Below are 215,817 nucleotides of genomic sequence, written 5' to 3' on the forward strand. Positions count from 1 at the left end.
CGGGACATATCAGGCTGGTTGACATATATCAGGTGTGTTGATATACCTGAAGGCATGACTTCAGATGTGGAATTCGAGTTCGAGTCGGCATACCGCGGCGACGGCGGTCCGTTTGGCGACGGCGTGCGCCCCCCGTGGAGCCTCGGTGTACCGCAGCCCGAGTTGGCCGCCCTGATCGAGCAGGGCAAGTTCAGAGGCGACGTCCTTGACGCCGGTTGCGGCGAGGGCGCCATTTCGCTGGCGCTGGCCGAGCGCGGGCACACCACAGTCGGTTTGGACTCCTCGCCCACAGCGATCCAACTGGCCCGGCAGGAAGCCGAGAAGCGGGGTGTGACCAATTCCACCTTCGCCGTCGCCGATATCACTGATTTCGATGCCTATCCTTCGGGCTCGGCCGGCCGTTTCCAGACCATCGTGGACAGCACGTTGTTCCACTCCATGCCCGTCGAGCTGCGCGAGGGCTACCAGCGCGCGATCGTCCGTGCCGCCGCGCCCGGCGCGTCGTACTTCGTCCTGGTCTTCGACCGGGCCGCGATATCCGGAGAAGGTCCGGTCAACGCCGTCACCGAGGCCGAATTGCGCGAGGTGGTCTCCAAGTACTGGGTGATCGACGAGATCCGGCCGGCCCGCATCCACGCCCAGGTCCCTTCCGGCATCGCCGAGATGCCCGGCTTCCAGGCGCGCGACGAGGGCGACGGTCGCAAGTCGGTCGGTGCGTGGTTGCTGTCCGCCCATCTGGGCTGATAGCAGCCACCGGCCAGGTGTATAGTCCGTCTAATGAAGGTGACTAAGCTGGCTACTTTCGCCGCCTTTGCGGTCGCCGCTGTCGGGTTTGCGGCGCCCGCGCAGGCCGACGATTACGACGCGCCTTTCAACGCTCAGCTGCACACATACGGCATCTACGGTCCGCAGGATTACAACGCCTGGCTCGCCAAGATCAGCTGTCAACGCATTGAGCGGGGCGTGGACGGCGACGCCTACAAGTCGGCGACCTTCTTGCAGCGCAATCTGCCGTTGAGGACCACGCAGGGTCAGGCGTTCCAGTTCCTCGGCGCCGCGATCGACCACTACTGCCCGGAAAACGTCGGTTTCCTGCAGCGGGCGGGCAGCTAACTCCCCATCGCGTCCAGCAGGGTCGTGCGCAGCAGATGGCACACCACCCTGCGGGCACCGGCGGTGTTCTCGTACCGCATCAGCCGGCCCAGGTCGACGACCAGACTGAACGCCGCATGCACGGCGAATCGTGCTTCGCCGGTACTGATCTCGGGTCTGGCCAGCGATACCTGACGCGCCCACGCCTCGACGGTCGCGTGCTGGATGCTGCGCAGCGCGGTCCGCTCGTCGGCCGGCACGTTGTTGCGTTCCGCGTAGTAGACGTAAGCCAGCTCGGGACGGGCAAAGGAACGGCGCACATAGGCATCGACCAGTCCGGCGACCGCGTCCGCCGGGCCGGCCGCCGCGGCCAGTATCTCGGACACATCGCCGGACACCCGGTCGGCCGCGCGCCGGTAGATGGTCGCCAGTATCGACCCCTTGCCGCTGAAGAAGCGGTACAGGCTGGTGGTGGGCAGGTTCGCCGCGGCCGCGATGTCGTCCATGCCGGTCTCGCGGTACCCCCGTTCGTTGAACAGCGTGATCGCGGCCTGCAGGATCTGTTCGTAGTCACCGACGTCGATGCCCGGCGCGGGCTTCGCCGCCGGAGCGGTGCCGGGTTCCTCGTCGGGCAGGTCGGTGTCGCGCACGGCACGCACGATCCGCGTCAGCGTGCTGCGGATCTGCGTCTCGGGCAGTTGCGCGCGGTGATCGGTGATGCTGCCGATGACGCTCAACACCGCCGAGGACAGCGTCCAGCGCTGACGCGAACCCACGTGCGGCCGCAATCGGGACAGCGGCTTGTGTAGCCGCCGGTTGACCAGCTTGATCTGCGCGTTGAGCACCGCTTGGTCCTCGGCTGCCAGATAACGTCCTTCCCAGCGGTACAGACCGCCACTGGCCCGATTCTTCAGCGTCGTGGTGATGAGCTCTGCCACAACGCGATCCCACGTCTGCTCGGCGTCCACATCCTCGCCGTCCCAGTCGTCGACGAAGGCCGTACACACCACCAACTGCTCGCCCAGATTCAGCACAGCCTCACGGAAGAGGTCGTACTTGCGGGCATAGTGCCGATAGAGCGACGCCGCCGTCACCCCGACGCGCGCGGCGATGAGCTCCATGCTCACGCCGTGGTAGCCGAGTTCGCTGAACGCCTCGGCCGAAGCTTGGGCGATTTGCTCTTTGCGGTCCTTGGGGCGGCGTCGTCGCTCGGCGGGCGAGTCGGACCCCGAATTGGGTTCCGACATAGACGAAGTCGCCATAGCCGTACTCTATCGGCTGGCGGATCTAGTGGTTCGGCCTTCGCGTGTCGAGGATGTCGAGAGCATTGGGCAACCCTTTGCGGTAGCGCAGCCGGTCCGCGGTCTTCAGCGGCACCCACCACGGCGCTTGAAAGAGATTGACCACCTTCGCCAATTGGCCCGAGTAGCCCGATGCCTGCAGTACGCCGTTGGCGGCGTACCGCCCTCCTTCGTTGGCGCCTTCCATCGTGGTCACGTTCTGGTCGGTCTGGATCCACTCCCCGGCCAGGAACAGGTTGTCGATGGCGGTGACCGCGCCGGGCCGGCGCGCCCACGAACCCGGATCCTGGATGAACAGCGGTTCGTCGTTGCGGACGTTGGGCGTGCCCGAGTCGATGATCGACGGATCCAGGAACCAGGAATGCACCATCGCATCGTCGACCACATGGCCGGTGTCGTTGAGGTGCGCCTTGATCTGCGCCCACGCTTCCTGCGCGATCTCAGCCGGCGTGCACTGCCGTGCGCTCTTGCCGTTGAAGTTTCCCGGCGTACTCCAATCCGAGATGATCGCCGAGAGGCAGTCTTTGGCGCCGCCGTCGCCGTATGTGGTCAGGCTGCGCTTCCAGAACTGCTCCTGGCTGATCGAGGTGAGGCCCCAGCCCGAGTCGACGTAGTTGACGTGCCCCTTGGTGACGTCGACACGCTCCCTCAGGTAGAACATCAGCCCGTTCATCCATTCGGTGCGCAACAGCGCGACGTTGGACAACGCCGGGTCGGCGGCGATCACGTCGGGAGTGAGTACGGCGGCGAGCTTTTCGCACGGGATCGCCGACACGTACCAGTCGGCGACCACCGGCTGCGGGAATCCGTTCCCGTCGACCACGGTGGCGGACGCGATGTGTGAGCCGTTGGGCGTGAGACGCGAAAGGGCTTGCCCCACCCGGAAAGTCACGCCCTTGGAGGTCAGGTGCTCGACCCAGGGGTCGATCCATTGGGAACTGGTCGGACCGTTGAGCACCCGGTCGAATCCCTTGCAGTCGCGGTCGTTGCCGAACAGCAGGATCGACCAGACCGATGCCTCGCCCACCAACCCGATCGAATGGGCGCTGGCGTCTTTGGATTTCGAGGCGGCCAGGTTGCGGATGATCCCGTCGGCGAGGTAGCGGTTGTATTCCGGCGACCTCTTGTTCGCGCCGATGTAGTCCTCCCACGTCATGTTGTCCCACTGGCCGAGCTTGCGTTCGGTGCAGCTGGTGACGTAGACGGCGAGTTTCTGTGCGGCATAAGCGGCCTCCCACAACGGGAGCCGGAACAACGTCTGAAATACGGTGGTGACCGATTCGACGAATGCCTTCGGGGTGATCGGGTTGGGAACGGTGGGCAACGGAAACGGCAGCGGGACAGTGAGATCGGCTCGCCCCAGCCCGGAGTGCAGGTACGACGTGGCCCGCGTCAGGTTGTTCCAGACGCCGTTGGCGTTGCCCGGGAACGGGATTCGGCGCATCGTGTCCGTGACGTTGCGATAGAAGCCGGGAAAGAACCGGAAGCCGTGTTCACCTGGCAGCGGGGTGGCGCCCGAGTTCGGCACCGGGATCGACCTGGCCTTGCCGCCAAGGGCTTTGCGTTCGTACACGGTCACGGTGTAACCGCGGTCCACCAGCTCGTGTGCCGCCGTCAATCCCGCTACCCCGGCTCCGAAGATGGCGACCGATTTTCCGGGAGCCGCCCGGCTGACCGGCATCGTGTACGACAGCGCGGCCGCGGCGGTAGCGGCGGTTGCGGCGAGCACCGACCGCCGTGACACCAATTGGGTGCTGCGCGGACTCACGCCAATAAGTTAATGGGTGTTCTGGCATTGTGGCGGTATTGCTTTCGGCGTTTCGCCGCGATGTGAAGGTGGGTTTTTGCTCTTGCACCGCGTCGGTGAAGTCAGCGCAGCGCCTTGTAGCCGGCGTGCAGGGCCACGATGCCACCCGTCAGGTTGCGCCACCGCACCGCCGACCAGCCGGACCGCGAAATCTCTTGCGCCAGTGCCGTCTGGTCGGGCCAGGCTCTGATCGACTCGGCGAGGTAGACGTAAGCCTCGGGGTTGCTCGACACCGCTCGCGCCACCCGCGGCAGCGCCTGCATCAGATACTCCTTGTAGGCGGTGGCGAACAAAGTGCTAGTGGGAGTGGAGAATTCGCATACCGCCAGCCGTCCACCGGGGCGGGTGACGCGGGCCATCTCGCGTAACGCGGCGCGGAAATCCACGACGTTGCGCAGCCCGAAGCTGATGGTGACCGCGTCGAACACCTCGTCCGCGAACGGCAACCGGGTGGCGTCCCCGGCGACCTTCGGTACCCGGCGGGCGCTCCCGGCTTCCAGCATCCCGACCGAGAAATCGGCCGCCACACACCACGCCCCGGACTTCGCCAGTTCCTCGGTGGAGACCGCGGTGCCCGCGGCCAGGTCCAGTACCTTCTGGCCGGACTTGAGGCGCAGCGCCGATCGGGTGGCCCGCCGCCAGAACCGGTCCTGACCGAACGACAGGACGGTGTTGGTGATGTCGTAGCGACGGGCGACGCCGTCGAACATCGATGCGACGTCCTTGGGATCCTTGTCGAGGTCCGCGCGATTCACCCGTTCGACGCTACCCGCTACGCGGCCTGAGCCCGTCGCGTCCCCAGCACCGCCTCGTAGTGCGCGAAGAGTTCCTCACAGATCGCCGCCCAGCTGCGGCCCAGCACACTGCGTCGCGCCGCCAGTGCGTAGCGCTGACGTTCGGCCAGCAGGTGGGCGACCGCGCCGGGTAGCAACGCCTCGAAGTCCTCGACGGGCAGCAACAGGCCGGTGCGGCGCGGGGTGACCAGATCGCGCGGGCCGCCGGCGTCGGGGGCGATGACCGGCAGCCCCGACGCCAGCGCTTCCTGCACGACCTGACAGAACGTCTCGTGCTCGCCGGGGTGCACGAAGACGTCCAAGCTGGCGTACGCGGTGGCCAACGCGTCGCCGTAGAGCGCGCCGGTGAAAACCGCTGTGGGCATTGCTGATTGCAGCTTGGCGCGGTCGACGCCGTCGCCGACGACGACGAGTCGTACCGCGCCGCCGGCCGCGAGAACCGCGAGCCTCTCGACGTGCTTCTCGGGGGCGAGTCGCCCCACGAAGCCGACGATCGGCTTTCCGTCCGGAGACCACAACCGTCGCAGCCGCTCGTCCCGAGCCGACGGCGCGAACCTGATCAGGTCCACCCCCCGCCCCCATCGGTGGACACGTGGGAAGCGCTGAGCGGCAAGGGTTTCCATGGTGGGAGTGGACGGCGCCAGGGTGCGGTCGGCCAGACTGTGCAGGTGCCGGAACCACGCCCAGGCGGCGCGGGTGGCCATCGGGATGCCGTAGCTCTCGGCAAATCCCGGTACGTCGGTCTGGTAGACGGCGACTGTGGGGACACCGAGGCGGCGGGCCGCCTTCAACCCGCCGTAGCCGAGCAGGGCCGGGGAGGCCAGATGCACCACGTCCGGGTCGAATCCCCGCAGCACCCGCAGCAGTCGCGGGGTCGGCACCCCGAGCGGCAGCGTGGTGACCTTGGGGAACATCCGCGACGGTGTGCGGTGCACCCGGATCCCGTCGTGCAGGCGGTCGGCTCGGGGCTGGCCGGGCGGGTTGTCGGGAGCGATCACCAGTGCTTCGTGACCGGCGCGGCGCAGCTGCTCGAGTATCCGGACGACCGAGTTGCTGACCCCGTTGACCTGCGGCAGGAACGATTCGGCGACGATTGCGACGCGCACGCCGTCAACCGTGGCAGCATCGACTGTCCTGGAGGTTGCCGACGGGGATACGCGACGCGAAATCAGTGCTTCAGGCGTTTGTCGAGCAGGGCGAGACCGATCAGCGCGATCGCGCCGGCCAACCAGGCCACCACGGCGATGGACCCGGCGGGGATGATGGCCAGCCCGGCGTTGCGGTGTTGCACCCGAACGAGGTTGGGATCCCTTTTGTTGTATTCGACGTAGATCCGCATGCCCTTGGCCAATTCGGACGGATACAACACGCCCAGTTCCGGCCGGTAGGTGACGCGCTCGGGTGTGACGAACTCGATGGTGGAGCGGCGGGGGCCGGCGCTGAGCACCTCGGCCTGGGCGACTCCCATATTGCGCCGGATCGCCAGGTCGTTGCGCCACGCGCCGGCCACCAGCAGCACCGACTGCAGCGTCACCAGGAACACCACGATCAACACCGCGATCCGCACCCAGCGCACGACGATGCGGGGTCGGGTGTCCGGTAGTTCTTCGGTGGTTCCGTGAATCAGGATGCGCGCCAACGCCTTCGGCGACTTCACAGGGCTGCCCGGATGGCGGCGTGCAGCTGCCGCAGCGACGAGCGGTCGGCCTTGACCTCCAGCACCCGCATCCCGCCGGCCGGTTCGTCCAGGGCCGGGCCCAACTCGTCGACCTCGATCTGCCGGCTCTCCACGTGATACGCCCGGCACAACGCGCCGACGTCGACGTCGTGCGGGGTGCCGAAGATCCGCGAGGACACGTCGGAGAACCGTGGGTCCCCCTGTTCGAGCAGCTCGAAGATGCCGCCGCCGTTGTCGTTGGAGACGACGATCGTCAGGTCGCGCGGGGTCGGCTCGGTGGGTCCGATCAGCAGTCCGGAACTGTCGTGCACGAAGGTCAGGTCACCGATGAGCGCGACTGTGCGGCCCTGGTCGACCCTCTCGTACGCGAGAGCCGCCCCGATCGCCGTCGACACCGTGCCGTCGATGCCGGCCACGCCCCGGTTGGACCGGACCTGGACACCGGAGGTGTTCAGCCCGACCAGCGCGACGTCGCGCACCGGGTTGGACGCACCCAATACCAGCTGGTCACCGGGGCGCAGCGCGTCGGCGACGGCGGCCGCGACGTGCAGGCCGGTGGTCAACGGGTGCTCGGCGAGCTGGCCGCGCACCGCATTCAGGGCCTGGCGGTTCAGGTCGGCGCAGCGGCGCAGCCAGGCCGGGTCGGGCGCGCCGCTGACGGCCGCCCGGGTGCCGGTGGCCTGGGAGTTGCCCGAGACGTCCGGCCAGCGCGGTCCCGTCGTCAACGCGTACACCGGAATGTTCGGGTCGGCCAACAGCGCCGACACCGGGCGGTGCAAGGTGGGGCGGCCCAGCATGATCACCTGACGCGGACGCAACAGCGGCAACGCCAACGGGTGCAACGGGTTGCTGCCGGCAACCGGCGCCGTCGGCTCGGCCACCGTCGGCAGATCGGCCAGGTTCGGGTACAGGGCCGCCCCGTGCCCGGCGATGACGACGGTGTCCGGGGTCAGGTCGATGTCCAGTGGCTGATCGAAGGTGACCGGCGGGGTGTAGGTCCACGGCTGGCCGTCGGGCCGACCCGGCGGGAGCGGCACGCCAATTGGATCGGCGTCGGGTACCAAGGGTTCGCGCAGCGGGATGTCGAACTGCACCGGACCGGCGTTGGCGCTGCGAGATCCGGTGGCGGCGGCCAGGACTCGGCAGGTGGCCGATCGCCAGGTCGCGTTGAGAGCATCCATCCGATCGGGCGCGTTTTCGGCCAGCCCGAGGCTGACGGCGGCCCGTACCTGGGTGCCGAAGTAGCCCAGCTGCTCCATGGTCTGGTTGGCTCCGGTGCCCAGCAGTTCGTAAGGCCGGTTGGCCGAGAGCACGATCAGCGGCACCCGCGCATAGTTCGCCTCCACCACCGCCGGGCCCAGGTTGGCTACCGCGGTTCCCGACGTCATCGCGATACACACCGGCGCGTCCGCCCCGACCGCCAAACCGATCGCGAGGAACCCGGCGGTGCGTTCGTCGATGCGCACGTGCAGCCGGATCCGTCCGGACCGGTCGGCGTCGTGCAACGCGAACGCCAACGGCGCGTTGCGGGAGCCCGGGCATAACACCACGTCGCGTACGCCGCCGCGGATCAATTCGTCGACGACGATGCGCGCCTGGGTCGTCGAGGGGTTCACCACTACAGGGTGTCACAACCGAGCGCCCTGACCGGCGGCACCGGCGCGCCAGTAGGATTTTCCGCTATGCCACTAGGTGATGGCGACGACTTTGCTGGATTCACCATCATGCGGCTCCTGGGGGCCGGTGGGATGGGCGAGGTCTACCTGGCCCGGCATCCGAGGCTGCCGCGGCTGGACGCACTGAAGATCCTGCCCACCTCGTTGACCGACGATTCGGACTTCCGGCAACGTTTCAACCGGGAAGCCGACCTCGCGGCCACGCTGTGGCATCCCAACATCGTGGGTCTGCACGATCGCGGTGAGTACGACGGTCAGCTCTGGATCACCATGGACTACGTCGACGGGACCGATGCGGCCCGCGCACTGCGGGATGCCGGACCGAGCGGCCTGCCCGAGCGCGACGTACTGGACATCGTCACCGCTGTCGCCGATGCGCTGGACTACGCGCATGAGCGAAATCTGCTGCACCGCGACGTCAAGCCGGCCAACATCCTGATCGCGTCGGACGCGGATCGACGGCGGATATTGTTGGCCGACTTCGGAATTGCGCGACGCGCTGACGACATCAGCGGTTTGACGGCGACCAACGTGACGCTCGGCTCGATCACCTACGCGGCCCCTGAGCAACTCATGGGCCAAGCCCTGGACGGTCGGGCCGATCAATATGCGTTGGGCGCCACAGCTTTTCACTTGCTGACCGGTGTGCTGCCGTACGAGTCTTCCAATGCGGCAGCCATTGTCGGCAAACATCTCACCGCGCCGCCGCCGCTGCTTGCCGAACACCGGCCCGACCTGGCGCGCCTCGATGCGGTGTTGACGAAGGCGATGGCCAAGGATCCGGCCCAGCGGTATGCGCGTTGTGCTGATTTCGCGCGGGCGCTTGCTGCGGCGATGGCAGGCACTTCGGCGCCGGTGACCGAGATGGCAGCGCCCCGACCGGTCGAGTTTGCGCCCGTCGAGCCGACGACCCAACACGCGCCGATCTGGCCGGGACCCATGGCGCCGACACCGTACCCGCCGATGCCGTATCCGCCGATGCCGGTGGCCACGCGTCCGCGCTGGCCGGCGATCGTGGTTCCGCTGGTGCTGGCGATGTTGCTGGCCGGCGCGCTCGCCTTCGCCGCGACGCAGGTGCTGCGTCCGCAGGCGCAGCCGTCCACCGCGGCACCGCAGTGGCAACCGTATGTCGACTACGCCAAGCAGTTCACGGTCTGGTTGACCAGCCTGAGAGCAGGATCCGCCGACAGCGACATCCAACGCCTCCTCGACGGCTCGACAGGCGAATTCCACGACGACTTCGCGAATCGAAGCTCCGAGTTCCGCAAGGTTGTCGAGCAGTCCAACGTCGACACCCAGGGATCCGTCAGCGGCGCCGCCCTGGACTCGATCAAGGGCACGACGGCCCAGGTACTGGTCGCGGCGACATCGAAAATAACCAACAGCAATGGCGCCAAGGACGAGCCACGTTCGTGGCGAATGATCATGCGGGTCGAGAAGGTCGGCGACGACTACAAGGTGTCCAAAGTGGAGTTCGTGTCGTGAGGCGCATCGCCTGGTGGCTCCTCATCGCCGGATTGACCGCCGCGACGCTCGCCGCCGCGTCGGTGGGCGGCTGGTTATTCATCACCAAGAGCCGGCACCCGCTCCCCGTGGCAGATCAAGCCGCAGCCCGACAGACGGTGGTCCAAGCCGCAAGTGACTGCACCGTGAAAATCCTGAGCTATTCGCTCGGCACCATGGACCAGGACTTCGCTGCGGCCAAAGCGTGCCTCACCGGCGACTTCCTGAACTACTACGACACGTTCACAAAACAAGTTGTCGCGCCGGCGGCGAAGGAAAGGAGCCTGGCGGTTACAGCAAAGGTTGCGCGGGCCGGGGTGGAGACCCTCATCAGAGATTCCGCGACGATCCTGGTTTTCGTCAATCAGACGACGAAGACCAAGGACGACCCGGAGCCAAAGAACACGGCAAGCTCTGTGCGCGTGAGCCTGACCAGGGTTCAGGGCAAGTGGTTGATCGAGAAGTTCAATCCGGTCTGACCTACGCCCTGACCCCGGCAAAGAACTTCAGTATCGCCGCGTTGACCGCCTCCGGCCGTTCCAAGAACCCGAGATGCCCACTGTCGGGGATCTGCAGATAGCGGCCGTTGGGCAGTGCGTCGGCGACCTCGCGTCCAAGATACGGGGGCGTGACGACGTCGTCGGAGAATCCGAGCACCAGCACCGGTGCGGCGATGTTGCGGTAGGCGGGCAGCCGGTTGCTCTGCGGCGAGACGTCCAGTTGGGTACGGAAGCCCGGCGTGAGCTTGGTGGGCCACATGCTGAACATCGCGATCCAGTCGGCGATCGCGGCATCGTCGTTGAGGGTCTTGCGCGAAAAGTTCTCCAGCAGACGGGTTTTCGCGTCGTAAGTGGCGGGCAGCTGCACGCCGGCCGCGTCCAGGTCGGCTTCGGCCCGGTGAAAGAACTGCCGGGAGCGGTCCAGTCGGCCGCGGGTCGCCATCAGCACCGCGGAGCTGACCAGTTCGGAGCGCACCACCATGAGTTCCTGCGCGATGAACGAACCCATGGACACCCCGACGATGCGGACCGGGCCCAGGTCCAGCGATTCGATGAGTGCGGCGGTGTCGGCGACCATGGTCGCCGTGGTGAATCCGCCGGCGTTCTCGGTGGCACCGATCCCCCGGTTGTCGAACGTGACGCAGCGGTATCCGGCGGCCAGGAACGCCGGGACTTGGTGCAGGTGCCAGGTGCGGCCGGCACCACCGCGACCGGCGATGAAGACAACCGGCTCACCGGTCCCCTTGTCGTCGTAAGCCAGGTTGATCACCCGGTCGACGGTACAAGCAACCGGTGGCAGGCCTTGACCCGGTCGATCCACCATTGCCGCCGATCCGCCGACGCTTTCAGCGCCTGCAACCGCGCCGGGTCGGGCCTCACCGCGCCGACCGGGAGGAAGCCGTCGACGGGCGCGGCGGGGTCGGCGACGTCCTCGACGAACAACCTTCCGGTGCCGAGCCCGCACGCGTGCCGCAGTTCCGGCAGCGCCGCGGCCGCAGCCAGTCCGCGGCTGATGCCGACGGCCGAATCGAGCGCGCTGGACACCACGATCGGGATCGGGATCTGCTCGGCGATCTTCAGCATCGCCGAAATGCCGCCCAGCGGAGCAACTTTGAGGACGGCCACGTCGGCGGCGGCGGCGCGCACCACGGCCAGCGGATCTTGCGCCTTGCGGATGCTTTCGTCGGCGGCCACCGGCACGTCGATCCGCCGACGCAGGTCGGCAAGCTCGGCGACGGTGGCGCAGGGTTGCTCCAGATACTCCAGCGGGCCATCGGCCGTCAGGGCCGCGGCGGCCTCGACGGCCTGCCTGACGTCCCACCCACCGTTGGCGTCCACCCGCACGGTCGGCACCAGCGCGCGCACCGCGTTCACCCGGGCTACGTCGTCGGCCAAACCCTGCCCCGGCTCGGCGACCTTGACCTTGGCGGTGCACGCGCCGGGAAAGCGGGCCAGCACGCCGGGAACCTCGGCGGCGCTGACGGCCGGGACGGTGGCGTTGATCGGCACCAGATCGCGGCGTACCGGCGGCGGCCGGCGATACGCGGCCTCGATGGCTGAGGCCAGCCAGTGTGCCGCCTCGGCCGGCCCGTATTCCAGGAAGGCGCCGAACTCGCCCCACCCGGCGGGACCCTCGATCAGCGCGACCTCGCGGGTGGTGATGCCGCGGAATCGGACCCGCATCGGCAACGCGACGACATGCAGGCGGTCCAGCAAGGCATCGAGGGCGGGGAGCGGAGGCATCAATGCAGGTTAAGCGGTCATTGTGATAATGTGATTCTCGTTAAAAGAGAAGGTTGTTCTTGAGTGGTGGAGGGAGCGTGGCGGTGAGACGGTCCGCCCGGCTTGGTCTGGTCGCCGCGGCCACCGTTGTGGCGGCGGCCGGCGTGGCCGGCGTCCGTGCGGCCCAGCGGGCATGCCGGCCAGGCGGCACCGTGAGCGAGGGCGTTCCGGTGGCGCAGCCGTCCGTCGGCCTCGGTGTTGCCGCCGCGCTCGACGCGCTGGTCGCCGGCCCGATGCCGGTGCTGTCCTCGCTCGGGTCGCCGGAGCATTACGCGGCGGCCTCGGCCGAACTCGACGCCGCCGTCGTCTACTACCGCGACGCCGGATGGTTCGACGAGCCCGCGCGTCGGCACCGGCGTCCCGACGCGCCCGACTGTCAGGTGGGATCGCTATCGAGCGGGATCGAGCTGGCCCGGTTCGACAGTGGTTGGCAGCCTGAGCCGGGTGAGCCCGGCGCGCAGCGCTGGATGTCGTTCGGCGCCAACGACTCCGTGCCGGTCCGGCTGCTGCGTCACCCGGGTGCGCCCCGACCGTGGCTCGTCGTCGTCCACGGGCAGGGGATGGGGCGGTCGTCCGACGTCAGGATGCTGCGTGTGCGTCGCCTGCACGAACTGCTGGGCATCAACGTCGCCCTCCCCGTGCTCCCCCTGCATGGCCCGCGCGCCGGCGGCTCATCCCTTTTCGGGTCCCCCTACCGGCAGTTCGCCTCGAACGTGTTCGCGACGAACAACGTGCTGGGGCTCACCCAGGCGGTGTGGGACATCCGGCGGCTGCTGCGGTGGCTGCGCGAGGACCAGCGGGCTCCGGCACTGGGTTTGCTCGGCGTGTCGCTCGGCTCGTATGTGATCAGCCTGCTCTCGACGCTCGAAGGCGATCTCGACTGCCTGGTCGCGGTGGTGCCGACCAGCGACCTGGCCGCGTCGATGCGGGTGGCGGCGCCGCTGACCCCGGTGCGGCGCCGGCTACACCGCGAGGTGCATGACGATCGGTCGACGCTCGTGCACCGGGTTGTGTCGCCGCTTGCCGGGCCGTGCCTGGTTCCCCGCGAACGGCGGCACATCGTGGCCGGCCAGGTCGACGGGATCGCCCCGCCCCGCGGCGCTGTCCAACTGTGGGAACACTGGGACCAGCCGTCGATCGCCTGGCGCCCGCGCGGCCACCTCACCGCATGGCGCGGCAGAGACTATGACGACCACATCGCCGCGGTCCTCACGTCGTGCGGACTGCGACACCAAGCAGAAAGGGGCGGCTATGCGCCAGCTGTCCAGCGCTGACTGGACGATGGTGTCACTCGACACCTCGAACGCGCACAACACCATCGGCATCGTCGGCATCTACGATCCCGCCACGCGCGGCGGCGAACCCGTCACCTACGAGGAAGTCCTGTCCTACGTCCAAGCGCGGCTGCACGTCGCCGAGAGTTTCCGGGAACGGCTCGTGCACGTACCCTTCGCGGCCGATCGGCCGTGGTGGATCCGGGACGGCGACTTCGACCTGGAGTACCACGTCCGGCACATCGCCCTGCCCCGGCCCGGGAGCTGGCGGCAGTTGTGCACCCAGATCGCCCGCATCCATGCCCGGCCCCTGGACCTGAGCCGGCCGCCGTGGGAGTTGTATCTGATCGACGGGCTCGACGGCGTCGACCACCTGCCCGAGGGCGCCTTCGCGGTGTTCCTCCGCGTGCACCATGCCGCCATCGACGGTGTCGCCGGGGCCGAGATCCTCACCGCGATCCATACCCACGAGCCCGACGGCGCGCCGCCACCTGCGCCCGAGGGCTACCACTGGGAACCCGACTCCGTCCCGTCCGATGCCGAGCTGCTCAGCCGCGCCGCGCTGCACGGCGTCATCCGGCCCTTCGACGTGCTGCGTCAGGTCCGCAAGGTCGCGGGCCAGCTGCCCACGATCGTGTTCGACAACCGGGACCCCGACGTCACGTCGCCCGCTTCGCTGCCCAAGGCGACCCGCTTCAACCAGGTGGTGTCGCCGCATCGTGTCTTCGGTACCGCCTACACGACGCTGGACGTCCTCAAGGAGATCCGTACCGCGATGCCGGAGGCCAAGATCAACGACATCGGCCTGGCGATCGTCGGCGGAGCCATCCGCCGCTACCTGCTCGACAAGGGCGAGCTTCCCGACCAGGCGATGGTGGCGATGATGCCGATCTCCGTCCGTCCCACCAGCACCCGCGCCAGCGGCGGGACGAGCTCGGCGACCAGCACTAAGACCAGCTCCAAGACGAGCGGCAACGAATATTCGGTGTCGCCGATCACGATGGCGACCGACGAGGCCGATCCGCTGGTCCGGCTGGCCCGCATCGTGGCGTCGACCGCGCATGTGAAGGAGTCCGGCGCCCATCCCGTGCGCTCGCTCATCGAGATGTCGGAGGAGGCGCTCGGCGGCCTGATGGGCACGGTGCAGCGGGCGGCGGTGCGCGCCCTGAGCCGGCGCGGGCGGACCGTTGCAGCCCACACCCTGGTGAGCAACGTGCCCGGACCGCTGACACCGATGTATTTCTGCGGCGCGCAGATGGTCGACACCACCGGGCTGGGCCCGGTGCTCGACGGGATGGGCCTGAACAACGGCATCGGCAGCTACGGCGACCGGGTGACGTTCTGCTTCACCGCCGACCGCGCCGCCCTGCCCGACCCCGAGGTGTACGAGCAGTGCCTGAGCGACGCCGTCGACGAACTGCTTGCCGCCGCCCGCGCGCGCAACGGCAGTTAGTGCACCCGCCGCCCCGCCAGATAGGTCGCGCGTACCTCGAGATCGGCGATCTGCTCCGGCGGCACGTTGCGCGGATCGGCGGACAGCACCACCAGGTCGGCGTACTTGCCGACTTCCAGTGAACCGATGACGTCGTCGGCGAACAGTTGCCAGGCGGCGTCGATGGTCTGGGCACGGATCGCCTGCTCGACGGTGAGCCGCTCTTCCGGACCGAGCACCCGTCCGCTCGGCGCCGTCCGGGTGGCGGCGACGCTGATGTTGCGCAGCGGTTCTTCCGGGGTGACGGGTGGGTCGTTGTGCAGCGAGATGCGCATTCCGGTGGCCACCGCGGATCCGGCCGGCATCCACCGGGAACCGCGCTCGGGCCCGAACAGGCCGTCGACGATGACGTCGCCCCAGTAATGGATCTGGTCGACGAAGATGCTGCAGGTGACGCCGAGCGCTTGAGCGCGCTGCAGCTGTTCGGGCCGGATGGCGCCGACGTGTTCGAGCCGGAGGCGGTGATCGTCGCGGGGATCAGCTTTCAGGGCTTCCTCGTAGACGTCGAGGATGGTGTCGACGCCGGCGTCGCCCTGCACGTGACAGGCCATCTGCCAGCCACGCGGGAAGTAGGCGCCGACGATCTCGGTGAGCTGCTCTTTGGTGTAGTTGGCGCAGCCGCAGGAGCCCGGTGTGATGCCGGCGCTGCGGGTGGCCGGGGTGTCCAGGTAGGGAAATGACAGCGCGATGTTGCCGATCCACGGCGAGCCGTCCACCCAGATCTTGATGCCGACCTGACGGATGATGTCGTCGCCCTGGCCGGGGGTCGCGTCGGTGTGCATTCCGGCGTTGGAGACTTCGTAGGTGCGCAGCCGGACGGTCAGCTCGTCGTGCAGTTGGGCGACCAGCGGACCGAACTTGGGATCGAACGCCATTTCCGAGCAGGTGGTCAGCCCGGCGCGGTTGAGGCGGGCGCATTCGGCGCGCAGCATGTCCGGGTAGGTGCCGGCTTGGATTGCCCCGCCCAGCAGCGGGAACACCGCGCCGATCTCCTCGGCGGTGCCGTCCAGCTCGCCGTCGGCGTCGCGGTTGTACTTGGCGCCCTTGGGGTCCGGGGTGTCGCGGTTGAGGCCGGCCTGGACGGCGGCTTTGGAGTTGAAGTACGCCTTGTGTCCGGAGTTGTGGATGATCACCAGCGGGCCGTCCGGTGCGATGTCGTCCAGCCAGCTCAGGGTCGGGTCGGGCAGCCCGGGTTGCAGCAGCGCGTCCCAGCCGTTGAGGTAGGCGCCTTCGGGCCCGCGCTTGGCGGCCTCCCGGCGCACCGTTTCGACGACGGCGTCAGGGTCGCGGATGGTGACCGGCCGGATGTCGACGATCCGGTCCGACAGCGCGATGGCCTCCATCAGCGGGTGACCGTGCGCCTCGATGAAGCCCGGCAGCACGCAGCCGTCACCGATGTCGACGGTCTGGGTGTCCGGGCCGAGGTGCTGCTCGACCTCAGCGCGGTCCCCCACCGCGACGATCCGGCCGTCGGCGATGGCGATCGCCTCGGCCGTCGGCCTGTTGTCGTCGACAGTCAGTACGGTTCCGGTGATGACGAGATCGGCACCTGTCATGTGCGCAAATACTAGTGATCGAGGGTGCCGGCTGACCGGAACTGCAACACGTTCTAGTCTCTTCTTATGAGTGACGATCTGTTGCGCAACCCGACCCACAACGGCCACCTGCTGGCCGGCGCACTCAAGCGGCACAAGAACCGGCCGGTGCTGTTCCTCGGCGACACCACACTCACCGGCGGTCAGCTGGCCGAGCGGGTCAGCCAGTACGTCCAGGCGTTCGAGGCGCTGAACGCCGGCACCGGGGTCACCGTCGGCCTGTTGTCGCTGAACCGTCCCGAAGTGCTGATGATCCTCGGCGCCAGCCAGACTCAGGGCTACCGCCGGGTGGCGCTGCATCCGCTGGGGTCGCTGGACGACCACGCCTACGTGCTCTCCGATGCCGGGGCGAGCTCACTGATCATCGACCCCAACCCGATGTTCGTCGAGCGCGCCCTGGGTCTGCTGGAGAAGGTGGACTCACTCAAGCAGATCCTGACCATCGGGCCGGTGCCGGAGGCTCTGAAGGATCGGGCGGTGGATCTGTCCGCCGAGGCGGCCAAGTACGAGCCGAAGCCGCTGGTCGTCGCGGACCTGCCGCCGGACCACGTCGGCGGCATGGCCTATACCGGCGGCACCACCGGCAAACCCAAAGGCGTGATGGGCACCACCGGAAACATCGCCACCATGACCCAGATCCAGCTCTCCGAATGGGAGTGGCCGGAGCACCCGCGATTCCTGATGTGCACGCCTCTGTCGCATGCCGGTGCCGCGTTCTTCACCCCGACGGTGGTCAAGGGCGGCGAGATGGTGGTGCTGGCCAAGTTCGACCCGGCCGAGGTGCTGAGAGTCATTGAGGAGCAACGCATTAAGGCCACCATGCTGGTGCCGTCCATGCTGTACGCGCTGATGGACCACCCGGATTCGCACACCCGGGACCTGTCCTCGCTGGAGACGGTCTACTACGGGGCCTCGGCGATCAACCCGGTGCGGCTGGCCGAGGCCATCCGGCGGTTCGGGCCGATCTTCGCGCAGTACTACGGCCAGTCCGAGGCGCCGATGGTGATCACCTACCTGCCCAAGGCCGACCACGACGAGAAACGGCTGACCTCGTGCGGGCGTCCCACGCTGTTTGCGCGGGTGGCGTTGCTGGGCGAGGACGGCCAGCCGGTGCCGCAGGGCGAGCCGGGTGAGATCTGTGTCAGCGGACCACTTTTGGCGGCCGGGTATTGGAATCTCCCCGAAGCCACGGCCGAGACGTTCAAGGACGGTTGGCTGCACACCGGCGACATGGCCCGCGAGGACGAGGACGGTTTCTACTTCATCGTCGACCGGGTCAAGGACATGATCGTCACCGGCGGGTTCAACGTGTTTCCCCGCGAGGTCGAGGACGTCATCGCCGAGCACCCTGCCGTCGCGCAGGTGTGCGTGGTCGGCACGCCGGACGACAAGTGGGGTGAGGCCGTGACCGCGGTGGTGGTGCTGCGCTCCGACGCAGCCCGCGACGACGCCGCGATCGAGAAGATGATCACCGAGGTGCAGGCGGCGGTGAAGGAACGCAAGGGTTCGGTGCAGTCGCCGAAGCGGGTGGAGATCGTCGACTCGCTGCCCCTGACCGGGTTGGGCAAGCCGGACAAGAAGGCCGTCCGCGCGCGGTTCTGGGAGGGCGCGGGCCGCGCGGTCGGCTAGCGGTGGTTGCGCGAGCAGACGCAAAAGCCCCTGAAACAGCGGTTTCAGGGGGGCTTTTGCGTCTGCTCGCGCCAAGAAGGTGACTACTGTGGCGGGCATGGCTGACAAGGTCAAACCGCCGTGGTGGCTCAAGCCGGCGAACAAGGTCTTCATCCAGATGTCGAAGCTGGGACTGAAGTTCGGCGGCGAGAGCCCCGTCGTGTTGACGGTCCCCGGCCGCAAGTCCGGCATCCCGCGCTCCACACCGATAACGCCGATGACCTACGCCGGCCAACGCTATGTCGTCGGCGGCTTCCCCGGCGCCGACTGGGTCCAAAACGTCAGAGCCGCAGGCGAAGTCACGCTGCAGCGCGGCCGCACCAGCGAGCGTATCCGGATGGTCGAACTCTCACCGCAGGACGCCAAGCCGGTGCTGCGGGCGTTTCCCACCGAAGTGCCGACCGGAGTCAGCTTCATGAAGAGGTCCGGTCTGATCACCGAGGGACGGCCCGAGGAGTTCGAGGCGCTGGCCGGGCGCTGCGCCGTGTTCCGTTTCGACCCGGTCTGATGCGCCGCGTGCTGCCCGCTGTGCCGCTGTTGTTCCTCGGAATCATCAACCCGCCGATCGCGTCCGCGTCACCCGGCTGCCCAGCCGGCGGCGCCGCCCCGCCGCCCGGTGCCGTCCAGCAGCAGGTGGGCGACCTCGACGGGGACGGCCTGCCCGACGCCTTGTGGATCGGCAGAGTGCCGGGTGCCGGCGGCGGCACCAACCGTGTCGTCGGTATCAGTACCGCCAGCGGAGCGTGCTCCCAGGTCGAAGTCTCATCGGCAAGCCCAATCCCGTTGCGCGCGTTGGCGATCGACGCCCAGGAAGACGGCAGCCACCAGGTCATCGTCAGCACCGGCCGCAACGCTCACCTCTACGCGTTCGCCGACTGCCGGCTCCAGACCGTCGTCGACGGTCACTACGGCAGGCCCTTCCTCTTCGACCTGGAGAACCTGGCCGGCAACGGCACCGGCGTCGGATGCAGCGACCTCGGCGACGGCCGCCGCCTCGTCGCGTTGCAGGCGCTCGACAACGGCGGCCAATGGACCGTACGCCGCACCGAGATCAACGTCGACGGTACCCGCGCCGCCACCGGCCGCTCCGATACCCTGACGGCCGCGTCACCGCAGGACCCGGCGGTGACCAGTGCACAGACGATCAGCTGCGGAACCCTGACGATCGACCAGGACGGAGTTCAAGAACCTTGAGCGACAACCCATTTGATGCCGAAATCTGGAAAGTGGTGGACAGCTTCGGCGAACTGACCGACATCACCTACCACCGCCACGTCACCGACGCGACCGTGCGGGTGGCGTTCGACCGGCCCGAGGTGCGCAACGCGTTCCGGCCGCACACGGTCGACGAACTGTACCGGGTGCTCGACCACGCGCGGATGTCTCCGGACGTGGGTGTGGTGCTGCTGACCGGCAACGGTCCCTCCCCCAAGGACGGCGGCTGGGCGTTCTGCTCGGGCGGCGATCAGCGCATCCGGGGCCGCAGCGGCTACCAGTACGCCAGCGGCGACACCGCGGACACGGTGGACGCGGCGCGGGCCGGCCGGCTGCACATTCTCGAGGTACAGCGGCTGATCCGGTTCATGCCGAAGGTGGTCATCTGTCTGGTCAATGGATGGGCGGCCGGCGGCGGACACAGCCTGCACGTGGTCTGCGACCTCACCCTGGCCAGCCGGGAGCACGCCCGGTTCAAGCAGACCGACGCCGACGTCGGCAGCTTCGACGGCGGTTACGGCAGTGCGTATCTGGCCCGTCAGGTGGGTCAGAAGTTCGCCCGCGAGATCTTCTTCCTGGGCCGGCCCTACACCGCCGAGCAGATGCACCGGATGGGGGCGGTCAACGAGGTCGTCGACCACGCCGATCTGGAGTCCGTCGGTGTGCAGTGGGCCGCCGAGATCAACGCCAAATCGCCTCAAGCACAACGGATGCTGAAGTTCGCGTTCAACCTGCTCGACGACGGCCTGGTGGGCCAGCAGCTGTTCGCCGGAGAAGCGACCCGGCTGGCCTACATGACCGACGAGGCCGTCGAGGGCCGCGACGCGTTCCTGGAGAAGCGTCCCCCGGACTGGAGCCCGTTCCCCCGGTATTTCTAGGCCCCGGCCCCCCGAGCGTCACGCTAGCGTGGCAATGACCGCCGAGCGTCACGCTAGCGTGACACTCGGGCAAAAGGGCGCCCGACCTAGACTCCGCACGTGAGCAAGAGTCCCCTGCGACGGTTATCCGATCAGCTGGTGCTGGCCAGCATGCGCCCGCCCGCGGCCCCCCAGGTACTGCTCAACCGGCCCGTCATCAAACCCGTAGACCTGGCCGGCAAACGCATCCTGCTGACCGGCGCATCCTCGGGCATCGGGGAAGCGGCCGCCGAGCAGTTCGCCGACCAGGGCGCCACGGTCGTCGTCGTCGCGCGCCGCCGGGACCTGCTGGACCAACTGGCCGAGCGCATCACCACCTCGGGCGGGACGGCCCTGTCGATGCCGTGCGACATCTCGGATATGGACGCCGTCGACGCCCTCGTTGCCGATGTCGAAGAACGTATCGGCGGGATCGACATCCTGATCAACAACGCCGGCCGCTCCATCCGCCGGCCGCTGGCCGAATCGCTGGAACGCTGGCACGACGTGGAGCGGACCATGGTGCTCAATTACTATGCGCCGCTGCGGCTCATCCGGGGGCTGGCGCCCGGGATGATCGAGCGCGGCGACGGTCACATCATCAACGTCTCGACCTGGGGCGTGCTGTCCGAGGCATCGCCGCTGTTCGCGGTCTACAACGCCTCCAAAGCCGCCCTCTCGGCGGTGAGCCGGATCATCGAGACCGAGTGGGGCCGCAAGGGCGTGCACTCGACGACCCTGTACTACCCGCTGGTGGCCACCCCGATGATCGCCCCGACCAAGGCCTACCAGGGGCTGCCCGCGCTGACGTCAACCGAGGCCGGCGAGTGGATGATCACCGCAGCCCGCACCCGGCCGGTGCGGATCGCGCCACGGATGGCGCTGGCGGCCAAGGCACTGAACACCGTGGGCCCTCGCTGGGTCAACAGTCTGATGCAGGGGCGCGGCTCGTGATAGACACGAGGACATGGAGATCCTCGCGAGCCGGATGCTCCTGCGTCCGGCGGACTACCAGCGTTCGTTGCGCTTCTACCGGGACGAGATCGGCCTGGCGATCGCCCGCGAATACGGCGCAGGGACAGTGTTTTTCGCCGGGCAGTCGCTGCTCGAACTGACCGGTTACGACGAACCCGACCACTCCCGGGGACCGTTCCCCGGCGCACTGTGGCTGCAAGTGCGCGACCTGCAGGCGACGCAGGCCGAACTGATCAGCCGAGGCGTGCCGATCGCCCGCGAAGCGCGGCAGGAACCGTGGGGTCTGCACGAGATGCATGTGACCGATCCGGACGGCGTCACACTGATCTTCATCCAGGTGCCCAGCGGTCATCCGTTGCGCACCGACACCCGTCAGTGAGCGCGGACGAACCCACGGTGAACTGACAGGTAACATCTGGCGACGACTCGCGATATTCCTGCATTTCCCCTCGTCGATCGTTCGACATGGGAATGCCCCGACCACCAGAATCAGGCCCTGTGAACCTGCAGCTGTTCCTCTTGATCATCGTCGTGATCACCGCGCTTGCCTTCGACTTCACGAATGGGTTTCACGACACCGGCAACGCCATGGCGACCTCCATCGCCAGCGGGGCGCTCAAGCCCAAAGTGGCGGTAGCGCTGTCGGCCGTGCTGAACCTGATCGGGGCGTTCCTGTCCACCGCGGTCGCCGCCACCATCGCCAAGGGTCTGATCGACTCGCACATCGTGACCCTCGAGCTGGTGTTCGCCGGCCTGGTCGGGGGTGTCGTCTGGAACCTGCTGACCTGGCTCCTCGGCATCCCCTCGAGCTCCTCGCACGCACTGATCGGCGGCATCGTCGGCGCCACGCTCGCCGCCGTCGGCGGGCACGGGGTGATCTGGAAGGGCGTCATATCGAAGGCGATCATCCCGGCCGTCGTCTCCGCGCTCCTGGCGATCTTCATCGGAGCGCTGGCCACCTGGCTGGTGTACCGCATCACCCGCGGTGTCCCGACCGAACGTACCGAGGCCGGCTTCCGGCGCGGCCAGATCGGCTCGGCGTCGCTGGTCTCGCTGGCCCACGGCACCAACGACGCGCAGAAGACGATGGGCGTCATCTTCCTGGCGCTAATCTCCTACGGAGCGGTCAGCAAGGCGGCAACGGTACCGCCGCTGTGGGTCGTCGTGGCGTGTGCCGTGGCAATGGCGACCGGTACCTACCTGGGGGGCTGGCGGATCATCCGCACCCTGGGCAAGGGCCTGGTCGAGATCAAGTCACCGCAGGGCATGGCAGCCGAATCGTCCTCGGCCGCAGTCATTCTGCTGTCCGCGCACTTCGGTTACGCGCTGTCCACCACCCAGGTCTGCACCGGCTCGGTGATGGGCAGCGGGTTGGGCAAGCCGGGCGGCGAGGTGCGCTGGAGCGTGGCCGGCCGGATGGCGACCGCATGGCTGGTCACGCTGCCGCTGGCCGGCCTGGTCGGAGCGCTCACCTACTGGATCGTGCACCTGATCGGCGGTTACCCGGGCGCGATCATCGGTTTCAGCCTGCTGATCGGAATCTCCGCGGCCATCTACCGGCAGTCGCGCAAGGTCAAAATCGACCACAAGAACGTCAACAAGGATTGGGAAGGCAACCTCACCGCCGGACTCGAGGTCGATACCACGCCGGCGGCGGTCACCGGCGCTGACCCGGATACCTCGGCACCGGAGTTCGGCGCCGACGGCCAGATACCGGCGAGGAACGCCTCATGAACGGTTGGTTCAACTACGCGGCCACGTTGAAGATCCTGGTGTTCAGCCTGCTCACCGGCGCAGCGCTGCCGGGCTTCTTCGCTCTCGGGGTGCGACTGCAGTCGACCGGCAGCGGCGATGCGGGCAAGCAGCATCCGCTGTCGGTGGCGCTGGCCTGGCTGATCTATGCGCTTGTCGTCGCCGTCGTCATCCTCGGGGTCCTCTTCATCGCCCGCGACTTCATCGCCCACCACACCCACTATCCGTTCCTCGGGGCCAAGCCGTGACACCGCAACCCCGGTCGACCTAGTTTTCGGCACCGTTCCGCCGGGTAAGTTGATCGCACAATGAACCGATTCCTCAGCTCGATCGTCTCGTGGCTGCGTGCGGGATATCCGGATGGCATTCCGCCGACGGACTCGTTCGCGGTACTGGCGTTGCTGGCGCGTCGGCTCACCAACGACGAAATCAAGACCGTCGCAACCGAATTGACGCGGCGTGGCGAACTCAACATCGACAACATCGACATCGGCGTGGCGATCACGCAACTCACCGACGAACTGCCCGCACCCGAGGACGTCGAACGCGTCCGAACCCGGTTGGCCGCCAGCGGCTGGCCGCTCGACGACGCCCGCGACAACGGAGACCACGCATAGCCGTCCTGGGGGCGCTGCGCGTCCCGCCGGGCTCGGCCAGCGCCCTGCTGCTGCCGGTCCTGCAACGCGTGCTCGACGGACGGCAACCCGCGCTCGTCGTCGTGCCGGACCAGCCCGGCTCCGATGCCGTTGCGCGCGCCCTGCGGGTCGGCGAGGACATCGACGACGAGATCGCCCTGGTGGTAACGACGTCGGGGACCACCGGACCTCCCAAGGGAGCGTTGCTGACCGCCGGCGCGCTGACCGCGAGCGCCGCGGCCACCCACCGGCGCCTCGGCGGACCCGGTCGCTGGCTGCTGGCCGTGCCGCCGTATCACATCGCCGGCCTGCAGGTGTTGGTCCGCAGTGTGATCGCCGGTGCCGCACCCGTCGAATTGGACGTATCCGCCGGCTTCGACATCGGCGAATTACCCTCTGCGGTACGGCGATTGGGATCCGGGCGGCGTTACACGTCGCTGGTGGCCGCGCAGTTGGCCAAGGTGCTGGCAGATCCCGCGGCCGCCGCGGCAGTCGCCGAATTGGACGCGGTGCTGCTGGGTGGCGGACCGGCGCCGCGGCCGGTGCTCGACGCGGCAGCCGACGCCGGGATCACCGTGGTACGCACCTACGGCATGAGCGAGATGGCGGGAGGTTGCGTCTACGACGGTGTGCCGCTCGACGGGGTGGGGCTGCGGGTGCGCCCCGACGGCCGCATCGTGCTGGGCGGGGCCACCCTGGCCCGTGGTTACCGCAATCCGGTGGACCCCGACCCGTTCGCCGAACCCGGCTGGTACGTGACCGACGACCTTGGCGCGCTGGACGATTCGGGGGCGCTTACCGTCCTGGGCCGGGTGGACGACGCGATCAGCACCGGCGGGTTGACCGTGCTGCCGGATCCGGTCGAGACCGCGCTGCGCACCCACCCGGCGGTGGCCGACTGCGCGGTCTTCGGTGTCCCCGACAATCGGTTGGGCCAACGGGTCGTCGCCGCGATCGTGCTGGGCGCGGGGTCGCCGGCGCCGACACTTGACGCGCTGCGAGCCCACGTCGCACAGACCCTGGACCTCACCGCCGCGCCCCGCGACCTGCATTTTGTCGAGGAACTCCCGCGCCGGGGCATCGGCAAGGTCGACCGAGTGGCCCTGATGCAGCGGTTCGGTTCTCTAGGCTGATCTTTCGTGAGAATCGCACGGCGGGAAGTGCTGGCTGTGACGGCCGCGGTCATACTCGTGACCGCCGCGTTCGTGCTGCCGCGGATCGGTTGGGGAATCGACCCGCGCCGCGACACCGGCCTGGACCGGTTCGGCACCCGCGCCGGCGCCACGCCGATTTTCGGCTACTGGGATGCCCACGTCGGCTGGGGCACGGTCCCGGCGATCGTGATTGCCGCCGTTGTCGTGTGGTGGGGTCCGGCTGTGGCACAACGTCTTTCGTGGCGGGCGTTGACCGTGGGCAGCTGGGCGATTGCTTGCGCGTGGGCGTTCTCGCTGGCGATGATCGACGGCTGGCAACGCGGTTTCGCGGGCCGTCTGACCACCCGCGACGAATACCTCGCCGAGGTGCCCGGCGTCGGCGACATCAGCGCGACCTTGCGCACGTTCGCCGGCCGGATCCTCGATTTCCAGCCGCACTCGTGGGCCACCCATGTCTCCGGCCATCCGCCGGGTGCGCTGCTGACGTTCGTCTGGCTCGACCGGATCGGGTTGCACGGCGGCGCCTGGGCCGGCCTGTTGTGTCTGCTGGCGGGTTCCAGCGCGGCGGCAGCGGTGCTGGTGGCCGTGCGGGTGCTGGCCGACGAAGAGCTGGCCCGCCGCGCGGCGCCGTTCGTGGCCGTCGCGCCGACGGCGATCTGGGTGGTGGTGTCGGCCGACGGTTATTTCGCCGGGGTCGCGGCGTGGGGGATCGCGTTGCTGGCGGTGGCGGTGCACGGTGCGGCCCGGTTTCCCGCACTGGTGGCGGCAGCCTCGGGTGTGTTGCTGGGCTGGAGTGTCTTCCTCAGCTACGGACTGGTGCTGCTGGGTCTGCCGGCGCTGGCGGTGTTGATTTCGGCACCGGATCGGCGTGCCTGGATACGGGCTCTGGGACCGGCGTTGCTCGCGGTGGCGGTGGCGGCGACGTTCGCGTTGGCGGGCTTCTTCTGGTTCGACGGCTATGAGCTTGTGCAGCAACGCTATTGGCAGGGCGTCGCCCAGGACCGGCCGTTTCAGTATTGGGTTTGGGGCAATCTGGCGTGCACGGTCTGTGCGATCGGCCTGGGCAGCGTCGCCGGGATCAGCCGGGTATTCGACCGGGCCGCGGTCCGCCGCCGCTCCGGTGTGCATCTGCTGTTGCTGGCGGCGTTGGCCGCCATCGTCTGCGCCGACCTCAGCATGCTGAGCAAGGCCGAGACAGAGCGCATCTGGCTGCCGTTCACCATCTGGCTGACCGCCGCGCCGGCGCTGCTGCCGGTGCGGTCGCATCGGTGGTGGCTGGCGGTGAACGCCGCCGGGGCGCTGCTGCTGAACAGCGTCGTCTTCACCAACTGGTAGAGGTGCTCACAGCCCGGCCGTCCGGGTGACGCGGGCAAAGCGACTCTGCGGGTCGCAGGCCCGGCGCACCGTGGCAATGTCGTCGACGACGTCGACGTCGTCCAGCTGCTGCACCAGTGCCACGTCGATGCCGTTGTCGTGCAACGCTTTCAGAGTCAGCTCGCCGGTGTCCGATTGTGACATCGGCACCCCGCGCAGGCAGTGCGCGGAGGTGCCGTCGGGTAGTCCCAGCACCCACCAGCCGCCGTCGCGGGCCAGCCCGAGCACCCCGGTCGGCTCGAGCAGCCGCCGGGCGCAGTCGGCCAACAACCCGGCGCTCACTTGCGGGGTGTCCATCCCGATCTGCAGCACCGGGGCGTCTCCGCCGGCGTCGGCGTGGGCGTTGGCGAGCCGCTCGGCGAAGTCCGCACCGCGTTGCTCGATGACCGTGAAGGACCCCAGCCGTTGCCGGATGTCGGTGGCGCCGGCGGCGTTGTCCAGATCACCGGTCAACGCGACGACCCGGGCGGCCGCCGGCGTCGCGGCCACCGCGTCCAGGGTGTCCAGCAGGGCGGCGGCAGCGATGTGCGCGGCGACCTCGTCGCCGACCGTCGCCGCCAACCGGGTCTTGGCGCGGCCCGGTTCCGGCGCTTTCGCCACCACCAGCACGGTGACCGGCAAGGTCACGAAATCACCTTCCAGAAGTCGACGATCGCGGTGATGCTGCCCCGCAGCGACCCGCTCACCTTCGACTTGCCGCCCGTGCGCGGGCCGTAGCTGATGTCGAGTTCGACCACCCGCCAGCCCGCGGCGGCGGCGCGGACCAGCAGTTCGAGCGGGTACCCCGACCGTCGGTCGACGACGCCCAGATTCAGCAACGCATCGCGCCGCGCCACCCGCATCGGCGCGATGTCGTGTACCGGTAGGCGGTGTCGGGTGCGCAACCGCCAGCTCATCACCACCGTGCCGACGCGCGCCACCCACGGCCAGTGCAGGCCGGGCACCGGGCGGCGCCGGCCGGTCACCATGTCGGCGCCGCGCTGCAGTTCGGCGACCAGTCGGGGCAGGTCACCGGCGTCCATCGAGCCGTCGGCGTCGATCACCGCGACGATCGGCGTCGTCGCGGCTTCCACGCCGGCATGCACCGCCGCGCCGTAACCCGGTCGCTGCTCGGCGACCACTCGCGCGCCGTGCCGGGCGGCGACCTGCGCGGTGCCGTCGGTGCTGTTGTTGTCAACCACCAGCGCCTGGTAGCCGGCGGGAATCGCGGCCAGTACTGCCGGCAGGGATTCTTCCTCGTTCAGACACGGCAGCACCACCGTCACGTCGGACACGGCAGACCCCTGATCCCCCCGGATCAGCTCACCGAGGACCGCTCGGCACCCGCGGCGCCTGGGTCTGCGGGGCCTGGGTGCGCGGCGCCTGGGTCTGCGGCGCCTGGGTGCGCGGTGCCGGTGCCTGGGTCTGCGGCGCCTGGGTGCGCGGCGCCGGCGCCTGAGTCTGCGGCGCCTGGGTCGGCGGTGCCACCGTCTGCTGCGTCGGGGCCTGGGTGGGTTGCGGAGCGGCGGTGGACGGTCGCGGAGCGACTGTGGTCGGAGCCACGGTGGTCGGGGCGACCGTCGTGGGCGGAATCGTCGTGGTCCGCGGTGCCTGAGTGGTCGGCGGGGTGGTGACCACCGTCGTAGTGGGAGGCGTGGTCGGCGGCGTGGTGGCCGGCGTGGTGGTGACCGCCGTGGTGGTCGGCGGGGTGGTGACCGCCGTGGTGGTGGTGGGCGGCGTCGTCGGCGGCGTGGTGGACGGGGTGGTGTACGACGTGGTCGGCGGGGTCGTCGGCGTCGCCACCGGCCACGTCGGCATGCCCGGCCGCCAGCCCGGGTACGGAATGATGACCGGCACCGGGACGGGAACCGGAGCGGCCGGCACCTGATTCGGGATCGGGGCGGCCGGGGCCCCGGGCGAGGTCTGCTGTCGCGGCACCTGGACAGCGGGAACGGTGCCGCCCTGGAACCCGACCGTCGGGGCCTCGGGCGGCGGGGGCGGCACGGGCGCCTGCTGCTCGGTCGGCAACAGCGGCATGAACTTGCCCGGCTGCGCGTTCTGATGGCCTTCGACCGGAAGGGACGCCGCGGTCGGACGGACGGTGACCGCGACCGCCACCGCCAACGACGAAAAACCCAGGACCGCGAAGCCCACGACGGCGTTGCTGATCAGCAACCGCCGCAGACTCTGGGGTTGGCTGCCGGCGGCGTCGGGATCGTCCTCGTCGAACCCGTCGTCGAATTCATCGCCGTACTCGTCGCCGTAGTCGTCCATGCCGTCGGTGTCCACCGGCAGGATGTCGTATTCGCTGGCCTGCGAGTACGCCAACTGCTCGTCCCCCGATGCCGGCGCCCCGCCGTCGGCGGGCTGCATGACGGCGGTCGCGTCCCCCGGAACACCGGGGTCACCCGCCGGGGCACCCGAGTGGAAGTACGCATGGCCGTGCGGGTCGCCGGCAAGACCGGGGTCGCCCGACGACACACCCCCATCGGGATACGACTGCGAATACGAGACCAGAGTCGGATCACCCGACGTCACACCCTGGCCGGAGTTGCCACCGCCGTCGCCCGAGATCGGCGCCGCCATCGTCGCGTCGGCGGGAAAAGCCGATTGATCGGCGCCCGAGCCGGGTGGTCCGAAACCGCCGTGATCCGCAGGCAGATGCGGGTTCTCGATCGGCGAGCCATACCCGCCGCTGCCGCCGGAAGAGCCGAATCCGCCGTCTCCGGGCAGCCCCGACTGGTCCACGCCCGAGCCGGCCGACCCGCCGCCGTCGCCGGGAAGCGCCGGTTGCGCCATGGTCGAGCCGGCGGGCCCGAAGCCGCCGTCCCCGGGCACCGACTGATCGACACCCGAACCCGTCGGCCCGTAGCCGCCGCCGTCCCCCAGCGCCGGAGCCGCCATGGTCGCATCCGGCGACACGGCCGGAGCCGCCATGGTCGCGTCGGCTCCCGGACCGTAACCGCCGTCCATTGGCGAGGAACCCATCATCGTTGGCGGCGCGTCCGGATCGGCAGATGCCGACGGACTCCTCATCTGACTGCCGAACAGCAGCGCCGCGGCGACCGCACTCCCCACTCCCGGGCGTCCCCTGAACCCCTGCGGCTCGGAGATCACCTGGATATTCGTCACGCCGGCGTAGCCCAGCGCCTGCGCCAGCTGGTCGACCTGGTACCGGTCGAGCCAATTCAACTCGGTCGCGAGCAGCCGGTGTCCCTCGCCGGCCAGCAACCGATGGGTGCCGACCACGGTGTCAGTCAGTGCTCTGATCGGGTCTCCGGCGAGATCGACCGAATACTGATCGATCACCTCGTTACCGCGGGCGGCCGCGTCGACTAGGGCCAGGCGTGCGACCCGGCCCGTGACCGCCACCCCCAACACGACGTCCATCTGCGGCTCTCTCCTTCGAGCTGGCTACCCCACAACCAGCAATGTCCCGGCATAATTAAACTGCGATACCGTCAGGCAATATTCGTCATTTCGGGCGACAAGGTTCCTTCCCTATGAGCGCAGCGTAACCGGATTCCGAACCGGCGGGGACGCTCAGTGCGGATCCCAACGGTCTTCATAACCTGCTCACAGCCACTGCCGCCTCGTCCGAATGGAGAATATGTTCGCAAACCGAACAACGCAGTGGCCCCGGCAGGGGGTTCCCTTGCCGCACGACCGACCCGCGCCAGCAGCACCCGACCTCGACCCCTGGGGGCCTCGTGAGCGTCAGTAGCGACGAAACGCCGACCGGCCCCATCGTGGGCACGCAACGGGCGGCTGCCGGCCCGGGGTCTGCGCCGGCCGCGCGAACGGCGCCCGAGGCGCCCGGAGTTCTGACGAAGCGACGCAACACCATCCGCGACCTGATCGCCGCCGTGCTGCTCGTCCTCGCGCCGCTGTTCCCGTGGAACCTGTACTTCGGGCTGGGCATCCCGGGCAGCAGCACGCTGCTGTGGGGGTTACTGGGGCTGGTGACGCTGCTGTCGCTGGCGGCGGCCCTGACGTCGTTCCTGCGACTCGACCCCGTCACCGCCGCGCGGCTGCGGCTGAGCCTGAACATCCCCTACCTCCTACTGCTCGCGGGATTCATCGGGTTCGACGTAATCCAATCCATCAAATTCGGCGGTCAGGTCCACGTGCCCGGCGGCGTCGGCCCGGGCGGCTGGCTCGGGTTCGCCGGCGCGCTGTTGAGCGCACAACCGGTGCTCACCAGCCCGGTCACCGACGAGCAGCGCTACCACCGGTGGCTGCGCGCGGCGCGACTGCTCGGATATGCCTCGATGTTCGGAGCCTCGCTCAGCGCCGGTTTCAACCTGTGCTGGCGGTTGCGGTACGCCCTGCAGGGCATCAACGGGTCGGAAGCCTTCGGTACCCGCAACACCACGGTGATCCTGACGGCGTTGGTGTACGGGGCGGTGGCACTGACCGCCGTCCTGGTCGCCTCGCGGTGGGTCCTGCGCAACACCCACGGCTCCCGGCTCGCGACGCTGGCACTGGGCACTTCCACGCTGCTCGCCGGGATCCTGGTGTGGAGTTTGCCGGTCGGTCGTGAGATCGACGCATTCCACGGCATCGCGCAGAACACCTCGACGGCCGGCGTCGGCTACGAAGGCTTCCTGGCGTGGGCCGGCGCCGCGGCGTTGTTCGCGCCGCTGGCCCTGTTCAGCTCCGCCCAGACGCGCGCCGACCGGGAGATCTGGCGCACCGCGATCCGCAAGAGCCTGACGCTGATCGTCGTCTGGTGCCTGGGGTCGATGCTGATGAGAATCACCGACCTGGTGGTCGCGGTGATGCTGGACTATCCGTATTCGCGCTATGACACCGTGACGCTGGCCACGTTCGACCTGGCCACCGGGGCGCTGGCGTGGTGGCTGCGCACCAAGCTGGCCCAGGGGGCACTGCGATCGCGGCTGCTGGTCTGGTTGAGCGGGTTGGTGTTCACCCTGATGATCTCCCGGGTGATTCTCGGCGTCGTGCTGGCTCCCCGGTTCGAGCAGGTCTCGGTCAACCCCGTCTACGGCAACGACCTCGCGCAGCAGATCGCCAGCACCTTCGACGTGACGCTGTGCGGGCTCGCGCTGTGCACCTTCCTCGCGGTGATCGTGGCCGGACGCATCCGCAAACCGCGGCGCCGGCCGCGCCGGCAGCAGCGCCCCGCCACCGGATCGACCGGGCCGACACGGCCGCCCGTGCCCATCCCGACCCGTCCCGGCGGTCCGCCGCCGCCGCCGTCGGAAGCCCGGACGACCCAGTTCAGCGTCCCCGGTGGCGGGCACGACGCGCCGACGACGGTGCTGTCCGGGCCGGGGCCGTCACCGCGGATCTTCCGTCCGGGTCAGACCGGGCCGCGCCCGAAGATCTATCGGCCGCCCAACAACCCGTCCTAACGCAGCGGCGCGAACGCGAACTCGCGCAACCCCTCGGCGGGCGGCACGGCCGCCCGGAACCCGAGGACATCCGCGGCCCGGGCCGGGTCGGCGACGATGTGGCGCACGTCCCCGCTGCGGTACTGGCCGGTGACGGCGGGCACCAGCGACGAACCGCGGGCCGCGCACAACGCGGTCGCCACCTCCAGGATCGAAATGGGTTGCCCGGAGCAGACATTGGCGGCGACGAAACCGCCGTGGTCGACGCCGGCCGCGGCCAGGTTCGCGGCGGCGACGTCGTCGACGTGGACGAAGTCACGCATCTGGCCGCCGTCCTCGAAAACCTGTGGGGCCTCACCCTTCTCGAGCGACGAACGGAAGATGGCCGCCACCCCCGAATAGGGGGTGTCGCGCGGCATGCCGGGACCGTAGACGTTGTGGTAGCGCAACGCGACCACCGAACCGCCGGTCGCCTCCGACCAGGCCAGTGCGTAGTGCTCCTGCGCGGTCTTACTGGCCGCATACAGGCTGCGCGGTCGCAGCGCGGCGTCCTCGTCCACCAGCTGCCAGGTGACCGGTTGCCCACACTGCGGGCAGCGGTGCTCGAAGCTGCCGGCGTCCAGGTCGGCGCGCCGGCGCGGCAACGGGTCGACCGATCCGTGTTGCGGGCACCGGTACCGGCCCTGGCCGTAGACGACCATCGACGAGGCCAGCACCAGACGCGACACCCCGGCGGCGAACATCTGCGCCAGCAACACCGTCGTGCCGAAGTCGTTGTGGCCGCCGTATTCGGGTGCGTCCGCGGCGTTCACCCCGGCCCCCACCATCGCGGCCTGATGACACACCAGGTCGATGCCGTCCAGCAGCGGGGCCAGGGCGCCGGCGTCGCGGACGTCGACCCGATGGCAACCCTCCGGCAGCACCGGGTTCGGCCCTTGCGCGGCGGGCAGCAGCACGTCCACCCCGACCACCTCATGACCGCCCGCCCGTAGCGCGGCTCCGATCCGGGAGCCGATGAACCCCGCCGCTCCCGTCAGCAACACCCTCATGGCAACTCGAACGGCAACGGGACCCCGGCGTGCCGACGGCAGTGCGTGCAGGTGCGCTCGGCGGCGACCCGGCCGATGGCCGCACGCACCAGCCCCTTGAACATCGGGATGTTCTTCTCGAACTCGGCGAACACGTCCACGCCGGTCACGCCTTCTCCCACCTCCACGCCGGCATCGACATCGGTGATCAAAGCGATTGACGCGTAACACAATTCGAGTTCCCGGGCGAGTATCGCCTCTGGGTAGCCGGTCATGTTGATCAGCTGGAACCCCGCCGCGGCGAACCACCGGCTCTCCGCGCGGGTGGAAAAGCGGGGACCCTGGATCACCACCATGGTGGCGCCGTCGACGAGATCAGGGGCGTCGGGCAGTCCGGTGACCGCCGTCCGCAGCGCCGGACAGTACGGGTCGGCGAAACTGGTGTGCACCCCGCCGGAATCGAAGTAGGTGTCCGCCCGGCCGCTGGTGCGATCGATCAGCTGGTCGGGGACCACCACCGTGCCCGGTCCGACCTCGGGGTCCAGGCTGCCGACCGCGCACGGTGCGAACACCCGCCGCACCCCCACCGAGCGCAGCGCCCACATGTTGGCCCGGTAGGGCACGGTGTGCGCCGAGAATTCGTGCTTGGCGCCGTGCCGCGGCAGAAACGCCACCTCGTGCCCGCCGACGGCGCCGATCGTGAGGGGTGCGCTGGGCCGGCCCCACGGGGTGTCCACCGACACCGTGCGGGTGTAGGACTCGAAAAACGTGTAGAAGCCGGTGCCACCGATCACTCCGAGCATTCGCCCATTGTCGGGCATAGGGCAGGATGCGTTGGTGGCCACTATTGCCCAGTGGGTGTCCGGCGCTCGTCCGCGGACGCTGCCGAACGCGGTGGCACCCGTCATCGCGGGCACCGGCGCGGCCGCCTGGTTGCACGCGGCGGTGTGGTGGAAGGCACTGCTGGCGCTGGGGGTCGCGGTCCCGTTCATCGTCGGCGTCAACTACGCCAACGACTACTCCGACGGCATCCGCGGCACCGACGACGTGCGGGCCGGCCCGATGCGCCTGGTGGGGTCGCGCCTGGCCACCCCGCGAGCGGTGGCGACGGCGGCGCTGGTCAGCCTGTTCCTCGGCTGCTGTTCGGGGTTGGCGCTGGCGTTGGTCAGCGGGCCGTGGCTGATCGGCGTCGGGATCGCGTGTGTCGCCGCGGCCTGGTTGTACACCGGCGGATCCAAGCCGTACGGCTACTCCGGGCTGGGTGAGGCCGCGGTGTTCGTGTTCTTCGGGTTGACCGCCGTTCTCGGCACCCAGTACACGCAGGCTTTGCGGATCGACTGGGTGGGCGTGGTGCTGGCGGTGGCCATCGGGGCGCTCTCGTCGTCGGTGCTGGTCGCCAACAACCTGCGCGACATCCCCACCGACACCGTGTCCGGCAAGATCACGCTGGCGGTCCGGTTGGGCGACGGTCGCACCCGGGTGCTCTACCACGCGCTGCTGGCGCTCACCGGCCTGTTGACGCTGGTGCTGATGTTGGCGACGCCGTGGTGCGCGGCGGGTCTGGTGGCCACACCGCTGGCGCTGCGCGCCGACCGCCCGGTACGCTCCGGTCGCGGCGGGCAGGAACTGATCCCGGTGCTGCGCGACACCGGCCTGGTCATGGTGATCTGGGCGACAGCGGTGGCCGGCGCGCTGACGCTGGCGGGGTGATACCTTACTGTCCGGTCCAGGACATACAGCGCAAACCACTGTGCTGCAGGGGGTTTCATGAACACGCCGTACGACGGTCAGTCGCCGTATCCGCCGTATCCGCCTAATCCGCCTTATCCGCCTAATCCGCCGAGTCGGCCGACGAACCCGCTGGCGATCGCGGCCCTGGTGTGTTCGCTGGTCCTGGCTCCGCTGGGGATCGTCTTGGGCCACATCTCGCTGTCCCAGATCAAGCGGACCGGCCAGGAGGGGCGCGGACTGGCCATCGCCGGTCTGGCCATCGGATATGTCGGCACGGCGCTGTCCGCGATCGCCGTCGTCGTCGCGCTGGCCTTCATGGCCAGCCTCGGTTCGGTGCTGCACCGGACGGACACTCGGCACTCGGCGTCGCCGCGCACCACCACCCCGTCGCGCAACAGTCCCGACGCTTCCGCGCGGACGATCAAAGCAGCCAAGGTCGGTGACTGCATCCGGCGGGTGCCGGGTGCAGTCAAGCGTGACGGCAGCCGCGAGGTGACGGTCTCGGCCGCGAGCTGCGGCTCGAGCAGCGCCACCGACCGGGTGGTCAAACGCACCACCAGCACGTCCAACTGCTCCACCGGCGAATGGGTCCAGACCACCGCGTATTCACCACCGATCGTGCTGTGCCTGTCCAAACTGCGCTGAAGCCTTAGACCCGGATGAACGACCGGCACCGGCACGCCTAGAGTCCCTTGAGGGAGCTCGAGTTGACGCGGGAAGGACGGCCATGTCTGAGATCGCCTCGGCCAGCGGCCCCAAGAAGGTCGGATTGCTCAGCGTCGGGGCCTACCGCCCGGAACGCGTCGTCACCAACGACGAGATCTGCCAGAACATCGACTCCTCCGACGAGTGGATCTACTCCCGTACCGGCATCAAGACGCGCCGGTTCGCCGCGGATGACGAATCCGCCGCGTCGATGGCAGCCGAAGCCTGCCGACGGGCGCTGTCCAACGCGTCGCTGACCGCGGCCGACATCGACGGTGTCATCGTCACCACCAACACGCATTTCCTGCAGACCCCACCGGCGGCCCCGATGGTCGCGGCGGCACTGGGCGCCAAGGATGTGCTCGGCTTCGATCTGTCCGCGGGATGCGCCGGCTTCGGCTACGCGCTGGGCACCGCGGCCGACATGATCCGCGGCGGGGTGACCGCGAAGATGCTGGTGGTCGGCACCGAAAAGCTGTCGCCCACGATCGACATGTACGACCGCGGCAACTGCTTCATCTTCGCCGACGGCGCCGCCGCCGTGGTGGTGGGCGAGACGTCCGAGCAGGGCATCGGCCCGACCGTTGCCGGCAGCGACGGCGAACAGTCCAATGCCATCCGGCAGGACATCGACTGGATCACCTTCGCCCAGAATCCCAGCGGGCCGCGTCCGTTCGTGCGGCTCGAAGGCCCGGCGGTGTTCCGTTGGGCGGCTTTCAAGATGGGCGACGTCGGCCGGCGGGCGCTCGAGGCGGCCGGGATCGGACCCGACCAGATCGACGTGTTCGTGCCCCATCAAGCCAATACCCGGATCAACGACCTGCTGGTCAAGAACCTGCAGCTGCGCCCGGACACCGTCGTCGCCAACGACATCGAGCACGCCGGGAACACGTCGGCGGCGTCCATTCCGCTGGCCATCGCCGATTTGATGGAAACCGGGCTGGGCAAGCCGGGCGACCTGGCGCTACTGATCGGCTATGGCGCCGGGCTGACCTACGCCGCGCAAGTGGTGCGGTTGCCGCAGCACAGTGACGCCTAGGTCTGGTCCCTTTCAGCCGCCTGCTCGCCCCGCAGCCGGGCATGCAACTGATCGCGTTCCGCCCGCCGCCGCGACCCGGCCGCCTCGAGCGCGGTCGTCGCCCGTCGTCGCAGCGGGCTGAACACCCACATGCCCAGCGGCATCGCCACGACCAGTCCGAACAGTCCGGCGACGGCGACCGGGAAATCGTCCACCCCGAGCAGGCGCGCGATTCCGTAGATCGCACCGCCGATCACCACCACCAGCACCAGCCGGGCCACCGCGTAGACGACGACGGCGATCACGCCAGTGCTCTTGTCGCGACGCGCTTCTGACACATCTTGAGACTACGTCGCGGGTATATTCGCTTGGAGGAGGTGTCGCGTGCTTTACCTGCTCGTCGTCCTGATCTCAGGGACGCTGATCTATCTCGGCTGGCGTGCGGCGCGGTCGCAGACGAGCCCGCCGCGGACCCGCGTCATCGGACCCGACGACGATCCGGAGTTCCTGCGCCGGCTTGGCGACAACAAACCCCGTTAGACGAAGTTCGGGTTGGCGCGCCGCGCGTCGCCCGGGAAACCCTCGGCGACCACCGCCGCCAATTCGGCGAGAGCATCGCGGGTTTCGCGCTTCAACCGATCCAGGCTGATCTCGGCGCCTTCCTCGAGGTGGGCGTCGAACGGCACCACCCGCACCGCACGGCAACGCCGCGCGAAGTGGTCGACCACCTTCTGCATGTCGACTTTGCCGGAGCGGGAGCGGACCGCGTTGATCACCGCAATCGAGTTGCGGACCAGGTCTTCGTGCCCGTGTGCTTCCAGCCAGTCCAGCGTCGCCGAGGCACTGCGGGCGCCGTCGATGGACCCCGAAGCGACCACGACCAGCACGTCGGACTTGGCCAGGATCGCCGACATCGTCGAATGCAGCAGACCGGTGCCGCAGTCGGTGAGCACCAGGCCGTAGAAGCGGTCCAGGATGTCCACGATCCGGGTGTAGTCGTCACCGCTGAACGCCTCCGACACCGTCGGATCGTTCTCCGAGGCCAGCACTTCCAGCCCGCTCTCGTTCTGCGACGTGTAACTGCGGACGTCGCTGTAACGATCGATGCTCTTCGCGTCGCGCAGCAGATGCCGCACGGTGGCCGGTGTCTCGAGCGGCAGCTTCTGGCTCAGCGTGCCGCGGTCCGGGTTGGCGTCCACGGCCACCACCCGGTCGCCGCGCACGGACGCAAACGTCGATCCCAGGGTCGCGGTGATGGTGGTCTTCCCCACGCCGCCCTTCAGGGAGAGCACCGCGATCCGGTAGCTGCCGCGCAGCGGTCGGTTGATCTGGGCGACCAGGTTGTTGTGCCGCATCGCCCGCGGGCTCTCGCCCAGGTTGATCAGCTGGCCCGACAACACGTACAGCGCCCGTCGCCAACCCTCCGACGGCGGCGGCTTCACCGGTCGCAGCAGCACGGTGCTCGACAGCTCCGGATACGGCGTCTGCGGCAGCGGCTCCGGACGGAACTGGGGCCGCTCCGCGGTTCCCGCTTGGTCGGGCGGCCCGGGGTAGTAGGCGCCGTAGGCCGTCGGGTCCACCCGGGTCACCGCGGTCACCGGTCCCGTCGACGGTGCGGGCTCCCACTGCGGCCGGGCGTGCGGCAATTCGACCGGTTGCGGCGGCGGCGCCATGCTGGCCGAGCCGACGGCGCTGTCCGCGGCGGCGGGAGTCCGCCGCTCGGTGCGGAACCCGGCGAAAGCCCGGGTCGTCGCCTCTGGCTGCTGCGCCTGGACGGTCTGCTGGTCGGCATTGACGTCGGATCCGGTGCCCGGGTGGACGCGTGGCGTCCCCACGCCCGGCGTCGGATGTTCTGACACTCGCTGCTCCCCCTTTGTCGCCTCAGCCCACACCCGCGTAGGAGTGCAGTCCGACGGTCACCAGGTTAACGAAGAAGAGATTGAAGACCATCGCGACGAATCCTGCGACGTTGATCCAGGCGGCCTTCCGGTCCCGCCACCCGGCCGTCGACCTGGCATGCAAGTAGGCCGCGTAGACCACCCACGCGATGAACGACACCGTCTCCTTGGGGTCCCAACCCCAGTAGCGGCCCCAGGCCTCCTCGGCCCAGATCGCGCCGAAGATGACGCCGAACCCGAACACCGGAAAGGCGAAGATCGTGGTTCGGTAGGCGATCCGGTCCAGCGTCTGGGCGTCGGGGAAGCGCTGCACCAGCTGCGCCAGCCTGCCCTCGGTGCCCGGGTCGCCGAAACGCGACGTGCGCAGCAGGAACAGGATGCTGCAGATCCCGGCGACCAGGAACACCCCGGACCCCAGGCTGACCACCGAGACGTGAATGGGCAGCCAGTAGGACTGCAAGGCCGGCATCACCGGCGCGGCGTTGGCGTAGAGCCAACGACCGGACACCGTCAGCAGAATCAGCACCGGCAGCAGCAGGAACACCCATAGCGGCCGGTACTGCGGGCGGCGCAACACGATCGCGCCGGCGAACAGGCCCGACATGCAGGTCAGGTTGATGAACTCGTACATGTTGCCCCACGGCACCCGCATGGTGGCCAGGCCGCGCAGCACGATGCAGGCGAAAAGCAACCCGATACCCAGGTACAGCACGGCCAGGCCGGCGCGCCCGACGCGTTCGTCGAATGGTCGCTGCGGGGTGTCCGACACGATCCCGGGGATGGCGCTGTCGGTGCTGACGCCGCCCGCGGCGACCGGCTCGAGCTTGCGGGCGCGGGTGTAGGCCAGCTCGTAGGCCAGCAGCAACAACGCGACGACCAAGGCCACCACGGCCGAGGTGAACGCCCAGTCCGAGTAGCGGGCCAGATCGATGTCGATATTCGAGGTGTTCACGTGACGTCCCTTCCGGCCTTCGGGGAAATGCCAGCGGGGATGCCGGCAGGTGCGTCCCCGTCACCCAGCCCGTCCAGTAGCCGCTGGGTCAGCCGCTCGAACTCGTCACCCCACCCCGAGTTGTCGGTGCGCGCCAGGCCGCCCAATTCGACGTTCACCGTACCGGGACGGTCGGGGTCCGGCAGGAGCCGGACCCACACCCGGCGGCGCCGCACCAGCAGCGACACCAGCAGTCCGGCCATCATCGTGATCGCGAAGACCAGTACCCAGTACTGGCCGGGGTCGTGCGAGACCTGCACGTTGACGAACGGCACGGCGCCGTCGAAACGGACGACGGTGCCCGCGGCCGGGCCCCGGTCGATGCGGACCTGCTCGCCGACGCGCAGGTTGACCCGCTTCTCCTTGGTCAGCCTGCCCTGTTCGATCAGCCGGGGGTCCAGGTCGAACAACGACTGGGGCCGGCCGGTGTCCAGGCCGGTGTCGCCGCGGTAGACGTCGATAGCCACCGCCGGGGCGTTGAGCGCCGGAAACCGCGACGACAGCAGGGCGCCGTCGAGTTGCTCGGTCGGGGCCAGCAGACCCTGGATCGCGATCTGGTGTTGGCGCCGCTCCTCGGCGGTGGGATAGCTGCCGGCCGGCGGGTCGATGCGCGCGACGCCGGAGGACAACATGGTCTGCGGGTTGTCGGGTCGCCACTGCACGGTCGAGGTGCGGGTCTGCCCGTCCGGGAACGTCACGGTGAAGGTGGGCGCGTACCCGTGGCCCTGCAGATAGACCCGGTCGCCGCCTACCCGCAGCGGGTGGTTGACCTCCAGCCGGTAGGGCCGCCAGATGTTGGCGTCCAGATCGCCACCCGCCTGGTAGGCGATGTCTGCGGCGAACGACGTCGCCTGTCCCGACGGTAGATAGTGTGCCTGAAAGTTGTTGACCCGCAGGCAGATCGGGTGCAGTGAGGTGCCGTCGACGGTGTTGCCCGCCCGGAACGAGTCGAACGCTGCCGGGGACGCCGAACAGAAGCCGGGGCCGCCGTCGGCGATGACGATCACGTTGCCCTCGTAGCCGAACAGCTTGCCGACGGCCACCGCGACCAACAAACCCAGCAGCGAGAAGTGGAACACCAGGTTGCCGAACTCGCGAAGGTAGCCCTTCTCCGCGGAGACCTCGACGGATTGGTCGTGGTGTCTGATCGCGGTGCGCCATCCGCGCAGCCGGTCCTTGATGGTGTTGGCCAGCGCGTTCACCTCGGCGGGGTCGGCCGCGAGTCGTGCCTCGGCGTGCTTGGGCAGCCGCGCCAGGTTGCGGGGCGCGGCCACCGGGGTGGCGCGCAGGCTGCGGGCGTGTTCGAGGATCCGCGGCGTCAGACACCCCACCAGGGACACGAACAACAGCACGTAGATGGCGGTGAACCAGAAGCTGGAGAACACGTCGAAGGCCTGCAACTCGTCGAGCCACGGGCCGATCATCGGGTGGGTGTGCAGGTACTCCTCGACCTTGGCTGCGTTGAGGCTGCGCTGCGGCAGTAGAGCTCCGGGAATCGCGCCCAGCGCGAGCAGGAACAGCAGCACCAGCGCGGTGCCCATCGAAGTCAGCGACCGCCAGGTGTTGCGCGCCTTGCCCGCGAGCTTTCTCGGGGCGAGCAGACGCAGAATCGCACCGGAATCCCTGGTTTTGTGCGATTCTGCGTCTGCTCGCGCCACCTCGGGCGCCACTCGCGCCTCTCTGGGGGTCATCAGATCGGCAGCCTCACGTCGGAGACGAACGCGTCGCGCAGCCAGGACACGAAGTCGTTCCACACCCCGGTGACCAGCGCCACGCCCACCGAGATCAGCAGCACGCCACCGAAGACCTGGATTGCCCTGGTGTGCCGGCGCAACCAGCCCAGCGCGGTCACCGCCTGGGCCGAGCCCAACGCCAACAGCACGAACGGGATCCCCAGCCCCAAGCAGTAGGCGATCACCAGCGCGATGCCGCGCGCCACGTTGGCGCCGTCGGTCGCCGAGGCCACCGTGATCACCCCGGTCAGCGTCGGCCCCAGGCAGGGCGTCCAGCCGAGGGCGAACACCGCGCCCAGCAGCGGCGCGCCGACCGTCGTCGTCACCTGACGGGGGCTGAACCGGACCTGACGTTGCAGCGCCGGAATGAGTCCCACGAACACCAATCCCATGACGATGGTGAGCACGCCGCCGACCCGCTGCAGCACCAGCTGGTTGTCGATCAGCGCGGTGGTCATGCCGAGCACGACGACAGTGCCGAGCACGAACACCGTGGTGAATCCGGCGACGAACAACAGCGCAGACCCGGCCACTCGCCAACGCGCCGCGGGCGGAGCCTTGAGCGTGCCGGGGCGCTCTTGTTCTTCCTCGACGCCGACCACCGCCGCCAGATACGACAGGTAACCCGGCACCAGCGGCACCACACACGGCGACGCGAACGACACCAGCCCGGCCAACATGCACACGCCGAGCGCGACCACCAGCGGGCCGGCGGCGGCGAGGTGGGCGAAACCACTCACTGTGGTCCCGACCTCGCATCGGCAGGCGCTTCGGCGGCCACCTGCTGCACGACCGGCTGCAGATCCTCGGCCAGCAGTTCACGCAGGAAGACCGCGGCCACGCGGTGCTGGCGGTCCAGCACCAGCGTGGACGGAATCACCGTGGTCGGGTATTTACCGCCGAACGCGATCAAAGTGCGCATCGGCGGGTCGTAGATCGACGGGAACGTCACGTGCCGATCGTTGACGAAGTCCAGCGCCGCTTGACGACTGTTGTCACGCACGTCGATCCCCAGGAAGGACACCCCCGAGTCGCGGGTGGCGTCGTACACCCGCTGCAGTTGGGTGATCTCGGCCCGGCACGGGCCGCACCATTGGCCCCACACGTTGACGACGACGATGTTTCCCCGGAAATCGTCCAGCGACAGGGTGCGCGCGGGGTCGGTGAGGCTGGGCCCGGACAACGGTCCCGGCCGGCTGCGACTTTCCGGCGGGTCGTAGCGGATGTCGGTCTTGCCGCCCGGGGACACGAACTCGAACGTGCCGCCCTGGGCGACGGCGTCGCGCCCGGAGCAGCCGGTCAGCAGCCCGGCCAGCACCAGTACGACAACAGCCAAGGGCCTCACGGGGCCGCCGGCTCGGAGTACTCCACGTCGACCAGGCGGTCGTCGTCGTAGACCAGCGTGGTCACCGAGGCCAGCGCGCATTGCCGGCGCCGCGGGTCGTGCCAGAGCTTCTTGCCGGTCAGGTGCAGGCGCAGCGTCCACACCGGCAGTTGGTGACTCACGCACACCGCCTCGTGGCCGGCGCCGCGCGCGCGTGCCTTTTCCGCCGCGCCGGCCATCCGGGTCGCGACCTCGATGTAGGGCTCGCCCCAGGACGGCCGGAACGGGTTGCGCAGCTGCCACCAGTACCGCGGGCTACGCCAGGCCCCATCGCCCGGACCCATCGGCTTGCCCTCGAAAAAGTTGGCCGATTCGATCAGGTCGGGGTCGGTGTCCACGGTCAGGTTGTGCCGCGCGGCGATGGGTGCGGCGGTCTCCTGTGCGCGCTGCAGCGGCGAGGCGATCACCGCGACGATGTCGCGGTCGGCCAGGAAGTCGGCGACCGCGGCCGCCTGCGCGACGCCGTTGTCCGACAGCCGGAAGCCGGGCAGCCGGCCGTACAGGACACCGGTGGGGTTGTGCACTTCGCCGTGGCGCACCACGTGCACCCTGGTCGTCTCGGCCATCAGGTTTGGTCCTCCTGTGCCGCGGCCGCTGCGGCAGCGGCGGCGGGCAACGCGTCGGCGATTTGTCCGAAAGCACCGTCGTCAAGCGCGGCCGAGACGAACCACGCCTCGAAAGCGCTGCACGGTGGATAGATGCCCGCGTCGAGCAGGGCATGGAAGAACGGCGCGTAACGCCAGGTCTGGCTGGCGCGAGCGGCGGCGAAATCGGTGACCGGCGCCTCGGCGAAGAACACGCTGAGCATGTTCCCGGCCCGCGGAATCTGGTGTGGGACACCGGCCGCGGTGAGCGACTCGGTGAGCAGCGCGGCCAGCCGGTCGGCGTTGGCGTCCAGCGCGGCGTACACCGCGTCGTCGGCGGTCCGCAGCGTCGCCAGCCCCGCGGCCACCGCCACCGGGTTACCCGACAGGGTGCCGGCCTGATACACCGGACCCAGGGGGGCCAGTCGCTCCATCACCTCGACCCGGCCACCGAACGCCGCGGCCGGCAGTCCGCCGCTCATCACCTTGCCGAAGGTGAACAGGTCGGCATCGACGGGATCGATTCCGTACCAACCACTTCGGCTGACTCTGAAGCCGGTCATCACCTCATCCACGATCAGCAGCGCGCCGTGTTCGGCGGTGATGCTGCGCAGTGCGGCGTTGTAACCGGGCGCGGGTGGCACCACACCCATGTTTCCGGGACTGGCCTCGGTGATCACGGCGGCGATCTGCTCGCCGTGTTGCGCGAAGAGTTCCCGCACTACCTCAATGTTGTTGTACGGCAACACGATTGTGTCGGCCGCGGCCGCACCGGTGACCCCGGGTGAGGACGGCAAACCCAGCGTTGCCACTCCCGAGCCGGCGTCGACGAGCAACGCGTCGGCGTGCCCGTGGTAGCAGCCGGAGAACTTGACGATCTTCGGACGTCCGGTGTAGCCGCGCGCCAGGCGGATCGCGCTCATGGTGGCCTCGGTACCGGAGTTCACCAACCGGATGCGCTGCACGGGGTCCACCCGCCCGATGATCTCGGCGGCCAGTTCGGTCTCGGCCGGGGTCGGGGCGCCGAACGACAGGCCGTCGGCGGCGGCCTTGACCACGGCGTCGACGACGGCGGGGTGCGCGTGGCCCAGGATCATCGGACCCCAGGAACAGACCAGGTCGACGTAGGCGTTGCCGTCGGCGTCGGTGAGTCGGCAGCCATTGGCCTGCGTGATGAAGCGCGGAGTCCCGCCTACCGCGGTGAACGCCCGCACCGGCGAGTTGACTCCCCCGGGAATGACCGAGCCGGCCTCGCCGAACAGCCGCGCGGACGCCGCTACCCGCGCGCTCGCCGGACCGCCATCACCCATGCCGACCAGTGTCCCAGCCGCTGCGGCCGCTTCAACTACAGGGTGTAGAAGTTTGGCTATGCAACTACCGCATGGGCACCGGTTCGGGTGATGAAACTCACCGCGATCCGGGAGCGCTCTGTCGCCCTTCGCAGCGAGGGCAACGGTGCGCCGGCGAATGCGCTGGTCAGCTTCGCCGGCCACACCGTCTCGCTGCTGGCGATCGCCGCCGTCCGGAACGGCCGGCGCGCGGTCGGGGTGGCATTCGACTCGATCGGTCGATTCGCCCAGGGCGGGATCCTGCGCGACCGGATGATCCCGCGGGTGCTCGCCGCGTCCCCGGATGCGCTGCTTAACGACGCGGGCCTGCTCGACCCGGCCGCGGTCCTGGCGTGTGCGCTGCGCGACGAGAAGCCCGGCGGGCACGGCGACCGTGCCGCCGCCGCGGCGGCCCTGGAACTGGCCTGCTGGGACCTCAACGCCAAACTCAACGACGAGCCCGCCCACGCCACGATCGCCCGGCACTTCGGACGGCAGTCGGCCACGTCGGTCGCCGTCTACGCCGCCGGCGGCTACTACTACCCCGGCGCCGGCGTGCAGCGACTGCGCGCCGAGCTGCGCTCCTACCTGGACCTGGGGTATGACGCGGTGAAGATGAAGATCGGCGGGGCGTCGATGCCTGAGGACCTGGCCCGCATCGAGGCCGCGGTGGACCTGGTCGGGGACGGCGGGCGGGTCGCGGTGGACGCCAACGGACGATTCGCCCTCTCCGCGGCGACCGACTGGGCGGCCGTGTTGTCGCCCTACCGGCTGCGCTGGTTCGAAGAACCCGGAGATCCGCTGGATTTCGACCTGAATCATGCGGTGACGGACTGTTATGACGGTGCCGTAGCCACCGGGGAGAACCTGTTCTCGGTGCCCGACGTCGTCAACCTGGTGCGGTACGGCGGCATGCGGGCCGGCCGCGACATCTTCCAGATGGACGCCGGGCTGAGCTACGGGTTGGGTGAATACGCCCGCATGCTCTCGGTGCTCGAGGCGCACGGCTTCGACCGCCGGTTCGCCTTTCCGCACGGCGGCCACCTGATCAACCTGCACATCGCGATTGGGTTGGGCCTCGGCGGATGTGAGTCCTATCCGGGGGTGTTCCAGCCGTTCGGCGGCTACTCGCCGGATTGCGTGCTGGAGGCCGGCCGCATCTCGCCGACCGACGCGCCGGGTTTCGGGCTGGAACAAAAGCCCGGCTTGGCCGAACTGATCACCGAGCTGGGAGCGGACGCATGAAGATCGCGGTAATCGGTTGCGGTGCAATGGGTTCGATCTATGCGGCCAAACTGGCCGCGGCGGGCAACGACGTGCTGGTGGTGGACAGTTACCAACCCGGCATCGACGCGATCACCCAGCACGGTCTGCGGGTCAGCGGACCCGACTACGACCAGACCGTGCGGGTGCGCGCCGACACCGTCGCCCCGGCCGAGCCGATGGATTTGATCGTGCTAGCCGTCAAGGCCGCCGACGTGAGCACCGGTGCCCGACAGGCACTTTCGATGCTCGGTGCTGCCACGCCGGTGCTGACCATCCAGAATGGTCTGGGCTCAGCGGATACGGTCGCCGGCATCGTCGGCGAGCAACGGGTGGCGGTCGGGATCGCCAGCGGCTTCGGCGCGGCGCGGGTCGCACCTGGACATGTGCACCATAACGCCATGCGCGCCATGCGTTTTGGTGCCTACTCGTCGCTGTCCTACGAGGCGGTTGCCGAAGTGGCGCAGGTGTGGACCGTTGCGGGCTTCGACGCCGCCGCGGTCACCGACATCGCCGCCATGCAGTGGGAGAAGCTGATCTGCAATGTCGCCTACAGCGCGCCGTGTGCGCTGACGGGCCTGACCGTCGGTCAGGTGATGGATGATCCGGATATCGGCCCGGTCAGTCGGGCCGCGGCGACGGAGGCGTGGACGGTGGCGCGCGCATCCGGCATCGCCATCGACGTCGCCGATCCCGTGGCGCACGTGCGCAACTTCGGTGCGGGCATGCCCGACGCGAAACCCTCGGCACTGCTCGACCACGAGGCGCGCCGGGTCAGCGAGATCGACGTCATCAACGGCGCGGTGCCACGGCAGGGCGCTCGGGTCGGGATCGAAGCGCCGGTGAACGCGACGCTGACCGCGTTGGTCAAATCGGTTGAACGGCAATGGCGCAGCTGACGACAGGAATGGCTTCGCATTCCGGTGGGTCCGTTTCGCATCGTGTATCTGGATGAGGAAACCGTGTGCGAAAGCAGGTTTGAGCGCTAAACGCCCGGGTATGTCGAGCACGCGGCACTGCGGAGATCCGTTCTGCCGTCATCCGAGGAACTAGAACACACTGGTTCCAAATCCATTCCGCTCGATCACGGTCGAAGGGAAAATTTGAAATGCGCAAGGCAATCGCCATCTTCGGGACGGCAGCGGCTCTCAGTTTCGGCGGAGCAGGCATCGCGAGTGCCTCCGTCGACCCGGCTCCTGCCCCGTCGTCGACCACCACGCTGGCCGACAAGGACGACAACCAGAACAGCGACAAAACCGGCCTGTGGGGCCTCACCGGTCTCCTCGGCCTGGCCGGTTTGGCGGGGTTGAGGGGGCGGCGCAACGACGCCACCGTCGCACCGACCGCCACTCGTCGGCCGGCCGCCTAACCGAGACGTGCCTCCGCCGGCGATCACCGCCGGCGGAGGCGTCTCGAAAAACGCTGCGGTCGTTCACCTCTCGGTATCCCGCGCGAGCAGACGCGAAAGCCCCCTGAAACGTCCCGTTTCAGGGGCTTTTGCGTCTGCTCGGCACAACGAAATACACCCCGACCACCACCGCCCAGGACAACAGACTGAGCCACAGCTGACTGCGCGCCTGGGCATCGAAGGCCATCTGCACCAGCACCGCGGTGATCCCGACGGTGGTCAGGATCGACAGCACCGGAAACAACCACATCTTCATTCGCAGCTTGTCCGGTGATGTGCGGCGCCGCAACACGATCTGCGACAGCGCGATCAGCAGGTAGACGAACAAGATGACCGCGCCAGAAGAGTTGAGCAGGAACAGGAATACCGTGTCGGGTGACAGCCAGGACATCAGCACGCAGCCGAACCCGATCACCGACGAACACAGGATGGCGATGGCGGGCACCCCGCGCCGACTCAGCTTGACCAGCGCGGCGGGGGCCTCTCGTCGGCGTGCGAGGACGAACAACATCCGCGACGAGGTGTAGAGGCCGGAGTTCAGACACGACAGGACCGCGGTGAGCACCACGGCGTTCATCACCTGATCCGCGCCGGGCAGGCCCATGTGCGTCAGCGCGCCGACGTACGGTGATGCCCCGGGTTCCAACGAATTCCACGGCGTGACCACCACCAGCAGAAGCACCGAGCCGACGAAGAAGACCACGATGCGGGCGACCACCGACCTGGTCGCCCGCGCGATGGCCAGTTCCGGGTCCCGGCTCTCGGCGGCGGCGATCGTGACGACTTCGGCGCCGACCATGGAAAAGATCACCACGACGACGGCGCCGAGCACGGCACCCACCCCGTGGGGGAGAAATCCGCTGTGGGCGGTCAGGTTGGAGAAGTCCAACCGCCGGCCTGGCCACAGCCCCACCGCGAAGGCGGTACCCAGACCCAGGAACACCACGATGGCCGCGACTTTGATTCCGGCGAACCAGAATTCGAACTCGCCGAACGAGGACACCGAGAACAGATTGGTGACCGTCATCAACACCATCAGGCACAACGACAGGAGCCACAGCGGCGCAGGCAACCAGTAATTGAGCACCTTGCCGCCGGCGACGGCCTCGAATCCGACGACGATCACCCAGAAGTACCAGTACAGCCAGCCGACCGAAAACCCTGCCCAGCCACCCAGGGCCGTGGCGGCGTAGTCGGCGAAGGAGCCGGTCGACGGATCCGCCGCCGCCATCTCGCCCAGCATCCGCATCACCAGGACGACCAACAGCCCGCAGATCGCGTACGTCAGGAACGCGGCAGGCCCGGTCGTCGCGATCACCACACCCGAGCCGACGAACAACCCGGCGCCGATCACCCCGCCGAGGGCGATCATGCTGAGCTGCCGTTGCGACAAGTCTTGGCGCAGCTGCGAAGTGCTAGCCATGGCTAACCACAGCACATCCACGCCTCGGGGCACCATGGGGGTCACACCGCCGTTACGACTGCCTTGCAATACGGCGTGGCTCATCCCCGAGAAGGCCGTCGGCACGGCATCATTGACGCTCGTGGCCGACCTGTCCCGCCGTACGGTGCTGCGCATGGGTGCCGGCGCGGGCGCTGCGGGCCTGTTCGCGCTCGGTGCGCTGTTGGATCCAGCCAAACCCCTTGCCGCGCCCGAGGCTCCGGCGCCGTTCGACCCTCCCACCGCGGGCAAGACGCTGCCGACCAAGCTCACCGGCTCGTTCGTCTCAGCCGCGCGTGGCGGGGTCAAGACCAACTGGGTGATCGCCATGCCGCCGGGTCAGACCAAGATGCTGCGCCCGGTGATCGCCTTGCACGGCAAAGACAGCGACGCGAACATGATGCTGGACTGCGGCGTCGAGGATGCGCTGGCGCAGTTGGTTGCCGAGGGCAAACCGCCGTTCGCGGTGGTGGGTGTGGACGGCGGCGCCAGCTCCTACTGGCACCGCCGCAGCAACGGCGAGGACGCCGGGACCATGGTGCTCGAAGAACTGTTGCCGATGCTCACCTCGATGGGGATGGACACCTCCCGCGTCGGATTCCTCGGCTGGTCGATGGGCGGTTACGGCGCACTGCTGCTGGGCGCCCGTCTCGGACCGGCCCGCACCGCCGGGATCTGCGCGATCAGCCCGGCGCTGTACCTGTCCTACCTCGGCGCCGCACCCGGGGCGTTCGACAGCGTCGACGACTGGAACCGCAACACGGTATTCGGCCTCCCCGTGCTGAACTCGATACCGATCCGGGTCGACTGTGGCATCGGCGACCGCTTCTTCTTCGCCAGCAGCCAGTTCGCCGGCCAACTCAAGAAGAAGCCGGCGGGCAGCTTCTCCCCCGGCGGACACGACGTCGACTTCTGGCGTGCCCGACTACCCGGCGAGCTCGCCTGGATGGCGACCTAGCCGATGACTCCCCGGGGACGCTTCAGGCCGGACATCGAAGGCCTGCGTGCCGTGGCGGTGATCGCCGTCGTCTTCTACCACGCGGGCATCCCCGGCATCGGCGGCGGCTACATCGGCGTCGACATTTTCTTCGTCATCTCCGGCTTCCTGATCACCGGACTGCTCTGGCGCGAAGTGTCGACCACGAAAACCGTTGCGCTGGGCAGCTTCTACGCCGCACGCGCCCGCCGCCTGCTGCCGGCGGCGGCCACCGTCGGCGTCGTCACCGCCGTCGTGGCGGCCATCGTGCTGCCACCGCTGCAGGCCCGACGGGTGTTCGTCGACGGTATCGCCAGCATGCTCTACGTCGGCAACTACCGGTTCGCGGTCCAGGGCACCGACTACATGGGTTCCGACCTGCCGTCACCGTTCCAGCATTACTGGTCGCTAGGTGTGGAGGAGCAGTTCTATCTGGTGTGGCCGGCCCTGATCATCGGCACGGCGTGGTTGGTCGGCCGGTTCCGCCCCGTCCTGGTGTCCAGGACGGCACCGTATGCCGTGGTGTTGGCGTTGGTCGGGGTGGCGTCGTTGGCCGCGGCGGTGTTCTGGACGCACATCTCGCCGCCGTGGGCGTTCTTCTCGCTGCCCACCCGGGCTTGGGAGTTGGCCGCCGGCGGGCTGGTGGCGCTGACCATCGACCAGTGGCGGCGGCTGCCGTTGTTGCCCGCGACGATCGTCGGCTGGGGAGGTCTGGGGCTGATCCTGCTGACCTGCACTCAGTTGGGGCCGCACACCCCGTATCCCGGCACGTCGGCGCTGCTGCCGGTGCTCGGCACCGCGCTGGTGATCGGCGGGGGGTGCGTGACCGGGGGCATGGGGGTCGGCCGGGTGCTGTGCCCGCCGGTGATGCGGGCGATCGGGCGGGTGTCGTACTCGTGGTACCTGTGGCACTGGCCGGTGCTGCTGCTCCTGCCGCCCCTGCTGGGCGATCCCGGCGGGCTGCCGGGCCGGCTGGCGGCGACGACGGTGTCGGCCGGTCTTGCGCTGATCACCATGCATGCGGTGGAGAATCCCGGCCGGTTCGCCGCGGCGTTGCGCCGCTCGGCCAAGGCCAGCCTGGCGGTCGCCGGTGCGGCCAGTGCCGTCGCGGCGTGCGCGTGTGCGGTGTTGCTGACGGCCGTGCCGGCGCCGGTGGGTCACGGGGCCGCGGCTCCGCAGGCCAAGATCGCGGCGCTACCTCCGGCCCCCGACCCGCAGGTCAGTCCGCAGGAAGCCGCGGTACGTCAGGCGTTCGCGCAGGCCCGTGCGGCGTTGGCGGCATCTGCCGGGTTGCGTGCGGTGCCGTCCAATCTGAACCCGTCGCTGGCCGCGGCGCCGGCTGACAAGGCGCCGGTGTTCGTCAACGGCTGCATGCGTTCCTGGCGCGACGTCGGCCAGAGCGAATGCGCGACGGCGGACATCGCCTCGCCTGTCCGGGTCACGCTGATCGGCGACTCGCACGCCGCGATGTGGGACCCGGCGCTGCAGCGGGTCGCCACCGAGCGGCACTGGCGGCTGGAGACGATGGCCAAGGTCACCTGCCCGTTCCTGGACCTGCCGATCGTCAGCCCCTACCTGGGCCGCAAGTACACCGAGTGCGAGCAGTGGCGGGCCGAGATCGTCGACCGACTGAGGGCCGAGCGGCCGCGGCTGGTGGTGCTGAGCATGAGCCGCCGGTATCACGGTGACTTCAGCTTCGCCTCCTACGATCCGGCCTGGATCGACAAGCTGGGGGCCATCGTGGCCTACCTGCGCGGCATGGGGTCGACCGTGCTGGTGCTGGGCCCGGTCGCCGACCCGCAATCGTCGGCGCCGACGTGCCTGTCCGCGCATCTGGACAACGCGGGCGCCTGCGCACCGGCGCGATCGGTCGCGGTCAACGGCGACGGCGTCGCGGCCGAGCAGCGGGTGACGACCGCGGCCGGCGGCTCCTACGCCGACCTGACCGACCTGTTCTGCACCCCCGAGCGCTGCCCGATGATCGTCGGCAACACCCTGGTGTTCCGCGACGACAACCACGTCACCACGCAGTACGCGCAGTTGCTGGCGCCGGTGATCGGGGCGTTGGCCGACCGCGCGCTGTCGGGTGCCTGAATTGCGTCGAATTCGTGGCGACATCGTTGCCGAATGAACCACGATCTCGCGCCGAACGTGGTACGAATGAAAGGGTTTTGGAGGTTTTGATGATGAGTCCGATTGTTGCGGTACTGCTCACCGCAGCCGCGCCGGTCGCCGGACTCGGTCTAGTGCAGCTGCAGGCTCGACTCGAACGTTGGGACTACGAGCGGCACGCGGAGGACTGAGACGCGAATCGACTGAGCGGCAACCGATTTGGGGTTGCTACGTCCGTTTCAGTTCAGCTTTGGCCTCTTTGAGCGCCTGCGCGGCATCGCGACCGGCTTTGAGCGCCTTTTCGTAATTGTTCTCAGCACTGGCTACCGCACGCTCTGCCTTGCTCAGGGCCGCCGCTGCCTCGTCACGCCGCGTCCGGGCGGCGTCACGCTCCGCTCGCCGGTCGGTGAGTGCACTCTTGGCCTCCGACGCCGCCTGCTCGGCCGCGGCCACCGCGGCCGTCAACTTTTCCCGCTCCCGCTTCGGCGCCTGTTTGGCCGTCGGCGCGGACCGCTTGGATGCGGTCGGCGCTGAAACCGCCGCGCTGTCGCCGAACTCGCCGAAGCCAGACCAGCGTTCGGCCTTGGTCAGGCGGCCAAGGCGCGCCCGCACTTCGGGGTCGGCGATCGCGGCTTGCAGCGTGCCCGTGATGTCGTCGCGAATCGACGCCGACGGGCTCTTCATCTCGGCCGCATCGATTGCGGCTTCGGTGAGTTCGTTGATCAGACGGTGTTGCCGCGCGGACAACTCCCGGATCTGTGCGCCGTCCATCGCGGCGTGCGCATCGCGCAGCCTGTCACCCAACTCGCCCAAGCGGGTCTGCGCGTCCCTATGGTCGATCACCAACCGGTTGACGATCCACGCCGCTGTGGTGGGTTTGCGGGCTGCGGAAAGCCGTTTGGCCGCTTCGGTATCGCCGCGCTTCTTGGCCGCGGCGGCCAGGGTTCTTGCGTTCGGCGGTGAACTGATCCGCCGGGACCCGGTACAGGGTATCGAGCTCGTCGTCGGCCATAACGCCATGATCTCTCGCGTCTGGGTGAGCTAGCCAACGGTTTGAAGCCCATGTCGTTGGCTAATTCCCTCGGTGATGAAAGCCAACATGTTCCTAGGTCGGTTTCTGTCCGTGCTCATGGTGCTCGGACTGGCGGTATCGGCCTGCCATTCCCCGGGTGACGCGCCGGCCGCGACGGGTCCGGCGCGGGTGACGATCACGCCGGGTCCGGATGCGCGCGATGTCCAGCCGGCGGCGCCGGTGCAGGTGAAAGCCGACGCGGGAACACTCGTCGAGGTACGCATGGTCAACGACGCCGGCAAGCCGGTCGACGGCGTCATGACACCCGATAGCACCGTGTGGAAACCGACCGGTCCGCTGGGTTACGCGCGCACCTACACCCTCAACGTCACCAGCCGCGGCACCAACGGCGTTGAGAATAGGCAGGTTTCGTCCTTCGCCACGGTGCGGCCGTCCAACCAGACCAAGGTGTCGTTCACGATGACGTCGGAGGCCACGTTGCGGGAAGGCGGCACCTACGGGGTCGGGACGGTGGTGGTCGCGCACTTCGACGAGGAGATCGCCGATCGGGCGGCCGCCGAGCGTCAGCTGGTGGTGACCACCAACCCCGCCGTGCCGGGATCCTGGCATTGGGTCGACTCGCAGAACGCCCACTGGCGACCGGAGCACTACTACGCACCCGGTACCACGGTGACGGCCGAAGCCAAGATCTACGGTATTGCGTTGGGCGGCGGCATGTTCGGGCAGGAGGACAGCCGGGTGTCATTTCGCATCGGGGATGCGCACGTGTCCATCGCCGATGACACCACCAAGATGGTCAGCGTCTTCGACAACGGGAAACTGGCCCGGACGATGCCGACCTCCATGGGGATGGGCGGCACCGAGACCGTCGGCGGACGGACCTTGTCGTTCTGGACTCCGCCGGGCGTCTACACCGTGCTGGACAGGGGAAACCCGGTGATCATGGATTCCTCGACATTCGGGCTGCCGAAGAATTCCCGGCTCGGATACCGCGAGACGATCAATTACGCCACCCGGATCAGCATCGACGGCATCTATCTGCATCAGCTGGATTCGACGGTGTGGGCTCAGGGCCATACCAATACCTCACACGGCTGCCTGAACCTCAACGGCGAGAACGCCAAATGGTTCTACGACTTCTCCGTGCCGGGCGACGTCGTCGAGGTGCGAAACACCGGTGGGGCGCCGTTGAAGATCGAGCAGAACGGCGACTGGACGATCAGTTGGGACGAGTGGCGCAAGGGGAGCGCGCTGGCGCCCTCGTAGCGTTGGGCGTTCCGTTCGGTCGAGCCCCGCTCACCGTGCCAACTGCGTCCGCACCAACGGCGCGATCTTGCGCGCCATGTATAGATGCCCCGCATCGTTGGGGTGCACGCCGTCCGTGCCGATCAGGTCCGGCCGGTCGACGAACCACCGCTGGTCGATCGGGTCGACGAACGCCGCACCGGCGCCCCGGGCCGCGGCGTGCAGCACGTCGCGAATCTGCAATACCGCAACGGGCACGTCGGCGGTGGGCCACGGCGGTCCGATCACCAGGAACCGCGCCGACGGCGCCAGACGGCGCGCGGCCTCGAAGGTGATGCGCACCCGGTCGGCGAGTAACCCGGGCTCGACACCCTGGTCGTTGCGGGAGCCGTAGAACATGACCAGCACGTCGTCGGGCTTGACCGCCCGCGCGGTCAGATCAGCGAACACACTGCCGCGGGAACCGACCATGCCGTACCCGGCGCGGCCCTCGGCCGCCACGTCGGCATCGATGCGCAGGCCCCGCGCCGAAAGCAGCTGCCAGGCACGGGCCGTCCACGCTTTCGGCCCGAGCCCACCCTCGTCGGTGCCGGTGGTGTAGGAGTCGCCGATCACCGCGATGCGGCTCATCCGGAAGTCGAAACTCGTTGGGCGATAAGCCCACTGCGCCGTGATCGGAGCGACCAGACCGAGCACGAACGCGACACCGATGACCCACGTGGCCAGCCGATCCACCACCACGCGCCTCCATAAAAGACGTTTCAGACCAGTCCCTGAATCGTAGGCCGATGTCGACGCGAACTCTCGTCAACGCGCGGTGAGCGTCAGATCGCCGCGGCCCGCGCCGAGCTCTCTTCGCGTGCGACGTGGATGGGATCGAGATTGGTGCCCGGGGAATCGTCGGGTTCATGGCCTGCGGGGGTGGGCCGGGCATCGACCATCCGGCGCATCCAACGCCGCGCGGGCTCTTCCACGAACCGGTACAGCAGCATCGACAGCCCCACCGAGATCGCCAGCAGCCCAAAGATATTCCACTTCCACGGACTGTCCTGCTCCCAAGGACGCAATTCGAAGTTCACCACCGCCCACGTCCACGGCGTGTGCACCAACTCGTGCACCATGTACAGGCAGAACGAGATCTCCCCGCCGTAGACCATCAGTCGCGTCGAGAGCAGCGCAGGCAGGCTGCCGATGCCGATCGCCAGGGTTATCACCAGCGGCACGAACAGCAGATCGACCACCCCGCTGCTGTCATACACCCCGGTGATCGGGTGCGCATCGAGGAAGTAGAGGATGCCGACGAGTGCCACGACGAGCAGCAGGGACAGATACCCGGCGATGCGACGCCCGCGCTCGCCGAGCCGCAGCCGGCGCACGGCCGCGCAGGCTATCGCTCCGGCGGCGAACTGGGTCACGATGCGCGGCAACCAACTCCACGGCGTGTAGAAGACCCCGCTGGCTAGCAGCAGCACCACCGGCGGCAAGGACGCCGCAACCGCCAGCATCATCAGCCCACGCGCCCGCGTCGCGTGCTGGATCCGCCAGATGATCAGCACCAGCCCGCCGAACAGCAGGTAGGCCAGCCATTCGGCGCTGATCGACCAGGCCGGCCCGTCCCAGCTGGACAGGTCGAAGTAGGGCTGATACCAGAGCTGAATCAGCAGCACCTGCCGCACGTAGCTGATCGCGGTCAGCCGGCCGATGTCGGGCGAGGGCGTGTGCCCGATGTGCAGGGTAAGAATCCACCAGAAGGCCGCCAGGTGCAGGGTCACCAGGTACACCGGCCACACCCTGGCCAGCCGCAGCCACAGGAAGTGCACGGTAGCGCGCAGCGACCATGAGTGGCCCATGCGGTCGAGATAGTTCCACGTCAGGACGAACCCGCTGAGGATGAAGAACAGGTCGACGCCCTGCGCGCCGCAGTTGAGCACCGGCGCCAAGTTCTCCCGCAGGTCGGGCGAGACGTCGGCAACCATGGGCCGGAAGTGGAACAGCACCACCCATACCGCGGCGACGATGCGGAGTCCGGTCAGGGCCTTGATCTCACCCTTGATCTGGCCCTTGAGTTCTCCGCTTGGCACGTGGTTCTTTCCGTCTGGTCTCTGGCCAGAGCAGCCTAACAGCCGCTTCTTAGCAAAGAATTAGTCGTAACTACCGGTCCCTTTATGTTTTGCGGGCACCTTATAGGCAAGGTTTGGTCTTCCACGGTTGGGGAGACGGCCGCGGGGAAATGGGGCAGTTCATGACGATTGCGATCGCAGGACCGGTTTCGGGCGCCGTCGACTGTGGCGGTGCACAGATCCGAGCGCACTGCCGCCACCTGGCCACCGTGGTCACCATTCGCGGCGAGATCGACGCCGTCAACGTCGACCGGGTCGGCGAGTATGTCCGGCGTTTCGTCCTCGGTGACAGCCCGATCGTTCTCGACCTCAGCGAACTGGACCACTTCTCCACCGCGGGGATCTCGCTGTTCTGCGTGCTCGACGAGGAGTGCCGCGCCGCCGGGGTGGAGTGGATGATCGTCGCCAACCCGATCGTGGGCGCATTGCTGGCAGACTCCGACGACACACCGTTCCCGGTCACCCGCTCCGTGCACGCGGCACTGCGACACCTGGCCGACGGCATCGCGGCGCGCCGCCGGCTGGTATTGCCGCTGGTCAAGAAGTCCGCGTAGCGGTCCGTCGCAACCTGGCCAGACCGACCACCGCGAAAATCCCGGCGACCGTCGCCAACGACAGCGTCAGCACCAACTGCTGCGGGTGGTAGACGACCGACCACGTGGACGGTTGCCCCTCGGCCACCGGCGCAACCGCGATCGTCGAGCGGGTATGTAGCCAGCACAAACCGGTCGCCACCGCCGCGGCCCCCGCCAGCACCAGTTCGACGACAGCGCGGGCCTTCACAGCTGCGACTCGTCGTCGTCGATGTCCAGATCGTCGGCGATATCCGGGACGAAAGGCCCATGCCGCCGCTCGACCAGCGGCGTCAACACGTCCCGCAGGTGGCGATGACGACGGGCCCAGGCCTGCGCGGTGCGCCCGCCGGTGAGTTTCAGGCCGATGCCGTAGCGGCCGCGCGGCACCCCCACGAGCTCGCCGAGCGCCCGCGCCGTCTGCCATCTGGCCAGCGTTTTCCCCGAGGCCACCGAGTTCTCGGCTTCCGGGAACACCTTGACGATCTCGGACACCAGGATGGTCTCGGTGCCCTGCCGTAACGCGTCCTCGGTCAACTCGACGGAGGTGTGGATCCGCGCGGCGTGCACCTGTAACCCCACGAACGCCGTCACCAGCACGAGGAAGACGGCGGGCACCAGCAGCGAGATCTGCACATGGTTGCTCCATTGGATGTAGATCAGCGACGCCGCCGACGCCGGGCCGGCCAGCAACCAGTACCGGCTGGCGCCCGGTTCGTAGAACAAGGGCTGGTCTTCCGTGGGATCCCCCGCTGCTGTCATGTGCGCCTCACCGGTTCAAGAAAGCCATCCCGCCGCGTCCGCGGCCCAATAGGTGAGCACGATATCGGCCCCCGCCCGCCGGATGCTGGTCAACGACTCCAGTGCCGCGGTGTGTTCGTCGATCCAATTATTAGCTGCCGCCGCACAAATCATCGAATACTCCCCCGACACCTGGTACGCCGCCACCGGCACGTCCGATCGCGCCGCCGCTGCGGCTACCACATCCAGATATCCCAAAGCGGGTTTGACCATCACGATGTCGGCCCCCTCGGCCAGGTCCAAGTCCACTTCGCGCAACGCCTCCCGGATGTTGCCGGGCTCCTGCTGATAGGTGCGCCGGTCCCCGGACAGGCTGGAGGCGACCGCCTCGCGGAATGGACCGTAGAACGCCGAGGCGAACTTCGCGGCATACGCCAGGATCACCACGTCGGTGTGACCCGCTGCGTCCAGGCCGTCGCGGATAGCGGCCACCTGACCGTCCATCATGCCACTGGGCCCCACCACGTGTGCGCCCGACTCCGCTTGTGCCACAGCAAGTTTCACGTAGCTAGCGATGGTGGCGTCATTGTCGACGCGGCCGCGCGCATCCAGCACGCCGCAGTGTCCGTGGTCGGTGAACTCATCCAGGCAGGTGTCGGCCATCAGCACCGTCGCGTCGCCGAGGTCCTTGGCCAGGTCGCGCAGCGCCACGTTGAGGATGCCGTCGGGGTCGGTACCGGCTGAGCCGAGCGCGTCCTTGTCCTGCCCGCGCGGCACCCCGAACAGCATCAGTCCGCCCACCCCGGCGGCGACGGCGTCGGCGGCGGCACTGCGTAGCGAGTCCCGCGTGTGCTGCACCACCCCCGGCATCGACGCTATCGGGCGTGGTTCGTCGATGCCGTCGGCGACGAACATCGGCAGCACCAAATGTCTTGGCTCCAGCGAGGTTTGCGCCACCAGACGCCGCAGCGCGGGCGTGGCACGCAGCCGGCGCGGACGCTGTCGCACGGCTAGGGCCTCATCCGTGCGCTGACTCTGCGTTGAGGGCGGAAGTTACTCGAACTATTGCGCCCTGGACGCAGAGTCAACGCACGATACGTCATCGCCTGCGGCTCTTCTTGCGCGGCGGCGGCAGCGCACCCTCGGCCCGCAACCGGGCGGCGTGCTCGGCCAGCGCGTCCACCAGCGGACCCACCGCGGCGGTGTCGGGCTGCACGTCCACCCGCAACCCGAACTCGGCGGCGGTCTCGGCGGTCTTGGGGCCGATGCAGGCGATGATGGTCCGCGCGTGCGGCTTGCCGGCGATGCCGACCAGGTTGCGCACGGTGGAGCTGGAGGTGAAGCACACCGCGTCGAAGCCGCCGGTCTTGATCATCTCGCGGGTGGCCGCCGGCGGCGGCGCGGCCCGCACCGTCCGGTAGGCGGTGACGTCCTCGATCTCCCAGCCACGCTCGCGCAGGCCCTCGGCCAACGTCTCGGTCGCGATGTCCGCACGCGGCAGCAGCACCCGGTTCACCGGGTCGAAAATGCTGTCGTAGGGCGGGAATTCGTCCAGCAGGCCCATCGAGGACTGCTCACCGGACGGCACCAGCTCGGGGCTGATCCCGAACGCGCGGACCCGGTCGGCCGTCGACTCGCCGACGCAGGCGATCTTCACCCCGGAGAACGCGCGGGCGTCCAGACCGAACTCGCCGAACTTCTCCCACACCGCGCGCACCGCGTTGGTGGAGGTGAACACCACCCACTGGAACCGGCCGTCGACCAGTCCCTTGACGGCACGCTCCATCTGCGCGGGGCTGCGCGGCGGCTCGACGGCGATGGTTGGCACCTCGATCGGCAGCGCGCCGTAGGAGGTGAGCCGCTCGCTCATCTCACCGGCCTGGTCCTTGGTGCGCGGCACCAGCACGGTCCAGCCGTACAGCGCCCGGCTCTCCCACCAGTTCAGCTTGGCCCGGCTGGTCACCGTCTTGCCGATGGTCACCACCAGCGGCCCGGTCAAGGGGCCGGCCGGATCATTACCGCCGCCCAGGACGGCGGGGTCGGTGAGACCCTGCAGTGTGGTCTCGACCGAACGCTGCTGGCAGGTGGTGCCCTGCGCGGTCACCACGCACGGCGTGGAGTCCGCCAACTCGTGGTCGATCAGCGTGCGCGCGGCATCGGCCAGATGCGACGCGGTGGCCTGCAGGATCAGCGGACCGGGCGCGGCGGCCAGTGCGTCCCAATCCACGTGCGGGTCACGCACGTCGGCGACGGTGTGCGACGAACCCAGCGGCAACCCGGCATAGGTCGGCACGGCGCTGCTGGGCGACAACCCGGGCACGATCTCGACGTGCAGGTGGGTCCGTGCGACCGCGTTCACCTCGGTGATGACCGCGTCGACGGCCAGCGGGTCACCGGCCACCAGGCGCACCACGTCGACGCCCAACCGGGCTTCGTGGGTCAGCGTCTTGGCGACCTCGGCCGGATCACCCAGCGCCGGGCGGATGTCAGGACCGCTGGCCACCACCGCCGGCGGGGCCTCCGACCCGGTCGGCGCGTCGGTGCTGCCCGACGCGTCGGCGGGCGCCGGACCCGACACCGGCGGCAGGTCCTTGCCGATCAGCGCCAATACCGGCTCCGGCACGTCGGGGTCGGTGAACACCAGCGCCGCATTGGCCAGTACCGTCGCGGCCCGGGTGGTCAGCAGACCGGGGTCGCCAGGACCAGAGCCCACGAATGTGATGCGGCCCGGCCTCGGCTTACGCCCTCGCGTCATCGTTGTCGCTCCCACAGTCTCTTTCAATCTCCTTGCACGGGCTCTTCCCGTGCTCCCCTCATCAACTCTGCGGCGCCCAGCTCGAACAACTCCGCGGCGACCGAGAGACCCAGCTCCCGGGCCCGTTCGGAGGTGCCGATGCCGGACGCGCGGATCACGTCGGACCCGTCCAGCGCCGCCACGCAAGCACGCAGCGACAGCTCCTCGAAGATGCGCCCCTCCTCGTCGATGGACTCGACCACTTCGGCGATCGCCCCCACCGGCGCGGAGCAACCCGCCTCCAGTTCGGCGAGCAGAGCTCGCTCCGCGGTGACCGCCACCCGCGAGTCGGCGTCGTCCAGCTCCGCCAGCACCGCGACCAACCCGCTGTCGCCCGCCCGGCATTCGACGGCGAGCGCGCCCTGAGCAGGCGCTGGCAACATCTGCACCGGCTCCAATGTCTCGGTGACGTCGTCGAGACGACCCAGTCGAGCCAGACCGGCCCGGGCCACCACGATGGCGTCAAGATCACCACTGCTTACCCTGTTCAACCTGGTATCTAGGTTGCCTCTTAGGGGGCGGATTTCCAAACCGAGACCCAATGCTCTAAGCTGTGCGGCCCGTCGCGGCGAAGACGTCCCCACCAGCGAACCCGCCGGCAACTCTCCCAGCACCAACCCGTCGCGGGCGACGACGGCATCGCGGGCGTCCTCCCGTGGCGGGATGGCCGCGATGGTGAACCGAGAGTCGTCGGCGGTCGGCAGGTCCTTGTGCGAGTGCACCGCGGCGTCCACGCGGCCGTCCTGCATCGCTTCGCGCAACGCGGTGGTGAACACCCCCACTCCGAGCGTTTCGATCGGCGCCGACGACTTGTCGCCCACGGTGCTGATGGTCACCAGCTCCGCGGGATGGCCGTTGGCGATCAGTGCGTCCCTGACGGTCGCAGCCTGGGTGGTGGCCAGCAGGCTGCCACGAGTGCCTATCCGAATCACATGCGCCAATCGGTTAGTCGGCTGAGTGGTTGTCGAATCCGATTGGCAGGACCGGCAATTCGCCGGCGGCCACCGCATCGACAGCGGTCTGGTCGAGCTCGAAGAGTTCGCGCAGCGCCTCGGCGTAGCTGTCGCCGCCGGGAGAGCTGGCGAGCTGCTTGATCCGCACCGTAGGCGCGTGCAGCAGCTTGTCGACGACGCGGCGCACCGTGCGGGCCACCTCTTCGCGCTGGGCGCTCTCCAGCCCGGGCAACCGGTTGTCCAGGCGCAGCAACTCCGCCTCGACCACGTCGGCGGCGCGCTGGCGCAGCGCGGTGACCGTCGGGGTGACCTCGGCCATGCGCTGCCCCGCCAGGTAGGCGGCGACTTCGGCGGCGACGATGTGGCGAGCGGCGTCGACGTCGGCCGCCGCGGCGTGCGCCGACGGTTCGTGTTGCACCCGGTCCACGTCGACGACCAGGACACCGGGCAATCCGGCCACCGCCGGATCGACGTCGCGGGGCATCCCGAGATCGCAGACGACCAAAGGCCTGGTGGCTTCGTCGCGGGGGGCGCCGGCCAGCGCGTGGTGCACGTCGGCCAGCGACACCACCGGGCTCACCGCGCCGGTGCAACTGACCACGACGTCGGCGTCGGCCAAGGCATCGGCCAGCCCGTCCAAGCCCAGCGCCTCGGCCGGTACACCGGACTCGGTGAGCCGTGCCGCCAGTCGCTGCGCCCGGGCTACCGACCGATTCACGACGTAGACCCGCCCGATGCCGGCGCGCGCCAGATGCGACGCCGCCAGCCCACCCATGGCCCCCGCCCCGACCAGCGCGGCGGTCTTGCCGGCCAGGGTGCCCAGCTTGCGCTCGGCAATGCCCAGGGCCACCGACACCACCGAGGCACCGGCGGCGTCGATCGCGGTTTCCGAATGCACCCGCTTGCCCACCGACAAAGCCCGCTGGGCCAATTCGTGCAACACCCGGCCCACGGCACTGTTGGCCTCTGCGGACGCGTAGGCGCGGCGTACCTGGCCGAGCACCTGCTGCTCGCCGACGACCGCCGAATCCAGGCCGCTGGCCACCGCGAACAGGTGCTCGACGGCGGCCTCGCTGTAGCGCACGTAGGCGTGCTTGGTCAGGTCGCCCATCGACATGCCGGAGTACTCGGCCAGCACCTGCCCGATCACCGAGAGCCCACCGTGAAACGCCTCGACCACGGCGTAGACCTCGACACGGTTGCACGTCGAGAGCACCATGGCCTCGGTCACCAGCGGGGACTGCAGCACCTGGTCGACGATCTTGACCTGATCGGACTCGTCGATGCTGAGTTGTTCCAGGATGGAGACCGGCGCACTGCGGTGCGAAACTCCGAAGAGCAGGATGCTCACGGCAGCATCACCTGGCCCGCTCCCTTGCAGCGTCGGAAAGTGAACTGCTACCTACGGTAGTCGGTTCGCAGGTGGGCTACCAAATGCCGCGGGACGGATGCCGGTCACAGTCAGCGGGCCGCGAGGTCGGCGCGCAACCGGGGTTCGTCGACCTCCCAGTAGCTGTGCTCCCGGCCGTCGAGCAGCACCACCGGCAGCCGGTCGCCGAATTCGGCCCGCAGGCCGGGGTTTCCGGCGGCCGCCGCGGCGTCGACGTCGACGCTGGTCAGGTCGAAATCCAACTCGCCGGCCAACTCGGCCAACTGGGCGTGGACCCGCAGGCATATCGCACACCCGGCGCGGGTCAGCAACTCCACCCGGGGGCGGCGTGCGGTTGGCGTCATGGGCATCAGTGTGGCATTTCGCCGGGCGCGAGCCGCGGTTGAATCCGGTTCGACGGCGCGGCCGGATAGGGTTGACGTCGGCGGCTTGCAGGGACCGCGAACCGGGCTACACAGCGATCTGGGAGGTTTGAGATGGCTTCCTCCGACCCCGCGAAAAACGCCTTCCAGACCGGTAACCCCGAATTGGAGAACCTGGCCGCCAACGCCAGCGCCGAACGCGCCCTCGACGACCTGCACGCCGCCCCCGCAGAGGATCGTCCGCCGCCGCCGGTCGACCTGACCGCCGCCGCGTTCTTCGACGTCGACAACACGTTGGTACAGGGCTCCTCGGCGGTGCACTTCGGCCGCGGGCTGGCCGCCCGCGACTACTTCACCTACCGCGACGTACTCGGATTCGTCTACGCCCAGGCCAAGTTTCAGGTGCTGGGCAAGGAGAACGCCGAGGACGTAGCGGCCGGCCGCCGTAAGGCACTGGCCTTCATCGAGGGCCGGTCCGTCGACGAACTGGTGCGCCTGGGCGAAGAGATCTACGACGAGATCATCGCCGACAAGATCTGGTCGGGCACCCGCGAGCTCACTCAGATGCACCTGGACGCCGGCCAGCAAGTCTGGCTGATCACGGCCACGCCGTACGAGCTCGCGGCGACGATCGCCCGTCGGCTCGGGCTGACCGGCGCCCTGGGTTCGGTGGCCGAATCGGTCGACGGGGTGTTCACCGGCCGGCTGGTGGGCGACATCCTGCACGGCGTCGGCAAGGCGCACGCGGTGCGCTCGCTGGCGATCCGGGAAGGCCTGAACCTCAAGCGCTGCACCGCGTATTCCGACAGCTACAACGACGTCCCGATGCTGTCGCTGGTGGGTACCGCCGTCGCTATCAATCCCGACGCCCGGTTGCGCAGCCTGGCCCGCGAACGGGGCTGGGAGATCCGCGACTTCCGGACCGCCCGCAAAGCCGCCCGCATCGGCGTTCCGTCGGCATTGGCGCTGGGAGCCGCCGGGGGCGCGTTGGCCGCGCTCGCCTCTCGACGGCAACCGCGCTGATAAGCTGCGCCGCTGAGCAACTATTCGAGAAAGCGGCGGCATGACAGTTCCTCAGGGAGCCGAAGGCATCATCGGTAAGCACTACCGGCAGGAAGACCACTTCGTGGTCGGGCGGGAGAAGATCCGGGAATTCGCCGCTTCGGTCAAGGACGACAACCCGATCCACTACGACGAAGCCGTGGCCGCCGAAGCCGGTTACGAAGTCCTGCCGGCCCCGCTGACCTTCCTGGCCATCGCCGGTCGGCGCGTGCAGCTGGAGATCTTCACCAAGTTCAGCATCCCGATCAACATCGCCCGGGTGATGCATCGTGACCAGAAGTTCCTGTTCCACCGGCCGATCCTGGTGGGCGACGAACTACACTTCGACACGTATTTGGATTCGGTGATCCAGTCCCACGGGACGGTGTTGGCCGAAATCCGAAGCGAAGTGACCGATGCCGACGGAAATCCGGTAGTGACCAGCATTGTCACTATGCTCGGTGAAGCGGCGAAGCACGACGATCAGGCCGAGGCGACCGTCGCGGCAATTGCATCCATCTAAACAGAGCAGGTAGCGTCGTTTTAATGACTTCAGAAGGCACCCAACTACAGCCCCCGGTTGAAGATGTGCAGTCGCACTACGACCGGTCGAACGAGTTCTTCAAGCTGTGGCTCGACCCGTCGATGACGTACAGCTGCGCCTACTTCGACGAGAAACCCAACATCGACGAGCCGCAGAGCAAGACGCTCGAGGAGGCGCAGTTCGCCAAGCGCAAGCTGGCGCTGGACAAGCTGAACCTCGAGCCGGGTATGACACTGCTCGACATCGGCTCGGGCTGGGGTTCGACGATGCGCCACGCCGTCGAGCACTACGACGTCAACGTCATCGGCCTGACGCTCAGCGAGAACCAGCTCGCCCACTGCGAGCAGAAGTTCGCCGAGATGGACAGCCCGCGGCGCAAAGAGGTGCGTCTGCAGGGCTGGGAGGAATTCGACGACGAACCGATCGACCGGATCGTGTCGCTCGGGGCGTTCGAGCACTTCGCCGACGGGGCCGGTGACGCCGGCTACCAGCGCTACGCCACCTTCTTCAAGAAGTACTACAACCTGCTGCCCGACGACGGCCGTTTCCTGCTGCACTCCATCGTGGTGCCCACCGCCGAAGAGGGTAAGCAGATGGGCCTCAAGACCACGATGAGCCTGCTGCGTTTCATCAGCTTCATCCTCAAGGAGATCTACCCCGGCGGTAAGTTGCCCCAGGTCGAGCAGGTGGACCGGTACTCGACCGAGGCGGGTTTCAAGATCGAGCGTCACCACTTCATCGGCAAGAACTATGTGCCCACCCTGAACGCCTGGGCCGACGCGCTGGAAGCCCACAAGGACAAGGCCATCGAGCTCAAGGGCGAGCAGGAGTACGACACCTTCATGAAGTACCTGCGCGGTTGCTCAGACCTGTTCCGCGACGGCTACACCAACGTGTGCCAGTTCACCCTGGTCAAGTAACTCCCGTCCCCTGCGCGAGCAGACGCAAAAGCCCCCATTTCGTGCCGAAATGAGGGGCTTTTGCGTCTGCTCAGCGGGGTGGAGCTCAGCCCAGGAAGATGTTGCGACGGCCGGCCAGCAGCCGGTACAGCGTCTGCTGGATGGTCTCACGCACCTGGTCGGTGAGCTCGAAGGTCACCATCGGGTCGTCGGCGTCGCTGGCGGCGTAGTCGGCGGTTGAAATCGGCTCGCCGAACGCGATACGCCACTTCGACGGCAGGGGCACCAGCCCCGCCGGCCCGGCCAGCGGGAACAACGGCGTCACCGGGAAATAGGGCAGACCGAACAGCCGCGCCAGCAGCTTGACGTCGGCCAGCATCGGGTAGATCTCTTCGGAGCCGACGATCGAGCACGGCACGATCGGGGCCTTGGTGCGCAGCGCCGCCGAGACGAAACCGCCGCGGCCGAACCGTTGCAGCCGGTAGCGGTCCTCGAATTTCTTGCCCAGCCCCTTGTACCCCTCGGGGAACACCGCGGTGAGTTCGCCGGAGGCCAGCAGCCGGTGCGCGTCTGCCGTGCAGGCCATGGTGTGGCCGGCTTTGCGGGCGGTGGACCCGACGACCGGTAGGTCGAACACCATGTCGGCGGCCAGCAGCCGCAGATCGCGTTCGGCGGGATGCTCGTCGTGCACGGCCACCGACAGCATCAACCCGTCGAACGGCAACACCCCGGCGTGATTGGCCACTACGAGCGCGGCACCTTCGGCGGGGATGTTCTCGACCCCGCTGACTTCGACCCGGAACCACGATTGGAAGAAGAACCTCAGCAAAGGCCGCACGATCGCATCGTTGAAGTGCGGATCGAACCCGAATTCGTCGACGCTGTAGTCGCCGGTCAGCCGCTGCCGGAAAAATCCGGCGACCGCGGCCACGCGTTGCGCGACGTCGCTCAGTGGCGCCTCGCCGCCGGACGAACCCCCGCTCGCGCGGCGGTGCTCGTCGATTTCCCGGACGACGGCGGCGAGCTCTTCGGCGGACGCGCGATTACCGGGATCGGAAAGCAGCGAGGGATGTTGGTGCGAGGCGTCCGAGCGCTGATTGGCAACCCGGCGGCGTGCCGCTACCCGACCCCGATTGCTGTGCAGTGGAATAACATTCGCTCTGGATTCACCCGGCACGATTATCTATCCAAACCTATCTGACCCCGATGCGCGGAATTGGATTTCGGCTACCCCAGCGCTGCGCCACCGCTATGGCACGACCCTCCCAGGAGCGTACCCGATCCGGGTCGATTATGGGAGTCAAGCTGCGGCCGCGGACGTAGTCGTCGAACGCCTCCGCCGTCGACCATTTGGGCTGATAACCCAGCTCGGAACGCATCCGGGTGGTGTCCATCACGCGGCCGTAACTCAGGTAGGCGAATTGCTCACGATTGATCTCGGTATAACGGTTGGCCCGCCGCAACGAATCGAGTGCCCATACTCCAAAACTGGGCACTGGCAACGGAATTCGGCCGGCGCGGCGAATGGCTTGGGACAGCATCATGATTCCGTCCGCGCCGACGTTGAAGGTGCCGGCCTTGCCCGCCATCGCGGCGCGCTCCAGCGCACCCAGTGCGTCCTGCTCGTGCAGCAGCTGCAGCCGGGCGTCGCGGCCGAACATCGTCGGCACCAAAGGCCCTGCGAGATAACGCGACAGCGTGGTGTCCATCGCCGGGCCGATCATGTTGGCCAACCGCAGGATGGTCACCGCGATGTCGGGCCGGCGCCGCCCCAACCCGCGCGCGTAACCCTCGATGTCGAGGCTGTCCTTGGCAAACCCTTCGCGGAAGGGCCGCCGGCTGCTGCTGTCCTCGGTGAACATCACCGGGTCGTGCGGACTGGACCCGTACACCTCGGACGTCGACTTCAGCACCACCCGCCGCACCGACGGCGCCTTCTGGCAGGCGGCGAACAGCTGCATCGCGCCCATCACGTTGAGTTCTTTGAGCGCCGCGCTGCCACCGGACCGCGGCGCGTATGACGCCGCCGCGGCATGCACCACCGTGTCGACGTCGCCGTTTCGGATCACCTTGGCGATGAAGGGATTTCGGATGTCGGCACGGACGAATTCGGCCCGGCCCATCCGGCGCAGCATGTCCTTGCTGGGCGCGATCGCGTCCACCGCGATGACCTGGTTGATCAACGGGTTCTGCACCAGGCGAGCCGTCAGGTAGCCGCCGAGAAACCGGCACGCACCGGTGACGAGTACGACCTTGGGGTAGTGCACAGCCTCGCCGCCGGCTCCCCCGCCGTCCTTGCTCTTCGACGGATCCACCTCGACAGCCTAGCGACGCGCAGAGACGGGAGTGTTACGAACCAGTGACGGTCGGCGCGGGCAGAACTTACTTGCCAAGTTTTCTGCGCTGCACTCGGGTGCGACGTAGCAGCTTGCGGTGCTTCTTCTTCGACATACGCTTGCGCCGCTTCTTGATTACTGAACCCATGAACTCCGCTATCTGACCTGTACCGGCTTAATCAAATGACCGGGACACTTTACCCAACCGGACGCACGCAACGCCAAACGGTCGTCCAGGGACGCCGGGCTGCCGACCGGTTTCGCGACGCGCGGGAATGGTGCTGCGGTCGAATTCCGATCCCACGCGGGGCAGGGAGAGGCGCTTTGGCTGCTCGACGGCTTGGGTGTGAATCCTTGGCGTTGATTGTGAAACGAGGGCTTTCGGAGTGAGCCCAGGGCGGGAAAATCGGCGAGATCCCGCCTCGGCTTCACCCGCAACGCCCAGGATTCACCCGCAAAGCCCAGGATTCACGCTGAAAGCTCCGGCCGACCGGAACGCGACAAGCGGGGGTCAGCCCGCGTCGAAGTACGACGTCTCCAACATGTCGTGCACGGCTTTGGCATGCACGCGGAAGGAGCGTCCGACCCGAACCGCGGGCAACTCCCCGTTGTGCACCAACCGGTAGACCGTCATCTTCGACACCCGCATCAACGCCGCGACCTCGGCGACGGTGAGAAATTGCGTCCGGGACTGACCGGCGTCGGCCGAACCACCGTCCCGTGCCGCTTTACCTGCAGAATCCCGTGCCGACGGCCCGTTCGTAGACGTCATCGCAACCCAATCGTGTCAGGCCCGCGCAATGCCAGCGGCTTCCCCTCCGCTGGCACCCACACGCGCTTACAAAGAGGAGAATAGCGGGACTAGTGGGGTTACTGGTACTGGTGAGAGACAATCCGTTGAAAATTGCCGAATTATTCGGATGTAATTCGTAGCTGCTCAGAGCGGTTTTTGGCGGCCTGCACCGCGGCGTCGACGGCCACCCGGAATCCACCCCGTTCCAGTTCACGCAGGGCCGCGGCAGTGGTGCCGCCGGGTGAGGTGACCGAAGCCCGCAACTGTGCGGGTGCAGCGTTGATTCGTAGCCCGCCCGAGGCGCCGTCGGCCGGCCGGCGCTCCTCGTCCATCCGCTCCAACAACATCGCCGCCGCACCCGCCATCGTCTGCGTGGCGAGGTCGGTGGCCACCTGGCGGCTCAGACCGACTGCCACGCCCGCGTCCACCAGCGCTTCGACCAGCAGGAAGAAATAGGCCGGTCCCGATCCCGATACCGCCGTCACCGCATCCAGGTGCTGTTCGGGCACCGTGAGGACGCCGCCGACGGCGTCGAACAGCGTGGAAACGTCGTCGAGCTGTTGCGGCGTGACGAACCTGCCCTTGGCCAGCGCGGTGACCCCGGCACCGACGAGTGCGGCCGCGTTGGGCATGGCCCGGATCACCGGCGTACCGGCCGGCAGCTTGGACTCGAAGAAGGTGAGGCTGATGCCCGCGGCCACGGTGACGAACACCTGCTCGACGCTGTCGTTGTCGGCTGCGCCGACCGCCTCGGCCAGGGAGTCCACCACGGACTCGACATCGGCCGGCTTGACGGCGACCACCACGAACGAGGCGTTCTCCACCGCGTCGCTGACGGACGCCACCACCAGCACGCCGTAGTTCGTCGACAGATACTTGGCCCGCTCCGGCAAGCGTTCGGCCACCACCAGATCTTTGACCTGCCGGCCTGCCCGCAGCAGCCCGGACAGCAGTGCTTCGCCGATGTTGCCGCCGCCGATGATCGCGATTCTTGCCATGCCGCAAAGCATCGCAGACCGGCGGTCCGGATTACCCGGCAGGCACCATCGCAAGTTGCCGGGCCTGCACCACCAGGCGGCCCAACTCGTCGACGACGATGTGGTCCTCGTCGAACCAGTCGTGTCCGATCTCCACGCAGGTGGCGATGATCCGCAGCCATCCATTCACCGGCACCGACCGCAGCAGTGCGGTCAGCTGGACGGTCGGCGCCCAACCGGTGCGGTCCACGGCGAACGTCACCGGCGCCGACAGATCTCCGCACATCAGCGCGAACAGCGCGTCGGGAGCAAGGTCTCGCGGTCGCGCCCACATCTGGATCATCGGCGGCCGCCCGTCCGGCGGCCGGTTTTCCGGAGAAGGCATCGTGGACATCACCGGCCGGATGTCGCAGCCGGCGCCCAGATGCACCAGACCGGCCAGCGGGTGACCCGGGCCGATCGGCGCCAGGTCGTCGGGCGGCTGCGGAGCCATCAGGTCCACGACCGGGTTGGCCGACAACAACGGCGCGGTCTCCCCCGGCAGATGATGCTCCGGCTCACCCAGCGTGACGACAGCGTGCACGGCGGTACGGTCGCCCTGCATGAGTTCGACGTCGGCCACGGTGATCCGGCGTCCCCGCTTGCGCAGCGAGGTGACCAGCCGCATCGGCCCGGGGTCGGGCGCGGACAGGAAATTCGCCGACACGGCGACCGGTTGCTGGGCGCCGTCGCCGTAGGCAGTGCGTACGGCGTTGGCGCACAGCGCCACCATGACACCGCCGTGCACCTTGGGTCCGATGGTCCAGTGCTCGTTCAACACGCCGTCGAAGACCAGGCACGCCGGGTCGTCCGTGTCGACTGGGCGCAGCGCCATCGCACTGCTGAACAAGGCGTCCGTCATCAGCGCAGCAGGTGGGTTCGGGCGAACTGCAGCGACTCGATCAGCATGGCCTCGCGCTCGGCGGCCGAACGCGCGCTCGAGGTGGACACTTCCAGCACGACGTGGCCGGCGAAACTGCTCGCGGCCAGCATCTGGCACACCTCGGCGGTCGGCTGGGTGCCCCGGCCGGGCACCAGGTGCTCGTCGGCGGGCAATCCGCTGCCGTCACACAGGTGCAGGTGCACCAATCCGGTCCCCATCCGTCGGGCCATCTCCAGCGAGTCGGTGCCCGCGGTCGAGGTGTGCGAGAGGTCCAGCGTGTAGTGCGCGTGGTCGCCGTCCAGCGGGTCGTACGAGGGGGCGAACGCCGAGACCCCCAGGCCCGGCCCACCCCCGCGCCGGCGCATCCGTTCCCGGGTCTGGTCGAGCCCGAAGAAGCGGTCCGCGCGGAACGGGAACATGTTCTCCACTGCCACCAGCACGTCGCTGGCCTCCTCCAGGGCTTTGACCTGGTCACTGAAGCCTTCGGCGTAGCGACGTTGCCAACGGAACGGCGGGTGCACCACCACCGTCTGTGCGCCCAGCTGTTCGGCGGCCCGCACGCTGCGATCCAGTTTGACGATCGGGTTCGCGCCCCACACCCGCTGCGAGATGAGCAGACAGGGGGCGTGCACGGACAGCACCGGCATGTGGTAGCGCTTGGACAGCTTGCTGATGGCGTCGACGTCCTGGCTGACCGACTCGCTCCAGACCATCAGCTCGACCCCGTCGTAGCCGAGCCTGGCGGCATACTCGAACGCCGCCTCGGCCCGCAGCGGGTACACCGAGGCCGTCGACAAGCCGACTTTGATTGCTGGGCGCACAGTCTGTAGGGACGCCTAGCTCGTTTGCAGCAGGGCCATCGGTCCCAGGGTGATCAACGCACCCACGGCGACCGCGATCAGCGTGCTGGCAATGTCCTCGGTCTTGCGGACCACCCGGACGCCGACCACCAGACCGAGGATGACCAGCACCGAAAGCACCAGCGCGACGATGGGACTCCACCGCCACAGCTGGTCGAAAGCGATGAACAATCCCCCGCCGAATGCGACCGCCAGGATCGACTGCAGCACCGTGAGCAGGCCGCGGCCCAGTGCGGCCATCTTGCCGCCCGCGCGTCGCGGCGCCGCCTCCTCGTCGAGGTGGTCGAGGTCGCGTTCGTCGTCCAGTTCGACGGTGCGCTGCCCGCCGCGCCGGCGCGCGACCTCGTCGGCAATCGATTGGCCCCCGAACAGTGTCCCGTCCGACGCCTCGTCGGCGTCCGGGCCCTGCAGATACGAGCGCACGTACGCCGAGTCTTCGGCCACCGATTCGGCTTCCCGCACCTCGCTGTCCATCACGTCGACGGAAGCGTCGGTGTAATGCCCGACCGGGTCCGGGCTCATATGCTCCGCGCCCGAGTGCTGCTCGACGTCACTGGTGGCGGTATGACGCAACGGGCGGGGGTACTCGCTGCGCTGCGGGCCGGACTTGCGCCGCGTCACCGGGTCCGACTTGGGCCAGCGCGGCTCGGGCTCGGACCAGTAGGGCGCGGAAGGCCCGGGTTCTACGGTGGTTTCCGGTTCGGCCCGGACCTCGGGTTCGACGACGGGCTCGGCCCGGACCTCGGGTTCGACCACAGGCACGTCGCGGACTTCGGGTTCGGCGCGCACGGCCGGGGCGACGGGCGCGGTCTCCTCGCGGTGATCGTCCCGGATGACCGGAATCTCGCCGGTGAGCTCGGCGACGCTGATCGAATCGTCACCGCGACGGCGGCGACGCCGGCGGGTGGCCGTCGGATTGGCGGTACTTCCGTTCCGGGCCAGCAGCTCGGCCACCGATATCTGCTTGGCGTCCTCCATGTCGGGTCCAGTCATGCTTTGCTGCCTCTCGACCGGTTGGACGCACTCCGATCAGCCACCTGGCTCCCGGCATCCCGCACCGAAGTCTGCACGAACGACGTTTCCATGAAGGCGGTTCCGTCGGCTTCGCTGTCGAGTTTGCGCAGGATGAGACCTTCCCGCAGCGCCCACGGGCAGATGTCCACCGCTTCTATCGACAGGGCTCGCATGCTTGCCTCCGCCACCAGCGCACCCGCCACGATCTGCGGGGCACGCTCGGCGCTGACTCCTTCCAGTTCTGCTCGGTCGGCGGCTGTCATCCTAGAGATGAAAGATATGAGTTGTCTGAGGCCGTTGGCGGTGAGCGTGCGTTTCGCCCGCGGTCCGGCCGCCGACGGGGCCGCGCCGGTGAGGCGCGCCAACGACCGGAACGTCTTCGACGTCGCGACGGCGAGATCGGGCGCCCCGGCTTCGAGCAGGGTGGCGCTGGCGTCGGCGAGTTCGGCGTCCAGCCAGTCGCGCAGCATCGCCACCCGGCGCCGGCCCGGCGGATCGTCGGGCAACCACTCGCGGGTCAACCGTCCGGCGCCCAGCGGCAACGACAACGCGACCTCGGGTTCCTCGTCCACGCCGCTGGACACCTCCAGCGAGCCGCCGCCGATGTCGAGGTTGATGATGCGCCCGGCGCTCCAGCCGAACCAGCGGCGCACCGCCAGGAAGGTCAACCGCGACTCGTCCACCCCGCGCAGCACCTGCAACTCGACGCCGGCCTCTTTGCGCACCCGAGCCAGCACGTCGTCGGAATTCTCGGCGTCGCGAACCGCGGAGGTGGCGAAGGCCATCAACTCCGCGCAGCCGGAGCTGACCGCGATCTTGGCGAACTCGTCGACCGTGGAGATCAGCTTGTCGGCGCCGCGCTTGGTGATCTTGCCCGAACTGTCGGTGGCCTCGGCCAGGCGCAGGGTGGCCTTGGTCGAGCTCATCGGAGCCGGACACCCGCCCCGGTGAGCATCGACCACCAGTAGATGGACGGTGTTGCTCCCCACGTCCAGCACGCCCAATCGCACAGAACAAAACTAGCCGGACTCACCGGGCACGCGTCCCGCGACCCGTGATGCGCACCGCCGGGCCGAGCCGGCGCCCGTCGCGAAAACGTGGACTAACGTTGCACCCGTGGCCAACTCGCTGCCCGGACAAGAGGTCGAACAGGATTTCGCCCGTGAGTGGGTGGAGTTCTACGACCCCGACGACCCCGAGCACCTGATCGCGGCCGACCTGACCTGGTTGCTGTCGCGCTGGACGTGCGTGTTCGGCACGCCGGCCTGCCGGGGCACGGTAGCCGGCCGACCCGACGACGGGTGTTGCTCGCACGGCGCGTTCCTGTCCGACGACGACGACCGCGCCCGCCTGGACGACGCGGTCAAGTTGCTGACCGAGAAGGACTGGCAGTTCCGCGACAAGGGCCTGGGCCGCAAGGGGTACCTGGAACTCGACGAACACGAGGGCGAACCCCAATACCGCACCCGAAAGCACAAGGACGCGTGCGTGTTCTTGAACCGGCCCGGTTTCCCCGGCGGCGTGGGCTGCGCCCTGCACAGCAAGGCCCTGAAACTGGGTGTCCCGCCCCTGACGATGAAGCCCGACGTGTGCTGGCAGTTACCGATCCGGCGCAGCCAGGAGTGGGTGACCCGGCCCGACGGCACCGAGATCCTCAAGACGTTTCTCACCGAGTACGACCGGCGCGGCTGGGGCTCCGGCGGTGCGGACCTGCACTGGTACTGCACCGGCGATCCGGCCGCCCATGTCGGCGCCAAGCAGGTGTGGCAGAGCCTGGCCGACGAACTGACCGAACTTCTCGGCGCGAAGGCCTATGCGGAGTTGGCCGCAATGTGCAAGCGCCGCAGCCAATTAGGTCTGATCGCGGTGCATCCGGCGACGCGGGCCGCCGAGTAGCTAACGGCTCTTGGTGTAGGCCAGCACCATTCGCAGCGCGCTGGCGTTCAGATAGGCCTCCACGCTCACGGCCGCCGACTCCGCCTCGTGCGCCAGCACCGCCTCGGTGATCGCCCGCAGGTCGGCGACCACCGGCTCCGCGTCGTCGTAGGCGCCGGTGAGTTCGTGTTCACGGCCACCGAAAGCCTGTTCCACCCACCGATACAACAGGCCCAGGGCGCGGTTTCGGGTGCTGTGGATCAGCACGTGAAAGTAGGCGAGATCGGCGGTCTGGCGGGCTGCGGCGGTGTCCGCCTCCTGAACCGCGGCCAGCGCGCGCCGCAGTTCTTCGGTGTCCGCCGGCGTGCCGCGCTGTGCCGCCAGCGTGCCGATCAACGGACCCAACGCCGCCCGGATCTCGAGTAGCTCGACGAGGAACTCCGGGCCCAGCTTGCGCACCAGGGCCTCGACCACCGCCGGATGGGTCAGGCCTTCGGGGTCGCGAACCACGCTGCCGCTGCCGTGGCGAACTTCGATCAGACCCATCTGCTGCAGGCGAGCCAGTCCCTGACGCAGTGAGGTGCGATTCACACCGAGCTGATCAGCGAGTTCGCGCTCGGGCGGCAGCGTCGAGCCGGGCGGGAACGCGCCGTCGAGGATGGCGTCGGCGATCGACGCAGCGATCTGTTCGTCGACTCGCTGACGGTCTGGCGGAGGTATCGGACTTGACTGGTTCATTGGCTCAACCAATTATAGAGGAAGGAGGTGCTGAAGTGGACGACGAAACGCGGTTGGCCGCGACGCCGCGCTGGCGGGGGAAGCCGGGACGGTTGGAGGTCTGGTACGCCACCCTCTCCGACCCCGTCACCCGCGCCGGCCTGTGGGTGCACTGCGAGACCGTAGCCCCGACGGCGGGCGCGCCTTACGCGCACGGCTGGGCGACCTGGTTCCCGCCCGACGGTTCGCCACGCACCGAGCGCTTCGGCCCCGAACCGGTCGCACCCGCCGGCGGCGCCGCCTGGTTCCAAGCGGCCGGCGCGCTGGTCGGACCCGGGCAGATGACCGGACGCGCGGGCTCACTCGCCTGGGACCTGTCATGGAAGGACGCCGGCGCCCCGCTGTGGACCTTTCCGCGCGTCGCCTGGGAGCGCGAACTGCTGCCCGGCGCCCAGGTCGTGCTCGCTCCGACCGCCGATTTCGCCGGGACTGTCAGCATCGACGGCCACACCCGGTCCGTCGACCGCTGGCGCGGCAACGTGGCGCACATCTACGGGCACGGCAACGCCAGGCGCTGGGGCTGGATTCATGCCGACCTCGGCGACGGCGATGTGCTCGAGGCCGTCACCGCGGTGTCGCACAAGCCCGGGCTGCGCCGCCTGGCGCCGCTGGCCTTTGTCCGCTTCCGAATCGACGGAAAAGATTGGCCCGCAAGCGTTTTGCCGGCGCTGCGGATGCGCACCAGGCTCGGTCCGCGGCACTGGCAGCTGGAGGGCCGTATCGGCGGACGCGAGGTGTTGATCCGGGTCGACCAGCCCCCCGAGCGCTGCGTGAGCCTGCAATACACCGACCCCGACGGCGGCACCTGCGTGTGCACCAACACCGAACAAGCCGACATCCACGTCGAACTCGGCGACCGGCGGTGGTCGGTGCTCGGCACCGGACATGCCGAGGTCGGTTTGCGTGGCGATCAGGCTCCCCCGGTCAATGAAAGGACCCCGCAATGAGTTTCGCTCTCGACCCGCCGTTGCTGTTCGCCTCCGGAGTGCTGATCGAGCGCCGCTTCCCGCCCGAGCGACGCGACGTCCTGGAGGCCGCCGTGCTCGGCGTGTTCTTCGCCGGATCGTTCGGTCTGTACCACAACGTGCCCGGGCTGGGTTTCCTGTGGCGACCGTTCCGCGCGGCGAACGGACGCGACTTCATGTGGAACAGCGGGGCTTTCGACATGGACACCGAGAAACTGGACTGGCCGGCGCACGCCGCCGCCGGGGGTATCTTCGCGACCTACCCGTTCTTCCTGAAGCTGGGCCGCGCGCTCGGGCGCCGCAAGTGAGCCGGCTGGCCGATCGCGCTACCGCCTCGTTCGGCACCGCGCTGCTGCCCGAGGAACACGGCGGCCCGTCGTCCGCACAGTTCGCCGCACGCGTCGACCGGTACCTGTCACGGCTGCCGGCCACCTCCCGGCTGGCGGTGCGCGCCGGGTTGGTCTCGATGGCCGCGGCGAGCTACCTGACCACCGGACGGTCCCTGACGCGCCTCGGTCCCGCCGATCGCGAGCGGGTGTTGCGGCGCATCGCCGCGCTCAGCACCGAGGCCGGCGCGGCCGTCGAGGGCATGAAGGTGATCGGGTTGCTGGCCAACGGAGCGGATACCTTTGCCCACGAACTGTTTTCGCGCGCCCACGCTGACCAGGTGGTACGTCCGGACGCGGCCCTGGACGTCACCCGGTCGGCACACAGCGCGTCCGTCGTCACCGCCGACGTGGTCGTGGTCGGCTCCGGGGCGGGCGGCGCGATGGCGGCCCGCACCCTGGCCCGGGCCGGCCTGGAAGTCGTGGTACTCGAGGAGGGACGACGCTGGACGGTCGAGGAGTTCCGCACCAGCCACCCGATCGACCGGTATGCCGGCCTGTACCGCGGCGCCGGGGCCACCGTTGCGCTGGGACGGCCAACGGTGGTGCTGCCGATGGGCCGGGCGGTCGGCGGCACCACCGTGGTCAACTCCGGCACCTGCTTCCGGCCCCCGGATGCCGTGCAGCGACGCTGGCGTGACGAATTCGGCCTGAGCCTGGCCGATCCGGACCGGTTGAGCGGCTACCTCGACGACGTCGAACGCACCCTGCAGGTCGCGCCGGCGCCGCGTGACGTGATGGGCCGCAACGGCAACCTGTTGCTCCAGGCCGCCGATTCGCTGGGCTGGCAGGCGGCACCCATCGCGCGCAATGCGCCGGGTTGCGAGGGTTGCTGCCAGTGTGCCATCGGCTGCCCGCACAACGCGAAGTTCGGCGTGCACCTCAACGCGCTGCCGCAGACGTGCGCGGCCGGCGGGCGCATCATCTCCGAGGCGCGGGTCGAACGGGTGCTCCATGAGCACGGACGTGCCCGCGGCGTACGGGCCCGCCGGCCCGACGGCACCGCGATCGACGTACTGGCCGCCACCGTCGTCGTCGCGGCGGGTGCGACCGAGACGCCGATGTTGTTGCGGCGCAGCGCGCTTGGCAGACACCCGCGGCTGGGCCGCAACCTGGCGCTGCATCCGGCGACGTTGCTGGCCGGACGGTTCGAGGAGGATGTGTACGCCTGGCGCGGCGTGCTGCAGAGTGCGGCCGTGCACGAATTTCACGAGTCCCACGGCGTGTTGATCGAGGCCACCGCCACCCCGCCCGGCATGGGTTCGATCATCTTCCCGGGTTACGGCGCCGAGCTGCTGCACTGGTTGGACCGGGCCCCCCAGATCGCCACCTTCGGCGCGATGGTGGCCGACGAGGGCGTCGGCTCGGTGCTGTCGGTCAGGGATGAGACGGTGGTGCGCTACGACATCGCCCGGCACGATGTCGCGAAACTGCGGGTCGCGTTGGGAGCCATCGGCCGGCTGCTGTTCGCCGCCGGCGCGGTCGAAGTGCTCACCGGGTTGCCCGGCGCGATGACGGTGAAGTCCGAGACGGAACTGCGCGACGTGCTGGCCAGAACCGAGCCGAAAAGCCTGCACCTGTCCGCATTCCACCCGACCGGGACCGCGGCGGCCGGCGCCGACGAGCAGATCTGCCCCGTCGATCCGGCCGGCCGACTGCGTGGCATAGCCGGCGTCTGGGTTGCCGACGCCTCCATCCTGCCCAGCTGTCCCGAGGTCAACCCGCAGCTGTCCATCATGGCGATGGCGCTGGCGGTGGCCGATCAGATACTCGCCTGACGACACCAAATCCCGGCGCGCAGGAGTTCGCCCGGGCTACCCCTCCAGCTTGTAGCCCAGCCCCCGCACGGTCACCAGGTGCACCGGGTTGGCCGGGTCGGCCTCGATCTTGGACCGCAGCCGCTTGACGTGGACGTCGAGCGTCTTGGTGTCGCCGACATAGTCCGCACCCCAGACCCGGTCGATCAACTGTCCGCGGGTCAGCACCCGTCCGCTGTTGCGCATCAGGTATTCCAGCAGATCGAATTCCTTGAGCGGCAACGTGATTGCTTCGCCGTTCACCGAGACGACGTGCCGTTCGACGTCCATGCGGACCGGACCGGACTCCAGCACCCCGTCGCTGATCTCGGAGTCGTCGTCGCCGCCGCGGCGCAGTACCGCCCGGATACGGGCGATCAACTCACGCGCGGAGTAGGGCTTGGTGACGTAGTCGTCGGCGCCGAGCTCGAGGCCGACCACCTTGTCGATCTCGCTGTCCCGCGCGGTCACCATGATCACCGGGACGCCGGAGCGGGCGCGCAGCTGCTTGCACACATCGGTACCCGACATACCCGGCAGCATCAGATCCAGCAGCACGATGTCGGCGCCGGACCGGTCGAACTCGGCCAGCGCGGAGGGACCGTCGTTGACCACCGTGGCCTCGAAGCCCTCTTTGCGCAACAGAAACGCCAGCGGATCGGCGAGCGATTCCTCGTCTTCGACGATCAAAACGCTTGTCATCGACTCAACTCTTCCTCTCGTTGTGACCTGCCGGGCCTCAAGTCCCGGCTGAGCGATTGCTCGGTTTGTGCCTCGTCCTGCGCCGGCGGGCCCTGCGCTGCCGCGGACCCGGAGGCCGGGATGGACAGCGTGAACGTCGATCCGGTCCCCGGCTTGCTCCAGACGCCGATGCTGCCGCCGTGGTTGGCCGCGACGTGCTTGACGATCGCCAACCCCAGTCCACTGCCGCCGGTGGCGCGCGAACGCGCTTTGTCGCCGCGGAAGAACCGCTCGAAGACGCGTTCCTGGTCTTCCAGGGCGATCCCGATGCCCCGGTCGGTGACCGCTATCTCGACGTAGTCGCCACGCCTGCGGCGGCTGATCGACACCAACGACCCGCGCGGCGAATAGGCGATCGCGTTGGACACCAGGTTGGCCAGCGCGGTCACCAGCAGCGTCTGGTCGCCCAGCACCTGCAGCCCGCTGGGCGCATCGGTGCGGACGTCGATGGCGGCGTTCTCGGCTGCCACCTTGTGCCGCGAAATCGCCTCGGAGACAACGGCGTCGATGTCGACGTCGGTCTCGTTCGTCAGGCGCTCGGCACCTTGCAGCCGGGAGAGTTCGATCAGTTCGGCGACCATGTCGCCAAGCCGGTTGGCCTCGATGAGCACCTTCTCGGCGAACCTGCGGACCGTTTCGGTGTCGTCGGCCGAAGCCAGCAACGCCTCGGCGAGCAGCGTCATGGCGCCGACCGGAGTCTTGAGCTCGTGGCTGACGTTGGCCACGAAGTCGCGCCGGGTCGCTTCCATCCGGGCGTAGTCGGACTGATCCAGCACGAACACCACCGCGAACCGGCGGTCCTGTTCGCTGAGCAGCCTGGCGTGTCCGTGTACGCACAGCCCGGACTTGCCGCCCGAGCGCTTGTCCGTGGACAGGTCGAACTCGACGTCGTCACCGGCCAGTGCCTGCTTGGCGGCCTTCCAGGCTTCGTCGTCGAGCTGGCGGTCACGCACCAGGCCCAGCTCCATGGCCCGGTCGTTGAGGTAGACGACGTCACGGTGGGTGTCGACCACCGCGGCGCCCATCGGCATCAACGCCACAATGCGTTGCAGCATCTGTGCGACGGTGATGCCGGTCCACTCGGTGGTTTGGCGGCGGGGTTGCCCCATACGCCGTGACAGCCGGACTCCCGCTGCCACACCTACGGCCAGCGCCAGCCCGGACAAGACCCCGGCCAGCAACAGTGCCGAGAACACAGTCACAGCTCAAATCCTACAAATTCCGGTGAACGCCGCCCTAGCGGAGCGCGGCGAAAATCGCACAAGTCACACGCCGCGTCACAGGTGTTCCGCTCGCGTTCACGCGACGTTCAGCAAGCGGCCCACGACCGGCCGAATTCAGCCTTTCGCGGCGCCCTGGCCGGCCACCGCCGCGGCCCCGGCCTCCGCGGCCTCGGGGTCCAGATAGGTGCCCCCCGCGACCGTCGGCCGCAGGTCGGCGTCCAGGTCGTAACGCAGCGGGATGCCGGTCGGGATGTTCAGTCCGACGACGTCCTCGTCGGACATGTCGTCCAGGTACTTGACCAGCGCCCGCAGCGAGTTGCCGTGCGCGGCGATCAGCACGGTCTTGCCGGTCCGCAGGTCGGGGACGATGACGTCGGTGAAGTACGGCAGGAACCGGGCCACCACATCGGCCAGGCATTCGGTCAGCGGGCCGCCGCCGATGTTGGCGTAACGCGGGTCGGCGTCCTGGCTGAACTCGCTGCCCTTCTCGATCTCCGGCGGTGGGGTGTCATAGCTGCGCCGCCAGGCCATGAACTGCTCTTCGCCGTACTTCTCTTTCGTCTTGGCCTTGTCCAGACCCTGCAGCGCGCCGTAATGGCGTTCGTTGAGCCGCCAGGTGCGGTGCACCGGGATCCAGAGCCGGTCCGCGGCGTCCAGCGCCAGGTTCGCGGTGTTGATGGCGCGCCGCAGCAGCGAGGTGTAGAGCACGTCGGGCAGCAGGTCTTGTTCGGCCAACAGTTCGCCGCCGCGCACTGCCTCGGCTTCGCCCTTCTCGGTCAGCCCGACGTCCACCCAGCCGGTGAAGAGGTTCTTGGCGTTCCATTCGCTCTCGCCGTGACGCAACAGCACCAGCGTGGCAGTGTCTCCCATGGAAGAAGAGTCTCTCACGCGCTCAGACCTGCGCGTCATCCTCGTCGTCTATCAGGTGCGCAAACGCCTCGAGGTTCTTCAGCGACTCCCCGCGCGACACCCGCCACTCCCATTCCTTCTGGATCGACGAGCGAAAACCCAACTCCAGCAACGTGTTGAAGTCCGAATCCACCGCCTCCAGCACCTGTCCGAGCACCCGGTCGATCTCGTCGGCGTCCACCGAAGCCAGCGCCATCCGGCCGACCAGATAGATGTCGCCGACGTTGTCCAGCGTGTAGGCCACCCCGTACAGGCGGCGGTTGCGTTTGAGCAGAAAGCGGTAGACGCCCTCGTGGTTCTCGTCGGGCTGGCGGCACACGAACGCCTCGACGCGCACCGAATGCTCGCCGATGCTCAGGATCGTGTTGGTCTTGAGCCTGCGCTCGCCGGGCAGTTCCACGATGATGCCCGGCAGCCCGCCGCGTGCACCGGCGTGTTTCGAATAGTTCAGGCCGCTGGCTTGCAGCGTGTCCTCGATCAGCCGCTCGACACTCACGCGCCCACCCCGCGCCGGGCCGTCCAGCGCCGCGGCCTGCGCTTGGCGACATCCCTGTTCATCAGGTCACGCACCCGCCGCTGGCGCTCCGCATCGAAGCCTTCGATGGCGCGCCGGTAACTGGCGAGCAGCGCGTCGGTGGTGTTCTCCCAGGAGAAGGTGGCCGCGTGCTGGGCCGCGGCGCGGCTCATCGCCCAACCCTGCGGTCCGGCACCGACCCGCAGCAGGTGGCCGATGGCCTCGGCCCACCGGCCGACCTCGTGACCGGAGACCAGGGTGCCGGTGATCCCGTCGCGCACCGCCACCGGCAACCCACCGACCGCGGCGGCCACCACCGGGGTGCCGCAGGCTTGCGCCTCTACCGCGACCAACCCGAACGATTCCGAATAACTCGGCACCGCAACAAGATCCGCGGCGTGGAACAACCCGGCCAGCTCCGAGCGGGACTGCGGCGGCAGGAACGTCACGCGGGCTGCGATGCCCAGATCCCGGGCCAGGTGCGCCAGCCCGTCCGGAGAGGCCAGGCCACTGCCCGACGGTCCGCCGGCGACGACGATGCGCACCCCGGGCAGCCGCGCCGCCGCACGCAACACGATGTCGGGCGCCTTGAGCGGCTGGATGCGTCCGACGAAGGCCACCACCGGCTCGTCCGGATCGAACCCGAGCGCGGCGCGGGCCGCCGCACGGTCCCCCGGCCGGAACACGTCCAGGTCGACACCGGGATGTACCACGTCGATCCGCGCGGGGTCGGCGTGGTGTAACGAAATCAGTTGGCGCGCTTCGTCATCGGTGTTGACGATGAGGCGGTCCGCCTCGTCGACGACCTGTTGTTCCCCGACCGTGCGCAGCGGCGGTTCGGCGGTGTCACCGTCGGCCAGCGCGGCGTTCTTGACCGCGGCCAGGGTGTGCGCGGTGTGCACCAGCGGCACCGCCCAGCGGTCCCGGGCCAGCCAGCCGACCTGACCGGACAACCAGTAGTGCGAATGCACGATGTCGTAGTAGCCGGGTTCGTGCGCGGCCTCGGCGCGCAGTACCCCGGCGGCGAACGCGCACAGCTGGGTGGGCAGGTCGTACTTGTCCAGGCCCTCGAACGGCCCGGCCACCACATTGCGCACCAGCACCCCGGGCTCCACCCGCACGGTCGGCGGGTCGGCGGACGCGGTGGCCCGAGTGAAGATCTCCACCTCGATGCCGCGACGGGCCAGGTGCAGGGCACTTTGCAGCACGTAGACGTTCATGCCGCCGGCGTCACCGGTACCGGGCTGCGCCAACGGCGAGGTGTGTACCGCTAACAGGGCAACTCGGCGCGGGTCTTCGCCTGCATAACGCACACTGTCATGTTTACAGGGCGCACGCAGACCGCGGGCCGGACCCTACTTGGCCAGGACTTCAGGTTCGGCGTCCGACAACCGCTCGGCCAGCGCCCCGGACCTGCGCATGGCCCCCAGCGGATCGGTGTAAAGCCCGTCCAGCGAGACGATGCCGGCCCCGGCCTCCTGCACCCGGTTGCCGAACGCCGTGACGCGCAGGTCGCGGGGCGTGAGCACCGAGCGCCCGGCAAAGGCCTGCTCCACCTGCTCCATCCCTTCCGGGTACTCGGTGAAGGCCTGGCCGCCGACCACCACTTCGTCGGGATTGAGCAGGTCGCGCAGCAGCGCGACGGCCTCGCCGAGCACCTTGGCCCGCTCCACCAGCAGCTCCCTGGCCTGCTGGTTTCCGGCGCGCGCCACCTTCAGCAGATCGGCCATCGCGGCGGTGGACGCGCCGGTGCGATTCGTCGGGGCCACCCCGGGCAGGATCCGCAGCCGGCGCGCGGCCGCCTGCACCGCCTCGTCGCTGACGGTGGACTCCAGCTGACCCGAGCCGCCCAGCAACTCCGACTGCACCGGCAGCGGCGCGATGGTGCCCGGACCGCTGGTCGGGCAGTGCACCCGGCCGCCGATCACCAGCGCATAGCCCACCGTCTCGCGCGCATACACGTACAGACTGGTCGAGGAGTTCGGGGCGAACCGTCGCATGCCCAACAGCAGTTCGGCGCCCGCCATCGCATCCACATGCGATGCCACCGAAACCGGCAGTCCCAGCGCATCGGCCAGCACCGGCCCCACCGGGGCCTGCCGCCAGCCCAGCCGCGGGTGGTCGACCAGGCCGCTGGCGTTGTCGACGGTGCCGCCGATCGCCACACCGACCCACAACGCCCGGCGGCGGTGCCAGCGCCGTAAGTAGCGACTTGCGCTGTGCGCCAACGACGTCAGCGCGGACCCCGCGGCGTTGAGCGGGGTGGGGGTCTCGACCGTGTCGAGCGTCCGGCCGAACAGGTCGGTAGCCACGATGCTGGTGGTCCGGGCGCCGATGTGGATGCCCAACGTGACGAACGGCTCGTGGTTGACCTCCACCGGCACCCGGGGACGCCCGATCGCCCCGGACACCGCGAGGTCGGCGCGCTCCCGCAGCAGACCCGCGTCCAGCAACGCGATGACCTGACGGTTCACCGTGGCGATGCTGAGCGAGGTGACGTTGGCGATGACGTCACGGCCGACCGGTCCGCGCAACCGCACGGCCCGGAAAACCGACGCCGCCGCGGAGTCGGACAGGTGCAGTGCCGGCGGCACCACCTGCCGGTAGGACCGAGGCGGTCCGCTCGCGCCCGGCAGACGACCGCGGCTACGGGAATGGTGGGTGAAAGTAGTCGAGTGCACTGGCAGTCCTTGTCCGAGTTCTGATGGCCGGGTCCCTGGCCACACCCGTGACTTGCGTCAGTTCAGGCGCGGCAAATTGCGCGACAACAACACGAGCCCGCGTAGAGACACGCGGTCGTCGTGTGGAACAAGGCGCTTTGGTGCACACCGGAAACCTAGCACTGTTTATTAAAGTTGTCGCAATGACGCTTCCGGACGCGCAGAAACGAATCGCGGTGATTACCGGCGCCAGTTCCGGGATCGGCGAGGCCACCACCAGAACGCTTGCGGCACAAGGGTTTCACGTGGTTCCGGTGGCGCGCCGGGCGGAACGGGTGCACGCGCTGGCAGCCGAACTCGGCGGTACCGCGGTTGTGGCAGACGTCACAGCCGAGCACGACGTCGCCGCGCTGGCCGGATCGTTGGACCGCGTCGACGTGCTGGTCAACAACGCCGGAGGGGCAAAAGGCCTGGCACCGGTCGCCGAGGCCGACCTGGAGCATTGGCGATGGATGTGGGAGACCAACGTGCTCGGCACGTTGCGGGTCACCCGCGCCCTGCTGCCCAAACTGATTGCGTCCGGCGACGGTCTGGTCGTCACCGTGACTTCCATTGCCGCACTTGAGATTTACGACGGTGGCGCCGGCTACACGGCCGCCAAGCACGCGCAGGGAGCGCTGCACCGCACGTTGCGCGGGGAGTTGCTGGGCAAGCCGGTGCGGCTCACCGAGATAGCTCCGGGAGCGGTCGAGACGGAGTTCTCGCTAGTGCGATTCGACGGCGATCAGCAGCGCGCCGAGGCCGTCTACGCCGGCATGACGCCGCTGACGGCAGCCGACGTCGCCGAGGTGATCGGGTTCGTGGCCTCGCGGCCCCCGCACGTCAACCTGGACCAGATCGTCATTCGGCCCCGCGACCAGGCCAGTGCGACCCGCCGGTTCAACCACCTGGCCCAGTAGTGGTGGTCGTCGGCGTGCCGGACAGGCTCGGCGCCGTGGACGGGGTGGCCGGGGCGGTGACCGGGATCTGCGTGCCCGGCGGACGCGCCGCCGGCGGCGGCAACGCCGACATACCCACCCAGGTGTCCCAGTCCACCGCCCAGTCCCAGATGTCGCCGTCGGCGTAGGACAGCTGGATCGAGCTGCCGGTCACCTCGACCGGGTCGCCGTACATCGCCGTCGGGAAGTATTCGGCGGCATCCGAGGTCGACAGGTTGATGCACCCGTTGGTGACGTTGCTGTTGCCCTGCGCGCCCGCGCTCATCGGGTTGGCGTGGATGAACTCGCCGTTGTTGGAGATCCGCACCGCCCAGCGCTCGTGCACATTGCTGTAGCCGGCGGCCGGGTTGGACATGTAGAAGTCGGCGTACTTCTCGGTGACCACGTGAATACCGTTGCGGGTGACGTTGCGCGCCTTGTCGGCTTCGCCGTAGCTGCACGGGAAGTCCATGATCACGCCCGCGTCGGTGACGACCTGGATGCGGTGCGAGGAGACCTCGGCCTTGACCACCTGGCGGCGCCCGATATTGATGTTCAACGAGAAGTCCTGCGCGCCGTAAGCGCCGTCACCGAACGGCACGCCGTACAACTTCGCCTCGACGTTCACCGTGGTGCCCGCCGGGTAGTACTCGCGCGGACGGTAGTGCACCCGGGCGCCCTTGGCCTCGTCGGGCAACCACGCCCAGCTGCCCTGCACCGGCGGGTTGGTGGTGACGGTGAGGGCCCGCTCGACGGCGGCCTTGTCGCTGATCGGCGCGTCGAATTGGATGATGACCGGCGCCGCGATGCCGACGGTCTGTCCGTCGGCCAGCTGGAATCCGCCGTCGATCTTCTTCTTCGGCGTCACCGTGGTGAACTTGCCCGTCACCGGGACCGCTTTGCCGTCGTGGCCGACCGCCGACCCGTTCCAGGTGTACGTGCTGTCGTAGCCCAGCGGCTCGGTGGTCATGAAGACGGTGCGGTCGGAGTTGAACGTGCCGGCCACCGGCTTGCCGGCCGAATTCGTCAGCGCGACCCGCTGGAACCATCCGTCGCTGACCGCGACGCTGATCGGCGCGACCGGCACCACGTCCTGGGCGGATTGCCCGTCCAGGACGGGTTGGAAGTTCAGCCGAGGGGCCGGCGGCGGCTTGCTCTCGGACTGCTGGGCGACTTTGCCGCCGCACGCGGCCAGTACGCTGGGCGCCAGCACGCCGAGCCCGAGGGCCGTCAAAGCCATGCGCCGGTTGATCGGCGGAGGCGCGCTGGGGTTGCTCACGACAACTAAAGATACCGGGCGAAACACGTTCGGCCCCCATCGCAAAGACGCGCGCCAGGGGCTTGCGGATGAAACTAGCAGCTACAAAACGCAACCGACCAGGACAGGTTCGGGTTTCAGTGTGATACTAAACACATCACGAACCCCATCTCTCACAGCGCGGGCAACTACCATCACGTCCTCGACAGTGGCGGTGCCCCGGTTGGTCAGAGCCAGCGCGTGCTTGGTCGAGAGCCGGCACGGGGCGTCCTCGTCCGGATAGCCCTTGCCGAACCCGGCTCGTTCCACCAGCCAGCCGGCTGCCAGTTTGACGCCGTCCGGCGCCGGATAGTGCGGCACCGGTACGCCGGCCGCGGCGGCCAGTCGCTCGTAGTCGGCCGGGCTCACCACCGGGTTGGTGAAGAACGATCCCACACTCCAGGTGTCGTGGTCGGCCGCGTCGAGCACCATTCCCTTCCGCGCCCGCAATGCCAGCACCGCCGCCCGGACGGTCTCGGGGTCTCCGCACTCACCGCTCTGGGCTCCCAGCGCGGCGGTCAGCTCCCCGTAGCGCAGCGGCGCACTGCGCCCCAACGGATCCAACGCGAATTCCACTTCCAGCACCACGGCCGGCAGGTCCAGCCCGTCCGCCCGTTTCAGGATGCTGGTGCGGTAACCGAACCGCAGCTCCTCGGCGGGCGCCCAGCGCACCTCGCCGCTGCGCCGATCCAGCAACCGGACCCGGGTGAGGGTGTCGGAGACTTCTACGCCGTAGGCCCCGACGTTCTGCACCGGAGTGGCTCCCGCCGAACCCGGAATGCCCGACAGGCATTCCAAACCGCCCAAGCCGGCCTCGATGGACCGGCGCACCACGTCGTCCCACACCGCGCCTGCTTCCGCGCGCACCAGGTTGCCGTCGACGACCACGCCGTCGTTGGCCAGGCGCACCACCGTCAGGTCCGCAACGGAGTCCCCGAGCACCAGGTTGGACCCGCCAGCAAACACCAACACCGGAGCGTTCTTCGCGTTGTGGTCGTCGGAGTCCAGTTTGCGCAACACAGCGATCACCTGATCGCTGCTCTCACAAGTAATTACGCGCCGCGCTACCGGCCCCACCCGCAATGTGGTGTACGGCGCCAACGGCACCGATTCGGTGACGCGCGCACCGGCAAATAGCGAACCCACCACGGGCGGTAACGGTAGCGTGAACAAATATGCCGCGCTCATTCGACATGTCGGCTGTCTACCAGGGCAGCGTCGAGGAAGTTCACCGGGCGTTCCACGAGGAGCAGTACTGGCTGGCGCGGCTGGACGAGACCCCGGTCGACGTCGCCACGCTGGAAGAGATGCGCCTGGGTGAGGCCGAGGACAGCATCTCGGTGGTGACCCTGCAGCGGGTCTATCGGCAGAATCTTCCGGCCCTGGTCACCCAGCTGCACCGCGGCGATCTGTGCGTCCGGCGGGAGGAGAGCTGGGGACCGGTCGAGGACGGCATCGCGACCGCGTCCATCCGCAGTTCGCTGGTGGATGCGCCGGTCAGCCTGTGGGGTACCGCTGTGCTCTCGCCCGACGCCGAGACCGGCGGTTCCCGGATGGCCGCGAACGTCACCATCCAGGTGCGTGTCCCGTTGATCGGCGGCAAGCTGGAGCATCTGATCGGCACGCAGTTGCGCGAGCTGATGATCCTGGAACAACGCTTCACCACCGAGTGGATCGCCAACAACGTCTGAGCCCACCTCCCTAAGCTGAAACTCATGCGGATCGCACTGGCCCAGATTCTCAGCGGCACCGACCCGACGCAGAACTTGGAGCTGGTGCACGACTACACCGGCCGGGCGGCCGCGGCGGGCGCGAAGCTGGTGGTGTTCCCGGAGGCGACCATGTGCCGATTCGGCGTCTCGCTCAAACCCGTCGCGCAGGACCTGGACGGGCCGTGGGCCGAGGGCGTCCGGCGAATCGCGGCCGAGGCAGGCATCACCGTCGTCGCGGGCATGTTCGCTCCGTCCGGTGACGGCAGGGTGACCAACACGCTGATCGCCGCCGGACCGGACACCGACGCCCGCTACGACAAGATCCACCTCTACGACGCGTTCGGTTTCACCGAATCCCGTACCGTCGCACCGGGATCCGACCCGGTGGTGGTTACCGTCGACGGCGTCGGGGTCGGTTTGACGACCTGCTACGATGTCCGGTTCCCCGCGCTCTACACCGAACTCGCCGACCGCGGTGCCCAGCTGATCGTGGTGTGCGCGTCCTGGGGTTCGGGTCCGGGCAAACTCGAGCAGTGGACGCTGCTGTCCCGGGCGCGGGCCGTGGACTCGACGTGTTTCATCGCCGCGGCCGGCCAGGCGGACCCGGGTGATGCGGTGGACGGGTCGGGGGCACCCACCGGAGTAGGGGGCAGCCTGGTGGCGTCCCCGTTCGGCGAGGTGATCGCCTCGGCCGGAGCCGACCCGCAACTGGTGGTCGCCGACATCGACCTCGACCTGGTGGCCGCGGCCCGGGACAAGATCGCTGTCCTGCGAAACCGGGCAACATTTCAGCAGCCCGATAGGGCAGAATCACGGGGGTGACGACTCCGCAGGGACCACGGAAAGACGGCCCATCGGGTTGGGCGCGACCTGGCGATCAGGGTCCGCTCGGCCGCCCCCCGGCATCCGACCCCTACGGCGCCAGACCGAACCCGGGCGACCCCCGCGGCGGACGGGGACAGCAACCGCAGCCGCCCCCCTCGTCACAACCGACCGAGAATTTCGCGTTGGGCAACGCGAACACCCGCCGGCCCAACCAGCCGCCGCCGCCAGGCCCGGCTGCAAGCAAAACGACTCCGCTGGCCACGCCCGCCGACACGCAGGGCGAGGTCAAGAAAAAGAAGCGCTCATTTCGCGACCCGCTGTCGATCGTGCTGGTCCTGATCATCGTCCTGGCGATCGTCATCGCCGGGCTGATCGGCGTCGAGCTGTTCATCCGGAACAAGGCCAACAACAAAATCGCGGCCGCGACGGCGTGCAAGGTCAAGGACGAGGCGACGGCGTCGTTCGGGGTGACGCCGCTGGTGACGTGGCAGGTGATCACCGACCACTACACCAACATCAATATCGAGACGGCCGGCAACCAGATCAAAGACGCCAAGGGCATGAAGCTGCAGCTCAGCATCAAAGACGTCAAACTCAACAACACGGCCGACTCCAAAGGCACGATCGGCGCGATCGACGCGACGATCACCTGGACGGCCGACGGCATCAAGCAGACCGTGCAGAACGCGATTCCCGTGGTGGGCGAATTCGTCACCCGAAGTGTGACCACGCATCCGGCCGACAAGACCGTCGAACTCAAAGGCACCCTCAACGACATCGTCGCCAAGCCGACGGTGTCCAACGGGGGACTGAAGCTGGAGATCATCAGCTTCAACGCGCTGGGCTTCAAGTTGCCCAAGGAGTCGGTGCAGTCCTCGCTCGACGAATACACGTCGGACCTGACCACGAAGCTCCCGCTGGGTATCAAAGCGGACAGTGTCGACGTCACCGACAGCGACGTGGTGGTTCACTTCTCCTCACGCAACGCCACGATTCCCGCCGGCGAGACCGATCCCTGCTTCGCCGATCTGTGAGTTAGCGCAGACCGTCCAGCACCGCCCGGGTACCGGACAGCCCCAGCCGGGTGGCGCCGGCGTCGAGCATCGCGATCGCGTCGCCGGTGGTGCGGATGCCGCCGCTGGCCTTGACGCCCAGCCGGCCGCCGACCGTCGCGGCCATCACCTCCACCGCACGCACCGTCGCGCCGCCCGCCGGGTGAAACCCGGTGGACGTCTTGACGAAGTCGGCGCCGGCCTGGCGCGCGGCGCGGCAGACCTCGCTCAACGTCTGCTCGCCTGCCCGGTCGAGCAGCACGGCCGACTCCACGATCACCTTGAGCACCGCACCATCCGTCGCGGCGCGCACCGTCGCGATGTCCGAGCGCACCGCGTCGAAGTCACCGGTCAGCGCGGCGCCGACGTCGATGACCATGTCGATCTCGGTGGCGCCGGCGGCGACGGCCGCGGCTGCTTCCTGCGCCTTGACCTCGGGCAGATGCTTGCCCGACGGAAAGCCGGCGACGGCGGCGACCCGCACCCCGCCGGCGGCCAGGGCGGTCGGCACCATCGGCGGTGACACGCAGACCGCGTAGACGCCGAGTTCGGCGCCCTCGGCGACCAGCGCGGTCACCTCGGCGGGGGTGGCTTCCGGTTTGAGCAGCGTGTGGTCGACGAGTGCGGCCAGCTGGCGGCGAGTGAGTTGGTCGGGCACTAGAACGGCTCCTCCCGGCCGCCCGGGTTGCAGGCGGACGCGACCATTCCGGCGTCGTCTACGACGGGCCGCCACGGTTCCAGGTTCCAGCTGGTCTTGCCGGGTTGGGCGAGTTCGGCGAATTGCCAGTGGCAGACGAATTGTGCCCGCATGCCGGGGGTGTCAGCCTCCGGCGACCGGGCCAGCACCTCCGCCCAGGCCGCGTCGGCCGCCGCCGCGGTCCCCTGTTCCCGGGCGACGGCGCGGGCCGTCGGGGTCGGGTAGACCCGCAAGCTCGGCCCTGCGCCCCAGAAAACCCATTCGGTGTGGTCGACGTACGCCGGGTCGGCAGCCGCGGGCACCGCCCCCAGCAGCGACAGCAGCGCCGCCGCCAGCGCACAGATCAGCGGCTTCATTCGCTAGCGGGACTTGCCCTGCACCTCAAGCAACCTGGGCCGCACGTCGACCAGGTACACGCCGGTTGCCACTGCCGTGATCGCAAGTGCCATCACGCCCAGCACGCCGTACAGAAGTACCGAGAGCGCCAGCGCGCCCGCCAAGATTGCCAGCCAAACAGGCTTGGTTTGCTTGTCTGCTGCCATGTACGCGTCCGACCGTTGGAGCGAAGCGTTGACCAATGCGTAGACCGTCGTCACGACGACGGCGATCCACAAGACCCACATGACCGTACCGACAACTTGCACGCCCACCACCCTATGCGGGACGCCGCAGAAACGTCGACTCCGAGCCGCTGACGGACAGCGACTCGGAGTCGAGTTGGTGAGGCTACTTCTGGGTGACCTTCTTGGCCGGAGCCTTCTTGGCGGGCGCCTTCTTGGCCGCAGCGGCCTTCTTGGCGGGAGCCTTCTTGGCAGCCGGAGCCGGCGCGGCCTTCTTGGCCGGAGCGGCAGCGGCGTCGGCCTTCTTGGGCAGCTCGATGCCGACCAGCTTGGCGGCGCGCTCGCCGACCGCGCGGGTCTGCGAGGCAACGGTGCCCAGGGCTTCCTGAGTCAGCTCGACGGCCTGGTCCACGTAGCCCTCGGCGCGAGCGGAGGCGTCCTCGAACGCCGACTGGCTGCGCAGCCGCTGCAGGGCGGACTCGCCGCGCTCCACCAGCTCGTTGTAGCGGGAGGTGGCGGCCTCGAGGTAGCCCTCGGCGGCCTTGCGCAGCTCCTCGGTGGTGAAGCGCTCGCGCAGCTCACCGATCTGCTCGGGCAGGTCCTCGCGCAGGTTGGTCAGGCGAGCGCGGCTCTCCTCGACCCGGCTGCGGGTGTCGGTGCGGGTCTCCTCGGCGCGCTCACGCAGGTTGCTGCGGGTCTCCTCGGCGCGGTCGCGCAGGTTGGCGAGCAGGTCGTTGACCGTGGCGAGGGCCAGGTCGGCAGCACCGAGCGCGGCAAGCAGCGGGGCCCGGAGATCTTCGATGTTGTTGGTGTTCTCAGCCATTGGTTGTTCCTTTCATTGATTTCGATATAGGGGTTATTTCTCACGGTGTGGAAGTAGGCGCAAGAGGCGGCTCCTGGGGGGCGGAGTTGTCAAGACCCGCGGATTGACGTCGGTCACGCGACTTGCCGGAAACCTCCTGGATAGTCGGGTCGGTGGGAACCGGGTTCAGTTGCCCGGCGTGGCCAGCAAACTTGAAACGACGGTTTCCCCTTCGTTTTGGTTACCCGAACGGCCGTTGATTTACAACTGTCGCGGACGTCACTGCCGAGGCGACAAGCCGGGGAGTCGGCCCTACGGGCTGGTCAGTCTTCTCTGTCGGGTTCGATCGGACACTCCTCACGGTTAGCCTCGTTCTGCTGAAGGAAGGACGCGTAGACGTCCAACAGAACCTGCTTCTGACGCTCGGTTATCGCCGTGTCGGCGATGATCGTGTCCCGTACCTGGCTGGTCTCGCTCGCGTCGAGCATGCCGGCGCGTTCGTAGAGCACCCAGGCGGAAACGCGCAGCGCCTTGGCAATCTGGGCCAGGACGTCGGCGGACGGCTTGCGCAATCCCCGTTCGACCTGGCTCAGGTAGGGGTTGCTGACACCCGAACGCTCGGCGAGCTGGCGCATCGAGAACTGCGCCGTCTCGCGCTGCGACCTGATGAAGCTACCGATATCCGAGGCCACATCGGAGGCTTTGGTGGACACCTTGCTGCCCAACTTCTCCTCCGGCGGCACCACTTCACTCCTTGCGTCGGTTTGATCGCTTACCCCTGCCAGGCTACGGAGAAGTGCTTGCAATTGCAAGCGCTTGCTAGCACCCGGTCAGAACAGCAACTGCGCCGCGGTGTAGATCACCAGGCCCGCCAGAGCACCGACCACCGTCCCGTTGATCCGGATAAACTGCAGGTCACGCCCCACATGCAGCTCGATGCGCCGGCTCGCCTCCTCGGCGTCCCAACGCTCGATCGTCTCGGTAATGATCGCTGTGATCTCTACCCCATATTGAGAAACCAGATGCTGGGCGGCACGCACCATCCAGTTGTCGACCTTGTCGCGCAGCTCCGCATCGTCGCGCAGCGACTCCCCGATGCGGATTACCGCGTCGGCGACGCGGCCACGCAATGCGCTGGACGGGTCGTCGACGCCCTCGAGCACCAGTCGTTTGAGGGTCCGCCAGGCCGATGCCGCCGCATTGGCGACCTCTTCACGGGCCATCAGTTGCTCTTTGACGGCGTCGGCCCGCGCGATGGTGTCCGGATCGTTCTGCAGGTCGTCGGCGAACTCGAACAGGAAGCGGGTGGCCGACCGGCGCAGCTCGTGGTCGGGGCTGCGGCGCACCTTGTCGGTGAAGTCCATCAACTCGCGGTGGATACGGTCGCCGACCAGATGGTCGACGAACCGCGGCGACCAGGTCGGCGAATCGCGCTCGACCACCCGCTGGATCACCACCCCGGCGTTCAGCGACCACTGGAACGCCCGGTCGGCCAACAACTGGATCAGCGCTTCCTGACGGTTCTCGGCCAGCAGCGTCTGCAGCACCCGGCCCACCGGTGGACCCCACTGCGGTTCGGCGATACGGCGCACGATCATCCGGTCGATCACCTGCTGCACGTCGTCGTCACGCAGCAGTTCCACCAGCACCCGCAGCACGGTCGCCGTCTCGGCCGCCACCCGCTGCGCGTGCGCGGGTTCGGCCAGCCATTTGCCGAGCCGGCTCGGCACCTGCGCGTCGCGCAGCTTGTTCTCCACGACCTCCGCCGACAGGAAGTTCTCCCGCACGAAGGTCCCCAGACCCTCCCCGAGCTGGTCTTTTTTGCGCTTGATGATCGCGGTGTGCGGAATGGGGATGCCCAGCGGGTGCTTGAACAAGGCCGTCACCGCGAACCAGTCCGCGAGCGCGCCCACCATGCCCGCCTCGGCTGCCGCCCCGACGTAGCCGACCCACTGCGGCGCGGTCCCGTGCGCATTGGCCCACCGGCAGAGCAGGAACACCACCGTGGCGCCGAGCAGGAAGCCCAACGCGACGGCCTTCATCCGGCGCAGCGCGGTGCGTCGTTCGGCGTCGGCCTGCGCATCGGCCCCGGCGAACGACTCGGCGAACGACGTGCGGTTCGGCCGGCCCTCGGTCGGCCGCGCGTTCCCGCCTGCGCCCGGACCGTCAACTCTGTGTGCCACCACACCATCATCTGTCATCGCGACCACCGGTTAGTGTTACCCACACTGGTCGGAAGCACTCACGCACTCCGGCACGTCCACCAGACCGACCCCACCAAGCCGTAGTATCGATGCGACTAGACGAATGGGATCCGGCGACAGTGGCACAGCATATTCCGGCTCGCACCGCAAAGACCGACGGTCGCAAGCGGCGGTGGCACCAGCACAAGGTGGAGCGCCGCAATGAGCTCGTCGACGGGACGATCGAGGCGATTCGCCGACAGAGCCGCTTTCTGAGCATGGACGAGATCGCCGCCGAAATCGGGGTCTCCAAGACGGTGCTGTACCGCTACTTCGTCGACAAGAACGACCTGACGACGGCCGTGATGATGCGCTTTGCGCAGACCACCCTGATTCCGAACATGGCCGCGGCGCTGTCGTCGAATCTGGACGGCTATGAGCTGACGCGCGAGGTGATCCGCGTGTACGTCGAGACCATGGCCGCCGAACCCGAGCCGTACGGGTTCGTGATGGCCAACAGCTCGGGCAGCAAGAGCAAGGTGATCGCCGACTCCGAGCGGATCATCGCCCGCATGATCGCGGTGATGCTGCGCCGGCGCATGCGCGAGGCAGGCATGGACACCGGCGGGGTGGAGCCGTGGGCGTATCTGATCGTCGGAGGGGTGCAACTGGCGACCCACTCCTGGATGTCGGACCCGCGGATGAGCAGCGACGAGCTGATCGACTACCTGACGATGTTGAGCTGGAGCGCGCTGTGCGGGATCGTGGAGGCGGGCGGATCGCTCGACAAGTTCCGCGAACAGGCGCATCCGTCGCCGATCGTGCCCGCCTGGGAGCAGCTCAAACAGAGCTCGAACCCGGGTTAGGTACGCGCCTGGGGGGACTTTGCGACCCCCGCGTCGCCCCGTCGGCTCAAGGATGAGGGCGACTGGGGGTGTCGACAGCGGCTAACATGCAGGGAATACATCGGGAAGTCGTGCCTGGCACCGCCCCGATAACAGAAAGGCACTTCGTTTATGGCCGTGCAGCTCACGCCGCATTTCGGCAACGTGCAAGCGCACTACGACCTCTCCGACGACTTCTTCCGGCTTTTCCTGGACCCCACCCAGACGTACAGCTGCGCCTATTTCGAGCGGGACGACATGACGCTGGAAGAGGCTCAGTACGCCAAGATCGACCTCGCCCTGGGCAAGCTGAACCTCGAGCCCGGTATGACGCTGCTGGACATCGGTTGCGGCTGGGGCGCCACCATGCGACGGGCGATCGAGAAATACGACGTCAACGTCGTCGGCTTGACGTTGTCGGAGAACCAGGCCATCCACGTCCAGAAGAAGTTCGACGAGCTGGACACGCCCCGCACCAGGCGGGTGCTGCTCGAGGGGTGGGAGAAGTTCCACGAGCCCGTCGACAGGATCGTCTCGATCGGCGCGTTCGAGCACTTCGGGCGCCAGCGCTACCCGCGGTTCTTCAAGATGGCAAACGAGGTGCTGCCCAGCGACGGCATCATGCTGCTGCACACCATCGTGCGGCCGACGATGCGCGAGGCCCGGGCCAAGGGGCTGCCGTTGACCCACGAAATCGTGCACTTCAGCCAGTTCATCCTGGCCGAGATCTTCCCCGGCGGTGATCTGCCCACGGTTCCGGTGGTCGAGGAACATGCCGGCGCCGCGGGGTTCACCACGACACGGATCCAGTCGCTGCAGCTGCACTACGCGCGGACCCTGGAGACGTGGGCGACGGCACTGGAAGCCCAGCGGGAGAAGGCGATCGCGATCCAGTCGGAGAAGGTCTACAACCGCTACATGAAGTACCTGACGGGTTGCGCGAAGCTCTTCCGGCAGGGCTACACCGACGTCGACCAGTTCACCCTGCAGAAGTAAACCCTGGGTTGTCTCAGTACTTGTAGAAACCCTGCCCGGACTTCTTACCCAGCAAACCCGCTTCCACCATCCGCAGCAACAGCGGCGGCGGCCCGTAGTGCGGCTCCTTGAACTCCTCGTAGAGCTTGTCCGCGATCAGCTTGAGGGTGTCCAAGCCGACGAGATCGGACAGCTTCAGCGGGCCCATCGGGTGCGAAAGCCCGGCCACCACGGCTTTGTCGACGTCTTCGACCGTCGCGAATCCCGCCTCCACCATCCGGATCGCGGACAGCAGGTAAGGCACCAGCAGCGCGTTCACCACGAAACCGGAACGGTCCGAGCAGCGCACCACCTGCTTGCCCAGCACGCCGCTGGCAAACTCCTCGACGCGCTCGGCGGCGGCCTGGTCGGTGACCAGCGTGCTCACCAACTCGACCAGCGGCAGCACCGGGACCGGGTTGAAGAAGTGCAACCCGAGCACCCGTTGCGGGTTCTGGGTGGCCGCGGCGATCTTCATGATCGGAATGCTCGAGGTGTTGGAGGCCAGCACGGCGTCGGGATCGGTGATCACCCGGTCCAGCTCGGCGAAGATCTGGCCCTTCACTTTCTCGTCCTCGACGACGGCTTCGATCACCAACTGCCGGTCGGCCAGGTCGGCGAGGTCGGTGGTGAAGCTCAACAGACCCAGCGCGCGGTCGCGCTCGCGCTCGGTGATCTTGCCCGCACTGACGCCGCGCTCGAGCGACTTGACGATGCGGTTGCGGCCCGCGGTGACCAGCGCCTCGGTGGTCTCGAACACCGTCACACCCACACCGGCGCGCAACGACACCTCGGCAATCCCGGAACCCATTTGGCCGGCCCCGACAACCCCGACTCGCTCGATCACAGTGCCTCCTTCTAACCGCGAACAGACGCAAAAGCACCACTTTTGCGCCGCAAAAGGGTGCTTTTGCGTCTGCTCGGCAGACTAACTCAACCTAACTCAGTGGAACTGACCCTCTTCGGTCGAGCCCGCGAGCGCGGTGGTCGACGAGGTCGGGTCCACCGTGGTGGCGATGCGGTCGAAGTAACCCGCACCCACCTCGCGCTGGTGCTTGGTGGCGGTGTAGCCACGGCTCTCGGCGGCGAACTCACGCTCCTGCAGCTCCACGTAGGCGCTCATCTGGTTGCGGGCGTAGCCGTGGGCCAGATCGAACATCGAGTAGTTCAAGGCGTGGAAGCCGGCCAGCGTGATGAACTGGAACTTGAAGCCCATCGCACCGAGCTCCTTCTGGAACTTGGCGATCGTGTCGTCGTCGAGGTGCTTGCGCCAGTTGAACGACGGCGAGCAGTTGTAGGCCAGCATCTGGTCGGGGAACTCGCTCTTGACGCCCTCGGCGAACTTCTTGGCCAGCTCGAGGTCCGGCGTGCCGGTCTCCATCCAGATCAGGTCGGAGTACGGCGCGTAGGCCTTGGCGCGGGCGATGCACGGCTCCAGGCCGTTCTTGACCCGGTAAAAGCCCTCGTTGGTGCGCTCACCGGTGATGAACGGACGGTCCCGCTCGTCGACGTCGGAGGTGATCAGCGTGGCGGCCTCGGCGTCGGTACGCGCGATGACCACGGTCGGCACACCGGCGACGTCGGCAGCCAGCCGGGCCGAGGTCAGGGTGCGGATGTGCTGCTGGGTGGGGATGAGCACCTTGCCGCCGAGGTGGCCGCACTTCTTCTCCGAGGCCAGCTGGTCTTCCCAGTGCGAACCGGCGACACCGGCGGCGATCATCGCCTTCTGCAGCTCGTAGACGTTGAGCGCACCACCGAAGCCGGCTTCACCGTCGGCGACGATCGGCGCCAGCCAGTTCTGCACGGAGCGGTCGCCCTCGACCTTGGCGATCTCGTCGGCGCGCAGCAGCGCGTTGTTGATGCGACGCACCACCTGCGGCACCGAGTTGGCCGGGTACAGGCTCTGGTCGGGGTAGGTGTGGCCGGACAGGTTGGCGTCGCCGGCGACCTGCCAACCGGACAGGTAGATCGCCTTCAGCCCGGCGCGGACCTGCTGGACGGCCATGTTGCCGGTCAGCGCGCCCAGCGCGTTGACGAAGTCCATCTCGTGCAGCTGCTCCCACAACACCTCCGCGCCGCGGCGGGCCAGGGTGTGTTCCTCGACGACGTGGCCCTGGAGCGCGACGACGTCCTGGGGGGTGTAGGTGCGCTCGACGCCCTTCCAGCGGGGGTTGTGGTCCCAGTCGTGCTGGATTGCTTCAGCGCTCTTGGGGGTGCCAACTTCAGACATTGGACAGCTCCTTACCGGTGTTACTACTGATTGCTGATGGCCCACCGCTCCGTCCGACCGGACGCCCGGGACCCAACTTCACTTGTGTGCTAACACGACCTTGACACAGCGAATTCCTGCAGGTCCACCCATTTCACTTGCAAATTTCGGCTATGACTTCCGGTCATTTTGTGAAGTCTGCGAAGCCGCAAATCTACTGAACCGGTTCAGAAGCTACCGGGCAGTAACAAGAACTGCAGGTCAACGGTAATTTAACAGAACGCTCGTACTGTTAGAGAGCGAACAGCGCGGCGACGGCTTTCGTCTCGTCACCGACGGCATATGTGAGCGTTGTAACAGTGCGGTCGGACAGGCCGGGACCGAATTTCTCGGTGGATCCGGCCGGATGCACGTGCGAGATGATCTCCAGCTTGTCGCCCAGCGCGACCGGGGCCTCGTGTTCGATGGTCACCCGCAGCGGGCCGTTCAGGAGCTCGGAGTGGGTGAACAGGTAGTCCTCGACCACGCTCCAGTAGACCGAGTTGTTCATGTGGTCGAACAGGTCGATGTCGGTGACCCGGACCGGGAATTCGTGGATCTCGACGGCGTCGTCGCGGCTGCCCGGCTTGAGGTAACCCTTCCAGCGGAGTCGGTCCACCGACGTGGTCTTGTGCAGACCGGCCAGGAAGTCGTCGGAGATCCGGGCCGGCATCTCGGTTTCCTTGTTCACGTGGATCCAGAACGCCTCGGACTCGATCAGCCCGCCCCTGCGGCCGTCGACCCGGACCCGCATCTCACACCAGCGGTTGGAGGACCCCGAGCACCAGCGCCGGCAGCGCAGCATGTCCTGGAACTCGATGGGCCGGATCAGGTCGACCATGGTGCGCCGTACGATCCACAGCGGATGGGTTTCCTCGAAGCCCATCTCCCGTAGCTGGTCCTGACCGATGTCCTGGATGTGCCGGCAGGCGGCATCCAGCCGCAGCCGACCGGTGCGGTCGATGTCACCCACCCGCAGCGGCCATTCGCGGTCGAAGACGTCGGGGTGGCCGTCCGGCACCGGCATCAACTGTTTGTCCAAACTCACGGCGGCAACTCCCCTAATCCGTCGGCGCCTTCCGGGTTTACCCGGCAAGGCCGAAGCGAATCATGCCAATGGCCTCGCGCAAACACCAACCTGCAAACTTTGCCAAGCCCCTCTTCGCAACCAGGCGTAGGCTCCCGTGGGTGTCCAAGACGTTTGTCGGCGCCCGGGTCCGGCAGCTGCGCAACGAGCGTGGATTCAGCCAGGCCGCGCTGGCCCAGATGCTGGACATCTCGCCGAGCTATCTCAACCAGATCGAACACGACGTGCGTCCGCTCACGGTGGCGGTGCTGCTGCGGATCACCGAGATGTTCGGGGTGGACGCGACGTTCTTCGCCTCGCAGGACGCCACCCGCCTGGTCGCCGAACTGCGGGAGGTGACACTGGACCGCGACCTGGACATCGACGTCGACCCCACCGAGGTCGCCGAGATGGTCAACGCGCACCCGGGCCTGGCCCGCGCGATCGTCAACCTGCATCAGCGCTACCGACTCACCACCGCCCAACTGGCCGCCGCCACCGAGGAGCGTTACTTCGACGGCAGCAGCGGCAGCGGATCCATCACCATGCCGCACGAAGAGGTGCGCGACTACTTCTACCAACGCCAGAACTATCTGCACGAACTCGACACCGCGGCCGAGGACCTGACCGCCAAGATGCGGATGCACCAGGCCGATCTGGCCCGCGAGCTGACCCGTCGGCTCACCGAGGTGCACGGCGTGCACATCACCCGGCGTATCGATCTGGGTGAGAACGTGCTGCACCGCTACGACCCCGCCACCAAGACGCTGGAGTTCAGCAACCATCTGGCGGCGGGCCAGCAGGTGTTCAAGATGGCCGCCGAGTTGGCCTACCTCGAGTTCGGGGACCTGATCGACAGCCTGGTCGAAGCGGGCAAGTTCACCAGCGACGAGTCACGCACCCTGGCCCGGCTCGGGCTGGCCAACTACTTCGCCGCGGCGACGGTGCTGCCCTACCGCCAATTTCACGACGTCGCCGAGAATTTCCGGTACGACGTCGAACGGTTGTCAGCGTTCTATTCGGTGAGTTACGAGACCATCGCGCACCGGCTCTCCACGCTGCAGCGGCCCTCGATGCGGGGCGTGCCGCTCTCGTTCGTCCGGGTGGATCGCGCCGGCAACATGTCAAAACGTCAGTCCGCCACGGGTTTTCACTTCTCCTCGACCGGCGGCACCTGCCCGTTGTGGAACGTCTACGAGACCTTCGCCAACCCGGGCAAGATCCTGGTCCAGATCGCCCAGATGCCCGACGGCCGCAACTATCTCTGGGTGGCCCGCACCGTGGAGCGGCGCGCGGCCCGGTATGGTCAGCCCGGCAAAACCTTCGCGATCGGCCTGGGTTGCGAGCTTCGCCACGCGCACCGACTCGTCTATTCGGAAGGACTCGATTTGTCCGGGGACCCGAAGAGCACCGCGACGCCGATCGGCGCGGGTTGCCGAGTCTGCGAACGCGACGACTGCCCGCAGCGGGCGTTCCCCGCCCTGGGACGCGCGCTGGATCTCGACGAGCACCGCAGCACGGTGTCGCCCTACCTGGTGCGGCACGCATGACCGGCAACCAGAGCGGGGGTGCGGTCGTGCGGATCCCGCCCGGCCGGTTCCGGCAACTGGGCCCGGTCAACTGGGTGCTGGCCAAACTGGGCGCGCGTACTGTCCGCGCACCGGAGATGCATCTGTTCACCACCCTGGGCTACCGGCAGTCGCTGTTCTGGACGTGGCTGCTCTACGGCGCCCGGATCCTGCGGGGACGGCTGCCCACGATCGACACCGAACTGGTGATCCTGCGGGTCGCGCATCTGCGGTCCTGCGAATACGAGCTACAGCACCATCGCAGACTGGCCCGCCAGGCCGGACTGGACGCCCAGACGCAGGCCGCGATCTTCGCCTGGCCGGACCCGCCGGCCAGCGACGGGCCGCGCAGGGTGCTCAGTGCGCGTCAGCAGGCGCTGTTGAACGCGACCGACGAGTTGATCAAGGACCGGACCATCGGCGCCGAGACGTGGCAGCAGCTCGCGGCGCACCTGAACCGGCCGCGGCTGATCGAATTCTGCATGCTGGCAACGCATTACGACGGACTGGCCGCGACGATCACCGCGCTCGGAATCCCGTTGGACAACCCGGCCGATCACAGATAGATGTTGGCCAGCACGGCCAGCGACAGCACCAGCGGGAGAATCGGCAGCCCGAACGCGAACGCCGCCCAACCGTGCTTGCGACGCCAGCGCATCGCCAGTCCGCCGAGCACCCCGCCGGCCACCAGCGCGCCGGACCCCAGCAGCACCAAGACGCTCCACCTGCTCACCGTCGTGAAATCATCTCCGACGGCGATGGCGGCCAGCCACAGGATGTAGCCCGCCAGCACACCACCGACGGCGCCGACGATCGTCTCGGAGGTCCGGGTCGCCATGCCGTCAGAAGTTGATCATGTGACCGACCAGCCCGTGGAAGCACTCCTGCAGCGCTTCGGACATGGTCGGGTGGGTGTGGACGTTGCGGGCCAGCTCGTTGGCGGTCAGGTCCCACTTCTGCGCCAGGGTCAGTTCGGGCAGCAACTCGGACACGTCGTGACCGACCAGGTGCCCGCCGATGAGTTCGCCGTACCTGGCGTCGGCGATCAGCTTGACGAACCCGCTGGGGTCGCCCACGCCGTGCGCCTTGGCGTTGGCGGTGAACGGGAACTTGGCCACCACCACGTCGTAGCCCTCGTCGCGGGCCTGTTCCTCGGTGAGGCCGAAGCTGGCGACGTTGGGCTGGCAGAACGTGGCGCGCGGCATCATCCGGTAGTCGCCCAGCGCCAAAGTCTCTGCGCCGCCGATAGTTTCGGCTGCCACGACGCCCTGGGCCTCGGCGACGTGCGCCAGTTGCAGTTTGCCGGTGACGTCGCCGATGGCGTAGATGTGCGGGGTGGATGTCTGCATGTAGTCGGTGATGCCGATGGCTTTGCGGTCGGTGAGTTCGACGCCGGCCTTGTCCAGGCCGTAGCCTTCGACGTTGGGCGCAAACCCGATGGCCTGCAACACTTTTTCGGCCTTGAGTTCGTCGGACTTGCCGTCCTTGCTGACGGTGACGGTGACGCCACCTTCGCTGGACCCGCTGTCATCTATGGATTCGACCTTGGTGCCGGTGAGGATCTTGACGCCCAGTTTCTTGAACGCCTTCTCGATCTCCTTGGAGGCGTCGGCGTCCTCGTTGGGCAGCGCGCGCGGCAGGAACTCCACGATGGTGACGTCCACACCGTAGTTCTTCAGCACGTAGCCGAACTCCATGCCGATGGCACCGGCGCCGGCGATGATGATCGAGGACGGCAGTTCGCGGGTCAGGATCAGCTTCTCGTAGGTGACGACGTTCTCCGACAGCGACGTACCGGGCACCAGTCGGGTGCTGGCGCCGGTGGCGATGATGGCGTTGTCGAAGGTGACCTCTTGGGTGCCCCCGTCGTCGTTGAGTTCGACCTGCAGCGTGTTGGCGTCGGTGAACTTTCCGTAGCCGTGGATCTCGGTGATCTTGTTCTTCTTCATCAGGTAGTGCACGCCGGCGACCCGGCCCTCGGCGACCTTGCGGCTGCGGTCATAGGCGACGCCGAAGTCGAAGGTGGCTTCACCGCTGATGCCGAACACCTTGGCTTCCTTGGTGAAGATGTGGGCCAGTTCGGCGTTGCGCAGCAACGCCTTCGACGGGATGCAGCCGACGTTGAGGCAGACACCGCCCCAGTACTTCGGCTCGACGATGGCGGTTTTCAGACCGAGCTGCGCGGCACGGATGGCTGCTACGTACCCGCCGGGACCTGCTCCGAGAACGACGACGTCATAGTGGGAAGTCACCAGTTCACCCTAACGGTGGCAGGTTATTCGGGCACCACGCCCATCAGACACGGGGTCGCCACCTGCTCGCAGTAGAAGTAGCCGTAGAGCGGGGCTACCGCGGTGACCGAGGCGAACGGCGCCGACAGCACCGCGATCGACAGCGCGGCGATCAACGGTTTGGACTCCACCATCGCCAGGATCAGGCCGGCGACCGTGCACACCACCACGTAACCGAACACCACGAACATCGACGGCGTCTTGTCCAGGTCGTGATACCACCAGTAGTACAAGCTGAGGCCGAACACCGCGGCGATCGACCACACTCCGGACAGCACCAGGACCAGCTTCCACCACTTCAGGTAGACATAGCGGCCGGGGACGGCAACCGGTCCCGGCGAGACGTCGGGCTCGTCTTCGGGGTCGTCTGGTGCCTCCGGCTCCGCCTCCGGTTCCGGCTCCGCCTCGTCGAGGCCCGCCAATGCCACGAATGCCTGGGAGTCGGTGTCGAAGTCCGGCACGAACGGCACCGAGGGCTCGCCGTCGTCGAAGTCCGGCACGAAAGCCTCGGTCCCCGGGCCGGATTCGAGCTCCTGCTCGACCTTCGAGCTAGCCACTGGACACCACCTGCAGAGCGACGAGCATCCCGAACCAGCCGGGCGCCAACGCCAGGATCGCCGCCCCGGCCATGGTCACCCAGCGCCGTCCGGAGAACAGGATCACCGACAGCCCGATCACGCTGGGAATCCCGACCACCAGCGCGATCGCGACGTCCGGTCGGATCCGGACGTCGATCAGCACGCGGGATGCCACGGCAAGCAGTTGCCCGACCGCAATCCCGGCGAGCATGCCGCCGGCCAACAACCACGCCCGCGGAAGGGGAATCACGGTGTACGACCTTACTGACTCACCGCCGCGCGACCGGGTACCTTCCCGGCGCGTCACCGATCACAAGATGGCCTCGAACTGTCCGTCAGAAGAAGCCCATCGCCTGGTCGGAGTAGGACACCAACAGGTTCTTGGTCTGCTGGTAGTGCTCGAGCGCCATCTTGTGTCCTTCGCGGCCGAAGCCGGACTGCTTGTAGCCGCCGAACGCCGAGTGCGGCGGATACACGTGATAGCAGTTGACCCACACCCGGCCGGCCTTGATCTCGCGCCCGGCGCGGTAGGCGGTGTTGCCGTCGCGGCTCCACACTCCCGCGCCCAACCCGTACAACGTGTCGTTGGCGATGCCCATCGCGTCCTCGTAGGTGTCGAACGGCGTCACGGCGACGACAGGCCCGAAGATCTCCTCCTGGAAGACCCGCATCTTGTTGTTGCCGCTGAAGATCGTCGGCTGCACGTAGAAGCCACCGGACAGGTCCCCGCCCAGCTCCGCGCGCTCACCGCCGGTGACCACGCGGGCGCCCTCGTCCTTGCCGATGTCGATGTAGGACAGGATCTTTTCCAGCTGATCGTTGGAGGCCTGCGAACCCAGCATGGTCTCGGTGTCCAGCGGATCGCCCTGCCGGACGGCCTTGGTGCGGATCGCCGCGAGTTCCAGGAACTCGTCGTGGATGTCGGACTGGATCAGGCTGCGCGACGGGCAGGTGCACACCTCGCCCTGGTTGAGCGCGAACATCGTGAACCCTTCCAGCGCCTTGTCCTGGAAGTCGTCGTTGGCGGCCATCACGTCGGAGAAGAAGATGTTGGGACTCTTGCCGCCGAGTTCCAGGGTGACCGGGATCAGGTTCTGGCTGGCGTACTGCATGATCAGCCGCCCGGTGCTGGTCTCACCGGTGAACGCGACCTTGGCGATCCGGTTGCTGGAGGCCAGCGGCTTGCCGGCCTCGGTGCCGAAGCCGTTGACGATGTTGACCACCCCGGGCGGCAACAGGTCACCGATCAGCGACATCAGGTACAGGATCGAGGCCGGGGTCTGTTCGGCGGGCTTGAGCACGATCGCGTTGCCGGCCGCCAGCGCCGGAGCCAGCTTCCAGGCGCCCATCAGGATGGGGAAGTTCCACGGGATGATCTGGCCGACGACGCCGAGCGGTTCGTGGAAGTGGTAGGCGACCGTGTCCTCGTCGATCTGGGACAGCGCGCCCTCCTGGGCGCGGATGGCCGCGGCGAAATACCGGAAGTGGTCCCCGGCCAACGGAATGTCGGCTCCCAGCGTCTCGCGGATGGGTTTGCCGTTGTCCCACACCTCGGCCACCGCCAGCGCCTCGGTGTTCTCGTCGATGCGGTCGGCGATCTTGTTCAGGATCGCGGCCCGCTCGGCGGGGGCAGTCTTTCCCCAGGCGGGCGCCGCGGCGTGCGCGGCGTCCAGCGCCTTCTCGACGTCGGTCTCGTCGGACCGCGGGATCTCACAGAACGCCTGGCCGGTGACCGGCGTCGGGTTCTCGAAGTACCGGCCGGCGGCCGGCGCAACCCATTCGCCGCCGATGAAGTTCCCGTACCTCGATTCGAATGACATCAGCGCATCGGCAGCACCCGGACGTGCGAAGACAGTCATCTGTTCGGCTCCTCTTTTGGTTCATGTAATACGGCTCACACTACCGCTGGGGACACAATGGCCGTCATGGCAGCTGAAGCTTCTGAGGACCCGTACCTGTGGCTGGAGGACGTCACCGGCGAGACGGCGCTGGACTGGGTGCGGGCGCGCAACGAGCCCACCACGGCGCAGTTCTGCACCGGCGACTTCGAGGCGATGCGCGCCGAGGCGCTGGAGGTGCTCGACACCGACGCCCGCATCCCGTATGTGCGTCGCCGCGGTGAGTTCCTCTACGACTTCTGGCGCGACGCGACCAATCCGCGCGGTTTGTGGCGACGCACCACGCTGGAGAGTTACCGCAGCGATTCCCCGGACTGGGACGTGCTCATCGACGTCGACGCCCTCGGCCGCGCCGACGGCCGGAACTGGGTGTGGGCCGGCGCCAACGTGATCGAACCCGAGCTCACCCGCGCCCTGGTCAGCCTCTCCCCGGGAGGTTCGGACGCGGTCGTGGTGCGGGAATTCGACATGCTGACCCGCGAATTCGTGCCCGACGGGTTCGAACTGCCGGAGGCGAAGTCGCAGATCGACTGGGACGACCCGGACACCGTGCTGGTGGGCACCGACTTCGGCCCCGATTCGATGACCGAGTCCGGCTATCCGCGCATCGTCAAGCGCTGGCGCCGTGGCACCCCGTTGACCGACGCCGAAACCGTCTACGAAGGAGCCCGCAGCGACGTCAGCGTCGGCGGCTCCACCGATCGCACCCCGGGTTTCGTGCGCACCTTCGTCGGCCGCTCCCTGGACTTCTGGAATCGGCAGCGTTATGAGCTGCGGGGCACCGAGCTGATCCCGATCGAGGTGCCCAGCGACGCCAGCAGCATGTCGGTGCACCGCGAGTGGTTGCTGATCGAGCTGCGTTCCGACTGGACGATCGGTGACTCCACCTATCGCGCCGGCTCGCTGCTGGCCGCCAACTATGACGAATTCTTAAGCGGCGCAAGGGAATTGGCTGTCGTTTTCGAGCCCGACGAACACACCTGCCTGTACCACTACGCCTGGACGCGGGACCGGCTGCTGATCGTCTCGCTGGCCGACGTGGCCAGCCGCGTCGAGATCGTCACGCCGGCTAGCTGGCAGCGCGAATCGATCGCCGGCATCCCGGCGTCGACCAACACCGTGATCGTCGCGGCCGACGACACCGGCGACGAATTCTTCCTCGACTCCAGCGGTTTCGACACGCCGTCCCGGCTACTTCGCGGCACCGGCCCGGCCGGCCTCGAACCGATCAAGTCCGCGCCGTCCTTCTTCGACGCCGAAAACCTCTCAGTATCACAGCATTTCGCGACATCCGAGGATGGGACGCCGATCCCCTACTTCCTGGTGCGACCCGCCGAAGCCGACGGTCCGGGCCCCACCCTGCTGTACGGCTACGGAGGCTTCGAGACCGCGAACACCCCGGGCTACAGCGGCGTCCTGGGCCGGCTGTGGCTGGCCCGCGGCGGCACCTACGTGCTGGCGAACATCCGCGGCGGCGGCGAATACGGGCCGGGCTGGCACACCCAGGCGATGCGCGAGGGCCGGCACAAGGTGGCCGAGGATTTCGCCGCGGTCGCCGACGATCTGGTGGCACGCGGCGTCACCACCGTCGGGCAACTCGGCGCCCAGGGCGGCAGCAACGGCGGTCTGCTGATGGGGATCATGCTGACCAAGTACCCGCAGAAGGTCGGGGCGCTGGTGTGCAGCGTGCCGTTGCTGGACATGAAGCGGTATCACCTGCTGCTGGCCGGCGCCTCCTGGGTAGCCGAATACGGCGACCCGGACAACCCCGACGACTGGGCGTTCATCTCCGAATACTCGCCGTACCAGAACATTTCGGCCGACCGCGAGTACCCGCCGATCCTGATGACCACCTCGACGCGCGATGACCGGGTCCACCCCGGACATGCCCGCAAGATGACCGCCGCCCTGGAAGCCGCCGGTCACCGGGTCTGGTACTACGAGAACATCGAGGGCGGCCACGGCGGCGCCGCCGACAACGAGCAGCTCGCCTTCAAGCAGGCGCTGACGTACTCGTTCCTGTGGCGAACCCTGGGCGCGCCTCAGCGCTTCGACAGTGGGCGGTCCAGTTCGGCGGCGACGCGATCGAGTTCGGCGGCCAGCTCGCAATGACCGTTGTCCCCCAACGCCTGTCGTAGCTCGGTCATCGCATGTTCGAGTTCGGCGGTGCGCGGGTGCTGGGCAGCCGTCATCAACGTGTTGCGTACGTGTCGTGTCGCCGTGCGCTGGTGATCGGCGGACAACGTCGGGATGGCCATCGCGAACACGTTCAGCACCTGGGCGCAGGTCTGGTGTTGGCCGCCCTCGATGGCGCCGACGGCGATGCTCGACAACGCCTTGAGCACCTCGCAGATCGTGTCGTAGGTGTACACCACCGGCACCTGGTCGTCGACCGGCGGGTCGGACTCCTGCGCCCAGTGGGCCAGCAGGGCGTGCAGTCCGTCGACGGTCACCAAAGCCGCCTCGGAGTCCCGCTGGGTGGCGGCGCCCCAGCCCATGCTGGACAGCTGGTGCACCCCGTAGGACGGTTCGCGGTCGAGTTGCCGCTCCCGGCCACAGCACATCGCGTCCAGCACGGCGCGTGCCAAGCGTTCCCGTTCGGCCGCGTCTTCGCCGCGCACCGTCGCCAACAGGGTGCCGGCCACCATGTGCGTGCCCAGCTTGGCGTTGAGTTCGATCTCCGCCTCGCCCGGGACATCACGCAGCGCGCGGTCGAGCAGTTTCAGGTCGATGTCCACCAGGTACCCGGTGCACTGCGAACGGACGGTGGTAGCCGGTAGATGCGCGAGCTGTGGCTTGTCCCGTACCCGCCGCAGCCACTCGAGCTGGCGGTCGCGGGTGGCGATGGTGATCTGCACGATGCGCTCCACCACTGACGGCGGACGCAGCTGGTCGAGCACCAGGTAGCCGAACACGACCAGCCCGGCCAACGCCAGCACGCTGAGCACCAGCGCGGTCACCGTGCTGAACACCGCTTGATCGGGGTCGACGAGCGCCAGGACGACGACGTAGAACGCCGACAGTCCGGCGAAATAGCCGAAGAAGGTCTGGTTGACGCGCCGGCTCAGGAACTGCTCGACCACCACCCAGGTGAACACGTCGGACATGCGCTGGACCAAGGTGAGCAACAGGACGAACGTGATGGTCATCAACGTGAGCATCCCCGGTGCCACGGTGCGCAGCATCGACTGGTTCTCCTGCGGCGGCGCCAGCTTCGACAGCAGGTGCTTGACGGGTTGCAACCAGGTGGTGTCGTCGCCGTCGAGCACGCTGGTGGCGATGGCGATCGCGATGAACGCGGCGATTATGGCCAGCGGGACGCCGAGAAACTCGTGCAGTGCCCGGCGCAGTCCGCTCTCGCGCCTGGGACGCTTTGTCTGAGAATTTCGGCGTATCAACGCTCATCACCCCTGTCCGCGCAGGACACGCTGATCTGGCAGATACCCGGTTGCGAGTGCCCCGAACCGTGCGGCGTGATCTGCACGACGTCTAGCGCCGGGTCAGTTTGGGCACCCTGGGACTCATGTCCGCGCAGCTCCCGGGAGCCCTCCAGTCGCTTGCCCCAACGCTGGACAAGTTCGGGTACGCCGCCGTGATCGTCCTGGTCGGGTTGGAAGGCGTCGGCATTCCGCTGCCGGGACAGATCATCCTGGTGGTGGCGGGTATGTACGCCGGTGTCGGTCATTTGAACCTGGCTCTGGTACTGCTCGCGGGATTCCTGGCCGCCGTCGTCGGCGACAACGCCGGCTACGCGATCGGCCGCTACGGGGGTCGCGAACTGGTGCTGCGCTTCGGTCGCTATGTGTTCCTCACCAAGGATCGGCTGGCCAAGACCGAACGCTTCTTCGAGCGGCGGGGCCAGATCGTGGTGCCGCTCGGCCGATTCGTCGACGGCCTGCGCCAGGCCAGTGGGATCGCCGCCGGCCTCGCGCGGATGCGGTGGCAGCGCTATCTGGCCTACAACGCCCTGGGGTCCGCGGTGTGGGTCGTGGTCTGGGTGCTGGCCGGATACCTGGCCGGCAACCACATCGGCGCGCTGTACGCGGGATTCCAGCGTTACGAGAAATACCTGCTGGCAGCCGGTGCCCTGGTCGGTGTCGCGGTGCTGGTCGGGTGGTTGGTCCGGCGCCGGTCCCGGGCGGCCGCCGAGTGCTGACCGGCGGCGCTTGACACCCGAGTCGGGCACCGGCTTCGCTTCGCGCTATGACTCCCGAGTTCGAAACGCTCTTGTACGACACGGCCGGGCCGGTGGCCACGATCACGCTGAATCGCCCCGAGCAACTCAACACCATCGTCCCGCCCATGCCCGACGAGATCGAGGCGGCAATCCGGCGGGCCGAACACGACCACGACGTCAAGGTCGTCGTGTTGCGCGGCGCCGGCCGGGCGTTCTGTGCCGGGTACGACTTCGGCGGCGGTTTCCGGCACTGGGCGGACCACATGGACAGCGACGGCCGGTGGGATCCGGGCAAGGATTTCGCGATGGTGACCGCGGCGACGGGCCCGCACCAGAAGTTCATGTCGATCTGGCGGGCCACCAAACCGGTGATCGCGCAGGTCCACGGCTGGTGCGTGGGCGGGGGCAGTGACTACGCGTTGTGCGCCGACATCGTGATCGCCAGTGAGGACGCCGTGATCGGCACCCCCTACAGCCGGATCTGGGGGGCCTATCTGACCGGCATGTGGATGTACCGGCTGGGCTTGGCCAGGGCGAAATGGCACGCGTTGACCGGCCGGCCGCTGACCGGCGTGCAGGCCGCCGAGGTCGAGTTGATCAACGAGGCGGTGCCGTTCGAGCGACTCGAAGCCCGGGTCGCCGAGATCGCCGCCGAACTGGCCCGGATCCCGTTGTCGCAGCTGCGGGCGCAGAAGCTGATGGTCAACCAGGCCTACGAGAACATGGGCCTGGCGTCCACCCAACTGCTCGGCGGGATACTCGACGGGCTGATGCGCAACACCCCGGACGCGCTGGAGTTCATCCGCATCGCCCAAACCGAGGGGCCACGGGCCGCGGTGGAGCGCCGGGACGGTCCGTTCGGCGACTACAGCCAGGCTCCGCCGGAGCTGCGGCCGGATCCGTTGCACGTGATAATTCCTGATCGCAACGGGTAGTGAGATGGGCTACAGATTTTCGGCCGATCGTTCTCGGAAGCCCGGAAAGTGCTACGGTTATCAATATGTCTCGGCTCCATAACAGCCTGCGCACAGGCGCTCTCGCTCTGCTTCTCGGCCTGGCCGGCGCGATGTTCCCCGCGACCGCCGCCGCCGACTCCACCGAAGACTTCCCGATCCCGCGCAGACAGATCGCGACCACCTGCGACGCCGAGCAGTACCTCGCGGCCGTCCGCGACACCAGCCCGGTGTACTACCAGCGGTACATGATCGACTTCAACAATCACGCGAACCTTCAGGAAGCGACCATCAACAAGGCGCACTGGTTCTACTCGCTGTCGCCGGCAGAGCGCAGGGACTACTCGGAGAACTTCTACAACGGCGACCCGTTGACCTTCGCCTGGGTCAACCACATGAAGATCTTCTTCAACAACAAGGGTGTGGTCGCCAAGGGCACCGAGGTGTGCGACCAATACCCGCGCGGTGACATGTCGGTCTGGAACTGGGCGGGATAGTCGTGCGCCGTTACGTCGGATTGGCCATGGCGGCGGCGATAGCCCCGATGATCCTCTTCTTCGGTAGTGGGGCGGCGCACGCCGACAGCGACCTGGGAAAAACCTGCTCGCCGGAAGGCGCGAAGGTCTGGGGTAAACCGGGCCCGATCTACTGCGAGCGACAGCCGGACGGGCAACTGCAGTGGGTGTCCATCCCCGTCTCGGCGATGTGCGTGGCGTTCTGCGTGAATCAGCCCTGAGAATTCCAAACTCGGCAAGTTTGAAACCTCTTCCCCACGGGAACCCTTGAAATCGTCATAAAAGTACGGTTTCCTTGAGGTGGAAAACTAAGGGAACGCGGAGAAATACCGTCGGCCTACCCTTGCCGCGACGGGCCAAAGGTACCCATAATGGACACTCCGGCCCAGCCAAAATCCGCCGACGTGCGAGTGACGGATGTGACTGCGGTCCGGAAGCTGGAGGTCATCGCATGAGCCAAACTACTGGCAACGAGATCCCTGGCACGCTTGCGTCCCTCGACTGGCAGACCATCACCTGCCAGGCGGAGTCCGGATGCACCAACCGAGCCGCCTACATCGTTCACCGCCACGCGGTAGACCAATGTAACCACCCGCAGGTCGATCCGTTTGGCAATATCGTCGAAATTCTTTGCATCGCTTGCCTTTGGCGTGCCGAGGCCGAAGTCCTGGTCCAGGTTGGCCAACTTGCGCGCCAGGCAGACACCTACTGCCTGACCTGCGGAGCGCCGGTGTCCGAACTGCGCGACATCATGCGCGACGTCGCCGCCTTGTAGCCCACCGTCCACCGATGGCACTCATCGCGCTCGCCGTTCTGGGTGCAGCGATGTTCATCGGTATCGTCTGGCTGATGCTGCACCTGGACCGGCGCTACCAGCGAAAGGTTCAGCGCCTGCGCGACGACTGGGAGGCGTCGGGACGGTCGGAACCCTGGAAGCACGGGTGGTACGGCTGCGGCGGCGGCGGCGGTTAGCCGGCGTCGGTGACGTCCTCAGATCCCACTTGACCGCGCCGGGCCTGATTGCCGAGCACGGCGATCAGCGCCGTTCCACCAGCCCCCCCGGTGGATGTTCGTCAACGTCCTCGAGGAGCAGTTCCCGCACGGCCCGACGCGGTCCGTACGGTCGCAGCATGGTGCTGGCCGGGCGTGGACGCACGTGCTGCGGCCACCAGAACCAGCGCCCGAGCAAGGTGGCCAGCGACGGTGTCATGAACGACCGCACGATCAAGGTGTCGAACAACAGACCCAGCGCGATCGTCGTACCCACCTGAGCCATCACCCGCAGTGGACTGAACATGAACGTGGCCATGGTGGCGGCGAACACCAGCCCCGCGGCGGTCACCACCGAGCCCGAACCGGCCATCGCGCGGATCGTCCCCGTCTTGAGTCCGGCGTGGATTTCCTCCTTGAACCGCGATATCAGCAATAGGTTGTAGTCCGAGCCGACCGCCAGCAGCAGGATGATGGCCATCGCCAGCACCATCCAGTGCAACTTGATGCCGAGGATGTACTGCCAGAGCAGCACGGAGAGTCCGAACGAGGCGCCCAGCGACAGCAACACCGTGCCGACGATCACGAAGGCCGCCACGACGCTTCGGGTGATCACCAGCATGATGACGAAAATCAGGGTGGCCGCGGAGATTCCGGCGATCAGCAGATCGATGTTGGACCCGTCGTGCATGTCCTTGTACGTCGCGGCGGTACCGCCGAGGTAGACCTTGGCGCCCTCCCAGGGCGTGCCCTTGATCGCCTCGTGCACGGCCCGCTTGATCGGTTCGATCAGGTTGATGCCTTCCGGACTGGCCGGGTCGCCTTCATGCGAGATGATCAACCGGACAGCGTGCCCGTCGGGCGAGATGAACTGTTTGAGACCCCGTTCGAAGTCCGGACTCTGGAACGCTTCGGGCGGAAGGTAGAACGTGTCGTCGTTCTTGGCTTGATCGAATGCATCCCCCTGCGCGGTGGCGTTGTCGGCCTGCGCTCTGGCCTGGTCGTTGAGGCCCGTGGTGGTCGCATAGTTGGACATGATGGTTTCGAGATTGCGCTGCTGGCTCTCGATCTGCGGGGGTATCAACTCCACCAACTTGGGCTGAATCGCATCCAGCTTGTCCAGATTCGCGCTCAGGGCCAGGATGTTCTGCGCCACCTGGTCGATTCCGTCCAGCGCATTGAAGATGGACCGCAGCGCCCAGCAGATCGGGATGTCGTAGCAGTGCTTCTCCCAGTAGAAGTAGCTGCGAATCGGCCGGAAGAAGTCGTCGAACGTGGCGATGTCGTCGCGCAGCGCCTCGGTGATCTTGACCGTTTCCTTGGTGAGCTTGGTGGTTTCGTGCGTCGTGTTGCTGAGGTCCTGAGTGACCTGCATCTGCTCATGCAGCGTGGCCATCGTCTTGCGCAGCTCGTCCGCCTGGTTCAGCAGGTTTTGCGCCTGCTCGTCTTGGAAGTGCTGGGTCTGAATCCGTCCGGCGGCCTGGGCACCCATCTGAAAACCGAGGGTGCTGTGGTCCAGCGGCGTGCCCAACGGTCGGGTGATGGTCTGCACCCGGCCGATACCGGGGATGTGGAAGACCGCCTTGGCGACCTTGTCCAGGACGAGGAAGTCGGCCGAGTTGCGCAGGTCGTGATCGGTTTCGATCATCAGCAGCTCGGGATTGAGCCGAGCCTGGTTGAAGTGCCGGTCGGCGGCGGCGTAACCGATGTTGGCCGGGGTGTCCGACGGTAGGTAGTGACGGGTGTCGTAGTCCGTTTTGTAGCCGGGCAGCGCGAGCAGGCCGATCAGGGCGACCGCGATCGTGACTGCGAAAACCGGTGCGGGCCAGCGGACGATCGCGGTGCCGATCCGGCGCCAGCGGCGAGTCTGCAGCTTTCGCTTCGGGTCCAGGAGCTTGAAAAACGACGCAACGGTCAGCACCGCCGGGCCCAGCGTCAGCGCCGCGATGACCGCGACGAGCATGCCGACGGCACACGGCACCCCGAGTGACTCGAAGTACGGCAACCGACAGAAGCTCAGGCAGTACATCGCGCCGGCGATGGTCAGCCCCGACCCGAGCACAACGTGGGCGGTGCTGTGAAACATGGTGTAGAACGCTTCTTCGCGCGTCTCACCCAAGCCGCGGGCCTCGTGGTAGCGGCCCACCACGAAGATCGCGTAGTCGGTCCCGGCCGCGATTGCCAGCAACACCAACAGGTTGTTGGCGAACGTGGACAGCCCGATGATCCCGTAGTTGCCCAGCACCGCGACCACGCCTCGAGCTGCCAACAATTCGACGAAGACCATGAACAGCACGGCCAGGACGGTGACGACCGAGCGATAGACGAACAGCAGCATCACCATGATGACCAGAATCGTGATCAGGGTGACGACCGCGACGCCTTTCTCACCCGCATGGGACTGGTCGGCGATCAGCGGACCCGCGCCGGTGACGTAGGCCTTGATGCCCGGTGGCGCGTGCACCGACTCCACGATCTTGCGAACGGCGTCGGAGGACTCGGCGGACAGGCCGCCGCCCATGTTGCCGGCGAGGTAGACCTGGACGTACGCCGCCTTCTGGTCGTGGCTCTGGGAGCCGGCGGCGGTCAGCGGATCACTCCAGAAGTCCTGCACGTGCTGGACGTGTTTCTTGTCGGCCTGGATTCGCCTGACGATCTCGTCGTAGTAGCGGTGCGCCTCCGGCCCCAGCGGCTTGTCGCCTTCCAGCACAATCATCGCCGAGGTGTCGGAATCGAACTCTTTGAACGTCGATCCGACCCGCATCATCGACTGGAACGACTCTGCGTCGCGGGGGCTCTGCGACACCGACTGCTTCTTGGAGACGACCTCCAACTGCGGCGCAATGGTGTTGGTGACAAAGACGATGCCCAACCACACCAGCACGATGGGCAGCGCCAGCCGATGGATCATCCGCGGCAGGAACGGCGGGATGAGCGGCTGGTCGACGCGCGGCGGCGCCTCGGCGGTCTCGCTCACGCGGACTTGTCCAGGCAATAGACGAAGGCGTTCACCGTCTGCTCGGGGCGCGACCGATTCGGCGCCTTGATGACGTCACCGCGTCCGTCGTTGTTGTTGACCAGGAACCGGCAAGCGATCCAGCTGCCGTTTCCTTGCGCCATCAGGTTGGCCGGGATCCCGGGCTTCGTTGACTTCAATTCCGTCTTCCACGGTAGGGGCACATTGAGAGCCTGCTGAGGATGAGAGTTTTCGTCGAGATAACTGATAGTCGCCGTGCTACCCGGTGCACCCCAGACCTCGAGGGTGATCGTCTTGGGGTTGAACTGGTCGATGACGTCACCGGACGAGCCGCCACCGAACGAACCGCTGTGCACGCCGAACACCCCGTGCAGTCGGTGGACCACAAACGCCGATACCGCGACGACGGCCACCACGGTGACGACGAGCCAGAACCGGGTGACGAGGCTCCACAGACCCTTGCGCTTGGTCTGGTCAGTCGCTCGATCACCCTCGCGGCCGGCAGAGTCCGGGGTCGTCAACGGGTCGGTCCTTGGCTCAGTCATCGTCATGGGCGCGCTTTCCTGATCAGTGAGAGCCGCGGAGAAATCAGCCTGTATTTCAACTCAGATACCCGTCTGACGCAAAACATTTCACGATCCTCACCCGTCATCGCGACCCCGGGAGTGAGCCGATGCAGGTGGCGGTGAGCACCCGGGTGAGCGCGGAGCCGAAGTCGATGTTCCATTCGGCCGGCAGCACCTCGGGTTCCTCCTCGTAGGCATCCGAGATCTTCGCCGGCGGGTTGGCGATCTGCCAGAAGGCCGCCGCCAGCGAGTAGGCGGCGATCAGGATGTCGAACGCCCCCGGACGCCCCAGCGCGGGCAGCGCCTGTTCGATGGCGTCCGCCAGGGCGATCGCGGCGGCCGAGATGGTCCGCCGGATCTCGATGACCCGCTCGATCTCCACCTCGTGTTCGAGGTGCAGGTGCAGGTTGGCCAGCAGGTCGCAGAACAACGGGTCGGCGGCCAGACCGCTGGCCAGCGTCTCGGCCACACGTTCCGGGGTCATCGGACCGGGTTCGGCCAGCTTGTCGCACACCGTGCCCGACCATTGCACCCAGCCCTCAGCGGCCAGATGCAGCAGCACCTCTTTGTGCGAGGTGAAGTAGCGGCGCACCGCCGAGTAGTGGATTCCGGCGCGACTGGCGACCGCTGTCAGGGTGACCGACGCGACGCCGGTCTCGACGGCCAGCGAGCGTGCGGCCTCTACCAGTGCCGCCGCACGTTGGCGCTTGTTCTCCTCGGTGCGGGCGCGTCGGAAAGCGAGTTGCGCCACTGGCAGAGGATAACGCACAACATGTGATTTGTATAACGCACGTAATGTGATTTGCGCAGGTAGAAGCCGGACGGTAGCGTCTGTTACGCACGTGATATGCGTTACAATTCGCAGCGCGAGTGGAAGGAGTGGACAGCCGGTCGCGCGGCCGTGCTTTACTTAGGCAAGGCTTAGTTGCTCTGGTCGACGAGATGCCGCCGGTGCGCAGCACCGGTTGGGCGCCGCGGTCCGTATAACGCAAGAAATTCACGAATCTGCAAAGGGGTCTGCGATTTTCAGGCTGTTGTCGCGCACGTGGATCCCACTGACCGTGTTGGTGGTGGTGGCGGTCGGCGGATTCCTCGTCTACCGCGTGCACGGCTACTTCGGTTCGGAGAAGCGCGAGTCCTACGCCGACAGCAACTTGAAGAACCCTGAGCCGTTCGATCCCAAGCGAATCGTCTACGAGGTGTTCGGCCCGCCCGGTACCGTCGCCGACATCAGCTATTTCGACGTCAATTCCGATCCGCAGTGGGTGGAAAACGCACGGCTGCCCTGGTCGCTGCACATCAGCACCACCAAGGCGGCCATGGTCGGCAACCTCACCGCCCAGGGCGACAGCAACAGCATCGGCTGCCGGATCCTGATCGACGACGAGGTCAAAGCCGAGCGTCACTCCAGTGGCGTCAACGCGTTCACCTTCTGCCTGGTGAAGTCGGCGTGAGTACCGCCTACGCGCCGGTCGGCCCTCCCCCCGACCTCTCCAGCGAAGCCCACCGGCCGTTCATCGCGCGGATGATTCACGCCCTCGCGGTGCCGATCATCCTATTCTGGCTGGTGGTCGTCGTGCTGCTCAGCATTTTCGTGCCGTCGCTGGAAGTCGTGGGGCAAGAGCGCTCGGTCTCGCTCAGCCCCGCCGACGCACCGTCGTTCGTGGCGTTGAAGCACATCGGCAACGCATTCAAGGAGGGCGACACCGACAGCTTCGGGATGATCGTCCTGGAAAGCGACAAGCCGCTGGGCGACGAGGCGCACACCTACTACAAAGAGATGATCCGCAAGCTGCGGGAGGACAAGAAGCACGTCCTGAGCATCCAGGACTTCTGGGGCGACCCGCTGACCGCCGCCGGCGCGCAGAGCAACGACGGCAAAGCCGTCACCGTCCAGCTGACCCTCGCCGGCAACCAGGGCGAACCGCTGGCCAACGAGTCCGTGATGGCCGTTCGCAAGATCGTCGACAGCGTGCAGGCTCCGCCGGGGCTCAAGGCATATGTCACCGGCGCCTCGGCGCTGGCCGCGGACCTGCACGACAGTGGCGACAGATCCATGGCCAAGATCACCATCACCACGGTGCTGGTGATCACGCTGATGTTGATGTTCATCTACCGGTCGATCCTGACCGTGTTCCTGCTGCTGCTCTCGGTCGGCATCGAACTCAGCGCGGCACGCGGCGCGGTGGCGCTGCTCGGACACAACGAACTGATCGGGTTGTCCACGTTCTCGGTCAGCCTGCTCACGTCCTTGGCCATCGCGGCCGGCACCGACTACGGCATCTTCATCATCGGCCGCTATCAAGAGGCCCGCCAAGCCGGTGAGGACCGGGAAACCGCCTTCTACACCATGTATCACGGCACCGCGCACGTGATTCTGGGCTCCGGCCTGACGATCGCCGGCGCGTTGTTCTGCCTGCACTTCGCCCGGATGCCCTACTTCCAGACGCTGGGCATCCCGTGCGCGGTCGGCATGCTGGTCGCCGTCCTCGTCGCGCTGACACTGGGTCCGGCGATCCTGGTGGTCGCCGGCAAGTTCGGGGTGTTCGATCCCAAACGGGTGCTGTCGGTACGGGGTTGGCGACGGGTGGGTACCGCCGTGGTGCGCTGGCCGCTGCCGATCCTGGCCGTCACGCTCGTGATCGCGATCATCGGGCTGGTCACCCTGCCGGGGTACAAACCCAGCTACGACGACCGCGCCTACCTGCCCGCTTTCATCCCGGCCAACCAGGGCTTCATCGTCGCCGACCGGCACTTCTCCCAGGCCCGGATGAAGCCGGAGATCCTGATGGTCGAGTCGGATCACGACCTGCGCAATCCGGCCGACTTCCTGGTGCTGGACAAGCTGGCCAAGGGCATCTTCCGGGTGCCCGGCATCTCCCGCGTCCAGGCGATCACCCGGCCGGACGGCACCCCGATGGACCACACGTCGATCCCGTTCCAGATGAGCATGCAGAACGCCGGTCAGCTGCAGACCATGAAGTACCAGCGCGACCGCATGGACGACATGTTGAAACAGGCCGACGAGATGACCAAGACGATCGCGCTGATGCAGAACATGTACGCGCTGATGTCCAAGCTGGTCGGGATCACCCACAAGATGGTCGGCGACACCGAGCAGATGCAGCAGATCACCAACGATCTGCGCGACAAGATCGCCAACTTCGACGACTTCTTCCGGCCCATCCGCTCGTACTTCTATTGGGAGAAGCACTGTTACGACATCCCGGCCTGCTGGACACTGCGCTCGATCTTCGACGCGTTCGACGGGATCGATCAGCTGACCGAGCAGCTGAATGTCCTGGTCGGCGACATCAAGCAGCTCGACGTGCTGATGCCGCAGATGATCGCCACCTTCCCGCCGATGATCGACACCATGGTGAGCATGCGGACCATGATGCTGACCATGCACAGCACCATGTCCGGGATCTTCGCCCAGATGGACGAGATGAGCGAGAACGCCACGGCGATGGGCCACGCGTTCGACGCGGCCAAGAACGACGACTCGTTCTACCTGCCGCCCGAGGTGTTCAAGAACGCCGACTTCAAGCGGGCCATGAAGAACTTCCTGACCGCCGACGGGCACTCGGCGCGGTTCATCATCCTGCACCGCGGTGATCCCGCCTCACCGGAGGGCATCGCCAGCATCGACCAGATCCGCACCGCGGCCGAGGAAGCCCTCAAGGGCACGCCGCTGGAGGACGCCAAGATCTATCTGTCCGGGACCGGGGCCGTCTTCAAAGACATCTCCGAGGGCGCCAAATGGGACTTGCTTATCGCGGGCATCTCCTCGCTGTGCCTGATCTTCATCATCATGTTGCTGATCACCAGGGCCTTCGTGGCCGCGGCGGTGATCGTCGGGACGGTCGCGTTGTCGCTGGGCGCATCCTTCGGCCTGTCCGTGCTGGTCTGGCAGCACATCCTGGGCATCCCCCTGCACTGGTTGGTGCTCGCGATGTCGGTCATCGTGCTGCTGGCCGTCGGATCGGACTACAACCTGCTGTTGGTCTCCCGGTTCAAACAGGAGATACACGCGGGCCTGAACACCGGCATCATCCGCTCGATGGGCGGCACCGGGAAGGTCGTGACCAACGCCGGCCTGGTGTTCGCGTTCACGATGGCGTCGATGATCATCGGTGACGCGCGGATGATCGGGCAGGTGGGTACCACCATCGGTCTGGGCCTGCTGTTCGACACGTTGATCGTGCGCGCCTTCATGACGCCGTCGATCGCCGCGCTGCTGGGTCGCTGGTTCTGGTGGCCGATCCGGGTGCGGACGCGGCCCGCCCGCAACCCCGCCCTGCCGCGCGACGACCAGCCGACCGACCGGATGCTGGCGCTCAGCGACCAGCGTTAGTCCGGCCGGCCCGGCCATCCGGTCGGCCGCCGACTCCGAATATCTGGTGTGCAGCCACAACACCAGTCCCGGGCGGGGAAGCCGACGGCGGTCTACCGCACCACGGTCAGCCAGTCGCAGCAGGTTCCGGCGCATCGCTCGTTTCAGCACCGCGGTTACAGCTGGTACGTCGACGTCGACCGGCTTCCCCGGTTGCCGTGGTTGAGGGCCGGCTTGCGGGACCGGGTGACCGCGGTGTTCGCCGAGCACGGCGTCGAGATGCCTGACGGCCGCATCACCGGGTTGCTGCCCGCCCGCGCGTTCGGGCACGTCGTCAACCCGCTGACCATCTTCTGGTGCCACGACGGTGACGGCCTCCTGCGATACGTGATCGCCGAAGTGCACAACACCCGTGGCCGGCACACCTATCTGCTGCCGCCGGCCGAGGTACCGGTGTTGGTCCGGACGCACTCCCCCGACGGCCAATGCCTGCTGCTCGCGCCGGTGCCCGAGCGCGAGGTCGACATCATGGTGTCGTTGCACCCCGAGTCCCGGTTGGCGTTCACCGCCACTGTGCGTGGCAAGCGGCTGTTGCCGATGGCAGTGCTGCGCCGGTTCGCACGCCGGCGGACACAACGGGCCGGACAGGCAGCGATCGGCACCGCGGCTGCCGAAAAGCGGGAGCGGGCGGCCGATCTCGCGTCCGGGCCGGCCCGACAGCCATGACCGACGTCCCCAACCTGGCGCAATCGGGCGTTAGGCTACCGACGATGACCGCCCCGCCGACCCCCAGTGGCGACCTGGATGCATTGCTGCGCCGGGTCGCCGCGCGAGACAACGGCGCGTTCGCCGCTTTCTACGACCAAACCAAAACCCGGGTGTACGGGCTGGTGACCAGGGTGCTGCGCGATGCCGGATACAGCGAAGAGACCACCCAGGAGGTCTACCTGGAAGTGTGGCGGACGGCGTCGGACTTCGACTCCGCCAAGGGCTCCGCGCTGGCCTGGCTGATGACCATGGCACACCGGCGCGCGGTCGACCGGGTGCGCAGCGAGCAGGCCGGAACCAAACGCGAATCTCGTTACGGCACAGCGTATTTCGAGACAGCGACCGACGTCGTCTCGGACTCGGCGATAGCGGGTGACGAGCGGCGCCGGGTGATCCGGTGTCTGGAGGCGCTGACCGACGCGCAACGCCAGTGCATCGAGCTGGCCTATTACGGCGGCCTGACCTACGCCGAGGTGTCGCAGCGGCTGGCCGCGAACCTGTCCACGATCAAGTCCCGCATGCGCGACGCGCTGCGCGGCCTGCGCAACTGTCTGGACGTGGCATGAGCGCCCCCGACGATTTCGAGTTGCTCGAGCTGGCGGCCCCGTATGCGCTGCACGCCCTGACCGACACGGAGCAGGCCGAGATCGACGCCCGGGTTTCGTCGGCGCCCGCGCCGGTCGCCGCGGCCTTCGCCGACGAGGTCCGCGCGGTCCGGGAGACGATGGCGGTGTTGTCGTCGGCGAATGTCGCCGAACCACCGGACCAGTTGCGCGCGGCGGTGCTCGCCCTGACCGCCCCGTCCGCTGCGCCGACCCGGCTCCGATCACGTTGGCGCACTGCGGTTTTGGCGGCCGCCGCGGCGATCGCGGTGGGCCTGGCAGCGTTCGGTGTCGGGGTGTGGATGCGGCCGGCGCCCACGCAGACGGTGGCCGAACAGATTCTGGCCGCGCCCGACGTGCGGACGGTTTCCCGCCCGCTGGGGCCGGGGATCGCCACAGTGATGTTCTCCCGCGACCGCAATGCCGGTGTGCTGGTGATGAACAACGTGCCGCCGCCGGCGCCGGGCACCGTCTACCAGATGTGGCTAATTGGTGCAGACGGCACGACGTCGGCGGGCACGATGGGCACCACGGCGGTGTCGCCGGCCACCAAGGCGACGCTGGACAACCTGGGCAGCTCGACGTCCCTGGCGTTCACCGTGGAGCCCGGCACCGGCTCGCCCCAGCCGACCGGCGCGGTCTTGGCCGAGTTGCCGCTGCGCTGAGCGTCGCCCACCCGGGCAGCTACTTCGCGATCCCCCGCAGATACGCCGCCTGGCCCAGGTGCTGGGCGCAGTCGTCGATGATGCTGACCAGCCGCGCGCTCGCCGTCACCGGCGGGTCCCAGTTGGTGTCCACGATGCGCGCCAGTTCGTCGGCGGTCACCGCGGCGACGTAGTCGAGGGTGAAGGCGTGCACCGCGCGGTAGTAGCCGGCCAGCAGGGCGGCCGGCGCGCGCACTTTGGCCACGTCCCGGGCGCTGTGGCCGTACCCGATGTCGTTGCGCGGCAGGTCGAGCGCGAACCGATCGACCCAGCCGTCGCGCAGCCACACCTGCTCGGCGCCGGCGATGTCGGCCACCTGCAAGTCCTGCACCCGGGCGCTGTGCCAGAGCAACCACGCGATGCTGTTGGCCTGCGGCGTGGGCCGGTAGCCGGCGATCTCGTCGGTCAGCCCGTCGGTGAGTTCGTCGCTGTGTTCGATCAATCGGGTGAACGCGTCGCGCAACAGTTCCCGGACCGCGTCATCGCTTCCTGGCATACGCGCGACGCTACGCCCTGGCGCCGTGCCAGACGGCTTCGACGTTGTTGCCGTCCGGGTTGCGCACGAAGGCGCCGAAGTATCCGGGGTGATACTCCGGCCACCGCCGCGGCGGGTGCAACGACTCCGCACCCAGCCCCACCGCCGTCTCGTAGAAGGCGATCGATCACGGTCGTAGATTAGTTGGATGAGCTATGACCTCCTCATCCGCAACGGCACCATCGTGGACGGTCTGGGAGGTGAACCGTTCACCGGCGACGTCGCGGTACGCGACGGCGTGATCGCGGCGGTGGGATCGCTGAACAGCGCCGACGCGGCGCGCGAGATCGACGCGACGGGCCTGTTGGTCACCCCGGGCTTCGTCGACCTGCACACCCACTACGACGGACAGGCCATCTGGTCGGACCGGCTGACACCGTCCTCGGCGCACGGCGTCACCACGGTCGTGATGGGCAACTGCGGGGTGGGCTTCGCGCCGTGCCGCAAGGAGGACCACGAAGTGCTCGTCGACGTGATGGCCGGGGTCGAGGACATTCCCGGCGTCGTCATGACCGACGGGCTGCCGTGGACCTGGGAGACGTTTCCCGAATACCTGGACGCCATAGAGTCGCGGCGACGTGACATCGATGTGGCCGTCTATCTCCCGCATTCCCCGTTGCGGGTGTACGTGATGGGACAGCGCGGCGCCGATCGCGAACCCGCCACCGCCGACGACCTGGCGAAGATGCGGGAACTGGCCAAAGAGGCGATCGAAGTGGGCGCGCTGGGTTTCGCCTCGTCGCGGCTGACGATCCACAAGACCGAGAGCGGGGCGCCCATCCCCAGCTACGACGCCGCCCGCGAGGAGATCGAACAGATCGCCCGCGGCGTCGTCGACGGCGGTGGCGGTTTGCTGCAATTCGTCCCCGACCTCCCCGCCGGGGGCTACCAACCGGTGCTGCAGACGGTGTTCGACGTCGCCGAGGACGTCGGGCTACCCCTCACCTTCACCCTGATCGTCGGCAACACCGGTGAGCCGTTCTGGCCCGACGCCATCACCATGGTGGAGAAGGCCAACAAGAACTCTGGTGCCGGCGGGACGCAATTCACCGCGCAGTTGCTGCCGCGCCCGATCGGGCTGATCATCGGGTTGCAACTGTCGGCCAACCCGTTCGTCCTCTACCCCAGCTACCGCGAGATCGCCGACCTGCCGCTCGCCGAGCGCGTCGCCGAAATGCGCAAACCCGAGGTGCGCGCCCGCATCCTGGCCGACAAGCCCGGCACCGGGCATCCGATCCTGTACGTCGCGCAGGCCTGGGACTGGATCTTCCCGCTGGACGACAACCCCAACTACGAGCCGGACCCGTCGGACAGCATCGCCGCCCGCGCCGCCGCCCGCGGCGTCAGCGCGCTGGAGGAGGCCTACGACCGCCTACTCGACGACGACGGCCGGGCCATGCTGCTGGTCGCCACCAGCAACCTGGAGAACAACACCCTGGACACCGTGGGCGACCTGCTGCACCGCGACGACGTCGTGCTGGGCCTGGGCGACGGCGGTGCGCACTACGGCATGATCTGCGATGCCAGCTACTCGACGTACTTCCTGACCCATTGGGCACGCGACCGCGCGACCGGACGGTTCACCGTGCCCGAAGCCGTCCGCGAACTCACCTCGGTGCCGTCCCGCATCGCCGGGCTGGCCGACCGCGGCCGGATCGCCGTCGGCTACAAGGCCGACCTCAACGTCATCGACCACGCCGCGCTCCGGCTGCACAAACCGATCATCGCCCACGACCTGCCGGCCGGCGGCCGGCGGCTGGATCAGACCGCCGACGGCTACGTCGCGACGGTGGTTTCCGGCGAGCTGATCGCCGAGCACGGCGTGCCCACTTCGGCCCGCCCGGGGCGCTTGATCCGAGGCCGTCGACCCGCCCCCGAGCCCGTCTGACGCCTTTAACGGGACCCTGTTGGAGCCCTGAGAATTGGCCTTAGCGGGTTACCCGATAAGCCCACGGTAACCAGCCCCGGCGGGTAGGTTTGGGTGGTGACAAGCCCGCATTTCGCGTGGTTGCCGCCAGAGATCAACTCGGCACTTATGTTCGCCGGTCCCGGTGCGGGACCGCTGCTGGCTGCTGCCTCAGCATGGGCTGGACTGGCCGAGGAATTGGCGTCGTCGGTGGCGTCGTTCACCGGTGTCACACAGGAATTGACCACCTCTTCGTGGCTCGGTCCGTCGGCCGCGGCGATGATGGACGTCGCCACCCAGTACATGGCCTGGCTGAGCGCGGCGGCCGTCCAGGCGGACCTGGCGGCGGCACAGGCCACCGCGACGGCGTCGGCGTTCGAGGCGGCGGTGGCGGCCACCGTGCAGCCCGCGGTGGTGGCGGCCAACCGCGGCCTGGTGCAGATGCTGGCGTCCACCAACTTCTTCGGCATGAACTGGCCCGCGATCATGGACACCGAGGCCGCCTACGAGCAGATGTGGGCCCTCGACGTCGCGGCCATGGCGAACTACCACTTCGACGCGTCGGCGGCCGCCGCCCAGCTGGCCCCGTGGCAGCAGGTGCTGCGCAACCTCGGCATCGACATCGGCAAGAACGGTCAGATCAACTTCGGCTTCGGCAACACCGGCAGTGGCAACATCGGCAACAACAACGCCGGCAACTACAACCTGGGCAGCGGCAACAGCGGCAGCGGCAACGTCGGGGCCGGCAACACCGGTAGCTACAACCTGGGCGGTGGCAACACCGGCATCGGCAACCTGGGCTTCGGCAACTTCGGCAGCAACAACTTCGGCTTCGCCAACACCGGCAGCGACTCCTTCGGGTTCGGCCTGACCGGTGACCACCGATTCGGCTTCGGCGGGTTGAACTCGGGCAGCGGCAACACCGGCTTCGGCAACTCCGGCACCGGCAACACCGGCTTCTTCAACTCCGGCACCGACAACATGGGCTTCGGTAACTCGGGCAGCCTCAACTCGGGTCTGGGCAACTCGGGAAGCGCCAACACCGGCTTCGCCGGCATGGGGCCGTGGGGGTCGGGACTGTACGGCGGTGGCCTGGGCGCCGCGACCGGCCTGGAGGCGAGCCTGACCAACTCCGCGCACTACGCCACCGGCGGGTTGGGGACCGCGGCCCTGGGTTCGGGACTGCTGGGCTCGGCGCTGGCGAACACCGGCAGCCTGCATTCCGGTCTGGCCGGCGCGCTGAACGCCGGCATCGCCCCACCCGTCGTCGCCTCGGCCGCCGGACTGGATTCCGCCGGACCCGGCCAGGTGTCGGCCAACCCGACCAGCAGCCCGGCCGCCAACTCGGGGCTGCGCACCACCAGCAGCAACGTGACCGGCTTCACCATGGCGCGCGAGGCGGGGCTGGGCACCCCGAACCTGCCCAACGACGGCATCCCCAGGTCGGGTTTCTATCCCGAGTCCCAGCGCGACACCGCCGGTCAGAGCCGGGTGATCAAGTTCCCGGTGAAGTCGGACTGACGCCTATCCTCAGTCAATGGCCGCAAAGACCGCGAAAAAGGTTGACTTGCCGCGACTGGCGGCCGCCCTGCCCGACTTCCCGTTCGCGTACCTCATCACCGTCGACGACAGCTACCGCGCGCACACCGTGACGGTCGAACCGGTGCTGCGGGATCAGCGGGTCCTGGAGGTCGGGCTGATCGGCGGCGGCACCCGCGCCAACCTGGCCCGCCGCGCCGAGGTCACGCTGATCTGGCCGCCGACCGAACCCGGCGGCTACTCGCTGATCGTCGACGGCCGGGCCGAGATCAGCGAGGGCGCCGAGCCCGACACTGTCCACTGCGACGTCGTGCCCACCCGCGCCCTGCTGCACCGCAACGCCGACTCCCCGTCCGCCGCCCAGGGATGCCTGCACGACTGCGTCGTGTTCAGCCTTCCGGTCGCATGAGCCGCGTCGAACCGCTCGCGCCGCCGTGGAGCGACGAGGACGCCGCGGGCATCGAAAGCTGGGGCCACCCGGACCGGACCTACGAGCCATTGCTGCTGGTGCGCTGCCTGCAACGCCACCCGGCGCTGGCCACCCGGCTGCGCAAGCTCGGCGAAACCCTCTACGTGGCAGCGCTGTTGGCGCCCCGGACCCGCACCATCGCGATACTGCGCTGCTGTGCCCTGGTGGGATGCGCCTACGAGTGGGGCGGACAAGCGGCGTTCTGGGGCCCGCTCGCGGGAGTCAGCGACGAGGAGTGCGACGCCCTGGTCACCGGCGGGCCGCAGGACGCGCGGTGGAGCCCCGACGAGCGCGCGCTGATCGAGGCGGTGGACGAACTGGAGCGCAGCGGTTCGTGGTCGGAGCCGACCTGGGCAGCGCTGGGGAGCTTCCTCGACGACGAACAACGGATCGAGTTGCTCACCGCGGTGGGCTGGTACCGCACCATCTGCACGCTGTGCAACGCGCTGGCGCTGCCGGTCGAAGGCTGGATGCGACGCTGGCCGTCAACCCCGGTCTCGTCGTAGACCTGGATGGCGGCTCTTCAACAAGGGCAGCAGCAACCGTCGCGGCATGAACTGGACCAACCGGGTGCTCACCTGGTTGGGTAGTCCGGCGATGACCATTGCCTCGTCGGCGTCGAGGGCGTCCACCCCGATGCGTGCGACAGTCCGCGACGGGATCCACAGGAACTTGGGGAACGCGTCGGCGAAGGTCCGTTCGTCCATTCCCGCGCTGGTCAGGAACTCGGTGCGCACCGGGCCCGGGCACAGCAGCATGACCGTGACACCGGTGCCGGCGAGTTCCGCGCGCAGACCTTCGGTGTAGGACTTCACGAACGCCTTGGTGGCGGCGTAGCCGAGCTGGCCGGGAAACGGGTGAAACCCCGCGGTGGATCCCACGTTGAGGATCGCGCCGCCCCCGCGCGGCACCATCTGCTGGACCGCGCGCGTGCACAGGTCGATGACTGCCTCGACGTTGACCCGGACCTGGGCGATCTCTTTGTCCACGTCGGTCTTGGTCACCGAGCCGATGGTGCCCAGGCCGGCATTGTTGACCAGGACGTCGACGGTCAGTCCGCGCCGGCCGACCTCGTCCAGTAGCTCGGCGCGGGCGCCGGAGTCCGCGACGTCGCAGGCGAGGACCTCGACACGAACGCTGCCGGAGAGCTCGTCGGCCAGCTCGCGCAACCGGTCTTCGCGGCGCGCCACGAGCGTGACGCCGTGGCCGCGGCGGGCCAGTTCGCGGGCGATGTCGGCGCCGATTCCCGACGAGGCGCCGGTGACGACGGCGGTACTGGTCGGAGAGGGAGTCGGGAGCGCCACGTCTTTGAACCTACCGTCGTAGGACGCCGATCTTCGCATCGCTGATTACGCTGTGATCAATCGAAGGAGCGGCGCGTGATCACTCTGGATCGCCTGGTGAACGTCCTGGGCAGTTACGGGGTGCGGTTGCGGTGGTCGTCGATTCCGCGCTCGACCGAACTGCGCAACGTCGTGATCCACGAAGCCACCCCGCGCGGCCCGGTGACCGGCGACGTACTCCTGGCCGTCGGTGCATCGTCGTTCGAGGAAGCGATGCGGTGGGCCGCTTCGGCGCACGCGGTCGTGACGTTGCTGCGCGGCCCGGCGGACCCGGCCACAGTCCACGGCGAAGGCGAGGTGGGCGCGGTGCTGCTGGTCGACGAGGCGCTGTCCTGGAGCGAGTTGGCCGCGGTGGTCTACGGGTTGGTGTTGGAGGGTCGCGAGACCGAGGCCGGGCGCGGCCCGACCGATCTGTTCGCCCTCACCGACAGCCTGGCCGACGCGATCGGTGGTGCCGTGGTCATCCACGACCGGCTGATGCAGGTGCTGGCGTACTCCCGACAGCAGCAGCATGCCGATTCCGCGCGGGTGCAGACCATCCTGGCCCGGCAGACCCCGGAGCGGCTACGGGCGTTCTACGAAGCCGACGGCGTCTTCACGCACCTGGCGGTCTCCGACGAACCGCTGTTCATTCCCGAGGATGCCGAGCACGGCGTGACGGGCCGCATGGTCGTGGCCGTGCGTTCCGGCCGCGAACTGATGGGGTCGGTGTGGGTGGCGTGTTCCCTACCGCTGGACGGGGCCGCACGCGTTGCCCTGGTCGACAGCGCCCACACGGTGGCCGTCCATCTGCTGCGGTCGCGTGCAAGTGCCGACCTCGAGCGCCAGGTGGAGTCCGAGCTGGTGATCCGGCTGTTGGAGAGCACCGCCGACGCGGCCACCGTGATCAGCCGGCTGGGGTTGCCGCGCTGTCCCCTGCGGGTGATCGCGCTCCAGGCGTGCATCGGTGCGGACCGCGATGCCGTGCTGCTGCTGGCGTTCGAGCGTGCCACGGCGGGATTCGGCTGGTCACGACCGGGCCGCAGTGCGCTGGTAGGCAGCACCGTCTACACGTTGCTGCCGGGCGACGAGCCGGAAGCCGCCCAGCAATGGGTCGCCGGGCTGCGGGCCGCGCTTCCCGAAGGAGTGACAGTGGTGGCCGGCATCAGTGGCGCCGCCGAGCCCGCCGATCTTGCCGCCGCCCGGCAGGAAGCCGACGAGTGCCTGGCGCTACACGAGGCCTCTGCCCTGTCCACCATCCCGGTTTACGACCAATGCTGGGACGACATACTGCTGCAGCGGCTGCGCACCGCGTCGCGTTCCGGCCGGCTGCCCGGCCGGGGTCCCGTCGCGGAGCTGCGCCGCCACGACGACGCCACCGGAACCGACTACGTGGCGACGCTGCGGGCATGGTTGGCGGCCCAGGGTGACCCGGCCGCCGCCGGCGAGCGGCTGGGAGTGCACGAGAACACCGTGCGGTACCGGATGCGCAAGATGGCCGAGGTCACCGACTTGGCGTTGGACGACGCCGACAAGAGGCTCGCGATGATGATCCAACTCGCGGCGACCGACCTCGGCTGACGCTTTTCGTCCTGTCGGGCCGCGACAACGCGAGCTGGCGCGGTTGTGCGGCTGGGTCAATGCTCACCAGGGCTGTTCGGGGAATCCTGGTATTACGGCCGAAGTTTCGCGGCCCACCGACAGGAGACCACCGATGACCCGCCAGCATACCGATCCGCGGCAGCGGTCGGATGACAGCGCCGCGATGGAAACCTTCACCCTGCAGGCGCCGCACTGGTTGTTCGTGCTGTTCAACCGCAACCCGCTGATTCGCAGGAGCGATCGGCTCGAAGCCCTCGTGGCGGTACTGACCGTCGCGCTGGCGCTGCTGGCGATTCCGGTGGCAGGCGCGATCGGTACGGCGGTCTATGACTCGCGTAGCCAGTTCCACGCCGCGCAGGCGCAGCAGCGGACCGAGGTCACCGCGACCGTGATCGACATGCCCGCGCGCAGCGATCTCACCCAGGTGCACGCCCGATGGTTCGCGGCCGGGGCCGAACACACCGGCGTCGTGCAGGCGCGCACGGCACCGGAACCGGGCGAGACGATCGAGATCTCGGTGAATCCGGACGGCACCTACGCGGGTGGGCCGCCGATGTCCGCCGCGCGTGAGGCGGTGTTCGTGGCCTTGGCGGTCTGGCTGAATGCGACGGTCGTCGCGGCGCTGATCTTCGTCGGCGCTCGAAAACTGCTCACCCGATCTCGCCACGACAACTGGCGACCTGAACTGGCGGACGTGACCGGCGAAGGCCGCGGGCACGTCAGCCGATCCTGACCAGCCAGGGATCTCCGGACCGGGCCCGGCAACGGGCTACCCCAGTCGCCGGGGGCGGTTGCTGAACTCTGCCCGCCCCTGGCGACGACATTCTCCAACTGAAGGGAAACGAAAATGACTCTCGCACAAGATGTTTCGCCCGCCTCGGGTGATGTCGCGAAGAGCGGAATGGTGCTGACCATTCGCTACGACGCGTCCGGTGAAACCGAAACCTTTTTGCTGGGCCGGCGTTTCGGCAAGAACGCCGACATCCCGGTCTACTCGACCCTGTCTCCGCTGGGTCACGCAATCGCCGGCGCACGTCCCGGCGAACAGCGCGTCTACGTGATGCCGCACGAGCGGCGCCCGGTCCACATCACCCTGTTGCGGGCCGTGCCGTACCAACAGCATTCGAAAGGATGGAACTGAACATGACCACCGCGCAACGGGTGTGGATCTCCAAGCACGCCTACGACCGCCTGCAGAAGGAGCTGGCCGCGCTACGTGAGTCGCGCATCGACGCCGACACCGACGGCGGCAGCGCGGAAGCCCACGCCGACGAACAGCAGCGGCAGACGCGTATCCAGCAGATCCACGACCTGCTCACCGATGTCACCGTGGGACAGGATCCCCCCGACGACGGAATCGCCGAACCGGGCATGGTGCTGACCGTCCGATTCGACGACACCGGTTCGGTCGAGACGTTCCTGCTGGGGGTGCGCAGCGCCGAACACGGCGACATCGAGGTCTACTCCAATCAGGCACCGCTGGGCGCCGCCCTCGAAGGCGCCCGCCCCGGGGAACGGCGCACCTATCGACTGCCCAACGGCACCGAAGTGACCGTCACATTGCTCAACGCGGTGCCCTACGGCATCCACATCGCAGCCGGAAAGGAAGAGAAGTGACCACCCGACGCCGTATCGCGGTGCTACTCGGAAGCGTCCTCGCCGCCGTCGCGCTGGCCTTCACGCTCGTCCAACCGGCGCGCGCCCACACCACCCCGGTGGCGACCGAGGCGCCACCGAACCTGCCACCGCTGATCACGTACTACGGCGCGATCGCCTACAGCCACGACGGCTCCAACGGCACCGCACGCCGTCACCTGTCCAAACTCGGCGCGCAGCAGCAAGCTCTGGAACGGTGCGGGGCCGGCAACTGCACAGTGGTCAGCACCTTCACCCGCTGCGGCGCGGTGGCCCACGACGGCACCACGTATCACGGCGGCATCGGCCTCAACCGCCCTATGGCCGAAGCCCATGCTCTGGACCGGCTCGGGGGTGGCTGGGTCGTCGACTGGGCCTGTAACTAAACCCGGTCCCAGACCCGGTGTTCGCCGAGACTCTCGATGAGCGACTCGACCAGGGCCGCCGGGTCCGAGCCGGCGAACACCCCGGCCGCTTCGGTCGGAACCCCTGCCAAAGCAACCAGATCGGCGCCTTGCGGCAGCACCGCGAGCGCCTTCTGGTGCCGATAGGCCTCGTCCACCATGATCCGCGCTTTCGCCAGGGTCGGTGATCCCGCGACGACGACGGCGTCGAACTCCACCGAACGCCCAGTGTCATAGGTGCGCGAAATGGGCACGCTGGGGCCGTCATGTTCGAGAGTCCCACCGTGGGGGGCCACCACGAGCGGAATCAATTTCGCCGCGACGACGGCGCCCAGCGCTGCCGCGACGTCACCGATGTCAGAGTCTGCACCGGTGATGATGCCGATCTGGCGTCCTTGGACGGGCCAACGTTGACCGACCTGCGCCACCGCGGGACTGGTCAGCGCGGGCTCGACGGGCGCAGCGGTCGGGCCCGGCGCCTCGAGTCCCAGACCGGCGGCGACCGTTTCGCACAGTTGCGCATCGACGTTCGCCAGTACCCCGAGGTAGCGCTGCTTGATCACCTTCTCGTAGCACTTGCCGAGTTCGAAGATGTACGCATCGGCCACATGTTCCTGTTCGACCGGCGTCAGACTGCGGTAGAACATCGTGGCCTGGGTGAAGTGATCCTCGAACGACGCAGGGACGGCACGAGTCTTCGTCGACTCCGGGACAACGGTAGGCACATCTATCAGGGCGCCGCTCGTCACGCCGGCCAGGAACGGGCAGCCGCCGTCGAGCGAGTTGGGGCGGTAGGGCGCAACGCCGGGATGCACGCCGTCCTGATGGAATCCGTCCCGCAACATGTCGTTGACCGGCGCGTGCGGACGGTTGATCGGGATCTGGGCGAAATTGGGTCCCGCCAGCCTCGAAAGTTGGGTGTCGAGGTAGGAGAACAGCCTCGCCTGCAACAGCGGGTCGTCGGTGACGTCGATACCGGGCACCAGATGCCCCGGATGGAAGGCCACCTGCTCGGTCTCGGCGAAGAAGTTGGTCACGTTGCGGTTGAGCTCAAATGTGCCGATCACCTGCACCGGGGCCACTTCCTCCGGCACCAGCTTGGTCGCGTCGAGCAGATCGATGCCCTCGAACATCTGCTCGGGGTTGTCCGGGAACACCTGCACCCCGAGGTCCCACTCGGGATAGGCGCCCTTTTCGATGTTGTCGGCGAGGTCGCGGCGGTGGAAATCGGGGTCCACCCCGGCGGCGAGTTGGGCCTCTTCCCACATCAATGAATGCACACCCAGGCGCGGCTTCATATGGAACTTCACCAGTGACGTCCGGCCGTCTTCGGCTATCAGGCGGAAGGTGTTGACGCCGAAGCCCTCCATCATCCGGTACGAGCGCGGGATCGCGCGGTCAGACATCTGCCAGATGGTGTGATGGGTGGCTTCGGTATGCAGACCGACGAAGTCCCAGAAGGTGTCGTGCGCCGATTGTTCCTGCGGGATTCCCCGGTCCGGGTGGGGCTTGGCCGCGTGGATGATGTCGGGGAACTTGATCCCTTCCTGAATGAAGAACACCGGGATGTTGTTGCCGACCAGATCCCAGGTGCCCTCGCCGGTGTAGAACTTGATCGCGAACCCGCGGGTATCGCGCAGGGTGTCAGGTGCGCCGAGCGATCCGGTGACGGTGGAGAAGCGGATGAAGATGTCGGTCTCGACGCCGGATTTGAGGAAGTGCGCTCTGCAAATCTGTTCGGCTGCGCCGTTGGCACGGAACACGCCGTGCGCGGCCGAGCCGCGCGCATGCACCACTCGTTCCGGGATGCGCTCGTGGTCGAAGTGCATGATCTTCTCGCGCAAATGGTGATCCTGCAGGAGCGTCGGCCCGCGTGGACCCGCCTTCAGCGCGTGATCGGTGTTGGACAACCGCGCCCCTTGGGCGGTGGTGAGGTACTCCCCTTGTTGTCCGCGCGCCGTCGGTGGGCCTGCCACAGGAGTGCCGGTGCCGGTGGCCAGCGTCGGCGAGGCCTGATCGGGCTTCGGCGGCAACGGGTCGCGAGGGTCGGTCGGTTCGTTTAACGACGGCTCCTGGGCACCGGGCGCGCCGGGTACATAGTCGGGCGGCTGCCCCGCCAAACCGGCGACCTCCTTGACCTTTTCTTTGACATCGTCGACGACGTCTTTGATGGTCTCCTTGGGTCCGCGACTGTCGGCCATCGTCACTCCTGGTCACTGCCCGGCATTCCGGTGAATGTCACTATGGGCGGTGCAGATACCCGAAACCTCGGCCTGCAAACGGCTCCAGCGTCGCGGGTTGAAGACGGCCGGACGTCGTTCCCGATCGAACCTCGCGTCGCGCGCCCGGAACCGGCGAATTAGTCTGCGCGCCAACGGTTCCCACGAAAAAGCCCGGCTCCACCGTGGGAGCCGGGCTTTCTCGTACCCAGGACTAGAAGTCCATACCGCCCATGCCACCGGTCGGGTCGCCCGCCGGAGCGGCCGCCTTCTCCGGCTTGTCGGCGACGACGGCCTCGGTGGTCAGGAACAGACCCGCGATGGACGCCGCGTTCTGCAGCGCGGAACGGGTCACCTTGACCGGGTCGGCGACGCCGGCCTTGAGCAGGTCCTCGTACTCACCGGTGGCGGCGTTCAGGCCGGTCCCGGCGTCGGAGTTGCGGACCTTCTCGGCCACCACACCGGGCTCCAGCCCGGAGTTGAAAGCGATCTGCTTCAGCGGAGCCTCGAGCGCGACGCGCACGATGTTGGCACCGGTCGCCTCGTCACCCTTGAGGTCCAGCTCGGCCAGGGCCGGAGCCGCCTGCAGCAGGGCCACGCCACCGCCGGCGACGATGCCCTCCTCGACGGCCGCCTTGGCGTTGCGGACGGCGTCCTCGATGCGGTGCTTGCGCTCCTTGAGCTCCACCTCGGTGGCAGCCCCGGCCTTGATCACCGCAACACCGCCGGCCAGCTTGGCCAGGCGCTCCTGCAGCTTCTCCCGGTCGTAGTCGGAGTCGCTGTTCTCGATCTCGGCGCGGATCTGGGCCACCCGGCCGGCGATGGCGTCGGAGTCACCGGCGCCCTCGACGATGGTGGTCTCGTCCTTGGTGATGACGACCTTGCGGGCCTTGCCCAGCAGCGAGATGTCGGCGTTCTCCAGGTTCAGGCCGACCTCTTCGCTGATGACCTGACCACCGGTGAGGATGGCCATGTCCTGCAGCATCGCCTTGCGGCGGTCACCGAAGCCCGGGGCCTTGACGGCGACGGACTTGAAGGTGCCACGGATCTTGTTGACGACCAGGGTGGACAGCGCCTCGCCCTCGACGTCCTCGGCGATGATCAGCAGCGGCTTGCCGCCCTGGATCACCTTCTCCAGCAACGGAAGCAGGTCCTTGACGGTTGAGACCTTGCTGGAAACCAGCAGGATGTAGGGGTCCTCCAGGACCGCTTCCTGACGCTCGGCGTCGGTGACGAAGTAGCCCGAGATGTAGCCCTTGTCGAACCGCATGCCCTCGGTGAGCTCGAGCTGCAGGCCGAAGGTGTTGGACTCCTCGACGGTGATGACGCCCTCGTTGCCGACCTTGTCCATCGCCTCGGCGATCAGGTCGCCGATCGACTGGTCGCCCGCGGAGATGCCCGCGGTGGCCGCGATCTGCTCCTTGGTCTCGACGTCCTTGGCTGAGTCGAGCAGGGTCTGGGTGACCTTCTCGACGGCCTTCTCGATGCCGCGCTTCAGACCCAGCGGGTTGGCGCCGGCGGCAACGTTGCGCAGGCCCTCCTTGACCAGCGCCTGCGCCAGCACGGTGGCCGTGGTGGTGCCGTCACCGGCGACGTCGTCGGTCTTCTTGGCGACTTCCTTGACCAGCTCGGCGCCGATCTTCTCGTACGGGTCCTCCAGCTCGATCTCCTTGGCGATGGACACACCATCGTTGGTGATCGTGGGAGCGCCCCACTTCTTCTCCAGGACGACGTTGCGGCCCTTGGGGCCCAACGTCACCTTTACCGCGTCGGCGAGGCTGTTCAGGCCCCGCTCGAGGCCGCGACGGGCCTCTTCGTCATACGCAATTGTCTTGGCCATTGCGAAGTGATTCCTCCGGATTGGGGATGGCTACGTTCGGGCCGGGCGCAGTGCCCGCGACGGACGGCTGGGGTTGCTCCCCGCTGACGCGGACCCCTGGCCTCACCGTCCCGACCTAGCACTCGCCGGTCGCGAGTGCCAACGTCATTCTTAGCACTCGCCTATGCCGAGTGCAAGAAAATGACGGGCGGTCGCGTCTCGGACTCGATGTCGGTCTGGGTATGTTCGGGGCCATGGCTTCCGACGGCAACAACGACCGCAACTGGGCCGCCGCCGACATCCCCGACCAGACCGGGCGCACCGTCGTCGTCACCGGCGCCAATACCGGTCTGGGCTACCACACCGCCGCGGCACTCGCGTCCCGCGGCGCGCACGTGGTGCTGGCGGTACGCAACCTGGAGAAGGGCAACGCCGCGCTGGCCGGCATCGTGGCCGGCAATCCCGGGGCGGACGTCACGCTGGCCGAACTCGACCTCGCCTCACTGGACTCGGTGCGCCGGTCCGCCGGGAAGTTGCGGGACAGCTACCCGCGGATCGACCTGCTGATCAACAACGCCGGGGTGATGTGGACACCCAAAGGAGTCACCGCCGACGGTTTCGAGCTGCAGTTCGGCACCAACCACCTCGGGCACTTCGCGTTCACCGGACTGCTGCTCGACCACCTGCTGTCGGTGCGCGGTTCCCGGGTGGTGACGGTCAGCAGCCTCGGTCACCGGATGCGGGCGGCGATCCATTTCGACGACCTGCAGTGGGAACGCAGCTACAGCCGCGTCGGCGCCTACGGACAGTCCAAGCTGGCCAACCTGCTGTTCACCTACGAACTGCAACGCCGGCTGGCCGCGGCGTCGGTGCCGACCGTAGCGGTCGCGGCACACCCCGGCGGGTCGGCGACCGAGCTGGCCCGCAACGTCCCGTGGTATCTGCAGCCGCTGCTGGTCCTGGGTCCGGTGTTGTTCCAGAGCGCCGAGAACGGCGCACTGCCGACGCTGCGGGCCGCCACCGACCCGGCGGTCGAGGGTGGGCAGTACTACGGCCCGGCCGGCTTCGCCGAGCAGCGCGGCCACCCGAAGCTCGTCCAGTCCAGCGCCCAGTCCCACGACCAGGATCTGCAGCGCCGGCTCTGGGCGGTCTCCGAAGAGCTCACCGGTGTCACGTTCCCGGTCTGAAATGCGCTCGGTCACCGAACATCAACGCATCGTGGCGGAGCTGATCCGGCCCCGACCCGCGGTCTCGGTTCCGCTAGCCGACGCGCTGGGGCTGGTGCTGGCCGCCGACGTGGTGGCGCCGCTGTCGCTGCCGGTGTTCGACAACTCCGCCATGGACGGCTACGCGGTGCGGGCCGAAGACACTGCCACCGCGACATCTGAACATCCGGTGGCGCTGCCGGTCGCCGAGGACATCCCGGCCGGGCGCACCGACGCGTTGGTGCTGGGGCCCGGCACCGCGCACCGGATCATGACCGGGGCACCGCTGCCCGCCGGAGCGACGGGCATCGTGCCGGTCGAGGACACCGACGGCGGCGTCGCATCGGTGCAGATCCGGCGGCCCGCCACACCCGGCAGACACATCCGCCGCGCCGGCGAAGACGTCGCCGCCGGAACCACCGTGCTGCAGGCCGGCCAGGTGGTGACCCCGGCCGCGCTCGGTCTGGTGGCGGCGCTGGGACTGGCCGAAGTGACGGTGACGCCGCGGCAACGGGTGCTGGTGATCTCCACCGGGTCGGAGTTGGTGCCGCCCGGTGCTGCCCTGCAACCCGGACAGATCTACGAGTCGAACGCGGTCATGCTGGCCGCCGCCGTGCGGGAGGCCGGCGCCGACGTGGTCAGCACCGAGACCGCCGGCGACGACGTCGCGCAGTTCAGTGCGGTGCTGGATCGCCACGCCGGGAACGCCGATCTGATCGTCACCAGCGGCGGTGTCAGCGCCGGCGCCTACGAGGTGGTCAAGGACGCGTTCGGGCGCGACGGCGACCAGGGTGTCGAGTTCGTCAAGGTGGCGATGCAGCCCGGCATGCCGCAGGGTGCCGGGCGGGTGGCCGGCACCACGATCGTCACGCTGCCCGGCAACCCGGTCAGCGCGCTGGTGTCGTTCGAGGTGTTCATCCGGCCGGCGTTGCGCGCGGCGACGGGCTTACCGGATCCGCTTCGCCCGCGCCGCGCCGCGGTCCTCACCGAGACCGTCACCTCACCGCGCGGCAAACGCCAATTCCGGCGCGCGGTGCTGGAGGGCGCGCAGGTCACCAGTTACGGTCCGCCGGCCTCGCACCACCTGCGCTGGCTGGCCACGGCCAACGGCCTGCTGGACATCCCGGAGGACGTGGTCGAAGTGCCTGCCGGCACCGAAGTGCAGGTCTGGGATCTGAGTTAGGCCGTCGAGCCGACCGGGTCCCGGTGGAACTCGTCGGCGACCTGGAAGGCCGTGGTCCCGGCGATCGCCAGCGCGGCCACCGTCAGCACGACCGGAATGGTGACCAGCGCAGCCGACAACCCCCACCACTGCGCCAGATGCCCGATCAACGGCGGCCCCAGCAGGTTGCCCACCCACCCGGTCGCGGCCACCAGTGCGATCGCCGACCCGCCGTTGCCGGCCGAATAGGCCGCGCTCAACGCCGTCGGCACCAACAACGCCACCCCGGCACCCAGGCAGGCGAAGCCCAGCACGCTGATCACCGGGTCGGCCGTCGCCAGCGTCACGCACATGGCGAGCGCGGCGAACACGGCCAGCGCCGGCAGCAACCGCCGGGCCGGGAGCCGCGAATGCAACCGGAGGGCGCCCAACCGCATCACCACCATCGCCAACGTGTAGGCCGCGTAGCTCAGCGCCGACAAGCCGGGACCGGCGCCCACGACGTCGTGCAGGTAGTTGGCTGACCAGTCGGTGGCGGCGCCCTCGCACAGGAAGGACGCGAACGCCACCGCCGCAAGCAGCGCCACGGTCTTGGTGAGCCGCGCCCGGCGGGGTTGCTGGCCGTCCTGGCAGGCGACGACGGCCGCGTCGGGGAAGAGGCGACGCGTGAACGGTCCCACCACCAGCAGCACGGCCAGTCCCAGCACGATCAGCTGCGGACCCAAACCGATACCGGCGCTGACGCAGAACGCGCCGATCACCGCTCCCAGCAGCGCGCCGACACTCCACATCCCGTGGAAGCGGGACATGATCGGCGCGCGCGCCAGCCGCTCCACCGTCCCGGCCTGGGTGTTCATTGCGACGTCCAGCCCGCCCTGGAAGGTCCCCCACAGCGCCAGCGTCACGAACAACCACGGCCCGGACGTCGCCAGCCCCACCGTCATGCCGGCCAGCGCGTAGCCGACCACCATCACCGGCACCAACCGCTGGCTGCCCCACCGGGGCAACGCCCAATGGCTGAACACCGTGGCCAGCACCGAACCCAGCGGCGCACCGAACAGGGCAGTGCCCAGCGCCGCGTCGGAGAGCCCCAGATCGTGCTTGACCTGCGGGATGTGCGCAGCCCACGACGAGAACACCACAGCGTGCGCGATGAACGTTGCGGTGACACCGACCTTCGCGCGGTGCAATCGGGACGCGCGCGGATCATCCGTCGAAATCAGGGGGACTCCTCGAAGAAGGCTCGTGAATTCAAAGCGTTCCCGTTCCGGAGCCGAACGAACCGCGATGCCCGCGCGCCCTTCCGTAAGATGACCCGCGTGGCAAGACGCCCTGGCTCCGCCGACGGTCCCGCACACCTGCTCGAGTTGGTGCGCGACACCATTCCGCCGATCCACCCCGCCGGGCTGCCGTTCGTCGCGACCGGGCTGGCCGTGGCGGCGTCCGGATACCGGCACCGGTGGCTGCGCCGCACGGGGCTGCTGGCGGCCGGGGCCTGCGCGGGCTTCTTCCGGCACCCGTCCCGGGTGCCACCGACCCGGGACGGTGTCGTCGTCGCACCCGCCGACGGCACGGTCGCCCTGGTCGAGCACGCCCTCCCGCCCGCCGAACTGAGCATGGGTGACACTCCGCTGCCGCGGGTCAGCATCTTCCTGTCCATCCTGGACGTGCACGTGCAACGGGTCCCGATCAGCGGTGAGGTGATCGCCGTCCAGCACCGCCCCGGACGGTTCCTGTCCGCGGATCTCCCCGAGGCCAGCGAGGCCAACGAACGCACCAGCGTGCGGATTCGCACGGCCCAGGGCGCCGAGATCGTGGTGGTGCAGATCGCCGGGCTGGTCGCGCGGCGCATCGTGTGCAACGCCCACGTCGGCGACAAACTCGATATCGGCGAGACCTATGGGCTCATCCGGTTCGGCTCGCGGCTGGACACCTATCTGCCGCCGGGCGCCGAACCGCTGGTGCGGGTCGGCCAGCGCGCCACCGGCGGCGAGACCGTGCTGGCTGTGCTGGCATGATCAAGCCCCGCGTCCGGCGCAGCGAAGCCCTGCATCTGCTGCCCAGCGCGATGACGGTGCTGTCCATCTGCGCGGGCCTGACCTCCATCAAGTTCGCCCTCGACGACAACCCGATACCGGCGATGGCCCTTATCGCGGTGGCCGCCATCCTCGACGCCCTGGACGGCCGGGTGGCCCGCATCTTGGACGCTCAATCCCGGATGGGCGCGGAGATCGACTCGCTGGCCGACGCGGTGAATTTCGGGGTGGCGCCCGCACTGGTGGTCTACGTGACGCTGCTGGCGAAGTTCCCGATCGGGTGGCCGGTGGTGCTGCTCTACGCGGTGTGCGTGGTGCTGCGCCTGGCGCGCTACAACGCGCAGTTGGACGACGGCACCCTGCCCCCCTATGCGAAGGAATTCTTCGTCGGCATGCCGGCACCGGCGGGCGCGGTGTCCATGATCGGCACCATCGGCCTCAAGCTGCAGTTCGAACATGACGGCTGGTGGTCCAACCAGTGGGTGCTGGCCGCCTGGATCACCGGGACGTCGCTGCTGATGGTCAGCGCGATCCCGATGAAGAAGGTGCACACCTTCGCCGTCTCGCCGAATCAGGCGGTGCTGGTGCTGGCGGTGGTGGCGCTGGTCGCGGCGGCCGCGGTGGTGTTCCCCTACATCCTGATCTGGGTGATCATCGTCTCCTACGTGTGCCACATCCCGTTCGCGGTGCGCAGCAAGCGCTGGCTGGCCAAACACCCCGAGGTCTGGGACGACAAACCCAAGCAGTGGCGGGCGGCGCAGCGTGCGACCCGCCGGGCACAGCCGAACCGCCGGTCGATGGCGCGGCTCGGGTTGCGCAAGCCGGGCAGGTGAGTTGAACAGTCCCAGGACGCAGCTCGCGCTCACGGCGCGGCTGAACACGGCTGCTGTCGACTCGCGCCGCGGCGTGGTCCGGTTGCATCCCAGCGCGATCGCCGCGCTGGGCATCCGAGAATGGGATGCGGTGTCGCTGACCGGATCCCGGACCACCGCGGCCGTCGCGGGCATGGCCTCCGGCGACATTCCCGTCGGCACCGTGCTGCTCGACGACGTCACGCTGTCCAATGCCGGGCTGCGCGAGGGCATCGAGGTGATCGTCGGCGCGGTCGTCGTCTACGGCGCCCGGACCGTGACGCTGAGCGGTTCGACACTGGCCACCCAGTCGCTGTCGTCGGCGACGCTGCGCCAAGCCCTGCTGGGCAAGGTGATGACGGTCGGAGACGCGGTATCGCTGTTGCCGCGGGACCTGGGCCCGGGCACCTCGACCTCGGCGGCCACCCAGGCACTGGCCTCCTCGGTCGGGATCAGCTGGACCTCCGAGCTGCTGACCGTCACCGGCGTCGACCCGGACGGGCCGGTCAGCGTCCAGCCCAACACGTTGGTCACCTGGGGGACGCTGCAGGCGCACCGCGCATCGGGGGTGGAACCGGCCACGGTGGTCGGCCCGGATATCCAGGTCGAGGAGCTCAAGGGCGCCCAGCCCCAGGCCGCCAAGCTGACCGAATGGCTCAAATTGGCCCTCGACGAGCCGCACCTGCTCAAGACCCTGGGCGCGGGCACCAATCTGGGTGTGCTGGTGTCCGGACCGGCCGGCGTGGGCAAGGTGACGCTGGTGCGCGCGGTGTGCGCCGGCCGGCGGCTGGTGGAAGTGGACGGCCCGGAGGTCGGCGCCCTGGCGGCCCAGGACCGGTTGCAGTCGGTCGCTGCGGCGGTGACGGCAGTGCGCGACGGCGGCGGCGTGCTGCTGATCACCGACGTCGATGCGTTGCTGCCGGAGACGGCCGAGCCGGTGGCCGCGCTGATCCTGGCCGAGCTGCGCACCGCGGTGGCCACCGACGGCGTCGCGTTGATCGCCACCTCCGCGCGCCCCGACCAGGTGGACCCGCGGCTGCGCTCGCCGGAACTGTGCGACCGCGAGCTGAGTCTGCCGCTGCCCGACACCGGCACCCGCAAAGCACTGCTGGAAGCACTGCTCAAAGAGGTGCCCACCGGTGACCTCGACTGTGACGAGATCGCCAGCCGCACACCGGGTTTCGTGGTGGCCGACCTGGCCGCACTGACGCGCGAGGCGGCACTGCGGGCGGCGGCGCGGGCCAGCGCCGACGGCGCGCCACCGAAGTTGAGCCAGCAGGACCTGCTCGGGGCGCTGACCGTCATCCGCCCGCTGTCCCGCTCGGCAAGCGAGGAAGTGAGCGTCGGCAGCGTGACGCTCGCCGACGTGGGCGACATGGCAGAGGCCAAGCAGGCATTGACCGAAGCGGTGCTGTGGCCGTTGCAGCACCCGGACACCTTTGCCCGGCTGGGCGTGGACCCGCCGCGCGGGGTGTTGCTGTACGGTCCCCCGGGTTGCGGCAAGACGTTCGTGGTGCGCGCGCTGGCCAGCACCGGGCAGCTCAGCGTGCACGCGGTCAAGGGGTCCGAGCTGATGGACAAATGGGTGGGGTCGTCGGAGAAGGCGGTCCGCGAATTATTCCGTAAGGCAAGGGATTCCGCGCCGTCGCTGGTGTTCCTCGACGAGGTGGACGCGCTGGCACCGCGGCGCGGTCAGAGCTTCGACTCCGGCGTCACCGACCGGGTGGTGGCCGCGCTGCTGACCGAGCTGGACGGCATCGACCCGTTGCGCGACGTCGTCGTGCTGGGCGCAACCAACCGTCCGGACCTGATCGACCCGGCACTGCTGCGGCCCGGGCGGCTGGAGCGGCGGGTGTTCGTCGAACCGCCCGACGCCGAGGCCCGCCGCGAAATCCTGCGCACCGCAGGCAAATCGGTCCCGCTGAGCTCCGACGTCGACCTGGACGCGGTGGCCGCCGAACTGGACGGGTACAGCGCCGCCGACTGCGTGGCCCTGTTGCGCGAAGCCGCTCTGACCGCGATGCGACGCTCCATCGACGCCGCCGACGTCACCGCCGCCGACCTGGCCGCCGCGCGCGAAAATGTGCGTCCGTCGCTGGACCCGCTGCAGGTGGAATCGCTGCGCGCGTTCGCCGAGGCCGGCTAGCCCGATTTCGCGCCGTCACTCCGACAGCTGGAACTCGATCATCGCGGTCACCGAGTCCACCGCTTCCAGCAGCGCGGCCAACCGATCGGCGCCCGAGGGCGCGGCCAACACCGCGTACCGGTCGGCCGGACCCATCGGGACGCGAGCCGCCAACGCGTACAACAGCTTTGCGTTGTCTCGTGGCGCGTCGCCGGGGTAGTCGAACAGCTCGTCGCGGTCCGGCACCTGCACTCCCCGCGCCGCGGCCACCCGATCGAACAGCGCCAGCACCCGGTCCTCGATGTCCCGGACCTGCGCGGCGGTCACCGGCAGCCCCGGTTCGTCGGGCCAAATCTCTACGCGGGCACGGGGATACGGATCATCGGGCAGCCACTCGCGCACCCGGATCCGTTCCCCGATCCGGCAGCGCAATGCGTACCGGCCCGAACCGCCGGCCACGTAATCGGTGATCCTGGCCAGGGTCCCGATGTCGCTGCGCGCATCGCCGCCACCGACCTCGCGGCCGCGGGAGATCAGCACCACGCCGAAGCGGGGATTCTCACTTTCCATGCAGTCACGTACCAGCGCGGAGTACCTCGGCTCGAAGATGCGCAGCGGCAGGATCTCGTCCGGTAGCAAGGCCGACTCGAGCGGAAACATCGGCATCTCGACCGGCTCACGATCCATCGCGCCTCACCCCCACCTCAGCATAGGCCGACGCCGTTCCCGGTCGCCCAACGTGTAACCACTGTCAAAATCAGGCCGAAATTTCGCAGCAGCGACACGCTCGGCGAACGTGCGAGTCCCGGCCGGCCACCGCCGGAGACTAGATCTCCAGTTCCGCCACCAGGGCGTCGACCACCGAGCGCAGGTCACCGTCGTGCTCTTCGGCCACCCGCCGCTGTCGCTGATACGACGCGCCGAGGCGCGGGATGTCGGCCACCGCGGCCAACTCTTCGGTGCAACGCAGTGACCTGGCGATCGGTTCGAGACGGGTCAGCACGTCGTCGAGGTCTTCGGTGACCAGCCGTTCGTTGCTGTCGGCATCCAGGATGATCACCGCGTCCAGGCCGTACCGGGCCGCGCGCCACTTGTTCTCCTGGACGTGCCAGGGCGGCATGCTCGCCAACGGCTCGTCGGCCTCCAGGCGGCGGTCCAAATCGACGATCAGGCAGTGCGTCAGCGCGACCAGTGCGCCCAACTCGCGCAGGTTGGACACGCCGTCGCAGATGCGCACCTCGATGGTCCCCAGGTGCGGGGAAGGCCTTATGTCCCAACGGACTTCGTCGACGTGGTCGATGATGCCGGTCTTCTTCTGGTCGTAGACGAAGCCTTCGAACTCTTTCCAGGTCTGGAATTGGAACGGCAACCCCGCGGTCGGCAACTGCTGGAACATCATCGACCGGTTGCTCGCGTACCCGGTGTCCACGCCGCCCCACCACGGCGACGACGCCGACAACGCCAGCAGATGCGGGTACTGGTTGAGCAGCGACGAGATGATCGGCATCACCTTGTTCGGCGACGAAATCCCCACGTGCACATGCACACCCCAGATCAGCATCTGCCGCCCCCACCATTGGGTGCGCTTGATCAGCTCGGCGTAACGCGGTGCGTCGGTGAGCTTCTGACTCGACCACTGCGCGAAAGGATGGGTGCCCGCGCAGAACAACTCCATCCCGCGGTCGCGCACGATGCGCCGCGCCGGACCCAGCGTCTCGCGCAGATCCTGCATTGCCGCGGGGGCGTTTTCACAGATGCCGCTGACGATCTCGACGGTGTTGCGCAGCAATTCCTTGTGCACGCGCGGGTTTTCGCCGATTTCGGCGATCACCGCGGTGGCCTCGTTGCTCAGATCCCGGGTCTCGGCGTCGACGAGGGCGAACTCCCATTCCACGCCCACCGTGGGCCGGGGCGAACGGGCGAAGTCGATCCGGTTGCGCGCCCGGCTGCGAGGCAGGCTAGCCGGCTCCGATGACACCGCACGCAACCCGCTTGCCGGCGTCACCGGTTTTCATCGTGGTCTCGTCGGGACCCGGTTGGCCGTTGACCTGGTAGCGGTTCGGGATGTTCATGAAGTTGTCCGGACCCTCGTGGATGATGATCGACGTCTTGCTGCCGGCGAGCAGGTCGTCCATGGTGAAGCCGTCCGTGGTGGTCACCAGCATCGCCGCGCCGTTCTTGCGTACCTGCAGCGACGTCAGGTCCCCGCTGGCGTGGCCGGTCGAGCCGGGCGCCGAAAAGTGCCCGCCGGCAGACATGAAGTCGCCGGTTTCCCCGCCGTCGGGGGCTTGCGAATTCGCCTCGCACTTGCCGACTTTGTGAATGTGCATGCCATGAAAGCCCGGTGCGAGTCCACTGCTGCTGGTGGCCGTGACCGTCACGGTCGCATAGCCGTTGGCGAAGTCGAATTTAGCGGTGGCGATCTCCGCGCCGGTGGGGCCTTTGAGCACGGTGGTGATGGTCTGCCCGGACGGCGGCGCCTCGGAGGTGGCCGGCGCCGACTCGGCATGCCCGGAGGTCGACGGCGCGGGGGATCCGGTCCAGACCGACGGGGTGGTACCGGGTGTCGTCGACGGTTGCTGGGGCGACGAGCACGCGCTTACCAGCGCGACGCATGCGGCCGCGGACAGGACTGACATGGCGACTGTGGGACCGGCGAGCTTAGGCATAGCCGTGAGCCTAGCCTGGCAATGATCCGAACTCAGCCTCAACCCGTCACCAAAACGATGACGCCCGGCGGCAGCTCGGAAAGTTCGGGCGTGCGCTTTTCCACCGGCGCCGCCAACTTCTTGCCCACGGCGTCAGCGGTCGCCTTTTCGCTCTCTTCGCCGTAGTAGACGGTCGTCACTGCGACATCGGCGGCGGTGAAGTTGGTGACGTCGGCCACTTTGAAACCGGCCGCTTTGAGCTCATCCCCCGTCCGTGCGGCGACGCCCTCCTTGCCCGAGATGTTGTACACCCGCACCTCGGCGTCGTTGGCGGCCGGCTTCGCGCTGGTCGACGACGGCGCCACGGGGTTGGACATGGTGGTGACCGACGACGACTCCTCCTCGGCCTTGCCCGACGAATCCAGAGCCTGCCAACCGAGCAACAGGAAGATGACACCCAGGAAGAGCAACACCATCACCATGGCCCGCAGGGGAAGCCCCGAAGAGTCGGGTACGCGCTCGTTCATCGAAGCCACTGTAACCAGCGGACGGCCAGGAACCGCAAAACGGTCAGGTCACCTCGAAGCCCAGCCGCCGCGCGGCCCGGGCCTTCTGACGGCTGGCGCGCAACCGCCGCAACCGCTTCACCAACATCGGGTCGGCGGCCAGCGCTTCGGGCCGGTCCACCAGCGCGTTGAGCACCTGGTAGTAGCGCGTCGCCGACATCGAGAACAGCTCTCTGATGGCGTCTTCCTTCACCCCGGCGAACTTCCACCACTGACGCTCGAAAGCCAAGATGTCGTGCTCGCGCCGGGTCAGCCCGTCGGCGATCTCCGAGTCGTCCCCCGCTCGATGTGCCCGCGCCATGGCGCTGTCCATATTGCTTCCCCTGGACCCTTCCGGCGAATGCTCGATTGCTCGAATGACTTTGACCTACATAGGGGCAATGTCGTGCGCGAATATTGAACCACGCCGCAAAGTGTTGCGCCGGAATCCACACCCGCGCGTCGGCCGAATTGCTGCGGATCGACAGGTCCCGATGCTGGTCACACCCTGTGACGGAGTCGACAGGGCGCACACCCGTGGCAGAATCGCCCCCCTTCTCCTCGGCCCGTTCCGGGCCGCATCGTCGGCGGGCCTAAGCTAGCCGACCATGGCAGTCGTACCCATTCGCATCGTGGGAGATCCGGTCCTGCACAATCCGACGACGCCAATTCCGGTCGGACCCGACGGATCGCTGCCGGCCGAGCTGCCCGAACTGATCAAGACCATGTACGACACGATGGACGCCGCTCACGGTGTCGGGCTGGCCGCCAATCAGATCGGCCACGGACTGCGGGTCTTCGTCTACGACTGTTCTGATGACCGTGGGCTGACCCAGCGCCGGCGTGGGGTGATCGTGAACCCGGTGCTGGAGACCTCGGAGATACCCGAGACGATGCCGTCGGCCGGCCACGACGACGACGAGGGCTGTCTCTCGGTGCCGGGTGAGTCCTTCCCGACCGGACGCGCGGACTGGGCACGGGTCACCGGTCTGGACGGCGAGGGCAAACCGGTCAGCGTCGAGGGCACCGGATTGTTCGCGCGGATGCTGCAGCACGAGACCGGGCATCTGGACGGATTCCTCTACCTGGACCGCCTCGTCGGCCGGCACGCACGGGCCGCCAAACGCGCGGTCAAGTCGCACGGTTGGGGGGTGCCGGGATTGTCGTGGCTGCCCGGCGAGGGGCCCGACCCGTTCGGTCACTGATGGTGTCGTGGCCGGGCCTGGGAACACGGGTGGCGCTTCGCTACCGTCGGCCACCCGGATCGGTCCCGCCGCTGACCGACGCCATCGGGCACCTGGTGGCGGTCGGCCCGACGTTGCGGTTGCGCACCAAAACCGGTGCGCTGGTCGAGGTCTCACCCGACGACGTGGTGGCGATGCGGGTACTGACCGACGCCCCGGTGCGCACCGCCGACATCCGCGCGCTGGAACGTACCGCTGCCGCGGAGCGGCCCGGCGCCGAGCAGACCTGGCTGGACGGCTGGCTGCTGCGCGCCGGCGACGGGATCGATCTGGCGACCAACTCTGCGGCACCCCTTGATGTTTCGGCACACGAGAACTCCATCCCGGAGATCCTCGAGTGGTACCGCCGCCGGCGCCTCACCCCGCGACTGGCCATCGCCGACCGGTTGCTGTCACCGCCGCCGGGCTGGGTCACCGAACGCACCGAACAGATCCTGGTCCGGGCCGAGGACCGGGCCTACCGGTGCGTGCCGGACAGTGAACCGACCGCACCGGCCGAGGCGCAGGGTTTCCGGCTGCACCACCGTCGTCGATACTTCCGCCCAGCCCAGAACTAGGAGACCTGCCATGCCGAACGGCACCACTGCGCGACTGCGCCTGGCCACCTGGAACGTCAACTCCATTCGCTCCCGGCTGGATCGGGTCCTCGACTGGCTCGCCCGCGCCGAGGTCGACGTGCTGGCCATGCAGGAGACCAAGTGCTCGGACACCCAGTTTCCGGCGCTGCCGTTCTACGAGATCGGTTACGAGGTGGCGCATGTCGGCTTCAACCAGTGGAACGGCGTGGCGATCGTGTCGCGGGTCGGACTGGACGACGTGCAGGTCGGCTTCGAGGGCCAGCCCAGCTGGAGCAGCAAGCCCGACGTGGCCGCAGCAGCGGAAGCTCGCGCCATCGGCGCCACGTGCGGCGGCGTGCGGGTGTGGAGCCTGTACGTCCCCAACGGCCGTACCCTGCACGACCCGCACTACACCTACAAGTTGGATTGGCTTGCCGCGCTGCGCAATACGGCCGAAGGTTGGCTGCGAGACGAACCGTCCGCGCCGATCGCCCTGGTCGGTGACTGGAACATCGCACCCACCGACGAGGACGTGTGGAGCACCGATTTCTACCGGGGCTGCACGCACGTCTCCGAGCCCGAGCGCAACGCGTTCGACGCCATCGTCGACGCCCAATTCACCGATGTGGTAAGGCCTTTCACCCCTGGGCCGGGGGTCTACACGTACTGGGACTACACGCAGTTGCGGTTCCCGAAGAAGCAGGGCATGCGCATCGACTTCATCCTGGGCTCCCCGGCACTGGCTGAGCGGGTGGTGGACGCACAGATCGTCCGCGAAGAGCGCAAGGGCAAGGCGCCCAGCGACCACGCGCCGGTGCTCGTTGACCTACGCCGGTGAGCGGCGCAGCCTCCAAGATTGCTGTGAATTCCATTGCTGATTCTGGTGAACTACGCGGGCGCGGGGTATACACACTTCAACAGCCGAGCCAGGGAGTCATCATGGGTGTCGTCGACGGAGCTTTCCGCACTGTGGGTCGATCGGTGAGTCGCGCCGCGTCCGCGACCACGGCCGCCGCCGGCGCCGTCGGCGGCGCGGCGGTCAACGGCATCGTCGGCGGGGTCAAGGGAGCCGCCGACGGGATTCAGCAAGGCATCAGCGCCGGCAGCAAGTCGACACCCGCGGCCGCGCTGGCCCTCGGTGCCATCGGTGCCGCGGGTCTGGTCGAATGGCCGATCCTGTTGGCGATCGGGGGCGGGGCACTGTTGCTGCGCAAGCTCGGCGACGCACCCGAGCAGCCGGTGGTGCCGACGCCGGCGAAGCTCGCCTCGGTGCCCGACGAGCCGCCGGAAAAGCCGGCGAAGTCGACGCCCAAGCCGCCGGCGAAGACGGCGCGGAAGGCCCCGGTCAAGAAGGCGACCGGCCGGCGTGCCGGCAGCACCAACCTGCGCAGCACTAATTGATTCGGCTGTCGTCAGCCGGTCGCCCAGGTGCCGGATGATGAAAAATCGTGATCGGCGTTCGGGTCCGCTGCCACCCGCAACTCGTTGCGCGAGGCATTCACCGACAACTGGCGAGGAGCTTGATGCCGATCGACAACTTCCAGCACCCCCGCCCGCCACAACAGCGCGTACAACTCTGTCAACGGTCCGCGCAGCAACCGGCCGAACGACGAAGCTAACGGGTCGCGCAAGACATCTGTCGTCGTCATAATCCCGACGGTGACCGCACGATCGGGCTCAACGGCAAACCTTCAGTTACCGAAAGGCAAATGATGGCCGAAAAGAGAGATCGCCGCGCTACCTCGCAGCGCGAGGCGGTGGCGCAGATCCGGCAGGGACAGACGTTCGCCGTCAACCTACCGGTGGTGGGCAGGCTGCAGATCCCGCCGCCCGAACAGCTGGCGTATTACGGCGGTATCGCCGCGCTGGCGGCCTTCGAACTGATCGAGTGGCCCGTCGCGCTGGTGATCACCGCCGGACACCTATTAGCCAGCAATCACCACAATCAGCTCCTCCAGGAACTAGGCGAGGCACTCGAGGACGCCTGACGCGTTTGTCGGATATTGGGGCCGATGCCCCATGCGCCGCTATGGGTTCGGCAGCGACGATTTCCGCACCGTAATCGGTGAGGAGTTCCCAGATGTCGTTTGTGATCGCCGCTCCCGAGATGCTTTCGTCGGCAGCCTCAGACTTCGCAGGTATCGGCTCGGCGCTAAGCGAAGCCAACGCAGTCGCGGCGGCACGCACCACAGCGGTGCTGGCCGCCGGCGCCGACGAGGTGTCGGCGGTCATCGCGGCACTGTTCGGCGACTACGCCCAGCAATACCAGGCGCTCAGCGCGCAGGTCGCGGTGTTCCACGAGCAGTTCGTCGCCACGTTGAGCACAGGCGCCGCAGCGTATGCAAGCGCCGAGGCCGCCAACGTCCAGCAGGCAATCCTGGGCGCGATCAACGCCCCAACGCTGGCGCTGTTCGCGCGCCCACTGATCGGCGACGGCGCTAACGCCGCTACTCCTGGTGCGGCCGGGGCGCCGGGTGGTTTTCTGCTGGGCAACGGCGGCAGCGGCGCGGCGGGCACTGCGGTCGGTCAGGCCGGTGGCGCCGGCGGGGCGGCCGGACTGATCGGCAACGGCGGAACCGGCGCCCTCGGCGGACCCGGTGGGACTGGGGGCCAAGGCGGTGCCGGCGGCTGGCTGTTCGGCAACGGCGGTCAAGGCGGCAACGGTGGCACGGCCGCATTTCCCGGCAGCCCCGGCGGGCTTGGTGGCAACGGCGGCAACGCCGGACTGTGGGGCGCGGGCGGTAACGCCGGCGCCGGCGGAACGGGCGGCTTCTTGCCGACCGGTGGTGCATCGGGAGGCTCCGGCGGCAACGGAGGAACCGGCGGACTGCTGTATGGCAACGGCGGGGCCGGCGGCACCGGTGGAACTGGTGGCGGCGGCAATACCGCAGGTCCCGGCGGGTTCGGCGGTCTGGGCGGCGACGCCCGACTATTCGGCAACGGTGGAGCGGGTGGCACTGGCGGAAACGCGGCCGGGCCGAGCAGTGTCGGCAACAGCGGTGGCGGTGGCGGGACTGCCGGCAACGCCGGTTTCTTCTTCGGCGACGGCGGCGTCGGTGGATCCGGGGGTTTGGGTGGCGTCGCCACTGCGACCGTCGGCGGAAACGGCGGCGCCGGCGCATTCGGCGGCGTGAGCGGACTGGTTGGTAACGGCGGCGCCGGCGGAAACGGCGGCGACGGCGGCGCCGGCGTGCAGCGCGGCGGCTCGGGCGGCGTGGGCGGATATGGCGGCGACGCCAAATTGATCGGCGGCGGCGGGGCCGGCGGCGACGGCGGATTCAGCGCCCCCGGTGGCTTCCTTGGCGGCACCGGTGGTGCCGGCGGCACTGGTGGCCATAGCGGAGCGATCTGGGGCGCCGGCGGGGCCGGCGGTGCGGGCAGGCCCGGCGGCACGGGCGGGGCGTTGGGTGGTGGCGACGGTGGGGACGGCGGCGACGGCGGCAATGCGGTGGGGCTGTTCGGCAACGGCGGCGACGGCGGGGCAGGCGGTGCGGCCGGCAACACGGTGGGCGCTAATGTCCCTGACCCAGGCACCGGCGGTGCCGGCGGCACCCGCGGAACCGTGCTCGGCGCTGCGGGTGCCGACGGTCCGAACGGCTGACATCGCTGCACGCCTGCCCCGCGCTGCGCTAGCGTGGGAGACGCCCATCAAATCCACGCGGGAGCGCGAACCCGACGCGCTGAGAGGACGGCTGGGGCCGTCGACCGTACGAACCTGACCGGGTAATGCCGGCGTAGGGAGATGCACCATGACCGAACTTCTTTCCAAGACCGTCGACCCGTCTGTGACCACCGGTCCCATCGCCGGCAGCAGCAAGACCTACCGCGAAGTGGACGGGGTCCCTGGAGCCCGGGTGCCGTTCCGCCGCGTGCACCTGTCCACCGGAGACCATTTCGACCTCTACGACACCTCCGGGCCGTACACCGACACCAACGCCGTCATCGACCTGACCGCCGGCCTGCCGCCGCGGCCCGGCGTGATCCGCGACCGCGGCACCCAGCTGCAGCGCGCCCGGGCCGGCGAGATCACCGCCGAGATGGCGTTCATCGCCGTCCGCGAAGGCATGCCCGCCGAACTGGTGCGCGACGAGGTCGCCCGCGGCCGGGCGATCATCCCGGCCAACCACAACCATCCCGAGAGCGAGCCGATGATCATCGGCAAGGCGTTCGCGGTGAAGGTCAACGCGAACATCGGCAACTCGGCGGTGACGTCCTCGATCGCCGAGGAGGTCGACAAGATGGTGTGGGCCACCCGCTGGGGCGCGGACACCATCATGGACCTGTCCACCGGCAAGAACATCCACGAGACCCGCGAGTGGATCATGCGCAACTCGCCGGTCCCGGTCGGCACCGTGCCCATCTACCAGGCGCTGGAGAAGGTCAAGGGCGACCCGACCGAACTGACCTGGGAGCTGTACCGCGACACCGTGATCGAGCAGTGCGAGCAGGGCGTGGACTACATGACCGTGCACGCCGGGGTGCTGCTCCGGTACGTGCCGCTGACCGCCAAGCGGGTCACCGGCATCGTGTCCCGCGGCGGGTCGATCATGGCCGCCTGGTGCCTGGCGCACCACCAGGAGTCGTTCCTGTACACCAACTTCGAGGAACTCTGCGACATCCTGGCGCAGTACGACGTCACCTTCTCCCTCGGCGACGGGCTGCGGCCCGGCTCCATCGCCGACGCCAACGACGCCGCCCAGTTCGCCGAGTTGCGCACCCTGGGTGAGTTGACCAAGATCGCCAAATTCCATGGCGTGCAGGTGATGATCGAAGGCCCCGGGCACGTGCCGATGCACAAGATCGTGGAAAACGTTCGCCTGGAAGAAGAGTGGTGCGAGGAGGCGCCGTTCTACACGCTGGGGCCGCTGGCCACCGACATCGCTCCCGCCTACGACCACATCACCTCGGCGATCGGCGCGGCCATCATCGCCCAGGCCGGCACCGCGATGCTGTGCTACGTCACCCCCAAGGAGCACCTCGGCCTGCCGGACCGCAAGGACGTCAAGGACGGGGTGATCGCCTACAAGATCGCCGCGCACGCGGGCGACCTGGCCAAGGGCCACCCGCACGCGCAGGAACGCGACAACGCCTTGAGCACAGCACGTTTCGAGTTCCGCTGGAACGACCAGTTCGCGCTGTCGCTGGATCCCGACACCGCGCGGGAGTACCACGACGAGACGCTGCCCGCCGAGCCCGCCAAGACCGCGCACTTCTGCTCCATGTGCGGGCCGAAGTTCTGCTCGATGCGGATCACCCAGGACGTGCGCGACTTCGCCGCCAAGCACGGTCTGGAGACCGAGGAGGACGTCGAGGCCATGCTGGCCGCCGGGATGGAGGAGAAGTCCCGCGAATTCGCCGACCACGGCAACCGGGTTTATCTCCCGCTGACTCCCACCCAGTGACCTTCCTGCCGGTTCCGGCGCCGGGCACGACGCCGCTGCGGGTACTGACCATCGCCGGATCCGACTCCGGAGGCGGCGCGGGCATCCAGGCCGACATGCGCACCATGGCCCTACTAGGCGTGCATGCCTGCGTCGCGGTCACCGCGGTCACCGTGCAGAACACCTTGGGAGTCAAGAGCTTTCACGAAATTCCGGCGCACGTGGTGGCGGGACAGATCGAGGCGGTGGTCGACGACATCGGTGTCCAGGCCGCCAAGACCGGAATGCTGGCGTCGTCGTCGATCATCGAGGCGGTGGCCACCACCTGGCGCCGGGTCGAACCGGCGGTGCCGCTGGTCGTCGACCCGGTGTGCGCCTCCATGCACGGCGACCCGCTGCTCGCCCGAGAAGCGCTGGATTCGCTTCGCAGCCAACTGTTTCCGTTAGCCACGCTGGTGACGCCCAACCTCGACGAGGTGAAGCTGCTGGTCGACATCGAGGTCGTCGACCAGCAGACGCAACACGCGGCGGCCAAGGCCCTGCACGCTTTGGGACCGCAGTGGGTGCTGGTCAAGGGTGGGCACTTGCGGTCCTCGGAGCGTAGTTGCGACCTGCTCTATGACGGCGCGGACTACTACGAATTCGACGCCCCGCGACTGCCGACCGGCAACGACCACGGCGGCGGTGACACGCTGGCCTCGGCGGTGGCCTGCGCGCTGGCCCACGGCCGCACCGTGCCCGATGCGGTCGCCTTCGGAAAAAGCTGGGTGACAGAGTGTTTGCGCGCGGCCTATCCGCTGGGCGGTGGGCACGGACCCGTCTCGCCCCTGTTCCGGCTGAGCTGATGAACCTCGACCAGATCGCCGGTATCGCCCACGAACCCGCCGGCACCCCGCGCGGCGTCGTCGTGCTCACCCACGGTGCCGGCGGAAGCCGGGAATCCCCACTGCTGCAACGAGTCTGCGACGAGTGGGCACAGCGCCGCTGGCTGGCGGTGCGCTACAACCTGCCCTATCGCCGGCGTCGCCCCAAGGGCCCGCCTTCGGGTTCCGCGGCCACCGATCAGGCCGGGATCGCCGAGGCGATCGAGGTGTGCCGGGGCCTGGCCGACGGGCCGCTGATCGCCGGCGGCCATTCGTACGGCGGCCGGCAGACGTCCATGGTGGTGGCCGGACCGGCGGCGCCGGACACGAAGGTAGACGTGCTGACCCTGTTCTCCTATCCGGTGCATCCGCCGGGCAAACCGGAACGCATGCGCACCGAGCACCTGCCGGACATCGCGGTGCCGACCGTGTTTACCCACGGCACCTCGGATCCGTTCGGCACGATCGCCGAATTGCGCGATGCCGCAGCACTGATCCCCGCCGCGACCGAGATCGTCGAGATCACCGGCGCGCGACACGACCTGGCGTCGAAGACTCTCGACGTCGCCGCTCTGGCGGTTGCCGCGGCGCTTCGGCTTCTCGATCTCAGCGGGGCCCAAAAAGGGTGACTTCCATCAACTTTCGAACGCAGGCCTGCAGGTAGGCGGACTCTTCGGCACGGATGCCGGCCGGCACCATGCGGCCCAGGTCGACCGTCAGCGCCATCGCGGCGTGCACCAGGAACCGCGCCCGTATCGCGGGGAGCGACGGACGGGCGGCGGTGAGCAGCCGTACCCACGAATCGATGGTCGAGAGTTGCACGTTGTGCAGCAGCAGCTGGTCTGCCGGGGTCAGGTTGACCCGCTCGGTGTAGTACACCTCGGCCAGCTCCGGGTTGGCGAACGACGTCGCCACGTAGGCATCGATCAGCAGCGTCAACGCCTGGCTGGGCTCAGTGAGAGCGCCCAGCACCGGTGCCAGCTGCGCCGAGACCCGGTCGGCCGCGCGACGCAAGCCGGTCGCCAGGATCTCGCACTTGCCGGAGAAATACCGGTAGATCCCCGACACCGGAATCCCTGCGGCCGAGGCGATCTGCGCCATGCTGGTATCGGTGTATCCCCGGTCTTTGAACAACGCCATCGACGCGTGCAACAACGCCTCGTAGACACCGGCGTCCGCGGCGAAGATCCGCCAGGACGCCGGGCGGGGAAAGACGTCGCCGGGTTGCGGGAGGTCCGCGGCCAGCACCGCCGCCGCCGCCGCGCCCAGCACTTCGCGAATATCGGCGGGCGACATCCGGGCGCGGTGATCGACGATGCTGCCGATCACGCTGAGCGCGCCGGCCGACAGCATCCACCGCTGCCGGGCGGCCAGCGCAGGCCGAATCGCCATGAGCGGCCGCTGAATTCGGCGATTCACCACCTTGAGTTGCTCGGCCAGCGCGTGCTGATCTTCGGCCCTCAGATACCGCGCCTGCCACCGGTAGAGCCCACCGGAGTCACGGTTGTCCAGGGCGGTGTCGATGAGCGCAGCGACGATCTGGTCCAGGTCGGGCTCGTCGTCGAACTCGGTGCAGTCGAGGAGTACCTGACTCAGGGCCAGCACCGCACCCCGGAACAGGTCGTACTTGCCCGAGTAGTGCCGATACAGCGCCGGTGCGGACACTCCCACTCTGCCCGCGATGGTCTCCATGCTCACCGCGTGATAACCCTGGGCGCTGAACGCCTCGGCGGCCGCCCGGGCTATCTGGGCCTTGCGATCCTTGGGCCGTCGACGAATCGTCGGCTCAGCACTGGGAACCGACGCCACCTCCCTCACCGACCTACTGTAGCCCCGGCCGTAACCTCCGAAACCCCGTCGCTACTACCGCACCCGCGGAACCTCCATTAACATAGTGTGGGTTCGAGGGGTGGTCCGATGGGTGGCGGGGCATAGTGTTGGACAGAATTCGCCGGTTGCTCAGCATTGAGCTCTCCGTCGCCCAGCTGCTTGCCCTCGGGATCATGATCGGCACGCCATATTTGTTGGTGGGCACGGTCTGGTCGATGACGCACACCGACCACCTGCGTGAGCTGCAAGGTGCGGACCTGGCCGTTTCGTTCTTGGGGTCGATCGTGTCGTGGCCCGTCCTGTTGTTCTCCAACGTCTGCATGACCTGACCGCGAAAGACCGCACCGCCTAATTAACATCGTCTGGAGAAATTGTGAGCCACCGTCAGCGCTACCTCGCAATCGCCGGCCTGCTGCTGGTACTCGCCGGATTCGCCGCCTTGTGGTTTCCGGTCTACCTGGACCAATACGACCTGTACGGCATCAGGATCAGCTGCGGCAACGGCATCGGTGTCGAGCAGTCGCAGATCTCCCATGACGCGAACGCCTCGACGGCCGGGTGTGGCAACGCGCTGCTGATCCGGCGGGCATGGGCCATCCCGATCCTCGTCATCGGGTGGTCCCTGATCGGCTGGGTCGCGGTGCTGTGGATGCGCAGTGATCCGACGGTGAGCGACGAACCCGAGCATCTGCTGCCGCACCCCGAGATCGGGTGGTCCTAGCCGGCGAGCTACCCCGGGTAGCGGCTGTAGCAACGCTCCATCTCGCCGCCCACGCCGGCCCGGAACGCCGCTATCCGGGTGAACCCGGCCGGCACGCTGACGCCGTCGGCGTCACTGGCCACCATGTGGTTGGTGAGCAGCCCGGCGACGGCCTCGTCGAGGTCTCCGGCCGTCAGGATCAGCGAATTCCCCGACGGCAGCTCGATGTTGTCGGCCATCTTGCGGTGCGCGACGCCGGTGAGACATGCGGTGCGAAGCGCGGTCCACGGGCTCTGCATCGGCAGGTTGCGCTCGTGCTGGGCCGCCAGCGCGTACCTGGACATCACGATCGACAGCGCGGTGTCGTCACCCTGGGGCAGGCTGTATTCCCGCTCACCCGCGACTTTGCCCATCGTCGCCAGCGCGGGCAGGTCGACCGCGATGGTGTTGGTGGCCGGGCAGTACGAGGCGGGCGGGCTGGGTTTCGCATTGGAGCAGCCCCCGGTCTTGAACGACAACGTCGGCGGATTCTTCGGGGAGAAGATCTTGCCCATCAATTCCATCAATGTCTTCAGCGTGTCTTCGGTGATCTCGACCTCACCGGTTTCCGAGGATCCGCTGGTGTCGATCCGCAACGTTGTCGGCAGGTCACCGCGGCGCTGCTCGATCTCGGCTTTGTTGATCGTGGCGCACGCCGAGGTTCCGGTGACGAAACCCATCTGGAATGCACTCACCCGGTCCAGCGCCGAGCCGTGCTCGTCGTCGTTGGACTCCTCGGCGTCCATCACCGGATCACGGGTGGTGATGATGCCGGCCAGCACGTGATCGAGCCCGTCGGCGGTGCTGAGGGTGAACCGCGGCGACTTGCCTTCGGCCACGTGGTAGAGGTACACACCGGCAAAGCAGTCCGCTTGCTGTTCGTAGACGATGGTCGGATCTTTGCGGGTGACCAGTTTGGCCATCGCCTGCAGTGCGTGCCCGAATTCGTGAGCCAGCACGCCGTTGACCGACATGTCGCCGAAGTACTGCTTGGCGGTCGGCATGAACACCCCGCGATCCCAGGCGATCAGGTTGCAGCGGGAGGTGAAGAAGGCGTTGACGTTCTGGTAGGTCTCGTTGCGACACACCAACGGACTGCTCGGGTCTTTGGAGTTGTAGGACACCAACTTGTCGACGGGCTTGTACGAACCTTTCAGCGGCGCCTTGTAATTGGCTTTCCAGTACTCCTCGATGTCGTTGATCGACAACAACGACAACTTGTCGATCGCTCCGTTGTCGGTGTTGACCACGGTGCCGGTCGCGGCCGGGGCGTTCGGTTTCGGTCCGCTCGGCCCGTTGGTCGCCGGCAGGCCGCCCACTCGGAACGGGTCGTTGAGAATCGACACCGCGCGACCGTTGACCACCGTCGAACAGCCCGCCACCATGACGACCGCTCCCAGCAACGCCGTCACGGCCCGCACCGACGCGTTCACCCGGTGTGAGCGCAACCTCATTCAACCAACCCCGTCCCCGACCGGCCTGCACACAGCAACTTATTCTAGACACCGCACGGGAACGCGTCGGACCGGCGCGGCACGCGAAAAGACTTGCGGGTCAGGCCATCAACATCGCGGACGCGGTGTCGGCACTATTGGCCGCCCCGACGATGATCGCGAAGATGACCCACAGCACGCCGAGGGCGAGCAATGCCCCACTGATGATGACTCCGGCGAGCGCCATGCCGCGTCCGTCTTGACCGGTCTTCTTGATCTGGCCCAGCGCAACGAGGCCGAACACCAGGCCCAGGATGGTGCCGATGCCGCATAGCCAGCCGAATAGCGAGCACACCAACGAGGCGATCGCCAACCCGTTGGTACCCGCACTCTGCGGGTAGCCGCCGTAGGGACTCGGCACCGGCGGCGGATAGCCGTAACCCTCCGGAGCGGCGGGCGGTTCGTAGCCGTAACCCCCGGGCGGCGGCGGCGGATACTGGGGCGGTTGTTCCGTCAACGGACCCTCCTACACCAATCACGATGCCGTGTCTGAGAGTTTGCCAGCATCAGGCCACACTCTACTTCCATGGCGCACGCCGTGACTAGGGCTGCACCAGGACACCCGCGTACGATTCCGCTTGGCCCGGGGGGTGACACCTGCCCACCCCAAAGTCGGGACCGCACAACGGTTTTCACCTGAGCGGCACCGGTGTTCATGCCGCCCGTCGGCACGCGCGCTACCCGGTCATGGCTTGGCGAGCACGTGGCGAATCCGGTCCCCCATACTCGGAACCCCGTTGCGACCGCCGAGATCCTGCGCATACAAGCCGACGACGTAGGCGACACCGCCGCCCTGGATGCCCAGCGAGGTGCGGTCGATGTGTTCGAGGTTGTCGCCCTTCTGGTGGTAATTGGGGTCGAACGGCTCGTTGGCCGTCCCGCCCCACAACTTGGCCTCCTCGTCGGACTTCTTGGCCTCCGCACCGGCGAACAACCCGCCCGACGGGATGCCGGACAGGGTGAACCCGTCGTAGTCGGAGCGGCCGTCGAACGAGGTGTCGCGCGCGGTTTTGCCGGACAGCTTCAGGTAGTTGACCAGCGTGCGCTCGATGCCGGCCGAACCTTCCGGCACCACCGGTTGACCGCGGGTGTCCAGCGGCAGCGACTGGTCACCGTCATAGGTGAAGTAGCCCGGGTTCGGCGAGGCCAGCATGTCGAAGTTCAAATACAGCGCGATGTTCTTGAGTGCCTCGATGTCCAGGGACTCGACGTACTTGCGTGAACCGATCAAGCCGAGTTCCTCGGCGCCCCAGAAACCGAACCGCACCGCGTTGTGCACCTGCGGTGAATTGCCAAGCTGCACCGCGGTTTCCAGGATCGCGGCCACTCCCGAACCGTTGTCGTTGATGCCCGGCCCTTCCGGCACGCTGTCCAGATGCGCGCCGGCCATCACCACGTCGGTCGGTGAGCCGGTCTTGGTTTGCGCGATGACGTTGCGCGCCTTGACATCCTGGGTGTTGGCGGCGAGCTTGACGGTCGCCAGGCCAGCCTTGGTGCGCAGCTGGTAACCGACGGACTTGGTGACGCTGACCACCGGGATCTTCACGTCGGTGTCCGCGCCGAGCGTGCCGCCCATCGCCTGCTCGTCGACGTTGTCGATGACGATCAGCGCGACGGCGCCGCGCTGGGCCGCGGCGTCCTCCTTCTGGGCGAACTGGCAGGCACCGCGGTTGACCACCACCACCGCACCCTGCACCGGCAACCGGTCGTAGTCGTTCGGCGTGCATCCGGGGCTCTCGCCTTCGGGTGCGAACAGCAGCGGTCCCGTCACGCCTTCCGGTCCGGTGCCGCGGCTGTACTCCAGCGCACGGGACTCGGAGTTGAAGTCGCCGACGGCAACCGAGCCCTTCTCGGCGTGGAACACGCGCGCGGTGAACTCCGGTGTCTGCACGTCGAAACCGCTCTTGCGCAACGTTTCGACGACGTAGTCCACGCTCGCCTCGTAGCCGGGGGTGCCTACGGCGCGAGTGCCGTTGTGGGCATTGGCGATCTCCTGCAGCTTGGACAGGTGCGCCATCATCGCGTCGGCGGTGACCTTGTTGCGCATCGTGGTGGCGAACTCGGTCGCGGCTTGGCTGTTGCCCGCTGGTTGCGACTCGTGGGTGCAACGTCCGCAACCGGTGGCAAGCAACGTGATCAGGGTCAGCACCGCGAGCGCGGCGGGAAGCGTCTTCGATTTGTTCAGCATCGCGCCCAGACTAGACGCCTTCGCGCCGTTATCAGACGGACAGTCCCGTGAACGGTGCGAACGGGATATTGCGCACCACGAACCAGGCCACCCACAGCACCAGCGTCACCATCGCCGCCCAGCGGGTGTGTTGCCAACTCTTGATTCGCCGGCCCACCAGCCGGCCGTACGTCCAGGCGAAGTAGGCCCACACCAGCAGTACGACCGCGACCAAGCCCAGCGCGTTGAACCTGATGGCCGCCAACACATCTGCGTGCAGCAAGCTGTAGATCATCCGCAAGCTGCCACAGCCCGGGCAGTCGATTCCCAGCAGCGCTTTGGTCGGGCAGGTCGGCAGCGGGCCGCCCGGTGTGGTCGGGTCGCCGAGCCAGATCGCAGCACAGACCAAGACCGACGCGCCACCGACCAGCAGTGGCGCGCCCAGCCTCAGCGGCTCCGCGGCTTGGCGGACCTCCATGAACTCAACCCGTGCTCAGAACAGCATTGCCGCCAAAGCGCCACTGGTGTCCGGCGCGTTGGACGCGAGCAGGACCGCGAAGACCAGGTAGAGGACGAACAAGATGACCCAGGCGATGACCGACCACTTCACCCACTTCTTGGCCGCATCGGCGGAAGCCTGCGCTTCGGCATGCAGCCCCTGTGCCCACAGCCCAGAAACCTGACTGGCCTTCACGATCGCGACGATTCCGGTCGGCGGGAAGCAGAAGATCGTTGCCAGGATCGCCAACACCAAGTTGTTGTTCGGCGCTTGTCCGCCGGCGGGCTGCTGCGGCGGGTAACCGGGGGGTTGTGTCATGGCGTCTCCAGGTCGAGGGGAGTTAGCTGGCGTGAAGCGAGGCTTACCATACCGGAGACCCGGCCGCACGGCATCACTGAATTTGCGATCGCGCCCATACCCGTTCAGGCCGGCCCACGGCCATCCCGCGGTGTCGCGAATTCGCTTGCAGTCATTGACTTTTCGAGGATCGTCCGGCCGCCGGGTCGCGCACGGATCAGTGCTGTGTCAGACAGTGGCCCATGGAATGGATCGGTGCAGCGCCGCACACCGTACGCCTTTTGGCAAAAACCCTGTTTTCTGGCGAGCCGCGCAAATACACTCCCGATACCGGCACAGCCGCACCATCGGGCCCACAAAACAAAGGAGCACCAAATGCCTCACTTCACGAATCTGTTGCGGACCGCTTCCGCTGCGGCGCTGCTGGCCGGTGTCGGCTACGCGGGCATGGCGACCGCGAACGCCGAACCCAACGAAACCCTTGTCGGCGTCTTGTCCAAGGGCTACTCAACGAGCAACTGCAGCGCCAAGGAGCCGGCCAGTGGGATGGTCGCGGTCTTGGAATGCGGACAGAACTCCACCGAGGGCGGACCCGTCGTCGGCAAGTACATGCTTTTCAGCAACGCGACCGACCTGGCCAGCGCATTCACCGCCAGCATCAAGGACGACACCCTGACCAAGTGTGGCGACGCCCAATCGCCCACCACGTGGACTCAGGGCAATGCCACCTCCCCGTCCGGACAGGTCGCCTGTGGGACCTACCAGGGTCAGGCCGAAGTCATCTGGACCACCGACGCCAAGAACGTGCTGAGCTTTGTCCGGGCGTCCAACACCGACACCGCTCCGCTCTACCAGTGGTGGCGCACCAACGGCTAACCCGTTGAGCTACAACGCTTTCAAGATCAGATCGGCGACGGCCCGCATCCCGGCACCGTTAGGGTGCAGCGGTGCGGGCCGACCCGGTAGCGGCACACCGGGTTTCGTCACCCAGGGCTGCGCCGACCACGCGTGATGCTCGCGGCTGGCCGCCGCGGCTTTAACCAAAGCGCAATCTGTCGCCGCGGCGGCTTGGGCGGTCAGTTGTTCCAGGGCGGTGGCCAGATGCCGCCCCAGTGCGGCATTTTCGTCGGACAGCGGCGACGCCGGCACACCCGCGGGTGGTAGCACGGTCAGGTAGTCGACAAAGAAGATCCGCGCCCGCGGAGCCCGCTCGCGCAGCGAACGACCCACCTCGTACAGCGAATCCGCCACCTCGGACAGCGCCCGGTCGCGGGCGTCCCGATCCAGTAGTTCGGTGATCCAGCCACCCAGCAGCGGCAGGTGCCGCAGCAGCGACGGCAGCGACGCCGCCATCAGCGACGGGATGTAGCCGATGTCGTTGCCCCCGATGGTGACGGTCACCAGTGCCTCCGAACCGTCCAGCGCGGCGATCTGCGGCGGTGCGCCGTGTTGGCGGTCGGTCAGCACATGCGCGGTGGTGGCACCGGAATAGGTGACGTCGGTCAGTTCCAGGCCGGCCTGTTCGGCGACCAGATGCGCGTAGTTGCGGGCCGACCGTCCCGCCCGCCGAGGTGCGCCCGCCGCGCGCGGCCGGATCCCGGGACCGGCCGCCATCGAACTGCCTAGCGCCACATAGCGTTTCATCGGTCGGGGCTGGACGCCTGTGCCCAGAATCGCTTCGGAATCCGACCGGCTCCCCGCGCCAAATGGCCGGCGGTGACCGCCGCCGCCATGGCCGCGGCCATCGCCGGCGGATCGGCCGCCCGGGTGACCGCCGTGGCCAACAGCACAGCGTCGCAACCCAACTCCATGGCCAGCGCTGCGTCGCTGGCGGTGCCGATGCCCGCGTCCAGCACCACCGGGACGCCGGCACGGGACACGATCATCTCGATGTTGTGCGGGTTGGTGATACCCAGACCGGTCCCGATCGGTGAACCCAGCGGCATCACCGCCGCACATCCGGTGTCCTCCAGGCGCCGGGCCAACGCCGGGTCGTCGTTGGTGTAGGGCAGCACCACGAACCCGTCGTCCACCAATTGTTCTGCCGCCTTTACCAATTCGACCGCATCCGGTAACAGGGTGCGCTCGTCGGCGATCACCTCGAGCTTCACCCAGTTGGTGTCTAGCGCTTCGCGGGCCAGTTGTGCGGTCAGCACCGCTTCGGCCGCGCTGCGGCACCCGGCGGTGTTGGGCAACGGCGTGATGCCGAGCCGGTTGAGCAGGTCGAGCAGTCCGGTGCCACCTTCGGCGTCCACCCGCCGGATCGCGACGGTGGTCAATTCGGTGCCCGACGCCGTCAGCGCCTCCTCGAGCACCGCCAGGTTGCCTGCGCCCCCGGTACCCATGATGAGTCGTGAGGCGAAACTACGATCCGCGATCGTCAATTTGTCAACCACCCTGCACCGCCGTAACCACTTCGATTCGGGCACCGTCGAACAGCGTTGTCGCCCAATTGGACCGCGGCAGCAACGAGGAATCCAGCGCCACCGCGATACCCCGGTCCGGAAAGCCCATCGAGGCCAACAGATTGGCCACCGTGGTCTGCGGGTCGACCTCGACCCGGCGTTCGTTGACAAGCACGATCATCAGCGGACTCCCACCGGAATGAGTTGCGACACAATCTGTTCTGCCGTCCACGGCGCCAGCAGGAACCCGGACCTGCCGTGGCCGGTGGCGACCAGCGTGCGGTCGTCCAGGCGTTGCACAATGGGCAGGTTGTCCGGCGTCATCGGGCGCAGACCCGCGGCGCACTCGGCCAGTTCGTACTCACCCAGCGCCGGCAGCACCGCGCACGCGTCGTCGAGCAGGTCACGCACCCCCGACACCACCGGGGCCGTGTCGCGGCCGTGCTCGTACTGGGTGGCGCCCACCACCACGCCGTCGGCCCGCGGCACCAGGTAAACCTGCCGGCCGTGCATCCGCGCCCGAATGACCCGCTGCGGCAACGGCATACAACCCCTTCGCCAGCGCAGCCGCAGCACCTCGCCCTTCACCGGCCGCACCGGGAGGCCGGGCCACAACGCGGGTGCGTCGATGCCGTTGGCGATCACCACCGTGTCACCCTCGGCGGCGCCCAGCGCGGTGACCGGTCCGGCCCACCGGACTTCGAGTCGCGCGCAGTCAGCGACCAGCGCGTCGAGAACCGCGCGGTTGTCCACCGCCAGTTCGGTCGGAGCCCGGAACCCGTGCCGGATGCCCTGGGCCAGCAGCGGTTCGACGTCGCGGGCGGCAGACTCCCAGACCACCGGGTGACCCTGCTGGGACAGCCAGTCCGCCACGGTCCGCAGGTCGGCCACGTCGGCCCGGTCGACCGCCACCACCAGCGATTCGCGTGCGGTCACCACCTGCGGGTCCAGGCCGTCGAGGAATCCGCCGTCGCGCCACAACCGCAGCGACTCCAGCCCCAGCCGCAACAGCCGTTCCTCGCCCGGCCAGCCTTCGCTGTGCGGGGCCAGCATGCCGCCGGCGACCCACGAGGCGCCGCGCTCGCCGTTGGCGTGCAGCGTCACCGACAACCCGGCCTGCGCGGCCCGGCGTGCCACCGACAGGCCGATGACACCGCCGCCGATCACGGCCAGAGACTGCATCCTGTGCTCCCTTCGCCGGCATGACCCGGATCAGGTGTGACGGTAAGGACAGGTCCGTTGGCGGCAGTGTCCACTCTCAGCCCCGCTCACTACCCGGGACTCCCGTGCGTTGTCGTGTGTTTCCAACGTTCCACGCTAGCGCGCTAACGTCGCGGTGTGCACCAACCCTCGCTGCAGAACGCCCGGTTGTACCTGTGCACCGACGCCCGCCGCGAGCGCGGTGACCTCGCCGAGTTCGCCGACGCGGCCCTGGCCGGCGGGGTGGACATCATCCAGCTGCGCGACAAGGGTTCGCCCGGTGAGCAGCGCTTCGGCCCGCTGGAAGCGCTCGACGAACTGGCCGCCTGCGAGGTCCTGGCCGACGCCGCCCGCCGGCACGGCGCCCTGTTCGCCGTCAACGACCGCGCCGACATCGCCCGCGCGGCCGGAGCCGACGTGCTGCATCTGGGCCAGCGCGACCTGCCTCTGCGGCTGGCCCGCGACATCGTCGGACCCGGGCCGGTCATCGGGCTATCCAGCCACGCACCGAGCGAAGCCGCAGCGGCGGCGCGTTCCATGGCCGACTATTTCTGCGTCGGCCCGTGCTGGCCCACCCCCACCAAACCGGGCCGCGCCGCGCCGGGCCTGGACCTGGTCCGTTACGCCGCCGGATTGGCCACCGACAAACCGTGGTTCGCCATCGGCGGCATCGATCAGCGGCGCCTGCCCGAGGTACTGGACGCCGGCGCCCGCCGGGTCGTGGTGGTGCGCGCCATCACCGCCGCCGACGACCCGAAAGCGGCCGCTGAGGCGCTCAGCTCAGCGCTTGGCTCACCGCGTCCAGCGTGAATCCCACGACACCCGCGCGGCGCGTCGCGTCGCGTAGTTCACGCTCGCAGCGGCAGCGTTGCCAGAACGGCGCGCAGCTCTTGCCAGCTGGCGGCAAACCCCGGGTGTAGCGGCAGGCTGGCCACCTCGTCCTCACTCACCCAGCGCATCTCCGCACTTTCGTGGTTGGAGACGGTCTCCAGCATCTCCTCGGCGTCGGCGATCACGGTCGTGTAATGCCAGTCGACGCCCTTGCGGCCGGCGACCTCGGCCGTGACCATCGCAACCCGCACCGTCAGCCGCCGGCCGTCCACGCCCGCCTCTTCGTACGCCTCCCGCACCGCGGTCTCTTCCGGGGTCTCGTGGCTGTCGCGGGCACCGCCGGGCAAACCCCAGGTGCCGCCCTGATGACTCCAGGCCGCTCGATGCTGCAGCAGGACCACGGGACTGCCGTCGTGCCGGGGCGCCCGCAACAACAGGCCGGCCGCACCGAATCTGCCCCAGTAGTGCCGGCCGTGCTCGGATATCACCCATCCGTCGCCGTCGCCCCGCACTGAATCAGGATAGGCATGCGGTAATTCGCCTCGCCTCCCCACATCCGCTGCGAGATGCTCATAAACTTTCGCTTATACGGGTTCGTGAGATGGCCGAAAGATGAGGGCTGAGCAGAAGTGACGGTTGAGCTGGCGCATCCGTCTACCGAGCCGCTGGGATCGCGCTCGCCCGCCGAACCCGCCCATCCGCGCTGGTGGTTCATCTCCACCACACCCGGGCGCATCCTGTCCATCGGCATCGTGCTGGCCGCGCTCGGCGTCTCCAGTGCCTTCGCCACCTCGACCACGATCAACCACCGCCAGCAGGTGCTGACCACGGTGCTCGACCACACCGAGCCGCTGTCGTTCGCGGCGGGACGGCTCTACACCACGCTGTCGGTGGCCGATGCCGCGGCAGCCACCGCGTTCATCGCCCAGTCCGAACCGCGAGCGGTCCGGCTGCGTTACGAGCAGGCCATCACCGACGCCGCGGTGGCGGTGACCAGGGCGTCCAGCGGCCTGACCGACGAGTCGCTGGTGCAGCTGCTGGGCCGGATCAACGCCGAACTCGCGGTGTACACCGGGCTGGTCGAGACCGCGCGCACCAACAACCGGGCCGGCAACCCCGTCGGATCGTCGTACCTGTCGGAGGCGTCGGGGTTGATGCAGTCGCGCATCCTGCCCGACGCGCAGCGCCTCTACCAGGCGACGTCGGCCCGGGTGGACAGCGAGACCACGGCGTCCACCGAAATCCCGGCTCCCGTCATCCTGGTCGTCGCCACCACCGTCGTGTTCGGCGCGTTCGCGCATCGATGGCTGGCCCGGCGCACCCGGCGTCGCGTCAACCCCGGCCTGGTCGTCGGGGGTCTCGGTATCCTCGTCATGGTGGTATGGGTCGGGACCGCGTTGACTATTTCCACCACTGCGAGCCGCAGTGCGAAAGACACTGCCGCCGAGTCGTTGAAGACCGTCACCAACCTGGCCATCACCGCCCAGCAGGCGCGCGCCGACGAGACGTTGTCGCTGATCCGCCGCGGCGACGAAGAGGTTCGCAAGCGGGCGTTCTACCAGCGTATCGACGCCATGCACCGCCAGCTCGACGCGTACATGGCCCGCAATGACGCCGTCGACAAGGTCGATCTGCAGGGCGCCGAGCAGCTGCTGGATCGCTGGCAGCAGGCCAACGACCGGATCAACGCCTACATCTCGGTCGGCAACTACCGGTCGGCCACTCAGGTGGCGTTGGGCAAGAACGAGGACGACTCCACCCCGGCGTTCGACAAGCTGGACGAGGCGCTCACCAAGGCCATCGAGCAAAGCCGTAATCATCTGCGCAACGACGTGCTCAACGCGAAGCGTGGCCTGGCCGGGGCGCAGATCGGTGCGGTGGTGCTGAGCCTGGGTGCGGCGATCGCGGTCGCGCTGGGGCTGTGGCCGCGACTGAAAGAGTATCGGTGATGAGGCGCCTGCTCATCTTGGTCGCGGCGGCGGTGTTGCTGGTCGGCTGCGGTCACTCCGAACCGTTGAAAGTCGAGGCGATCCCCACGCTGCCGCCGCCGACACCGGTGGGCATGCAGGAATTGCCGATGGAGACCCCGCTGCCGCCGGATACCACCAGCCAGGACTGCAATCCCACCGCCAGCCTGCGCCCGTTCCCCAACAAAGCCGACGCCGACGGCGCCGTGGCCAACATCCGCACCCGCGGCCGGCTGATCGTCGGGCTCGACATCGGCAGCAACCTGTTCAGCTTCCGGGACCCGATCACCGGCGACATCACCGGCTTCGACGTCGACATCGCCGGGGAGGTGGCACGCGACATCTTCGGCGGGCCCAACCACGTCGAATACCGGATCCTGTCGGCCGACGAGCGCATCACCGCGCTGCAGCGCTCGCAGGTCGACATCGTCGTCAAAACCATGACCATCACCTGCGAGCGCCGCAAGCTGGTCAACTTCTCCACCGTCTACCTCGACGCCAGCCAGCGCATCCTGGCCCCGCGGGATTCCTCGATCAGCAAAGCGGCGGACCTGTCCGGAAAGCGGGTCTGCGTGGCCCGCGGCACCACCTCGCTGCGCCGGGTCCGCGAGATCGCGCCGCCGCCGGTCATCGTGTCGGTGGTGAACTGGGCCGACTGTCTGGTGGCGATGCAGCAGCGCCAGATCGACGCGGTGTCCACGGACGACACGATCCTGGCCGGGTTGGTTGGAGAAGACCCGTCGCTGCGCATCGTCGGGCCGAACATGGCCACCCAGCCCTATGGCATCGGGATCAACCTGGACAACACCGGACTGGTCCGGTTCGTCAACGGCACCCTGGAACGCATCCGGAACGACGGCACCTGGAACACCTTGTACCGCAAGTGGTTGACGGACCTGGGCCCCGCGCCACTGCCGCCCCAACCGAAGTACGTGGACTGATGGGCAAGCCGGCGCAGCAAGACCAGCGCGACGAACTGGACCAGGACACCGCCGCCGAACCGGCTTACCAGCCGGAGGACGTGCAGACGGGTGCGACGGCCACGACGGGCCAGCCGCAGGCCACGCAGGCGTTGTTCCGGCCCGATTTCGACGACGACGATGACGACGACTCCGCTTGGACGCTGGGCTCCATAGACACCCAGCCGCAGGACCGCCTGGCCGGGGCGACGCGGTCGTTGCCGCCGGTCCGACAGCTCGGCGGCGGACTGGTGGAGATCCCGCGGGTGCCGGACATCGACCCGCTCAAAGCGCTGATGGAAAACCCGGTCGTCCCGGAGTCCAAGCGCTTCTGCTGGAACTGCGGGCGGCCGGTCGGGCGGTCGGGCTCGGAGGGCGAAGGCGCGTCGGAGGGTTGGTGCCCGTATTGCGGCAGCCCGTATTCCTTTGTGCCACAGTTGAATCCGGGCGACATCATCGCCGGACAGTACGAGGTCAAGGGTTGCATCGCGCACGGCGGCCTGGGCTGGGTCTACCTCGCCGTAGACCACAACGTCAACGACCGGCCGGTGGTGCTCAAAGGCCTGGTGCATTCCGGTGACGCCGAGGCGCAGGCGATCGCGATGGCCGAGCGACAGTTCCTGGCCGAGGTCGTGCACCCCTCGATCGTGCAGATCTTCAACTTCGTCGAGCACAACGACAAGCACGGCGATCCCGTCGGCTACATCGTCATGGAGTACATCGGCGGTCAGTCGCTCAAGCGGAGCCGCAAGAACGGCAAGACCGAGAAGCTGCCGGTTTCCGAGGCGATCGCCTACATCCTGGAGATCCTGCCCGCCCTGAGTTACCTGCATTCCATCGGCTTGGTCTACAACGACCTGAAGCCGGAGAACATCATGCTCACCGAGGAGCAGCTGAAGCTGATCGACCTCGGCGCGGTGTCGCGGATCAACTCGTTCGGCTACCTGTACGGCACGCCGGGCTACCAGGCGCCCGAGATCGTGCGGACCGGCCCGACGATCTGCACCGACATCTACACCGTGGGACGCACGCTGGCGGCGTTGACGCTGAATCTGCGCACCCGCAACGGGCGTTACGTGGACGGGTTGCCCGACGACGACCCGGTGCTGACCGAGTACGACTCCTTCGGCCGGTTGCTGCGCCGGGCCATCGACCCCGACCCGCGGCGGCGGTTCGCCAGCGCCGACGAGATGTCCGCGCAGCTGATGGGTGTGCTGCGTGAGGTGGTGGCCCAGGACACCGGGGTGCCCCGGCCCGGGTTGTCGACGATCTTCAGTCCCAGCCGCTCGACGTTCGGGGTGGACCTGCTGGTGGCGCACACCGACGTGTACCTGGACGGGCAGGTGCATTCGGAGAAGCTGACCGCCAAGGAGATCGTGACGGCGCTGTCGGTGCCGCTGGTCGATCCGGCCGACGTCGCCGCGCCGGTGCTGCAGGCCACGGTGTTGTCGCAGCCGGTGCAGACGTTGGACTCGTTGCGGGCCGCGCGGCACGGCTCGCTGGACGCCGACGGTGCCGACGTGTCCGAGTCGGTGGAACTGCCGCTGATGGAGGTCCGCGCGCTGCTGGATCTGGGTGACGTCAGCAAGGCGACGCGCAAGCTCAACGACCTGGCCGAGCGGGTCGGCTGGCAGTGGCGCCTGGTGTGGTACCGCGCGGTGGCGGAGTTGCTCACCGGCGACTACGACTCGGCCATCCGGGATTTCGCCGACGTGCTGGACACCTTCCCGGGGGAGCTGGCGCCCAAGCTGGCGCTGGCCGCGACCGCCGAGCTGGCCTCGCAGCCCGACGAGCACAACTTCTACCGGCGGGTGTGGGGGACCAACGATGGCGTGATCTCGGCGGCTTTCGGATTGGCCAGATCCCTCTCGGCCGCCGGCGATCGCAACGGTGCGGTGCGGGTGCTCGACGAAGTACCGCCCACCTCAAGGCATTTCACGACCGCCCGACTGACCAGCGCGGTGACGCTGCTGTCCGGGCGGTCGCAGAACGAGATCACCGAGGAACAGATCCGCGACGCCGCGCGCCGGGTGGAAGCGCTGCCGGCCACCGAGCCACGCGTCCTGCAGATCCGCGCGCTGGTGCTGGGCGGCGCGATGGACTGGTTGCAGGACAACCGGGCCAATAATCAAGCCAGCACCAATCACATCCTGGGCTTCCCGTTCACCGACCACGGTCTGCGGTTGGGTGTGGAGGCGTCGCTGCGCAACCTGGCACGTGTGGCGCCGACCCAGCGGCACCGGTACACGCTTGTGGACATGGCCAATAACGTGCGGCCGATCAGCACTTTCTAGTCGCCACCGTGGCGCTTCACCCTCGACCGCTGGGCGTTGCGCGTGAACCCTGGGCGTTGCGCGTGAAGCCTGGGCGAAGATCCGCCGATTTCCCCGCCCTACGTTCACTCCGAAAACCCTGACTTCACAACCAAAGCCAAGTACTCACACTCTACCGCTGTTCAGGAGCGCTCCCGCGTTGCGCGTGAAGCCTGGGCGTTGCGCGTGAAGCCTGGGCGTTGCGCGTGAACCCTGGGCGAAGATCCGCCGATTTCCCCGCCCTATGTTCACTCCGAAAACCCTGACTTCACAACGAAAGCCAAGGACTCACACTCAACCGCTGTTCAAGAGCGCTACCGCGTTGCGCGTGAACCCTGGGCGTTGCGCGTGAACCCTGGGCGAAGATCCGTCGATTTCCCCGCCCTACGTTCACTCCGAAAACCCTGACTTCACAACCAAAGCCGTCATTGCCCACGCCAACCCCGTTCCTCCATCACCACTCTCACTCGGCGCACGATTTCGGCAGGCCGATTCTCGACGACGATGCGGACTATGATCCAGCCCATCTGCTCGAGCATCTCCAAGCGCCGAATGTCGTACACATATCGTCCGCGTTCGGTCTGGTGGTGCTTACCCTCGTATTCCACGCCAACCAGAAACTGTTCCCAACCCACGTCCACGTGCGCGAACGGAATCCCGTCCTTGCCCAGTACCGGGATCTGGGTCTGCGGCCGCGGGAACCCCGCTTCGATCAGGAGCAGCCGAAGGTAGGTCTCCCTCGGCGACTGCGCACCCGCGTCGACGAGTTCCAGCGCGGTCTCCAGACGTCGCAGACCTGGCGAGCGCGGGTGGCATCGTGCGAGTTCCAGTACATCGGGAACTTTGAACCCCGTCGCAGCGGCCAGCGCATCCAGTCGAGCAACCGCTGAGTGCAGTGCTCCCCTCCGGCCGATGTCGAATGCGGTGCGCTCCGCCGTGGTGACCGAACGGCCGTCGATCGTCTGCTTTTCACCGTCCAACAGCAGACACCGTCTGGACACGATGCCGCGGGGCGGTCGAGAGTTGTTACAGATCAACTCAATTGGTACGTCGCGAGGAATCCACTTGGCGCCGTGCAACGCAGCCGCGGCCGCACCCGCGACCGTAGCGGCACCCTTGCACCACAGCCAAGCCGCCGCGATGCGCTGCTCCAGTAACGGCTCGGCCCGCGCAGCGAGGTAGACGTCGGGCAGCAAAGCGCGGTATCGCGTGCGCAGCTGATGGCGGTTCAAGGTCCCACCGGCCAGCGCCCTGCTGCCGAAGAACGGCTCCTCCATGACCGGCAGAGTCGCACGGACAAGGCAAACCGCGCATTCGGCTATCCACAGCTACAACACGCCGACGCAGTCGCGCGCGATGGCCAGCTCCTCGTTGGTCGGCACGACCAGCACAGAGATTCGCGACTCGTCCGACGAGATGCGCCGAGCTCCGCTGCCGGTCGAGTTGCGGTCCTCGTCGAGCTCGATCCCCAGCTCGCGCAGTCCGGCCAGGGCGTCCCGGCGCACCGCCACGTCGTGCTCACCGATGCCGGCGGTGAAGCTGATCACGTCGGTGTGGCCCAGCACCGCCAGGTAGGCGCCGATGTACTTGCGCAGCCGGTGGATGAACACGTCGTAGGCCAATTTCGATGCGGCGTCGCCGGATTCGATGTTGGCGCGCAGCCGGCGGAAGTCGCGTTCACCGGCTAGGCCCTGCACGCCGGACTTTTTGTTGAGCATCGTCTCGATCTCGTCGACGCCCATCTCGGCGGTGCGCCACAGGTAGCTGATGACGCCGGGGTCGACGTCGCCGCTGCGGGTGCCCATCACCAGGCCCTCCAGCGGAGTCAGACCCATCGATGTCTCCACCGGTCGGCCACCCACCACCGCCGACGCCGATGCGCCGTTACCCAGATGCAGCACAATCTGATTCACGCTGTCCAGAGGTCGGCCCAGGAACGCAGCGGCCTGCTGGCTGACGTATTCATGTGAGGTGCCGTGAAATCCGTACCGCCGGATCTGGTAGGCAGCGGCCAGGTCCCGGTCGAGGGCATAGGTGGCGGCCGCCGCGGGCAGATGGTGAAAGAAGGCGGTGTCGAACACTGCGACATGGGGCACGTCGGGCAGCAGCTTGCGTGCCACTTCGATGCCCGTCAAGGCCGGGGGATTGTGCAGCGGCGCCAGCGGCGAAAGCTGGTGTAGCTCTCCGACCACCGCGTCGTCCAGGCGCGTCGGTTCGTGGAATCTGTTGCCGCCGTGTACGACTCGATGCCCGACCGCGACCAGCCCGCTGTCGTGCAGGTCGATGCCGTCCTCGGACAGCAGGTCGAACGCACGGCGCAGCGCCGCTTCGTGGTCGGCGACCGACGACGAGGGTTCTCCGATCTGCTCTACCACGCCGCCGGCGCGCGACTCCCCCGAGTCGGGATCGACGAGCTGAAACTTCAGCGACGACGAACCGGAGTTGATCACCAGCACCAGACGGTCACTCATCGGGGATACCCTGCGCCTGAATCGCCGTGATTGCAACGGTATTGACGATGTCCTCGACCAGCGCGCCCCGAGACAGGTCGTTGACCGGCTTGCGCAGACCCTGCAACACCGGCCCGATCGCGATGGCACCGGCGGACCGCTGCACCGCCTTGTAGGTGTTGTTCCCGGTGTTCAGGTCGGGGAAGATCAGCACCGTGGCACGCCCGGCCACCGGCGAATCGCGCATCTTGGTGGCCGCGACCGACGGGTCCACCGCGGCGTCGTACTGGATTGGACCTTCGACCAGCAGCTCCGGTTCCCGGGACCGCACCAGTTCGGTTGCCTCGCGCACCTTTTCGACATCCGCGCCGGATCCCGACGAGCCGGTGGAATAGGACAACATCGCCACCCGGGGGTCGATGCCGAACTGCGCGGCGGTGCGCGCCGAGCTGATCGCGATGTCGGCGAGCTGTTCGGGCGTCGGGTTCGGAACAATCGCGCAGTCCCCGTAGGCCAGCACCCGATCGGGCAGACACATCAGGAAGATGCTGGACACGGTGGACACATCGGGAACCGTCCGGATGATCTCCAATGCGGGACGGACGGTGTGAGCGGTGGTGTGCACCGCACCGGACACCATGCCCTCGACTATCCCGTTGTAGACCAGCATGGTGCCGAAATACGTTGCGTCGTTCATGATCTCGCGGGCTTGCTCGACGGTGACGCCCTTGGCTTTGCGCAGTTCGGCGTACTGTTCGGCGAATTGTCCGTGCAGGTCGCTGGAGCGGGGGTCGATCACCTTCGCCGCGTCCAGACTGACACCGAGTTCGGCTGCGCGCGAACGGACTTGCGCCTCGTCGCCCAGGATCGTCAGGTTGGCGACCTCGCGCTGCAGCAGACGCCCGGCGGACTTCAGGATTCGGTCGTCCTCGCCCTCGGGCAGCACAATGCACTTGCGGTCCGCCCGCGCCTGCTGTTGCAGCTGACGGGTGAACATCTGCGGCGTGATCACCGTGGGGATGGGGATTGCCAACTGCTCCAACAGGTCCGCGACGTCGACGTGGCGGTCCATCAGTTGCAACGCCGTGTCGATCTTGCGTTGCGACGAGGCGGTGACCCGACCGCGGGCGGAGCCCGCGGCGCTGGCGGTGTCGTAGGTGCCCAGCGTGGTGGCGATGATCGGCAGCCGCAGACGCAGGCCGGACACAAGGGCCGCTATCGAAGGATGCAGCTCGAAACCGCCGTTGAGGATGATGCAGGACAGAGACGGAAACCCTTGCGCCGCATGCGCACTCGCCACAGCCAGCACCACGTCCGAGCGGTCACCCGGGGTGATCACCGCCATGCCGTCGCGCAGCCGTTCCAGCACGTGGTCAGCGGTCATCCCGGCGACCATCACGCCCATCACCTCACGTTCCCGCAGCGAGGTGTCGCCGCTGACCGGTGTGCCGTCGACCGCGTCGCACAGTTCGGCCACCGTCGGAGCCGCCAGCAGCGGTTCCTCGGGCAATACATAGCTACGCGGTGTGAACTCGCGCAGTGCCTCCCGCACCGCGTCCAGCTCGTCGGGTTCACACCGGTTGGCCACCACCGCCGCGGTGTGTGCACGCTGCGTGGACAACTCGGCCAGGCAGACCTCGACGACGGCGGCGACCTCCTGCGGGGTGCGGTCCTTGCCGCGCACCATCAGCAGCACCGGCGCACCCAAGTTGACCGCGATCCGGGCGTTGACCGCGAACCCGGCCGGGGTCGTCGCGCCGCCGATGTCGGTGAAATCGCTGCCCACGATCACCACCGCGTCACACTTCTCGGCCATCGCGTGATACGCGTCGGCGATGCACGACATCGCCGCGTCGCCGTCGTCGTGCAGTTGCTGGTAGGTCACCCCGACGCACTGTTCGTAGGGCAGGCCCGCAGTCGAATGGTCGAGCAACAGCTCCAAGATGTAGTCGCGGCCGTCCCCCAGCCGCGTAATCGGCCGGAACACACCGACTTTGGCGACGGTCGCGCCCAGGCGGTGCAGCAGGCCGAGCGCAATGGTCGACTTGCCGGTCTCGGCCTCGGGTGCGGCGATGTAGATCCCGGAGATGTCAGCCAAGTTTGCGCAATCTGGGTTCGAGATCCTTCTCGAAGAGCTCCAGGAAGCGCCGCTGATCGTGGCCGGGCGCGTGGAACACCAGGTGGTTGAGGCCCCACTGCACGTACTGTCCGACCTTCTCGACCGCCTCGTCGGGATCCGACGCCACAATCCAGCGCTTCGCGATCTGCTCGATCGGCAGTGCGTCGGCGGCCTTCTCCATCTCGATCGGGTCGTCGATGCTGTGCTTCTGTTCGGCACTCAACGACAACGGCGCCCAGAACCGGGTGTTCTCCTGGGCCAGCTCAGGGTCGGTGTCGTAGGAGATCTTGATCTCGATCATCTTGTCGATGTCGTCGACGTTGCGGTCGTTGATCTGCGCTCCCTCCCGGACCGCGGGCATCAGCTTCTCGGTGTAGAGCTCCTCACCCTTGCCGGACGTGCAGATGAAGCCGTCGCCGGCGCGGCCGGCGTACTTGGCCACCGCCGGACCGCCGGCCGCGATGTAGACGGGGACGCCGCCGTCGGGCACGTCGTAGATGGAGGCGCCCTTGGTGCGGTAGTACTCGCCGTCGAAGTCGACGCGGTCGCCGCGCCACAATTCGCGCATGAGCCGCACGGACTCCCGCAGTCGGGCGAACCGCTCCTTGAACTCCGGCCAGTCCCCCTCGTAGCCGGTGGCGATCTCGTTGAGCGCCTCCCCGGTGCCGACGCCGAGGAAGATGCGGCCCGGGTACAGGCACCCCATGGTGGCGAACGCCTGCGCGATCACCGCCGGGTTGTACCGGAAGGTCGGGGTGAGCACCGACGTGCCCAGCTGCAGCCGCTCGGTGCGCTCCCCGACGGCGGTCATCCACGCCAGGGAGAACGGCGCGTGCCCGCCCTTGTGCCGCCAGGGCTGGAAGTGGTCGCTGACGGTGGCGCTGTCCATGCCGTGCGCTTCGGCGAGGACGGCCAGTTCGACGAGCTCGCGCGGTGCGAATTGTTCGGCGGACGCCTTGTATCCGAGTTTCAGTTCAGCCACTGTTTCTTTCTACTCCTACACTTCCCGGCATGACGGACCTAGTACAAGTCACCGACAGCGTCCACCTCGCCCACGGCGAAGCGGTCAACTGGACGCTGGTCACCGACGACACCGGCGTGATGCTGATTGACGCCGGCTACCCCGGCGACCGCGAGGAGGTGCTGACTTCGCTGCGCACGCTGGGCTACGGTCCTGGCGACCTGCGCGCGATCCTGCTCACCCATGCCCATATCGACCACCTGGGCACCGCGATCTGGTTCGCCCGCGAGCACGGCACCCCGGTGTACTGCCACGCCGACGAAGTCGGGCACGCCAAACGCGAATACCTGGAACAGGTCAAGATCAGCGATCTCGCCCTGCGCCTCTGGCGGCCCCGCTGGGCGGTGTGGACTGCCCATGTGGTGCGCAGTGGTGGGCTGATCCGCGAAGGGATCCCGACCACCAAGCCGCTGACGCCCGATGTCGCCGCCGCGTTGCCCGGCCGTCCGCGACCCGTGTTCAGCCCCGGCCATACCAACGGCCACTGCTCGTATCTGGTCGACGGGGTGCTGGCCAGCGGGGACGCGCTGGTCACCGGACACCCATTGCTGCGTCAGGACGGCCCGCAACTGCTGCCGGCCATCTTCAGCTACAGCCAGCAGGAGTGCATCCGCACGCTATCGGTGCTGGCCGAGGTGGAGACCGAGATCCTGGCTCCTGGCCACGGGCCGCTGTGGCGCGGCCCGATCCGCGAGGCCACCGACGCGGCGCTAGAGAAAGCGCGTTAGCCCGCCAGGTGCTCGCGCAGTGTCGTGCCGGTGTATTCGGTGCGATAGGCGCCGCGCTCCTGCAGCAGCGGCACCACCCGGTCGACGAATTCGTCGAGACCGTGCGGGGTGAGGTGCGGCACCAGGATGAACCCGTCGCAGGCGTCGGCCTGGATGTAACGGTCGATCTCGTCGGCGATATGCGTTGCGGTGCCGACGAATTGCTCTCGGCTGGTGACGGCGATGATCAGCTCGCGGATGGACAGGCCGTCCGCTTCGGCCCGTTCCCGCCATCGTCGCGCCACCTTCACCGGATCACCGTGACGCACGCGTCCCTGGGTGATGTCGCTGTCGACGACCGGATCGATCTCGGGAAGGGGACCGTCCGGGTCGTAGTCGCCGAGTTCGCGGCCCCACACCTGCTCGAGCATCGCGATCGCGGTGGCACCGCTGACCTGCTGATGGCGAATGTGGCGCGCCTTGTCCCGCGCTTCGTCGTCGGTGTCGCCCAGGACGAAGGTAGCCGCCGGAAAGACCTTGAGCTGGTTGGGATCCCGGCCGCTGGCCCGCGCCCGTCCCTTGACGTCGGCGCAGTAGCGCTGCCCGTCTTCCAGGGACCCGTGCAGGGTGAACAGCGCGTCGGCGTGCCGCGCCCCGAACCCGCGGCCCTCGTCGGAGTCACCGGCCTGCAGCAGCACCGGGTGACCCTGCGGACCGGCCGGCAAAGTCGCATAGCCGCGCACGTCGAACTGTGAGCTCGAATACTCAACGCTACGAATGCGTTTGGGATCGACATAGACCCCGGCGTCGACGTCGGCCAGCACGGCATCGGGCGCCCAACTGTCCCAGAAGGCACGGGCGGCGGTCAGGAACTCCTCGGCCCTGCGGTAGCGGTCGGCGTGGCCCAGAAACCCGCCGCGGCGGAAGTTGGCCCCGGTGAACGCATCCGACGACGTGACGATGTTCCACCCGGCCCGCCCCTCGGACAGATGGTCCAGGGTGGCGAATTGCCTTGCCACCTCGAATGGTTCGTTGAAGGTGGTGTTGATGGTGCCGGTCAGGCCGATCCGGTCGGTGACGCCGGCCAGCGCAGCCAGCACGGTGAAGGTGTCCGGGCGGCCCACCACATCCAGATCGTGGATGCGGCCACGATGCTCGCGCAGTCGCAGCCCCTCGGCGAGGAAGAAGAAGTCGAACAAGCCTCGTTCGGCGGTGCGGGCCAGGTGCACGAACGAGTCGAACTCGATCTGACTGCCCGACGTGGGATCGGTCCACACGGTGGTGTTGTTGACGCCGGGGAAGTGAGCGGCCAGGTGAATGGGCTTGCGGCTCACGGTGTAATCCCCCACCGCCGCGCGATCAGTTCGTGGGAGCGCAGCCGGTCCTCATGCCGATGGGTGACCGAGGTGACGACGAGTTCGTCGGCGCCGGTCACCCGTTGCAGCGCCGCGAGCCTTTCGGCGACCTCGTCCGGATCGCCGACGAATTGTGTTGCGGTGCGGTCTTTTACCATCTCCTGTTGTTCGTCGGTCAGCGGTTCACAGTCGTCGGGATCCGGGTACGGCGCGGCACCGCCGGTCCGGACGGAATAGACCCAGTGGCCGTAACTGGACGCCAGACGCCAGGCGGTGGCGGAGTCGTCGGCGACCACGATGTCGGCCGACACCGCAACGTAGGGGCGCTGCAATGACTTCGACGGGACGAAGGCTTCGCGGCAGGCGTCGATGGCTTCCAGCGCGGTGGCCGGGGTGATGTGGTAACTGCCGACGAACGGCAACCCGAGCGCGCCGGCCAGCGCGGCGCTGGGTCCTTTGGTGCTGCCGAAGATCCAGGGTGTCAGGTCGGCACCTTCCCCGGGCGTGGCGTGCAGGTGGTGGCCGTCGACGTGGTAGGCGCCGGTCAGCATCGCGATGATGTCGCCGACCTGCTCGGCGAAGTCCGGTGTCACCGCCTCGGGCTGCTGCAGGACCGACATGGTCGCCTGAATCTGGCCGAGGCCCAGCATCTTTCGGAGGTCGAACGGCGTGGGGATCACCACTCCGTCGACTTCGTGCCAAACGCGGGGCGGCTTCGGTTCCCGCCGCCTGGGCTTGTCCTGCTTGGCACGCCGCTGACCGGAGCGCCCCACGCCGAGGTCGATGCGGCCCGGATAGAAGGCGTCGAGCATCCCGAAGCTCTCCACCACCGAGGCCACGGTGTGATGACCCAGTTGCACGGCGGCCGAACCCACCCGGATCTTGTTGGTAGCAGCGGCGATCTGCCCTATCAGCACCGCCGGCGCCGCGCTGGCGACGGCGACGAAGTGGTGCTCGGCAATCCAGAAGCGGCGGTACCCCCACCGCTCGGCGCGCTGCGCCAACTCGACGGTGTTGCGCAGCGCGGTGGCCGCGTCGCTGCCGGAGCTGATCGGCGACAGGTCCAGTATCGACAGCGGGATCATCGATTCACCCCCGTGTACCGATTGGGCGCCACCGGCAGGCCGAGCCGTTCCCGCAGCGTCTCGCCGTCCTGGTAGCCGCTCCGGAATTGCTTGGCGCGCTGCAGGAGCGGCACCACTTCGTCGACGATCACCGGTAGGTCCGTGGCGTTGACGGCCGGCCGCAACCGCACGCCGTCGATCCCCAGAGTCTGCCAGTGCAGCACCATGTCCACCAATTCCGTTGCGGTACCGGACCAAACCAGCGTGTCGGACACAAAGTCAGCGTTGTCGTGAAACGAAACCACCACGTCCGCAAACACTTTCAGTCGTGTTGATGGTATCTCGGCGAGGATGCCGCGCAGTGAATCGGCATCGGTGGGCGTGACGAACACGAGGTCGGCGCTGTCGGCGGCAAACTCGTAGACCGGGCCCGCGTGCGCCAGCGCGGCCACCACCGGCTGGCCCTGCGGCGGGCGCGGCGTGATCGACGGACCCTTGACCGAAAAGAACTTTCCGGTGAAGTCGATGTAGTGCAGCTTGTCCCGGTCGACGAAGCGTCCGGTGGCGGCGTCGCGGATCACCGCGTCGTCCTCCCAGCTGTCCCACAGTCGGCGTACCACCTCGACGTAGTCGCGGGCCTCGGCGAACAGCTCGGCCGGATCGACGGTCCGCCGGCCGAACAGCGCCGCCTCGTGGCTGGTCGAGCTCACCCTGGGCTGCCAGCCGGCCCGGCCGTGTGAGACGAAGTCAAGGGTGGCAATGGCTTTGGAGATGTGGAACGGCTCGGTGTGGGTGACGGTGGCGACCGGGATCAACCCGATGTGCCGGGTGGCCGGGGCGATCCGCGCCGCGACCAGCACCGCGTCACCGCGGCCGGCGAGACGCTCGGGACGAATCCGCTCACCCCGTCCGATCTGCGGCATCAGGGTGTCGTCGATGGTGAGGAAGTCGAGGAAGCCGCGTTCGGCGGTGACCGCCAGGTCGGCCCAGTAGCGGCCGCTGAGCACCGACCCGGCGGCGCCCGGCGTGACGCGCCAGGCCTGTGGATGCCAGCCGTAACCGTCGAGGGCCACCCCCAGATGCAAAGTCATGAAAGCGCCTTCAGGAAGGCGATCGGCAGCACCGGGCCCCGGGTCGGCAGCGGTTCGGCCAGCTGGGTGTATCCGGTCGAACGGTACAGCTGCACGGCCTCGGGTTGACGGTCGCCGGTGATCAGGTAGACCCGCCGATAGCCGCTGGCGGCGGCTCCGGCTTCCAGCGCGGCGACCAGCGCGGCGGCGTACCCGCGGCGGCGATGGTCGCGGTGCGTCCAGACGCGCTTGATCTCGGCGGTCTCGTCGTCATAGCGGCAGAATGCGCCTCCGGTCACGGGCTGCGCGTCGACCATGCCGATCAGCATGCCGCCGTGCGGCGCCGCGAACTCCCCGTCCGGGCCGTCGACCAGCCAGTCGCGGTAGCGACGCCGCTCTCCGCCGTACCGGTCGGCGTACTCGTCGGCCAGCTCGTCCAGCAGCGGCTGCGCCAGCGGATCGCTCAGCGCGACAGGCACGAAACGCAGCGCCGAAGGTGTGGACATCACGTAACTGTCTAACGCGCGTCGGCTGGAAGCATTCCGGTGAGGTATCGCGGGCTGACGGCGACATCGTGCGGGCTCATGCGCCGACGACCCGCCAATCCGATGGCGGCGACCAACTCGAGGATGCTGCGGTCGGTGACCTGCCAGCCCCGGGCGGCCAGGTTCTCCGGGGTGGAATGGAACTCGGCGTTGTACGTCAACTTGGTCAGGTCGACGTCCAAGCCCTGGCCGCGCCACTGGTCGATGAAGGCCCGCCCTTCCTGCAGCTGCATGGGGGTCCACGGCAGGTAATCCGCGGCGAACCAGCTACCCGGGGCGCTGACCGCGCTGACGTCACGAAGCAGGCGATCCTGCGCATCGGGCGGCAGATAACCGACCAGCAGGTTCTCCGCGATCCACATGGTGGGCTGGGCCGGATCGAAGCCGGCACGACGCAGCGCCGTCAGCCAATCTGCGCGCAGGTCGACACCCACCGCGCACCGATGCGCGCTCAGCTTGGCACCCAGGTCGCGCAATACCCGCACCTTGAAGTCGACCACATCGGGCTGGTCGAGTTCGTACATCCGCGTCCCGGCCGGCCACCAGAGCCGGTACGCGCGGGAATCCAGCCCGCAGCCCAGGTTCACCGCCTGCCGAATTCCGGCCCGGGCGCCGCTGGTGAGGAACTCGTCCAGGAACCGGCCGTGCACCCCGAGAATGTTGATCATCCCCGACATCATCGGATTGTCGCCGCCGTCGGCCGCGTACTGCTCGTCGTCGATCAGTCGGATGAAGTACTCCACCCCGGCGGCGCGGACCAGCGGAGCGGCGAACGGATCGTTGATCAGCCCCTTGTTGGTGGCGACCGCGCGGGCGGTCGCGCCGAACGTCGCGGTCATTCCGACGCCGGTGAACAGATCCCAGGTGTCGCCGTCCTCGCGTACCACGTGTCCGGCCTGTCAGCCGTCCAGTGCTTTGAGGGCGGCTCGCCATCCGAGCAGGAACATCGCGGTCACCGTCGAGGCGACCGCCACGAATGCCCCGGCGACGCTGGCCGAACTGGCTTTGCGCAGCGCCATGCCGGTCACCACGGTGGATAGCCAGACGATCACCCCGGTCGGCGCCACGTCGGTGGGCCGCCGCCACGCGCGCGACGCCAGCCACCCGATGGCGGTGCCGCTCAGAAACGGCCACGCCGTCTCCGCCAACCCGCCGACGCTGACGCCTTCATCGTGGCTACGGCGGCCGAGGGCACAGAAAGCAAGGATCGCCACGACGTCTACGCCCAGCCAGGCCGGCCCACGACGTGGTTGCATGCAGCGAGACTACCGGTCCCGGGCAGGATTGAGGGATGAACACAGACGCGCCGCCGACCTTTGATCCCTACGACCCGCTGGGTCTGGACGCGTCGTTGTCCAGCGACGAGATCGCCGTACGGGACACGGTGCGGGCCTTCTGCGCCGAGCACGTCACCCCGCACGTGGCGGAATGGTTCGAGGACGGCGACCTGCCGGTGGCGCGGGACCTGGCCAAGCAGTTCGGCGAATTAGGGCTGTTGGGAATGCATCTGGAGGGCTACGGGTGCGGCGGGGCGTCGGCGGTGCACTACGGGCTGGCCTGCCTGGAACTGGAGGCGGCCGACTCCGGTATCCGGTCGCTGGTGTCGGTGCAGGGTTCGCTGGCGATGTTCGCGATCTGGAACAACGGGTCCGAGGAGCAGAAGCAGCAGTGGCTGCCGGGTATGGCGGCAGGTGAGCTGATCGGCTGTTTCGGGTTGACCGAGCCCGACGCCGGCTCCGACCCGGCCGCGATGACGACCCGGGCCCGGCGTGACGGGTCGGACTGGGTGCTCAACGGGCGCAAGATGTGGATCACCAATGGTTCTATCGCCGACGTCGCCGTGGTGTGGGCCGCGACGGACGACGGCGTGCGCGGCTTCGTCGTCCCCACCGACACGCCCGGCTTCTCCGCGAACACCATCCATCACAAGCTGTCGCTGCGCGCCTCGATTACCAGCGAGTTGGTGCTCGACGACGTCCGGTTGCCCGAGGACGCCGTGCTGCCCGGGGCGACCGGACTGCGCGGCCCGCTGGCGTGTCTGTCGGAGGCGCGCTACGGAATCGTCTGGGGCTCAATGGGCGCGGCACGCTCGGCGTGGCAGTCCGCGCTGGACTACGCGTCGCAGCGCACCCAGTTCGGCCGCCCGATCGCCGGGTTCCAGTTGACCCAGGCCAAGCTGGTCGACATGGCGGTCGAACTGCACAAGGGACAGTTGCTGTCGCTGCATCTGGGCCGGCTCAAGGACAGTGTGGGTCTGCGTCCCGAACAGGTCAGCTTCGGCAAGCTCAACAACACCCGCGAGGCCATCGAGATCTGCCGGACGGCACGAACGATATTGGGCGGCAACGGAATATCGCTGGAGTACCCGGTGATCCGGCATATGGTGAACCTGGAGTCGGTGTTGACCTATGAGGGAACTCCGGAGATGCACCAACTGGTGCTCGGCCAGGCGTTCACCGGCGTGGGCGCGTTCCGGTAGAGGGGTAGCTGATGAGAGTTCTGTTGAGCGCTGCCCTGGCCGCCTTCTCGGTGATCTTGTGCCCCACGGCACAAGCCGACCCGGCGCTGCCGACCATGACTTCGACCGGCAGCGGACCCGTGGTGGGCGGTGGCGCCAACGCCGCAATTGCGCAGCAGCTGTACAGCTTTCACGACGCCAATATCCAAGAGGTCGACGGTAACGACGCGGCGGCATTCATCACGGCCGCTTCGGGTGTGGCCAACCGCGACGTCGCGACGGTGTTTCAGCCGTTGCAGCGGTCGCTGGGTTGTCAGGTGAACGGGACCGGGTTCGGGGCGCGGGCCTATCGTCGGGCCGACGGCAACTGGGGTGGCGGCATGCTGGTGATCGCCAAAAGCAGCGTGTCCGACGGTGAAGCGCTGAAGGCGTGCGTCAAGAACAGTTGGCGTAGGGCGACGGTGGGCACCCCGACGTCGATGTGCAACAGCGGCTGGAGTTACCCGCCCTACAGCGACATCAAGCGCGGCGAAGGCTATTTCGTGCTGTTGGCAGGTAGCAACTCGGACTTCTGCAGCGGACCTAACGGCAACTACCGGACCACCGCGAGTGCCTGGCCCACCTAGAAGGGTGGGGGTTCGTCGTCGGGGCCTGGTGGTGGGCTGGTGTCGGTCCAGCCGGTGACGCTGGCGTGGCGGTTGGCCATGCGGGCTTGGTGGTTGTGTCGGCGTTCGGCGGTGACGCGCTGAGCGCGGTTTTGGGCGCGGGTGCGGCGGCGTTTGGGCATCATCGCGCCGCGTTGGGCGCAGTGGTCTTGGGGCGCAATGGTTTCGGGGGTGGGCATGCCGCCGACGGCGGTGCACAGGCTGGGGAACAGCAGGGCGCTGCCGGGGGTGGTGACGTGGGTGTCTCCGGCGGGGGAGGTCAGGATCAGGGTGCCGTCGGCCAGTTGCTTTTCCGTCCAGCCCCAGAAGGTTTTGACCAAATGGTGGGTACGGCAGTAGCACTTGGTGTTGGCCGCGTGGGTGGGCCCGCCTTGCGACCACGGGATCGTGTGATCCAGATCACACTGGGTGGCGGGAACATCGCAACCCGGCCAGCGGCACGTCAGGTCGCGACAGCGCACGAAATCGGCCAACGCTTTGGACGGGCGGTAGTGCGGTTCGGGGGCGCAGTACCCGGGGTGGATCAGCGGCACCTGTTTGGCGGTCTGGGCCAACTCGGCGAGCAGTTCGGGGGTGATGAGCCCTTCGGCGCCGATCATCGCCGCCGGGTTGTCGGCGGTGCCGTTGAGGCTGTCGTGGGTGGCGATGACGTGGATGACGACCGGGCCGGCCGGTGGGCGGGTGGCCGCGGTGCAGTCCGGGCGGTCACAGCGGCAGGCCAGGCGCTCGTTGCCGGCGGCTAGAGCCCCGATGGCATCGGCGCGGCGTTGGGTGCGGGTGCGCGGGTCATGGCAGCACACGGTGGCCGCCAGCGCGGACAGTTTGTCGTCCAGGGCGCGGGCATCGGGGCTGGCCAGGTGGCCTTGGATGTCGCTGAGGCCTTCGAAGTCTTCTCCGATGTAGATCTCGCGGTCGCGCTGGCGTTTTTTGCGCCGGCGCACCGCATCGAGGTCGAGACGGGCCACGATCTTGTCGACCTGCGCCGAGAGCCGCCAGCCGCTCAGGGCGGGCCAGCGGGTGATGTTGGCGGCCACCAACGCATCCACCCGGGCCAGCACCTGGGGGTCCTCGATCAGATCGGTGCGCGAGACCACCGTGGCGAACGCCGAAAAACCGATGTCCCCACGCTCGAACACCGCCGCGGTCTGGGGCAGGCGTTCCCCCATGGCGCGGGCATAGTGGACTTTGCCCGAGGCCCAGGACTGGCTGATCTTCAGGCCTGCGGCCACTTCGGCGGCCACCGCGGCCGTGGTGTCGATCGCCCACGCCTGGGTTTCGGCGCTACGGGAGAGCCGATAGCAAAACAGCTGCCAGATCGCCGCCAGCTGGGTGGCCTCGGCCTGGTTGATCAGCCGATCGGCGTTTTGAATATGGCTCATCCACGCCGTGGACGCCGCGGTGGTCTCGCTCAACGCCTCCCGATGGGCGAACACCGCCCCCATCGACTCCTCGAACTGCGCCACCTTCGCCGCGGCGACAGCCTCCGGACCCGATTGCTCGAACATACGTTCGATACTACCACAATCACGCGTGCTGGGTCAGGTGGCTTCTCCGCCAGTTCCGTCAACGCGTCGGAAAATCCGATTTGCCCTGGGCCACTAGACTGGTGCACCGAGTCGAGAGCCGAGGAGCGTAGTGAACACCCAGCAGAACGGGGCCCAAACCGGTACCGCCCGCGTCAAACGAGGCATGGCCGAAATGCTCAAGGGCGGCGTCATCATGGACGTCGTCACCCCCGAGCAGGCCCGCATCGCCGAAGGCGCCGGCGCCGTCGCGGTGATGGCACTGGAACGGGTGCCCGCCGACATCCGCGCCCAGGGCGGGGTGTCGCGGATGAGCGACCCCGACATGATCGAGGGCATCATCGACGCGGTCACCATCCCGGTGATGGCGAAGGCCCGCATCGGGCACTTCGTCGAGGCGCAGATCCTGCAGAGCCTCGGCGTGGACTACGTCGACGAGTCCGAGGTGCTCACCCCGGCCGACTACACCCACCACATCGACAAGTGGCAGTTCACCGTGCCGTTCGTGTGCGGTGCCACCAATCTCGGTGAGGCGCTACGGCGTATCACCGAGGGTGCGGCCATGATCCGGTCCAAGGGTGAGGCGGGCACCGGCGACGTCTCCAATGCCACCACGCACATGCGCGCCATCGGCGGCGAGATCCGTCGGCTCACGTCGTTGTCCGAAGACGAATTGTTCGTTGCCGCAAAGGAATTGCAGGCCCCTTATGATCTCGTCGTCGAGGTGGCCCGGGCGGGCAAGCTGCCGGTGACCCTGTTCACCGCCGGTGGCATCGCCACGCCGGCCGACGCCGCGATGATGATGCAACTCGGCGCCGAGGGCGTGTTCGTCGGCTCCGGGATCTTCAAGTCCGGCGACCCCGCGCAGCGGGCGGCGGCGATTGTCAAGGCCACCACCTTCTACGACGACCCCGACGTGCTGGCCAAGGTGTCGCGTGGCCTGGGTGAGGCGATGGTCGGCATCAACGTCGAGGAGATCGCGGAGCCGCACCGGCTAGCTCAACGCGGCTGGTAAAAACATCCCGTGGCGATCGAAGAGATCCTCGATCTCGAGCAACTCGAGGTCAACATCTATCGCGGCAGCGTGTTCAGTCCTGAATCCGGTTTCCTGCAGCGCACTTTCGGCGGGCACGTGGCCGGCCAATCGCTGGTGTCGGCGGTGCGCACGGTCGACCCGCGCTACCAGGTCCACTCGCTGCACGGATATTTCCTGCGGCCCGGGGACGCCAAGGAGCGCACGGTGTTCATCGTCGAGCGCACCCGCGACGGTGGATCCTTTGCTACGAGGCGGGTCAACGCCATCCAGCACGGCGAGATCATCTTCAGCATGGGCGCCTCCTTCCAGACTGACCAGGAAGGCATCAACCACCAGGACGCGATGCCCGCGGCACCGCCCCCGGACGGACTGCCGGGCCTGGATTCGGTCAAGGTGTTCGACGACGCCGGATTCAAGCAGTTCGAAGAGTGGGACGTCTGCATCGTCCCCCGTGACCTGTTGAAGCTGTTGCCGGGCAAGGCATCTCAGCAGCAGGTGTGGTTTCGGCACCGAGACCCGCTGCCCGACGATCCGGTGCTGCACATCTGCGCGCTGGCCTATATGAGCGACCTGACGCTGCTGGGCTCAGCGCAGGTCACGCACATGCAAGAACGCGAGCACCTGCAGGTCTCGTCGCTGGACCACGCCATGTGGTTCATGCGCGCGTTTCGTGCCGACGAATGGTTGCTGTACGACCAGTCCTCACCGTCGGCCGGCGGCGGCCGATCGCTGTGCCAGGGCAAGATCTTCAATCAGAGCGGCGAGATGGTGGCCGCGGTGATGCAGGAGGGGCTGACCCGCTTCAAGCGCGGTTACCAGCCGTGAGCGCGCCCCGGGTCGGCGTGCTGGCCTTGCAGGGCGACACCCGCGAGCATCTCGCGGCGCTGCGGGAAGCCGGCGCCGAGGCCAGCACGGTACGGCGGCGCGCCGAACTCGAGGCCGTGGACGGATTGGTGATCCCCGGCGGGGAGTCCACCGCGATGAGCCATCTGCTGCGCGATTTCGACCTGCTGGAGCCGCTGCGCGCCCGGCTGGCCGACGGGTTGCCCGCCTACGGCGCTTGTGCCGGGATGATCCTGCTGGCCAGCGAGATCCTGGACGCGGGCGCCGACGGGCGCGCGGCGCTGCCGTTGCGCGGTATCGATATGACGGTGCGGCGCAACGCGTTTGGACGCCAGGTCGACTCGTTCGAAGGTGATATTCCGTTCGACGGGCTGGACGGTCCGGTCCGCGCGGTGTTCATCCGGGCGCCGTGGGTGGAGCGGGTCGGGGACGACGTGCAGGTGCTCGCCCGCGCGGCCGGACACATTGTCGCGGTGCGCCAGGGCGCGGTGCTGGCGACGGGGTTTCACCCGGAGGTGACGGGGGACCGACGCGTGCACCGGTTGTTCGTCGAGATGGTCCAGGGCCGCGGCTAAGTTCGGATCATGGCGTCGGCAAATGCGTTCGATCGGCCCGTCCACTCCTGGCGGGATATTCCCGGCTGGTTCCAGTGGCGTCGTCACCAGGAGGAAGCCGTTGCGCATTTTCCCGATGGGAGCCGGTTTGTCGAGGTGGGGTGTTATCTGGGGCAGAGCATCTGCTCGCTGGGCGAGGTGGTGCGCGAGGCGGGTCGCGACATCGCCATCGTCGGGGTGGACACCGCACGCGGCAGCGGTCCGGAAGGACGCGACAACACCGATGCGCATGGACCCGCGGTCCGGCACGGCGGCGGGACCTTCGCGGGGCTACTACACCGCAACATCATCGACTGCGGGCTGGTCGAGACCATCCAGCTGATCATCAGCGATTCGGTGGTAGCCGCCGAATTCTTCGCAGACGGTTCGGTGGCCTGGGTCCATCTCGATGCCCGACACGACTATGACAGCGTCGTCGCCGACATCGATGCGTGGCAGCCCAAAGTCGCGCCGGGTGGTTGGCTGTCCGGTGACGACTATCACCGTGAGTGGTGGCCCGGTGTGGTGCGCGCCGTCAGCGACAGACTGCCCCACGCGGTTCCGTGGTGGTCGACCCAATGGAGGTGGATCAAGCCCGGTGAATTGGGCGGCACGTAGACTCGTCAGGCGAACTTTTCGAAGCGAAAGAGGTAAGTCACACCGATGAGCGGCCATTCCAAGTGGGCCACCACCAAGCACCAAAAGGCCGTCAAAGACGCCCGCCGCGGCAAAGAGTTTGCCCGGCTGATCAAGAACATCGAGGTCGCGGCCCGTACCGGCGGCGGCGACCCGGCCGGTAACCCGACGTTGTACGACGCCATCCAGAAGGCGAAGAAAACCTCGGTGCCCAACGACAACATCGAACGCGCCCGCAAGCGCGGTGCCGGTGAGGAAGCCGGCGGCGCCGACTACCAGACCATCATGTACGAGGGGTACGGGCCCAACGGCGTCGCTGTGCTGATCGAGTGCCTGACCGACAACCGCAACCGCGCGGCCGGCGAGGTCCGGGTGGCGGTGACCCGCAACGGCGGCACCATGGCCGACCCCGGCTCGGTGTCTTATCTGTTCTCCCGTAAGGGCGTCGTGACCCTGGAGAAGAACGGCTTGACCGAGGACGACGTGCTGACGGCGGTGCTCGACGCCGGCGCTGAGGACGTCAACGACCTGGGCGAGAGCTTCGAGGTCATCTCCGAGCCGACCGACCTGGTCGCGGTGCGCTCCGCGCTGCAAGAGGCCGGCATCGACTACGAATCCGCCGAGGCCAGCTTCCAGCCGTCGGTCAGCGTGCCCGTCGACGCCGACGGTGCCCGCAAGGTGTTCAAGCTGGTCGACGCGCTGGAAGACAGCGACGACGTGCAGAACGTCTGGACCAACGTCGACCTGTCCGACGAGGTATTGGCCGCGCTCGACGCGGAGTGACCCTCACGGATGCCAGCGGCTGGCGGTCCGTACCACGACACCGCCGGACTCCGTCGGGTAGAGGTGCCAGGTCTGCCAGCGCCAGCCGGTGCCGTCGGGCTCGGCGGCCAATGCGGTCAGCGCGGCGTCGTCGCCGGGAAACACCCCACCCAGCCAGCCGTCGTCAATCTCGCACCGTTCGCGCAAGTAAGTTGCCAGCGTGCGGAAAGCGGACTCGTCGTACTCGTCGGTGCGTGCTTGCAGCCGGTAGCCGGGCGCAGCGGAACGTTCGGGCAGCTCGCCGCTCGTGAGGCAGGAAACCTGTTCGGAGAACCGGGCCGCGCCGTGCTCGACGACGACGACATGCGAAGCGCCCAGCACTCCGAGCGACAGCGCGCCGCCGTGAGGGTGATCCAGTCGACAGCTGGCCAGCGGGCGTGGCGCGGCCGCGTTCAGCGCCAACGCCAGTCGGGTCCCGGACACGTCGGCCGGCGCAACAGCGAGCTGATGAAGCGGCACCGGGCTCAACCTAGTTCATCGGCGCGTGTCCCTACCCGGCGATGTCGGACCGCCGGGCTAGGCTATCGAACAGCTGTTCGGTAGGAAGTAGGGAGCTGCGGTGCGGGTGATGGGTGTGGATCCCGGCTTGACGCGGTGCGGATTGTCGTTGGTGGAAAGCGGTCGTGGCCGCCAGATCACCGCTTTGGACGTCGACGTGGTGCGGACGCCGTCGGGCGAGCCACTGCACCGCAGGCTGCTGGCCATCAGCGACGCAGTCGATCACTGGCTGGACACCCACCGACCGGACGTGTTGGCCATCGAGCGGGTGTTCTCCCAGCACAACGTATCGACGGTGATGGGCACCGCGCAGGCCGGCGGCGTGATCGCCCTGGCAGCGGCCAAGCGCGACATCGACGTGCACTTCCACACGCCCAGCGAGGTCAAAGCCGCGGTCACCGGCAACGGTGCCGCCGACAAGGCGCAGGTCACCGCCATGGTCACCAGAATCCTTGCGCTGCAAGCCAAACCGACCCCGGCCGACGCCGCCGACGCACTGGCGTTGGCCATCTGCCACTGTTGGCGTGCGCCGACGCTGGAACGGCTGGCCGCCGCGCAGGCGCAGGCGGTGCAGCACCGCAACAAATACCTGGCCAAGCTGAAGGCGGCACGATGATCGCCTCGGTCCGCGGCGACGTGCTCGAGGTGGCACTCGATCACGCGGTGATAGAGGCGGCCGGCGTCGGGTACCGGGTGAACGCGACCCCCTCGACGCTGGCCACGCTGCGCGCAGGCACCGAAGCGCGGCTGATCACCGCGATGATCGTCCGCGAAGACTCGATGACGCTCTACGGCTTCTGCGACGTCGAGACTCGGGACCTGTTCCAGACGCTGCTGTCGGTGTCCGGGGTGGGTCCGAGGCTGGCGATGGCGACGCTGGCCGTGCACGACGCGGCGGCGCTGCGGCAGGCGCTGGCCGACGGCGATGTCGCCGCGCTGACCCGGGTGCCCGGCATCGGCAAGCGCAGCGCCGAACGGATGGTGCTCGAACTGCGCGACAAGGTCGGTGTGATCGCGGGGACGGGTGCAGCGCCGGCGGTGAACGGCCACGCGGTGCGGGGGCCGGTGGTCGAGGCGTTGGTGGGCCTCGGGTTCGCGGTCAAACAGGCCGAGGAAGCCACCGACAAGGTGCTGGCCGACAACCGGGAGGCGACGACGTCGACCGCGCTGCGGGCCGCGTTGTCGCTGCTGGGCAAGGCCAAATGAGCGACGACGATTTCGACGAGCGCGACGTCTCGCCGTCGCTGGCGGTCGGCGAGGGCGACATCGACGGCAGCCTGCGGCCGCGGTCGCTGCGCGAATTCATCGGCCAGCCCCGGGTCCGCGAGCAGTTGCAACTGGTCATCGAGGGCGCCAAGAACCGCGGCGGCACCCCGGACCACATCCTGCTGTCCGGGCCACCGGGCCTGGGCAAGACGTCGTTGGCGATGATCATCGCCGCCGAGCTGGGATCCTCGCTGCGGGTCACGTCGGGCCCCGCCCTGGAACGCGCCGGTGACCTGGCCGCGATGCTGTCCAACCTGGTCGAACACGACGTGCTGTTCATCGACGAGATCCACCGGATCGCCCGGCCCGCCGAGGAGATGCTGTACCTGGCGATGGAGGACTTCCGGGTCGACGTCGTCGTCGGGAAGGGGCCCGGGGCGACGTCCATTCCGCTCGAGGTCGCACCCTTCACCCTGGTCGGCGCGACCACCCGTTCCGGCGCGCTGACCGGCCCGCTGCGCGACCGGTTCGGCTTCACCGCGCACATGGACTTCTACGAGCCCGCCGAGTTGGAGCGGGTGCTGGCGCGCTCAGCGGGCATCTTGGGCATCGAGCTGGGTGCCGAGGCCGGTGCCGAGATCGCGCGCCGCTCGCGCGGGACGCCGCGGATCGCCAACCGGTTGCTGCGCCGGGTCCGTGACTACGCCGAGGTGCGCGCCGACGGCATCATCACCCGCGACGTGGCCAAGGCTGCCCTGGAGGTCTACGACGTGGACGAACTCGGCCTCGACCGGCTGGACCGAGCGGTGTTGTCGGCGCTGACCCGCAGTTTCGGCGGCGGTCCGGTAGGGGTGTCGACCCTGGCGGTCGCGGTGGGGGAGGAGGCCGCCACCGTCGAGGAGGTGTGCGAGCCGTTTCTGGTGCGGGCGGGCATGGTAGCCCGCACCCCGCGCGGCCGGGTGGCGACCGCGCTGGCGTGGACACATCTGGGTATGACGCCCCCGGCCGGCGTCTCGCAACCGGGACTATTCGACTAGGAGAGCGAAATGGTCACTGCCGCAATAGTTTTCGCCGCGCTGGCTGCGGCGCTGCACGTCTACATCTGGACTATGGAGTCTTTCACGTGGACCTCCAGGCGCACCCGGGCCACGTTCGGCACCACACCCGAGGAAGCCGAGACCACCAAATTGCTGGCGTTCAACCAGGGGTTCTACAACCTGTTTCTGGCGATCGTGACAGGTATCGGCATCGCGGCGGTATGCGCCGGGCACCGGGATGTGGGTGCCGCGCTGGTTTTCGCCGGGGTGGGGTCCATGGCGGCGGCCGCCGTCGTGCTGTTGGTCTCGGCACGGGACAAGGCGCGGGCCGCGGTGACCCAGGGCCTGTTCCCGGTCATCTCCGTCGCCCTACTGATAGCCGGTTTGGCCACCCGCTGACAACACGACCGTTAAACGAGGCATCGCCCGGGTACCCAAGTCGGTACCTATGAAGGAGATGTCATGACACACGTAGAGGACCGCCCCGCCCGGGGTCGTATCCCGCGCTCGCGTGGCGCGTTGACCGGATTGCTTCTCGTCATTCTGGGGGCGTATGGAGCGCTGATACCGTTCCTCGGCCCGAACTTCGACTTCGCCTACACACCTGGGCAGTCATGGACCGCGGCGCGCGGCTGGCTCGAGGTGCTGCCGGGTGTCATCACGGCGATCGGCGGTCTGTTGTTGATCATGTCCAGGAGCCGCGCCGGCGGGATGCTCGGCGGGTGGCTGGCCGCTCTCGGTGGCGCCTGGTTCGTCGTCGGCCGCGCGTTCGCGCCCGCGTTGGGCATCGGATCGGTCGGTGACCCGGTGGCAGTCACCGAACGCAAACGCGCGGTGCTCGAAGTCGCGTACTTCTCCGGCCTGGGCGCGTTGATCGCGTTCCTGGCCGGAGCGGCGTTGGCGCGGGTGGCCGTTCTACTCGCACGCGACGTGCAGCGCGTCGACGCGGTGGATCGGACGTCGGTGCCGCAAACGACCGTGGCTCAAACGACCGACACTCCGCGCGGCGACGACGTGTCGACTGACGCGATCACCAGGCCGCGCGACGCGCAGGTGGAGCCGTCGGGCGAGCCCGAGCGGCGCCGCGGTGGTCTGTTCCGCCGCCACCGCACCCCGGTCGCGTAGCGGCTGATCAACCGGCCTGGCCGGCGCCGCCCTTGGCGCTGGCCGGGTTGCCGGTCTGGCTGGAGCCGCCCTCCCCACCGCCACCGGCCGTACCTCCGGAGCCGCCAGTCTGACCGTGGCCGAAGAAGGCCGCGCCCCCGGCTCCGCCGGCGCCGCCGTCGACTCCGGCTGATCCGCTCCAACCATCCAGGATGCCCTGGAAGATCGCGCCGCCTCCGCCGCCTCCGCCGCCGGTGCCGCCCGTGATGTCCGGGCTTCCGTCGCCGCCGGATCCACCAGCGGCACCGGTGCTTCCGACCAGGGCGGCGCCCCCGGAACCGCCATCGCCGGCCGTTCCGCCGGGTCCACCCGACGCACCGCCACCGCCGCCGCCCCCGCCGAAGACGATCGACCCGGCGGTTCCGCCGGCACCGCCGCCACCGCCACCCCCGCCTGCGCCTCCGGCCTCGCCGACGGCATTCCCGCCGCCGCCGCCGTCACCGCCGCCACCTCCGAAAGCACCCGTGAGGTCGGGGGTGCTGACGGCACTGCCGCCATTGCCGCCGTTGCCGCCGTCGCCGCCGTCGCCGCCGCTGGCGCCGCCACCACCACCGGCACCCCCTTGGCCGCCGGCGCCACCGCCCCCGCCGCCGCCCGCCATGGACGGGGAGAGCTGAGCGCCCCTGCTGTTTTCACCACCGAAGCCGCCGTCGCCGCCGTCGCCGCCGTCGCCGCCACGGCCGCCCGTCGTGCTGCCGGCACCGGCCACTCCGCCGTCACCCCCTTGTCCTCCGGTGCCGCCCTGGCCGCCACGCGCGCTTGCCGTCCCACTGGTGTTGGTGCCGCCCAGGCCGCCGTCACCGCCGTCACCACCCTGGCCACCTTGGCCGCCGGCACCGCCCCCGACTCCGTCGATGCCGGCGCCACCGGTGCCGCCGGTGCCACCGGCCCCGCCCACACCGCCGCTGCTGCCGCCGGTGGGTAGGGCGCCGTTCGTGCCGGCCAGCCCGTCGGCGCCGCGGCCGCCCGTGCCGCCGTTCCCGCCGTTGCCGGCGGTACCGTTGTTGCCGTCGCTGCCGCCATCGGTACCGCTACCGGCTGTTCCGGCGGTGCCTCCGGTACCGCCCTGCCCGCCTCTGCCGCCGGCTCCGCTGGTGGTGCCGGTGTTGTCGCCACCGATGTTGCCGTTGCCCCCGAGACCGCCGGTGCCGCCGTTGCCGCCGTTGCCGCCGCCCACACCGCCGATGCCGGCGCCGCCGCTGCCGCCGCTGCCGCCCGTGCCTCCTTGGCCGCCCTGGCCCCCGGCGGTGGGGGAGACGCCCGATGTGCCCGCCGCGCCCTTACCGCCGCCGCCGCCGTTCCCGCCGTTGCCGCCCGCACCGCCGGTGCCGATGCTGCCGGCGGCGCCCCCGTCGACGACGGCGCCGGCCGCTCCGGCCGTGCCGCCGCTGCCACCCTGGCCGCCGTTACCGCCGTTCCCGCCGGTGAGCCCGGTGTTGGTGCCGCCATTGCCACCCCTGCCGCCGGTGCCGCCGACACCGCCCTTGCCGGCGGCTCCGCCGCCATTGCCTGCTCCGTCGCCCGCACCGCCGGTGCCACCGGTGCCCCCGGCGCCGCCCTGCCCGCCCTGCTGGCCCCCGGTGACCGCGTCGCCGGAGGTGCCGTTGGCGCCGACACCGCCGGTGCCGCCGTTACCGCCCAGCCCGCCGGTTCCCCCGGTGCCGATGCTGCCGGCGGCGCCCCCGTCGACGACGGCGCCGGCGGCTCCGGCCGTGCCGCCGCTGCCACCCTGACCACCCGCACCGCCGTTCCCGCCGGTGAGCCCGGTGTTGACGCCGCCGTTGCCGCCCGTGCCGCCGTTACCGCCGACACCGCCCTTGCCGGCCTGCCCGCCGCCGACCCCGTCGACGCCGGCGCCGCCGCTCCCGCCGGTGCCACCGGCGCCGCCCTGGCCACCTTGGCTGCCCGCGGTGGGGCTGTCGGGGTTGTGGAATCCGTTGATCCCGGTGGCGCCGTTGCCGCCGGTGCCGCCCGTCCCGCCGGTTCCGCCGGTGCCCGCACTGCCGGCCGCTCCGCCGTCGACCCGGGTGCCGGCGACTCCGGCGCTGCCCCCGGTGCCACCCCGACCGCCCTGGGCGCCCATGCCTCCGCCATTGGCTCCGGTGCTGGTGGCGCCGGTGTTGGTGCCGCCGTTGCCGCCGGCACCACCCTCGCCGCCGTGGCCGCCGGCGCCGGCTTGTCCGCCGCCGATCCCGTTGATCCCGGCACCGGCGGTGCCGCCGCGACCGCCGGTCCCGCCCTGTCCGCCCTGCCAGCCTGCGCCCGGGGACAGACCCGACGCGCCGTTGCCGCCGGTAGCACCGTTACCGCCGGTGCCGCCCGTGCCGCCGGTACCGCCAGTCCCGACGCTGCCGGCCGCGCCGCCGTCGACGCCGCTGCCCGCGGCCCCGGCGGTGCCCCCGGTGCCGCCCTGACCACCCTGGGCGCCCATACCGCCGCCGGTGGCGCCCGTAGTGGTGGTGCCGGTGGCGTGACCACCGTTGCCGCCGTGCCCACCTTGACCGCCGGTGCCGCCCTGGCCGCCGGCGCCGCCGCCGACACCGTTGATGCCGGCGCCGCCGTTACCCCCTTGACCGCCCGCGCCGCCCTGCCGGCCTTGCTCGCCCGCCGTGGGTGCCGCTCCGGACGTGCCGCTGCCGCCGACGTCGCCCTTCCCGCCGGTACCTCCCACGCCGCCGGCCCCGCCGGTGCCTGCGTGGCCCGCCGCCCCAGCGGCGCCGAGGTATCCGCCGGCGCCGCCGGCCCCCCCGACTCCCGCCTCACCGCCGTTTCCGCCGGTGCCGCCGTTACCGCCGTCGGCGGCGAACTCGAAACCGGTACCGCCATCCCCGCCGAGACCGCCGGCCCCGCCGGTGCCGCCGACGCCGCCGGCGCCGCCGGCACCGAACAGCCCGTAACTCGAACCGCCCTGCCCAGCTGCCCCGCCGGCCCCACCGGCGAATCCGGTACCGCCTTGGCCACCGACGGGCCCCGCACCCGCGACGCCTGTTGCGCCGGTACCACCCATGCCGCCGACACCGCCGGCGCCCCCGATACCGCCACCGCCGCCGATCAGTGCCCGTCCGACACCGCCGATACCGCCGGTGCCGCCGGCCCCACCGACCCCCGAACCGCCGGCACCCCCTTCGCCGCCCGCACCGCCGGCTCCGCCGATCCCGGCCAGCCAGCCGCCGGCGCCTCCGCCGCCTCCGGTGCCGCCCACGGCCCCCGTCGCTCCAGTGCCGCCGGCGCCACCGGCGCCGCCATTGCCGAACAAGCCGGCATCACCGCCGCGCCCACCACTGAGGCCGGCCGCACCCGAGCCGCCCGCGCCCCCGTTGCCCAACAACAACCCGCCGGCGCCGCCGGCCTGCCCCGTGCCCGGCGCCCCGTTGACACCGTCTCCGATCAAGGGACGCCCCAACAGCGCGTTGGTGGGCGCATTGACCAATCCCAAGACGCCCTGCTCCAGCATCTGCACCACGTTGGTCGCTTCAGCGCCCGCGTAGGAGCTGGCGCCGGCGGCCAGCGACCGGACGAACTGCTCATGCACCAGCGCCGCCTGCGCGCTGAGCGCCTGGTACGCCTGACCGTAGGTGCCGAACACCCGCGTCACCGCCGCCGACACCTCGTCACCGGCCAGCGGGGCGATAGCTGTCGTCAGCGGCGCCGCAGCCACCGTGGCCGCCCGTAACACCTCACCGATGCCGCGCACATCACCGGCCGCTGCGGCCAACATTTCAGGCGAAGCAATCACAAATGACGACAAATTCGGTCCTCCCAGTTCACGAGATTGACGCTTGCGTAGATTGCGCGAGGAAACGCTACGCGGCCGAGGCGATTGCACGAGCGGAATCGCATGAATTCATAGCGACGCTGATGCTTGGGCCGTTGACGTTTGATCGGTCAGGGGAGTGGTAGTTCTACCGGGTCCGCCGACGCGGACGCCCACTGCGAAGGACCGAAACTTGTGACGGCAGCTTCCGACCCCGCTGAGGAACTGGCGCGAGCGTTCGCCAGCATGTCGGGCGTCCTGCTCAGCGAGGCGACGGTGGCGACCGCGTTGTCGACCGTGACGTCGCTGGCCACCGACACCATCGCCGGAAGCACCGGCTCGGGGGTGAGCCTGCTCGATGCCGACGGGAGACGGGTGACCTCCGCAGCGACGGACCCGTTGGTGAGTCGACTCGACGACCTTCAGTACCAGCTGGACGAGGGACCCTGCCTGACCGCGTGGCGCGAGCGCACCGTCGTGCGTTCTCAGGAGGGGGACGACGAGCGACGCTGGCCGACCTGGATCGAGCGCGCACATCAGCTGGGCATGAAGTCTTTCCTGAGCGCGGCTCTGATCGACGGGACGACCGCGCTGGGGGCGATCAAGGTGTACTCCACCGCCCGTGCGGCGTTCGACGAACGCGACGAAGACGTGCTGCGTCGCTTTGCCATGCAGGCGGCGATCTTCGTGGCGAATGTGCAGACCGTCCAGGCCGCCGAGCGGCTCAGCGACGAACTCAAGGAGACGTTGCGAACCCGGGACCTGATCGCGATCGCCCGCGGCATCGTGATGGCACGGCGAGGCGTCGGTCCCGTCGAAGCCTTCCGCGAACTGGCCGCCGAGGCGCATCGTTCCCGCAGCCTGATCCGGGACGTCGCCGAGCGGATCGTCGCATCCCCGGACGACGTTTGACGAGCCGATGACCACCTACCGCGAATTGAATGAGAAGTTTCGGGCCGCTTTCGAAGCGGCCGACGTCTCCGTCGACGAACTCTGGCTGCGGTACTTCAGTCTGGGCGGCGAGGTGGGGCGGTTCGAGGTGGACGCCTATCTCAACGGCGCCATGTCGCTGCCGACGCTGCAACACGACATGCTCGCGCACGCCATCAACGAGCGGCTGGACGAGATCGCGCCGCCACGTGCCCCCTACAGCGACGAATTCCCGACTCAGTGACCCCGCGTGTCGATCACGCGTTGCGCAATGCTGAGCAGTGAGGTGTTGCTCTCCTGGGAGAGCCGGCGCAGCATGGCGAAGGCCTGGACGTCGTCGACGTGAAAACGTTCCATCACGATGCCCTTGGCCTGACCTATCCGGTCCCTGCTGGCCACCGCGGACCGCAGATTCTCGGTCTGGCTGTGCGCCATGATCGCCGCGGCGGCCTGGGCGGCGAGCACGGTCCCGATGGTCTGCTTCTCGTCGTCCCACTCCGTGGCTTGGAAACCGAACAGGTTCAACGCGCCGGCGGTGCGTTCCTGGGTGTAGAGCCGAAAGGAAAGCCCGCTGAGCACGCCGAGCTTGCGGACGGCGGCGGAGTAGGCCGGCCATCGACTTTCGACCCGGAAGTCGTCGCTGCGTACCACCACGTCGTGCAGTGCCGCGTCCATGCACGGGCCTTCCTGCAGGGTTTGCTGCAGTTCGTCCAGCTCGTGCGGCAGGTCGTCGGTGCCCGCGTGCGACTCGAACTTCCCGCCCTTCTTGATCAGCAGGATTCCCGCTGTGTCGACGCCGGGGATCAGTTCCACGGCGGCTGCGGTGACCTCCGAGAAGATCTCCTCAGCTGTGCGGGGTACGGCGACGGCGCGGGCCAGATCGGCCATTCGCACCGCCAGCTGATGGGTCGACGGCTCCGACATGGCTTTTCGAGTGCCCTGTCCGTCGGCGCTCAAACCAGGCCGAGCAGCTCAAGGTCGCTGATGTACTTCTCGATGATCGCGGGCGTGACGTGCGGAATGTCCTTGTCCGGCCCGATCTTGGCGTCCTGGACCGCGGCACGGAACCGGTCGGTCGGGGCCATCGACCCGTTGATCGGCTGGTCCGGCTGCTGGTAGTTGTGCAGCAACGGCAGCAGCGAGTACTGGCGCTGCCGTTCGGGCAGAGCCCGCAGCGACATTTCGAATCGCCGCAACCACTGGTGGTAGTCGCCGATCCGCTCGATCGGGTACCCGGCGTCCACCAGCCAGTCGATGTACTCGTCGAGCCCGATGCCGTCGTCGTACGGATTCATCACGTGGTAGGTCCGGAACCCGTCCCCAGCGTGCGGCCCGAGCGTCGAGATCGCATCGGCGATGAACTCCACCGGCAGGCCGTCGTAGTGGGCGCGCTGCCGGTTGCCCTGGGCGTCCAACTCGTAGAAGGACTTCGGCGCGATGCCGGAGGCGACCACGCTGAGCATGGTCCGGGTGAACATGTCCGGCAGGTTCAGCTGACCGGCGTACGTGGTGTCGGCCAGGATCATGTCGCAGCGGAAAACCGTCACCGGCAGCCCGCACAGGTCATGCGCCTCGCGCAGCAATACCTCACCGGCCCATTTGCTGTTGCCGTAGCCGTTGGCGTAACCGTCGTTGATCTGGCGGGTCGCGCTCATCACGCGCACGTCGGCATCCTCGACGAACGTGCCCGGCGTGATCTGGTCACCGACACCGATCGTCGACACGTAGGCGTATGGCTTCTGCCTGCTGGTCAAGGCGATCCGGATCAGCTCGGCGGTGCCCAGGGCGTTCGGCCCGAACAACTCGCTGTACGGCAGCACGTGGTTGACCAGCGCGGCAGGGTCGACGATCAGGTCGACGGTGTCGGCCAGCCGCTGCCAGGTCGCAGTGTCCAGGCCCAGATTGGCCTCGCCCTTGTCGCCCGCGATGACCTCGAGGTGATCGGCCGCCAGCCGCTGGTAGTGCGCCAGCAGCTTCGGGTCACCGCTGTCGAACGTGCGGTCCAGGCGCGCCCGGGCGTCGGCGTCCGACTTTGCCCGAACCAGCGCGATCACCTTGCCGTCGACCAGGTCCATCCGCTCCAGCCAGTCCAGCGCCAGGTAGCGGCCCAGGAATCCGGTGGCGCCCGTCAACAGCACCGTGCGCACCTCGGTGGCGGGGCCCGGCAGGTTCGGCGCGGCGGCCAAGGTGGCCTCGTCGATGAACTTGTCCAGGGTCAGGTCGCCGGCGCGTACCTCGGTGGCGTGCCGGCCGTGCACTGAGGCGAACGACGGGCGCTTGGATCCGGCCCGCTCGGCCTCGATGTAAGCCGCGATGGCCTGCAGGTCATTGGCCGGGCTGACGATCACGCCGACCGGCACGTCGACATCGAAGATCTCGTTCAGCAGGTTGCCGAATGTCAACGCCGACAACGAGTCTCCGCCCAGATCTGTGAAGTGCGCCTCCGGGGACAACTCGGAACTGGCGGTGCCCAGCATGGCGGCCGCAGCGCGGGTGACCGTCTGCAGCACCGGAGCGTCGGCACCGCTGCGACGCAGTTCGCTCAGTTCGTTGGCCTGGCCCGCGGCCAGGTCGGCGTACAGCTGTTCCAGCCGGTCGCCGTAGTGCTGCTTGAGTTTCGGCCACGCCAGCTTGCGGATCCCGGTCAGCAGCCCGTTTTCCAGCGTGAACGGCGTGGTTTCGACGATGAAGTCGCGTGGCACCTCGTAGGACTGCAGGCCGGCGTCTCTGGCGACGGTCTGCAGCGAGTCGGCGATCGCGGGCTTCAAGTCGTCGATTCGTGACAGGGCCTCCTCGGTGGGGACGACCACGGCCAGCAGATACGGGTGCGCGCTGTTGCCGTAGACGTAGATCTGGCGTACCAGCGGGCTGTTGCCGAACACCGCTTCCAGCTTGGCGACGGTGACGAACTCGCCCTGGGCCAGCTTCAGCACGTTGTTGCGGCGGTCGACGTAGACGACCCGGTTGGGTCCCACCTCGGCGACGACGTCGCCGGTGCGGTAGTAGCCGTCTTCGTCGAACACGTCGGCGGTGATCTCGGGGCGCCGGTAGTAGCCGGGGAACATGTTCTCGGTCTTGAGCAGCAACTCACCGCGCGGATAGGGCCGGTCGGTGGCGAAGTAGCCCAGGTCGGGGACGTCGGCCAGCTTGTAGTCGATCACCGGCGGGCGTTGCACCTCGCCGTCGAACAGGACCATGCCCGCTTCGGTGGAGCCGTAGCCGTCCAGCAGGTGCATCTCCAGCAGGGACTCGACCCAGGCTTTGAGCTCGGGGGAGGTGGGCGCGGAGCCCGTCATCGCGAAGATGAAGCGGCCGCCCAGCAGGTTCTGCCGCAGCTCGGTCAGCATCTCGTCCGGGCTGGCGCCGCGGTCGACCTCGCGCTGGAACTCGGCGTAGAGCGTCTCCCAGATGCGCGGCACGAAGTTCAGTTCGGTGGGCCGGACCAGGGCGAGGTCCTCCAACAATGTGGACAGGTCACTCCTGGCGGCGAAGTAGGCGGTGCCGCCGTTGCCGAGCGTGCCGTAGAGGATGCCGCGGCCCATGACGTGGCTCATCGGCATGAAGTTGAGGGTGATCGAGGCCGCGGTCGGGCCGAACCAGTTCTTGGCCGACCGGCGGAACATCTTGCCCACGTTGCGCTGGGGGTACATCGCGCCCTTGGGTGCGCCGGTGCTACCGGAGGTGTAGATCAGCAGCGCCAGCGCGTCCTCGGCCACATCCGCCACCGGACGGGCCGGCAGCGCGGCGCCGCGCTCGATCGATTCGGCCAATGTCTCGACCGCCACACCGGCATTAGCCAGTTCGGCGCGTGCGGACGCCACGGCTTCGCGCTGGTCGTCGACCTCGGGGTGGTAGTCGAACACCACCAGCTTGGCCGGGGTGAAGCCGGCGCGGATCAGCTCGACCGCCTCGGTGAGCTGGTGGACGCTGGCGGCGACCAGGCGCGGCTCGGTTTCGACGACGATCGGCTGCAGTTGAGCGATGGATGCGCTGGTCTGCAGCGGAACCGACACGGCGCCGATGCTGCCCAGCGCCATGTCGATGGTCGTGTAATCGACGCTGGTAAAGCCCAGCACGCACACCCGGTCGCCGGTCTGCAGGCCGTCGGCGGTCAGGGCGCGTCCGAATGCGGCGATCCGGTCACCCAGCTCGCGATAGGTGATCGTGTCGAACCGGGGCAGCAGGTTCAGCTCGGTGCGGCCGCTGGCGGGATTGACGACGAACTCCGCCGCGCGTTGGCCGACGGCGGGACGGTCGGCGTACCCGTCCAGGACGGTCTGCAGAATCTGCGGGAGCCGCAACTGCGGCTGTTGAAGGGCTTCGGCGACGACCGGGTCCGGCTGGGCGGCGTCGAATTGCGGGTCGTTGGCGACTAGGTCCTGGGTGCGGCGCTCGAGCCGCTCTTCACTGCTGATCGACATGGCAATCCTCGAAAGAACGAAAGTATTTGAAAACTATGGCGCGACATTGCGCTGACCAGAAGAACGTTAGCAAAACTAACATTATTCCTCAAACGCCGCTGCTGTGGCTTCGCTGTTGCTGGACGCCGACCCGCCCGCACGAACCCCTCTCGCAGAACGCCCGGCGGCCGGAGCGGCAAATTTGACGCTTGCGCAGGTTTGGGCACGCGCCGGGCGGGAATTGGACCTCATGATTGGCCCGTCGCGCGAGCGGTGATAATGCCTTGCAGACACTTCGGCCGAGTTGCTGGGTTTTGGAGGGACGTGGCATCGATGTGGCTGATCAGACAGACCATGGCGGGTAGGCGCACGCGATGAGGACTGGAGAGGGTTTCCCCGACGTCGTCGTCACCGGGTTGGTGTCGACGACGGCGCTGGCGCCTGACGCTGAGGAGACTTGGCAACAACTCCTCGAGGGCGGCAGCGGGATTCGCGAGCTCGACAAGCCGTTCGTAGCGGAGTTCGACTCGCCGGTGCGCATCGGCGGCACGCTCCGCGAGGATTTCGACGAGCATCTGGAGCGGGTGGAGCTGCGCCGGTTCGCGTTCATGCAGAAGATGGCCGCGGTGCTGAGCCGACGGCTGTGGCAGCAGGCTGGCGCACCCGACGTCGACACCAACCGTCTGATGGTGTCGGTGGGCCTGGGTTTCGGCAGCACCGAGGACATCCCGTACTGGCACGAGATCTGGAAGGTGAAGGGCCTGCGGGCGGTGTCGCCCCTGTCGGTGCAGAAGCACATGCCCAATGCACCCGCCGCCGTGGTCGGACTCGACCTGAAGGCGAAGGCCGGGGTCCTGACGCCGATCGTGGCCGACGCATCCGGTACCGCGGCCATTGCTCACGCTTGGCAGCACATAGTGCTCGGCGAGGCAGATGTCGCGGTCTGCGGCGGCGTCGAGACCGGCATCGAGGCGGTGCCCGTCGCCACGTTCTGTCAGCTCGAGATGCTTTCCGCGCACAACGACGACCCGCCCGCGGCCTGCCGCCCGTTCGACAAGAGCCGCAACGGCATGGTGTTCGGCGAAGGCGGCGCGCTGCTTCTCCTCGAGACCGAGCAGCATGCCAGAGCGCGCGGCGCGCCGATCCTGGCCCGGCTACTGGGAGCCGCCGTCACCTCGGATGGATACGACATGGTCGAACCCGACCCGACCGGTGAGCGTGCCGGCGACGCCATCGCGCGGGCCGTGCATCTGGCCGGCCTGACACCGGCCGACATCGACCACGTCAACGCGCACGCGACCGGCACTACGTTCGGAGACCTGGCCGAGGCGCGCGCCATCCGGCGGGCACTGGGCACCCACACGCCGGCGGTGTACGCGCCGAAAGCCGCGCTGGGCAACTCGATGGGGGCCTGCGGCGCGATCGAATCGGTGCTGACCGTGCAGGCCCTTCGCGACGGAATCGTCCCGCCCACACTGAATCTCGCCGAGCTCGACCCCGAAATCGACCTCGACGTCGTCGCCGGGGAGCCGCGCCGCGGACAATACCGCTACGCCGTGTCGCAATCGTTCGGTCTCGGCGGGAACAACGCCGTCGTGGTGTTCGGCGCTGCCTGACCTCACAGATCGGCCAGCAGTCCACCCAGGATGTCGACGCCCTCGGTCAGCAGCTCGTCGCTGATGGTCAACGGCGGCAGCAGCCGGATGATGTTGCCCCACATGCCGCAGGTCAACACGATGACCCCGGCCGCATGCGCGGCGGTGGCCAGTTGGGAGGTCAGCTCCGGGTCGGGATCGGCGGTGCCGGACTTCACCAGCTCGATAGCGATCATGGCGCCCCGACCCCGCACGTCGCCGATCCGGTCGTCCCCGGCCTGCAACCGCAGCAGCGGTTCGGTGATCACGCGTTCGATCTGTTGGGCCCGCTCGATCAGCCCGTCGGATTCGATGGTGGCGATGGTGGCCAGCGCTGCCGCACACGCGACCGGATTGCCACCGAACGTGCCGCCCAGGCCGCCAGGATGCGCGGCGTCCATGATCTCGGCGCGGCCGGTGATCGCCGAAAGCGGCAGCCCGTCGGCGATGCCCTTCGCGGTGACGATCACGTCGGGCTCGATGTTCTCGTGCTCGCAAGCGAACATCGCTCCGGTGCGGGCGAAACCGGTCTGCACCTCGTCGGCGATGAACACCACATCGTTCTCCCGGCACCACCGCACGAGCGCGGGCAGGAACCCTTCGGCCGGGACGATGAACCCGCCTTCGCCCTGGATGGGTTCGATGATGACCGCGGCCAGGTTCTTGGCCCCGACCTGCTTCTCGATGATGTTGATGGCGCGGGCGGCCGCCTTCTCGCCGTCGGTGGCGAGTTCCTTGTCCAGCAGCCCGTCCCGATAAGGATAGGAGATCGGCGCCCGGTAGATCTCCGGCGCGAACGGACCGAAACCGCTCTTGTACGGCATCGATTTGGCGGTGAGCGCCATCGCCATGTTGGTGCGACCGTGGTAGGCGTGGTCGAACGCGACCACCGCCGGCTTGCGGGTGTGCGACCGCGCGACCTTGATCGCGTTCTCGACGGCCTCGGCGCCGGAATTGAACAGCACCGAGCGTTTCTCGCCGGCGCCCGGAGTGATCCGGTTGAGCTCCTCGGCGACGGAGACGTAGCCCTCGTACGGGGTCACCATGAAACAGGTGTGGGTGAACTCCTCGACCTGACCGCGCACCGCCTCGACGACCCGCGGCGACGAGTTGCCGATCGTGGTCACCGCGATGCCCGAACCCAGGTCGATGAGCCGGTTGCCGTCGACGTCCTCGACGATGCCGCCACCGGCGCGCGCGACGAACACGGGCAGGGAGACCGCGACGCTGTGCGACACCGCAGCGGTCCGGCGCTTGTTGAGTTCCAACGATGCGGGACCCGGGATTTCGGTGACCAGATGACGGCTTTGCTCGAGGCTGGCCACGGACCCCTCCTTCCGCGGCGCGCCGGTCACGTCGCGGATAAAAGCCTAACCGCCAGCCCGGATTTGCGGAGTTTCGGCTGCTCCCGAGGCCGCCACACGTGGTGGGGTCGGTTTGCGACCTGCGGGAATGGCAGACTGGACCGTTGACGACGTGATCGAGTGCCGGGTCCTACCGGCACCGTCCCCGGATTCCGCGGGAATTTCGAGCACTCCCGATACGAAAGACAGGCGTGTTGATGGATAGTTTTGTTCTGTTCTTGCCGTTCCTGCTCATCATGGGCGGGTTCATGTTCTTCGCCTCGCGCCGCCAGCGCAAGGCGATGCAGGCAACCATCGACCTGCACGAGTCGTTGCAGCCCGGTGACCGGGTGCACACCACGTCCGGTCTGGAGGCCAACGTGGTCGATATCACCGACGACACCGTCGACCTCGAGATCGCACCCGGCGTGGTGACCACCTGGATGAAGCTGGCGATCCGCGACAAGATCCTGCCGGAAGACGACTTCGACGAGGACTCGGCCGTCGCTGTGGAAGCAGAGGCCGAGGACCAGACGCACGTCGCCAAGGATTCCTGACCGAAGGCCACGTAGTCTCTTCGGAGGCTCTCACGGGTCCGGTACCGATTTTCAAGGAGATTCAAGGAACGTGGCATCGTCTTCGGCGCCGGTGCATCCTGCCCGCTACCTGTCGGTGTTCCTGCTCATGCTCGTCGGCGTCTACCTGTTGGTATTTCTCACCGGGGACAAGAAGGCGGCGCCGAAACTGGGCATCGACCTGCAGGGTGGCACCCGGGTGACGTTGACCGCGCGCACCCCGGACGGCAAGCGTCCCAGTCCGGATGCGCTGGCGCAGGCCCAACAGATCATCAGCTCGCGCGTCAACGGGCTGGGGGTGTCCGGCTCCGAGGTGGTCGTCGACGGCGACAACCTGGTCATCACGGTGCCGGGCAACGACGGCAACGAGGCCCGCAACCTGGGCCAGACCGCCCGGCTCTACATCCGGCCGGTCACGAGTTCGTTGCCCGCCCAGAAGCCGCCGCCCGAAGAACCCCGGCCCGTCGAACAGCCGGCACCCGGTGCGCCCGGTGCACCTGCTCCCGCGCCTGGTGCCCCCGGGGCGCCTGCCCCCGAAACGGGTGCGCCGCAATCCGGCGCGCCGGCTCCGGCGCCGCCGCGGGGTCAGCCTCGGCCGTACCCGCAGGATCCGGCACCCAGCCCGGCACCGGCACCCAGCCCGACATCGGAGGCGCCGCCCCCCGAGGCGCCCGCGCCGCCGGATCCGCGCAAGGCGCTCGCCGACCGCATCGCGCAGGAAAAGAAGTGGCGGCAGAACACCAGCCCGTACTTCCAGGAGCTCGCCCTGCAGTTCCAGGCGCTGCGCTGCGACAAAGAAGACATCCTGGCCGGCAACGACGACCCGAATCTGCCGCTGATCACCTGCTCGACCGACCACAAGACCGCATACCTGTTGGCGCCGTCGATCATCAGCGGCGACCAGATCCAGGACGCCACCTCGGGCCAGGACCAGCGCAGTCTGGGCTGGGTCGTCGATCTGCAGTTCAAGGGTCCCGCGGCGAACGTGTGGGCCGACTACACCGCCGCCCACACCGGTACCCAGACGGCGTTCACCCTGGACTCCCAGGTCGTCAGCGCGCCCATGATCAGGGAGGCCATTCCCGGTGGGCGGACCCAGATCAGTGGCGGTGAGCCGCCGTTCAGCGCGGCGACGGCAAAACAGCTCGCCAACGTCCTGAAGTACGGTTCGTTGCCGCTGTCCTTCGAATCCTCGGAGGCGCAGACGGTTTCGGCGACGTTGGGGCTGTCGTCGCTGCGGGCCGGCCTGATAGCCGGCGCGATCGGCCTGCTGCTGGTGCTGCTGTACTCGCTGCTGTACTACCGGGTGCTGGGATTGCTGACGGCCTTGTCGTTGATCGCTTCCGGTGCAATGGTTTTCGCGATCCTGGTGCTGCTGGGCCGATATATCAACTACACCCTGGATCTGGCCGGCATAGCCGGTCTGGTCATCGGTATCGGCACTACCGCCGACTCGTTCGTGGTGTTCTTCGAACGCATCAAAGACGAGATCCGCGAAGGTCGTTCGTACCGTTCGGCGGTTCCGCGTGGTTGGGCGCGGGCCCGCAAGACGATCGTGTCGGGCAACGCGGTCACCTTCCTGGCCGCCGCTGTGTTGTACGCGCTGGCGATCGGCCAGGTGAAGGGTTTCGCGTTCACGTTGGGGCTCACGACGATCCTCGACATCGTGGTGGTGTTCCTGGTCACCTGGCCGCTGGTATATCTCTCGTCCAAATCCGCGAGGCTGGCCAAGCCGGCTTACAACGGGCTGGGTGCTGTTCAGCAGGTCGCGCGCGAACGCCGGACCGCTTCCGCCGGAGCCCGCTCGAGCGCCACCAAGACGGGACGGGGATAACCGATGGCCGCCAAGCCCAAGACCGGTGTCGACATCAAGAAGAAGCCGACCGCCGCCAAGCCGGCCGACGCCAAGGACGCCGACGCCAAGACCACCGACGCCAAGACCACCGAGGTCACCGCAACCCCCCGCGACGACATCAAGACCGACGCTCCGCACCACGGCTTCCTGTCCCGGCTGTACACCGGAACCGGTGCCTTCGAGGTGGTGGGGCGCCGTCGGCTCTGGTACGGGGTGAGCGGCGCGATCATGGCGATCGCCGTCCTGGCCATCCTGATCCGCGGGTTCACCTTCGGCATCGATTTCAAGGGCGGCACCACGGTGTCGCTGCCCGCGCACGGGGCCACCGGCACTGCGCAGGTCGCGCAGGTGCAGGACGTGTACAAGAAGGTGATCGGCGAGGACCCGGAGTCGGTGGTCAGCGTCGGCAAGGGTTCGTCGGCCACGGTGCAGATCCGCTCGGAACATCTGACCAACGAACAGACCGCGAAGCTACGCGACGCCCTGTTCGACGCGTTCCAGCCGATCGGGGCCGAAGGCAAACCGCCCAGTAAGGACGCCATCAGCGACGCGGCGGTCTCCTCGACGTGGGGCGGTCAGATCACCAAGAAAGCGGTGATCGCACTGGTGGTGTTCCTGGTGCTGGTCGGCCTCTACATCACCGTGCGATACGAGCGGTACATGACGTTGTCCGCCCTGGCGGCCATGGTCTTCGACATCACGGTCACCGCGGGCGTGTATGCCCTGGTGGGCTTCGAGGTCACCCCGGCCACCGTGATCGGGTTGCTGACCATCCTCGGCTTCTCGATCTATGACACCGTGATCGTCTTCGACAAGGTCGAGGAGAACACGCAGGGATTCCAGCACACCACCCGGCGCACCTTCGCCGAGCACGCCAACCTGGCGGTCAACCAGACCTTCATGCGCTCAATCAACACCAGCCTGATTTCGGTGCTGCCGGTCGTGGCGCTGATGGTGGTGGCGGTGTGGCTGCTGGGAGTGGGCACGCTGAAAGACCTGGCGCTGGTGCAGCTGATCGGCATCATCGTCGGCACCTACTCGTCGATCTTCTTCGCAACTCCGTTGCTGGTCACGATGCGCGAACGCACCGAGTTGGTGCGCTCGCACACCCGGCGGGTGCTGCGACGGCGCGGCTCGGGAACGACCGGGACGAAGGCAACCGCGGAAAAGACCGGCGACGAGAAGACCGTCTCCGAGGAGGTCGCCGAGGAGCGGGCCGACGGCGGCGAGGACGCGACGGAGGCGGTCACCGAGACCGTGACCCCCAGCAAGCCCGCAGCCACCAACAAACCGGCTCCGGGCGCGCGTCCGGTGCGTCCGACCGGCACCCGGCGTCCCACCGGCAAGCGAAACGTCGGCAAGCGGTAGCCGCATGGCCACCCGGTTTCGTTGGCGAAAAGCCTTGGTGGCCAACGGTGTTGTGGCACTGCTGGCAGCATCGGGCCTTACCGGTTGTTCCGGTAGCGCGGCGGGGCAGATCGACTACGTGGTCGACGGCCCGTTGTCGAGCTACAACACCAACACCACCATCGGTGCCGCCTCGGCCGGCGCCCAGGCCTTCGCCCGCACCCTGACCGGGTTCGGCTACCACGGGCCCGACGGGCAGGTGGTCGCCGACCACGACTTCGGCACCATCTCGGTGGTCGGCGGTGCGCCCCTGGTGCTTGACTACCAGATCGCCGACAACGCCGTCTACTCCGACGGCAAACCGGTGACCTGCGACGATCTGGTGCTGGCCTGGGCCGCGCAGTCCGGGCGGTTCGGTGGTTTCGACGCGGCCACCCAGGCCGGGTACGTCGACATCGCCAACATCGAATGCACCCCCGGCCAGAAGAAGGCCCGGGTGTCGTTCATCCCCGACCGTGGCGTTGCCGACTACACCCAGCTGTTCACCGCCACCTCGATGATGCCGTCGCATGTCATCTCCGACACCCTGGGCGCCGACGTCACCACCGCCCTGCTCACCAACAAGGTGTCGGTGGTGGAACAGGTTGCGCGACTGTGGAATACGACGTGGGACCTGAAACCCGGGGTCGACCTCAAGCGTTTTCCGTCGTCGGGACCGTACAAGATCGAGTCGGTGCTGGACGGCGGCGCCGTGGTGCTGGCGTCCAACGACCGATGGTGGGGCGCCAAGGCGATCACCAAGCGGATCACCGTGCGACCGCAGGGCAGCGACATCCAGGACCGGGTGAACCACCGCCGGGTGGACGTGGTCGACGTGGCGGCCGGATCGTCCGGCGCGCTGGCCACTCCGGACGACTACCAGCGCTCCGATTTCCCGTCGGCCGGGATCGAGCAGCTCATCTTCGCGCCACAGGGGCCGCTCGCCCAGGTTCCGTTGCGCCGCGCGTTCGCATTCTGCACACCCCGGGACGGGATCGCCCGCGACGGCGGCGTGCCGATCGCCAACTCTCGCCTGTCCCCGGCGACCGAGGATGCGCTGGCTGCCACCGACGGTGTCAACGAGGCGCGCCCGTTCGACAAGGCCGATCCCAACGCCGCCCGCGACGCGCTGCGCGGCGTCCCGCTGACCGTGCGGATCGGCTACCGCGGACCCAACGCCCGACTGGCGGCCATTGTCGGGTCGATCGCGGCATCGTGCCAGGCCGCCGGGATCACCGTCACCAATGTGACCCTCGATACCCCGGGACCCCAGGCGCTGCGGGACGGGAAGATCGACGTGTTGCTGGCGAGCACGGGCGGTGCGGCGGGCAGCGGATCCACCGGGTCGTCGGCGATGGACGCCTACACGTTGCACAGCGGCAACGGCAACAACCTGTCGGGGTATGCGAACCCGCAAATCGACGGGATCATCGGCGCGCTCGCGGTTTCCGCCGATCCGACCGAGCGGGCCCGGCTACTCGCCGAAGCCGCGCCGGTGCTGTGGGGAGAGATGCCGACGTTGCCCCTGTACCGGCAGCAGCGGACCTTGTTGATGTCCAAGAAGATGTATGCGGTGAGCAAGAACCCCACCCGGTGGGGAGCGGGCTGGAACATGGACCGATGGGCGCTGGTGCAGTGACGGACGTCGCCGCCGTCATCGATGCGCTGACCCGCAAGGTCGCGGATTTTCCCGAGCCCGGGGTGCAGTTCAAAGACCTCACTCCCGTGTTCGCCGACGCCGACGCGATGGCGGCCATCACCGACGCGCTCGCCGAGGTCTCGGCGGGTGCGGACCTGATGGCGGGCATCGATTCCCGCGGCTTCCTGCTGGCCGCCGCTGTGGCCACCCGGTTGCGGACCGGGGTGCTGGCCATCCGCAAGGGTGGCAAGCTGCCGCCGCCGGTGCTCAGCGAGGACTACGAGCGCGAATACGGCGCCGCCACCGTCGAAATCCCGGCCGACGGGATTGCGTTGGCCGGTCTGCGCGTTGCAATCATCGACGACGTCCTGGCCACCGGCGGCAGCGTCGGCGCTGCGCAAAGGTTGCTGGAGCGCGGCGGCGCGGTCCCGACGATCGCGGCGGTGGTGGTGGAACTCACCGAGTTGGGCGGTCGCGAGGCGGTGGCGCCGCTGCCGGTGCACAGCCTGAGTCGCACCTGACAGACGAGATCCCGCGATATCCTCAAGGTCGGAGGTGACCCACGTGGCGGATGAACACAGCACGCTGCAAGCTGTCGCGCCGCCCGCCGAACCGGGTCCGGCGTCCTCGGGCCCGCCCACCGAGCCGATGCCGATAGCCTCCGTCGAGGCGCCCAAGAGCAGCAGCAGCGCCTCCCGCCGGGTGCGGGCCCGGCTGGCCCGGCGGATGACCGCGCGCAGCAGCGCCATCAACCCCGTGCTCGAACCGCTCGTCGCGGTGCACCGGGAGGTATATCCCAAAGCGGACCTGTCACTGCTGCAGCGGGCCTACGAGGTCGCCGACCGGCGGCACGCCACCCAGCTGCGGCACTCCGGCGATCCCTACATCACCCACCCGCTGGCGGTGGCCAACATCCTGGCCGAATTGGGTATGGACACCACCACTTTGGTGGCCGCCCTGCTGCACGACACCGTCGAGGACACCGGGTACACGCTGGCCGCCCTGTCCGAGGACTTCGGTGAGGAGGTGGGCCATCTCGTCGACGGAGTGACCAAGCTGGACCGCGTCGTGCTCGGCAGCGCCGCCGAGGGCGAGACGATCCGCAAGATGATCACCGCGATGGCCCGCGACCCGCGGGTGCTGGTGATCAAGGTGGCCGACCGGCTGCACAACATGCGCACCATGCGCTTCCTGCCGCCGGAGAAGCAGGCCCGCAAGGCCCGCGAGACACTGGAAGTCATTGCGCCGCTTGCACATCGGCTGGGTATGGCCAGCGTCAAGTGGGAACTCGAGGACCTCTCGTTCGCCATCCTGCATCCCAAGAAATACGAGGAGATCGTCCGGCTGGTGGCCGGGCGCGCGCCGTCGCGCGACACCTACCTGGCCAAGGTGCGTGCCGAGATCACCAACACGCTGAACGCCTCGAAGATCAAGGCGACGGTGGAGGGCCGGCCCAAGCACTACTGGTCGATCTACCAGAAGATGATCGTCAAGGGCCGTGACTTCGACGACATCCACGACCTGGTCGGCATCCGCATCCTGTGCGACGAGATCCGCGACTGCTATGCCGCTGTGGGCGTTGTGCATTCGCTGTGGCAGCCGATGGCCGGACGGTTCAAGGACTACATCGCCCAGCCCAGATTCGGTGTGTACCAGTCGCTGCACACCACGGTCGTCGGGCCGGAAGGCAAGCCGCTGGAGGTGCAGATCCGCACCAACGACATGCACCGCACCGCCGAATTCGGCATCGCCGCGCACTGGCGGTACAAGGAAGCCAAGGGCCGCAACGGGGTTCCGCACCAGCACGCTGCCGCCGAGATCGACGACATGGCGTGGATGCGGCAGTTGCTCGACTGGCAGCGGGAGGCGGCCGACCCGGGCGAGTTCCTGGAGTCGCTGCGTTACGACCTTGCAGTACAAGAGATATTCGTGTTCTCACCCAAAGGTGACGTGTTCACGTTGCCGGCTGGTTCCACGCCGGTCGACTTCGCCTACGCCGTGCACACCGAGGTAGGCCACCGTTGCATCGGTGCCCGGGTCAACGGGCGGCTGGTGGCGCTGGAACGCAAGCTGGACAACGGCGAAGTCGTCGAGGTGTTCACGTCCAAGGCGCTCAACGCCGGTCCGTCGCGGGACTGGCAGCAGTTCGTGGTGTCCCCGCGCGCTAAGACGAAGATCCGCCAGTGGTTCGCCAAGGAGCGGCGTGAAGAAGCGCTGGAATCCGGCAAGGAGGCGATGGCTCGCGAAGTGCGTCGCGCCGGACTTCCCCTGCAGCGCTTGGTGAATGGCGAGTCGATGGCCGCGGTGGCCCGGGAGCTGCACTACACCGACGTCTCGGCGATGTACACCGCGATCGGCGAGGGCCACGTCTCGGCCCGGCACGTCGTGCAGCGGCTGTTGGCCGAACTCGGCGGTATCGACCAGGCCGAGGACGACGTTGCCGAACGATCCACCCCGGCGACCATGCAACCGCGACGCCCGCGCAGCACCGAAGACGTCGGCGTGTCGGTGCCCGGCGCTCCCGGGGTGCTGTCCAAGCTGGCCAAATGCTGCACACCGGTGCCGGGTGACCAGATCATGGGGTTCGTCACCCGCGGCGGCGGCGTCAGCGTGCACCGCACCGACTGCACCAACGCCGCGTCCCTGCAGCAGCAGTCCGAGCGCATCATCGAGGTGCTGTGGGCGCCGTCGCCGTCGTCGGTGTTCCTGGTCGCGATTCAGGTCGAAGCTCTCGACCGGCACCGGTTGCTGTCGGACGTGACGCGCGTGCTGGCCGACGAGAAGGTCAACATCCTGTCCGCGTCGGTGACCACGTCGGGGGACCGGGTGGCGATCAGCCGGTTCACCTTCGAGATGGGCGACCCGAAACATCTGGGCCATCTGCTGAACGTGGTGCGCAACGTCGAGGGCGTCTACGACGTGTATCGGGTGACGTCGGCTTCCTGAGGTCTTTGAGTGTGAGGCTGCGGCTTTGAGTGTGAGGCTACGGCTTTGAGGGTGAGGCTACGGCGGCACAATCACCTTGTCGGCCACCGTGGGCTCACAATGAAAACCCTGAGTTCACACTGAAGTCCGCACGCTCACACTGAAATCCGCACGCTCACCCGTCGAGACGCACCGAAGTGATGGTCAGCGGAGTGACGGGCGTCCCGTCGTCCTCGCCGCCGACGACACCGGCCCTGGCGATCCGGTCGACTGCCGCAAGGCCCTGCTGGTCGATAGAGCCGAACACCGTGGACTGCGGCGCCAACTCGGAGTCGTCGAAGAACACATAGAACTGGCTGCCATTGGTGTCGGTCGCCATCGCCAGGGTGCCGCGCGGGTAGACGACCGGCTGTCCCAACTTGGGGTCGCCGCGCGGGTACTGGTCAGCCGGGTACTCGTCGTCGAATTCGTAGCCGGGTCCGCCGGACCCGTCGCCTTGCGGATCGCCGCACTGCAACGCGCCCATTTTCGCCGACTTGAACAGCTGACGACACTGGGTGTTGTCGAAGAATCCCTGCTGCGCCAGGCTGACGAAGCTGTTCACGGTGCAGGGGGACTCGTTGTTGGCCAGGCGCAGACCGATGGTGCCCTCGCTGGTGACCATGGTGGCCGAAACCTCGGCCGGTGTGGTGGGCACCCGGCCGCTGCGCGGAGGTTGCACCGGTTTGCCGGCCGCCGTCGGCGTCGGCGAATACTGACAGTTGGCGCCCCGGTCTGGCAGCACGGCGACGGCCGGCAATGGCGGCGTGGCGGCCGCCGTCGCTTCGGGAGCCTCGCTTTTCTGCGACTCGTTGTTGCTGGTGGTCGTGTTGGACGACGTCGTGGTGTTCGAGGCGCGGTCGTCGTCGCCGAGGAGGAACGCGACGAGGGCGGCCACCAAGACCAGTGCCAGTCCCGAACCGGCCACGGTCGCAACCAGCACTTTGCGGCTGCTTCCCGATCTGCTCGGAGTGGGCGGGTCGGCGATGCCTTCGGAATCCACTCTCCGCAGCCCGGTACGCGGTTCGGCCGGTGGCGGCGGGGGGAGGGTTGGAGCGGCACCGGTCAACGCCGCGCGGGCGGCGTCGGCGAGTTCGGTCACCGTCTGGTACCGGACTTGCGGGTCCTTTGCCATTGCGCGCGCGACGACAGCGTCGAAGGTCGGGGAGATGCCTGGTGCGATCGCCGTGGGACGTGGCGGCGGGGAGTGGAGGTGGCCGGAGATCTGCTCTGCGAACGTCTCGCCGGGATAGGGCCGGGCGCCGGTCAGGCACTCGTAGAGCACACACCCCAGCGAGTACACATCGGCACGGGAATCCGTTGTGCCACTGAATCTTTCAGGGGCCAGGTAGGCGAGGGTGCCCATCGTGGTGCCGGACCCGGTCAACACGGTGTCGGTGGTGGCACGGGCCAGCCCGAAGTCGATCAGGTAGACGAAGTCGCGGGCTTGGGCAACCAGGATGTTCGACGGTTTGACGTCGCGATGCACCAGCCCGGCCCGGTGGGCACTGTCCAGCGCAGCCGCAACCTGGTCGACGATCGCCACCGTCTGCGCCGGGGTCAGTCGGCCGCCGTTCTCGGCGATGAACTTCACCAAATCCCGGCCCTCGACCAGACGCATGTCGACATACAGTCGGCCGTCGATCTCACCGAAGCCGTGGATGGGCACGACGTGCGGATCGTTGAGGCTGGCCGCGATGCGCGCCTCCCGGCGGAAGCGGTGCTCGAACTCTTTGTCCTCGGCCAGATGCGGCGGCAGCAATTTGATGGCGACGACGCGGTCGGTCTGGGTGTCGTAAGCCCGGTAGACCTGGCCCATGCCACCGCGACCCAGCAGACCCTGCAGTTGGTAGCGACCAAAGCTCTCGGCCACGAGTCTCCTCCCGGTCAGCGGCGGCCGTCCCGGGTGTTCAGGTTAGCCGAGTGAGACCGAGGTGATGGTCACATCGCGGGGTCGGGCCCCGCCGTGATGGCTAGT

Annotated in this window: 212 protein-coding genes, 5 pseudogenes and 1 riboswitch; of the genes and pseudogenes, 108 read left to right on the forward strand and 109 right to left on the reverse strand. The window is 68.2% G+C overall.

Annotation, left to right across the window (positions count from 1 at the left end; translation table 11 throughout):
- Positions 1-54 precede the first annotated feature (54 nt).
- Positions 55-744, forward strand: a complete 690-nt coding sequence (locus AC5Y4D_RS10355) for a class I SAM-dependent methyltransferase (RefSeq protein WP_499944306.1) — start codon at positions 55-57, stop codon at positions 742-744.
- Positions 745-777: 33 nt separating this feature from the next.
- Positions 778-1,113: a DUF732 domain-containing protein gene (locus tag AC5Y4D_RS10360; protein ID WP_499944305.1), complete on the forward strand. Its 336-nt coding sequence runs from the start codon at positions 778-780 to the stop codon at positions 1,111-1,113.
- Here the strand turns inward: AC5Y4D_RS10360 and AC5Y4D_RS10365 are convergent.
- From AC5Y4D_RS10365 to menD, 6 genes are all read right to left on the reverse strand, one after another.
- Positions 1,110-2,354 carry a TetR/AcrR family transcriptional regulator gene (locus AC5Y4D_RS10365; RefSeq protein WP_499944304.1) on the reverse strand — a complete coding sequence of 415 codons (1,245 nt, stop codon included), beginning with the start codon at positions 2,352-2,354 and terminating at the stop codon, positions 1,110-1,112. The genes AC5Y4D_RS10360 and AC5Y4D_RS10365 overlap by 4 nt on opposite strands.
- A gap of 25 nt (positions 2,355-2,379) precedes the next feature.
- Complete coding sequence (locus tag AC5Y4D_RS10370; RefSeq protein ID WP_499944303.1) at positions 2,380-4,161, reverse strand: hydroxysqualene dehydroxylase; 1,782 nt, start codon at positions 4,159-4,161, stop codon at positions 2,380-2,382.
- A gap of 101 nt (positions 4,162-4,262) precedes the next feature.
- A complete protein-coding gene (locus AC5Y4D_RS10375; protein WP_499944302.1) occupies positions 4,263-4,955 on the reverse strand; it encodes a demethylmenaquinone methyltransferase in 693 nt (230 codons plus the stop codon).
- Positions 4,956-4,972: 17 nt separating this feature from the next.
- Positions 4,973-6,100 (reverse strand): glycosyltransferase family 4 protein, encoded by a 1,128-nt coding sequence (locus tag AC5Y4D_RS10380; protein WP_499944301.1) that lies wholly within the window; start codon positions 6,098-6,100, stop codon positions 4,973-4,975.
- Positions 6,101-6,162: 62 nt separating this feature from the next.
- Complete coding sequence (locus AC5Y4D_RS10385) at positions 6,163-6,651, reverse strand: DUF3592 domain-containing protein (protein WP_499944300.1); 489 nt, start codon at positions 6,649-6,651, stop codon at positions 6,163-6,165.
- A complete protein-coding gene (gene menD, locus AC5Y4D_RS10390) occupies positions 6,648-8,288 on the reverse strand; it encodes a 2-succinyl-5-enolpyruvyl-6-hydroxy-3-cyclohexene-1-carboxylic-acid synthase (protein WP_499944299.1) in 1,641 nt (546 codons plus the stop codon). Before menD ends, AC5Y4D_RS10385 begins: the two co-directional genes overlap by 4 nt.
- Positions 8,289-8,354: 66 nt before the next feature.
- Here menD and AC5Y4D_RS10395 point away from each other — a divergent pair, with 66 nt between their 5' ends.
- On the forward strand, positions 8,355-9,833 hold the full coding sequence (locus AC5Y4D_RS10395) for a serine/threonine-protein kinase (protein ID WP_499944297.1): 1,479 nt from the start codon (positions 8,355-8,357) through the stop codon (positions 9,831-9,833).
- Entirely contained in the window at positions 9,830-10,330 is a 501-nt protein-coding gene (locus AC5Y4D_RS10400) for a hypothetical protein (RefSeq protein WP_500037122.1), read from the forward strand. The genes AC5Y4D_RS10395 and AC5Y4D_RS10400 overlap by 4 nt, the downstream gene beginning before the upstream one ends.
- A gap of 1 nt (position 10,331) precedes the next feature.
- Here the strand turns inward: AC5Y4D_RS10400 and AC5Y4D_RS10405 are convergent, their stop codons facing one another.
- Entirely contained in the window at positions 10,332-11,120 is a 789-nt protein-coding gene (locus AC5Y4D_RS10405; protein ID WP_499944295.1) for an alpha/beta fold hydrolase, read from the reverse strand.
- Positions 11,117-12,097 carry an o-succinylbenzoate synthase gene (locus AC5Y4D_RS10410; RefSeq protein ID WP_499944293.1) on the reverse strand — a complete coding sequence of 327 codons (981 nt, stop codon included), beginning with the start codon at positions 12,095-12,097 and terminating at the stop codon, positions 11,117-11,119. The genes AC5Y4D_RS10405 and AC5Y4D_RS10410 overlap by 4 nt, the downstream gene beginning before the upstream one ends.
- An 80-nt stretch (positions 12,098-12,177) precedes the next feature.
- On the opposite strand from AC5Y4D_RS10410, the gene AC5Y4D_RS10415 reads away from it, so the two are divergent.
- Both AC5Y4D_RS10415 and AC5Y4D_RS10420 read left to right on the forward strand, forming a co-directional pair.
- The gene (locus tag AC5Y4D_RS10415; RefSeq protein ID WP_499944292.1) at positions 12,178-13,407 is read left to right on the forward strand and encodes an alpha/beta hydrolase family protein; all 1,230 of its coding nucleotides are present in this window, start codon (positions 12,178-12,180) and stop codon (positions 13,405-13,407) included.
- Positions 13,385-14,860: a wax ester/triacylglycerol synthase family O-acyltransferase gene (locus tag AC5Y4D_RS10420; RefSeq protein ID WP_499944291.1), complete on the forward strand. Its 1,476-nt coding sequence runs from the start codon at positions 13,385-13,387 to the stop codon at positions 14,858-14,860. The genes AC5Y4D_RS10415 and AC5Y4D_RS10420 overlap by 23 nt, the downstream gene beginning before the upstream one ends.
- Here the strand turns inward: AC5Y4D_RS10420 and AC5Y4D_RS10425 are convergent.
- On the reverse strand, positions 14,857-16,455 hold the full coding sequence (locus tag AC5Y4D_RS10425; RefSeq protein ID WP_499944290.1) for an amidohydrolase: 1,599 nt from the start codon (positions 16,453-16,455) through the stop codon (positions 14,857-14,859). The two genes, AC5Y4D_RS10420 and AC5Y4D_RS10425, sit on opposite strands and share 4 nt — an antisense overlap.
- 66 nt (positions 16,456-16,521) lie before the next feature.
- On the opposite strand from AC5Y4D_RS10425, the gene fadD8 reads away from it, so the two are divergent.
- The 11 genes from fadD8 to AC5Y4D_RS10480 all read left to right on the forward strand — a co-directional run bounded on the left by fadD8 (position 16,522) and on the right by AC5Y4D_RS10480 (position 26,124).
- Entirely contained in the window at positions 16,522-18,123 is a 1,602-nt protein-coding gene (fadD8, locus tag AC5Y4D_RS10430; RefSeq protein ID WP_500037123.1) for a fatty-acid--CoA ligase FadD8, read from the forward strand.
- 97 nt (positions 18,124-18,220) lie between these two features.
- Positions 18,221-18,670 carry a nitroreductase family deazaflavin-dependent oxidoreductase gene (locus tag AC5Y4D_RS10435; protein WP_500037124.1) on the forward strand — a complete coding sequence of 150 codons (450 nt, stop codon included), beginning with the start codon at positions 18,221-18,223 and terminating at the stop codon, positions 18,668-18,670.
- A complete protein-coding gene (locus AC5Y4D_RS10440) occupies positions 18,670-19,356 on the forward strand; it encodes a hypothetical protein (RefSeq protein ID WP_500037125.1) in 687 nt (228 codons plus the stop codon). Before AC5Y4D_RS10435 ends, AC5Y4D_RS10440 begins: the two co-directional genes overlap by 1 nt.
- Entirely contained in the window at positions 19,353-20,255 is a 903-nt protein-coding gene (locus AC5Y4D_RS10445; RefSeq protein WP_499944285.1) for a 1,4-dihydroxy-2-naphthoyl-CoA synthase, read from the forward strand. Before AC5Y4D_RS10440 ends, AC5Y4D_RS10445 begins: the two co-directional genes overlap by 4 nt.
- Before the next feature lie 99 nt (positions 20,256-20,354).
- Positions 20,355-21,227, forward strand: a complete 873-nt coding sequence (locus tag AC5Y4D_RS10450; RefSeq protein ID WP_499944284.1) for an SDR family oxidoreductase — start codon at positions 20,355-20,357, stop codon at positions 21,225-21,227.
- 13 nt (positions 21,228-21,240) lie between these two features.
- Positions 21,241-21,627, forward strand: a complete 387-nt coding sequence (locus tag AC5Y4D_RS10455) for a VOC family protein (RefSeq protein ID WP_499944283.1) — start codon at positions 21,241-21,243, stop codon at positions 21,625-21,627.
- A 119-nt stretch (positions 21,628-21,746) separates the two neighbouring features.
- Positions 21,747-22,982 carry an inorganic phosphate transporter gene (locus tag AC5Y4D_RS10460; RefSeq protein WP_499944282.1) on the forward strand — a complete coding sequence of 412 codons (1,236 nt, stop codon included), beginning with the start codon at positions 21,747-21,749 and terminating at the stop codon, positions 22,980-22,982.
- Positions 22,979-23,248 carry a hypothetical protein gene (locus AC5Y4D_RS10465; RefSeq protein ID WP_499944281.1) on the forward strand — a complete coding sequence of 90 codons (270 nt, stop codon included), beginning with the start codon at positions 22,979-22,981 and terminating at the stop codon, positions 23,246-23,248. The genes AC5Y4D_RS10460 and AC5Y4D_RS10465 overlap by 4 nt, the downstream gene beginning before the upstream one ends.
- 60 nt (positions 23,249-23,308) lie before the next feature.
- Positions 23,309-23,617, forward strand: a complete 309-nt coding sequence (locus tag AC5Y4D_RS10470) for a DUF3349 domain-containing protein (RefSeq protein WP_499944280.1) — start codon at positions 23,309-23,311, stop codon at positions 23,615-23,617.
- A 68-nt stretch (positions 23,618-23,685) separates the two neighbouring features.
- The gene (gene menE, locus AC5Y4D_RS10475) at positions 23,686-24,768 is read left to right on the forward strand and encodes an o-succinylbenzoate--CoA ligase (RefSeq protein ID WP_499944279.1); all 1,083 of its coding nucleotides are present in this window, start codon (positions 23,686-23,688) and stop codon (positions 24,766-24,768) included.
- Between the two features lie 6 nt (positions 24,769-24,774).
- Positions 24,775-26,124, forward strand: coding sequence for a hypothetical protein (locus tag AC5Y4D_RS10480; RefSeq protein ID WP_500037126.1), 1,350 nt, complete (start codon positions 24,775-24,777; stop codon positions 26,122-26,124).
- 6 nt (positions 26,125-26,130) lie between these two features.
- Here AC5Y4D_RS10480 and AC5Y4D_RS10485 read toward each other — a convergent pair whose 3' ends face one another.
- Genes AC5Y4D_RS10485 through AC5Y4D_RS10495 form a run of 3 tightly spaced genes read right to left on the reverse strand, consistent with a single transcriptional unit; the run spans position 26,131 to position 29,532 of the window.
- A complete protein-coding gene (locus AC5Y4D_RS10485; protein WP_499944276.1) occupies positions 26,131-26,790 on the reverse strand; it encodes a TIGR04282 family arsenosugar biosynthesis glycosyltransferase in 660 nt (219 codons plus the stop codon).
- Positions 26,787-27,437, reverse strand: coding sequence for a glycosyltransferase family 2 protein (locus AC5Y4D_RS10490; protein WP_499944275.1), 651 nt, complete (start codon positions 27,435-27,437; stop codon positions 26,787-26,789). Before AC5Y4D_RS10490 ends, AC5Y4D_RS10485 begins: the two co-directional genes overlap by 4 nt.
- Before the next feature lie 28 nt (positions 27,438-27,465).
- Positions 27,466-29,532 (reverse strand): DUF7159 family protein, encoded by a 2,067-nt coding sequence (locus tag AC5Y4D_RS10495; RefSeq protein WP_499944274.1) that lies wholly within the window; start codon positions 29,530-29,532, stop codon positions 27,466-27,468.
- Between the two features lie 434 nt (positions 29,533-29,966).
- On the opposite strand from AC5Y4D_RS10495, the gene AC5Y4D_RS10500 reads away from it, so the two are divergent.
- Complete coding sequence (locus AC5Y4D_RS10500) at positions 29,967-31,520, forward strand: DUF7937 domain-containing protein (protein ID WP_499944433.1); 1,554 nt, start codon at positions 29,967-29,969, stop codon at positions 31,518-31,520.
- On the opposite strand, the gene AC5Y4D_RS10505 is transcribed toward AC5Y4D_RS10500, so the two are convergent.
- Positions 31,517-32,548 (reverse strand): NAD-dependent epimerase/dehydratase family protein, encoded by a 1,032-nt coding sequence (locus tag AC5Y4D_RS10505; RefSeq protein WP_500037127.1) that lies wholly within the window; start codon positions 32,546-32,548, stop codon positions 31,517-31,519. The two genes, AC5Y4D_RS10500 and AC5Y4D_RS10505, sit on opposite strands and share 4 nt — an antisense overlap.
- On the reverse strand, positions 32,545-33,330 hold the full coding sequence (locus tag AC5Y4D_RS10510) for an S-methyl-5'-thioadenosine phosphorylase (protein ID WP_500037128.1): 786 nt from the start codon (positions 33,328-33,330) through the stop codon (positions 32,545-32,547). Before AC5Y4D_RS10510 ends, AC5Y4D_RS10505 begins: the two co-directional genes overlap by 4 nt.
- Positions 33,331-33,364: 34 nt before the next feature.
- Between AC5Y4D_RS10510 and AC5Y4D_RS10515 the strand changes: the two genes are divergently transcribed.
- The 3 genes from AC5Y4D_RS10515 to fabH all read left to right on the forward strand — a co-directional run bounded on the left by AC5Y4D_RS10515 (position 33,365) and on the right by fabH (position 36,002).
- Positions 33,365-34,237 carry a 1,4-dihydroxy-2-naphthoate polyprenyltransferase gene (locus tag AC5Y4D_RS10515; RefSeq protein ID WP_499991251.1) on the forward strand — a complete coding sequence of 291 codons (873 nt, stop codon included), beginning with the start codon at positions 33,365-33,367 and terminating at the stop codon, positions 34,235-34,237.
- Positions 34,238-34,294: 57 nt separating this feature from the next.
- Complete coding sequence (locus tag AC5Y4D_RS10520) at positions 34,295-34,903, forward strand: DUF4190 domain-containing protein (RefSeq protein WP_500037129.1); 609 nt, start codon at positions 34,295-34,297, stop codon at positions 34,901-34,903.
- A gap of 82 nt (positions 34,904-34,985) precedes the next feature.
- Positions 34,986-36,002: a beta-ketoacyl-ACP synthase III gene (fabH, locus tag AC5Y4D_RS10525; RefSeq protein WP_499944269.1), complete on the forward strand. Its 1,017-nt coding sequence runs from the start codon at positions 34,986-34,988 to the stop codon at positions 36,000-36,002.
- Here fabH and AC5Y4D_RS10530 read toward each other — a convergent pair.
- The gene (locus AC5Y4D_RS10530; RefSeq protein WP_499944268.1) at positions 35,999-36,319 is read right to left on the reverse strand and encodes a DUF4229 domain-containing protein; all 321 of its coding nucleotides are present in this window, start codon (positions 36,317-36,319) and stop codon (positions 35,999-36,001) included. The two genes, fabH and AC5Y4D_RS10530, sit on opposite strands and share 4 nt — an antisense overlap.
- 46 nt (positions 36,320-36,365) lie before the next feature.
- On the opposite strand from AC5Y4D_RS10530, the gene AC5Y4D_RS10535 reads away from it, so the two are divergent.
- The gene (locus AC5Y4D_RS10535; protein WP_499944267.1) at positions 36,366-36,521 is read left to right on the forward strand and encodes a hypothetical protein; all 156 of its coding nucleotides are present in this window, start codon (positions 36,366-36,368) and stop codon (positions 36,519-36,521) included.
- Here AC5Y4D_RS10535 and AC5Y4D_RS10540 read toward each other — a convergent pair.
- The 7 genes from AC5Y4D_RS10540 to hemL all read right to left on the reverse strand — a co-directional run bounded on the left by AC5Y4D_RS10540 (position 36,518) and on the right by hemL (position 43,881).
- Positions 36,518-37,840: a MinD/ParA family ATP-binding protein gene (locus tag AC5Y4D_RS10540; protein ID WP_499944266.1), complete on the reverse strand. Its 1,323-nt coding sequence runs from the start codon at positions 37,838-37,840 to the stop codon at positions 36,518-36,520. The two genes, AC5Y4D_RS10535 and AC5Y4D_RS10540, sit on opposite strands and share 4 nt — an antisense overlap.
- Before the next feature lie 22 nt (positions 37,841-37,862).
- A complete protein-coding gene (ccsB, locus tag AC5Y4D_RS10545; protein WP_499944265.1) occupies positions 37,863-38,831 on the reverse strand; it encodes a c-type cytochrome biogenesis protein CcsB in 969 nt (322 codons plus the stop codon).
- Positions 38,828-40,411, reverse strand: coding sequence for a cytochrome c biogenesis protein ResB (locus AC5Y4D_RS10550; protein WP_499944432.1), 1,584 nt, complete (start codon positions 40,409-40,411; stop codon positions 38,828-38,830). The genes ccsB and AC5Y4D_RS10550 overlap by 4 nt, the downstream gene beginning before the upstream one ends.
- Before the next feature lie 149 nt (positions 40,412-40,560).
- Positions 40,561-41,343 carry a cytochrome c biogenesis CcdA family protein gene (locus AC5Y4D_RS10555; protein WP_499944264.1) on the reverse strand — a complete coding sequence of 261 codons (783 nt, stop codon included), beginning with the start codon at positions 41,341-41,343 and terminating at the stop codon, positions 40,561-40,563.
- A complete protein-coding gene (locus tag AC5Y4D_RS10560) occupies positions 41,340-41,948 on the reverse strand; it encodes a TlpA disulfide reductase family protein (protein ID WP_499944263.1) in 609 nt (202 codons plus the stop codon). The genes AC5Y4D_RS10555 and AC5Y4D_RS10560 overlap by 4 nt, the downstream gene beginning before the upstream one ends.
- On the reverse strand, positions 41,945-42,553 hold the full coding sequence (locus AC5Y4D_RS10565; RefSeq protein WP_499944262.1) for a histidine phosphatase family protein: 609 nt from the start codon (positions 42,551-42,553) through the stop codon (positions 41,945-41,947). Before AC5Y4D_RS10565 ends, AC5Y4D_RS10560 begins: the two co-directional genes overlap by 4 nt.
- Entirely contained in the window at positions 42,553-43,881 is a 1,329-nt protein-coding gene (gene hemL / locus AC5Y4D_RS10570; RefSeq protein ID WP_499944261.1) for a glutamate-1-semialdehyde 2,1-aminomutase, read from the reverse strand. Before hemL ends, AC5Y4D_RS10565 begins: the two co-directional genes overlap by 1 nt.
- Positions 43,882-43,971: 90 nt before the next feature.
- Here hemL and AC5Y4D_RS10575 point away from each other — a divergent pair, with 90 nt between their 5' ends.
- The 3 genes from AC5Y4D_RS10575 to AC5Y4D_RS10585 all read left to right on the forward strand — a co-directional run bounded on the left by AC5Y4D_RS10575 (position 43,972) and on the right by AC5Y4D_RS10585 (position 46,531).
- Positions 43,972-45,144, forward strand: a complete 1,173-nt coding sequence (locus AC5Y4D_RS10575) for an enolase C-terminal domain-like protein (RefSeq protein ID WP_499944260.1) — start codon at positions 43,972-43,974, stop codon at positions 45,142-45,144.
- Entirely contained in the window at positions 45,141-46,061 is a 921-nt protein-coding gene (locus AC5Y4D_RS10580) for a ketopantoate reductase family protein (protein ID WP_499944259.1), read from the forward strand. Before AC5Y4D_RS10575 ends, AC5Y4D_RS10580 begins: the two co-directional genes overlap by 4 nt.
- 209 nt (positions 46,062-46,270) lie before the next feature.
- A complete protein-coding gene (locus AC5Y4D_RS10585; RefSeq protein ID WP_499944258.1) occupies positions 46,271-46,531 on the forward strand; it encodes a WGxxGxxG family protein in 261 nt (86 codons plus the stop codon).
- Between the two features lie 118 nt (positions 46,532-46,649).
- Here AC5Y4D_RS10585 and AC5Y4D_RS10590 read toward each other — a convergent pair whose 3' ends face one another.
- Positions 46,650-47,993 carry an amino acid permease gene (locus AC5Y4D_RS10590; protein WP_499944257.1) on the reverse strand — a complete coding sequence of 448 codons (1,344 nt, stop codon included), beginning with the start codon at positions 47,991-47,993 and terminating at the stop codon, positions 46,650-46,652.
- A 154-nt stretch (positions 47,994-48,147) separates the two neighbouring features.
- Between AC5Y4D_RS10590 and AC5Y4D_RS10595 the strand changes: the two genes are divergently transcribed.
- Both AC5Y4D_RS10595 and AC5Y4D_RS10600 read left to right on the forward strand, forming a co-directional pair.
- On the forward strand, positions 48,148-48,969 hold the full coding sequence (locus AC5Y4D_RS10595; RefSeq protein ID WP_499944431.1) for an alpha/beta hydrolase: 822 nt from the start codon (positions 48,148-48,150) through the stop codon (positions 48,967-48,969).
- 3 nt (positions 48,970-48,972) lie between these two features.
- Positions 48,973-51,081, forward strand: coding sequence for an acyltransferase family protein (locus AC5Y4D_RS10600; protein ID WP_499944771.1), 2,109 nt, complete (start codon positions 48,973-48,975; stop codon positions 51,079-51,081).
- A 246-nt stretch (positions 51,082-51,327) separates the two neighbouring features.
- Here AC5Y4D_RS10600 and AC5Y4D_RS10605 read toward each other — a convergent pair.
- A pseudogene (locus AC5Y4D_RS10605) lies at positions 51,328-52,111 on the reverse strand (hypothetical protein).
- A gap of 117 nt (positions 52,112-52,228) precedes the next feature.
- On the opposite strand from AC5Y4D_RS10605, the gene AC5Y4D_RS10610 reads away from it, so the two are divergent.
- Positions 52,229-53,398, forward strand: coding sequence for a L,D-transpeptidase (locus tag AC5Y4D_RS10610; protein WP_499944786.1), 1,170 nt, complete (start codon positions 52,229-52,231; stop codon positions 53,396-53,398).
- A 30-nt stretch (positions 53,399-53,428) separates the two neighbouring features.
- Here AC5Y4D_RS10610 and AC5Y4D_RS10615 read toward each other — a convergent pair whose 3' ends face one another.
- Together AC5Y4D_RS10615 and AC5Y4D_RS10620 are read right to left on the reverse strand one after the other, a co-directional pair.
- Positions 53,429-54,112, reverse strand: a complete 684-nt coding sequence (locus AC5Y4D_RS10615) for an Rv0518 family GDSL lipase (RefSeq protein ID WP_499944785.1) — start codon at positions 54,110-54,112, stop codon at positions 53,429-53,431.
- 89 nt (positions 54,113-54,201) lie between these two features.
- Positions 54,202-55,458, reverse strand: a complete 1,257-nt coding sequence (locus tag AC5Y4D_RS10620; RefSeq protein WP_499944770.1) for an acyltransferase family protein — start codon at positions 55,456-55,458, stop codon at positions 54,202-54,204.
- A 161-nt stretch (positions 55,459-55,619) separates the two neighbouring features.
- On the opposite strand from AC5Y4D_RS10620, the gene AC5Y4D_RS10625 reads away from it, so the two are divergent.
- Positions 55,620-56,051 carry an STAS domain-containing protein gene (locus tag AC5Y4D_RS10625; protein WP_499944769.1) on the forward strand — a complete coding sequence of 144 codons (432 nt, stop codon included), beginning with the start codon at positions 55,620-55,622 and terminating at the stop codon, positions 56,049-56,051.
- Here the strand turns inward: AC5Y4D_RS10625 and AC5Y4D_RS10630 are convergent.
- The 7 genes and pseudogenes from AC5Y4D_RS10630 to AC5Y4D_RS10660 all read right to left on the reverse strand — a co-directional run bounded on the left by AC5Y4D_RS10630 (position 56,035) and on the right by AC5Y4D_RS10660 (position 62,291).
- On the reverse strand, positions 56,035-56,280 hold the full coding sequence (locus tag AC5Y4D_RS10630) for a hypothetical protein (RefSeq protein WP_499944768.1): 246 nt from the start codon (positions 56,278-56,280) through the stop codon (positions 56,035-56,037). The genes AC5Y4D_RS10625 and AC5Y4D_RS10630 overlap by 17 nt on opposite strands.
- Positions 56,277-56,831, reverse strand: coding sequence for a transport-regulating membrane protein Mce1N (gene mce1N, locus AC5Y4D_RS10635; protein ID WP_499944767.1), 555 nt, complete (start codon positions 56,829-56,831; stop codon positions 56,277-56,279). Before mce1N ends, AC5Y4D_RS10630 begins: the two co-directional genes overlap by 4 nt.
- Positions 56,832-56,846: 15 nt before the next feature.
- Positions 56,847-57,818 carry a porphobilinogen synthase gene (hemB, locus tag AC5Y4D_RS10640; protein WP_499944766.1) on the reverse strand — a complete coding sequence of 324 codons (972 nt, stop codon included), beginning with the start codon at positions 57,816-57,818 and terminating at the stop codon, positions 56,847-56,849.
- Positions 57,819-57,909: 91 nt separating this feature from the next.
- Entirely contained in the window at positions 57,910-59,565 is a 1,656-nt protein-coding gene (locus AC5Y4D_RS10645; protein ID WP_499944765.1) for a bifunctional uroporphyrinogen-III C-methyltransferase/uroporphyrinogen-III synthase, read from the reverse strand.
- A gap of 23 nt (positions 59,566-59,588) precedes the next feature.
- The gene (hemC, locus tag AC5Y4D_RS10650; RefSeq protein WP_499944764.1) at positions 59,589-60,536 is read right to left on the reverse strand and encodes a hydroxymethylbilane synthase; all 948 of its coding nucleotides are present in this window, start codon (positions 60,534-60,536) and stop codon (positions 59,589-59,591) included.
- Between the two features lie 13 nt (positions 60,537-60,549).
- The gene (locus tag AC5Y4D_RS10655; RefSeq protein ID WP_499944763.1) at positions 60,550-61,908 is read right to left on the reverse strand and encodes a glutamyl-tRNA reductase; all 1,359 of its coding nucleotides are present in this window, start codon (positions 61,906-61,908) and stop codon (positions 60,550-60,552) included.
- A gap of 51 nt (positions 61,909-61,959) precedes the next feature.
- Positions 61,960-62,291 (reverse strand): annotated as a pseudogene (locus AC5Y4D_RS10660) (glutaredoxin family protein).
- Between the two features lie 132 nt (positions 62,292-62,423).
- Between AC5Y4D_RS10660 and AC5Y4D_RS10665 the strand changes: the two are divergent.
- From AC5Y4D_RS10665 to AC5Y4D_RS10675, 3 genes are read left to right on the forward strand one after another with little or no spacing between them, the layout of a single operon-like run.
- Entirely contained in the window at positions 62,424-63,332 is a 909-nt protein-coding gene (locus tag AC5Y4D_RS10665; protein ID WP_499944762.1) for an HAD family hydrolase, read from the forward strand.
- Between the two features lie 40 nt (positions 63,333-63,372).
- Positions 63,373-63,873: an FAS1-like dehydratase domain-containing protein gene (locus AC5Y4D_RS10670; protein WP_499944761.1), complete on the forward strand. Its 501-nt coding sequence runs from the start codon at positions 63,373-63,375 to the stop codon at positions 63,871-63,873.
- Positions 63,874-63,896: 23 nt separating this feature from the next.
- Positions 63,897-64,814: a cyclopropane mycolic acid synthase family methyltransferase gene (locus AC5Y4D_RS10675; RefSeq protein WP_499944760.1), complete on the forward strand. Its 918-nt coding sequence runs from the start codon at positions 63,897-63,899 to the stop codon at positions 64,812-64,814.
- A gap of 85 nt (positions 64,815-64,899) precedes the next feature.
- On the opposite strand, the gene AC5Y4D_RS10680 is transcribed toward AC5Y4D_RS10675, so the two are convergent.
- The 9 genes from AC5Y4D_RS10680 to AC5Y4D_RS10720 all read right to left on the reverse strand — a co-directional run bounded on the left by AC5Y4D_RS10680 (position 64,900) and on the right by AC5Y4D_RS10720 (position 72,705).
- On the reverse strand, positions 64,900-65,970 hold the full coding sequence (locus AC5Y4D_RS10680) for a lysophospholipid acyltransferase family protein (RefSeq protein WP_500037130.1): 1,071 nt from the start codon (positions 65,968-65,970) through the stop codon (positions 64,900-64,902).
- A 16-nt stretch (positions 65,971-65,986) separates the two neighbouring features.
- Positions 65,987-67,108 (reverse strand): SDR family oxidoreductase, encoded by a 1,122-nt coding sequence (locus AC5Y4D_RS10685; protein WP_500037131.1) that lies wholly within the window; start codon positions 67,106-67,108, stop codon positions 65,987-65,989.
- A gap of 67 nt (positions 67,109-67,175) precedes the next feature.
- Entirely contained in the window at positions 67,176-67,277 is a 102-nt protein-coding gene (locus AC5Y4D_RS10690) for a 30S ribosomal protein bS22 (protein ID WP_003402602.1), read from the reverse strand.
- Between the two features lie 363 nt (positions 67,278-67,640).
- On the reverse strand, positions 67,641-67,901 hold the full coding sequence (locus AC5Y4D_RS10695) for a cell division/environmental response transcriptional regulator (protein ID WP_499944757.1): 261 nt from the start codon (positions 67,899-67,901) through the stop codon (positions 67,641-67,643).
- Positions 67,902-68,041: 140 nt separating this feature from the next.
- The gene (gene proC / locus AC5Y4D_RS10700; RefSeq protein WP_499944756.1) at positions 68,042-68,920 is read right to left on the reverse strand and encodes a pyrroline-5-carboxylate reductase; all 879 of its coding nucleotides are present in this window, start codon (positions 68,918-68,920) and stop codon (positions 68,042-68,044) included.
- Positions 68,921-68,951: 31 nt separating this feature from the next.
- A complete protein-coding gene (locus AC5Y4D_RS10705) occupies positions 68,952-69,800 on the reverse strand; it encodes a thioesterase family protein (RefSeq protein ID WP_499944755.1) in 849 nt (282 codons plus the stop codon).
- On the reverse strand, positions 69,800-70,642 hold the full coding sequence (locus AC5Y4D_RS10710; protein ID WP_499944754.1) for a sugar phosphate isomerase/epimerase family protein: 843 nt from the start codon (positions 70,640-70,642) through the stop codon (positions 69,800-69,802). The genes AC5Y4D_RS10705 and AC5Y4D_RS10710 overlap by 1 nt, the downstream gene beginning before the upstream one ends.
- A 15-nt stretch (positions 70,643-70,657) precedes the next feature.
- A complete protein-coding gene (locus tag AC5Y4D_RS10715) occupies positions 70,658-71,674 on the reverse strand; it encodes an Rv0497 family membrane protein (protein WP_499944753.1) in 1,017 nt (338 codons plus the stop codon).
- Positions 71,671-72,705, reverse strand: coding sequence for a Ppx/GppA family phosphatase (locus tag AC5Y4D_RS10720; RefSeq protein ID WP_499944751.1), 1,035 nt, complete (start codon positions 72,703-72,705; stop codon positions 71,671-71,673). Before AC5Y4D_RS10720 ends, AC5Y4D_RS10715 begins: the two co-directional genes overlap by 4 nt.
- A 106-nt stretch (positions 72,706-72,811) precedes the next feature.
- Between AC5Y4D_RS10720 and AC5Y4D_RS10725 the strand changes: the two genes are divergently transcribed.
- Positions 72,812-73,591: a DUF3109 family protein gene (locus AC5Y4D_RS10725; protein ID WP_499944750.1), complete on the forward strand. Its 780-nt coding sequence runs from the start codon at positions 72,812-72,814 to the stop codon at positions 73,589-73,591.
- On the opposite strand, the gene AC5Y4D_RS10730 is transcribed toward AC5Y4D_RS10725, so the two are convergent.
- Positions 73,592-74,308, reverse strand: a complete 717-nt coding sequence (locus tag AC5Y4D_RS10730) for a FadR/GntR family transcriptional regulator (protein WP_499944749.1) — start codon at positions 74,306-74,308, stop codon at positions 73,592-73,594. It abuts the gene before it with no gap.
- 35 nt (positions 74,309-74,343) lie between these two features.
- On the opposite strand from AC5Y4D_RS10730, the gene AC5Y4D_RS10735 reads away from it, so the two are divergent.
- Genes AC5Y4D_RS10735 through AC5Y4D_RS10745 form a run of 3 tightly spaced genes read left to right on the forward strand, consistent with a single transcriptional unit; the run spans position 74,344 to position 77,476 of the window.
- Positions 74,344-75,294, forward strand: a complete 951-nt coding sequence (locus AC5Y4D_RS10735) for a tocopherol cyclase family protein (RefSeq protein ID WP_499944748.1) — start codon at positions 74,344-74,346, stop codon at positions 75,292-75,294.
- Positions 75,291-75,620: a hypothetical protein gene (locus AC5Y4D_RS10740; protein WP_499944747.1), complete on the forward strand. Its 330-nt coding sequence runs from the start codon at positions 75,291-75,293 to the stop codon at positions 75,618-75,620. Before AC5Y4D_RS10735 ends, AC5Y4D_RS10740 begins: the two co-directional genes overlap by 4 nt.
- On the forward strand, positions 75,617-77,476 hold the full coding sequence (locus tag AC5Y4D_RS10745) for a GMC family oxidoreductase N-terminal domain-containing protein (RefSeq protein WP_499944746.1): 1,860 nt from the start codon (positions 75,617-75,619) through the stop codon (positions 77,474-77,476). The genes AC5Y4D_RS10740 and AC5Y4D_RS10745 overlap by 4 nt, the downstream gene beginning before the upstream one ends.
- Before the next feature lie 36 nt (positions 77,477-77,512).
- On the opposite strand, the gene regX is transcribed toward AC5Y4D_RS10745, so the two are convergent.
- From regX to AC5Y4D_RS10775, 6 genes are all read right to left on the reverse strand, one after another.
- A complete protein-coding gene (regX, locus tag AC5Y4D_RS10750; RefSeq protein ID WP_499944745.1) occupies positions 77,513-78,196 on the reverse strand; it encodes a two-component sensory transduction protein RegX in 684 nt (227 codons plus the stop codon).
- Positions 78,193-79,437, reverse strand: a complete 1,245-nt coding sequence (locus tag AC5Y4D_RS10755) for a sensor histidine kinase (RefSeq protein ID WP_499944744.1) — start codon at positions 79,435-79,437, stop codon at positions 78,193-78,195. Before AC5Y4D_RS10755 ends, regX begins: the two co-directional genes overlap by 4 nt.
- 135 nt (positions 79,438-79,572) lie before the next feature.
- Positions 79,573-80,328 (reverse strand): phosphoglyceromutase, encoded by a 756-nt coding sequence (locus AC5Y4D_RS10760; protein WP_499944743.1) that lies wholly within the window; start codon positions 80,326-80,328, stop codon positions 79,573-79,575.
- Positions 80,329-80,350: 22 nt separating this feature from the next.
- A complete protein-coding gene (locus AC5Y4D_RS10765) occupies positions 80,351-80,863 on the reverse strand; it encodes a type III secretion system chaperone family protein (RefSeq protein ID WP_499944742.1) in 513 nt (170 codons plus the stop codon).
- Positions 80,860-82,194: a D-inositol-3-phosphate glycosyltransferase gene (gene mshA / locus AC5Y4D_RS10770; protein ID WP_499944741.1), complete on the reverse strand. Its 1,335-nt coding sequence runs from the start codon at positions 82,192-82,194 to the stop codon at positions 80,860-80,862. The genes AC5Y4D_RS10765 and mshA overlap by 4 nt, the downstream gene beginning before the upstream one ends.
- A gap of 42 nt (positions 82,195-82,236) precedes the next feature.
- Positions 82,237-83,562, reverse strand: coding sequence for an ROK family protein (locus AC5Y4D_RS10775; RefSeq protein ID WP_499944740.1), 1,326 nt, complete (start codon positions 83,560-83,562; stop codon positions 82,237-82,239).
- Between the two features lie 182 nt (positions 83,563-83,744).
- Between AC5Y4D_RS10775 and AC5Y4D_RS10780 the strand changes: the two genes are divergently transcribed.
- Positions 83,745-84,500, forward strand: a complete 756-nt coding sequence (locus AC5Y4D_RS10780; protein ID WP_499944739.1) for an SDR family NAD(P)-dependent oxidoreductase — start codon at positions 83,745-83,747, stop codon at positions 84,498-84,500.
- Here the strand turns inward: AC5Y4D_RS10780 and AC5Y4D_RS10785 are convergent.
- Positions 84,481-85,758 (reverse strand): L,D-transpeptidase, encoded by a 1,278-nt coding sequence (locus tag AC5Y4D_RS10785; RefSeq protein ID WP_499944784.1) that lies wholly within the window; start codon positions 85,756-85,758, stop codon positions 84,481-84,483. The genes AC5Y4D_RS10780 and AC5Y4D_RS10785 overlap by 20 nt on opposite strands.
- 120 nt (positions 85,759-85,878) lie before the next feature.
- Complete coding sequence (locus AC5Y4D_RS10790) at positions 85,879-86,964, reverse strand: UDP-N-acetylmuramate dehydrogenase (protein ID WP_500037132.1); 1,086 nt, start codon at positions 86,962-86,964, stop codon at positions 85,879-85,881.
- Positions 86,965-86,990: 26 nt separating this feature from the next.
- On the opposite strand from AC5Y4D_RS10790, the gene AC5Y4D_RS10795 reads away from it, so the two are divergent.
- From AC5Y4D_RS10795 to AC5Y4D_RS10805, 3 genes are read left to right on the forward strand one after another with little or no spacing between them, the layout of a single operon-like run.
- A complete protein-coding gene (locus AC5Y4D_RS10795; RefSeq protein WP_499944737.1) occupies positions 86,991-87,506 on the forward strand; it encodes a DUF2505 domain-containing protein in 516 nt (171 codons plus the stop codon).
- Positions 87,507-87,530: 24 nt separating this feature from the next.
- Positions 87,531-88,349: a carbon-nitrogen hydrolase family protein gene (locus AC5Y4D_RS10800; RefSeq protein WP_499944736.1), complete on the forward strand. Its 819-nt coding sequence runs from the start codon at positions 87,531-87,533 to the stop codon at positions 88,347-88,349.
- Positions 88,346-89,386: an LmeA family phospholipid-binding protein gene (locus tag AC5Y4D_RS10805; RefSeq protein WP_499944735.1), complete on the forward strand. Its 1,041-nt coding sequence runs from the start codon at positions 88,346-88,348 to the stop codon at positions 89,384-89,386. The genes AC5Y4D_RS10800 and AC5Y4D_RS10805 overlap by 4 nt, the downstream gene beginning before the upstream one ends.
- Position 89,387: 1 nt before the next feature.
- Here AC5Y4D_RS10805 and deoC read toward each other — a convergent pair whose 3' ends face one another.
- The 6 genes from deoC to AC5Y4D_RS10835 all read right to left on the reverse strand — a co-directional run bounded on the left by deoC (position 89,388) and on the right by AC5Y4D_RS10835 (position 93,649).
- Positions 89,388-90,062, reverse strand: coding sequence for a deoxyribose-phosphate aldolase (gene deoC, locus AC5Y4D_RS10810; RefSeq protein ID WP_499944734.1), 675 nt, complete (start codon positions 90,060-90,062; stop codon positions 89,388-89,390).
- Positions 90,062-90,457 carry a DUF2599 domain-containing protein gene (locus AC5Y4D_RS10815; protein ID WP_499944733.1) on the reverse strand — a complete coding sequence of 132 codons (396 nt, stop codon included), beginning with the start codon at positions 90,455-90,457 and terminating at the stop codon, positions 90,062-90,064. The genes deoC and AC5Y4D_RS10815 overlap by 1 nt, the downstream gene beginning before the upstream one ends.
- 3 nt (positions 90,458-90,460) lie before the next feature.
- Complete coding sequence (locus tag AC5Y4D_RS10820; RefSeq protein WP_499944732.1) at positions 90,461-90,745, reverse strand: DUF2516 family protein; 285 nt, start codon at positions 90,743-90,745, stop codon at positions 90,461-90,463.
- 82 nt (positions 90,746-90,827) lie between these two features.
- On the reverse strand, positions 90,828-91,484 hold the full coding sequence (locus AC5Y4D_RS10825) for a heparin-binding hemagglutinin (RefSeq protein ID WP_499944731.1): 657 nt from the start codon (positions 91,482-91,484) through the stop codon (positions 90,828-90,830).
- A gap of 302 nt (positions 91,485-91,786) precedes the next feature.
- Complete coding sequence (locus tag AC5Y4D_RS10830) at positions 91,787-92,206, reverse strand: helix-turn-helix domain-containing protein (RefSeq protein ID WP_499944783.1); 420 nt, start codon at positions 92,204-92,206, stop codon at positions 91,787-91,789.
- A gap of 87 nt (positions 92,207-92,293) precedes the next feature.
- Positions 92,294-93,649, reverse strand: a complete 1,356-nt coding sequence (locus tag AC5Y4D_RS10835; protein ID WP_499944782.1) for a DUF445 domain-containing protein — start codon at positions 93,647-93,649, stop codon at positions 92,294-92,296.
- A gap of 137 nt (positions 93,650-93,786) precedes the next feature.
- Between AC5Y4D_RS10835 and AC5Y4D_RS10840 the strand changes: the two genes are divergently transcribed.
- Entirely contained in the window at positions 93,787-94,512 is a 726-nt protein-coding gene (locus AC5Y4D_RS10840) for a TetR/AcrR family transcriptional regulator (protein WP_499944730.1), read from the forward strand.
- A gap of 150 nt (positions 94,513-94,662) precedes the next feature.
- Positions 94,663-95,526 carry a cyclopropane mycolic acid synthase PcaA gene (gene pcaA, locus AC5Y4D_RS10845; protein ID WP_499944729.1) on the forward strand — a complete coding sequence of 288 codons (864 nt, stop codon included), beginning with the start codon at positions 94,663-94,665 and terminating at the stop codon, positions 95,524-95,526.
- A 13-nt stretch (positions 95,527-95,539) separates the two neighbouring features.
- On the opposite strand, the gene AC5Y4D_RS10850 is transcribed toward pcaA, so the two are convergent.
- The 3 genes from AC5Y4D_RS10850 to AC5Y4D_RS10860 all read right to left on the reverse strand — a co-directional run bounded on the left by AC5Y4D_RS10850 (position 95,540) and on the right by AC5Y4D_RS10860 (position 98,840).
- Complete coding sequence (locus AC5Y4D_RS10850) at positions 95,540-96,391, reverse strand: 3-hydroxybutyryl-CoA dehydrogenase (protein ID WP_499944728.1); 852 nt, start codon at positions 96,389-96,391, stop codon at positions 95,540-95,542.
- Between the two features lie 96 nt (positions 96,392-96,487).
- Positions 96,488-97,774: an isocitrate lyase gene (aceA, locus tag AC5Y4D_RS10855; protein ID WP_499944727.1), complete on the reverse strand. Its 1,287-nt coding sequence runs from the start codon at positions 97,772-97,774 to the stop codon at positions 96,488-96,490.
- Between the two features lie 271 nt (positions 97,775-98,045).
- On the reverse strand, positions 98,046-98,840 hold the full coding sequence (locus tag AC5Y4D_RS10860; RefSeq protein WP_499944726.1) for an acyl-ACP thioesterase domain-containing protein: 795 nt from the start codon (positions 98,838-98,840) through the stop codon (positions 98,046-98,048).
- 140 nt (positions 98,841-98,980) lie between these two features.
- On the opposite strand from AC5Y4D_RS10860, the gene ramB reads away from it, so the two are divergent.
- Both ramB and AC5Y4D_RS10870 read left to right on the forward strand, forming a co-directional pair.
- Entirely contained in the window at positions 98,981-100,408 is a 1,428-nt protein-coding gene (gene ramB, locus AC5Y4D_RS10865; RefSeq protein ID WP_499944725.1) for an acetate metabolism transcriptional regulator RamB, read from the forward strand.
- A complete protein-coding gene (locus tag AC5Y4D_RS10870; protein ID WP_499944724.1) occupies positions 100,405-100,992 on the forward strand; it encodes a carboxymuconolactone decarboxylase family protein in 588 nt (195 codons plus the stop codon). Before ramB ends, AC5Y4D_RS10870 begins: the two co-directional genes overlap by 4 nt.
- Here AC5Y4D_RS10870 and AC5Y4D_RS10875 read toward each other — a convergent pair.
- The 5 genes from AC5Y4D_RS10875 to exaC all read right to left on the reverse strand — a co-directional run bounded on the left by AC5Y4D_RS10875 (position 100,983) and on the right by exaC (position 105,154).
- The gene (locus tag AC5Y4D_RS10875; RefSeq protein WP_499944723.1) at positions 100,983-101,264 is read right to left on the reverse strand and encodes a hypothetical protein; all 282 of its coding nucleotides are present in this window, start codon (positions 101,262-101,264) and stop codon (positions 100,983-100,985) included. The two genes, AC5Y4D_RS10870 and AC5Y4D_RS10875, sit on opposite strands and share 10 nt — an antisense overlap.
- Before the next feature lie 4 nt (positions 101,265-101,268).
- Positions 101,269-102,678, reverse strand: a complete 1,410-nt coding sequence (lpdA, locus tag AC5Y4D_RS10880) for a dihydrolipoyl dehydrogenase (protein ID WP_499944722.1) — start codon at positions 102,676-102,678, stop codon at positions 101,269-101,271.
- Between the two features lie 23 nt (positions 102,679-102,701).
- The gene (locus tag AC5Y4D_RS10885; protein ID WP_499944721.1) at positions 102,702-103,274 is read right to left on the reverse strand and encodes a hypothetical protein; all 573 of its coding nucleotides are present in this window, start codon (positions 103,272-103,274) and stop codon (positions 102,702-102,704) included.
- Complete coding sequence (locus AC5Y4D_RS10890) at positions 103,267-103,545, reverse strand: putative holin (protein ID WP_499944720.1); 279 nt, start codon at positions 103,543-103,545, stop codon at positions 103,267-103,269. Before AC5Y4D_RS10890 ends, AC5Y4D_RS10885 begins: the two co-directional genes overlap by 8 nt.
- Positions 103,546-103,630: 85 nt before the next feature.
- The gene (exaC, locus tag AC5Y4D_RS10895) at positions 103,631-105,154 is read right to left on the reverse strand and encodes an acetaldehyde dehydrogenase ExaC (RefSeq protein ID WP_499944719.1); all 1,524 of its coding nucleotides are present in this window, start codon (positions 105,152-105,154) and stop codon (positions 103,631-103,633) included.
- A gap of 57 nt (positions 105,155-105,211) precedes the next feature.
- Here exaC and AC5Y4D_RS10900 point away from each other — a divergent pair.
- Positions 105,212-107,233 (forward strand): annotated as a pseudogene (locus tag AC5Y4D_RS10900) (prolyl oligopeptidase family serine peptidase); the annotation flags it as partial.
- 2 nt (positions 107,234-107,235) lie between these two features.
- Here the strand turns inward: AC5Y4D_RS10900 and AC5Y4D_RS10905 are convergent.
- Entirely contained in the window at positions 107,236-108,591 is a 1,356-nt protein-coding gene (locus AC5Y4D_RS10905) for a DUF2254 family protein (RefSeq protein ID WP_499944717.1), read from the reverse strand.
- A gap of 125 nt (positions 108,592-108,716) precedes the next feature.
- On the opposite strand from AC5Y4D_RS10905, the gene AC5Y4D_RS10910 reads away from it, so the two are divergent.
- The 6 genes from AC5Y4D_RS10910 to AC5Y4D_RS10935 all read left to right on the forward strand — a co-directional run bounded on the left by AC5Y4D_RS10910 (position 108,717) and on the right by AC5Y4D_RS10935 (position 111,810).
- Positions 108,717-109,349: a DedA family protein gene (locus AC5Y4D_RS10910; RefSeq protein WP_499944716.1), complete on the forward strand. Its 633-nt coding sequence runs from the start codon at positions 108,717-108,719 to the stop codon at positions 109,347-109,349.
- Positions 109,350-109,396: 47 nt separating this feature from the next.
- A complete protein-coding gene (locus AC5Y4D_RS10915; protein WP_499944715.1) occupies positions 109,397-110,305 on the forward strand; it encodes a crotonase/enoyl-CoA hydratase family protein in 909 nt (302 codons plus the stop codon).
- Between the two features lie 65 nt (positions 110,306-110,370).
- Complete coding sequence (locus AC5Y4D_RS10920; RefSeq protein WP_499944714.1) at positions 110,371-110,820, forward strand: DUF5078 domain-containing protein; 450 nt, start codon at positions 110,371-110,373, stop codon at positions 110,818-110,820.
- 2 nt (positions 110,821-110,822) lie between these two features.
- The gene (locus AC5Y4D_RS10925) at positions 110,823-111,059 is read left to right on the forward strand and encodes a hypothetical protein (RefSeq protein WP_499944713.1); all 237 of its coding nucleotides are present in this window, start codon (positions 110,823-110,825) and stop codon (positions 111,057-111,059) included.
- A gap of 230 nt (positions 111,060-111,289) precedes the next feature.
- Entirely contained in the window at positions 111,290-111,613 is a 324-nt protein-coding gene (locus AC5Y4D_RS10930; RefSeq protein ID WP_499944712.1) for a hypothetical protein, read from the forward strand.
- A gap of 14 nt (positions 111,614-111,627) precedes the next feature.
- Positions 111,628-111,810, forward strand: coding sequence for a hypothetical protein (locus AC5Y4D_RS10935; RefSeq protein ID WP_499944711.1), 183 nt, complete (start codon positions 111,628-111,630; stop codon positions 111,808-111,810).
- Between the two features lie 64 nt (positions 111,811-111,874).
- Here the strand turns inward: AC5Y4D_RS10935 and AC5Y4D_RS10940 are convergent, their stop codons facing one another.
- The 3 genes from AC5Y4D_RS10940 to AC5Y4D_RS10950 form a co-directional block, all read right to left on the reverse strand.
- A complete protein-coding gene (locus AC5Y4D_RS10940) occupies positions 111,875-114,805 on the reverse strand; it encodes an MMPL/RND family transporter (RefSeq protein WP_499992399.1) in 2,931 nt (976 codons plus the stop codon).
- Positions 114,802-115,356 (reverse strand): MmpS family transport accessory protein, encoded by a 555-nt coding sequence (locus AC5Y4D_RS10945; RefSeq protein ID WP_500037133.1) that lies wholly within the window; start codon positions 115,354-115,356, stop codon positions 114,802-114,804. Before AC5Y4D_RS10945 ends, AC5Y4D_RS10940 begins: the two co-directional genes overlap by 4 nt.
- Positions 115,357-115,453: 97 nt before the next feature.
- The gene (locus AC5Y4D_RS10950; RefSeq protein ID WP_499944708.1) at positions 115,454-116,140 is read right to left on the reverse strand and encodes a TetR/AcrR family transcriptional regulator; all 687 of its coding nucleotides are present in this window, start codon (positions 116,138-116,140) and stop codon (positions 115,454-115,456) included.
- Positions 116,141-116,402: 262 nt separating this feature from the next.
- Here AC5Y4D_RS10950 and AC5Y4D_RS10955 point away from each other — a divergent pair, with 262 nt between their 5' ends.
- The 5 genes from AC5Y4D_RS10955 (at position 116,403) to AC5Y4D_RS10975 (ending at position 121,742) form a co-directional block, all read left to right on the forward strand.
- Positions 116,403-116,825 (forward strand): MmpS family transport accessory protein, encoded by a 423-nt coding sequence (locus tag AC5Y4D_RS10955; protein ID WP_499944781.1) that lies wholly within the window; start codon positions 116,403-116,405, stop codon positions 116,823-116,825.
- A 71-nt stretch (positions 116,826-116,896) separates the two neighbouring features.
- Complete coding sequence (locus AC5Y4D_RS10960; RefSeq protein ID WP_499944780.1) at positions 116,897-119,728, forward strand: MMPL/RND family transporter; 2,832 nt, start codon at positions 116,897-116,899, stop codon at positions 119,726-119,728.
- 48 nt (positions 119,729-119,776) lie between these two features.
- Complete coding sequence (locus AC5Y4D_RS10965; RefSeq protein WP_500037134.1) at positions 119,777-120,433, forward strand: DUF1365 family protein; 657 nt, start codon at positions 119,777-119,779, stop codon at positions 120,431-120,433.
- A 44-nt stretch (positions 120,434-120,477) separates the two neighbouring features.
- A complete protein-coding gene (locus tag AC5Y4D_RS10970; RefSeq protein ID WP_500037135.1) occupies positions 120,478-121,041 on the forward strand; it encodes a sigma-70 family RNA polymerase sigma factor in 564 nt (187 codons plus the stop codon).
- Positions 121,038-121,742: an anti-sigma factor gene (locus AC5Y4D_RS10975; protein ID WP_499944705.1), complete on the forward strand. Its 705-nt coding sequence runs from the start codon at positions 121,038-121,040 to the stop codon at positions 121,740-121,742. The genes AC5Y4D_RS10970 and AC5Y4D_RS10975 overlap by 4 nt, the downstream gene beginning before the upstream one ends.
- A gap of 19 nt (positions 121,743-121,761) precedes the next feature.
- Here the strand turns inward: AC5Y4D_RS10975 and AC5Y4D_RS10980 are convergent, their stop codons facing one another.
- A complete protein-coding gene (locus AC5Y4D_RS10980) occupies positions 121,762-122,277 on the reverse strand; it encodes a mycothiol transferase (protein ID WP_499944703.1) in 516 nt (171 codons plus the stop codon).
- A 10-nt stretch (positions 122,278-122,287) separates the two neighbouring features.
- A pseudogene (locus AC5Y4D_RS10985) lies at positions 122,288-122,437 on the reverse strand (VOC family protein); the annotation flags it as partial.
- A gap of 27 nt (positions 122,438-122,464) precedes the next feature.
- On the opposite strand from AC5Y4D_RS10985, the gene AC5Y4D_RS10990 reads away from it, so the two are divergent.
- From AC5Y4D_RS10990 to AC5Y4D_RS11005, 4 genes are all read left to right on the forward strand, one after another.
- Positions 122,465-124,204: an N-acyl-D-amino-acid deacylase family protein gene (locus AC5Y4D_RS10990; protein ID WP_499944702.1), complete on the forward strand. Its 1,740-nt coding sequence runs from the start codon at positions 122,465-122,467 to the stop codon at positions 124,202-124,204.
- 96 nt (positions 124,205-124,300) lie between these two features.
- Positions 124,301-125,743: a PPE family protein gene (locus AC5Y4D_RS10995; RefSeq protein ID WP_499944701.1), complete on the forward strand. Its 1,443-nt coding sequence runs from the start codon at positions 124,301-124,303 to the stop codon at positions 125,741-125,743.
- A 16-nt stretch (positions 125,744-125,759) separates the two neighbouring features.
- Positions 125,760-126,170: a pyridoxamine 5'-phosphate oxidase family protein gene (locus AC5Y4D_RS11000; RefSeq protein WP_499944700.1), complete on the forward strand. Its 411-nt coding sequence runs from the start codon at positions 125,760-125,762 to the stop codon at positions 126,168-126,170.
- Positions 126,167-126,736: a carboxymuconolactone decarboxylase family protein gene (locus AC5Y4D_RS11005; protein ID WP_499944699.1), complete on the forward strand. Its 570-nt coding sequence runs from the start codon at positions 126,167-126,169 to the stop codon at positions 126,734-126,736. The genes AC5Y4D_RS11000 and AC5Y4D_RS11005 overlap by 4 nt, the downstream gene beginning before the upstream one ends.
- On the opposite strand, the gene AC5Y4D_RS11010 is transcribed toward AC5Y4D_RS11005, so the two are convergent.
- Complete coding sequence (locus tag AC5Y4D_RS11010; RefSeq protein WP_500037136.1) at positions 126,716-127,534, reverse strand: SDR family NAD(P)-dependent oxidoreductase; 819 nt, start codon at positions 127,532-127,534, stop codon at positions 126,716-126,718. The genes AC5Y4D_RS11005 and AC5Y4D_RS11010 overlap by 21 nt on opposite strands.
- A 75-nt stretch (positions 127,535-127,609) precedes the next feature.
- Between AC5Y4D_RS11010 and AC5Y4D_RS11015 the strand changes: the two genes are divergently transcribed.
- From AC5Y4D_RS11015 to AC5Y4D_RS11035, 5 genes are all read left to right on the forward strand, one after another.
- Positions 127,610-129,133 (forward strand): PucR family transcriptional regulator, encoded by a 1,524-nt coding sequence (locus AC5Y4D_RS11015; RefSeq protein WP_500037137.1) that lies wholly within the window; start codon positions 127,610-127,612, stop codon positions 129,131-129,133.
- A gap of 43 nt (positions 129,134-129,176) precedes the next feature.
- Positions 129,177-129,887 carry an Rv1733c family protein gene (locus AC5Y4D_RS11020; protein ID WP_500037138.1) on the forward strand — a complete coding sequence of 237 codons (711 nt, stop codon included), beginning with the start codon at positions 129,177-129,179 and terminating at the stop codon, positions 129,885-129,887.
- Positions 129,888-130,001: 114 nt separating this feature from the next.
- The gene (locus AC5Y4D_RS11025) at positions 130,002-130,295 is read left to right on the forward strand and encodes a GreA/GreB family elongation factor (protein WP_499944695.1); all 294 of its coding nucleotides are present in this window, start codon (positions 130,002-130,004) and stop codon (positions 130,293-130,295) included.
- A 2-nt stretch (positions 130,296-130,297) separates the two neighbouring features.
- On the forward strand, positions 130,298-130,771 hold the full coding sequence (locus AC5Y4D_RS11030) for a GreA/GreB family elongation factor (RefSeq protein ID WP_499944779.1): 474 nt from the start codon (positions 130,298-130,300) through the stop codon (positions 130,769-130,771).
- Positions 130,768-131,175, forward strand: coding sequence for a DUF4189 domain-containing protein (locus AC5Y4D_RS11035; protein WP_499944694.1), 408 nt, complete (start codon positions 130,768-130,770; stop codon positions 131,173-131,175). The genes AC5Y4D_RS11030 and AC5Y4D_RS11035 overlap by 4 nt, the downstream gene beginning before the upstream one ends.
- On the opposite strand, the gene AC5Y4D_RS11040 is transcribed toward AC5Y4D_RS11035, so the two are convergent.
- Both AC5Y4D_RS11040 and groL read right to left on the reverse strand, forming a co-directional pair.
- Positions 131,172-133,394 (reverse strand): catalase, encoded by a 2,223-nt coding sequence (locus AC5Y4D_RS11040; RefSeq protein WP_499944693.1) that lies wholly within the window; start codon positions 133,392-133,394, stop codon positions 131,172-131,174. The genes AC5Y4D_RS11035 and AC5Y4D_RS11040 overlap by 4 nt on opposite strands.
- A gap of 232 nt (positions 133,395-133,626) precedes the next feature.
- Positions 133,627-135,252 (reverse strand): chaperonin GroEL, encoded by a 1,626-nt coding sequence (gene groL / locus AC5Y4D_RS11045; protein ID WP_499944692.1) that lies wholly within the window; start codon positions 135,250-135,252, stop codon positions 133,627-133,629.
- 233 nt (positions 135,253-135,485) lie between these two features.
- Between groL and AC5Y4D_RS11050 the strand changes: the two genes are divergently transcribed.
- Both AC5Y4D_RS11050 and moeA read left to right on the forward strand, forming a co-directional pair.
- Positions 135,486-136,418, forward strand: coding sequence for an SDR family NAD(P)-dependent oxidoreductase (locus AC5Y4D_RS11050; RefSeq protein ID WP_499944691.1), 933 nt, complete (start codon positions 135,486-135,488; stop codon positions 136,416-136,418).
- A gap of 1 nt (position 136,419) precedes the next feature.
- Positions 136,420-137,619 carry a molybdopterin molybdotransferase MoeA gene (moeA, locus tag AC5Y4D_RS11055; protein ID WP_499944778.1) on the forward strand — a complete coding sequence of 400 codons (1,200 nt, stop codon included), beginning with the start codon at positions 136,420-136,422 and terminating at the stop codon, positions 137,617-137,619.
- Here moeA and AC5Y4D_RS11060 read toward each other — a convergent pair.
- Entirely contained in the window at positions 137,616-138,788 is a 1,173-nt protein-coding gene (locus tag AC5Y4D_RS11060; RefSeq protein ID WP_499944690.1) for an MFS transporter, read from the reverse strand. The two genes, moeA and AC5Y4D_RS11060, sit on opposite strands and share 4 nt — an antisense overlap.
- Before the next feature lie 129 nt (positions 138,789-138,917).
- Here AC5Y4D_RS11060 and AC5Y4D_RS11065 point away from each other — a divergent pair, with 129 nt between their 5' ends.
- The 3 genes from AC5Y4D_RS11065 to AC5Y4D_RS11075 are packed head-to-tail and all read left to right on the forward strand — an operon-like array spanning position 138,918 to position 142,631.
- Entirely contained in the window at positions 138,918-139,616 is a 699-nt protein-coding gene (locus AC5Y4D_RS11065; protein ID WP_499944689.1) for a phosphatidylserine decarboxylase, read from the forward strand.
- Positions 139,613-140,467, forward strand: a complete 855-nt coding sequence (gene pssA / locus AC5Y4D_RS11070; protein ID WP_499944688.1) for a CDP-diacylglycerol--serine O-phosphatidyltransferase — start codon at positions 139,613-139,615, stop codon at positions 140,465-140,467. The genes AC5Y4D_RS11065 and pssA overlap by 4 nt, the downstream gene beginning before the upstream one ends.
- Position 140,468: 1 nt before the next feature.
- Positions 140,469-142,631: an AAA family ATPase gene (locus tag AC5Y4D_RS11075; RefSeq protein ID WP_499944687.1), complete on the forward strand. Its 2,163-nt coding sequence runs from the start codon at positions 140,469-140,471 to the stop codon at positions 142,629-142,631.
- Between the two features lie 15 nt (positions 142,632-142,646).
- Here AC5Y4D_RS11075 and AC5Y4D_RS11080 read toward each other — a convergent pair whose 3' ends face one another.
- The 5 genes from AC5Y4D_RS11080 to napA form a co-directional block, all read right to left on the reverse strand.
- Positions 142,647-143,297, reverse strand: a complete 651-nt coding sequence (locus AC5Y4D_RS11080) for an LON peptidase substrate-binding domain-containing protein (protein WP_499944685.1) — start codon at positions 143,295-143,297, stop codon at positions 142,647-142,649.
- Positions 143,298-143,436: 139 nt separating this feature from the next.
- Positions 143,437-144,567: a glutamate--cysteine ligase gene (locus AC5Y4D_RS11085; protein WP_499944777.1), complete on the reverse strand. Its 1,131-nt coding sequence runs from the start codon at positions 144,565-144,567 to the stop codon at positions 143,437-143,439.
- 1 nt (position 144,568) lies between these two features.
- Positions 144,569-145,279 carry a superoxide dismutase[Cu-Zn] gene (gene sodC, locus AC5Y4D_RS11090; protein WP_499944684.1) on the reverse strand — a complete coding sequence of 237 codons (711 nt, stop codon included), beginning with the start codon at positions 145,277-145,279 and terminating at the stop codon, positions 144,569-144,571.
- Between the two features lie 38 nt (positions 145,280-145,317).
- Positions 145,318-145,785 carry a LytR C-terminal domain-containing protein gene (locus AC5Y4D_RS11095; RefSeq protein WP_500037139.1) on the reverse strand — a complete coding sequence of 156 codons (468 nt, stop codon included), beginning with the start codon at positions 145,783-145,785 and terminating at the stop codon, positions 145,318-145,320.
- A gap of 43 nt (positions 145,786-145,828) precedes the next feature.
- Positions 145,829-146,137, reverse strand: coding sequence for a nucleoid-associated protein NapA (gene napA / locus AC5Y4D_RS11100; RefSeq protein WP_499944682.1), 309 nt, complete (start codon positions 146,135-146,137; stop codon positions 145,829-145,831).
- Positions 146,138-146,411: 274 nt separating this feature from the next.
- Here napA and AC5Y4D_RS11105 point away from each other — a divergent pair, with 274 nt between their 5' ends.
- The 4 genes and pseudogenes from AC5Y4D_RS11105 to AC5Y4D_RS11120 all read left to right on the forward strand — a co-directional run bounded on the left by AC5Y4D_RS11105 (position 146,412) and on the right by AC5Y4D_RS11120 (position 149,005).
- Positions 146,412-147,008 carry a peptide deformylase gene (locus AC5Y4D_RS11105; protein WP_499944681.1) on the forward strand — a complete coding sequence of 199 codons (597 nt, stop codon included), beginning with the start codon at positions 146,412-146,414 and terminating at the stop codon, positions 147,006-147,008.
- Positions 147,008-147,577, forward strand: a pseudogene (locus AC5Y4D_RS11110) (GNAT family N-acetyltransferase, cg3035/Rv0428c family); the annotation flags it as partial. The gene AC5Y4D_RS11105 and the pseudogene AC5Y4D_RS11110, both read left to right, overlap by 1 nt.
- Before the next feature lie 61 nt (positions 147,578-147,638).
- On the forward strand, positions 147,639-148,442 hold the full coding sequence (locus AC5Y4D_RS11115; protein ID WP_500037168.1) for an exodeoxyribonuclease III: 804 nt from the start codon (positions 147,639-147,641) through the stop codon (positions 148,440-148,442).
- Between the two features lie 101 nt (positions 148,443-148,543).
- Complete coding sequence (locus AC5Y4D_RS11120) at positions 148,544-149,005, forward strand: hypothetical protein (RefSeq protein WP_499944680.1); 462 nt, start codon at positions 148,544-148,546, stop codon at positions 149,003-149,005.
- Between the two features lie 11 nt (positions 149,006-149,016).
- Here the strand turns inward: AC5Y4D_RS11120 and AC5Y4D_RS11125 are convergent, their stop codons facing one another.
- Entirely contained in the window at positions 149,017-149,253 is a 237-nt protein-coding gene (locus AC5Y4D_RS11125) for an Rv1535 domain-containing protein (protein ID WP_499944679.1), read from the reverse strand.
- Positions 149,254-149,313: 60 nt separating this feature from the next.
- On the opposite strand from AC5Y4D_RS11125, the gene AC5Y4D_RS11130 reads away from it, so the two are divergent.
- The 5 genes from AC5Y4D_RS11130 to AC5Y4D_RS11150 all read left to right on the forward strand — a co-directional run bounded on the left by AC5Y4D_RS11130 (position 149,314) and on the right by AC5Y4D_RS11150 (position 154,477).
- Positions 149,314-149,592, forward strand: a complete 279-nt coding sequence (locus tag AC5Y4D_RS11130) for a hypothetical protein (protein ID WP_499944678.1) — start codon at positions 149,314-149,316, stop codon at positions 149,590-149,592.
- A 92-nt stretch (positions 149,593-149,684) separates the two neighbouring features.
- A complete protein-coding gene (locus tag AC5Y4D_RS11135) occupies positions 149,685-151,205 on the forward strand; it encodes a PE family protein (RefSeq protein ID WP_500037140.1) in 1,521 nt (506 codons plus the stop codon).
- A 47-nt stretch (positions 151,206-151,252) separates the two neighbouring features.
- A riboswitch (TPP riboswitch) is annotated at positions 151,253-151,363 on the forward strand.
- On the forward strand, positions 151,354-153,006 hold the full coding sequence (gene thiC / locus AC5Y4D_RS11140; RefSeq protein WP_500037141.1) for a phosphomethylpyrimidine synthase ThiC: 1,653 nt from the start codon (positions 151,354-151,356) through the stop codon (positions 153,004-153,006). (Overlaps the previous riboswitch by 10 nt.)
- Complete coding sequence (thiD, locus tag AC5Y4D_RS11145) at positions 153,003-153,830, forward strand: bifunctional hydroxymethylpyrimidine kinase/phosphomethylpyrimidine kinase (RefSeq protein ID WP_500037142.1); 828 nt, start codon at positions 153,003-153,005, stop codon at positions 153,828-153,830. Before thiC ends, thiD begins: the two co-directional genes overlap by 4 nt.
- Positions 153,830-154,477, forward strand: coding sequence for an alpha/beta hydrolase family protein (locus AC5Y4D_RS11150; protein ID WP_500037143.1), 648 nt, complete (start codon positions 153,830-153,832; stop codon positions 154,475-154,477). The genes thiD and AC5Y4D_RS11150 overlap by 1 nt, the downstream gene beginning before the upstream one ends.
- Here the strand turns inward: AC5Y4D_RS11150 and AC5Y4D_RS11155 are convergent.
- Complete coding sequence (locus tag AC5Y4D_RS11155) at positions 154,455-155,627, reverse strand: TetR/AcrR family transcriptional regulator (protein WP_500037169.1); 1,173 nt, start codon at positions 155,625-155,627, stop codon at positions 154,455-154,457. The two genes, AC5Y4D_RS11150 and AC5Y4D_RS11155, sit on opposite strands and share 23 nt — an antisense overlap.
- 155 nt (positions 155,628-155,782) lie before the next feature.
- Here AC5Y4D_RS11155 and AC5Y4D_RS11160 point away from each other — a divergent pair, with 155 nt between their 5' ends.
- Together AC5Y4D_RS11160 and AC5Y4D_RS11165 are read left to right on the forward strand one after the other, a co-directional pair.
- Positions 155,783-156,007 carry a hypothetical protein gene (locus tag AC5Y4D_RS11160; protein WP_500037144.1) on the forward strand — a complete coding sequence of 75 codons (225 nt, stop codon included), beginning with the start codon at positions 155,783-155,785 and terminating at the stop codon, positions 156,005-156,007.
- A 44-nt stretch (positions 156,008-156,051) separates the two neighbouring features.
- Positions 156,052-156,399 (forward strand): hypothetical protein, encoded by a 348-nt coding sequence (locus AC5Y4D_RS11165; RefSeq protein WP_499944671.1) that lies wholly within the window; start codon positions 156,052-156,054, stop codon positions 156,397-156,399.
- Between the two features lie 8 nt (positions 156,400-156,407).
- On the opposite strand, the gene AC5Y4D_RS11170 is transcribed toward AC5Y4D_RS11165, so the two are convergent.
- The 5 genes from AC5Y4D_RS11170 to AC5Y4D_RS11190 form a co-directional block, all read right to left on the reverse strand.
- On the reverse strand, positions 156,408-157,871 hold the full coding sequence (locus AC5Y4D_RS11170) for a neutral zinc metallopeptidase (RefSeq protein WP_500037145.1): 1,464 nt from the start codon (positions 157,869-157,871) through the stop codon (positions 156,408-156,410).
- A 100-nt stretch (positions 157,872-157,971) separates the two neighbouring features.
- On the reverse strand, positions 157,972-158,367 hold the full coding sequence (locus tag AC5Y4D_RS11175) for a DUF4190 domain-containing protein (protein WP_500037146.1): 396 nt from the start codon (positions 158,365-158,367) through the stop codon (positions 157,972-157,974).
- A 228-nt stretch (positions 158,368-158,595) separates the two neighbouring features.
- Positions 158,596-160,098 (reverse strand): M28 family metallopeptidase, encoded by a 1,503-nt coding sequence (locus tag AC5Y4D_RS11180; protein ID WP_500037147.1) that lies wholly within the window; start codon positions 160,096-160,098, stop codon positions 158,596-158,598.
- 31 nt (positions 160,099-160,129) lie between these two features.
- Positions 160,130-160,555 carry a DUF2752 domain-containing protein gene (locus AC5Y4D_RS11185; protein WP_499944667.1) on the reverse strand — a complete coding sequence of 142 codons (426 nt, stop codon included), beginning with the start codon at positions 160,553-160,555 and terminating at the stop codon, positions 160,130-160,132.
- A gap of 15 nt (positions 160,556-160,570) precedes the next feature.
- Positions 160,571-160,894, reverse strand: a complete 324-nt coding sequence (locus tag AC5Y4D_RS11190) for a CD225/dispanin family protein (protein ID WP_499944666.1) — start codon at positions 160,892-160,894, stop codon at positions 160,571-160,573.
- Between the two features lie 354 nt (positions 160,895-161,248).
- On the opposite strand from AC5Y4D_RS11190, the gene AC5Y4D_RS11195 reads away from it, so the two are divergent.
- Positions 161,249-161,749, forward strand: coding sequence for a serine/threonine protein kinase (locus AC5Y4D_RS11195; RefSeq protein WP_499944665.1), 501 nt, complete (start codon positions 161,249-161,251; stop codon positions 161,747-161,749).
- Between the two features lie 9 nt (positions 161,750-161,758).
- On the opposite strand, the gene AC5Y4D_RS11200 is transcribed toward AC5Y4D_RS11195, so the two are convergent.
- From AC5Y4D_RS11200 to thiO, 4 genes are read right to left on the reverse strand one after another with little or no spacing between them, the layout of a single operon-like run.
- Entirely contained in the window at positions 161,759-162,517 is a 759-nt protein-coding gene (locus AC5Y4D_RS11200) for an SGNH/GDSL hydrolase family protein (RefSeq protein WP_499944664.1), read from the reverse strand.
- Positions 162,514-163,218 (reverse strand): thiazole synthase, encoded by a 705-nt coding sequence (locus AC5Y4D_RS11205; protein ID WP_500037170.1) that lies wholly within the window; start codon positions 163,216-163,218, stop codon positions 162,514-162,516. The genes AC5Y4D_RS11200 and AC5Y4D_RS11205 overlap by 4 nt, the downstream gene beginning before the upstream one ends.
- Positions 163,219-163,261: 43 nt before the next feature.
- Positions 163,262-163,459: a sulfur carrier protein ThiS gene (thiS, locus tag AC5Y4D_RS11210; protein ID WP_500037148.1), complete on the reverse strand. Its 198-nt coding sequence runs from the start codon at positions 163,457-163,459 to the stop codon at positions 163,262-163,264.
- Positions 163,459-164,460, reverse strand: a complete 1,002-nt coding sequence (thiO, locus tag AC5Y4D_RS11215; RefSeq protein WP_500037149.1) for a glycine oxidase ThiO — start codon at positions 164,458-164,460, stop codon at positions 163,459-163,461. The genes thiS and thiO overlap by 1 nt, the downstream gene beginning before the upstream one ends.
- Before the next feature lie 156 nt (positions 164,461-164,616).
- Between thiO and thiE the strand changes: the two genes are divergently transcribed.
- Positions 164,617-165,288 (forward strand): thiamine phosphate synthase, encoded by a 672-nt coding sequence (gene thiE / locus AC5Y4D_RS11220; protein WP_500037150.1) that lies wholly within the window; start codon positions 164,617-164,619, stop codon positions 165,286-165,288.
- Positions 165,289-165,326: 38 nt separating this feature from the next.
- On the opposite strand, the gene AC5Y4D_RS11225 is transcribed toward thiE, so the two are convergent.
- Complete coding sequence (locus AC5Y4D_RS11225) at positions 165,327-165,821, reverse strand: NUDIX hydrolase (RefSeq protein ID WP_500037151.1); 495 nt, start codon at positions 165,819-165,821, stop codon at positions 165,327-165,329.
- A 117-nt stretch (positions 165,822-165,938) separates the two neighbouring features.
- Here AC5Y4D_RS11225 and glnX point away from each other — a divergent pair, with 117 nt between their 5' ends.
- From glnX to AC5Y4D_RS11240, 3 genes are read left to right on the forward strand one after another with little or no spacing between them, the layout of a single operon-like run.
- Complete coding sequence (gene glnX / locus AC5Y4D_RS11230) at positions 165,939-167,258, forward strand: protein kinase G-activating protein GlnX (protein WP_499944659.1); 1,320 nt, start codon at positions 165,939-165,941, stop codon at positions 167,256-167,258.
- Positions 167,258-168,217 carry a glutamate ABC transporter substrate-binding protein gene (locus AC5Y4D_RS11235; protein WP_500037152.1) on the forward strand — a complete coding sequence of 320 codons (960 nt, stop codon included), beginning with the start codon at positions 167,258-167,260 and terminating at the stop codon, positions 168,215-168,217. The genes glnX and AC5Y4D_RS11235 overlap by 1 nt, the downstream gene beginning before the upstream one ends.
- Entirely contained in the window at positions 168,217-170,529 is a 2,313-nt protein-coding gene (locus tag AC5Y4D_RS11240; protein ID WP_500037153.1) for a serine/threonine-protein kinase PknG, read from the forward strand. Before AC5Y4D_RS11235 ends, AC5Y4D_RS11240 begins: the two co-directional genes overlap by 1 nt.
- Before the next feature lie 443 nt (positions 170,530-170,972).
- On the opposite strand, the gene AC5Y4D_RS11245 is transcribed toward AC5Y4D_RS11240, so the two are convergent.
- The 4 genes from AC5Y4D_RS11245 to fgd are packed head-to-tail and all read right to left on the reverse strand — an operon-like array spanning position 170,973 to position 176,098.
- On the reverse strand, positions 170,973-171,824 hold the full coding sequence (locus AC5Y4D_RS11245; RefSeq protein ID WP_500037154.1) for a putative endonuclease domain-containing protein: 852 nt from the start codon (positions 171,822-171,824) through the stop codon (positions 170,973-170,975).
- 51 nt (positions 171,825-171,875) lie between these two features.
- A complete protein-coding gene (locus AC5Y4D_RS11250) occupies positions 171,876-173,018 on the reverse strand; it encodes an acetate kinase (protein WP_500037155.1) in 1,143 nt (380 codons plus the stop codon).
- Positions 173,011-175,095, reverse strand: coding sequence for a phosphate acetyltransferase (gene pta, locus AC5Y4D_RS11255; protein WP_500037156.1), 2,085 nt, complete (start codon positions 175,093-175,095; stop codon positions 173,011-173,013). Before pta ends, AC5Y4D_RS11250 begins: the two co-directional genes overlap by 8 nt.
- The gene (gene fgd, locus AC5Y4D_RS11260; protein ID WP_500037157.1) at positions 175,088-176,098 is read right to left on the reverse strand and encodes a glucose-6-phosphate dehydrogenase (coenzyme-F420); all 1,011 of its coding nucleotides are present in this window, start codon (positions 176,096-176,098) and stop codon (positions 175,088-175,090) included. The genes pta and fgd overlap by 8 nt, the downstream gene beginning before the upstream one ends.
- A gap of 29 nt (positions 176,099-176,127) precedes the next feature.
- On the opposite strand from fgd, the gene AC5Y4D_RS11265 reads away from it, so the two are divergent.
- Entirely contained in the window at positions 176,128-176,865 is a 738-nt protein-coding gene (locus tag AC5Y4D_RS11265) for an MBL fold metallo-hydrolase (protein WP_500037158.1), read from the forward strand.
- Here the strand turns inward: AC5Y4D_RS11265 and AC5Y4D_RS11270 are convergent.
- Genes AC5Y4D_RS11270 through AC5Y4D_RS11295 form a run of 6 tightly spaced genes read right to left on the reverse strand, consistent with a single transcriptional unit; the run spans position 176,862 to position 182,134 of the window.
- A complete protein-coding gene (locus AC5Y4D_RS11270; RefSeq protein WP_500037159.1) occupies positions 176,862-178,178 on the reverse strand; it encodes an NtaA/DmoA family FMN-dependent monooxygenase in 1,317 nt (438 codons plus the stop codon). The genes AC5Y4D_RS11265 and AC5Y4D_RS11270 overlap by 4 nt on opposite strands.
- Positions 178,175-179,284, reverse strand: a complete 1,110-nt coding sequence (locus AC5Y4D_RS11275) for an LLM class flavin-dependent oxidoreductase (protein ID WP_500037160.1) — start codon at positions 179,282-179,284, stop codon at positions 178,175-178,177. Before AC5Y4D_RS11275 ends, AC5Y4D_RS11270 begins: the two co-directional genes overlap by 4 nt.
- A complete protein-coding gene (locus AC5Y4D_RS11280) occupies positions 179,281-180,354 on the reverse strand; it encodes an LLM class flavin-dependent oxidoreductase (protein ID WP_500037161.1) in 1,074 nt (357 codons plus the stop codon). Before AC5Y4D_RS11280 ends, AC5Y4D_RS11275 begins: the two co-directional genes overlap by 4 nt.
- A complete protein-coding gene (locus tag AC5Y4D_RS11285) occupies positions 180,351-180,839 on the reverse strand; it encodes a GNAT family N-acetyltransferase (RefSeq protein WP_499944648.1) in 489 nt (162 codons plus the stop codon). The genes AC5Y4D_RS11280 and AC5Y4D_RS11285 overlap by 4 nt, the downstream gene beginning before the upstream one ends.
- A gap of 11 nt (positions 180,840-180,850) precedes the next feature.
- The gene (locus tag AC5Y4D_RS11290) at positions 180,851-181,717 is read right to left on the reverse strand and encodes an SAM-dependent methyltransferase (RefSeq protein WP_500037171.1); all 867 of its coding nucleotides are present in this window, start codon (positions 181,715-181,717) and stop codon (positions 180,851-180,853) included.
- A gap of 60 nt (positions 181,718-181,777) precedes the next feature.
- Positions 181,778-182,134 carry a DUF3054 domain-containing protein gene (locus AC5Y4D_RS11295; RefSeq protein WP_500037162.1) on the reverse strand — a complete coding sequence of 119 codons (357 nt, stop codon included), beginning with the start codon at positions 182,132-182,134 and terminating at the stop codon, positions 181,778-181,780.
- 35 nt (positions 182,135-182,169) lie between these two features.
- Here AC5Y4D_RS11295 and AC5Y4D_RS11300 point away from each other — a divergent pair, with 35 nt between their 5' ends.
- Positions 182,170-183,357, forward strand: coding sequence for an acyl-CoA dehydrogenase (locus AC5Y4D_RS11300; RefSeq protein ID WP_500037163.1), 1,188 nt, complete (start codon positions 182,170-182,172; stop codon positions 183,355-183,357).
- A gap of 11 nt (positions 183,358-183,368) precedes the next feature.
- Complete coding sequence (locus AC5Y4D_RS11305) at positions 183,369-183,962, forward strand: hypothetical protein (RefSeq protein WP_499944645.1); 594 nt, start codon at positions 183,369-183,371, stop codon at positions 183,960-183,962.
- Here the strand turns inward: AC5Y4D_RS11305 and AC5Y4D_RS11310 are convergent.
- Complete coding sequence (locus AC5Y4D_RS11310) at positions 183,959-185,443, reverse strand: HNH endonuclease signature motif containing protein (protein WP_500037172.1); 1,485 nt, start codon at positions 185,441-185,443, stop codon at positions 183,959-183,961. The genes AC5Y4D_RS11305 and AC5Y4D_RS11310 overlap by 4 nt on opposite strands.
- A 193-nt stretch (positions 185,444-185,636) precedes the next feature.
- Here AC5Y4D_RS11310 and pdxS point away from each other — a divergent pair, with 193 nt between their 5' ends.
- From pdxS to AC5Y4D_RS11335, 5 genes are read left to right on the forward strand one after another with little or no spacing between them, the layout of a single operon-like run.
- Complete coding sequence (pdxS, locus tag AC5Y4D_RS11315; protein WP_499946729.1) at positions 185,637-186,539, forward strand: pyridoxal 5'-phosphate synthase lyase subunit PdxS; 903 nt, start codon at positions 185,637-185,639, stop codon at positions 186,537-186,539.
- A gap of 9 nt (positions 186,540-186,548) precedes the next feature.
- Entirely contained in the window at positions 186,549-187,385 is an 837-nt protein-coding gene (gene tesB / locus AC5Y4D_RS11320; protein ID WP_499946730.1) for an acyl-CoA thioesterase II, read from the forward strand.
- Positions 187,382-187,978 carry a pyridoxal 5'-phosphate synthase glutaminase subunit PdxT gene (gene pdxT, locus AC5Y4D_RS11325; RefSeq protein ID WP_500037164.1) on the forward strand — a complete coding sequence of 199 codons (597 nt, stop codon included), beginning with the start codon at positions 187,382-187,384 and terminating at the stop codon, positions 187,976-187,978. Before tesB ends, pdxT begins: the two co-directional genes overlap by 4 nt.
- 9 nt (positions 187,979-187,987) lie before the next feature.
- Positions 187,988-188,614: a class I SAM-dependent methyltransferase gene (locus AC5Y4D_RS11330; protein WP_500037165.1), complete on the forward strand. Its 627-nt coding sequence runs from the start codon at positions 187,988-187,990 to the stop codon at positions 188,612-188,614.
- A gap of 45 nt (positions 188,615-188,659) precedes the next feature.
- Positions 188,660-189,415, forward strand: a complete 756-nt coding sequence (locus AC5Y4D_RS11335) for a YebC/PmpR family DNA-binding transcriptional regulator (RefSeq protein WP_499946733.1) — start codon at positions 188,660-188,662, stop codon at positions 189,413-189,415.
- A gap of 3 nt (positions 189,416-189,418) precedes the next feature.
- On the opposite strand, the gene AC5Y4D_RS11340 is transcribed toward AC5Y4D_RS11335, so the two are convergent.
- A complete protein-coding gene (locus AC5Y4D_RS11340) occupies positions 189,419-189,913 on the reverse strand; it encodes a DUF2617 family protein (protein ID WP_500037166.1) in 495 nt (164 codons plus the stop codon).
- Positions 189,914-190,013: 100 nt separating this feature from the next.
- Between AC5Y4D_RS11340 and ruvC the strand changes: the two genes are divergently transcribed.
- The 5 genes from ruvC (at position 190,014) to AC5Y4D_RS11365 (ending at position 193,320) form a co-directional block, all read left to right on the forward strand.
- Positions 190,014-190,568 carry a crossover junction endodeoxyribonuclease RuvC gene (ruvC, locus tag AC5Y4D_RS11345; protein ID WP_499946735.1) on the forward strand — a complete coding sequence of 185 codons (555 nt, stop codon included), beginning with the start codon at positions 190,014-190,016 and terminating at the stop codon, positions 190,566-190,568.
- The gene (ruvA, locus tag AC5Y4D_RS11350) at positions 190,565-191,158 is read left to right on the forward strand and encodes a Holliday junction branch migration protein RuvA (RefSeq protein WP_500037167.1); all 594 of its coding nucleotides are present in this window, start codon (positions 190,565-190,567) and stop codon (positions 191,156-191,158) included. The genes ruvC and ruvA overlap by 4 nt, the downstream gene beginning before the upstream one ends.
- Positions 191,155-192,195, forward strand: a complete 1,041-nt coding sequence (gene ruvB, locus AC5Y4D_RS11355) for a Holliday junction branch migration DNA helicase RuvB (protein WP_499946737.1) — start codon at positions 191,155-191,157, stop codon at positions 192,193-192,195. The genes ruvA and ruvB overlap by 4 nt, the downstream gene beginning before the upstream one ends.
- Before the next feature lie 9 nt (positions 192,196-192,204).
- The gene (locus AC5Y4D_RS11360; RefSeq protein WP_499992862.1) at positions 192,205-192,594 is read left to right on the forward strand and encodes a DUF1304 domain-containing protein; all 390 of its coding nucleotides are present in this window, start codon (positions 192,205-192,207) and stop codon (positions 192,592-192,594) included.
- A gap of 63 nt (positions 192,595-192,657) precedes the next feature.
- A complete protein-coding gene (locus AC5Y4D_RS11365) occupies positions 192,658-193,320 on the forward strand; it encodes a hypothetical protein (protein ID WP_499992865.1) in 663 nt (220 codons plus the stop codon).
- A 7-nt stretch (positions 193,321-193,327) separates the two neighbouring features.
- Here the strand turns inward: AC5Y4D_RS11365 and AC5Y4D_RS11370 are convergent, their stop codons facing one another.
- On the reverse strand, positions 193,328-197,077 hold the full coding sequence (locus AC5Y4D_RS11370; protein WP_499992868.1) for a PE family protein: 3,750 nt from the start codon (positions 197,075-197,077) through the stop codon (positions 193,328-193,330).
- 231 nt (positions 197,078-197,308) lie between these two features.
- Between AC5Y4D_RS11370 and AC5Y4D_RS11375 the strand changes: the two genes are divergently transcribed.
- On the forward strand, positions 197,309-198,025 hold the full coding sequence (locus AC5Y4D_RS11375) for a GAF and ANTAR domain-containing protein (protein ID WP_499992871.1): 717 nt from the start codon (positions 197,309-197,311) through the stop codon (positions 198,023-198,025).
- A 7-nt stretch (positions 198,026-198,032) separates the two neighbouring features.
- Positions 198,033-198,287: a hypothetical protein gene (locus AC5Y4D_RS11380; protein ID WP_499946742.1), complete on the forward strand. Its 255-nt coding sequence runs from the start codon at positions 198,033-198,035 to the stop codon at positions 198,285-198,287.
- On the opposite strand, the gene AC5Y4D_RS11385 is transcribed toward AC5Y4D_RS11380, so the two are convergent.
- Together AC5Y4D_RS11385 and car are read right to left on the reverse strand one after the other, a co-directional pair.
- Positions 198,281-198,967 (reverse strand): GAF and ANTAR domain-containing protein, encoded by a 687-nt coding sequence (locus tag AC5Y4D_RS11385; protein ID WP_499992873.1) that lies wholly within the window; start codon positions 198,965-198,967, stop codon positions 198,281-198,283. The two genes, AC5Y4D_RS11380 and AC5Y4D_RS11385, sit on opposite strands and share 7 nt — an antisense overlap.
- Positions 198,968-198,996: 29 nt before the next feature.
- On the reverse strand, positions 198,997-202,464 hold the full coding sequence (car, locus tag AC5Y4D_RS11390; protein ID WP_499992875.1) for a carboxylic acid reductase: 3,468 nt from the start codon (positions 202,462-202,464) through the stop codon (positions 198,997-198,999).
- A gap of 353 nt (positions 202,465-202,817) precedes the next feature.
- Here car and AC5Y4D_RS11395 point away from each other — a divergent pair, with 353 nt between their 5' ends.
- The gene (locus AC5Y4D_RS11395; protein ID WP_499946744.1) at positions 202,818-204,059 is read left to right on the forward strand and encodes a KasA/KasB family beta-ketoacyl-ACP synthase; all 1,242 of its coding nucleotides are present in this window, start codon (positions 202,818-202,820) and stop codon (positions 204,057-204,059) included.
- Positions 204,060-204,061: 2 nt separating this feature from the next.
- Here the strand turns inward: AC5Y4D_RS11395 and gabT are convergent, their stop codons facing one another.
- Positions 204,062-205,402, reverse strand: coding sequence for a 4-aminobutyrate--2-oxoglutarate transaminase (gene gabT, locus AC5Y4D_RS11400; RefSeq protein ID WP_499946745.1), 1,341 nt, complete (start codon positions 205,400-205,402; stop codon positions 204,062-204,064).
- A 236-nt stretch (positions 205,403-205,638) separates the two neighbouring features.
- Here gabT and yajC point away from each other — a divergent pair, with 236 nt between their 5' ends.
- From yajC to AC5Y4D_RS11430, 6 genes are all read left to right on the forward strand, one after another.
- A complete protein-coding gene (yajC, locus tag AC5Y4D_RS11405) occupies positions 205,639-205,977 on the forward strand; it encodes a preprotein translocase subunit YajC (RefSeq protein WP_499946746.1) in 339 nt (112 codons plus the stop codon).
- Positions 205,978-206,047: 70 nt separating this feature from the next.
- Positions 206,048-207,829, forward strand: a complete 1,782-nt coding sequence (gene secD, locus AC5Y4D_RS11410) for a protein translocase subunit SecD (protein ID WP_499946747.1) — start codon at positions 206,048-206,050, stop codon at positions 207,827-207,829.
- Positions 207,830-207,832: 3 nt separating this feature from the next.
- Positions 207,833-209,218: a protein translocase subunit SecF gene (gene secF, locus AC5Y4D_RS11415; RefSeq protein ID WP_499992881.1), complete on the forward strand. Its 1,386-nt coding sequence runs from the start codon at positions 207,833-207,835 to the stop codon at positions 209,216-209,218.
- Between the two features lie 4 nt (positions 209,219-209,222).
- The gene (locus AC5Y4D_RS11420) at positions 209,223-210,875 is read left to right on the forward strand and encodes an ABC transporter substrate-binding protein (RefSeq protein WP_499946749.1); all 1,653 of its coding nucleotides are present in this window, start codon (positions 209,223-209,225) and stop codon (positions 210,873-210,875) included.
- Entirely contained in the window at positions 210,857-211,396 is a 540-nt protein-coding gene (locus AC5Y4D_RS11425) for an adenine phosphoribosyltransferase (protein ID WP_499946750.1), read from the forward strand. Before AC5Y4D_RS11420 ends, AC5Y4D_RS11425 begins: the two co-directional genes overlap by 19 nt.
- Positions 211,397-211,439: 43 nt before the next feature.
- Complete coding sequence (locus tag AC5Y4D_RS11430) at positions 211,440-213,821, forward strand: RelA/SpoT family protein (protein ID WP_499946751.1); 2,382 nt, start codon at positions 211,440-211,442, stop codon at positions 213,819-213,821.
- A gap of 154 nt (positions 213,822-213,975) precedes the next feature.
- Here AC5Y4D_RS11430 and AC5Y4D_RS11435 read toward each other — a convergent pair whose 3' ends face one another.
- Positions 213,976-215,712 carry a protein kinase domain-containing protein gene (locus tag AC5Y4D_RS11435; RefSeq protein WP_499946752.1) on the reverse strand — a complete coding sequence of 579 codons (1,737 nt, stop codon included), beginning with the start codon at positions 215,710-215,712 and terminating at the stop codon, positions 213,976-213,978.
- Between the last annotated feature and the right edge of the window lie 105 nt (positions 215,713-215,817).

It is taken from the genome of Mycobacterium sp. NGS67 (assembly GCF_059812185.1).

Excerpts from the sequence above, each read along its gene's own strand:
- AC5Y4D_RS10355 (WP_499944306.1), top strand. The coding sequence starts at position 55 with ATGACTTCAGATGTGGAATTCGAGTTCGAGTCGGCATACCGCGGCGAC.
- AC5Y4D_RS10360 (WP_499944305.1), top strand. The coding sequence starts at position 778 with ATGAAGGTGACTAAGCTGGCTACTTTCGCCGCCTTTGCGGTCGCCGCT.
- AC5Y4D_RS10365 (WP_499944304.1), bottom strand. The coding sequence starts at position 2,354 with ATGGCGACTTCGTCTATGTCGGAACCCAATTCGGGGTCCGACTCGCCC.
- AC5Y4D_RS10395 (WP_499944297.1), top strand. The coding sequence starts at position 8,355 with ATGCCACTAGGTGATGGCGACGACTTTGCTGGATTCACCATCATGCGG.
- AC5Y4D_RS10420 (WP_499944291.1), top strand. The coding sequence starts at position 13,385 with ATGCGCCAGCTGTCCAGCGCTGACTGGACGATGGTGTCACTCGACACC.
- AC5Y4D_RS10425 (WP_499944290.1), bottom strand. The coding sequence starts at position 16,455 with ATGACAGGTGCCGATCTCGTCATCACCGGAACCGTACTGACTGTCGAC.
- fadD8 (WP_500037123.1), top strand. The coding sequence starts at position 16,522 with ATGAGTGACGATCTGTTGCGCAACCCGACCCACAACGGCCACCTGCTG.
- AC5Y4D_RS10435 (WP_500037124.1), top strand. The coding sequence starts at position 18,221 with ATGGCTGACAAGGTCAAACCGCCGTGGTGGCTCAAGCCGGCGAACAAG.
- AC5Y4D_RS10440 (WP_500037125.1), top strand. The coding sequence starts at position 18,670 with ATGCGCCGCGTGCTGCCCGCTGTGCCGCTGTTGTTCCTCGGAATCATC.
- AC5Y4D_RS10455 (WP_499944283.1), top strand. The coding sequence starts at position 21,241 with ATGGAGATCCTCGCGAGCCGGATGCTCCTGCGTCCGGCGGACTACCAG.
- AC5Y4D_RS10465 (WP_499944281.1), top strand. The coding sequence starts at position 22,979 with ATGAACGGTTGGTTCAACTACGCGGCCACGTTGAAGATCCTGGTGTTC.
- AC5Y4D_RS10470 (WP_499944280.1), top strand. The coding sequence starts at position 23,309 with ATGAACCGATTCCTCAGCTCGATCGTCTCGTGGCTGCGTGCGGGATAT.
- AC5Y4D_RS10495 (WP_499944274.1), bottom strand. The coding sequence starts at position 29,532 with ATGGACGTCGTGTTGGGGGTGGCGGTCACGGGCCGGGTCGCACGCCTG.
- AC5Y4D_RS10505 (WP_500037127.1), bottom strand. The coding sequence starts at position 32,548 with ATGAGGGTGTTGCTGACGGGAGCGGCGGGGTTCATCGGCTCCCGGATC.
- AC5Y4D_RS10510 (WP_500037128.1), bottom strand. The coding sequence starts at position 33,330 with ATGCTCGGAGTGATCGGTGGCACCGGCTTCTACACGTTTTTCGAGTCC.
- AC5Y4D_RS10520 (WP_500037129.1), top strand. The coding sequence starts at position 34,295 with ATGAACACGCCGTACGACGGTCAGTCGCCGTATCCGCCGTATCCGCCT.
- fabH (WP_499944269.1), top strand. The coding sequence starts at position 34,986 with ATGTCTGAGATCGCCTCGGCCAGCGGCCCCAAGAAGGTCGGATTGCTC.
- AC5Y4D_RS10550 (WP_499944432.1), bottom strand. The coding sequence starts at position 40,411 with ATGGGCACCGCGCTGGTGCTGCTGTTCCTGCTCGCGCTGGGCGCGATT.
- AC5Y4D_RS10565 (WP_499944262.1), bottom strand. The coding sequence starts at position 42,553 with ATGGCCGAGACGACCAGGGTGCACGTGGTGCGCCACGGCGAAGTGCAC.
- hemL (WP_499944261.1), bottom strand. The coding sequence starts at position 43,881 with ATGGGTGATGGCGGTCCGGCGAGCGCGCGGGTAGCGGCGTCCGCGCGG.
- AC5Y4D_RS10575 (WP_499944260.1), top strand. The coding sequence starts at position 43,972 with ATGAAACTCACCGCGATCCGGGAGCGCTCTGTCGCCCTTCGCAGCGAG.
- AC5Y4D_RS10580 (WP_499944259.1), top strand. The coding sequence starts at position 45,141 with ATGAAGATCGCGGTAATCGGTTGCGGTGCAATGGGTTCGATCTATGCG.
- AC5Y4D_RS10585 (WP_499944258.1), top strand. The coding sequence starts at position 46,271 with ATGCGCAAGGCAATCGCCATCTTCGGGACGGCAGCGGCTCTCAGTTTC.
- AC5Y4D_RS10590 (WP_499944257.1), bottom strand. The coding sequence starts at position 47,993 with ATGGCTAGCACTTCGCAGCTGCGCCAAGACTTGTCGCAACGGCAGCTC.
- AC5Y4D_RS10595 (WP_499944431.1), top strand. The coding sequence starts at position 48,148 with ATGGGTGCCGGCGCGGGCGCTGCGGGCCTGTTCGCGCTCGGTGCGCTG.
- AC5Y4D_RS10600 (WP_499944771.1), top strand. The coding sequence starts at position 48,973 with ATGACTCCCCGGGGACGCTTCAGGCCGGACATCGAAGGCCTGCGTGCC.
- AC5Y4D_RS10610 (WP_499944786.1), top strand. The coding sequence starts at position 52,229 with ATGGTGCTCGGACTGGCGGTATCGGCCTGCCATTCCCCGGGTGACGCG.
- AC5Y4D_RS10625 (WP_499944769.1), top strand. The coding sequence starts at position 55,620 with ATGACGATTGCGATCGCAGGACCGGTTTCGGGCGCCGTCGACTGTGGC.
- mce1N (WP_499944767.1), bottom strand. The coding sequence starts at position 56,831 with ATGACAGCAGCGGGGGATCCCACGGAAGACCAGCCCTTGTTCTACGAA.
- AC5Y4D_RS10645 (WP_499944765.1), bottom strand. The coding sequence starts at position 59,565 with ATGACGCGAGGGCGTAAGCCGAGGCCGGGCCGCATCACATTCGTGGGC.
- AC5Y4D_RS10665 (WP_499944762.1), top strand. The coding sequence starts at position 62,424 with ATGGCTTCCTCCGACCCCGCGAAAAACGCCTTCCAGACCGGTAACCCC.
- AC5Y4D_RS10670 (WP_499944761.1), top strand. The coding sequence starts at position 63,373 with ATGACAGTTCCTCAGGGAGCCGAAGGCATCATCGGTAAGCACTACCGG.
- AC5Y4D_RS10675 (WP_499944760.1), top strand. The coding sequence starts at position 63,897 with ATGACTTCAGAAGGCACCCAACTACAGCCCCCGGTTGAAGATGTGCAG.
- AC5Y4D_RS10690 (WP_003402602.1), bottom strand. The coding sequence starts at position 67,277 with ATGGGTTCAGTAATCAAGAAGCGGCGCAAGCGTATGTCGAAGAAGAAG.
- AC5Y4D_RS10695 (WP_499944757.1), bottom strand. The coding sequence starts at position 67,901 with ATGACGTCTACGAACGGGCCGTCGGCACGGGATTCTGCAGGTAAAGCG.
- proC (WP_499944756.1), bottom strand. The coding sequence starts at position 68,920 with ATGGCAAGAATCGCGATCATCGGCGGCGGCAACATCGGCGAAGCACTG.
- AC5Y4D_RS10705 (WP_499944755.1), bottom strand. The coding sequence starts at position 69,800 with ATGACGGACGCCTTGTTCAGCAGTGCGATGGCGCTGCGCCCAGTCGAC.
- AC5Y4D_RS10715 (WP_499944753.1), bottom strand. The coding sequence starts at position 71,674 with ATGACTGGACCCGACATGGAGGACGCCAAGCAGATATCGGTGGCCGAG.
- AC5Y4D_RS10730 (WP_499944749.1), bottom strand. The coding sequence starts at position 74,308 with ATGAACCAGTCAAGTCCGATACCTCCGCCAGACCGTCAGCGAGTCGAC.
- AC5Y4D_RS10740 (WP_499944747.1), top strand. The coding sequence starts at position 75,291 with ATGAGTTTCGCTCTCGACCCGCCGTTGCTGTTCGCCTCCGGAGTGCTG.
- regX (WP_499944745.1), bottom strand. The coding sequence starts at position 78,196 with ATGACAAGCGTTTTGATCGTCGAAGACGAGGAATCGCTCGCCGATCCG.
- AC5Y4D_RS10760 (WP_499944743.1), bottom strand. The coding sequence starts at position 80,328 with ATGGGAGACACTGCCACGCTGGTGCTGTTGCGTCACGGCGAGAGCGAA.
- AC5Y4D_RS10780 (WP_499944739.1), top strand. The coding sequence starts at position 83,745 with ATGACGCTTCCGGACGCGCAGAAACGAATCGCGGTGATTACCGGCGCC.
- AC5Y4D_RS10785 (WP_499944784.1), bottom strand. The coding sequence starts at position 85,758 with ATGGCTTTGACGGCCCTCGGGCTCGGCGTGCTGGCGCCCAGCGTACTG.
- AC5Y4D_RS10795 (WP_499944737.1), top strand. The coding sequence starts at position 86,991 with ATGCCGCGCTCATTCGACATGTCGGCTGTCTACCAGGGCAGCGTCGAG.
- AC5Y4D_RS10800 (WP_499944736.1), top strand. The coding sequence starts at position 87,531 with ATGCGGATCGCACTGGCCCAGATTCTCAGCGGCACCGACCCGACGCAG.
- AC5Y4D_RS10815 (WP_499944733.1), bottom strand. The coding sequence starts at position 90,457 with ATGAAGCCGCTGATCTGTGCGCTGGCGGCGGCGCTGCTGTCGCTGCTG.
- AC5Y4D_RS10825 (WP_499944731.1), bottom strand. The coding sequence starts at position 91,484 with ATGGCTGAGAACACCAACAACATCGAAGATCTCCGGGCCCCGCTGCTT.
- pcaA (WP_499944729.1), top strand. The coding sequence starts at position 94,663 with ATGGCCGTGCAGCTCACGCCGCATTTCGGCAACGTGCAAGCGCACTAC.
- aceA (WP_499944727.1), bottom strand. The coding sequence starts at position 97,774 with ATGTCTGAAGTTGGCACCCCCAAGAGCGCTGAAGCAATCCAGCACGAC.
- AC5Y4D_RS10870 (WP_499944724.1), top strand. The coding sequence starts at position 100,405 with ATGACCGGCAACCAGAGCGGGGGTGCGGTCGTGCGGATCCCGCCCGGC.
- AC5Y4D_RS10875 (WP_499944723.1), bottom strand. The coding sequence starts at position 101,264 with ATGGCGACCCGGACCTCCGAGACGATCGTCGGCGCCGTCGGTGGTGTG.
- exaC (WP_499944719.1), bottom strand. The coding sequence starts at position 105,154 with ATGACTGTCTTCGCACGTCCGGGTGCTGCCGATGCGCTGATGTCATTC.
- AC5Y4D_RS10910 (WP_499944716.1), top strand. The coding sequence starts at position 108,717 with ATGTCCGCGCAGCTCCCGGGAGCCCTCCAGTCGCTTGCCCCAACGCTG.
- AC5Y4D_RS10915 (WP_499944715.1), top strand. The coding sequence starts at position 109,397 with ATGACTCCCGAGTTCGAAACGCTCTTGTACGACACGGCCGGGCCGGTG.
- AC5Y4D_RS10920 (WP_499944714.1), top strand. The coding sequence starts at position 110,371 with ATGTCTCGGCTCCATAACAGCCTGCGCACAGGCGCTCTCGCTCTGCTT.
- AC5Y4D_RS10930 (WP_499944712.1), top strand. The coding sequence starts at position 111,290 with ATGAGCCAAACTACTGGCAACGAGATCCCTGGCACGCTTGCGTCCCTC.
- AC5Y4D_RS10935 (WP_499944711.1), top strand. The coding sequence starts at position 111,628 with ATGGCACTCATCGCGCTCGCCGTTCTGGGTGCAGCGATGTTCATCGGT.
- AC5Y4D_RS10945 (WP_500037133.1), bottom strand. The coding sequence starts at position 115,356 with ATGACGATGACTGAGCCAAGGACCGACCCGTTGACGACCCCGGACTCT.
- AC5Y4D_RS10960 (WP_499944780.1), top strand. The coding sequence starts at position 116,897 with ATGATTCACGCCCTCGCGGTGCCGATCATCCTATTCTGGCTGGTGGTC.
- AC5Y4D_RS10970 (WP_500037135.1), top strand. The coding sequence starts at position 120,478 with ATGACCGCCCCGCCGACCCCCAGTGGCGACCTGGATGCATTGCTGCGC.
- AC5Y4D_RS10975 (WP_499944705.1), top strand. The coding sequence starts at position 121,038 with ATGAGCGCCCCCGACGATTTCGAGTTGCTCGAGCTGGCGGCCCCGTAT.
- AC5Y4D_RS10980 (WP_499944703.1), bottom strand. The coding sequence starts at position 122,277 with ATGCCAGGAAGCGATGACGCGGTCCGGGAACTGTTGCGCGACGCGTTC.
- AC5Y4D_RS10990 (WP_499944702.1), top strand. The coding sequence starts at position 122,465 with ATGAGCTATGACCTCCTCATCCGCAACGGCACCATCGTGGACGGTCTG.
- AC5Y4D_RS11000 (WP_499944700.1), top strand. The coding sequence starts at position 125,760 with ATGGCCGCAAAGACCGCGAAAAAGGTTGACTTGCCGCGACTGGCGGCC.
- AC5Y4D_RS11005 (WP_499944699.1), top strand. The coding sequence starts at position 126,167 with ATGAGCCGCGTCGAACCGCTCGCGCCGCCGTGGAGCGACGAGGACGCC.
- AC5Y4D_RS11025 (WP_499944695.1), top strand. The coding sequence starts at position 130,002 with ATGACTCTCGCACAAGATGTTTCGCCCGCCTCGGGTGATGTCGCGAAG.
- AC5Y4D_RS11030 (WP_499944779.1), top strand. The coding sequence starts at position 130,298 with ATGACCACCGCGCAACGGGTGTGGATCTCCAAGCACGCCTACGACCGC.
- AC5Y4D_RS11040 (WP_499944693.1), bottom strand. The coding sequence starts at position 133,394 with ATGGCCGACAGTCGCGGACCCAAGGAGACCATCAAAGACGTCGTCGAC.
- groL (WP_499944692.1), bottom strand. The coding sequence starts at position 135,252 with ATGGCCAAGACAATTGCGTATGACGAAGAGGCCCGTCGCGGCCTCGAG.
- AC5Y4D_RS11050 (WP_499944691.1), top strand. The coding sequence starts at position 135,486 with ATGGCTTCCGACGGCAACAACGACCGCAACTGGGCCGCCGCCGACATC.
- moeA (WP_499944778.1), top strand. The coding sequence starts at position 136,420 with ATGCGCTCGGTCACCGAACATCAACGCATCGTGGCGGAGCTGATCCGG.
- pssA (WP_499944688.1), top strand. The coding sequence starts at position 139,613 with ATGATCAAGCCCCGCGTCCGGCGCAGCGAAGCCCTGCATCTGCTGCCC.
- AC5Y4D_RS11080 (WP_499944685.1), bottom strand. The coding sequence starts at position 143,297 with ATGGATCGTGAGCCGGTCGAGATGCCGATGTTTCCGCTCGAGTCGGCC.
- sodC (WP_499944684.1), bottom strand. The coding sequence starts at position 145,279 with ATGCCTAAGCTCGCCGGTCCCACAGTCGCCATGTCAGTCCTGTCCGCG.
- AC5Y4D_RS11095 (WP_500037139.1), bottom strand. The coding sequence starts at position 145,785 with ATGAACGAGCGCGTACCCGACTCTTCGGGGCTTCCCCTGCGGGCCATG.
- napA (WP_499944682.1), bottom strand. The coding sequence starts at position 146,137 with ATGGACAGCGCCATGGCGCGGGCACATCGAGCGGGGGACGACTCGGAG.
- AC5Y4D_RS11105 (WP_499944681.1), top strand. The coding sequence starts at position 146,412 with ATGGCAGTCGTACCCATTCGCATCGTGGGAGATCCGGTCCTGCACAAT.
- AC5Y4D_RS11120 (WP_499944680.1), top strand. The coding sequence starts at position 148,544 with ATGGGTGTCGTCGACGGAGCTTTCCGCACTGTGGGTCGATCGGTGAGT.
- AC5Y4D_RS11125 (WP_499944679.1), bottom strand. The coding sequence starts at position 149,253 with ATGACGACGACAGATGTCTTGCGCGACCCGTTAGCTTCGTCGTTCGGC.
- AC5Y4D_RS11130 (WP_499944678.1), top strand. The coding sequence starts at position 149,314 with ATGATGGCCGAAAAGAGAGATCGCCGCGCTACCTCGCAGCGCGAGGCG.
- AC5Y4D_RS11135 (WP_500037140.1), top strand. The coding sequence starts at position 149,685 with ATGTCGTTTGTGATCGCCGCTCCCGAGATGCTTTCGTCGGCAGCCTCA.
- thiC (WP_500037141.1), top strand. The coding sequence starts at position 151,354 with ATGACCGAACTTCTTTCCAAGACCGTCGACCCGTCTGTGACCACCGGT.
- AC5Y4D_RS11150 (WP_500037143.1), top strand. The coding sequence starts at position 153,830 with ATGAACCTCGACCAGATCGCCGGTATCGCCCACGAACCCGCCGGCACC.
- AC5Y4D_RS11170 (WP_500037145.1), bottom strand. The coding sequence starts at position 157,871 with ATGAGGTTGCGCTCACACCGGGTGAACGCGTCGGTGCGGGCCGTGACG.
- AC5Y4D_RS11180 (WP_500037147.1), bottom strand. The coding sequence starts at position 160,098 with ATGCTGAACAAATCGAAGACGCTTCCCGCCGCGCTCGCGGTGCTGACC.
- AC5Y4D_RS11185 (WP_499944667.1), bottom strand. The coding sequence starts at position 160,555 with ATGGAGGTCCGCCAAGCCGCGGAGCCGCTGAGGCTGGGCGCGCCACTG.
- AC5Y4D_RS11190 (WP_499944666.1), bottom strand. The coding sequence starts at position 160,894 with ATGACACAACCCCCCGGTTACCCGCCGCAGCAGCCCGCCGGCGGACAA.
- AC5Y4D_RS11195 (WP_499944665.1), top strand. The coding sequence starts at position 161,249 with ATGCCTCACTTCACGAATCTGTTGCGGACCGCTTCCGCTGCGGCGCTG.
- AC5Y4D_RS11200 (WP_499944664.1), bottom strand. The coding sequence starts at position 162,517 with ATGAAACGCTATGTGGCGCTAGGCAGTTCGATGGCGGCCGGTCCCGGG.
- AC5Y4D_RS11205 (WP_500037170.1), bottom strand. The coding sequence starts at position 163,218 with ATGGGTACCGGGGGCGCAGGCAACCTGGCGGTGCTCGAGGAGGCGCTG.
- thiS (WP_500037148.1), bottom strand. The coding sequence starts at position 163,459 with ATGATCGTGCTTGTCAACGAACGCCGGGTCGAGGTCGACCCGCAGACC.
- thiO (WP_500037149.1), bottom strand. The coding sequence starts at position 164,460 with ATGCAGTCTCTGGCCGTGATCGGCGGCGGTGTCATCGGCCTGTCGGTG.
- AC5Y4D_RS11235 (WP_500037152.1), top strand. The coding sequence starts at position 167,258 with ATGAGGCGCCTGCTCATCTTGGTCGCGGCGGCGGTGTTGCTGGTCGGC.
- AC5Y4D_RS11240 (WP_500037153.1), top strand. The coding sequence starts at position 168,217 with ATGGGCAAGCCGGCGCAGCAAGACCAGCGCGACGAACTGGACCAGGAC.
- AC5Y4D_RS11245 (WP_500037154.1), bottom strand. The coding sequence starts at position 171,824 with ATGGAGGAGCCGTTCTTCGGCAGCAGGGCGCTGGCCGGTGGGACCTTG.
- AC5Y4D_RS11250 (WP_500037155.1), bottom strand. The coding sequence starts at position 173,018 with ATGAGTGACCGTCTGGTGCTGGTGATCAACTCCGGTTCGTCGTCGCTG.
- AC5Y4D_RS11265 (WP_500037158.1), top strand. The coding sequence starts at position 176,128 with ATGACGGACCTAGTACAAGTCACCGACAGCGTCCACCTCGCCCACGGC.
- AC5Y4D_RS11275 (WP_500037160.1), bottom strand. The coding sequence starts at position 179,284 with ATGATCCCGCTGTCGATACTGGACCTGTCGCCGATCAGCTCCGGCAGC.
- AC5Y4D_RS11280 (WP_500037161.1), bottom strand. The coding sequence starts at position 180,354 with ATGACTTTGCATCTGGGGGTGGCCCTCGACGGTTACGGCTGGCATCCA.
- AC5Y4D_RS11285 (WP_499944648.1), bottom strand. The coding sequence starts at position 180,839 with ATGTCCACACCTTCGGCGCTGCGTTTCGTGCCTGTCGCGCTGAGCGAT.
- AC5Y4D_RS11290 (WP_500037171.1), bottom strand. The coding sequence starts at position 181,717 with ATGACCGCGACGTTCGGCGCGACCGCCCGCGCGGTCGCCACCAACAAG.
- AC5Y4D_RS11295 (WP_500037162.1), bottom strand. The coding sequence starts at position 182,134 with ATGCAACCACGTCGTGGGCCGGCCTGGCTGGGCGTAGACGTCGTGGCG.
- AC5Y4D_RS11300 (WP_500037163.1), top strand. The coding sequence starts at position 182,170 with ATGAACACAGACGCGCCGCCGACCTTTGATCCCTACGACCCGCTGGGT.
- AC5Y4D_RS11305 (WP_499944645.1), top strand. The coding sequence starts at position 183,369 with ATGAGAGTTCTGTTGAGCGCTGCCCTGGCCGCCTTCTCGGTGATCTTG.
- AC5Y4D_RS11310 (WP_500037172.1), bottom strand. The coding sequence starts at position 185,443 with ATGGGGGCGGTGTTCGCCCATCGGGAGGCGTTGAGCGAGACCACCGCG.
- AC5Y4D_RS11330 (WP_500037165.1), top strand. The coding sequence starts at position 187,988 with ATGGCGTCGGCAAATGCGTTCGATCGGCCCGTCCACTCCTGGCGGGAT.
- AC5Y4D_RS11335 (WP_499946733.1), top strand. The coding sequence starts at position 188,660 with ATGAGCGGCCATTCCAAGTGGGCCACCACCAAGCACCAAAAGGCCGTC.
- ruvA (WP_500037167.1), top strand. The coding sequence starts at position 190,565 with ATGATCGCCTCGGTCCGCGGCGACGTGCTCGAGGTGGCACTCGATCAC.
- ruvB (WP_499946737.1), top strand. The coding sequence starts at position 191,155 with ATGAGCGACGACGATTTCGACGAGCGCGACGTCTCGCCGTCGCTGGCG.
- AC5Y4D_RS11360 (WP_499992862.1), top strand. The coding sequence starts at position 192,205 with ATGGTCACTGCCGCAATAGTTTTCGCCGCGCTGGCTGCGGCGCTGCAC.
- AC5Y4D_RS11365 (WP_499992865.1), top strand. The coding sequence starts at position 192,658 with ATGACACACGTAGAGGACCGCCCCGCCCGGGGTCGTATCCCGCGCTCG.
- AC5Y4D_RS11370 (WP_499992868.1), bottom strand. The coding sequence starts at position 197,077 with ATGTTGGCCGCAGCGGCCGGTGATGTGCGCGGCATCGGTGAGGTGTTA.
- AC5Y4D_RS11380 (WP_499946742.1), top strand. The coding sequence starts at position 198,033 with ATGACCACCTACCGCGAATTGAATGAGAAGTTTCGGGCCGCTTTCGAA.
- AC5Y4D_RS11385 (WP_499992873.1), bottom strand. The coding sequence starts at position 198,967 with ATGTCGGAGCCGTCGACCCATCAGCTGGCGGTGCGAATGGCCGATCTG.
- car (WP_499992875.1), bottom strand. The coding sequence starts at position 202,464 with ATGTCGATCAGCAGTGAAGAGCGGCTCGAGCGCCGCACCCAGGACCTA.
- AC5Y4D_RS11395 (WP_499946744.1), top strand. The coding sequence starts at position 202,818 with ATGAGGACTGGAGAGGGTTTCCCCGACGTCGTCGTCACCGGGTTGGTG.
- yajC (WP_499946746.1), top strand. The coding sequence starts at position 205,639 with ATGGATAGTTTTGTTCTGTTCTTGCCGTTCCTGCTCATCATGGGCGGG.
- secF (WP_499992881.1), top strand. The coding sequence starts at position 207,833 with ATGGCCGCCAAGCCCAAGACCGGTGTCGACATCAAGAAGAAGCCGACC.
- AC5Y4D_RS11420 (WP_499946749.1), top strand. The coding sequence starts at position 209,223 with ATGGCCACCCGGTTTCGTTGGCGAAAAGCCTTGGTGGCCAACGGTGTT.
- AC5Y4D_RS11425 (WP_499946750.1), top strand. The coding sequence starts at position 210,857 with ATGGGCGCTGGTGCAGTGACGGACGTCGCCGCCGTCATCGATGCGCTG.